The sequence below is a fragment of the Marinomonas phaeophyticola genome (assembly GCF_026966905.1).
Lineage (GTDB): Bacteria > Pseudomonadota > Gammaproteobacteria > Pseudomonadales > Marinomonadaceae > Marinomonas > Marinomonas phaeophyticola.
In genome coordinates, this window is sequence record NZ_JAPUBN010000011.1 from 1 (window position 1) to 230,686 (window position 230,686).

Below are 230,686 nucleotides of genomic sequence, written 5' to 3' on the forward strand. Positions count from 1 at the left end.
ACTTCCCCGCCGGAAGACCAAGGTTTCCTGTCCCATGCTAATCAGGGCAGGGTGAGTCGGCCCCTAAGGCGAGGCAGAAATGCGTAGTCGATGGGAAACAGGTTAATATTCCTGTACTTATGTATATTGCGATGGAGAGACGGAGAAGGCTAGGCTAGCACGGCGATGGTTGTCCGTGTTTAAGGTGGTAGGTTGAGAGCTTAGGTAAATCCGGGCCCTCTTAAGACCGAGAACTGATGACGAGTCCTCTTTTGGACGAAGTAGTTGATGCCATGCTTCCAGGAAAAACTTCTAAGCTTCAGATATACATGAACCGTACCCCAAACCGACACAGGTGGTCAGGTAGAGAATACCAAGGCGCTTGAGAGAACTCGGGTGAAGGAACTAGGCAAAATGGCACCGTAACTTCGGGAGAAGGTGCGCCGGTTAGTGTGAAGGATTTACTCCGTAAGCATTGATCGGTCGAAGATACCAGGTGGCTGCGACTGTTTATTAAAAACACAGCACTCTGCAAACACGAAAGTGGACGTATAGGGTGTGACGCCTGCCCGGTGCTGGAAGGTTAATTGATGGGGTTAGCGTAAGCGAAGCTCTTGATCGAAGCCCCAGTAAACGGCGGCCGTAACTATAACGGTCCTAAGGTAGCGAAATTCCTTGTCGGGTAAGTTCCGACCTGCACGAATGGCGTAACGATGGCCACACTGTCTCCACCCGAGACTCAGTGAAATTGAAATCGCAGTGAAGATGCTGTGTATCCGCGGCTAGACGGAAAGACCCCGTGAACCTTTACTATAGCTTCACAGTGAACTTTGAACCTACTTGTGTAGGATAGGTGGGAGGCTTTGAAACTAGGACGCCAGTTCTAGTGGAGCCAAACTTGAAATACCACCCTGGTATGTTTGAGGTTCTAACTCAGGTCCCTTATCGGGATCGAGGACACTGTGTGGTGGGTAGTTTGACTGGGGCGGTCTCCTCCCAAAGAGTAACGGAGGAGCACGAAGGTGTGCTCAGCATGGTCGGAAATCATGCGTAGAGTGTAAAGGCAAAAGCGCGCTTAACTGCGAGACAGACACGTCGAGCAGGTACGAAAGTAGGTCTTAGTGATCCGGTGGTTCTGTATGGAAGGGCCATCGCTCAACGGATAAAAGGTACTCCGGGGATAACAGGCTGATACCGCCCAAGAGTTCACATCGACGGCGGTGTTTGGCACCTCGATGTCGGCTCATCACATCCTGGGGCTGAAGCCGGTCCCAAGGGTATGGCTGTTCGCCATTTAAAGTGGTACGCGAGCTGGGTTTAGAACGTCGTGAGACAGTTCGGTCCCTATCTGCCGTGGACGTTTGAGATTTGAGAGGAGCTGCTCCTAGTACGAGAGGACCGGAGTGGACGAACCTCTGGTGTTCCGGTTGTCACGCCAGTGGCATTGCCGGGTAGCTATGTTCGGACGGGATAACCGCTGAAAGCATCTAAGCGGGAAGCCTCCCTCAAGATGAGATCTCACTGGGACATAAGTCCCCTAAAGAGCCGTTGAAGACTACGACGTTGATAGGTTGGGTGTGTAAGTGCTGTGAGGCATTGAGCTAACCAATACTAATTGCTCGTGAGGCTTGACCATATAACACCAAAGTGGTTTTGAGTGATAAAGAGAGACTGAGAAAACTCGTAAAGAGAAGGGTCAAACGGCATCATGAAAAGATCATAGAGACACAGATTACGACAGCATCAGCAATGGTGTGCTGGTTTGATACTTGGTTATCGCTATTTCAAAAAAAGCATTGTTAAAGATTCAAGCACGTATTGGCGTGTTGTGAGTGAACCTGCTGGATTAAGCTTAACGGCTTAACACAGACACTCAGAACGAACGCAACCCGTTTGCTTGACGATCATAGAGACGTTGAACCACCTGATCCCATCCCGAACTCAGAAGTGAAAAGCGTCATCGCCGATGGTAGTGTGGCATTCGCCATGTGAGAGTAGGTCGTCGTCAAGTTTTATTTAGAAAGCCCTGATTGCTCACGCAGTCAGGGCTTTTTTTCGTCTGTAGGTTGGCCTTTAGGCCAACAATAATGCCACACAGCATACCTGTATCGACTAACATGATACTTTTTGTCGGGATGAATCCCGACTTACATCTCTCGTAGGTTGGCCTTTAGGCCAACAATAATGCCACACAGCATACCTATATCGACTAACATGATACTTTTTGTCGGGATGAATCCCGACTTACATCTCTCGTAAGTTGGCCTTTAGGCCAACAATAATGCCACACAGCATACCTATATCGACTAACATGATACTTTTTGTCGGGATGAATCCCGACTTACATCTCCCGTAGGTTGGCCTTTAGGCCAACAATAATGCCACACAGCATACCTATATCGACTAACATGATACTTTTTGTCGGGATGAATCCCGACTTACATCTCCTGTTGGGATTAATGGCGACTTCAGACCGACAATGTGTGCGTAATAAGCTCCGACCTGTATTGCTCTTCAAGAGCTACCAATCAACTTATCCTGATGAGCCTCTTTTTGTCGGCATAAATGCCGACCTACCTTTCAAACCGTTACTCCAACTATTTGCTGTGCACATTCAGCCATACCGTCCAGTAAGTGTGTCTGCCAGAAGCTTTAAAACTAGTTTAATAATAGGCACACTGATTAAGTGCTTTGTTGTGCTGCATCTATGAATGCATTTAATTTGGAGGAGATAGATCGGTTTTTAGGATAAATAAGATAAGAATGGAATGGGTAGGGAGTACCTGATACTTTTTGGTGTTTCAATAGCTCAAGGTTTAGCTCTTCTTGAATAACGCATTTTGGCAGTAGTCCAATCCCCATATTTGTTAAAAGGCAGCGTTTAATGACTTCTACATTACTAAAAGTTTGTCTTGGGCGAAGTTGTATCTTTTCGTTAGAAAAATGTGTTTCAGCAGCCAGTCGATATGTGCATTCTGCTTCTGTAGTGATTAATACCTCTTTTTGTAGTTCTGATAATGATAAGCTTTCTTTTTTATGTCTGTTCGGATGAGTAACGTAAAGCACTTCTTCTTTATATAGAGCTAAATTATGCCATTCAGAATCAATCGTCTCACTTACTGTTATAGCGGCATCAATTTCCCTGTGTCTCAGTGCAGACTGATAGTCATATGGTTCATGAATTAAAATGACTTCAATATTAGGTGAGGATGCCTGTAGCCTGTCTATTATTAATGGTAAGCGATAGATGCACATAGAGCTGGGAGCGAAGATTCTTAGAGTGCCATGGGCTTCAGTGTGGCTTGACTGTGCTTCTGCTTTAATATCTTCGGCTAATTGCTGAAATTGTCGAAAACTAGGTAAAAGCTTATTTCCTGTATCTGTTAATTGTATGCCTCTACCAGCAGGTTGAAACAACTCCACACCTAGCTCCTGTGATAGCTCTTTTATTTGCTGAGAGATTGTGGAGGGAGCTAAACACAGTTTATTAGCGCTCTTGGCTATGCTACCTAGCTCAACAATAGTCAGTAAACTGCGAATTTGTTTTTGATTCATTCTTCCATTTTCTCGAATTAATTCAACGGTATTTATCGCTTTTTATGTTGTATTGATTAAATTAACATAATTAGGTCCTTACTGTTAACGAGAAATATTATGAATTTAAATATCACTTATAAAAACTATTCTTCATGGTCTTTACGGCCGTGGTTGTTAATGAAAGAATTCGATATTCCATTCACTGAAACCTTGCTGCCTTTTGCGCATTCGAGTGCATTATCTGAATTCTCTGCTGATAAAGCCGTTCCTGCACTTGTGCCAATACTTGAATCTGAGGGTATGGTTATTTGGGACTCTTTAGCTATTATGGAATATTTGGCTGAATCCTATGCAGATAAGCCTCTTTGGCCGAGAGAATCTAAGTTAAGAGCCGTCGCTCGTTCCGCTGCGGCGGAAATGCACAGTGGTTTTTCGGCATTAAGGTCTGAATGTCCCATGAATTGTCGTAGTATTAAGATAATAGAGCCGTCAGATGAGGTTATGCGTGATTTATCTAGGCTGGCCTCTATCTGGGCTTTTTTTGCCGCTCAAGACAAAAGTGAAGGGGATTTCTTATGTGGTGAATTCAGTATTTTAGATGCCATGTATGCACCTGTTATGTGGCGAGTGGCTGGTTATGGCTTATTCGTCTCGACTGAATTTTCCAGATGGAGCGACGCTATGAGGGCTTTACCCTCTATGGAGGAGTGGTATCAAGGATCTTTGAAGGAAGAGTGGAGCATCCCAAAAGTGGATAATATTGTTTAATTTACTCTGGTAATGGGCAGTCGTGTGAGGTCTTGATTTGATCTAGCACGACTGTGGACTTTACATGGCTAACACTGGTTATGGAAATAAGGTGATCCATAAGAAAATCTGAAAAGGCTTTTAGATTTGGACTGATGACTCTTAATAGATAGTCAGCGTCTCCTGTGACTGAATAGCAATCTAGGATAGTAGGGATTTTTTGTATTTCTTGATGAAAGTGATGTGCCGGATTTTCGCCATGCTTTTCTAAAGTGACGCTGACGAAAGCGGTTACTCCAAAACCTAATTGGTCTTGGTCTAATTGGGTAAAGAAGCCTTTGATTAATCCGCTTTGCTCTAATCTTTGTAGTCTGCGAGAACATTGTGATGGCGATAAGTTAATTACTTCAGATAGTGATACATTTGAGAGTCTTGCGTTTTTTTGCAGCGCCTTAAGTAATTTCCAATCGTAATTGTCTAATTCAATCATATGTGTTTCCCATCTCTGTAATCTTGTATGTATGTAATAAAAATAACGATATATGAACTAATCTGCAAGATAAGATCATATTTTTAACAAAAAGTGTATTTATCGTGTATTTTAATTTGAATTCTCTTTCTATTTTGCACGGTAATATTTGCTGCCTCTTCTTATAATAAATGGGTGCTGTGTTGAGTGCGCTATATCGAACTTGACCTTATTATTACAATAAATATAAGAACGTTGGAGAAACTACATGTTAAAAATGTCTTCGTTAATTACTGATCTCAACCCTATGGGGACAGATGGTTTTGAGTTTGTAGAATACACAGCTGAAAATGCTCAACAATTAGAAGATTTATTTCTTTCATTAGGTTTTACCCCTGTTGCAAAACACAAGTCTAAACAAGTGACTTTATACAGGCAGGGTGAAGTAAACTTTATTATTAATCATGAGCCAGACAGCTTTGCTCAGCGCTTTGCACAAGCTCATGGGCCCAGTGTTTGTGCTATGGCATTTCGTGTTGAGAATGCGGCGTATGCATACAAACGAGCCCTTGAGCTCGGAGCTAAGCCTGCAACCAATCAAATTGGTCCAATGGAACTGAATATTCCTGTTATTGAAGGTATCGGTGGGAGTCTTATTTATTTAGTGGATCGTTATGGTGATAAAGGTTCTATTTACGATATTGATTTTGAGCCATGTGATGAAAATAATATGAATCCTGTTGGAGCTGGCATGTCGTACATTGATCACCTTACGCATAATGTGATGCGGGGTAATATGGATGTATGGGCTGATTTCTATACCAATCTTTTCAACTTCCAAGAAATTCGTTATTTCGATATAGAAGGCAAGTTAACAGGTCTAAAATCTAAAGCCATGACTAGTCCATGTGGAAAAATACGTATACCGATTAACGAGTCTGCGGATGATAAAAGCCAAATTGAAGAATATTTAACACAATATAAAGGGGAAGGGATTCAGCACATCGCGATGGGCTGTGATGATATTTTTAAGACAGTAGAAAAACTGCGTGAAATAGGCGTTTCCTTCCTAACACCACCACCAGATACGTATTATGAAATGCTTGAGGAACGTTTACCTGGCCATGGGGAAGATGTCGCTCGAATGAAAAGAAATGCTATTCTAATGGATGGAGCCCCGACTGAAAATGGTGGTCGTTTATTGCAAATCTTTACGGAAACGGTAATTGGGCCTATTTTCTTTGAGTTGATTCAACGGAAAGGAGATGAGGGATTTGGTGAAGGTAACTTTAGAGCGTTATTTGAAAGTATGGAAAGAGATCAAGTACGTCGAGGCGTATTAAGCGAAGAATAAGTTTCCGGTAACCTGAATTAAATAAGCCCCAAATATTCACATTATATTTGGGGCTTATTTATGTCAAAGTATTAACCTGGAAGGTTTGCTTTTAGCCATTTGATGGCTTCTTGATAGGGTTCAGGTAGTTGGGCATCAAGTTCTGTCAATGCGGTGTTGAGTTTATCAATATGGCCTGAGCACATATTAATATGACCGACTTTCCTGCCTGGCCTGACGGATTTATTATACCAGTACAGTTCCAGCCCTTCCGTAGATAGCCAATCATAGTTAACTGGTACACCAATCAAATTCACCATCATACTTAAATTTTTGACTTCCGCTTTTGCTAACGGTAATCCGGCTACTGCTCTAATATGATTTTCAAATTGATTTACACTTGCTCCTGCTTGTGTCCAATGGCCACTATTATGAACTCTTGGAGCCAGTTCGTTGATTAGTAGGTCATCTCCGAGTCGGAAACACTCCATTGCCATAACACCAACATAATCTAGAGCCTCCATCAATTTACTGAGCATTGCTTCTGCTTTCGTTTGCAAATGCGTCAACCTATCGAGAGGGGCTATAGAAGCATAGAGAATGCCATTAATGTGGAGATTTAAGGTAAGAGGGTAAAAGAAAGACTCCCCATTCTTTCCTCGAACACCGACAAGAGACACTTCCTCATCAAAGTTAATAGCTTGTTCTGCAATGGCATGGCCTTTCCAGTCTTCAGGGACTTGTGTGCCTTCACTCTGTTTAAGCCAAAACTGACCTTTGCCATCATAGCCCCCTCGTCGGCGCTTTAATAATACTTTTTCTCCAAGGGTGTTATAGCAATGATTACTAGTCGAGTCTTGTTCAATTGGAAACCAAGGGGCTGTTGCTAACTCTAACTTATCTAACCATTTTTTTTGAGTAAGGCGATCTGCAAGCTGTGGGAAAGTGCTCAAATTAACAAAATTGCTATGCGTTGCCAGTTGCTCTGTGGCATTTGTCTTAGGCCATTCTTCTCTTTCAGCGGTGACAATATCATCTGCAGATAAAGGCAAAGTATCTGTTGACTCAATATCTACGGGGCGAACATCAAGACCTAGAGGTGTCGCTGCGTGCTTTAACATCGCACCCAGTTGGCCAGCGCCAAGAACCCAAATAGTAGACATCTAAACCTCCCTTGGATCCGGTTTTGATAAAACAGTTTCGGTTTGTTGCTTACGGAAATTTTCAATTCTTTGTGCTAATTCAGAGTCTTCATTTGCTAAAATTTGACATGCTAAAAGGCCAGCATTGAACGCCCCTGCATTGCCAATAGCTAAGGTCCCAACGGCAACACCTTTTGGCATTTGAGCGATTGATAATAAGCTGTCCATGCCATTTAGCGCTTTGCTTTGTACTGGAACACCTAATACAGGGAGCCTTGTATGTGCGGCAACCATTCCGGGAAGGTGTGCGGCGCCACCGGCACCACCTATGATAACTTTAAAGCCACGACTTACGGCTTGTTCAGAAAACTCTGCAAGCTTCACTGGGGTACGATGGGCTGAAACAACTTCTACATGGTATGGAACTTTTAATAAATCCATAATTTCTGCGGCAGATTCCATAGTAGCCCAGTCGCTTTTTGAGCCCATAATAAGGGCAACTTTTGCTTGCACAGTCGTACTCCTGTCAGTCAATGAGTTAATACTTGTTAAAGGGAACACTTGATAGCGTGTTCATTTACGCCGATTTAAGTTCTATTTTATGGAGGACTCAAATGGTGAAAAAATAATCGCGTTAATATAGCGGATTATCGGCTTTGGGGCGAGTTAAACAGAATTATTGAGAGGGTTTTAATTAAAAAAAAGCGACTAATTAAAGTCGCTCTTTTAAATAAGCATCATAATCCGGTATTAAACGTTCATAAGGTTCGTTGAATAAAGGAGAAGAAACCAAAAAATTAGCTGAAGAAACACTGCAAGCAATAGGTATGTTCCAGACCGCGGCCACTCTTAATAATGCTTTAATATCTGGGTCGTGAGGCATAGGTTCAAAAGGATCCCAAAAGAAAATTAAAACGTCAATTTTGCCTTCGGCAATAAGACCTCCAAGCTGTTGGTCTCCACCTAGAGGGCCGCTTATTAGTGCTTGTATTGGCACATCAAGGTGTTTATGCAAAAGATTCCCAGTTGTGCCTGTCGCCATAAGGTCATGCTTTATTAATTGCTCTTTATGCTTTTGAGCCCATTGGGTTAGCTCAGCTTTCATATTATCGTGAGCAACCAGTGCAATTCGTTTTCTGGCTGGAGAGGTAATGAGTTTCTTTTGCATATTTTGTTCCTATCTCATTTAATGACTTAGTGAACGTCACCAATACGAACCACTTTCATTGCGTTTGTTGAGCCTGAGCTGACTAAATGGTCGCCTTTCGTTAAAATAACTAAATCGCCTTCTTCAAGGACGCCAAGTGCGGTAACCGCATCAACTAGTCCTTGATTTAAGCTATCTTTATCAAACTCTTTTGAAGGAAAGGACACTGGTGTTACACCACGATAAAGAGCCGTTCGATTGAGCGTTTCTTGATTTGGTGATAAAGCGTAAATAGGCAAACCAGAGCTAATGCGTGACATGAGCAAAGGCGTAGTCCCCGACTCCGTTAAGCTGATAATGGCTTTAACGCCTTCAAGGTGATTGGCCGCGTACATTGCAGACATCGCAATAGCTTCATCAATGTCAGTAAACGTGACATCAATACGGTGTTTTGAACGATTGATTGCTGGTTGTTTTTCAGCACCTTTACAGACTCGTACCATAGTATGGATGACTTCTTCAGGATAATCTCCTGCAGCGGTCTCAGCTGATAGCATTACCGCATCGGTGCCATCTAATACGGCATTAGCTACATCAAATACTTCTGCGCGAGTTGGCATGGCACTTGTTATCATTGTTTCCATCATCTGAGTCGCCGTGATAACTGGACGGTTTAGTTGACGGCAACGTTTGATCATATGTTTTTGTACGCCAATTAACTCGGCATCGCCAATTTCTACACCAAGGTCTCCACGTGCAACCATAACGGCATCAGATGCAATAATAATAGCATCAAGCGTTTCGTTATCAGCAACGGCTTCAGCTCGTTCTACTTTAGAGACTATGCCTGCTTTAAGGCCTGCTGCACGAGCAAGCGTCCGAGCTTCTTCAATATCGGCGGCTGAGCGTGGAAAAGAAACAGCAAGATAATCGGCCTTGAGTGCTGCAGCGGTTAGGATATCCGCTTTGTCTTTATCTGTTAAGGCCGCAGCGGATAAACCGCCACCTTGACGATTAATGCCTTTATTGTTTGATAGAGGGCCACCCACAATAACTTTGGTAATGACTTCCATACCTTTTACTTCTAGGACTTCTAGGACAACACGTCCATCATCAAGCAAAAGGATATTGCCTGGTTCTGAATCGGCGGCAAGTTGGGGGTAATCAATGCCTACTCGAGTCTCATTGCCTGCATTTTTATCAAAACCTACATCTAATATGAAGGTTTCACCCTCTTTCAATTGTACTTTAGTGTCTTTAAAGCGAGCAATACGAATTTTAGGGCCTTGTAGGTCACCTAGAATAGCTACATGTTTGCCATTTTTAGCTGCCATTGCACGAACGACATTTGCTCGATCAATATGATCTTCTGGTTGACCATGAGAAAAGTTCAATCGAAATACGTTAGCACCCGCTAGAATGAGTTTTTCAATCATTTCAGGAGAGCTGGATGCTGGGCCAAGTGTAGCAACAATTTTTGTTCTGCGATTCATGATAAATACCGATCGTTTTAGAAAGCATTAAAATACAAGAGGTTAAAAATGACTAAGGCTGCAAGAGCAGCCTTAGTGAAGAATGATTATTTTGCACTCATCAATGCAATAGTATTATCTAACATACGGTTAGAAAATCCCCATTCATTATCATACCAAGACATTACTTTAACTAACTTCCCTTGAACGCGAGTCTGTGTCGCATCAAAGTTTGAAGTATAGGTACTGTGATTAAAGTCACTAGAGACAAGAGGCTCTTTGTTTACGCATAATACTTGAGCTAATACAGGATCATTAGCAATAGCATTTTCAATGATTTGATTTACCTCATCTGCCGTTGTTTCACGAGGTGCTAAGAATGTTAAATCAACCAAAGAGACGTTAATAGTTGGAACGCGAACGGCCATACCATCAAATTTACCGGCCAACTCAGGAACAACCAAACCAACGGCCGCGGCGGCACCAGTTTGAGTTGGAATCATGTTCATTGCGGCTGCACGAGCACGATATAGATCTGTATGATAAACATCTGATAAACGTTGATCATTAGTGTAAGCGTGAATAGTCGTCATCAAACCACTTTCAATACCTAATGCATCGTTTAGAGGTTTTGCAATTGGGGCTAAGCAGTTTGTTGTACATGACGCATTTGAAATGACTGTCATGTCAGACGTTAAAATGTCTTGGTTTACACCGAACACAACTGTGGCATCGACTTGTTTACCTGGCGCTGAAATAATAACTTTTTTAGCACCGGCTGTAATATGGGCACTGGCTGTTTCTTTCGTAGTAAAGAACCCTGTGCATTCATAGACAACATCAACACCTAATTCTGCCCATGGTAATTTAGATGGGTCTCGTTCAGAGGAGATACTGATTTTATCGTCGTTGATATAAAGAGCATCGTTATCAAAGTTAACTTCGGCATTAAAACGACCATGAACGGTATCGTATTTAGTTAGGTGAGCATTAATTTTTGCATCGCCTAAATCATTGATCGCAACAACTTGAATTTGTTCTCTTTTACCTGATTCGTATAGGGCTCTTAGAACGTTACGACCAATTCGACCATAACCGTTTATCGCTACTTTAATAGTCATACCAACCTCTTTAAATTCAGTAAAGTTTTAAAATTAAATTCTGTTTAATATCTATTTAACATACTAAGTTAATAATGATGTAAAAATACTACAAAAGATAGGATCTAATCAATACGTATCCCATCTATAGGGGGGCTAGTTCGCCCTGAAAGCACCTTTTCTCTATATAAATGTACAATTAAGAGGTAATGATACATTAAAAATGTATTTGTAGGGGGAGTAATAAGAAGATATCTCGTGAAAAATTGATATTTATGTAGTTTTATTACATTTATTTATTTTATTTTGTGATTTTATGCGTTTTTTTGGATTAAATGTTGTAATATTACATAATTGATTGGCCTGTTAGGTCTTACATTGCTTTATCTCGGAGTGACTAATGAACCCTACAGTGGAAAGTGTTACCAAAAAAATCATTGAACGCAGTAAAATTTTGCGTTCTGAATACCTACAAGACATGGAAGCGGCTCAGCAAAATGGCCCTCATAGGGGGAAGTTATCATGTGGTAATCTGGCTCACGGTTTTGCGGCCTGTACTCCAACAGATAAGCAGAAGCTCACATTATTAAATGAAGCGAATGTGGGTATTATTTCTTCTTACAATGACATGTTGTCTGCGCACCAACCTTACGAGTCTTACCCTGATAAAATTCGCCGTGCCGTACATGCGGTTGGTTCGGTTGCCCAATTTGCTGGCGGTGTCCCAGCTATGTGTGATGGCGTGACTCAAGGTCAAGATGGTATGGAGCTAAGTTTGTTTAGTCGCGACAACATAGCTCAAGGTGCGGCTATTGCGTTATCCCATAATATGTTTGATGCGGTTGTATTTTTAGGTATCTGTGACAAAATTGTACCGGGACTTCTTATAGCCGCCTTAAGATTTGGCCATTTACCGAGCTTATTTATTCCTTCTGGTCCAATGCATTCTGGTATCAGTAATGCAGAGAAAGCGGCGGTTAGGCAAAGATTTGCTCAAGGTCAAGCGTCACGAGATGAACTACTAGAAGCGGAATCTTCTTCCTACCATAGTGCTGGTACTTGTACTTTTTATGGGACCGCCAACTCTAATCAATTATTGGTTGAGCTAATGGGGTTACAGCTGCCAGGTTCTTCCTTTGTTGCTCCAGATAGCTTATTAAGAGAAGCCTTGACTGAATATGCGGCACAATTATCGACAAAAATTACAGCAATGGGAGCAGACTATCGTCCTCTTTATAAAATTGTTGATGAAAAGAGTATTGTGAATGCAATAGTCGGTTTGCTTGCAACTGGTGGATCAACGAATCACACCATGCATATCGTTGCGTTTGCTCGAGCGGCGGGAATTATTGTTACTTGGGATGATTTTTCTGAATTAAGTAAAGTGGTTCCTTCTCTAACCAAGATGTATCCCAATGGACAAGCGGATATTAATCACTTTCATGCGGCTGGTGGCATGGGGTTCTTAGTGAAGCAATTGCTTAAAGGAGGTTTGGTTCATGAAGATGTGAATACCATCGTTGGCAAAGGATTACAGCATTATACAAAAGAGCCTTTCCTAGAAAATGGCAAATTAATCTGGAAAGATGGTACGGATCAAAGCTTAGATTTAGATGTAGTTAGACCTATTAATGACCCTTTCAGTCCAGAGGGTGGTTTGTCGTTGCTAAAAGGTAATCTAGGTAGGGCGGTTATAAAAGTGTCTGCCGTCAAACCTGAGCATCGTGTGATTGAGGCACCAGCGGTGGTTTTTCATAGCCAGAATGCGTTAGCAGAAGCGATCTCTAGTGGATTGTTGAAACGAGATTGTGTGGCGGTGGTGCGATTCCAGGGACCTAAAGCTTTAGGGATGCCAGAGCTACATAAATTAACGCCTTATTTAGGCAACCTACAAGATCAGGGTTATAAAGTTGCTTTGGTTACTGATGGAAGAATGTCAGGCGCATCTGGTAAAGTTCCTGCTGCGATTCACCTAACGCCTGAAGCTGTTGAAGGTGGATTAATTGCGAAAATTCAAGATGGTGATTTAGTCCGAGTGGATTCAATAACGGGTGAGCTGTCGTTGTTGATAGATGCGTCTGAGTTAGCGTCAAGAGAATTGGTTATAGAAGATTTAACGCGTTCATACCAAGGTATGGGGCGTGAGTTATTTGGTGCGCAAAGAAAACAGGTAAGTGGTGCCGAGCAAGGTGCATGTAGCCTATTTGAGTAATGTTTCCTCTGACGACTGATTTAAGTAAGTCACTTTTTTCAGTACGGGTGTTTGGGGAGCAATTGCTCCCCTTTTTTATCGGTTATTTTTTCTCTTTTGGTAAGCGAGTGTCTTGCACGCTTAATTTCAGTTTCTTTAGATGAGCGTTAAACTCTGGACCTCGTTTTAATAATACGCCAGTTGCTAGTGCATCAATTAATGTCAAATACACAATTCGAGAGCTCATCGGAGTATATATATCCGTATCTTCTGTTTCTTCGATAGGAAGAATGATTGAGCAATGCTCCGTTAACGGAGAGTTTGGGTTCGTTAGTCCTATAACCGTTGCGCCAGCTTCACGAGCCACCCGTGCGGTTTCTATAAGGGGAAGTGTTCTTCCTGTATAAGAAATCACAACGACCGCATCGCCAGGATGTGTTCCTGCGGCCGCCATTCTTTGTACTAAAATATCCGTATAAGCAACAACTGGCATATTTAGTCTAAAAAATTTATGGTGTGCATCTTGCGCTACTGGCCCAGAAGCCCCTAAGCCATAAAATTCAATTCGTCTAGCTTGAGCGAGCACATCGACAGCGCGGCTAATGAGCGCTTCAGGTAGCAGTAACTGTGCCCGTGTCAGGTCATTTTTAGCCGCTTCGAAAATTTTATGGGTCACCGCTCCAGGGGCATCGTCAGGCTCAACATTGAGATTTACATAAGGCGTTCCTGTTGCAAGGCTTTGCGCTAAAGCAACTTTAAAATCAGGAAACCCACTGCCAATTAAACTACGGCAAAATCGATTTACTGTTGGTTCGCTGACTTCAGCTTTTGCGGCTAATTTTGCGATACTTGAATGAATCGCTGATTTAGGGTCAGCCAAAATAGCTTCAGCTACTTTTTTCTCAGATTTACTGAGTGTATTTAAGTTTTCTTGGATCTTTCGAATTATATCGTCGTGTTTAATCATTGTGGTTCTTCAAGTCTGTTTATTGACTAATAAATGGCTGCTATCATTTTACATTAGCGTTCATATCTGGCAATAAAAGGATTACAAATGAAGGAAATATTCAACAATTTAACGCCAATTTATCATTTACTGCCACCTATTTCTGAATTAGTACTGAATAAAATAGACGGAGGCTTCTCAAATAAAACTTATTCATTAAATAGAAACAATGTTCCATTATTTGTGATTCGAGTTCCTGATTTGGATGCGGAAAGTTTTTTAATTAATCGAGAAGATGAAAGAAGGATATTGCCACTCGCCACTGAGGCTGGGCTATCACCGCCTCTTTTGCTAATAAAGCGTGATGGGTTTATGGTGAGTCGCTTTGTTTCTCAAGGGGCGTTTCCATGGGATATAGAACATAAGGAGAATGACGTTATTCGTTTGGCAAAACGACTAAAGCGTATTCACCAGCTCAAAATCGAAGAAAAGCCCTATCAAATAAATGTTGTTATAAAACATTATATTGAGCAAATAGGTCATATTCCAGGTATGGATATTTTATGGTTAAAACAGTGTGACTTACTGACACGAATAATGATAATTCTAATGGCACAAATACCCGTTTATCAGGCCTGTGTATGCCACAATGACTTAAATCCACAAAATTGTCTTGCTGATGATTCTGAGTTTTGGGTTATTGACTGGGAGTATACCGGATGGGGTGACCCGCTGTTTGATTTAGCCGTAGTGAAAGCCTCTCATAATTTAACCTGTAGCCAGAGCAAATCCTTAATCTATACCTATGATGCAACCTTGCCTGTTGAGAAAACAATGAGAACTTTAGAATATTACCATGCCTTGTATTTGATTCGTGAAATGGCATGGATGCTGTTAAAGTTCTTTATTGCGAACGATGGCTCTGAAGATTTAAATTTTTATTATTCTTTAGCAGAACGATTGAAGCAAAAGTTATTGGCTTTAAATGTGGATATATGCGATGAATTTGATGTCTTTGAAAGATGATTGGCGAAAACCTCTAGCACAAATGATGGATTTAAGTGTATTGGATACATTATTTGACTTTTTAAAGTCTAGAAAATCTGAGGGAGGTATTATTTACCCTCAGGAAAGCGATGTTTTTGCAGCCTTTAATTTAACTGAATTTAATAAGGTAAAAGTCGTTGTGCTTGGGCAAGACCCTTATCATGGACCTCAACAGGCTCATGGTTTATCTTTTTCTGTATTGCCTTCAGTAAAGATCCCTCCTTCACTGGTGAATATATATAAAGAGCTTGAAAGTGATTTAGGTATCCAGCCAGTGAATCATGGTTGTTTAATACCTTGGGCTCAGCAGGGAGTCCTACTGTTAAACAGTGTGTTGACAGTAGAAGCTGGGCAACCTAATTCTCATAAAGGAAAAGGTTGGGAGGCGTTCACGGATGCTGTGATAGCGCTTATTAATAATCAACATGAGCATGTGGTTTTTATTCTGTGGGGGGCTTACGCCCAGAAGAAAGGTAAAAAAATAGACCGCAATAAGCATCTAGTACTTGAATCTGTCCACCCTTCACCGCTTTCCGTTTATCGCGGTTTTTTTGGGTGCCAGCACTTTTCAAAAACAAATGAGTATTTAAAGTATCATAACCAAGACCCCATTCATTGGCAGCTGACAGAGTTATAAAAATAGCGACTTTACATCGTGATGAGAATCGCTATTTCTGTGGGTTTACTCAATAGAATAAGGTAGGTCGTGTAAATTGACGGTTTGATCTTTGATATTCAATACGGAATCGGTATCGCTGATAGTAATGACCGCCAATAAAATGGTTTTACCGTTTAGGCTTGCTGATTCAATAATGTCGCCAACTGGCTTAGCGTCGGTAGTCTGAATATCCGTTTGGCTTAGTTCCATTGCTTGATCAAGAGATGCAAGGTATAGGCGTTTCTTGGTTTTACCCCGATAATGTACTCTCGCTACAATTTCTTGTCCGGTGTAACAGCCTTTTTTAAAGCTAATACCATCAGTAAATTGCATATTCAACATATTAGGCAAGAAGCGCTCGCTGTCCTTTAACGTAATTAAGGGTTCTGCAAACAGAGAGAGTAATGGTGTTGCTTGGGAAAGTGGGCATTTAAGCGTGCCAGTTTCTTCTGGGTTTAAAGATGAAGGCGTAAGTGTCAGAAGGTGTTTTATCGGTGACGTTTGCAAAAGTACTTGTGTTGTTTTCCCTTTAGTAATAGTAGATCTATGCTCTTGTTGAGTGAAGACCATGGTAGGTGACGTATAAAACATACTATTTAGGATATAAGCCTGGCTTGCATCGCTGATTGTTGTTTTAAAAAACACGGCAAATTTTTTTAAGTGTAAATGCGTCTTTTCGACTAAGTCATGCTTCATGACCATTAAAATAGTTTCAGACTGTTTTATAAGGTAGAAGTTACTAACAACCTGTCCTTTAAGATTGCAAATAGCACCTAATAATGCGTTTTCTGAGGTTAGTTTACTTAGGTCACAAGTTGTCTGGCCTTGCAAAAACTTATTTGAGTCCACCCCATCGAACTGAAGTATGCCTAGGTCACTTCGTTGTGTTGAAAAAGGAAACGTGAACTCATCTTTTAAAGAGGTAAATAGATCGCTCATAGGGGAATATCTAGCCTTTTGAAATAAAGTGCGAAAGGGTTCGCTTAATAGTTAATTGTTGGCGTCAAATTATTAAAAATCAATGATGGAGTGAGTTAAAATAGAGACAAATTGTTATATTTTGGGAGGGTAAGTGAGGAGAATTCTGTTTTATTGAATGGTTTGCTGCGATGGTCACAGGGGCTATAATGTCAGTATTGTTTTTTCTCTAGAGGTTATGTAATGAGTGAAGTTGAAAGGTCTATGGAGTTTAACCGTTTAAAATGGCATTGCCGGCGTGGTATGTTAGAGCTCGATATATTGCTAGAACCTTTTATGGAAGAGGTTTTTGAAACGTTAGGGGAGGAGGATAAGCGTTGCTTTCGTAAGCTAATCGAGTGTGAAGATCAGGATATATTTGTTTGGTTTATGCAGAAAGAAGTACCAACGGATCCCGATCTTGCGCGTATAGTAAAGTTGATTCTTGATCGAGTCCAACCTGAAAACTATAACACTTAAGCCCTCAGTCTGTATTTTGATTACAACACTCTTACCTTTATGGGGAGTGTTGTTATACATGAGTACTTGGCTGATCGCTGATCATATTCTCTGGATGATGTTCTGTGTCTGTATGATTGTCAGCCTTGCTTATATATGGCGCTGGTGGTGTTCACCAGCTATCGTGATAGAGTTGAACAATAGCGACGCTTTTGTAATCATGTCAGCGTATTCGCCTTTCTTTTCGAGAAAAAGTAACATTGCAGGAACTTTCACTGAATCGGATAACCGCCGAAATTTATCTTTTGAGCAATATGGAAACCTTTGCCTTTATGCTTCCTATGAGCGACAACCTATTCCAAATTCAACATTCTTTAAAAAACGATTTTCTATTTGTTTTTTGCCGAAGCGGATACGCTTATTAATTCCAAGAGATTCGTTAAATTCTAAGCAATATAGGCAATTACAGTCTTTTGCTGCAAGACAAGTAAGGCTAAAAAAATCTCCTATCTACAGAAGGTAATCGCTTATTTTTTTGGTGATATTATCGTTGGTTTCGCTTCTGGCTTTGTCTCAGGATAGTCCAAGGTAAAATGCAGGCCTCGGCTTTCTTGGCGGTCCATCGCAGATCGAATAATCAGATCGGCGACATTAGCTAGATTACGCAACTCAATTAAATCACTACTGATTTTATAATTGCTATAAAACTCATCGATCTCTGAAAGCAGTAAATCAACCCGGTGTTTAGCCCTTAATAGCCTATTATTAGTGCGTACGATACCAACGTAATCCCACATAAATTGTCGTAATTCCTGCCAGTTATGAGCAATCACCACATCTTCATCAGAGTCTTTTACCTGACTATCATCCCAGGCTGGAATAGGAAATTGTGGTTTAGGTAGTACTGGATTGGAGAGTATATGTTGGGCGGCCGAGCGAGCATACACTATGCATTCTAACAGTGAATTGCTTGCAAGGCGGTTAGCACCATGGAGACCGGTATAAGAGGTTTCACCAATGGCGTAGAGATGCTTTAGATCGGTATGTCCAAATTGATTTACTATGACGCCACCGCAGGTATAGTGAGCGGCAGGGACAACAGGGATGGGCTCTTTCGTCATATCATGACCGTACTTTAAACATTGCTCGTAAATCGTCGGAAAATGATTTTTAATAAATTCACTTCCTTTATGAGAAATATCTAATAAAACGTGATCGACACCAAGGCGTTTCATTTCATGGTCAATGGCGCGAGCGACAATGTCTCTTGGTGCTAATTCTTCTCGTGCATCGAACTTATGCATAAATGCACTGCCATCAGGTAGTCGTAATTTCCCTCCTTCACCTCGAACGGCTTCCGATACTAAGAAAGTCTTTGCTTTGGCGTCGTATAAACACGTTGGATGGAACTGATTGAACTCGAGATTGGCTACTCGGCAACCGGCCCTCCATGCCATGGCTATACCGTCACCTGATGCGGTGTCTGGGTTACTGGTATAAAGATAGACTTTACTTGCTCCACCGGTTGCTAGGGCGATTCTTCCAGCGCTAAACACATTGACTTCATCCGTTTCTAGGTTGAGAGCATAAACACCTAGAGCGCGATTATCGCCTGATATTTTTAGTTTTTCAGAAGTAATAATATCGATAGCAACACGATCTGGGAAAAAATCTATATTGGGGTGATGTGTTGCATTATTGATTAAGGTCGCAGAAATGGCTTGCCCCGTTGCATCGGCCGCATGAATGATGCGTCTATGGCTGTGTCCACCTTCTTTAGTTAAGTGATACGAATTGCCTTCATCTGAGCGAGTAAAAGGGACACCTTGCTCAATAAGCCAATCGATACTTTCTTTCGAGTGTTCGACAGTAAAGCGGATGGAATTTGGGTCACCCAAATACGCGCCCGCGGTGATCGTATCCTCAATATGCGACTCAATGGTATCCTTATCAGAAAGCACCGCCGCAACACCACCTTGCGCGTATAAGGTTGACCCTTCTCGGATATCGCCTTTTGTTAACATGGCAACTTTATGTGTTTTGGCAAGTTCCAGCGCAAGGGTAAGTCCTGCTGCACCGGCTCCAATAATTAAAATATCATAGTGATATTGCTGGCTCATATTATTGTTCTGATTCATCATGAAAAGATTAATGTTACTATTGTTGTATGTGATTAGTGAATACTTTATCTGATTGAATGATCACCAAAGTTAGGAAAAGCGTCTTTTAGAGCCTTGTTACTAATGTAATTTACACCTAACAGTAGAATCAAGTACAACAAAGTCTGAACTAGTTGGTTTTTTTAATGTCTACCTTTTTATTATGTAATATTAGAAGCTGGACATAGTTATTATTAAAACGAGGTTGCTATGCCGCAAGGTTCGCCTTCTGATCAAGAGTTGGTTGAAAGAGTTCAAAAAGGGGATAAACGCGCATTTGACCTGTTGGTAATTAAATATCAATACAAGGTCTGTGGCCTCATTAGTCGTTATGTTAACGATCAGCATGAAGTGATGGATGTTGCCCAAGAAAGTTTTATAAAGGCTTATCGAGCGATTCATTCATTTCGAGGTGACAGTGCTTTTTATACTTGGCTTTATCGAATTGCTGTTAACACGGCGAAGAATTATTTAATGAGCCGATCTCGTAGACCAGCAGGCAACGATGTCGAATTAGATAATGATGAATCATTTACAATATATGAGCAATTATCTGATGTGGCATCACCGGATGCAAATTTGAACCGAAATCGATTGGAAGCGGCTATTTACAGTGTGATTAAAACATTGCCTGAAGAACTGAAGTCAGCCATTACTTTAAGAGAATTCGACGGTATGAGTTATGAAGATATAGCGCAAGTAATGGATTGCCCAGTAGGCACGGTTCGGTCGCGTATATTCAGAGCGAGAGAGGCGATCGAGCAACATATTCGTCCCTATTTGGACGGAGGAGAGTGATATGAATACATCAGAAGAAACATTACAAAATGAAAGAATAGCGCTGTCTTTATCTGATTTAGTTGACGATCGACTATCGACAGAAGATCTAGATTTTCTTTTAGAGCTAGATGCTAAAGATTTGGATGCAAAATTAAATGCTTATGCCATAACGAAACAGGTCATGGGTAATGCGACAGAGGCTCGCCTTAATATGGCTGAGTTTGATTTGTTACATCGAGTACGCGTAGGCATTGAAGATATTGTTCCTGATGCGGTGGATACCGTAACGGATGAAACGTTTGAGGGGAATGTCACTCACCGCGATACCAATGTTGTGAATTTGATGCAACAAAAAATACTTGCAGATGCAAAATTGGATAATGATAATGCCTCAGAAAAGAAAGGTAATCTTATTTCTATGAAGTCGTTTGCTCTGGCAGCAAGTGTGGCATTTGTGGCGTTATTAGGTGGGCAATTGTTCCTTTCTCAAGATGCAGGCTTTAGCTCGGCTAATCTAGATACTTTGGCTGTGGCTAGTGTTGATCAAACGGATGATATTCTTGCCTCTCCTCAAGATATTAAAGCATTAAGCTTGGATGTTCATAATGAGCGCTTACAGAGTTATTTGAGGCAACATACTGAGCAAGCAACGATGGCAACGGGCCAAGGTATGATCCCCATGGCTCGGGTTGTTAGTTTTTCTTTAGAGGATGAGCAGTAGGTGATTCATTTGAAAAAAATCATTTTTAGCTTATTTATAGGGCTGGCTTGCAGTGTTGCTAACGCCTCTTCAGATGATGAGATTGGCTTGGCAAGGCTGTCTTCTATGGTGCAATCTTTCTCGATTTTAAGTTATCAAGGGGTTTTTGTTCGTTCTCAAGGTGAGGATATGAACAGTATGAAAATTCGCCATGGCATTATAGGGGAATCTGAATATGAAAGTTTGATTGATCTTGATGGAGATAAAATAGAAGTCATTCGAGTAGATAACAGTGTTATCTGTGTTTATCCTGATATTTCGTTTGCTAATACGGCGACTCCGGTTAGTGCGCCTTTAAGACAGTTTAAAGAGCTTAATGGAGAAAGATTATTAGAAGGCTATTCTTTTAAATTATCGAAAAAGAAAGAACTGATTGCTGGTCGCGAGGCTGAAAAATTGTCTTTGATTCCAAAAGATGCCTATCGCTTTGGTCATGAGTTCTGGTTAGATGCTGAAAATAACTTTTTATTAAAGCATGATACGCTTGGTGCTCAAGGTAAGGTGCTAGATCGTGTGCAATTCACCGATATTTCTTTTTCTCCTGCGCTCAAAAAATCGGACTTTGTTCCTAGGTTGGGGACTTATTCACGTCATTTAGTGGAAGTGAAGCCAAAAATGACGGATAACAAATGGCATTTTGAATGGTTACCTGATGGTTTTGCTCCCGTTTGGCGAGATGCCCGCATTTTAAATGAGAGAACGGCGATGTTGCTGCTTTCTGATGGCATCACTTCAATATCCGTTTTTGTTGAACCAACAACAGAGGTTAAGCCGTATTCTGTAATGGAAATGGGGTCAACAACGGTGGGGGAAGTCTCTCGTTCTTTGCAAACTGATATTTTACGGTTGACGATTGTTGGGGAAGTTCCAGAGCAAACGGTGGAGAAAATGTTGATGTCTTTTGCTCCAAGGACAACATTATGATTGAAGAAAATGGTCGCGTCCTAGCAGTGAAAAATGGGTTTGCAGAGATAGAAACGATTAGAACGAGCAGTTGTACGGCCTGTCGCGCCCGTCATGGCTGCGGTCATCATGCGGTTGCTCAAATGTCTTCCTCTAATCGAATGAAAATGAATGCCCTCTGTGATTTAGATGTATTGGTAGGCCAAGAAGTGGTTGTTGGGATTCCTGAAGATACACTATTGAAAGCGTCTATTTGGATGTATCTTATACCTTTAATCGGGCTAATTGGTGGCGCAACGTTACCAAGCTTGATAAATAATGACCCTATATTACCTGTGATGGGCGCATTGTTAGGGTTTTCTGGTGGTTTTTTATTTGCAAGAGGGAAAGCTGAAGGTGTCTCAGGCAATCCTGACTTTATGCCTAAGGTGTTACGTGTAAAGACAGTGGAAAGATCGCAAATTTCTATTTACCAACACCCTTGATGATTTTTGATTTGCTACTATAAATTACGAAAACGGATGTAACCAGAGTCGCTTTGGTGGCTTCCGTTTTATTCATTCTTAATATTACTGGAATTTGTGATTAACACTTTAGCACTGATATATTTTTGGTACATCTAAGGAGACCAATCTATGAACAGAATGCTTAAACAAACAAGCGTTGTAGTAATCAGTTTTTTTATGATTTTTTCTACAATGGCTTCTGCTGTTGAATTACCTGATTTTACTGAATTAGTAGAATCCGCTTCTCCTGCTGTTGTGAATATAAGTACTGAGCAGACACCTAGTAAGAGTTCAAATAAACGTGGGCAATTGTCTCCTGAAGCGGAAGAACTTAATGAATTTTTCCGTCATTTTTTTGGGCAACGTCCTTTTGGACAAGGTCAGCAACAACCTTCTCCTCAGCAAAGACAACGTAGCTCATTAGGCTCTGGTTTTATCGTGTCTGAAGACGGTTATGTTCTAACAAACAATCATGTTATTGATGGTGCGGATGTAATCCACGTACGATTAAATGACCGTCGTGAATATATTGCAACGCTAGTCGGAACCGATCCTAGAACCGATCTTGCCTTATTAAAAATAGATGCCACTAACCTGCCAACAGTAAAAATGGGTGATTCGGAACAATTAAAAGCGGGTCAATGGGTGTTGGCGATCGGTTCGCCATTTGGTTTTGATTATACCGTGACAGCAGGTATTGTGAGTGCTCTAGGTCGTAACCTGCCTTCTGATAATTATGTGCCTTTCATTCAAACAGATGTGGCGATTAATCCAGGTAACTCGGGTGGTCCTCTATTTAATTTAGAAGGTGAAGTTATCGGTATTAACTCACAAATTTACACCCGCTCTGGTGGATTCATGGGGGTATCTTTTGCTATTCCATCGAATCTAGTGATGTCGGTAGTAGATCAGCTTAAAGCAGACGGAAAAGTGTCACGTGCTTGGTTGGGTGTGATCATTCAAGATATTAATAATGATCTAGCTGAGTCCTTTGGATTAGAGCGCCCAGCAGGTGCTCTTGTTAGCCGAGTATTACCGGATTCTCCAGCGGAAAAATCAGGGTTAAAAGCCGGCGATATTATCCTTGAGTTTGGTAATGAAGTCATTGAGCATTCAGCTGAACTGCCTTACCGAGTTGGTGGAATGAAAGCTGGTGATAAGGTAAAAACGCGTATATATCGTGATGGTCGTGAAACCGAGTTAACCTTGCAGCTAGAATCTAGACCTGATGATCCACAACTCTTTACTCAGACACAGCAAGAACAAAATCGCTTGGGTATGTCTGTAGCTGACCTACCTGCGGATGAAGCAGAGAAGTTAAATATTAAGGGTGGCGTGGTTATTACTCAAGTTATAGGCGGTAATGCGGCGAGAAACGGGTTACAGCAAGGTGATGTGATTACCATGTTAAACAGTCAGAATGTTGATGATTCAAACACCTTTTCTAAAATCGTAAAGGAATTACCGAGTAATCGTTCTGTGCCAATGCGTGTTGTACGTGATGGTTACCCCATGTTTATTCCGTTTAAAATTGTTGAATAAATAGTTATATAGGGGACAAAAAACGCCAAACAATCAGATTGTTTGGCGTTTTTTTATGGAAGTGTATTATTAATTTAACGTAAATGCTTTATGAAAATTTTGGAGTTTCTTTGGAAATTATAGAGTGCTTGTTTTTTGACGGGCAAGTGACTGACACTGCCTGCAATAAATCCACGCTCAATAAACCAATGGGCCGTTCTAGTGGTTAATAAGAATAAAGTAGACAATCCTTGTTTACGAGCCGCTAATTCAATTCCTTTAAGTAACCTTTCGCCACGGTTAGAGCCTCTGTAAGCTGGGGATACGGCTAAGCATGCAAGTTCACCTGATAGCTCCTCTTCAAAAGGGTATAAGGCCGCACAGGCAACAATAGCACCATCTCTTTCTACCACAATAAATCGTTCTATTTCGTTTTCCAGTAGTTCTCGAGAACGACGAACCAAAACACCTTTTTCTTCAAGAGGAGCGAGCAACGCCATCATGCCGCCCACATCGTCTATGCTCGCTGGCCGCAATTGCTCATAACTGTCTTCATCGACCATAGTGCCCGCGCCTTCTCGAGTAAATAACTCTCGAATAAGGCCGCCATTCTCATTGTAAGAAATCAGATGCGCTCTTGGAACGCCGGCACGAACGGCATCAACACACGCCTTTAACGCTGCTTTGGTGGAATCTTGATCGTCCATTTCATCAACAAGCTCTTGTGCATCGCGCGCAAGTAGCTCGGAAAGCAGCTGTTCTTCACTATTGAGAATGCCTTCTTCCTCATTAAACATAATGAGTTTGTCTGCTTTAAGTTGAATGGCCGCTTGAGTGGCAACGTCTTCTCCTTTTAAGTTAAAGACTTCACCGGTAGGAGAGAATCCAAGATGAGGTAGCAGCACCATATTATCATCTTCTAACAGGCGAAAAATGGCTTCTCTATCGATGCGCCTTACTTCTCCAGAATGGCCAAAATCAATGCCATCGACAACCCCTAAAGGGCGAGCAATCACATAGTTGCCACTGCATACCTTTAAGCGTGCACCGGCCATGGGTGTGTTAGATAAACCCATAGACAGTTGGGCCTCTAATTGTACTCTGACGCCAGCTGACGCTTGGATAATATCCAGTAGATGATCTTGAGGTGTTATTCTAAAGCCAGAATGCATTTCTGAATTTAGATGCCTGTTCTTTAGAACTCTATTTATCTGAGGTCGTGCGCCTTGGACAAGAACAAGACGTACACCGAGAGAATCCATTAATGCTAAATCACTGATTATATTTGGGAATAAATGGCATTCTACGGCTTCACCAGGAATGAAAATGACAAAGGTTTTATCCCGATGAGAATTAATATAAGGTGATGAATGACGGAACCAATCAACGTAGTTTAAATCGCTTTGCTGTTCTTCCCCCATCAGAGTGTGTCTCCTGTTTTCTGAGGTATGATAGATGACACTTCATTTAGACAATAACGGCCAATAAGTGATTTGAGAATATCTTGCATAGGTGTTATTTGATCCAGAGCCATGAACTCATTTGGCTGGTGGGCTTGATCGATTGATCCAGGCCCTAAAATTAGTGTTTGCATCCCCATTTGATTTAAAAAGGGTCCTTCTGTGGCAAAGGCAACGGTTTCTGCTGTTTTTTGAGTGAGTTTTTCACAAACTTGAATAATGTCCGCATCTATTGGTGTTGAGAAGGACGGTACATCAGGGAATAAACTGGTTAACTGGATGCTAGTGCCTGTCCTTTCTTCTATTGAAGGTAATAAACGGGTTATTTCTCCCATTAAAGATTGATTGCTCATTCCTGGTAGTGCCCTTAAATCGAATTCAATTTCGCAGCGTCCGCAAATCCTATTAGGGTTATCACCACCATGAATGCATCCAAAATTCATGGTTGGATAATCAATGGCAAAGCTGGCATCTTGAAAGCGAGTTCTGAGTTGCTTTCGATAGCTCATTAGTTCGCTTATTACATCGTGCATTGCATCGAGGGCATTTGTTCCCAATGCTGGGTTGGATGAATGACCACTTTTTCCTGTCACTTGAATTCTTTCCATCATAATGCCTTTATGAGCATGTATTGGTGTGAGCTTTGTCGGCTCTCCAATCACTGCATAACGGGCTTTTATCGTACCTTGAGCGGCTAATGCTCGGGCGCCAGACATAGAGCTCTCTTCGTCGGCTGTTGCTAAAATAATTAATGGTTGTGTTAAGTTTTGCAGGTCCATTTTTGCAACTGTGTCGATAACGATAGCGAAAAAACCCTTCATATCGCAGGACCCTAAACCAAATAACTTATTGTCTCTTTCTTCTAAAGAGAAAGGGTCTGATTGCCATTTTCCTTGATCGTAGGGAACCGTATCGGTATGTCCGGATAAAACCAGTCCGCCTTCGCCTTCCCCAAGGGTGGCGACAAGGTTAAATTTATTTGCTTGATCTGGGAGCGGTAATACTTCACATCGAAATCCTAGTGGGGATAACCAGGATTCAAGCAAGTGGATAACCCCCTGATTGGATTGGTCCCATTCGGCTTGACTACAGCTTATAGATGGGCTTGCGATAAGCTGAGTCATCATACTGATTAAAGATGGACATTTATGCATAAGGTTCTCCTTGTTGCTTTTATTTTGCCTTAATTAACAGTGAAAGCCACTGATTCTGATACACTTTGCAAATTATTTTTTGTTTACATTTATGTGCACCTGTAGAGGACTTTTTATGGCAACAGAACTCGAATTAAAACTCATGGTTCATCCAACTTGTTTTGATAAAGCCGTACAAGCGTTAGATGCGTTTTGTGTGAAAGAAGTAAACGCGATACGTCAACCCACATTGAATTTGATGAATGGCTATTATGATACGCAAGATGCTTTATTAATGTCTTCTGGGATTGCCTTAAGGGTTCGTTCTGTTAATGAAGAGTACATACAGACATTAAAGACACGAGGCGTTAGTCGTGTAGGGATGCACGCGCGTGGAGAGTGGGAATGGAACGTACCGACGGATGCTTTAGATTTTGAGTTGATTACCCCTGACATGCTCCCAAGTAACTTACATAATAAAGAGTGGCAATCCAAAATAGGCATTGTTTATCGTACCGATTTTGAGCGTCAAATATGGTTGATTGACTTCGCGGGTTCTAAAATCGAAGTGGTATGTGACCGCGGTGAGGTTACTTCGCCCTATGGCCATGATGGGATTAGTGAAATTGAATTTGAGTTAAAGCAAGGGGATGAAACTTCCCTTTATCAAGCCGCATTATCTTTGGCTCAGCAAGTACCCTTACAAGTTTGTACTGTCAGTAAAGCTCAAAGAGGAGTCCGATTAAAAACGCCGATCATTGAGCTACCGGATGATTTACCAGAAGATGCTCAGCACTTTCAAATAGGGGCTTATTGGTATGAAGTCTGGCTGACTTATTGGGAAGCCATGGTCCATAGAGAAGATGATTCCCTCTATCAAGAGATTGAAACAGCGCTGTTGAATTTACAAAACTATTTGCCAAACGAATTATCCGGAAAAATCGCCTATCTTTTAACCATACCAGAACGGCTTTTGGACCCAGAAAAACCGCTGTTTTTGTCTTTATCACAAGATACTCAAATGGGCGTATCTATGTTAGAAATAGGTCGCTGGCTTAATTTACAGCATTAAAACAATAATGGATTAAGATCAATATAATGACTTGAGGCGCTTATGACCAAAATAATGGATGCTATTTTAGGTGATGATATCACCACCTTAACCAGTAAAAACAATAATCCTTATTTAGTTGATTTTGCATTGACTAAAGGGGACAAGAAACGCCTTGAAGAATTGCAAGATCGCTATCGTTTGGCGAATTTACCTGTGCTTTCTACAGATGTTTGGGAGCAGATCAATGGTGCTATATGTGTCAGTGAATACCTGTATTCACAGTTGTTGCGCCACCCTAACTGGATTAGTCACCTTATTAATCTTACTCCTGAAACATTACCAACCCCATCGGTTGCTGATTTACTGATTTCTCTTGATGCCCCGCTCGAGATGAATGAAAAAGCCTTGATGTCACGTTTACGATTAGTGCGCCAATACTGTTTAGTCTGTTTGATTTTTCTAGATGTTCGCCAAGCCATCAGTTTAAAGCAATTAACAAATTATCTTACCTTGTTGGCGGACGCCTGTGTTAATGCCAGTATTTTATGGATAGAGAATTACTATCTTAATTTATACGGCAGAGCGATGGATTCTAATGGTAAAGAGCTTTCCTTGATTGTTATCGGAATGGGTAAGTTGGGGGGAGGGGAATTAAACCTATCTTCTGATATTGATTTGATTTTTGCCTTCAGGGAGCATGGAGATACTCAAGGAGGCAAAAAGTCTCTGTCTAATCAAGAATACTTTACTAAGATTGGCCAAAAGCTTATTCAGCACCTAGATGTTGTTAATGCAGATGGTTTTGTCTTTCGTGTTGACATGCGTCTAAGGCCTTTTGGTCAAAGTGGGGCGCTGGTGCTTAATTTAGACTCTTTAGAAAACTATTATCAGGATCAAGGACGAGATTGGGAACGATACGCCATGATTAAAGCCCGGGTTATGGCGGGTAATCCAGAAGACATGAAGGCATTTGAAACACTTAAAAAGCCTTTTGTATTCCGTAAATACCTCGATTTTTCAGCGATCTCAGCCTTACGAGACTTGAAAAACATGATAGAAAAGGAAGTTCAACGAAAAGGTATAGAACACAATATTAAACTGGGTGAAGGAGGGATTCGAGAAATTGAATTTATTGTGCAAGCCATTCAGATTTTACACGGCGGACGAGATACTCGCTTACAGACTCAGTCTTTATACCAAGTGCTACCTTATCTTGCCGAGCAGGGTTACTTAACTCAGGCTCAGGTAGATTCTTTATGGGAAGCCTATTGCTTATTGCGTCGAGTGGAGCATGGTTTACAGGGTATTAGAGATGAACAGACTCAATTGCTACCGACTGAGTCAGACGAGAGAGAGTTATTAGCCGCTATGTTAGGGTTTGATGGTTGGGCCTCACTTGATGCTTTATTGTGGCAACAGAGAAAATTGGTGCATACAGAATTTATTGCCTTGATCGAAGAAGATAAAGAAGCCAATAATGCGTTGCCTAATATTGATTCTTGGCGGGTCCTATTTAAAAAAGAAATTTCAAGAGAAGCCATTGAAGAACTAACGGATGCAGTGAATTGGAAAGTCTGTGATTCGGCAATTGATAGTATTCAACGCTTTATCTCTTCTCGTGGTGTTGTGTTTATGCAACCAATTGGACAGGAGCGATTGGCGAATTTCTTTGCGAATTTTATGGTGAAGCTCGCGACTGAAGAGAATCCTGACCTGGTATTGGAACGCGTGTTGGTGATTTTGGAAGCCGTGCTGCGTCGAACGTCCTACTTGGTTTTATTATGTGAAAACCCAACGGCGATCACTCACTTGATTCGACTGTGCCGTGAAAGTGCTTGGTTCTGTGAAGCGATTTCGACAACACCTATGTTATTAGATGAACTGTTAGACGCGGATACACTTTTTTCACCGCCAGATAAAGAGTCTATGGAGGAAGAGCTAAGACAGATTTTATTGCGCTTACCTGAAGAAGATGAAGAAGCAAAAATGGATGCTATGCGTCGTTTCAAGCTATCTTTGATTTTGCGCATTGCAGCGTGTGATATAACAGAAATACTACCACTAATGAAAGTAAGTGATCACTTGACTTGGTTGGCGGAGGTTCTGCTTCAACAAGTATTACTACAGGCATGGCATTACTTAACTCAACGTCACGGTTACCCAACAGACGAACAAAATAATCCTGTTTTTGTGCCTCAGCTAGTGGTTGTTGGTTATGGTAAATCTGGTGGATGGGAGCTTGGGTATGACTCAGATTTAGATTTAGTTTTTCTGCATAATGCCAATCAAACCTTATCAACGGATGGTGAAAGAAGCATCGATAACCTGACTTTTTATACTCGGCTAGGGCAGCGAATTATTCATTTGTTAACGAGTTTTACAGCAAGTGGCCGCTTGTATGAAGTGGATATGAGGTTAAGACCTTCCGGTAACTCCGGCCTGTTAGTGTCCAGCTTGCATGCTTTTCGTGATTACCAGCAAAAAGAGGCTTGGGTATGGGAGCATCAAGCACTCACTCGGGCACGTTCTTTGGCTGGGAATGATACCTTAAGGGCTGAGTTTAGCCAGATTCGAGCAGAAATCTTATCAAAAATGCGTGATGCAGATAGTTTGAAAACAGAAGTCATTAAGATGCGCGAAAAAATGAGAACGCATCTAGATACGAGCAAACAGGACCTTGAGTTTGATATTAAGCAAGGTCGCGGTGGCATTATTGATATAGAATTCATGGTGCAATTCTTGATTTTAGCTCACTCCCATGCTCATCCAGAATTGATGACCTATTCAGATAATATTCGACAACTTGAGGAAGCGGAAAAGGTTGGCGTTATATCCAAAGAGAGTACAGAGCAGTTGATAGACAGTTATAAATTGTACCGCTCTTATGTGCATCGACTGACGTTACAAAAACAAGGTAGGGTGGTCCCTAAAGAAGCATTGTTAGCTAATCAGGAAACCATATCGTGTTTGTGGTATAAATTTGTGGATGTATCTTCTATATAAAATGCATAAAAACCTTTAACAAATAGTATTTCTGCCGATAAGTTGGTGCAATGTTTTATTGTGATTTTTAATAAGGAGAGTGAATATGTCTACTATTAGTGGTGCATCTTCGTCATACGGGCTTGAAGTGTTAAGTGCAAACTTAGCAAAGTCAGCTCAGAAGCAGGAGGGTGAAACAGTAATGAAATTATTGGATAGCGCTGCTGCGACAACGACGGCTGCGAAGTCGACGGCTCCTCAAGGTAATTTAGGTAATGCTATAAATGTTCATGTTTGATTTGCCTTAACGACCTTGTATGTTCTGAAAAAACCAGGTAGATGTGATATCTATCTGGTTTTTTATTGTCTATATCGATAGAGAGAGTAGGTGATTAGATGTGGTTTAATCCTACATTTTTGATTAATGAAATAAGCATACGGCCACTTTTTTCTCTATGCTGGTGATGTATTAAGCGTGCTTTTTCAGAGTCTCGGTTCTCAATAGCACTAATCACATCTAAATGGTCTTTATTTGAATTCGTTGGTTTAGGGCGCATTTTGAGTGTTAACATTCTAAATCGATGGGATTGTTCTATAAAGTTACTGACTAAGTGTTTGAGGCGGTTGTTGTCTGCAAATTCAACTAGGTAGCGATGAAATTGTTCGTCCGCTCTTGCCCATTCCGTTAAGTCATCCCGGTCCAAGGTTTCATTCATAGTGTTAACGGCATCATGCATTAATGACAATTGTTCACTTGTTAGTCCTTTGGTGGCGCATAATGCGGCCGCTGTCGATTCTAATCCCGTTAAAACCTCATAAATTTCTTGCATGTCATCGATTGAGATCGGTTTAACACGCATTCCATGACGTGGCTTGAGCTCGATTAAGCCTTCGCTAGCCAGTTGCAGCATTGCTTCTCTAGTGGGCGTCCTACTCATGTTAAGTAGAACAGACACTTCTGCTTCGGTCATTTGTTGCCCCGAATGCAATTCATTATCGAGGATTTTATGTTTTAATTCTCGATAGGCTTTATCTGCTAGAGATACTTTTGTTTTCACCGCTTTTAATGCCATGGAATGTTTTTTATCCTAATCGTGTTAGCGAGTATTTATGCGCTTTCCTAGTGAAGCGGATTGATATATCCAGTCTTCAATTTTTATATTGGTCATATAGTCGTGAGCGCTGTTATGAAGCTCTGAGCTGTTTATAATATGCTCAACAACATGTTTTTGCAGATTATACACGCAATCTCCACCAAAATTTAAGGTGGAAAATGCATACTCATGTGGCGTCCAGGTCGATTCACCCGTTTTTCGGGTAGATATTTTACCATTACCTTCTAACTTGAGAGAGCCTTTACTGCCTTCTATCTGCATTTCTCCCATAGTCAGTCGCATATTTTCAGCGGCGTGATCCGCCAATCGATTGCCGTCGAAGGTCGCTCGAATGTTATCTGCAAATCTAAATAAGACAATACCAGCATCTTCACCGTTAATCACAGGATTTAACTGCTGTAAATCCGCATATACAGACTCTACTTCACCTAATAAATAGCGGAAGACGTCTACCCAATGAATCCCGGTTTCATGGATTAAAAATCGCTCCATATCGCGAAAGTAAGGTTGTCTGGCGAGATACGCGTCTTCTCCTTGGCCATCTCCGGGACGTAAACGAAATCCTAGATTGTATAAACTTCCTAATTGCTGACTGGAAAGAATCGATTTTATTTCTTGATACCAAGGTTGAAAGCGAAAATTTTCATGGATGACAACCATTGCATTTTTTTCTTGGATCAATCGAGTGAGCTTTTCTGCATTCTCAAAAGAGGTCGTAAATGGTTTTTGGCAAATACAAGGAATGCCTCTTTCTATGGCCGCCGTTACATATTCCACATGGGTTTGTGGTGGGGTGATAATATCTACTAAATCAGGCTTTGTTTCATCTAACATGGTCACAAAGTCTGAGTAAGTAGCGGGTATTGAATATTCTTGAGCCACAGATGCCGCCGCTGTGGCGCTACGATTACATAGCGCCACAACTTCAACTTCTTGTATACGTGCCCAAGCATTGTAGTGGAACTGACTAAAATAGCCGGTTCCTACTGTCGCAACTTTAAGCTTTTTCTGCACCGTTACTACTCCAGATTTTATTTATTTAGCTGTGCCATTACTGCCGTGGTAATCGCTTCTGTACCAGCCGTGCCACCAAGTTCATAAGGAATTAATGTACCCGGAGCAAAAGCACTGTCTACCGCCTCACGAATAAGGTTGGCCGCTGTTGAACAGCTAGGCATACCATGGGTTTGATCTAACCAATCTAGCATCATAGCGGCAGATAAGAACATGGCTGTTGGGTTGGCTTTACCCTCGCCCACTATATCAGGAGCACTACCATGGCAAGGTTGGAAAACGGCATGTTCATCTCCGATATCTGCTGACGGTGCCATCCCCATACCACCCATCAAGGCAGCACCTAGGTCTGATAGAATATCACCAAACATATTTTCTGTTACTAAAACATCAAAATGCCAAGGATGACGAACTAAATTTAAAGCCATGGCATCGACATAACTGTGATCTGCTTTAATAGTAGGGTTCAATGCGGCTTGCTCATCAAATACTTTGCGGAAAAAAGCAAAAGACTGGAATACATTGGCTTTATCAACACAGGTAACTTTACCTTCACTACCATTTTGTTTTCTGTGAGAGGCTAATTTAAAGGCAAAATCAAATAAACGTTCAGATACGGCACGAGTGATGACCATGGTATCTTTAGCAATAGAGTCGTTTTCTACCGTACCTTTGCCATGAGATGCAAATAACCCCTCAGTGGATTCACGAATCAGAACCAAATCAATATCTTTCGCTTTTTCACTGGCTAGTGGTAAATCCAGTCCTGGTACCAATCGTACAGGGCGCACACCAGCATATAAGCCTAATTGCATACGTAGATCAATTTGTGGAGAAACTTCCGTTCCGTCTGGATAACGAACAGCAGGTAGACCCATGCAAGACAGTAAAATAGCATCCGCTTCTTTGGCTGTTTTTTTGGATGTTTCTGGGAAAGATTCTCCGGTATCTCTATAAAGTGCGGCACCAGCTGGAACATCAGTAAAGTTAAGCTTCACTCCACCTGCTTTTTCACAGGCCGTATTTAATAACTCCAAGCAAGGAGGGGTTATTTCTGGTCCTATGCCGTCACCTGAAAATACTGCAATATTAAACGTTTTTAACGTAGAGCTCATTTTTATTCTCCGATAGATAGTTTGGGCTCTGAAGGCCCTGTGAAATTCCAATGGCTAGGAGCTAGACCTGCGCAGTCTTGGGTAAGTGTTGCGACTTGATGGCCTAGTAAACAACCTAGATACAAGGTTTTATGGTCGTCGCCACCAAAGGCGAGACTAGAAATATTTTTAAGCACTTGGCTTTTAACATTATCTAAATGGGGTCTTCCCATAGAATGATTTTGAAAGGCTTCTTCTACCCAAGTTAGATGGTCTTCATCGACATCAATTAGCATCGTTTCTTGACTTTGACCGTCCGCAGCCACTCGAATAACTTGGTTGCTAACAATACTGGTGATCCAAAAGGCGCCCTCTTGATCAAAAACCAATCCATCCGGGTAAATACCTTTACCAAATGTAGTAATGGTCGTTTTATCATTGAGATCACCATTTTCTGCAACAGTGAAGCGAGTTAAACGACGGGAAAAGGTTTCATTAACATAAAGGTATTTGCCGTCAGGGCTGACAATGCATTCATTGGTATATCCTAGATGGTCAGCCACTATTCTGGCTTTACCTTGATCGACAAGAATAATGAAGCCGTCTTGAATGGTTGAGCGGTAGGCTTCTGCTCTTGGTTTTGTACGAGTACTGACTGTAATCCAAATACGACCTTGGAAGTCTAGGTGTACATAGTTGGTTGGTGGCAGAGGTTCACCATTAATCTCAGTTAGAAAAGGGGTTAGCTGACCGTTCGAAGATAAACGATATACACCACCATCTTCATTACCTAAATGGGCGATCAAGAAATCCCCATTGTCTAATAAGCTGATGCCGTTTGGCTTTAAATCAAAGGAGCAGTCTGTTGCTAGAATGGAAAACTGATGCCCATTTTTTTCGATAATGGCAACGCCGCCATTCCAATCCGAGCAATAAATTCGGCCATTTGAAGTGGTTAATACACACTCTGGTCTGTTTAAATCTTCGCCTAAAAAGCGAATTCGGTCTAACCTAAACATTTATAAACCTCTTTTATTTTTGTAATATGCGCTGTTGATTACAATAACGACTTTTAAAACTTATTGCAAAATAAATTTATTAATGTATACATTATATGATCTGTTCAATAGAATAGGTCGTCTCACCAAGTGAGAATAAAAACAAAAAACTGGAGAATACAGATGAAGAAGATTGTTACAGCCTTAGTTTCTGGTGTTTTAGCGGTAAGTTTATCGACTAGTGTGATGGCGAAAGATCGCTATCCTGAAAGAGACATTACCAATGTCGTAGTATGGTCCGCTGGTGGCGGTACAGACGTTATTAATAGAATGATCACGTCTGAAATGGCACCATTCTTAGATGTAAACATTAACGTGACGAACCGTCCTGGCGGTGTGGCTGGCTCTTTAGGTATGAGTTATGTGCACAAATTAAAGGCAGATGGTTATACGCTAGTTGGTTTATCTGAATCCGTGGTTGCTTCTGCCGTTCAAGGTGGTTGGGATCAGCGTATGGATGTTTGGTATCCATTCATTGTTGGTGGATCGCCAGATGTAATTTCTGTTTCCGAAAACTCTAAATATAATTCTTTAGAAGATTTGATTAGTGATGTAAAAGCACACCCAAAAACAATCAAAGGCAGTGCTGGTGGCGCGGGTTCTATACATCATTTGAACTTACTTGCTGTCGCAAATGGTACTAATGCAGAATTTAACTATATTCCATATCCTGGTTCGGCTCCGGCTCAAACCGCCGTATTAACAGGGGAAGTGGATTTTGTTATTACTTCTTTAGCTGAGCAGCAACAGCTGATTAAGGGTGGAAAGCTGAAGCCTTTAGCGATGTTAGTTGAACAATCCCAAGAACTAGATGGTGTGGGCGTTATTCCATCTGCATTTGATAAATTTCCTTCTCTTACAAAGCATTTACCTATCATGCAAGCGATAGGCTTTGCGGTAAAACAAGAGGCATCGGATTCCGTAAAAGCGAAATTAACGGATGCTTTTAATAAAGCCATTGCTGGTCCGAAGTTACAAGAGTGGGCTAAATCTAATTACTATGTTCTTTCAGGACTTTCTGGTGAAGCGGCAAGCCAGGAATTTGCTTTCCTAGAGTCACTTTTCTCTTGGACATTGAAAGATTTAGGTTCTGTTAAAGTTGATCCAACAGCTTTAGGTATCCCTAAGCCATCTGAACTTTAATTATATCAAGCTCAAAAATAGAGAAAGACATTGTTTGTCTTTCTCTTCTTTGATTGTTTTGGCGCGTAAACAAAACAAACTTTGGGGGATCTATGCAACCTGAACAACTCATGGCGTTACGCCGTGCAGATCTGAAAACCTCGATAGTACTTATTATTCTATCGACCTTAATGATTATAGAAAGTTTTAGTTTTCCGCTTTCTGATAGTTATGCCGGTGTCACTAATGCTTGGTATGTATCGCCGGCTTTATTTCCTATTTTAATTGCAAGTATCTTACTTATCTGTGGTATTGCTTTATTTGTAAAAGCGCTCGTTTTTGTGAAAAAAAATGCAGGAACAGCCTCGGCGAAAGAAAGCAGTGAAAGCTGGGGACGTTTTTTTCTCCTAGTCTCTTTGATAGCCGGACAGGTTTATGGTTGGGTTCCCATTGTGGATTTTGCCCTAGCGGCCTTCGTTTTTTTATTCTTATTTATTTTTTCTTTTTATTCAGACAGCGTCTTGGTTCAGAAAAAAATACTGTTTCTTTGGACGTCCCTGTCGATTGCTCTACTGCTTATCGCTCAAGTCTTTTCACCAGGTGAAGAAGCGAGAATGTTTCTTGATTGGGGTGTTGTTTTAGTGATTGGGTTGATTGTTTTTGTGAGTAAAAATTGGGCTAATCAAACACAGACTCAAAAAGCGTGGCGATCTAGTTGGAAAGCGGCGTTGGTGGTTACCATTATTGCTTGCCCAGTATTTCGTTTAGGTATGCTTGTTCCTTTGCCTACTGAAGGTATTGTGATTGAAAAAATGGTAGATGCGAAGTACGCGATTCGAGATATGTGGAGAGGAAAATAATAATGGATATCTTGTCATCCTTTAGTGTGTTCGGTAGCACATTGTTGTCGCTTTTATCGTCGCCAACTAACCTTTTATTGTTAATAGGAGCCTCTTTTGCGGGGATTATCTTTGGTGCATTACCCGGGTTAACCGCTACATTAGGTGTTGCGTTATTAACAACGTTAACATACGGCATGGATGTCAACACCGCTTTAATTGCGTTATTGGGATTATATGTAGGTGCGATTTATGGCGGCTCTTATCCCTCTATTTTAATCAACATTCCCGGTACGGCCGCTGCCGCCGCCACAGCATTAGACGGCTACCCTTTAGCACTTAAAGGTCAAGGTGGAAGGGCGCTTGGGTTAACTACGACCGCTTCCTTAATTGGTACTTTGATGGGAATCTTGGTTTTAGTGGTGGCCGCTCCTTGGGTTGCTAAAATGGCATTGCAATTTACGTCATTTGAATTCTTTTTATTGGCGTTATTCGGAATTTTGATCAGTGGCACCTTAACGAGCCCAGATTTAGTGATTAAAGGTTGGATTGCTGGCTTACTTGGCTTAGCGGTTTCTACTATTGGTCGTGATCCTTTACAGTTTTTCCCTCGTTTTACCTTTGATATGCCTGATCTAGACCAAGGCTTAGAAGTGGTGCCTGTTTTAATTGGTGCTTTCGGTATTCCTCAAGTGATTCGTGCATTACGCAACAAGGAAAGCTTAGGGGCCATGCAAGAATTTGGACGTATTTTACCTGAATGGTCAACTCTATTTAAAAACCGCAAAAATATTACCCGATCTTCTATGATTGGTATTGGTATCGGTGCCGTACCAGGTATTGGTGAAGATATTGCTGGTTGGGTGTCTTATGGTGCTGCAAAGAATACATCCACCCACTCTGAAACCTTTGGTACGGGTGAACCTGAAGGTATTATTGCTTCAGAGACAGCAAATAACGCTTGTATTGGTGGTGCTCTAATTCCACTTTTGACATTAGGTATTCCGGGTAGTCCTCCAGCGGCTATGTTACTTGGTGCTCTTATGTTGCACGGTATTACTCCTGGTCCCATGATAGTAGTAGAAGATCCTGATTTCTTAATCGAAGTAACGGCTATTCTTGTATTGTGCTCTATTGCTATGTGGATAAACGGCATGTTTCTGGCGAAGCAGGTTGTTAAGGTGCTCAGTATCCCCGCCCCTATATTCTTACCTGTTGTTACCCTCATGTGTATTTTAGGGTCCTATGCTCTCGGTCTAAATATTTTTAACTTGTATATGATGGTTCTTGTAGGAGTGATCGCTTACTTCTTGGGAGAGATGCAGTACCCAATATCACCTCTTGTTATCGGTGTTATTTTAGGCCCTATGGCTGATGAAAACTTACGCCGAGCGATGATGGTATCAGAAGGCAGTTTGATGCCCTTTTTAGAGCGCCCTGTATCGATTCTATTGTTGCTCGTGATCGTGCTGGTTTTGTTAAGTAAAGTGCCTCAATACCAAACGTTAAAATCAATCATCTTGAAAAAGTTAGGCTTTGGTCGAACATCTAAAAAAGGAGCATAGTGTGAGTGTATTGTTAGGTTGTATAGCCGATGATTTTACTGGTGCAACGGACATTGCATCCGTACTACGCCGAGAAGGAATGCAAGTTTTACAAATCAATGGCTTGCCGACTGAAAGCGTGACCTATCCTGATAATGTGGATGCGATTGTTATTGCTCTCAAGTCTCGTACAGAGCCTGTTAAGGAAGCGGTTGATGCGTCCTTACAAGCATGCAATTGGTTGTTAGAACAAGGTGTTGTTCAAGTTTTCTTTAAATATTGTTCTACGTTTGATTGTACTGCCAAAGGGAATATTGGTCCGGTTATTGATGCGCTAATGGCACGATTAAATACGAATAAAACCATAGTAAGTCCGGGCTACCCGGTAAATGGAAGAACGGTTTATGGTGCAAATCTTTTTGTCTTAGGTGTGCCGTTGTCTGAGTCACCAATGAAAGATCATCCGTTGACGCCGATGAGAGATTCTAATCTAGTACGTTTGCTTGAAACACAAACTCAAGCTCAGGTGAATCATATTCCTTGGCAAGTGATCCAGACCGGTGAGGCAGCGATTAAACAAGAGTTTGACCGCTGTCATGATATGAAGCCAACGATCTGGGTTATGGATGCATTAACGGATAGTGATTTAATCGCTTCTACTTTTGCTGCGGAAGACATGACTCTTTTGACTGGAGGGGCGGCCTTGGCTCAAGGCTTACCTGCTTTATATAGAAAAAAAGGTTGGATGACCTCAGAGAGCTCACAAAACACTTTTAGTCTACCTGAAGGTAACTCCTTAGTGCTTGCGGGCAGTTGCTCAACCGCGACACGGGGCCAAGTGGCGTGTTTTTTGGAACAGTACCCAGGAATTGCCGTTGATCCATTGTCTTTATCCAAAGATGACAAAGAGTACGATCGACTATTTAGTTTTGTTAAAGCGAATATTGGCAAAAAACCTGTTTTAGTTTACGCCAGTGATACACCTGAAAATGTATTGGCGATTCAACAGGAACTGGGTCAGGAGGCCGCAGGAAAATTAGTGGAAGCTTGTTTGGCCCGCTTGGCCGTTGATGCAACAGAGTCTCTTGGGGTGACTCAAATAGTCGTGGCTGGTGGGGAAACTTCCGGTGCCGTGGTATCCGCTCTACAGGCAAAAACCTTACTCATAGGTGATCCTATTGAGCCAGGTGTGCCATGGACTATTTTGCAAGGCGATAAAGCCATTGGCATTGCATTAAAATCGGGTAATTTTGGGTCTAGAGATTTCTTTCTAAGAGCTTTGTCTAAAGATACAGGCGAATAATGCGCCCCAAGACACGTTAATTTTTAAGGAATATAGAATGTTTACCATTACCGTTATCTTTACCGTAAAAGAGGCGCACGCAGAAGACTTTAAGTCGTTACTGCTTAAGCAAGCTCACGATTCACTGAATAAAGAGTTAGCTTGTCGTGTTTTTGATGTCTCTATAAGCACAACTAAAGATGGTCTTGTGTCCTTCTTTTTATATGAGCTTTACGATACTGAAGCCGATTTTAAAGCCCATTTGGCGAGTGATCATTTTGTGAATTTTAACCAAGTGAGTGCCGAGTTTGTTGTCAGTAAAGTAGTGAATGATTGGCAAAAAATAGCGTAATTGATGTTTTATGATTTAGTGCATTTATCCTGATTTTAGGAATGCCATAGAGATGAGTGCTCTATGGCTTTTTTTTATGAGGAAAAACTGAGGTAATGATAAGATTTTCTGGGTTCTATTGTTAAAGCGTGGGAGCAAAAAGTGTCTTTGCTGTTTTTCCTGGAATCTCTTTGGCTAAGCGTGGTACAAGATAACCAGGCAGTTCGGCCGCGACTTCTCCCATTAATTTCTGCGCTTGATCTAAAGGTACATCAAAATGAGCCGCTCCAGCGACTGGGTCAAATAAAAACATGTAATAAGGTAATATTCCGTGTTTAAACAATGTTTCACTTAGATTGACTTGATCTGCCACTGTATCGTTTACCTTATTTAGAATCACCCCTTGATTGAATAGGGTCACACCAAGGCGCTTTAATTTTTGTACCGCAAGAGATACGGCCTTATCGACCTCGTTGGCATGGTTTATGTGAAGTACCATAATAACATCGAGTCGCGTTTGGCGAATCCATTGGAGCATATCTTCTGTGACTCTTTGAGGAATCACGACAGGTAAACGACTGTGAATGCGTAAACGTTTGAGCTGTGGTAGTGCATCAAGTGACTCGATTCTTTTGGCCAGTTGTTGATCTTTCATGATTAACGGATCGCCACCGCTAAAAATGATTTCATTAATATCAGGGTGTTGCTTGATATAATCTAAAACAGACAGCCATTCGTCTTGTGCTAACTGATTGTCGCCATAAGGAAAGTGGCGTCTAAAGCAGTAGCGGCAATTAATCGCACACGCCCCAGTAGTGATGACCAATAAACGACGTTTATATTTATGTACTAAGGCTTTTTGGGGCGTGTGATTTGCTTCGTCTAATGGATCTTGGTAATACCCCTCAACTTGCTTCATTTCTGATAGCACAGGGAGTATTTGAAGCAGTAAAGGGTCAGAGGCATTTCCCTTTTCGATTCTGTCTAGATAAGGGTATGGTGCAAGCAGTTTAAAGGGATTCGTCGCCGCTTCACTGGCAATCGTTAAGCTTCTAGGTAGTCCTACATAATCTAAAAGTTCAGGAATGGAGGTGATGGCTTTGGATAGGTGTTGCTGCCATGAAATAGCGTTTTCTGTATGGATTTTGATTTTGTTCACGTCAAATGTCTGCAAAATAATATGAATATGGGTTATTATTGCGGCAAATTAAGTGATCGCTTTGATCACTCGCTCTGTAAAAGTCCCGCAAGGCGTTTGGCTTGCTTTACTTTTTGCCTTACTCCTTATCATGAGTTGGCAAAGAGCGTTTATCTCAATGAAAACACGGTGAGGAATTATGGCAAATCATTCTACCAGCGATATGCGTACTGGTGCTAAAGTTATGGTCGACGGAGATCCATGTACAGTATTGGAAAACGAGCATGTTCGTCCGGGTAAAGGACAAGCGTTTAACCGTATCAAATTGCGCAACTTAAAAACAGGTCGCGTTTGGGAACGTACGTTTAAGTCTGGTGATTCCCTTGAAGGTGCTGATGTCATGGAAACTGACATGGAATACCTATATACCGATGGCGAATTCTACCACTTTATGGCTACAGACGGCACCTTTGAACAACATGGTGCGGATGCGACAGCGGTTGCAGACACTGTTAAATGGTTGAAAGAGCAAGAAAAATACATGATCACTCTTTATAACGGTGCTCCATTATCGGTTACTCCGCCTAATTTTATTGAATTAGAAGTAACCGATACTGATCCAGGGCTGAAAGGTGATACGGCTAATGGTGGTTCTAAACCGGCAACCTTATCTACTGGTGCTGTTGTACGCGTTCCTCTTTTCATCAATATTGGTGAAGTATTACGGGTTGATACTCGTACCGGTGAATACGTTTCACGAGCGACAGGTAAATAATACGCCTATCGTGCTTTAGTCTGTGAGCTTACCAACACTTTATTGATAAGCTCACAGGACTTGTTTTCAGCTAGATAGTGACTGTTACACCGATGGACTTCCATCTCATTCCATCACACCTTCCCAGTATACATCGATCTCCATTTTATTCGCCTAAATGGCATTTTTTCAATTTTCTAGATTGATCAATTCCAATTTAAAATCGAATGTCTCAATGTTTAATAGTACGTTATGGTTAAGATAGTTTATCAAATGAACGGTTTTGCTCATCTTCAATTCTGATATGCCAAGGATTTTTTAGGGGTTTTCTGGATTGGTATTGTATAGTTACTTTTCTTATATTGGCGTATTTTTCTTTTTCCTTTTTATTATCGAAGAGTTTACATGTATCAAAAATCCAACTGGCAGCCAAGTGCAGAGATTGCCACTTTAAAGAAGAGAGCTCAGCTATTTTCTGAAATTCGTCAGTTCTTCTATGAAAGGGATGTTATGGAAGTGGATACTCAAATATTGTCATTGGGGTCTATTTCAGATCCACATATTGAAGCGTTAAGTCTACACACAAGCGTACAAGGAGAGCCGGTTAATTATTATCTACAGACGTCTCCAGAATTTGCTATGAAACGCTTATTGTGTGCGGGTTCTGGAAGTATTTATCAATTGGGTAAAGTGTTTAGGGCGGAAGATCGTAGTCGTCGCCATGCCGTAGAGTTTACTATGCTGGAATGGTATCGACAGGATTTTGATCATTGGCAACTTATGGATGAAATAGAATCGCTGTTGAAAGCATTGACTAAAGACGTTTCGATCACTTGTGAGAGCAAAAGCTATCAAGAGGTATTTGAAGAGGTTTTGCAAATTAACCCCCATCAAGTTCAACTTAATCAATTGCAGACGATGGCCTATGAATATACTGAGTATGGCTTAGAGGAAACCGATCGGGATACTTTGTTAGAGTTATTGTTTAGTCATGTGATAGAAACAAAAATAGGTCTAGAGCGGCCATGTTTTATTCATGGTTATCCGGCCTCTCAAGCGGCACTGGCTAAAAAAATTCTAGTAGAAGGGGTTGAAGTGGCTGCACGCTTTGAATTGTATTGGAAAGGGATGGAGTTAGCTAATGGGTATTATGAGCTAACGGATGCTATGGAGCAGTCGACTCGGTTTTTGGAGGACATTGAGCAAAGGCGATTACTCAACTTACCTTCTCGTCAAGTAGATGACAGGTTAGTTGCTGCTCTTGAGCATGGCCTACCTAGTTGTGCGGGGGTGGCGTTAGGCGTCGATCGATTATTAATGTTGTTGTGCAATATTGAAACGATCAATCAGGTGATTCCTTTTGCGGATGATCGCGCATAAATATGATGTACGTATTCTATTTATAGGGGTGATTTTTGAGAAAGTTACTGATGCAGCAAATCTCTAGGTTTCTTTTTACTTGGCTTTCTTCTGTCACTATTGTGATGCTAGTTGCGATTATTTGGGGAGGAGGGACGTTTTTAAAGCAGCAACAGTTAGAAGCCTTGCAAGGTCAAGCTTCTGAGCAGTTAAATCAGTTAGGCAGTGTTTTAGAAAATGCGATCACTAAGTATCAGCATATGCCAACTTTATTAGCCTCTAATGATAGGGTGAGAAAAGCATTGCGCGACGGGCTCGCTTCCGATATTAACCAATTAAATCGTGAGTTAGAGCAAATTAATCGAATAACGGAAGCTTCAAATAGCTATATATTGGATAAAGATGGCAACACGATTGCAGCGTCTAATCATGCTCAGCAAGACAGTTTTGTAGGTAAAAACTTTTCCTTTCGACCTTATTTTAAACAGGCCATACTTGGAAGTCCTGGACGTTATTATGCGTTGGGTACGACTTCCAATCGCCGAGGGTATTTCTTTTCCTATCCCGTTTATGAAGGGGATTCTATTATTGGTGCCGCGGTCGTTAAAATCGAATTAGAGCCCTTCGAGAAACGTTTTTCTAATCAGGGGTATGAATTTCTGTTATTGGACCCCGATCAGGTCGTCTTCGGTAGCTCTCGACCCGAGTGGTTATATAAAACAGTGGAAGAGCTGTCTCATTCTGAATTAGAGCGGATTGCGAATAGTAAGCGTTATAAAGATCAGTCACTGACAAAACTACCTATTCTGTCAGTAAAAACATTTGATGAAAATTCAAGATTGATTGACTTTTTAGAAACCATTGAATCGTCAGTAAAAGCCGAGCAATTTGAGCGACGCAGTTTTTTGGAGATGCGACGTCCTCTTAGGGTACTTGGTTTTCAAATCGCGATCTTGTCGCCTTTAGCACAAATTAACGAAAATATTTTCCTTTGGCGTGCTCTCGTATTGGGTTGTATGACAATCGTTATTTTGCTGACTGTAATGGTGTTCTTGCGTCGCCGTATGCTAAGAGAACGTTCAGTAGCCAACGAAATGAGTCGTCATAATGAAGCGTATATTCGAGAGATTATTCAGAATACGCAAGCGGGTCTAGTGACGCTGGATCATGAAAAACGTATAGAGTCCTTTAACCCTGCTATTGAATCTTTAGTGGGTCATTCATTACGCCCCTTTATTGGTAAAGAACTGGACAGTCTTTATCAAAAGGAGGTTGATAAAGATGCTGAGGATCATTTCACTGACACGACTAACCATCCTGAACTTAATTTTATTACCACGGAAGGGGTGCTGAATTGCAAAGGAGAGACACCAAAAGCGGTTGAAATGACACTTTGTCCTATTGAATTGCCTAATCAGCGTAAGTATCTAGTTACGTTTCATGATATGACGGAAAGAAAGCGATATGAGCAAGAAATTACTCAATCACGTAGTGCGTTAGAGGAAAGAGTACGAGAAAGAACTTATGAATTAGAAGAGGCGAATCGCAGGTTGAGAAAAGAAATTGATGAGCATAAAGGGACTCAAAGAGAGCTTATTCAAACTGCAAAGTTAGCGGTTTTAGGCCAATTAAGTGCTGGAATTAATCATGAGCTAAATCAACCATTAACAGCAATAAGGGCCTTTTCAGATAATGCGTTAACTTTTCTTGCTCGAAGTAATTTAAAAGCGGTAGAGAACAATCTAGAGCAAATTAGTCAATTAGGTCGACATATGGGGGATATTGTTGCTCGTTTTAAAGTATTCGCAAGGAAAGGTGAGGTGCATCAAGGATCCGTCTCTTTACATCATGCTATCCAAGCGGCTTCAAGTATTATGGCCTCCCAAATAAAAGAAAATAACATTCAATTATTGCTTCCCGAAGATCAGGGGATCTTTGTAAAAGCGGATATGGTCTTTTTAGAGCAGGTATTGGTGAACTTATTGTCGAATGCGATTGATGCCGTCAATGAAAATGCCAGTGTTGATTCTATTGTCAATATCACTGTGTGTTTGTTAGAAGAACAGAAAGTGCTAATTAAAGTAAAAGATTCTGGAAGCGGTTTATCTGTTGAAGCACACAGACATTTGTTTGAGCCTTTTTACACTTCTAAGCCTCAAGGTGTTGGTTTAGGGCTTGGGTTATCGATCAGCCAACGAATTATAGAGGCGATGGATGGTCGAATTTATGCGTCAGCTATTTCAGATGGTGGGGCAGAATTTTGTATAGAGTTGATGACCCACTCCTCACTAAGTAATGACACCTTGGTGTCTTGAATCGATCTAGTGCGTTGTGGTTCGTCGTAAATTATTTTTTTTATAAAGGAAATTCCTAATATGTCCCATTCTGGTGAAGTCATACTGATAGATGATGAACGCTCTGTACGTATGGCGATAGCGCAAACATTAGAGTTGGATGAATTTAAAGTGCATGAGTTTGAGAGTGCAGCAGGTGTATTAAAGTCGATTTCAACGGACTATGCAGGAGTCATTGTGAGCGACATTAACCTTCCTGGACAAAGTGGCTTAGACTTGTTTGATGATATTAAGCAAATTGATGCCGAGATCCCGGTGATATTAATTACGGGTCATGGGGACATCAGCATGGCCGTTAATGCTATTCGTAACGGTGTATATGACTTTATTGAAAAGCCTTTTTCGAATTCTGAGTTCTTAGATGTTGTTCGTAGAGCAATGGAGAAGCGTAAGCTGCTGCTAGAGAATCGTAACTTACGACTTGAGCTCGCTGCGCAAAATGCTCCTGGTCCGAGAATTATTGGTAATACACCCGGTATCCATCAATTGAGAAGTATATTGATTCATGTTGCTGATACCGATGCAGATATTATGATTTTTGGTGAAACTGGGACAGGTAAAGAGTTAGTTGCTCGTTCAATTCATGAACACAGCTCACGAAGGGCTTTCCCTTTTGTGGCTATTAACTGCGGTGCCGTACCGGAGTCCATGATGGAGAGCGAGTTGTTTGGTCATGAAAAGGGCGCTTTTACCGACGCCAAAAATCAACGTATAGGGAAGCTAGAGTATTCTAATGGAGGGACACTTTTTTTAGATGAAATAGAAAGTATGCCTATGAGTATGCAAATTCGATTATTACGAGTGTTAGAGGAAAGAAAGGTTGAAAGGTTAGGATCGAATCATCCCATAGACTTAAATTTGAGAATTCTCGCGGCAACTAAGGTGGATTTAAAGCAACTTAGTGAAACAGGACGTTTTCGGGAGGATTTATATTACCGGTTAAATGTCGTTCGTGTGGATATTCCTCCCTTACGTGAACGTACTAGTGATATTCCGCTTTTATGGCAACATTTTGGTTTAGTTGCTTCCGCTCAATATAAAAGAGAGTCCGTACCTTTATCGGCAGAAAGGATGCACAGTTTATTAACGTATGACTGGCCAGGTAATGTACGGGAATTAAGAAACTTGGCGGAGAGATATATTTTAATGGGAGAAAGTGGTTCATTTGAATTTGATTCAATTATAACTAATGAAGCTAATCCAGGAGTTATGACATTACCAGATCAAATAGAACGATTTGAGAAAATATTATTAGAACAGGAATTATTACGACAGAAAGGCTCTATTAAGGGCACTATGGAAGCATTAGGACTTCCTCGAAAAACCTTATATGACAAAATGCGTAAATACGGTTTAGATAAAGATATTTTTAAATAAAACGCATCTAACTTATAAAAGTCTTGTTATGTAATCTTATGTAAACAAATACTTGGTAAGTTCAGTAAGTATGTTTATTGTGTTTTTATGTCATTATTGTAACGTATTGACGTTTTTATCCTTGCGAGAAAGTTAAAAAAAATATCTACGCCTTACCAAAATATCTCAAATAAGCTATGGTAATTAAACGTGCTGAATTTTTGCATAATATTTGCTGTTTATGAACATTTTTTGACTGTGTTTTAGACATACATTGCTGAATTTCCCTTTTATAAGGTTCTCGTATGAAAGCGTTTTTTGAAGTTCACCTTAGACTGGTTATAACCGTATGGATGATTTTGATCGCTGTACTAAGTCTTTTATATCTAATGAATTTTATGAAGTTCGACAGTTTAATGTCGAATGTGGTCTCCTCTAAATTAGATGTCATATCCTCATCCTTAGAAACGTCTATATTAAAAGCCGATAGACTCGGTATACCACTTAAATCAGCGAATAATGTTTCTGATCTTATGGATAAAGCGAAACAGCGAGATCAAAATGTAGCAAGTATTGATGTTATTGATTTACAAGGAAATATAATTTTTTCAACGAATAATAAATCGAATTCGACATTTCCTAACGATGAGGTAATTAGGCGGGCATTAAAATCCAATGATAAAAACTGGAACTTAAGTGCCGATGTATATTTGTACAGTGGAATGCAATTATTTGATGGCTTTGATAATTTAATTGGCAGTGTTGTGATCTCTTATGATAAAGCCTCTTTTTATGGTGTGTATTCTTTTGTTCAATTGCATTTATTAGAAATGACGGTGTTTATTTTTTTGTTTTTTGCATTAGTTGTGCTGTTGATTATTCGATTTGGTTTTGGTGACGTTACAAATATTATTAAATTGATACAAGTTCATTCAGATGGGCGAGAGGAAACGTTACCACTGGTGGTAAAAGGGAGTATCTCCTCTGTTTTTGCTGATCAAATTGAACAGAGTAAAAAAATGAAGATTATGGTGGCTCAAGAGCTTGAAGATGTTCAAGAATTGGCAAAAGAATCGCCTATAACAAAAGGTGAGCAGCGATGAATAAAGCAAAAAGCATGGCTAGCCTTATAAATAGGCGTGTTATTTTAGTGACGGTTATTAGTGCTTTATTAGCTTCTATCTTAAGTGCCACCTACACTCTTGTCGAATTCAATTTTTCTATTAAGCCGGAAATCCTAAAAAAAGCAAATGCGGTTTCTCAAGTTATTCATGATGATGTCGAGCTAGCCATTATTTCTGGCGTTCCTCTAGATCGCATTCGCGGTATGGACAGTTATTTATCTGAAACACTGAATAAATATCCAGAACTAACCTTTATCGCTGTTGTTTCTGAAAACAATACACCGCTTTATTCCGCTGGTGAGTTGCTTGATTTAAGCGATGCTAGAGATATGAGTGAAGGCGCGACTAAGGTTAACTATTTCGGGGCGTCTTTGTTTGATCGTTTAGGCTTGATAAAAGAAGAGCTATTTGGCTTTTTCCCTGCTATTTCTGGTGAGGTGCAAAATAAAGACGTCTATGAGATGAGCATTAACCATCAAGAAGTACGTGCTGGCGGGGTTTTTGTTGGTTTAAATGCTAATTTCATCCGCAGCCAATTAGCGGATATGTTTTTTGATATTGCAATTGTATTAGTTGCCGTTTTACTTGTTTGTTTTGAAGTCGTCATGGTCGTGGTGATGTTTTATATCTCAGGCCCACTAGAAGAATCCGAATCTATTTTGAAACGACAAATTGATGGAGATTTTTCTGTTAAAGAATCGGTCCCATCTAGAGGGTCAATAGGGCACTTTATTGTTAAATTGAATGAAGATTCACGTGATCTTCAAGGGAAGTTTAGTAAAACCTTTAGTAAGCTTGTTGGTTCTGACGATGATGGAAGTACAACCGCAGATGCAAAAACTCGATTACAAAAAATAGCGGAAAAATTCAATTTGCAAACCAAACTGAGTATGAAGAATGGTGACATTCTGGATGCTCGTATTCCTTTATTTGTATTCTCCTTTGCTGAAGAGCTTCAAAAGTCTTTTATGCCCCTGTTTGTTGCGGAATATTATGAGCCGAATCAGTGGATTTCTAGGGATGTTATGCTTGGTTTACCTATTTCTGTCTTTATGCTGGTTATTGCGGTATCGACGCCTTTTTCCGCTAGATGGGTAGATAAATGGGGGCAAAAGCCGCTGTTTCTATTGGGTCTTATCCCTGCTATTGCTGGTTATTTAGGTTGTGCATTTGCGCAAGACAGTATGGATATCGTCATTTCTCGTGGTATCACGGCCTTTGGTTACGCGTTAATTACCATTAGTTGTCAAAGTTATATTGCCGCGGTTGTATCTTCTGAAAATAGAGCCAAAGGGATGGCAATCTTTGTCGGTGTTTTGATGACGGCAACCATGTGTGGTACGGCGCTAGGAGCGATTATCGCTGATCGTATCGGTTATCAACCAGTCTTCTTAATTTCTGCCGTATTAGCAACGTTTTCTGGATTGTTGGCATGGAGAATGTTCTCAGGATCAATTAACACAGAAGTGCCTAAAGTATCGGCAAACGGCGAGTCAGGGCTATGGCTGTTAGCTAAAAATGTTAAGTTTGTTTCCATTATTCTCTGCTGTGCAATACCTGCGAAAATTGTGCTAACTGGCTTTTTGTATTTTATGGTGCCCTTGTATTTGGTTTCTTTGGAAGCAAGTCAATCCGAGATCGGCCGTATCATGATGATCTATTCATTAATTATTATCCCTTTAAGCCCTATCGCTTCAGGTATAGCAGATAGAACCAAAAAAATGAAAGAGCTGGTCGTATTGGGGACCTTGTTATCGGGAGCCATACTCATTTCACTTTATGGTGAGGCTTCCTTCTATAAAGTGTTGCTTGCTGTCGCTCTTATGGGGGTTGCCCATTCTATCCTTAAGGCTCCTCTTATTGCATCGGCATTAGAGGCAGCAGAATCCACACCTGAAGTCGGGCGAACCACCGTCTTAGGTATTTTAAGAACGTCGGAACGTATTGGTAGTGTATTAGGCCCTGTTATAGTGGCGGGTTTGTTAGCCTATTATGATTTTGGAGAGGCAATGATGGTTGTCGGAATCGGCATTGTCCTAGCGGGAGTAATGATGCTGCTCTTTCTTCGAAACTCGAAAGATTCAATGGTCGAGGTGAATCAATGAGGTCATTAGTTTTAGGTTTGATGATGTTTCTTGGTGGGTTCATGTCTACAGGTGCATTTGCTGATGATGGAGGGGCTAACGAAGTTGAGTCTGAGGGCTTGCCGAAAACCATCTACATGGTTGTGTGGCGAGGCTGCGAAGAGGCTTGTGAAGGTTTTCAAAGTTATTTAAAAGATTCAGGTGTTTCGGCCAAGGTGATTGTTCGTGATGCTAATCGTAATAAAAGCAAATTAGACTCATTTGTTGAAGAAGCTAAATCACTCAATCCTGATTTGGTGATTACTTGGGGAACGAGTGTGAGCAAGGGGGTTATCGGTACTATTGAAGAATACGGGAATGCAACAAAACTAGGAGCAATTCCTGTTTTATTTATGATAGTCGCTGATCCCATTGGAGCCAATATTGTTGCTTCATATGAAGATAGTGGTCGAAAAACGGTCACTGGTATTCGAAATAGAATACCAGATGAAGTGCAAATTAGAGCGATGAGAGAATATCTTCCAGTTAAGCGAGTAGGTGTGATTTACTCTGAAGCAGAGTTAAACTCAATTCTTAATACTGAAAACCTAGACAAATTGTCTAAAGAAATGGAATTTAAATTATTTAAAGAAGTGTATGTTCTTGATGATAAAGGCGTTCCTTTTCCTGGTCAATTTGATGAGTTGATGGCCTCTTTATCAGCAAAAAAAGTCGATGTCGTTTACGTTGGCTCAAGTTCTTATAACTTAGATCACTCTGATGAATTTACGGAAGCGGCGTTGAAATATCGGTTACCAGTCGCTAGTGCCTATGATTCTATGGTCACGAATTCTAAAGCACTCATTTCTGTTTCTAATAAATACTATCGTGTTGGTCGATTTGCGGGCAGCCAAGCGAAGAAAATTTTAGTGGATGGGAAAGTGCCTGGTGAGCTAGAGGTGGCCTCGTTATCTCAATTTTCTATATCAATTAATATGTCTACAGCAAAAGCAATTGATCAATATCCTCCTATCCAGTTGATTCGCTTTGCTGATTTGGTGAATGTTCAATAACAAATACATGTGACATTCAATAAAACAGTTACAACATTGAGTTGAGTATGAATGAGCTAATTAATACAGAGAATAGCAATCTAGTACTTAAAAACAGTGCTGGTGATACGTTTGTCTGTGAAAAGTTATTCATCAATGAAAAAATTAGTGACTCTACTCGAATCGAAGCACAGATATTAACAACGATCGGTTCTGCAAACGATTGGGTTGGTGCTGAGGTAGAGTGTGAAATATATGATTCTTTAGGACAAAATCGAAGTGTTAATAGAGTCTTTAAAGGTTTTGTTACTTCATCTAAGGGGCTTACCCAGCAAATAGATAGCAGTTACTTTGGCATGTCTTTGGTGATAGAACCTTGGATTAGGCTTCTTGCATTTAGTAAGCAGTGTCGTGTATTTCAAGAGCAGACAGTAGAAGATATTGTAACGTCTATTTTTGATGAGCTCGGCTTTAAAGGGCAATATCAAGTTAAAAGCATGCCCTCCACTAAAAGAGAATATTGCATTCAGTTTGGAGAGAACGATTTCGAATTTGTGACTCGTTTGTTAGCTGAAGAAGGTGTTCATTTTTATTATGGAAAGGACTCTGATTCTTCAACTCTTTTCCTTCAAGATGCATCGAAACCTTTCTCGCAAGATAATTTAGTCGTGCTGGATCATTTTGCAAAATCGATGGGTGACTATGAGATTACCAGCAAATGGGAAACGGAAAGGAATTATCATAGTGCATCACTTGAGATTGCTAATTTTGATTATAACCAATCAAAATTAATCTTAAGTAAAGAAAAGTCAATGAATAACGCTGTCTCCGGGAATGCTAAATTGAAGGAGTATCGATATCCTGTCTCTAGCCCTACTGGAAAGTATTCAGATTTAGCGGCCGCTCTTGTCACGATTCAAAAAGCTCAAGTTGAAAGTCATCACAACCGTGTTTATGGAGAGACGAATTCATTTGATTTAGCGGTTGGTCATTATATGGAAATGAGTTCCCATATAGACAGTAGCCAAGAAGGCTCTTTTTTAATTACTGAAATAGATTCTACTTTTGAGTTATCAGGACAGCAGGTATTAATAAAACACGTTGGGTTTGTGTGTGTACCTGACACTCATACTTTCTATCCAAGTCAGAAAGAAAAACCTGTATTACATGGTCTACAGACAGCTGTAGTTTCTGGTAAAAAAGATGACGAGCCTGCTTGTGACGACTTTGGACGAGTAAGAATTAAGTTCCATTGGGATTCTGAGACAGGGGATAAAACCAGTTGTTGGGTTCGAGTAGCCCAAGCCATGGCGGGTAATGGTTATGGTTTTCAGTTTTTACCTAGAACAGGCCATGAGGTGCTAGTTAGCTTTATTAATGGCGATCCTGACCAGCCAGTAATTGTATCAAGTGTCTATAATAGTAATCATAAACCACCTTATGCCACAGCAAATACAACTCAAACTGGCTTTAAAACCAAGCAAAAGGGGGAGGCCAATGAACTGCGGTTTGATGACAAAAAAGACAGCGAGTCTTTTTATTTGCATGCGGCAAAAGATTTTTCTCATGATACGGTAAATGATCATACTGAAACCATTGGTGGAGAAAAGAAAACCACAGTAACAAAAAGCATCACAGAAACGGCCGACGTTAATTATTCATTAACGACAAAAGAAAACATTACTCTTAAATCTGATAAAGATTATTCACTAGACGCAAAAGACTCTATTTCTGATAAAAGTAAGACCATCACGTTAACAGCAACCGATAAAATTAAGCTGGTAGTTGGTGGCAGCCAGATAGTCATGACGGATTCAAAAATTGAGATATCAAGTCAAAATGTTGACATTAGCGGATCATCATCACTGACGTTAAAAGGCGGGAGCTTTTCATTAAAAGCGAATCCTATGGATTTTAAATCTGATGGCAATATGAATTTTACGGCGGGAATGAATTTAACCATGAAGGCGGGAATGGATTTTTCTGCAAAAGGGTTGAATGCGACTCTTCAGGGGGATGTGAAAGCAACGGTAAAAGGCAGTGCAATGGCTGAACTGTCCGCAGGTGGTCAGACAACGGTTAAAGGCGCAATAGTGATGGTGAATTAAATGTATAAAAAAATTCCTTTCCAAGATTGTAAAATGTTATTCACTCATGTGGAATTATCTGAGGAGGCGATGGCACTTATAAATCAAGATTGCTCGCCAAAAGAAGTCATCGATATTTTGCAGAAAGAAAAGATGTTTTTGGATTTGACTCACTTCTTTTGCCACGCGTTACCCATGAGAGAGGTGATTTGGTGGACGGTTAATTCTTTAGAAATAAGAGAAGAATCTTGGTCTCCAGCTGAGCTCCAACTCTTACAAGATTGTAAACGTTGGGTCAAAGAGCCACAAGAAGGTCAAAGGCGAGCGATAGAACAAAGATTAAAAATGATCAAAAACAGCAGTGCCATATTTTGGTTGGCGCAGGCTGTGGTTTGGAATGGCAGTGGAAGCATTGCAGCAATCGATGCCCCCGTTGTTTATCCGAAAGAGTTTTTGTATTCAAAAGCCGCTGCTGGGGCGATTAATACCGCGGCGGTGGTCCCTGAATGGAAAAACTATACCCCTTACTATACATCGGTCTTTGCCATGGCTATTGATTTAGCTAACGGTGGTCCTGGAATGATAAAGAGATAGGAGAATGCAACTATGCCACCTGCTGCTCGTTTAACTGATATGCATGTTTGTCCGATGCTGACACCAGCGTTGCCCCCGATTCCACATGTCGGTGGACCGGTCATTGGACCTGGTGCACCTACTGTTCTAATTGGCATGCTACCAGCAGCTAGATTAAGTGATATGTGTGTTTGTGTAGGGCCACCTGATTCCATTATAAAAGGCAGTGCCACAGTACTTATTGGTGGTGTTCCTGCCGCAAGAATGGGGGATAGTACGGCACATGGTGGATCTATTGTCCTCGGACTACCAACAGTAATGATTGGGGGTTAAGTAATGAATATATTAGGAAAACATATATGTTAGATGCGTTAATAGAGCCCATTTCTGCCGATACCCCTTGTGGTGAGTACCTTAAAGATAATCGTTCCGTATATCGTGGTTATCGGAATGCGTTTAACATTGCTCAATCATCATTTAGGCGCCTTATAGAAGACCCCGATGCGCTAAATGATGATGAACTCGTTTTAGCAAATTCAGACAACTGGAACAGTTTATCTAATGAATGCAGTGATTGTTTGAAAAATATTTCTAAAGACATGGAAATATTCTCTTGGCATGCGGTTGCTCAATTATTTAGCAAAGAACCCTTAGAAAATCTATCGAACTCACTTAGTACTTTTGATTATATTGTGATCAACTTTTGGGATTCTCTTCATCCTATGCCTCCAGAAGGTAAATTAAAGGGAGAGAGTGATGCTGAAAAGCAAAAAGAATTGGCCGAGACTCGTATTAAACCGTTATTGCAATTAGTTGGGGATACGGCGGAAAGTGGTCTTTTGTATATGCCATTACAAATGCAAACCTTAATCGATGACATTGATTATACGAAATATCTTGCGGCCGAAAAAAACGGTTCATTATCTCAAGTTAAAGAAAATGCCATGAAGGCTTTAGCAGGCGAAAAAGAGGAAGTCACAGAACGTATTTTGGCATTAGGTAGCATTTATGACTCCCTTATTAGTATAGAAGCAACTATCTCGGCTCAATGTGTAAAGGTGGGTGCACAGGGCGTTAGCTTTAAATTTGTTAAAGCAATAGTTGAAAAAATCATAAGCTCCATGAAATACATGATAGGAGATGGCTTTAGTAAATGGCCATTGGACAAAGAGGACGCTCCGGTAGAGCTAGAAAGTGACACGCACGAATTATCTACTGATGAAATCGTTAGCTCTGCTGATAGAGAGCAAGCACAAGATGCGCTTAATTCACAAACCGTCCAACAACACCAAACAAACAGTTTTGATCCAAGTAATGCGGCAATGAATCGCGAGCAAGCTTTTATGGAGCTACAAAGAGTAGCCGACTATTTTTTGAAATCCGAGCCACATAGCCCGGTGTATTTATTATTAAAAAGAGCAATACGCTGGGGTGGGATGTCACTGCCTGAACTAATGGATGAGTTGGTTGGTGATGACGCCTCTGTGCAATATCGAATTAGTCAATTGGCTGGCATGGAAAGTGCGGACCATGTTAGTTCTATTAAAGTTGAAACTCGTAATTATCAACCAGCATCATCGTCACCAATAGTGCGTGATATTCCTGTTGCAGAAGAGACGAACTCTAATATGGTCCTCCCAGAAAGTGATGAATCACCCTCTGTAATAATTGAGGATGATCAATCAGATAATCAAGAGTCGGGTTCTAGTGATGCTGGAGTTTCAAGTTTTCAGTGGTAGTGTGTAAATAAATGGTGAGTCACATAATGTGATAATTTAATTAACGAAATGAGGGAATCAAAATGGCTTCTATATTCATGAGAATTGATGGTCTTACCGATATTAAAGGTGCGGCTACAGTTGAAGATATTGGTGGAAAAAAAGGTTTTTTTGCAATTAATTCGATGACCTGGGCTGCATCTCGAAGTGTTTCTGTCAATATCGGGAACGCCAACAATGCGGATACAGGTACTATTTCATCTAGTCCTGTGAGTATCTCTCGAGCATCAGATGGTGCTTCTCCTTATCTTACAACGTTCTTATTTGCTCCTGGTAAAGATGGTAAAACAATTGAAATCGTTTTAACTAAGCCTGACCGTGGCGGAGAGGGTGTTGTTCCTTATTTAATCATTACTCTAGAAGGCGCTCGTGTTGGTGATTACAGCGTATCTGGCTTTGATGGTGGGTTGCCTGATGAGAGTTTCTCTTTAGTGTACACGTCGGTTTCTCAAGTTTACTACTATGAAGATGAGAACGGTACGATTGCGAAGGGTGATACGGTTAAGTTCGATTGTCCAACAGCGAAGTTAGTTTCTAAAGCTAGCCTATAAAATATAATTATTCAGGAGGTTCAACGTGGCTTTAAATTCACAGCATAAGCGCGTAAGTAAAAACCGCGTCAGCATCACTTATGATGTTGAAACGAATGGGGCGTTAGAAAATAAAGAATTACCTTTTGTTGTAGGGGTGATTGGTGACTTTTCTGCGCATAAAGACGATCGTGAAGAACTTGAAGACAGAACGTTTTATCAAATAGATAAAGATAACTTTGATACGGTGATGAAGCGTGTTGGACCAGAATTGAAATTGAAAGTAGATAACACGCTTTCTGATGATGGTAGTCAATTTGAAGCGGCGTTGAAATTTTCTTCGATGAAAGATTTTGAACCAGATTCTTTGGTTGAAAACGTTGAGCCTCTTAAAAAACTTGCTGAAACACGTCAGCAGCTGAAAACATTGCTATCGAAGGCCGATCGTTCTCGTGATTTAGAAAAGTTATTAAAAGAAGTTTTACAAAGTGCAGATACGATTAATGCTCTTTCAAGTGAGCTAGGCGTAGAACCTAAAGGAGATGAATAATGAGTACAGAATTAGACACTCAAACAGCTGCACAAGCAGAAGAAGGTTCTGTTAGCTTTTTGGATAGAGCGATTGCAGCAACGACACAAACACCTGCGGATACAACAAAAGAGCTGTTTTCTGTTCTTGCAGAGCAAGCGCTAAGCGGTACAGTGGTTTGGGATAAAAATGTTACTAAAACGATTGAAAACGCGATTGCTGAAATTGATAAGCAAATGTCGATACAGCTTTCAGCCATCATGCAGCAAGAAGAGTTTAGGCGACTGGAAGGATCTTGGCGTGGTTTAGGCAAATTGGTACGAGAAAGTGAGACGGGCCGTAGTCTAAAAATCAAACTAGTTGATTTTCAAAAAGATGAGCTATTGGATCAGTTTGAAGATGCACCTGCAGTGGATAGAAGCCCACTTTTTGATGCGCTTTATCAAAAAGAATTTGGTACCGCTGGTGGTGAGCCTTACGGTTTACTCGTTGGTGATTTCCAATTTTCGCACAAAGATGAAGATGTTGCTTTATTGCGCTATATGGGGGAAACAGCGGCGGCAAGTCATGCACCGTTTATTGCAGCCGCAAATCCTGACATGTTTGAGTTCAATTCTTTTGAAACTTTCAATGAAGGCAAGCCGGTTGCTGCGGGTTTTGATTCTCCTTCTTATGCCTCTTGGAATGCTTTTAGAGAAAGTGATGATGCTCGCTATGTTAGCTTAACCTTACCGCAAACATTGGCTCGTTTACCATACGGCAAGAAAGGCTTATCAACAAACAGCTTCGATTTTGAAGAGCTTAGTAACGACTCTGATGGCAATCCATTACCAAAAGATAACTCTCAATTAGTTTGGTCAAATGCGGCTTTTGAGTTGGGGTTAAAAATGACTCAATCGCATACTGCGTTTGGTTGGTGTACCGCTATCCGTGGTTTGGATAATGGCGGTAAAGTAGAAAACCTACCTAACTTAACTTATAAGTCGTTAGCTGGTGATCTACAGCAGCAATGCCCAATTGAAGTGAACCTAACGGATGAGCGTGAAAAAGAGTTAAGTGATCTGGGTTTCTTACCATTGGTTCATTATAAAAATACCAATTACGGTGTGTTTATCGGTAGTCAAACAGCGCAGAAACCAAAAGTGTATACAGACCCTGATGCGACTTCAAATGCCGCTATTTCAGCCCGTCTTCCTTATATTATGGCTAGTAGCCGTATCGCACATTACTTGAAAGTGATGGGGCGTGACATGCTAGGGTCAAATTTAGAAGCAGCTGACTTACAGAAAAACCTACAAACTTGGATTGATCAATATACCAATTCAGGAGCGACAGGTAATGCGGAGCGTTCTAAAACACCATTATGTGAATCGGCAATTAGCGTAGTTGAACAGCCTGGTCGTCCAGGTTCTTATTCCGCGGTGGCTCATTTACGACCATGGTTGCAATTAGAAGAACTCACGACTTCTGTTCGGATGGTAACGAAAATTCCGGGTTAAGTTGTTCGTTTCTTTGGTATTGGATGTTTGGGTGTGAATGACAATGTTTAAAGAGTCTTTGCAAAATGAGTTTAATAAACTCGATGCTGATCATGATGATTATCTTTTCTGTGCGCTGAAATTGTTAGCAGAATTGGATGAAGACATGTTAACAAATAAACGTATGTTAACTTCGTCAATAAGTCATTTGATCGCCAAAATTGATGAAGCACTCTCTGAACAAGTATCTAAAATTATTCATCACTCAGATTTCCAATTATTAGAAGCTACCTGGAATGGTGTGTATTCTTTGGCTCATTTACCTGTAAATGCTCACAAAGTTAAAGTCCGGATTTTGGACTTAAGCTGGGAGGAGTTATCTCATAATATGAATAACTCCATCTCATTAAGGCGTACCCTTTTATATAATTTGATTGGTAATCAAGAGCTTAATACATCGGGAGGACAACCGTTTGGTTTGGTTGTTGTTGATCGAGCTGTCTCATTTAGCTTGGATCAAGATTACGATGATATTTACACTCTCGAATTACTCGCTGGGTTGGGTGACTTATGTCTATGCCCTTTTATTTTTTCTCCTGCAAATGACTTCTTTGGTGAATCCGGGGCGGATTGGTTATCGGATACCCGCCGAGTGGAGAAAATTCTAGCTGGCCCTGAGTTTACGTCGTGGCAACGTTTAAGGCATTTACCAGAGGCTCGTTATCTGGGAATGGTCCTGCCAAGAATTAAATTAAGGGATCATTATTCGAATGATTCTTGTTCTAAATTTATTTTTGATGAGGCTTTTCAAAGAAATAAAGGATTATGGGGAAGTTCTGCGTTCTTATTTGCAAGCATTGCGATGAGAGAATTCAATCGAATTAATTGGTTTGGTTTTATGAAATCCCGTTGGCAAGATCAATATACGGGTGCATTAGTAAATGTTCCTCGAAATAATGTTGGCTCATTTAGCACTTATAACCCAACGCCTGATGTCAGAATGATTACTGACATGGGGGTCTTTTATGCAGAGCAAGGTTTTATCCCTCTTTGTCATAGTTTAATCACGGACAAATACTTCTTTAGAGGAAATAACTCGATTTGGAGAACGAGAGGAGAAGAAGGCGATGCTGTTATGGCGCAATTGCAAACGACATTAATGGTATGCCGAATCGCTCATTATTTAAAAGTTCAAATTCGTGGAATGATTGGTAACTTTCAAACAGCACAAGAGTGTGAGCAGTATTTGAACCGATGGTTAGATAGGTACTCAAGTAACTTATCGAGTGCGGATGAAGCTACCTTAGCGAAGTACCCTCTTAGTAAAGGATCTGTCGTTGTTAAAGAAATTGAGGGTGAACAAGGTCGGTATTCCTGCGATGTCATTATTCAGCCACAGTATCAATTTGATCATGTGTGTGGGGAGCTTATGCTCTCAACAGATTTAGGCGCTGATTCTAGTCGTTCAAATGGAGTATTAGCATGATCTTTTGGAAAGCTTTTTTAAAAAGCGATCAGAATAAAGGTGATGAGATTCTGGAATCTATTCGGTATCAATTAAGCACATTATTAAATTCTGAGGCGCCAATGATAGGGTTTTCGAAAGGGTTTAGAGAAGTAGACGCTTCCAATATGCGTTTTGGTTTAGATAGCTCTTATAGCATATCCAGTCAAATGGATAAGGATCAATTTGCTCGCTCAATTGAGTCATGGGTTCGGTCATTTGAGCCTCGTTTAAATGATGTCAGTGTTTTTATGGAAGAAAGTGATCCTAGAAAAAATGTTATTTGCTTCTCTTTAATGGCAAAAGTAAAAACAGAGAATGGAAATCATGTATTTCTTTTCGACTCCAATATAAGTTTGTCTGATCAAGTGGCAAATTTAGAGGGCCAGGAAGTTGTCTGATCAATTGATGCGTTACTTTGAAAGAGAGTTAGCCTATGTTCGGAAGTCGCTTTCCGAATTTGCCCAGTCGAATCCTGAGCAAGCGAATGCGCTCAAGTTGAATCAACGTAGTAATGAAGATCCTAATATAAGTCGATTAATCGATGGTATGGCTTTATTGACGGCAAAAACAGAAAAAAAGTTTGATGAGCAATTACCTGAACTGTTACAAGATTTGTTTAATATTCTATATCCAGGTTATTTACAGATTTCGCCAAGCTATGTTCCTGTCACTCTTAATGAAGATTTAGATAAACTCTCAGAACCTGTGTTGCTCCCAAGAGGCTCTCAGCTGTCAGCCGTATTAGACGGGTCAGAGGAATGTCTATTTTCTACCGTAGCCGATTTACAAATCGACCCTTACTATATTCAAAACATCCGTGCAGAGTCAGCGCCTTTTAATTTTGTTACGCCGAACAACTTGAAACAAGCGGATTCAGTTATTCAATTAGAGTTAGCGTCTGTTTCCCCTGATGCTGAATTTTGTCAATTGAATTTAAAACACTTTGATTTCTATGTTCGAGGGTTTGAGAATAATTCTAAGGGCCTGATAGATTTATTATTATTGAATACAGAAGTCATTTCGATTGTTTCTTCTGAAGGCGAGCAGATCGAAGTTTCTCCTTCACGTTTGAAATCTCGTATTTCTGATCCTAGCTTTCAATGGTTGCCCAAGTATGGAAACCATTTTAGTGGTTTTGATCTATTACGAGATTACTTTATTTATCCAGATAAAGCGGCTTACTTTAGGATTGAAGAGCTTGGTGATGAACTTACTTCTTTCTCCTCTTCTTCCTTAACCGTCAATTTTTTTGTAAAACAGCTTCCCGTTGAATATTTACGCTTATTCGACCGCAACGTCTTTAGTTTAAATACTGTTCCGACGATTAACTTATTTGAATGTCGAGGTGAACCGGTCAAGTATAATTTCTCTCAGTTATCTGTTCCTGTTATTGCGGACTTGCATTCAATGAATGAAAAAATTGTAGTCGCAGTGGATAAGGTGTACGAAGTGTTGCCGACGGGTGAAATTGAATTGAGCCCTCTCTATGAAGGTGGTTATTGGTTTGATGATACGCAGGCACAATGGCAAACCCATCAAACTTGGAATGAAAAAGGTGAGCGAAAAGTTACACTGTCGCTAAGTTACCTTTCTCCTCCACAAACACAGAGCAGTGTGTTGTTGTCTATGCAATTAAAAGCCTGTAATGGTCGTCTGCCATGCTTGTTATCTGAAAATCACTCTGTTGCGCTTTTAGAATCTATAGAGTTACCAGGTGTATTATCGCTTCTGAGTACACCGACTGCACCACAATACCCCAATCTAGATAATCAACTGAATTGGCGCTTTATTGCATTACTGAATGCGAATTTTTCCAGTTTAACTCAGTCTGATGATCCAATAAAAGTACTGCAAGAATCCCTCCGAATGTGTACACCTGAAAGAGTTTGCCCGCAAGCTGACGCGATAAAACAAGTTTCTTATCAACATATTGTGTCGCCAATGAGGGTTAATCAGCAATCTATTTTTGCTTCCGGTACAGTAGTTAATATCATGCTCGATGACAGTATATTGTCTGGAGATATTGCGATATTAGGCGAAGTTTTAAATTTATATTTAAAGCAATTTTGCAGCTTTGATCGTTTTATTCAACTACGAATCAAGCGTTTTGGGAATGACAAAGCCAGTATTGAGTATGAGAAAGTGCATGGGAGTCAGTTATGTCTTTAACGGCAACCATGTTCAATAACCCTCAACAATTTGAGTTTGTACAAGTAGTTCGTTTGTTGCGGCAAATATCACTAACTAAAAAAATACAATATCAATCGGATCCTATGCCTGTAGGTGATAATTTTGATGTGGTATCAATTGAAAATACATCTCAAAAAGTGAAAGTAACGGTCGGTTTAGAGGCATTATCTGGCTGTCGAGGTGTTATTCCGGATTATCTTTACCACGAATTATTACAAAGTTTGCATGATGATAGTTCTTCTCTACAATCCTTTTTAGATGTTTTTAATCAGCGATATTTAGAGTTGTTATCGAATGCTGTTACTACTCGTAATGCATTGTTGAGAGAAGAGCAGGAAGCGATCTTAGGTAAAACCTTAACGAGGCTCAGTCAGAAAACGGCCTTATCTCAACTTTATGCCTTACCCAATAGTCTTTTAGATAAATCAGATCCAAGCATTTTACGTTTTAGTTTTCTTATGGGGTTAAAAACTCGCTCTCTTCAAGGATTAAATCAAATACTGCGTGAGTACTTTAAATTAGATGTTGAGTCAAATGTGATTGCTAGCACTCCCTATCGAATGCCTAAACAGAGCTTTAGTCGGCTAGGAAGTCGTGTAGGACGTAACAATCAGCTAGGAGGAGGACTTTTATTAGGAAAACAAGGAACTCAACTTTATCAGGCATTAGAAATCCGAATACAACCAGCAAGTAGAAAAGAATACCTCAGTCTTTTGATGAACTCGCATTTTTCGAGTACTTTTCGACAGTTGGTGTCTGCATATTTACGAGAAGTTGTAGATGTGAAAATTTATTTGTTTGTAAAAAGGGCTTATATAGACGCTCCGGTTCTTTCCTCAAGCAATCTTGGTTTTCGGTTAGGTGAAGCAAATTGCCTTTCTCCCGAAAGAAAATTAAACGAATATCGTAAAATTCTACTGTAACCAGAGAGATTATTATGTCATACGTAAAGTTGGGAAATTTAGTAGGTAAGTTAGATTCAAGTTTAAGGGATGCTTTAGAACAGGCCGCAGGTGATGCGATGTCTCAAACGGTCAGTTCAATTGAGATTGAGCATTGGTTACTACAAGTAATTGCATTGAATGACTCCGATTTTAGCTCATTTCTTAAAAGCCAAAACGTAGATGTGACCGCACTGGTTGGGGAGTTATCGAATCGTATTGAACGTTTACCAAAAGGTGCGACGGGCCAGCCAACGATTAGTGGTGCCTTAAGCGAGTTAATGGAAGAATCTTGGGTGCAGGCGTCCGTTAATTTTGGACATGGAAAGATTCAGAGCTTACATCTGTTGCTAACACTTTTACAGACCGATGCGTTTGGTATTCAAAAACTAAAATTGAATAGCTTACAATCTATTTCAACTGAAGCGTTAAATGGCAAAATTGGCCAGTTAAAACAACCTTCGTCGGCTTCTTCTACTGGCGGGTCAGGTTCAGCAACAGAGCAACCTTCCGCTGGCGGTGCGTTAGAAAAATACACAGTCAATCTGACGCAACAGGCTCGAGACGGTAAGATTGATCCAATTTCTGGGCGGAATGTTGAAGTTCGCTTAGCTATTGATATTTTATGTCGTAAGCGCCAAAACAACCCTATTTTAGTCGGGGAACCAGGCGTAGGTAAAACCGCAGTGGTTGAAGGTCTAGCCTTACGTATTGTCAGTGGTGAAGTTCCTCCTATTATACAAGGTGTGGAAATTCACTCTTTAGATTTAGGTCTTTTACAGGCCGGAGCAAGCATTAAAGGCGAGTTTGAGAATCGCTTGAAAGATGTTATCAATGAAGTTAAAAGCTCTGAAACCCCTATCATTGTTTTTATTGATGAAGCTCACACATTGATTGGTGCAGGTGGTGCCGCAGGACAGAACGATGCGGCTAATTTATTGAAGCCAGCGCTTGCCCGTGGTGAGTTCAAATCTATAGCCGCTACTACTTGGGCAGAATATAAAAAATATTTTGAGAAAGACCCTGCTTTGACACGTCGTTTCCAAGTGGTAAAAGTGGAAGAACCAAGTGCAACAGATGCTATGCAAATGCTGCGAGGTGTGGCGGCTTCATTGAAGAAACATCATAAGGTCTTTATTCGCGAAGATGCTTTAGATGCCGCCGTGAATTTGTCTATTCGTTATTTACCATCGAGACAATTACCTGATAAAGCCATCAGTCTTTTAGATACGGCTTGCGCTCGTATTGCTTTAACTCAAGGAGCAAAGCCTGAACGTGTTGAATATTTAGAACAGAAAATTCGTTATTTAAACAGTGAGCTAGAAGCCTACAAAGTGGAAGATGCTGTATTAAGTGATTTATCAGAAGATAGACAATCCTTAGTCGACAGTATTGCTAAGCGACAGGTCGAGCTTGATGCCTTAAATGAGAAATGGCAACAAGAGCTAGATCTCGTTCAGCAAGTAATTGTTCTGAGTGATGAAATTCAAGAGCAACAAGAGCAAGGTGCGGTAAATTCGGAAAAACAAGTGCAATTACAAGGCTTGCTGAATCAGTTATCTGAGGTTCAAGGAGAGTCTCCATTAGTGTATTCCATGGTGGACTCCAGTGTGATTGCTGCTGTGATTTCAAGTTGGACCGGTATTCCTGCGGGCAGCATGGTAAAAGAAGAGGTTGCGGCTCTGCTGACGCTAGAAGATGCATTGCATAATCGTGTTATTGGTCAAGAAACGGCTATTGGTGAATTAGCAAAAAGTATTCGTATTTCCCGAGCAGGTTTAACAGATAGCCGTAAGCCTGTTGGCGTCTTTTTAATGTGTGGCCCAAGTGGTGTCGGTAAAACTGAAACAGCGATGGCGTTGGCCGATCAAGTTTTTGGTGGAGGCGATAATTTAACCGTTATTAATATGACTGAGTTTAAAGAAGAGCATAAAATTTCGATGCTTTTAGGCTCGCCTGCGGGTTACGTTGGGTTTGGTGAAGGGGGTGTGTTAACTGAAGCGATTCGTCGTAATCCATACTCCGTTTTATTATTGGATGAAATGGAAAAAGCGCATCCAGGTGTGCATGATTTGTTCTATCAAATTTTTGATAAAGGGCATATTAAAGACAGTGAAGGTCGCACTATCGACTTTAAAAACACCATTATTATCATGACGTCTAACGCCGCTGATCAGGCCATTTGTGATATCTGTGAAGAAACGGATGAACGCCCTGAAAATCAAACTTTGGTTGAACGTATTAGACCCGCATTACAAACTTTCTTTAAACCCGCCTTTTTGGGGCGTGCGACTATCGTACCTTATTACCCTTTAAACTCAGAAGAATTAGCAAAAATTTCGGTGATTAGTTTGAATCGAATTGCTAAAAAACTGGCAGAAAAATATAAAGCGACTTTCACTTGGGATGATAATTTTATTGATTTCATTGTGTCACGTAATACGGATCCGACAACCGGTGGTCGTGCTATAGAGCAAATTATTAACCGTGCTTTGATGCCGAAATTAGCGGAAGAGTGTATTCAGCGTTTAAGTGAAGGGTTAACAATTACCGAGGTAAACGTAACCGTGTCTCCAATGGGTGAATTTCAGCTGACTATCGCGTAAACGAGGCATATTGTGCATTTTACTCAGTGGATCAAAAAAATAACGATGTTAACCACCGTTGTAATGGGTGTTAATTCAGCTTTTGCAATCGATAGGTTGTATCTTGCGACTCAAATATGGGAGCCGTATCAGACTGTAGATGAAAAAGGTAACATTGGAGGGATTGCGGTAGAACGGGTCCAATGTGCTTTACGCCGAATGGGGCAACCGTATGAAATTCAAGTAATGAGTTGGGATAAAGCTCAGCTATTAGTTGAAACGAGTAAAATGCACGGTTATTTTGCTGGGTCTCTAAGTAAGTCAAGGGCCGCTTATGCGGTTCCTTCTGGGCCGGTTGTTTCTGAAAAATTATCATTGTTTGTATCCCCAGATGTATCTACAAGTATTGATGATGAAACAGCGAAGTATAACTTGCGATTTGGTGCCAAGTTTAATACCAATAAATGGCTATCTTTAAAGCAAGGTGGCTATAACGTAATTAAAAAACCAAGGGATGCTACCTCGTTATTGCAAATGCTGTGGCAAGGTGAACTAGATGTTGCCTTAGAATATGAACTGGTTTTCGAGCATTCCATGAAAAAATTGGACATTCCCTTGGATTACTTTAAGCGTATAGAGCAAGGCACTCAAGATTTAGCGGTGCATTTCTCTAAAGGGTTTGTTCGACAAAATCCAACATTCTTAACTGGTTTTAATAAATCGTTACGCTTATGTCTTTGAATATAGTGGATAAAGAGTAAATTATGAGTCTTAGTTTACAACTGGTTGAATTACCAGAAAACGAGCAAGTAGCCAGTAGACAAATTTCCATCTCTAATGCGGGTGGTACTATTGGGCGCTCGTTTGACTGTACTGTTCAACTGCCTGATTTTGACCGTACCCTATCTCGCGTTCATGCCGAAATAGTATTAGCCCCAAAAGGGGGATATCAAATTATTGATAGAAGTACGAATGGTGTGTTTGTAAATGGTCGCCTACTTGGCAAAGGTGGGAAGCATGAACTGTCGGACGGTGACAATATTAAGATGGGAGCTTATACCTTATTAGTTAGTGATATAGAGTCGTTGTTTGCCTCAAAAGATGAAGATCTTGATGTATTGAGTCAATCATCTCATAGTGAGCCAGACTCTAATCAGTTTGATGTGAAAAATCTAGAAACAGATCGCTCTTCTTTTAATGATGGCTTTTTACAAGATGAATCAGATTATGACGCCTTTTCTGTTGCTCAAAATCAGTCTCGTTCTTTTTCAAAAGAAAATGTCACCAGTCAAGATGTGTTTGGTTACGATCCTTTTGATGACTCCCAAGATGATATTGTGATGAAAGGTAAAGTATCGAACTCGTTGCTGGATGAGGATTCTTTAGAATATAAAGTTGATCCAGAAATGAGGCCAATTCAAAGAGTTAGTAGCAATAGTGAGGTCAGTGAATTGCAAGATAGTGTGACTCGCTTGAAGCAAATCGTTGAACAGCAGCAGAGCGCATTATCTAGCGCTATTGCTCATGAGCGGCTAATGGCTTGTTTAGAAGTCTCGTTAAATAAATTTTTAGAGGATTTACACCCAGATCATTTGGAAGAAGAATTTAATGATTATATCTCTGGGTGGGGATCAAAAGACAAGAAATATTGGAAATTATACAAAAAACAATTTATTCGCAAAAAAGAGAAAGGTGAATATTACCGCCAGTTTTACGCAATTTTGTTTGAGGAATTTAGAGGAAAACAATGAGGATTATTCTATTTGAAAGAGCTACTTTATTATTAATTAGTGCATTGCTTTTAATTGCTTGTAGCTCAAATTCACCCGCATTTTTATCTCCCTATAAAGTGGAATTTAATGTTATTCCAACCGATGATATTAATATTTATTCGGATGATGAAGCTCGACCGGTTAAAGTCAGAGTTTATCAATTAAATGAAATTGGCCCATTTAAAAATGCAGATTTTTTAAGTTTATATAATAAAGATAGAGAAATTCTTGCCGATTCGCTTATTGATGTCGTTACTTTGCCTCCCGTAATTCCTGGCGTCGCGCAGAAACTGAGCTTAGATATTCAACAAGAAGCTCGTTATTTAGCTGTACTTGTTGAGTTTGCAAATTATGAAACGACGACCACTAAATCTTTTATTGGGTTAGTGGAAGATCCTGATGAGCACTCTGTGTTTATTCGTATAACCAGTACCAAAATTGAATTAACTCAGCCAGTTGAATCAGCTTGGTGGCAAATATTTTGAGGAGCGTAGCGTGAGACGTCATCGTAAAGTCGTTTGGAACGAGGGGATGTTCGTTGCTCCTCAACACTTTCAGCAGCAAGAGCGCTATTTTCATCATTATATGGAGCAGTATATCGCTCAATCGACAGGAGCTCACCGTTATGGTGTTTCCACATTAGAAATTGATGAGCATCGCTTAAAAATAGGTAAGGTTGCTGTGACTCAATGTCGAGGCGTTTTTGCTGATGGAACGTATTTTGAGAATACTCAAGAATTGATTTTAGATATTCCAAATGCGACGTTGGAGAAGGTCGTCTATTTAGCTTTGCCGATCTCCATAGAAGGCGCAAATGAGTACGGAAATGAGGCGGAAAACAAACGCTATATTAAAGTCCCAATTAACTTGTTTGATTCCAGTGATGCTAGTCAAAGCTCTGTTGAAACGATTCTATCCGAGCCCAATGTTCGTTTAGTTTTAGAAGGAGAGGAAGTGACAGGAATGACTCTTATTCCTGTTGCTAAAATATTAGAAAAGCGCGAGAGTGGAGAAGTATTACTTGAAAAGAACTTTATTCCAGCATGCTTGCAATATGGTGCATCCATTGTCCTGAAAGAAAGGATGAAAGAGTTGCACGCATTAACTCAAGCTCGCGCAACAAGTGTTGTCCAGCGCATTGGTGTTGGACAAGATCGTAAAAGTGAGCAAAGCTTGATGAAGGAGTATCTTTGGCTACAAGCATTGAATCGCTGGTTACCTTGGCTACATCTTATCATTGAAAGACCAGAGACGATTCTCGAAGAAGTGTATGATGGCTTAATTCGTTTCTCCGCTGAGTTGAAAAGTTTTGTCCCGTGTGTAGCGGATGCTCCAGAAACATTAGTAAGAGAAGATTTGAAAAGCGTTTTTTCCAACGTATTTTCAGATTTAAGAGATCAATTATCGATGGTGCAGAATGATAATGTGACTGAAGTAAATTGGGACACAACGCTTTTTGAACGTCGACGTTTATTAAGAACATCAATTCCCAACTTGCATTTGATGGATAACAAACGTTTTGTACTCGCAATTGAGTCTTCAGTCGGCACGGCTATGCTTTCTCAAGTTTTTTCAAGTGCTTGTACATTAAGCGGTTTAAGTCAAATTGCTGACTTGGTTCGTAATGGTATTTCAGGGATCCCTTTAAATGTATTGCCTATAGCCCCTTCAGAGCTTAAACCGAGAGCAGATGTTTGCTATTTTGAGATTGATATTGCGCATGAATATTGGCAAGAAATTAAAAATAAGCGAGAGCCCATTGCTCTGCATGTGGATAGTCGGATATCTGATGTAAACATCATGCTTTATGCTTTAGGGTAGCCAAATGAATGAATTTCTTGATGAAGACACTGTTGCGATAGAGCAATCTGCGAAGGTTACTAAAAAATCTTTAGATGATATAGGGGCGTTTCTTGAGACGGCCAATACACTTAAGAATCATGCTAAGTACACCGCAGATTTACAGAAATACAATTTTTTCGAAAATCCAATAATGAGTGCTTGTTCAGAAGTACTATCGTTAACGGTTTCTATTGGGCGTATGTCCTGTCCAAATGATTTATTTTTGTTTCGTAATGGGCTTAAAAGAGCGATAACCGACTTAAAGTATAAAGTGTCTTTATTAGATTATCCTGCTTCCGTGCCCGATAAAACCTGCTTTTTGTTTTGTATCATGTTAGATGAACAAATTCTTCATAGTGAATGGGGGGAGGAGTCCGGCTGGGAAAATCAAACGCTAGTGAGTGAATTGTTTGGTATTAAAAACGGTGGTGAACAGTTTTATGCCGTCACAGAAAGAGCGCTTTCTCAACCGGTATTGTTGGCAGACCTTATTGAATTAATTTATGTTTTGTTAAAAATGGGCTTTCAGGGACAGTTTAGAGGAACGAATTCTCATCAAATCGACATGCTAGTTCAACGTTTAGAAACGACTATTTTTTCTAAGCATTTAATGACAGAGCCCAAAAATGGTTATGGAATTAATATGTCCCCTGATATTAGTCATTTGAAATTGACTAGACCAAAACGCCCCGTTAAGTATTGGCAACAATTTAGTATTTTTGGATTATTAATTGTGATTGTGTTGGGTGCGGTTTCTTATTGGTATGACACCACATTACCGCAAAGAGCTCGAGATTTTTATGCTTTAGAGAAATTTACAGATACCTATTACAGCGCAAAAAACTCACAGGCAACAGAATACACTTATACGAGTACCGTTGAAGAAATGGAGGCGGCGATAAGCCTCTATGGACGTCCTAACAATATAAATGAAAATGACTAGCTGGTTGAATAGCCTCTGTATAATAATGCACAGGTGTTAATAATGAGATCTTTATAGACTTTTAATGTAGGCACTTAAAAATGAAAAAAATAGAGCATTCATTGCTGCTATCTTAATAACCTTATTGATCGTTGCTTCGGCTTCCGGTTTTTTTTGGTTTTTTGATTTATGGTCTTTAAAGTCTTCTTTATGGCTCGTCATTCAAGTATCTGGTGTTATTCTCGTTAGCATATTGGCGTGTGTTTCTATCCTGTATCTCTGGAAAAAAAGAAAACCTAAGCAAGACAAAGAGGCGGCCCAAAAAGAGGCATATTCGAAACTACACTTTATTTCTCGATTTGATCAGCTTTGGAAGACTCAGGCTAAACGTACTACCTCTCCATATAGAACGCCATGGTATTTCTTTATCTCAGATCAAGGCCATGAAAGTCAGTCTATTATATTGCAACAAATGGGTTATGAATTAGTAGATAACGAAGATGATATTGAGATTGAAGGCTCGATTTTTCGCTTTTGGATAAGTGAAACGTCTGTTGTTGTAAGCGTATATTTAACAAATCAAGCGCCAGTATTAGCGCTACAATTAGACCAATTATTAGCTTTAATGACAAAGAAACGACCACGTCAAATGGCTAATGGCATAATTTCAACGCTATCCTTGTCACAGTTAGTTTTAGCAGATGATAAATCGTTATTTGATATTGCTAAACGTTATCGAGCAATCATAAAGGTATTAGATAATAGTAGTGGTCTTCAACTTCCTGTCTATACTGTTTTTAGTGAGCTTTCATCCGTAACGGATTTTTGTGAAGTATTTTCTACTTTAGATGAGAATATCCGAGAGAAGCCATTTGGTGCTTTAATGCCGGTTGAGAATAAAAACGGTTTTGATAAATCTTGGTTCAGTGATTCCTTTAATGAAATCCAAACGAATCTATCTAATAGCATTACCGTATTTTTAAAAAAGCAGTTAAATGCAGAGTATAGGGAATCTCTTGTTGCTGGGGTTTTCCAACTGAATGCATTAAAAACAGATGTTGAAAATTTCTTAATACAAACCTTTGAAGAGCATCATTACGATGACAAGCCTATTCGCTTTAGAGGGTATTTTTTTGTTAATTCTGGTGTTGAAAAAAAGCAGACCGATATTCTGACTATGGTTCATGCTTCGGACTTAGGGTATGAAAAAGTAAAAGAAAATACGGCGTCTAAAAGTAGCTTGAGTCTATTTGGTAAGAATTTAATCAGACGTTGTATCATCCGTGAATCCGACTTAGTTGGGGTCCATGTAAGGAAAGAAACCTTATTTAGGATGACTAAGACACTCGTATATGGTGGGTTAACCGCGATCTTTTTTGGTTTCTTAGTCTTACTTAAATCGAATTTTGACTATCAGCAGTCTCTTGATCAGCAAGCGATCGCTAAGTTAGATGAATACAAAACTAATTTACAGGCAAATGACGTAATTCAAGATGATTTAGCTTCTCCTGTATTTAGTTTGTTTGAGCTAAGGCAAATACACTTCTTATATCAACAACCTTCTCCTTGGTATGTCTCCACGTTTTTACCTGATTCGAGTATTCAGGATGAGGTAAAAGGAGAATACTATTCAGCTTTAGAGCGTATATTACTCGCATTAATGCGTGATTATTTAATGAAGGATCTTTTTGTTTACAATAAGTTAGATGATAAAGTTAAAACATTAGAGTTGCTTAACGTAGAACAAATATTATATGACCCTCAACGAGAAAATATTGATACCTTAGTGTCTTATTATATTAGTGCTTTAAAAGAAGAAGGTGAAGGGGATGAGCAGTTACTCAGTCGTTTTGAAGAACTCGCATACGATGTGTTATTAACCGACGCCGTTCCAAAGCCTGCGGATAGGGAGTTAATTGGTTTAGCGAAATCCACATTAACATCTGAAGATATGAGTGAGCTTTTGTATCAACATATTTTACAGAATCCTCATTTCGCTAAACGTGTTGATTTTAGAGAGCAATTAGGACCGTCTTATCAACAGGTATTTAAGTTTAAGGACAATTTCTCTGGATACCTCATCCCATATCTATTTACCCAAGCTGGTTTCCACGATCTGTATACGAGTACTGGTTTTGAGCTAGCAAGTGAGGCCATTAAATCTTATGAAGGCGTTATGGGAAGAATTAATGGTGAAGCGGAAATAAATAAGATAAACAAACAATTACGAGATAGATTTATTGCTGACTATATCCAATATTGGAAACAGTTTGCCTCAAAAGTGGAATGGGTTAAAACGAAAGAGTGGGGAGACAGTAAACTACAAATGAGTATGGCGGCTGATAGCTCTTTCTCACCTTTAATTTACTTTTATAAAGTTATTGACGTTAATACTCGCTTACATTTCGATGTGACAGAAATAGCGAAAGAAGAAGCCGTACAAAAAGAAGAAGTGGTACAAAAGGAAGAAAATCGAGAATCTAAAGGGTTGGTATCTGATCAAAGTGATACGGCCAATCGTGTTGCTGCTTCAATATCCTCTCCTTTTACCTCTTATCATAGACTAATCTCAGTGGATGAAACTGGACAAAGTCGATTAAATGTAGCGCTTGTGCAACTACAAAAAACATTAGCTTGGGTTGATCAAGCCAATGAAGAGCAGAGTCGAGGGCAGTACTTTCTAGATCAATTAGAAAATGCAGATACAAGCAATGTTTTAATGCAGCTTTCTGACTTATCTTCCAGGTATAGAATATCCATTTTACCTGACTTGCTAAAAGGTCAAGCGGGTATCATTAATAGTCTCGCTTTAGCGGATATTCGTACATTGATGAATCGTGATTGGCAGAATGTTAAGCAGTTTTATAACTCAAAGATAGCGGGCCGTTATCCTATCAATAAAACCTCTAAGAATGATATTAGCTTGCTTGATTTTAAAGCCTTCTTTGGAAAAGAAAGTATCTATGTTGATTTTTCAAAACGCTATAATAAATACCTTTCTAAAAATGATAATGATCTGATTATAAAGGGGTTCTTACCCCGTCAGTACTTTGTGTTAAATAATCATTACCGTACTTTTGATCAAAAATGGCAAAAAATACAAACAACTTTATTCAGTCATGATGAGCTTGCTACACAATTCTTTATTCGAGCCAAATCCATGACACCAGATTTAATCCGTTTTTCTTTAAATGGTGAAAGTTCTTTGTTCAGTTATACCAATGGTCCAACCTTATGGAAGCGTTTGGAATGGCCTACGCCTACGGCTCAAGATGAGCAAATCACTCTGGAGCTAGTGAATAGAAAAAACACTCGTTATCGCCAAAGTGTCTCAGGTTATTGGAATTGGTTTAGAGTTGCTGATTTAATGAGAAGTTCTCGTCAATTTGGCACTAAAGATGCTCTATTAAGCTTTACCTATGATAAGAGCACGGTTGAATTATTAATAAAGTCTGAGCTTGAATATAATCCGTTCTCACCAAACTTCTTTGCTGGGATAGTTGTGCCAGAGCGATTGTGATGGATGTTTGATTTAGATACATGGTTATCGTCTCAAGAAGATTATGAAAAAGCCGTATTGTTGGGGAAAAAAAGCGCAAAACTCTCTCTTAATAATACGGCTGTTCACAAGTTGAAATGGGGCCTTGACCAAAAGGATGACTATTTTCTAAGGAAAGAGGCTGTTTGGCTGAAACGTATTCACCCTCATTCATTTTTTATACATAGTCTAATTTATGAAGGTCAATTTTTACTGTTATTGGAATATATTCACGGTGAAAGCTTGTCGAAGGTGCTGCAAGGCTCAAAGCAAAGGTCTTTATTTACGGCTAATAAACGAGCTCAATTTCTTCAATCCTTATTTGAAAGTGTAAAAGAGCTGCATGAACGAGGTATTGTTCATGGCGACTTAAAAGCCGCGAATGTGATTCTAGTAAATGAAACGGAAGCACGATTAATTGACTTTGCCGCAGCGAGTTGGATTGGGTCTGATAATACAATTAAGCCCTATATAATGAGAACGCCGAGTTATGCGCTGCCTGAGTCTATAGAGCAAGCCAAGGTGCTTGCGATAATTGATTGGTATGCATTTTTTATTATTTTCGATTTGCTGCATTTCATGACGCCTGTAACGCTTAAAACGCATTCTTTATCGGATTATATCGCCTTCCATGATAAACAACTGGCAGAATCCCTTGTTGAGCTTGAAATAAAGCAACAGTTAAAACAGAAGCTTGACGAAGTACAATATTATTTCAGAACATAAAAAAGCCCCAAAATATAGTAACTATGTCACTATGATTTTAGGGCTTTTATGTCGCTGTAATAAGTTAATTCACTATTTCAGGACCCATTATTGCGTAAGGAAGCGTTGTTGATAGTGCTGGAATATAGGTTATCAATATTAAGAACACCATTAAAACGGCTACAAAAGGCATAGCCGCTTTCACAACTCTTGATAAACTCATGCCTGTAATCCCTGATGTGACGAAGAGGTTCAAGCCGATTGGCGGTGTAATCATACCAATCTCCATGTTTACCACCATCATGATACCTAGGTGAATAGGATCCACGCCTAATTCCATGGCAATAGGGAAAACCACTGGCGCGACAATGACGAGTAAACCTGAAGGCTCCATAAACTGCCCACCGATCAATAATAAAATATTGACCGCAATTAAGAAGGTAAACCAGTTAAAACCAGCGCCTAACATCCATTCTGTAATCATCTGTGGAATACGTTCTGAAGACAACGTATGTGCGAACAAGAAGGCATTGGCGATAATGAACATCAACATGATGGTCGTTTTCGTACCTTCAAACATCACTTTACGAGACTCATCACCAAATAAGGCCGGGAAGAAGCTACGTCCCATAATGCTTAGGTTACGTCCCCATATTGGTAGACCCGCTAATAAGCATGCAGGAATAGATGTGTTGAGACTCTTTCCTCTCATAAACACATAGAAGATGGCTATGCCAATCGACATAATCAATCCCCAGATTGCTCTGTCGCCACCAGTAATACTTTCACTATCGGCAAGAGCAAAGAAGGACAAAATTTCCCACACTAAGAAAAATGAAACTCCGTATACCAAACCGCTAAAACCTACCTTAGCGACTTTAGAGTCAGATTCAAGCACCCATGGGGTTTCTTTTAATGGCCCCATATCACGGTAAACAAAGAGAGCGATAAACATGGAGTAAATTGCAGCGACAACCGCGGCTTCTGTTGGTGTAAATACACCACCGTAAATACCACCCATAATGATGACAATTAAAAATAACCCCCAGCCAGCCTCTTTACCGCCACGTATAATCGCGCCAAAGCCTTTCCATTCTTCAGAAGGTAAGCCTTTGATACGAGCAACAACATAAATAGCCAGCATGAGCATCCCACCGGCCATTAAACCAGGAATAACCCCCGCTAAGAACATACGGCCCACAGATACATCCGTTGCGGCCGCATAAACGACCATAACAATAGAAGGTGGAATGAGTATGCCTAAAGTACCTGCATTGGCAATGATACCTGCTGCAAACTCTTTTGAATAACCCACTTGTTGCATTCCGGCAATGGCGATAGTTCCGATAGCGACTACGGTTGCTGGAGATGAGCCAGATAAGGCCGCAAACATCATGCAAGCCAGAACCGATGCCATCGCAAGACCACCTCTAAAATGACCAACACTGGCGATTGCAAAATTAATCAAACGCTTCGCAACACCACCTGTAGACATATAAGATGAGGCGACAATAAAAAATGGGATAGCTAAAAGGGTGTAGTGAGTACCTACTCCAAATAACGAAATGGCGACGGATGAAAGTGAATCATCAGAGAAAAACGTGATGAATAGAATAGAGGATAGCCCCAAAGATATACCAACAGGTAAACCTATAAATAATAGAGCGAGTACTAAAACGAATAAAAGAATGGATTCCACAATGCTCTCCTAACAGGCTTAGTCTTTAAGGACGTTTTTATTTTCTTCGACTAGGTCTTGCGCTTCATGCCCACTAATAAGCATGGTGCGTTTGCCTGACAAAATCTCTAAGAAGGCTTGAATGGAGCGATAAGATAAGAGCGCCAAACTAACGGGTAAGATGATTAACACTAACCAACGCTGAACTCGTGGTCGGATGTCGAACATATCTTGAATAAAAATAGGGTAACGGAGTTCTTCTGTACCTATTCCGATTTTGAACATTTTTGCCCAGTACTCAATGGCTCCGCCACGCACTTCGGCTCCAAGCAAGGCTAACCAGGTTGAATCGAGAAGAATTAATCCATAAAGGCAGGCACAAGCGGCCCCAAATAAAGACAAGGCTTTCGTTATATGAGGTGGAACGGCATTTAATACGATATCCACACCTAAGTGAATCCCCGTTTTAATACCATAGCTCATTCCTAAAAGGATCAACCATGAGAAGGCTAGGGTGTTAAATTCTAGAGCTGCTGACCAGCCAGTATTAAACCCATAACGAGCGATAACCTGTCCAAAAGAAACAGCCATAATAGACGCAAGAATAATAATCATCAGATTTTCTTCAAAACGTTCCATTTTTTTCGGATAGGCTTTTTCTAACCCCCAAATAATGGCAATTAAGATAAGCAAATAAATGTGAGGCCAGTACGCCATGAGAATGTCTCCTGCACGATAAACAACATTTATGATGAATCAATATGATGTCAGTCGTTCACTGTATAAGTAGAACGCAATAGCGTTGCTTAAGAGTGTTTGGTAAATAATAAGGTGAGAATGATAGGGTTGGTTATAAAACCAACCCTATCCATTAATGAGTATTAACACTCATTGATTACGCTTTTGCGGCTGACTCGATGAGTTGTTTACCGATATCTCTTTCAAACTCGGACCAAACCGGTTTCATAGTACTCACCCATTCTTCACGTTGTGCTGGTGTCAGTACGTTAATTTTACCGCCAGCTTTTAAGATATTTTCTCTGTTAGCTGCTTCTGCCGCTTTAACGGATAGGTTGGCGGCTTGTGTGACTTCATCGGCAATTTGTACAAATTGAGCGCGAACATCATCATCTAACCCTTCTAAAAACTCAGAAGATGTCATAAACAAATAAGCAAGTAACTGGTGATTTGTTTCTGTTACGCTGTCTTGGACTTCATAGAATTTCTTAGTGTAAATATTAGACCAAGTGTTTTCTTGACCGTCTACAACACCTGTTTGTAGGGCACCATAGACTTCAGAGAAAGACATGGCCTGTGGTGATGCACCCATAGCACTGATCATTTTTTTCGCTACGTCAGACGTTTGAACTCGAAATTTCATGCCTTCTGCATCGCTTGGAACAATCAAAGGTTTCTTCGCTGAAAAGTATTTCATTCCAGACATCCAATAACCTAGCCCAACAAAACCAACAGAGTCTTTCATTTCATTTAAAAGACCTTTACCTGCTTGTGATTGAGTAAAACGAATCGCGGCGTCCATATCTTTGAAGATAAATGGTAGGTCAAAGACACCATATTTTTCTGAATAAGAACCGAACTTAGAAAGAGACGGTGCCAATAACTGAACATCACCTAGCAATAATGCCTCTAACTCTTTAGAGTCACCAAATAGCGTTGAGTTAGGGAAAACCTCAATACATAGTTTGCCGTTCATTTCTTTATTAACACGTTCAGCTAAGCTATTTGCAGCAACCACTTTAGGGTGAGTTGTTCCACCTGTTACATGGCTAAATTTAGCAACTACTTCGCCTGGATCGCAATTAGCTGACACAGTACCAGCGGCAAGAGTTAAAGCGGCGGTAGTAAGAGTAAGGCTGATTTTTTTCATTGTTATATAGCTCCAAGTTCGATCATTATTATTGTTTTGCTTTCTATTAATAAAATAGGTTTTCTTAGCAATTCGAAAAACATTTTCATACTGGTTAAAGCATAAATGATGCCAGATCTTCTGTTTTCTTGTAACATGTTGTTTTTATTTAAAAAATAAATATTTCCGTGATGATAAAAACGACTGCTTCACTAAATTTGGCGGTATTACATCTACTATTTTACACATATGGGTGGAAAACCGCCTATTTTAAAAAAGCAGAGAGTGTCTTTTTTACTTTTTCAATAAATTGTTTTTTTGATTGGTAAGGATGACTGTGTTCAGAAATTTTTCCAAGTGCAAGATCGCATAAGTAGATATGGTCTGGGTTTGTTACATTAAGACATTTTGTTTTTATTAACTGAATGATAAAGCGTGTTAATTGAGGCCGGATGCTGGAAAGAGGGCGATGTTTCTCAATGAACAATCTGATGTCTCTACCGTCACGCTCTAAATAGGGATAAGTAGATTCTGACATGGTTTCGTATGGAGAATAAAAAATTGAAATAATTAATTCTGCAGTAAGGTCCTGAGTGCCCAGTAACGCGGTAATATAGAAGTTTTCTTGGAAGTCAAAGTGCCACTTTTTAATGGTTGTCTTAGCCTTCAAAGATAACCCTTTGGCCATCATTATGGAATAATTCCCACTAGACTGATCCTTAGCGTTACCAAGTCGAACAATATGAAAACCATTCTTTTGCCAAAACTGTATCAACTCAGGTTGCGCTGAAAAACTTGTGCATAAAATGTCAATGTCTTGATTTGTTGCTAACCGCTCTATTTCAGTTAAAAGCTGTGAAGCGTACCCTTCCCCTTGATGCGTTGATAAGGTGGCGATGCGACTGACTCGCCAATATTTAAACTCTGCGGCAGAGAGCCATCCCTCGTGAGCTAATAGGGATTGTGGTAATAGGTGTCCTCTTGGCCTACGGGTTCCTTCAAGAATGGCTTGTCTTAATGATTCATCTATTGGGCCCTCTTGGGTCATTACCGCAATGGAGATAATCTGTGATGCTTCAAACCGAATGCAGGTGATAACACTAGGGTCATCCAGTAACCATCTTAAATCACTAGGTGAAGTTTGATAGTGAGCGCTTACAAGTAATCCGAAGGCGGTTTTTAATAAAGTAATATTGTTGAGCCACTCTTTACCTTTTATAAATAGATGTGTGCTAATAGGCTCTTCAGCTAGAGGTTTTCGAGTAATAAGTGGGCTTTGATAAAGGCACAAGGTGTTATCAACCCAACGTTCCAGCGGGTCATTTTCTTTCCAGCGGACGGGTTTATCGAGCGTGCATTCTAATAACTTAACCTGTGAATGTTTTACCTGTTTTAAAAAACGGATTCCAAACCCTCTGCCTCCAATCTCATATCCGTGATCGGTAGAAGAAAACACAATTCTAGGGTATAGAGTGAGTAAGGTCGCTAGAGTGGATACTGGAAAAGCAGCGGCTTCATCGACGATTAAACAATCGATCGTTAAGGGTGAGAAAATAAGCTCGTCAATAGCATAAAAAGGCAGCGCTTTTTGGTGAGTCTTATACTTTTCGTAGTGAATTTTTAATGTCTTAACGGCTTCTTTTCTTGGTGCTGTAATGGCAATACGCCATCCTTCTGTTTCTAACTCGGCCGCTAAAATACCTTGGACAGTGGATTTTCCTCGGCCTCGATGAGCGGTCATGATAACAACAGCGGGTTCATGTTGTGTTAAATGCTTTTGTGTTGAGGTTAAGCTTTGTTGTTGTTGATCTGTTAATTGAAAGTGATCATTTACTTCGAAAATAGAAGGTAGTGGAGAGAAGAGGGTCTTATTATGTAAATAAGTGATCTTCATTGTATGGTTCGTGTCGATTTTCAATTGTTGCAATAAATAATGCTTGAAATAGGATACCTCAGATTCAGGAGTAAGGGGCCAGGGTAAGTATTTTTTAAGCTCTTGATCTGGAGTCGACATCCATGTAGATATATCAGATAAACCGATTGCAAAGAGTCCACCCCCTCGAATGCAGCCAGAGGCGATCGCTAACCCATTGGCACAGATGCCTTGTTCAATATCAAATAAAATAGCATCGCTTGTTTTTCCTAATAATAAAGGTAACTTTTTAAAAGGATAAAAGGTGAACCTGCCGTTTTCTTGGCTACCTGACAAAATGTCATCAGGATTAGAACAGGTGACGATAGGAGTATGGAAGTTTTTAGTGAGTTCATGAAAAGCGTTTAAACGTTCTTGAATTGAACCTATTAAAATATGGATATGCCGATGTTGGTGAATTGCGTGCATAAAATCTCCTAATCAGATCACATGATACCTTGGTTAGGAGCGGCTCTAAAGCCAAATTTCTATCCTGATAAACGTAATATCGCACGATTTAAATTGAGTTGGTTTGCTTTATCAGTGCTTTTTCTAGTACGTTTCGCGAGCGGCTAATATGGCGACGCATTAAAAGTTCGGCTAAATCAGCTTCTTTGTTGGCAATGGCATCAAGAATGTTTCTATGTTCTCGGAGTGCTTGTTTTGGCTCAGGGCGAGATTCTGATGTTTGTTGTCGATACATACGAATCAGTGAATACAATTCATTGATCAGTAATGAAATTAGTTTTGGATTACGACTTGCTTTAATAATACGATTATGAAAATCATAATTGCCTTCTTGATGGATGTAATGGTTCCCGTTATTTGATGTTAAGTAGTCTTCGTGCTTATCGAGGAGCTCGTATAACTCCTTTAGTTCTTTATCTGAAATGTGTTCAACAGCCAGTCGAGCCGCCATACCCTCCAGAGATTCCCTTACCGAGAAAGTATGGATCATATCTTCAGTATTCAACTCAACCACGCGTGCGCCAATATTTGCGGCTCTGGTAACCAGCCCTAAGCCTTCTAGTGTTACAATGGCTTCTCTTAATGGACCACGAGATACGCCATATTTTTGAGCCAGTTCGGTTTCGAAAATTTTGCTGCCTTGTTTCAAGTCTCCTTGAATAATTGAGTGGCTAAGAGATGTGACGAGTTCTTCTGAAATGGTAAGGGTTTTAGACTTCTTAGAAGTTGACATGTCGTTCTCTTTTTTGTTGCGGGGTTGGAAAAAGCGATGACGTTAATTTACTGTTTTTTGTTTGATTTTCCTAGAACTAGATAAGAGTATTTAGGTTCTAAGTGGTTGTTGTAAGAAAAAATGCTAAAGTAATACTAAAGGAGTTTTAATAATGAAGAAAATTAAGAATGAAGCGGCATTTGTAAAGAAAGCGGTACAGGTCGGAGAAAACTATGCGACCAAACGAGGTTATGCGGGGTTTTCTCCAACGATGTCTGCAAATCAAAAAATTGAGGCATTATATCGCTTGCTAGTGTTGGATAAATTGATTGTACCTGTCCCTCCAGATAAAGAAGATTTGCAAAGTATGAAACATAAACTCGCTTTATGGATTCAAAAAGTGCTACCTGCAGACGACCCTATATTTAAAGAGTAAATAAATCTTTATGATTAAATATATTGTCGCCTTGATAGTCATACCTATTTTTTCTGTTCATGCACGAGAAGAGTTTGCTATTACTCCAATCTCCTATCCTGATATTTCGAAAAAAATAGATCAGGTGATGTTAGGAAAATCATTATTTAATGACCCTATATTATTCGACAATGGTAAGAGTTGTGCCGGGTGTCATCTATTTTCTTATGGCGGCGCCTTTCCTTCAGCGTTAGGAGCCCCTGAACAGGCAAGAAAAATCAATGTGCCGACGGTCTTTAATACTTCATTAAACTTTAGATGGCATTGGGATGGAGAGTATAAATCTCTTGAAGAGCACGTAGATAATACAATTAAAATTGAATCCAGCTCATATGACACGGCATGGGAGCTCTTGTTGCAGCGTTTAGAGGATAATGTCAATTATAAAAAACGCTTCAAACAAACCTATGGTGAAATATCTAAAAAACATGTACTTAATTCAATCGTTGAATATGAAAAGGCACTTATTGCACCGTCCCTTTTTGACGATCATTTGAAGGGAAGTAGAAAATTATCTGCAGATGCTCTTAGAGGCTTCCACAAATTTCAGCGTTATGGATGTATATCATGTCACCAAGGAAAAAATATTGGTGGTAATATAATTGTGCCAATCGGAGTAATAAATAATTTTTTTGCGACTAAAAAACCACTGACACAAATTGATTATGGGCACTATAATGTGACAGGCAAAGAGCGTCACAAGTTTTATTTTAAAGTTCCTTCTCTTAGAAACGTTGCGCGCACGGCACCCTATTTTCATGATGGGTCAGCAGAGTCTCTAGAGAAAGCGGTTACAATGATGGCATTTTATCAATTAGGATTAGCGTTAGATACAAAGGATGTGGCTGATATTGTAAGCTTTTTAGAAAGTTTGTCTGGAGACCCTTTAACTGAATTAATGGAATAGTATGATGAAAAAGAGTCTGGTTTTATTGGCAATAATAATATCAACGATAACTTTAATTTTCGTATTAGAAGGAATTTTATCGCAAGAAAGAGAGTATCAATCTGATCTCATTTCGAATGTATCTAATCTTGAAAGTGTTAATGCCAGCCTTAACTATGAGGTGTTATATAATCAGTCTTTTTATCATGATAATTTTGATTCGATTAACGTGAAGATAGATCGATTTAATTCTCTATTATCGACATTAGAAAATAAGTTTCAGTTTCATGATGAAGAGACGGTTTCAATAATAAATGAACTAAAGCAGCGTTTTTCAGCTAAAGAAGCTCTAATTGAGGATCTATCTTCTGCATTAGCAATTATTAGATCTTCAATCAGGTTTTTAGCGTTTAACTTTGACAGTATCGAAGAGAAAATTGACGAAATTGCTCAGAAAAATCCAAGTCTAAAGGACGAGTTTTTCCAATATAGAAGGGACTTGAAGGTATTTTGGTTAAATAAGCTGATCGAAAGGGCAACGAATAAAGGCGTTAGTTTTGGCACACTGAACTTTCCTGAGTGTACTGAGTGTAAGCCTTTTTTAGAAAAAGACATTCAGAGTATAGTAAATCATCTTGAAGTACTGAGCCGATATTCTGAAAATCAAAGGGAATACAGTGAACGTCTAAAAAGAACGAATGTTGAGCTTTCTATTAATACTCTGTTTATTGAAGTTGAGTATTTAATTAATGACGCAGAAGAGCAAAGCATAAAGCAAAAAATAATTATTTTTATAACGGCAATCGCTCTAATGCTGACTGTGTGTATCGTCTTTTACTTTGTTCATAAAAGTAGAAAGCATCAGCAAATTAGTAAAACCGATCTACTGACAGGGTTTGGTAATCGTAATCATCTAGAAAACTATTTTGAATCAGTAAAAAGTAAAATGGGTGAAGAGGATGCTTCATTTGGACTGCTTTTTATTGATTTAGATGGGTTCAAGCAAGTAAATGACCTGCTTGGTCATCCCTATGGAGATAAGGTCCTCAAAACCGTAGCGACTAAACTGTCATTACAACTTGAAGAGGGGCAGGAGTTGATACGTTATGGTGGTGATGAGTTTATTATTATCATTCCAGAAGTATCTAAAGAAGCATTACAAGTACTTGGTTGTAAGTTAGTGGACAGTGGCTATGCCTTATTACAAAGAAACTTATCCGTATCTTTATCCATAGGTGGTGTTATGTACCCTGAAGCGGCAAATACCTTACCAGATCTTATTGTTAAAGCGGATAAAGCCATGTATGAAGCAAAACAAAAGGGAAAAAATCAGTTTTGTATGGCGGATTAATATTTTTTATTTATGTAAACGCTTTAAATTCGATTTTCTTCTTTGATCCTTTGCAATGCCTCTTTTAGACCATTGAGTGAATTAGTGGCTCAGAGTACAATGACTGCCTTTAAAAGAGGTTCAGTCTCTTTTCACAACTAATTTATTATTGCTTGAGGTATATTTAGACATGCCAGCTAAAACAATGGATGAACTCGTCTCCCTTTGTAAACGTCGTGGATTTATTTTCCAGGGCAGTGAAATTTATGGTGGCATGCAAGGGGCTTACGATTACGGTCCATTAGGTGTTGAGCTAAAAAACAACATTAAATCCGCATGGTGGCGTTCAATGGTTTATGAGCGTGACGATGTTGAAGGTCTTGATGCGGCGATTGTTCAAAACAAACACGTCTATAAATATTCAGGCCATGAAGACACATTTACGGACCCTATGGTTGATTGTCATGAGTGTAAGTCACGCATGCGTGCGGATCACATGAAAGACATCAAGGTATGTGATAACTGTGGTTCTGATAATGTCACTGAGCCACGTGACTTTAACCTAATGTTTAAAACAAACGTAGGTCCTATGGTTAACGAAGAGTCATATACCTATCTTCGTCCAGAAACGGCTCAAGGTATTTTTACTAACTTTAAGAACGTAGTAGATTCTACTTCTCGTACTTTACCATTCGGTATTGCTCAAATTGGTAAATCTTTCCGTAATGAGATTACACCACGCAACTTTATTTTCCGTGTGCGCGAATTTGAACAAATGGAATTGGAGTTTTTCTGTAAGCCGGGTGAAGATGAAAAGTGGCATGATACTTGGGTTGCTTTGCGTAAGCAGTGGTGGCTGGACCAAGGTTTAGCAGAAGAAAATATTGAGTTTGAATACGTTACTGGTGATGATCTTGCTCATTATTCAAAATCTACTGTGGATATCTTATATAAGTTTCCACATGGTTTTGAAGAGTTAGAAGGTGTCGCTAACCGTACAGACTATGACTTAGGTTCTCATACTAAAGCGCAAGACGAGTTTGGCCTGTCAGCAAAAGTGAAGAAGAACGAGCACTCAACAGCTAAATTGGCTATTCGTGATTTAGAAGCAAACAAATGGGAAGTGCCATTTTGTATTGAACCTTCAGCAGGCCTTGACCGTGGCTTACTGGCTATTATGACGGAGGCTTATACAGAAGAAAAATTAGAGAATGGCTCTTCTCGTATCGTCTTAAAATTCAAACCACATCTAGCTCCTATTAAAGTGGCTATTATGCCTCTGAAAAAGAATAAGCCTGAGATTGTTGCGTTAGCGAAAGAGTTAAAGAATAAACTTCAAAAACTTGGCTTAGGTCGTATCTTATATGAGAATACAGGTAATGTGGGTAAAGGTTACCGTCGTCATGATGAAGTAGGTACGCCTATCTGTGTTACTGTTGATTTCGATTCTATTGAAAAAGAAGGGGCTCCAGTAACGGTTCGTGATCGCGATACTATGGAACAAATTACTGTGCCTGCGGCGGATCTACCAGCTTATGTGATTAATTACTTTATTAATCAGTAAGCGTTTAATGTCTATAAAGTCGTTTGAGTACTTTTATAAAGTCGCTTGCCTTTTAGGTTAGCGGCTTTTTTTATTTAAATTGACCGGTTGGTTAATCTTTCAATGTTATTCGTCTATATTTAATGTGTTCAGTGTTTTTTCTATTTATAAACGTCAGGGTTACTACGTTATGCAAAACAATAAAATTAATTATGTTGAGCTGCCAGCTTCAAAGTTAGATAAGACCAAAGTTTTTTTTAATCGGGTATTTGGCTGGACGTTTGTAGATTATGGTCCTGAGTACAGCGCATTTGAAAATGCCGGTTTAGACGGTGGTTTTTTTAAATCTGAAAAATCATCTCTGACTCATAACGGCAGTGCATTAGTGGTTCTTTACAGTGATAATTTAAATGTCATAAAAGATACTATTATTGAACATGGAGGGGTGATTGTTCAGGATATATTTGTTTTTCCAGGAGGAAAGCGATTTCACTTTCTAGACCCAAGTAATAATGAGTTCGCTGTTTGGTCTGATCGATAGGTGATCTCATAGAGGCAGGGTGATACATAAGACCTGACCTCTATGAGTGATGGTTTTACACTGAATTATCTAGAGTGGAAGCTAAGTCCTCCTGTCTAAGTTCCCCCACATGTTTACCTTCTTTGTTTAAGACTGGCAACGCATAATGAGATAGAAGCGCTTTTGGTAATGCGAACTCTAACGGTGTGTCTGGTTTAACGGTGGCCGTTGCCAGGATATGTTCAGATTGAATGTTCCCACTTGGTTGCTCGATTAGGGCTTTCTCAAGGGTTTCCTTAAGAAGAATGCCTTCAAAGCCATTATCGGACTGATAGAAGGCATAGTCATGGGCGGCTAATTGATTTAACGCCTCTTGCAAGCCCTGTTTGGTTACCAGTGGAACGGTTTGTTGCATAATCGTTTTAACTGGAACGGCTCGAGCTCGGTTGACATCTTTAACAAAAGCTTCTACATAGTCATCGGCAGGGTTCAAAAGAATGTCTACCGGTGAACCAATTTGTATCAGCTCTCCATCTTTTAAGATGGCAATTCGATCACCAATACGTAAGGCTTCATCTAAGTCATGAGTAATAAAAATAATGGTTTTTTGTAACTCATTCTGTAATTGAACTAATTGATCCTGCATCTCGCTACGGATTAAAGGATCAAGCGCGGAGAAGGCCTCATCCATGAGTAGAATCTCTGCATTGGTGCATAATGCTCTAGCAAGACCAACCCTTTGTTGTTGTCCTCCAGAAAGCTGCGCAGGGTACTGTTCTTCGTATCCTGCTAGGCCAACCGTTTCAAGCCATTGGGTCGCGGACTTATAGCGTTCAGTTTTGTCAGTGCCCTGTACCGATAATCCATAAGAAACGTTATCGATGACATTGCGGTGGGGCATTAAACCAAAGTTTTGAAAAACCATCGACATCTTATGCCGTCTAAACTCTGTAAGCTCTTTTAGAGGAAACTTCATAATGTCTTCCCCCTCAACTTTAATTTGCCCTTCGGTAGGGTCAATTAAGCGGTTGAAATGTCTAATTAAGGTCGACTTTCCAGAGCCCGATAGTCCCATAATGACGAATATTTCGCCTCTATGAATTTTTAAATTTATGTCTTTTAGGCCAACAGTATGGCCAGTTTCTGCCAATATATCGTCTTTGCTTTTGCCTGCATTGACTAAGGGCATTATTTTTTTAGGGGTATTACCAAAGATCTGATAAAGGCCAGATACTTCGATGAAAGGAGTTTCATGAACCTTATCCATTATTATGACCTTCTAAATGTTTCTGAGAGCGTTTTGCGTAAGTCTGAGAGACTCGGTCAAAAATAATAGCTAAAGCAACAATGGCTAAACCATTAAGTAGACCTAGAGTGAAATATTGGTTTGTTATGGATTTTAGCACGGGTTGACCTAAACCTTTTACACCAATCATAGAAGCGACAACAACCATAGACAGTGCCATCATAATTGTTTGGTTAATTCCTGCCATAATAGTCGGTAAGGCTAATGGTAGCTGTACACCAAATAAGCGTTGAGTAGAGGTTGCTCCATACGCCGTAGCGGCTTCCAACGTTTCCACATTGACTAATCGGATACCAAGGTTGGTCAGTCGAATTACCGGGGGGATAGCGTAAATAATAACCGCTATTACTCCAGGTATTTTACCAATACCCAATAGCATAACGACTGGAATTAAGTACACAAAGGCCGGCATGGTTTGCATAATGTCCAAAATGGGATTGACGACAGCCTGAGCTTTATTTGAGCGCGATATGAGTATACCAATTGGAATTCCAATACCGATGGAAAGGAGTGTACAGACGGTAATGATGCTGAGTGTCCGCATGGTGTCTTCCCACATGCCAAAATAACCAATGGCCAGTAAAGAAGCTAATACACCTAAAGACAGTTTCCAAGAGCGGCTGGCCGCATAAACAATGCCTATGATAACGGCGATAATTAACCACCAAGGAGAGCTAATGAGTAGTTTTTCAAACCAGATTAAGAAAGAAAGTAAAGGGTCAAAGAAGTTCTCTATGGTTTCGCCATATTCCCGAGAAAAGGATCGATAAGCGCCATCAAGGGATTTTCGGATATCAATTAAGTCGCGGCGCTCAAGTTGTGGAAACTCGGTGAGCCATGAAGAGTCTGACATAGTTGTGTAACCTTTTTTAAGTGAATATTTTTATCACTATAACGATTTAAACGCGTTTTATAATGAGAATACATACACACGCTTTCTTTCCTTGAAGGCGCGTGTATATTTCTAGATGGTGCTATAGAGAGCTTTTGATTTTTGTTGCAACGTCTGCAGGAACCCATTTCGTCCAAAGGTTCTCATTGTTCTCAATGAAGTGCTCAGCGGCAATTTCGCCATCCGCTTGGTTTTCTTCCATCCATGCTAGCAATCTATTCATGTCTTTATTGGTGAAAGCACGTTTAGTGAAATACTCATAAGCTTGAGGCTCACGTGTTGCAAAATCTTCCGTTGTTACCGTTGTTACAAAAGAAGGTGGATACATAGTCGGTTTAGGATCTAAGCAATCTTCTTGGGTGATACAGTCAACGAAATGTTCTTTATTTATTCCAGAGCCAAAGTCTACTTTGACCATTTCATATTTACCTAAGATAGCGGTTGGTGCCCAATAGTAGCCTAACCAACCTTGTTCTCTTTCGTATGCACGTGCAATAGAGCCTGATAGACCTGCCGCTGAACCTGGATCAATGATCTCGAATCCGGCTTCTTCCATATTAAGCGCTTTAAATAGGTTTACCGTAGAGATTTGGCAGTTCCAACCCGCTGGGCAACCGTATAAGCCGCCTAGATTTTCGTCTTCAGGATGGTCAAATAATTCTGGGTGCTTTAAAACCCCTTCGATTGTAGCCAGTTCAGGGTATTTATCAGCTAAATATTTAGGTACCCAGAAGCCTTCTTCACCACCATCAGATAGAGAATCGACTGAGAAGCGTAAGCGTTTTTCATCAATCCCTTTTTGTAGGGCATCAAGGGAGGCATTGGCCCACATTTCAGGCGCTACATCGGGTTCGTTTTTTTCAAGCATCGAGGTGCCTGTTGGCATAGTGTCACCAGGTACAAGGTCAACGGCGCAACCATAGCCATTTTCTAAAATAAACTTATCCACATTCGCCATTAAAGAGGCTGAGCTCCAGTTCATATCGGCAATAGAAACGTCGCCGCAATCGGCCGCAAAACTGACCGTTGGGGCAAGGGCTAAAGCACCTGTAACAAGAAGGATATTACGCATAGTGGTTCCTTTTAAAATTATTATCTAAATTGATTAGTTCTCAAAGTATTTTTAGTTTATATAGTCTACGCGGTTATATCAAATCTATTTGGTAAACTTATGTTTAGTTATATCCTGTGAAATCTTCTTATTTTATAAAGAATTACAGGTCTGTCGGTGCGTTCACGTCTAGCAAAGGTGAGGCATCAAGCTTGTCCGCATCCATCATAGTAGCGACCCTTTGTAGTGATGATAGAATTTGAGTTTGTTCCCAAGACTCAAGTTCAGTAAAGGAATGGATGAAATTTTCATGCATTAAAGGGGGGTGTTTTTAAGAACATGTAAGCTTTCAGCGGTTAAGCGAGCGTGTACTATGCGTTTATCCGCGACAGAACGAACTCTTTCCACCAGTTTTTTATCTTCTAGTCGATTTAATATGGTGGTGACAGTTGCTTGTGATAGCGAGACTTCATCGGACAGTTTTTTTACGGTTACATCTCCTAAAGAAGATATGGAGCGCAGTACCATAATTTGAGGGATAGTTAAGCCGCAGGTTTTGCTTATCCATTTCGATTGTAAATCGGTTGCTCGAATGATTCGGCGCAGATTAATTAGAACGTCTTGGATATATTGATCAGACATATTAATTCTCAATAGAAGCTGTTTTAAGAAGTGAAACCTAGATTTTTTATCGATTTAGAGCGCTAAGAGCACTATTAAAGTGCCCTTAATTTATGATGTGCTCGATCATATTCATTAGAGTTGAAATCATTATAGGTGTAATGATTATTTAATTCTAGCGGTGAGTTGAGACTAAGATATGCCTGACTTTTACATTGGATGAATAAATTTACAGTACATGCTTTGTTGAATTGAGTTGTGCAAAGGCGGCTATCGCATGTTGTCTGGCTTCTTTGTACTGTATTATTGGATGAGGGTAGGCGAGTTCTATACGTGATTCTGCGTTAGGGTTGTGGATCGACTTATTATCAAGAGAGGCGATCTCAGGGACAAACCGACGTATAAACTCACCTTCAGGGTCGAATTTTTCAGACTGTCTCGTTGGGTTAAACACCCGAAAGTAAGGAACCGCATCGCAGCCCGTTGAAGCGCTCCATTGCCACCCACCATTATTGGCGGCAAATTCACCATCAATTAATGTATTCATAAAATATGTCTCACCAATTCTCCAATCAATAAACAGCAATTTTGTTAAAAAACTGGCGGCAATCATCCGTAAGCGATTGTGCATCCAACCAGTCTGAGAGAGTTGCCTCATGGCCGCATCGACAATTGGGAATCCCGTTTTACCATCGCACCAAGCTTGAAATGTTGTTTCAGGGCTATTCCAAACAATTTGATCCGTTTCTAATTTGAAAGGTTTTGACATATTGAGCGCCTCAAAGTGAAGCAGAAGTTGTCGGTAAAAATCACGCCATGCTAACTCTTTAAGCCAGATACTGGACATCCAATCTCTCCCAGCTTGATCACAATTATATTCGATGGCAAAAAGCAGTTCTCTTGGGCCAATAGCCCCTAAGCTCAGGTAAGGCGATAAGGTACTGGTTCCTGCTAAAGAAGGGATGTCTCTCTGATCGTTATAATGACTTTCTTTATGGTGGCAGAATAGCCAAAGTCTTTGTTTAATAGATTCTGCATCTGTAGGCCACAAATCATTTCGATAGGTTTCATGCCATGGCAAGTCAATATGAGAAATATCTAGGGGCTTTCCTTGTGGGGCTGGTGAAGGTAAAGGAGTGCGATCTTGTAGTGACAGAATTTGTAACCAACGTTTATAAAAAGGAGTAAATACCTTGAAGGGGGTTCCTTGCTGACTAAATACAGGGCGTGCCACAATCAGATCGGTCGCTTGAGGGTGGACAGTAATACCATGTTGCTCAGATAAGTTTCCGACCTGGGTGTCTCGACGCCTTTCATCTAAAGGTGTTTCTTGATTAAACCAAAGATCGTGAGCATGAATCGATTGACAAAAGGCAACTATTTTATCGGGTAAATCGGAGAAATAGTCCGCTTCAATTAGCGATACCTTGATCCCTAATTCTGCGCATTGATGAGTGACCAGAGTTATCAAATCGGCTCTTAAGCCAAATTTTGCTGGTGACTCGGCATGCGCTCTCCATTGCTCAGGCGTGACTGAAATAATGATTTCGACAGGGCCGTTTTGAGACGCATAAAAGAGAGCGGGATTATCTTTTATGCGTAAATCGTTTCTCAGCCAAACCACTTGCGTTGTATTCATGATATTAAAAGACCTTATTTATAAAGTTGTACCATCAAGGTAACCGAACGCTAAATCTGGTTTCTTATACCTAACTGTGTAGGGTAATAAGGAGTGATATAACGTTGTTGCTTGGCGTATTCACTGCCATAGTGTTTCAAATAATGCTGTAACAGGGTTATGGGCGTGGTTAAGTTCACTTCACCTCGTCCATATTGCTCTATGACAGCCAAAATATCTCGGCGTACACTACTTTCTACACTGCGTTTTAAATAGCCCAGCAAGTGGGTTAAAGTATTGCAATGATTACGGCGCTTTGCTGGTTTGCTTAAGGCTTCCATAAAAAGATGAAAATAACGATCTCTTCTTTCTATTAACGGCATGTTTTCCGTTCCAGATAGTAGTTTTCCTAATGCTTTATACGCTGGTTGAGATTGCGACATAACGACATATTTATAACGACTATGAAAGTCAATAAGCGCCTTCATGCTGAGTTGAGCGTTTACTTCGTGGCGAAACTCATGGTGAGCGTAAACCCTTAAAATAAAGTTTTCTCTTAGGTTCGCGTCATTCAATCGAGCTTCTTCTTCAATCGGTAAATAAGGGTATTTGTTCTGTAATAGCTCAGTAAATAACCCAGAACGTGTTTCTGCGTGTGGGTGCCCACTCTCTTGATAGACCTTGATACGGCTCATTCCACAGCTAGGGGATTTTTTCATTAGAATATAGCCGTCTAAATGATCTAAGGTTTCAACATAGTTAGCACTGGGGGCTAGGAAGGCTTTTGCGACATCTGAGCCTGGTTGATTAGAATAGGCCAAACGCGGTGAATCAGGGTTACCTTCTAACCGTAAAGTGGGTCTTGGTGCGCCAAATCCTGCCGCCATTTCAGGGCAAAAAGATTCGAATGCAAAGAGATTACTAAGAATGTTGTCGCAATAAGTCGATCGACTGTGACCACCATTAAAGCGAACATTTTGTCCTAATAAACAGGAACTAATGCCGACTTTTATTGGAGCTCCTTCTGTTTTTATGTCTTGTAGTGTAGCTTCGAGTTGTGTGATCGCAATTTTTTTAGAGCTCATGATTATCTCCTTGAGTGACCGTTGATCTTTTATGTTGTGAATGTAGAATGCGATTGCATAAATGTTGAGCGCTTAGTAAGGCTCCTTCTATGTCACCCTGACAAAGCCAGTCCGCTGCGATGCCTAGGTTCTGTTTTGGGACCCATCGAGAAGGCTCACCTTCGAGCGGTGTATGCTGTCCAAGAAGCCAGCGATGGCATATAACTGAGTTGCCTTTTTGCCCAGTAATCTCGAAAAAAGCATTGGACAAAGAGACGGCAATAAAGGTTTTATTCGCCTCTATATTTTTTTCACTCCATTCTTTTTTTGCTTGAATGACCCAGTTGGATGATGACCCTGAACGACCTGGTTTTGCGCTATCATGAATAATTCTTTCAATAACTGGGTGATTCTTTGGTTCGATTAAAGGGCTATCAACGTGCCTAGATTGCTCTGTATTAGAGGTGGATTTGATCATGATGCTCCATTGAGGCCTGCATAGAGCGCTAGCCCAGTGACTTTCAGACAAAAGCTTAGGAAAGGAGTGAGTACTTGCTAATAAAGAGCAAGTCTGTGCAGCAGGAGTAGTAATAATCAGTTGATCGCATTCCAGAATGATTTGATCGTTTTCGTTTCTTAATATCCAGCCGTGGTTTGATTTCTCTATGTGATGTACGTAACAGTTGTTGATTAATTCGGCTTCTCCGATTAAATAGCGAGTTAAAGAACTCATTTTTGGTGTGCCGACATAAGCGAATAAACCGGTTTTATTTACCTCAGGCCAAGCCATAATAATATGTTTCTGTAACCATTCTTGAGAGTGCTCTTTTAATAAAGGGCTGCTTAAATGAAAAAAAGGTGCTCCAAGATCAACACTTTGATGATCGTCTATTTTTTTACTACTGCTGCGTCCCCCGGTACCTCTGCTTTTCTCAAGTACGGTGACCTTAATTCCGGCCGAACTTAATAAGGAAGCGCAAAAGGATCCTGCAATACCCGCTCCAATAATAGCTACATTGGTTTTTGTATGAGTGGCCGCTTGCTTGCCGGTCATGATTTGAACTTCCTCTACAATGAGTTAAATAAATTTGTACAATTGTTGGATGTGTACAACTATTTCTTTTACAATATAGACAGTTGTACAAGAAAATCAAACTTTTTGTACAAAAATATTTTTTGTATAAGATTATTTGCGATTCACTATTATGAAATTGAATGAAGTATCCAAAGTAGTTGAGCCCAATTCTCTTGAGCTTTTTTTCCTATTCGGGAGTTGTCTTTACAAACCGGAGTTAACTCCGTGACGTTAAGGGCATGGGAAAGGCGTTATGGATTATTAAAGCCTATCCGTACTGAAAAAGGACATAGGCTGTATTCAGATACTGATGTACAGCGAGTCAAAGCGATAGTGAGTTGGATTAATAAAGGCATTGCCGTGAGTAAGGTGCGTGCTTTACTTGATCAAGAAAGTGTGACGAATGACGCCAATATATCTAATGAGTGGAGTGATCAACAAGCGCAACTATTAACGGCTATTGAACTGTATCAAGAAGATAAAATAGACTCACTAATACAGCAAAACTTATCGCAATACCCAATAGAGGCGGTGATTCATTATTGGCTTGCCCCCGTTTTATCTGAACTACAAAACGCCCAATTAAAACAAGAACAGAAAAGTTACTTTATTTCTTTATTACGGCAACGGATTACTATTCGCTTAATGTCGCAGAATAAAAAGAAATCGAAGAGAAGAGTGTTATTAACGTCCCTTGGGGAAGAGTCAAGTATTTGGGTATGGTTACAGGCCGCTTGGTGCTCAGATGAAGGGTTTTATGTTGTGGTCATTGATACCCTTGAATCTGTAGAAGAAAGTCCTGCTTTGATTGAAAATATACGTCCTGATTTCTTTATTAGCCATGTGGATAAAGGGTTTGGGCTGAAACAGGAAATGGTCATGCAGAAGTTTCAAGCGTTCTCTATTCCTATTGTCTTAAGCGGAGCGACAACATGGTTAGAAGAAAATCGTCGGGAAGCTCCGTCTGGATTAGCGGTTTTCTCTGACCCTTTTGATGCTGTGCGTCACGTGTGTGAGTCTGTCTCTGAAAATCAAAAACTATCAAAGTTATAGTTTTAATAGATTTTATATTACTTTCGTTTTCTTATATTCTGAATTCCAACAGATGAGCTTCATATGCCTGCCATTTGAAGCTCTTTACAGAATATTTTGTGAGGAAATGGATGATGAAAAAGACAATGACATTTGCTGTTATGCACTTTTCTATAGCGTTTACCGTGGCGTATTTATTAACCGGTAGCTTACTGGTCGGAGGACTTGTTGCTGTAGTTGAGCCTGCCATTAACACGGTTGCCTTTTATTTCCATGAAAAATTTTGGGAGACTAAAGAAAACAGTCCATTGCATGCTAAATGGACGTCAATGATGGATTCATCTGCGGCCATGGCGGGGACCTTAAAAAGTGTCAGTGCGGACTATGCCATGAAATAAAAATCCTAATCCAGTATAGGCATGAGACATAGGAGGGAGGAAAGTAAAAAATGGAAAATAAAAGTACGATCGACAATGAATGAATTCATGTAAACCGTACTTAATTTTACTTAAAAAGCCTAAAAATGCCGCTTTACCTATTTACTGCTTTAGGTTGGTTTAGCTCTTGGCGTTTCGTTAATGCTTCATAAAAAGGTGCGTAAGCAGGACGGTCTATATATTGACCCTCACCGGATTTAGCAAGTAACTTACCCTCGTGCCACGCCAGTTTACCATTACAGATGGTCGTTTCAGGAATGCCATTGATTTCCATACCTTCAAATATGCTGTGCTCAATATTTGATTGATGGGTTTTGGCAGAAAGCACCTTGCTAGCACTTGGATTCCAGATGACTAGATCCGCATCGGCACCAACTCGAATACAACCCTTACGTGGATAAAGGTTGAAGATTTTCGCCGTATTCGTAGAGGTTAAAGCAACAAACTCATTCGGTGTGATTTTACCTTCGTTTACGCCTTTCTCCCACAAAACCATCATACGCTCTTCAACGCCAGCCGTACCATTAGGGATCTTAGAAAAGTCGTCTTTCCCCATGGATTTTTGCTCGACGCAGAAGGCGCAATGATCGGTAGCCGTTGTTTGTAATGTCCCGCCTTGTACGCCTTTCCAAAGCGCATCTTGGTGGTGTTTAGGTCTAAACGGAGGGCTCATAACATGGGCCGCCGCCGTTTCCCAATCTGTGTTTTGATAAACACTGTCGTCAACGGTTAGGTGTCCAGCAAGTACTTCACCAAAGACAGTATGGCCGTGGTCTTTTGCATATCGAATGGCATCAACGGCTTCTTCGGTAGAAACGTGAACTAAATAAATTGGTGCCCCTAAAGTATTGGCAATACTAATGGCCCGATTTGCCGCTTCGCCTTCGACGGATGAAGGTCGCGATAAAGGATGACCTTCTGGACCAGTAATGCCTTGAGAAACCATTTTATTTTGTAGGTGATAAACCAATTCGCCATTCTCAGCATGAACGGTTGGAATGGCACCCAGCTCTAAACATTTGGTAAAGCTCGATACCAAAATGTCATCGGTTGCCATAATGGCGTTTTTATAAGCCATAAAATGTTTAAAGCTGTTAACACCGTGATTTTTAACAAGGTTTTCCATTTCTGTGCCAACGCTATCATCCCACCAGGTAATGGCAACATGGAAGCTGTAGTTTGCATGGGATTTTTCGGCCCAACCTCGCCATTGATGATAGGCTTCTAAAAGCGATTGTTGCGGGTTGGGAATAACGAAATCAATAATGCTGGTGGTACCGCCAGCTAATGCGGCAACCGTACCGGAAGCGAAGTCATCTTTGGCAACTGTCCCCATAAAAGGCAGTTGCATATGCGTGTGTGGGTCAATTCCTCCCGGCATAATCAGTTTGCCGGAAGCATCGATAATTTCGGCGTCTTCTGGAGGGGTTAGATTTTGTCCAATTTCTACTATCAGATTACCATCACAAAGTAGGTCTGCTTGATAGCTTTCTTCGTGGGTTACTATAGTCCCACCCTTAATCAATAGGCTCATATTCGATCCTTATTATTTTTACTGACGGTTTAAATTTTCAACGTAACTGATATCTAAAAAATATCTATTGCAATGGCAGGTACTGACTTAAATCGAGTACCCGCCTGCGTTCAAATATTAATGAAGATTAGGTTGCTTGAGTTTCACTTTCGGACGCATTAACTGGTGTTGCCAAAAAGAAATACACAATGGCTCCGGTAAAGGCTCCAGTGAACCAACCATAGCTATAGAACCAGCTGATCGCAGGAACACCAAGTGAGATTAAAGTGATGACAACAGGGACGGCAAAGGCCGTTAAACCTGCAATATTAAAGGCTGGGTAAAGACTATTGGGAGTATAAAGGGCGACTAGATCTAAATGTTGACGTTTGATTAAGAAGTAATCAACTATCATGATGCCTGCAATAGGACCCAGTAAGCTTGAGTAGCCTAAAAGCCAATTGGAATACATGCTTTCAACGCTGACATCTGACTCTAACCAGCCCATTTTTTTCAATAATTCCCAGCTCATTAATAAAATACCAACTAAGCCAGTTAGTAATGCACCACGTGTATGGTTGATGTATTTCGGCGCAATATTTTGAAAGTCATTGGTTGGTGAAACAACGTTGGCGGCGGTATTTGTTGATAAAGTGGCAATAATAATTAAGACCATGGCAACGGCAACCCAAACAGGGCTATCAATTTTACCTATTAAAGAAATAGGGTCTGAAATAGTTTCTCCTACCAGAGTGGTCGATGCCGCGGTTAAGACAACACCTAAAGAGGCGAAGAAAAACATGGTTAATGGCAAACCAATAATCTGGCCGATCATTTGATCTTTTTGTGATTTGGCATAACGACTGAAATCAGGAATGTTTAACGAGAGGGTTGCCCAGAAACCGACCATTGCCGTTAGGCCACCTAAGAAATACCCTAAAAACCCTGCGTCTTCAGGTCTATTCGCCGGTATGGCGAGTAATTCACCAAAAGAGACTTTGCCTCCAGCCCAAAACATTAATCCAAAGCTGACAATGAGTAGCAGTGGTGCCGATAACGTTTCTAACCATTTAATGGACTCTGCTCCACGAATCACCACAAGCATGTTTAATGTCCAGAAAATAAAGAAGCCAATGACTTCTCCTACACCGCCTAAGCTTGCCCAACCATCGGATATAGCGGAGAAGAAAAGGTGAATGGCCAAACCACCAAACATGGTCTGAATGCCAAACCAACCACAGGCAACTAATCCCCTGATTACACATGGTATATTTGATCCAAGCATACCAAATGAAGAACGTAATAGAACGGGAAATGGAATACCAAACTTGGTTCCTGGGTAAGCATTTAATGTCAATGGAACTAATAGGATAATGTTAGCAATTAAAATAGTGAAAAGGGCTTCCATTACAGACAAGCCAAAATAGGCTGTTAAAACCCCGCCTAAAGTATAGGTAGGGACGCAAATGGCCATACCGACCCAAAGGGCGGCAATGTTTAATTTGCTCCAGGTTCGCTCACTCACTTTAGTAGGTGATAGGTCATCATTGTAGGCGGAACTTTGTCGAAGGTCGTTTCCTACTTCTAATTCATAGAATTCACCTTTCTTAACGGACTTGCTGCTCATAGTGTACCTCTTCTGTTTTTTACTTTACGCGGCTCATTGTTGAATTGCGTTATTCGTTGATGGACAGTGGCTTTATATTTTTTCTTATTGAGCTTGCTACTTATTACTTTGATTGATGTTCTTTATAGATACGTTCACTGGCTTCCAGCATGGTGTGTAATAAAACATTGGCACCTGCTGCGCACTCTTCAGGAGAACTGTATTCAGCTTCGTTATGGCTAATACCATTGAGGCAAGGGGTGAAAATCATACCGGTAGGCACTAAGTCGGCCATGTAACAGGCGTCATGACCTGCGCCAGCGTAAATATCCATATGGCTGTAACCAAGTTTCTCGGAAGCCGCTTTGACATCATCTGAGGCGTTAAATTCTACGGGGGCAAAGTACCAGAAAGGGTCGACACTAATTTGTAGATTACGTTCTGAGGCCACTTTTTCACAAAAGGCGAGTAATTCGTTGTGCATTTCAAGCAGGACTTCTGGAACCGGGTTTCTAAGGTCTGCACTGAACTTAATATTTCCAGGGATAGTGTTACGTGAATTTGGATACACTTGCATAAAACCAACCGTTCCAAGTCCATTTTCATGTCGATTGGCGATATTTTCCATTTCGGCAACAATCAGTGAGGCGGCTAACATGGCATCTTTTCTAAGGTGCATCGGTGTCGTGCCTGAATGGGATGGTCGGCCTTCAACTTCAATGTTATACCATCGAATGCCTTGGCCTAATCGAACCACACCAATCATTTTCTTTTCGTCTTCTAGTATTGGGCCTTGCTCTATATGTGTTTCAAAGAATGCTCCAATATGACGGCTACCTAATTCGGCATCACCTAGATAACCAATTCGTTCTAATTCATCTCCTAAGCGAATGCCATTCACATCGGTTTTATTTAGCTCGGTTTCTAAATCGAAGCGGCCTACATAGGTACCAGATCCTTGCATAGCCGGTTGAAAGCGAGAGCCTTCTTCATTAGTCCAAACCGAAAACTCCATTGGCGTTGGTGTTTCTATTTGATTTTCGTGCAAGGTTCTGAGTACTTCGACTCCAGATAAGACACCGAATACCCCATCAAATTTACCGCCTGTTGGTTGTGTGTCTAAATGACTACCAGTACCCACAGCGGGCAGGTCATTATATTTTCCAGGGCGACGAGCAAAAATGTTCCCTATTTTATCCACTGAAATTTCACAGCCTGCGGTTTTACACCATTCCACAAATAGGTCTCGAGATTGTTTATCAAGGTCGGTACCGGCAAGACGATTGCAGCCACCTTTTTCGGTTCCTCCAATCTCTCCCATTTCCATTAATGTGTCCCAGAGTCTTTTTTCATTAATACGTAGATCCTGCATTATATTCTCCAATCCAATATATATAGTCAGTTTTATTTGTTTTTGCAATTAAATTTTTTACCAAAAGGTAAAATAATTAATTAAAAAAATACCGCCATGAAATCTGTAATAAATAAATAGAATTGCAAATTTTAGGCGGCTATAAAATCTATATTTTTAAAAAGCAATAAGCAAGCCAGTTTTAATAAATTGACTTTAAAACTAGGTTGTATCAATAAAATGACCTCGAAAATGATGTTGAAATATGATACTTTAATGTTTCTTTATGAGTAGAAAAAGTTAACAAAAACAGTGTCTTATATTTAGAGGTAAGGTTTGAAAATTAAGCGTGAGTCGTCTGTAAAAAAATCAGCCAATAGGAAAATGCTAGAGTCTCGTATTCTTCGCTCTGCCGAGTTTGTTTTTGCCACAAAAGGCTTCAGTGGTGCTTCTATGGACCGTATTGCTGAAATGGCTAAAATCTCCAAGCAAAACTTAATTTATTACTTTCCAAACAAGGACTTACTATATAAAAGAGTGTTGAAAGAAATTCTAGATATATGGATTGAAAAGCTTTCTGTCTTTGAAACGCAAGGGGAGACGCCGGAAGTGGTGATCCGTCGCTATGTACATGAAAAAATGCAGATTTCACGTTTATATCCAAATGGCTCTAAGGTGTTTGCACATGAGATTATCAGTGGTGCCCCTGTACTCAAAGAATACCTAATTAGTCATTTGAAACCTCAGTTTGATAGGGATGTAAAGCTAGTTAAGTTATGGATAAATAAAGGATTAATTGATGATATTGACCCGGAATATCTATTCTTTACCATTTGGGCTGCAACTCAAACGTACGCGGATTTTTCTATTCAAATTGAAGTTTTGTTAGGAAAAACAGAATTAACCGATTCTGACTTTGATAAAGCCGAAAAAGCCGTAACCGAATTCATAGTGCGTGGAATTGGTGCGAAAAAATAATTTTCAGTGCGTTTTTTCATGATTTTTTTAACTTTTTTATGCATTTGTCTACATTTTTTTATAATTAAACTCTCTTAAAAAACATTATATTTCATCTACTTAATGACTTTTCTAAAATGAGAAGTCATTAAGATTTTTTCAATATTTTCATTTTGGTGCACCCCCCTCCCCAAAAAAAACGATTTACTCTAATCGAAACTCTGTGATATTAATTTTATACCAAATGGTAAAACTTTTAATTTAACGGTATTTTTTGGAGTGAATATGATTTCAGTTGCAGAAGCCAAGTCTTATAAATTTGTCACTGGACCTGACTTGTTCTCGTTGTGTCAATTATCCTCTCAAGTTCGTGATGAATGTTGGGGAAAACAGCTCACATACTCCAAGAAAGTATTTATTCCTTTAACGAACATGTGTCGAGATAGCTGTGGTTATTGCACATTTGTTCAGTCTCCAGATTCTCCTAATGCAAACTACATGACGCCGGAAGAAGTACTGAAAACCGCGTACGAGGGCGAAGCGTTAGCGTGTAAAGAAGCGTTATTCAGTCTAGGGGAAAGGCCAGAAGAGCGTCATCAGCTGGCACGAGATAAATTGGCGGCGTTAGGTTACAGCGACACCCTAGATTATTTACATGATCAATGTGAAAGCGTGCTGACTCATACCAGTTTGTTGCCTCATATCAATGCCGGAGCGCTTTCTTATGAAGAGTTGAAAAAGCTTAAGCCTGTTGCCGCAAGCATGGGAATGATGTTGGAAAATGTGTCGGTGGATTTACTAAGGAAAGGCCAAGCGCATCATGCCTGTCCAGATAAAACGCCAAAGCGCCGCTTAGATACTATCGAACAAGCTGGGCGTTTAGATATTGCCTTTACCACAGGGATTCTGATTGGTATTGGCGAAACTTGGGAAGATAGGGTGGATAGCTTAATGGCCATTCGTGAACGTCATCTTTCCTATGGTCATATTCAAGAAGTCATTATTCAAAACTTTCGTGCTAAACCGGGTACGGCGATGGCAGGTTGTCAAGAACCTGATTTGGATGACATGAAAAGAACCATCGCGGTTGCCAGATTAATTCTTCCTCACGACATCAGCATTCAAGCACCACCAAATTTAGAAGTAGATTACGGTAGCTATATCAGTGCAGGCATCAATGATTGGGGCGGTATTTCACCTTTAACAAAAGACTTTATCAACCCTGAAAGAGCATGGCCACAGATAGAAAGTGTCGCTAAGGCTTGTCAAGGGTTGGGTTACGATCTCAATGAAAGATTAACGATTTACTCTCGTTTTCAGCAGCAGGAATCCCGTTACCTTGATTCCAATTTAACGCAAAAAGTAGCGTCTCTTATTCATAGAAATGCGGCTGAAAATATTGGTATACATGGAGGAGCAGCATTATGAAAACCCCGTATTTAACGCCTAAAAACAACGACCTTATTGCGAGCAATGTGAGTCATTCTATCCGCTCTATTTTGGAAGACTCTTTATTAGGTAACGAACTCAGTGTAGAGAACGCTTGTGTATTATTTGATACTCAAGGTGTTGATGCACAAGCGGTTTTAGATGTTGCTAATCAGGTTCGAAAAGACCGAGTGGGGGACACAGGCAGTTTTGTCATTACCCGCAATATCAACTTTACGAATGTCTGCTACATGGGGTGTCGCTTTTGTAATTTCGCCAAAGAAAAAGGCGATCAAGATGCCGAGTTCTTAAATGTTGAGCAAGTCGCCGATCGTGCTGAAGAAGCTTGGAATCGTGGAGCGACAGAGGTGTGTATTCAGGGCGGTCTTCATCCTGATATTGATGCGAATTATTATCGAGACTTGATTGTCGCGGTGAAAAAGCGTGTTCCTGAAATCCATATACATGCGTTTTCACCATTTGAAATTTGGTATGGCTGTAAAAAAGCACGCCTTGAACCAGAAGTCTTTTTATCCGAACTAAAAGCACTGGGTTTAGGTTCTATGCCTGGCACGGCCGCCGAAATACTAGACACGGAAATTCGTAAACAACTCACTAAAAACAAACTGACAACAGAAGAGTGGGTGCGCATTGTTAAAGCGGCTCATTCTGTGGGCGTACCCACTACGTCAACCATCATGTATGGTCATGTTGATCAGCCCGTTCATTGGGCCAAGCATCTTGAATTATTGCGTGATATTCAAAAAGAAACCGGTGGTTTTACAGAATTTGTTCCCTTAGGTTTTATTCATTATGAAACGCGTTTATTTAATGATAACCCTGATAAGGTCCGTCCGGGGCCAACCCGAGATGAGCATTTTAAAATGCACGCCATTGCGCGTTTAATGCTCCAAGGCCATATTGATAACATACAAGCCTCTTGGGTGAAAATGGGCCCTGAAGTGGCGACTCAAATGCTACTCTCTGGTGCCAATGACCTTGGTGGCACTCTAATGAATGAGAGTATTTCTCGTGCCGCTGGTGCCACCCATGGACAAGAAGTTTTTCCAGAAGACATGGTGTCGAATATACATAGAGCGGGCTTAAACGCGATTCAACGTAATACCCGATACGGCACAGTTCAGGATTATCCTTTTCTCAGTGACCAAAATGCGGAAGGTATGGTTCTGAATGCAAATGCCGATCGTTTGATTTCGATACGAGGAGTCGCCTAATGCCAGATTTAACCATTACCTTGTTAGCAGGTGGTGTTGGCGGAGCAAAAGCGGCAGAAGGGATAGCGGCTAGCCGTTACGCAAAGGCCACACAAATTATTGGCAATATCGCAGATGACGATGAGTTTCATGGTTTGTGGGTTTCTCCAGATATCGACACCTTAATTTATTCTCTTGGAGACCAAATTGATCGTCAACAAGGGTGGGGCAGAAAAAATGAATCCCATCAAGTGCTTAACGAATTAGCACAACTGGGCCAAGACACTTGGATGACGCTTGGAGATTTAGATTTAGCGACTCATATTTATCGTACAGAGCTTCGAAAACAAGGGGTTCGAGCAAGTCATATTGTTCACAGGTTGGCAAAAAGGCATGGTATTAGTATGCCAATTTTATTGCCAACAGACGATGTAGTTCAGACACGAGTTAGGACGGAATCAGGTGTCTTGTCGTTTCAAGAGTACTTTGTGCGTGAACGTTGTCAGCCAACAGTAACCGCGGTTGAGTATGAAGGGGCGTCCATAGCAAAAGCCACTTCAGAATCGTTAACGCAGATTGCCAAAAGTGATGTGATTTTAATTGCGCCCAGTAATCCTATTGTCAGTATTGGTGCCATCTTAGCGGTTCCAGGAATTCGAGAAGCGATAGAGAAAAGTAATGCTTATGTGATTGCGATTTCACCTTTAATTGGTGGGAAAACCATCAAGGGCCCTGCGGATAAAATGCTTACGAGCATGGGGAAAAGCAACGATTCTCAAGGTGTTTACGAATGCTACCGTTCTTTTTTACACGGTTTTGTGATCGATTCTGCAGACAATGAAGAGGCCGCGTGTTTAGAAAATCAAGGGTTGGATGTATTAGTGACGCCAACCTTAATGAACACAACAAGTGAAAAATCGGCATTACTCAGTCAGGTCATTGAATTTGCCTTAGCGAATCGCACTAAGAGGGCCGCCTAATGACATTACCTTGTATTGTTATCCCAATGAAATCGCCAAAAAAAGCCAAACAGAGGCTGTCTTTACATTTATCGAATGAAGACAGAGAAAGTCTCGCGCTTACTCTATTTAAGAAGACGTTGGCATTTTTTAATAGGCATTTTCCCCACATTGAAACCTTAGTGGTGAGTGAATCTTCAGAGGTCTTAGCGCTGGCAAAAACTTACGGTACACATACCTTATTTGATGATGGTTCTCAGGGGTTAAATGGTGCCCTAAAGCGGGCTTGTGGTTGGGTTAAACAAGCGGGCTTTTCACAACAATTAATTATCCCCAGTGATATTGCGATCCTAGATAAAATGGAAATTGAGTCTCTTTTGCTGTCTTCAGAGCAGGCTTCTGTCGTCATCGCTCTTGCAAAAGATGGAGGCACCAATGCGTTGTTAACATCCCCTCCAGATGCGATTGAGTTTGCTTATGGAACGCATTCTGCCAATAAACATAAGGCTCAAGCGGTTAGCAAAAAAATGTCGTGCGTATGTCTGCAATTATCTCATTTATCACTAGATATCGATCTCAGTGATGACTTAGAAAAAGCGATCAAGCAGCAACCTGAACTATTTAAAAAGTGGTGCCAGCCTTTGGCTTCCTCTCTATATAAGGAGGCTCTCTATGCCTGATTCTATGATGATGTTTCGCTTATCTGGTTTACCTGATTTTCAAGAAGGTGATGATCTAGCTCAGTCTATTATAGATACCTTGGCTCTCAATAAGCAGCAATTAGTCGAAGGTGACATTCTGGTTATTGCCCATAAAGTTGTTTCAAAATCAGAAGGGGCTTGTGCTTATTTAGATCAGGTTACCCCGAGTCCAGAGGCGATCGAACTCGCAAAAACAGTGAATAAAGATCCCCGAAAAGTAGAAGTGATTTTATCACAATCAAAACGGGTAGTTCGTGCATTTAAGCGACCGGATCAAGAAGAAGGAACCTTAATAGCAGAGCATAAAAATGGCTATATTTGCGCCAATGCCGCGGTGGATGAATCCAATGCGGACCATCCTGGCCAATTAATTTTATTGCCCGAGGACCCAGATAAAAGTGCCCAACAATTGTGTTTGGCATTGGAAGCGCATTTTGCTTGCAATTTAGGCATTGTTATTAGCGATACATTTGGTCGACCTTGGCGTCTTGGGCAAACCAATGTGGCCATTGGCTTAGCGAATGTGCCTGGAGTCATGAGCATGCTAGGGGAAGAAGATGCCTTTGGCCGACCTTTAAGCGTTACCGCCCCAGCTTTTGCTGATGAGCTCGCTGCGGCGTCTGGACTGTTAATGGAGAAAAGCGCTAAAGCACCAGTCATTGTTTTTCGTGGCCTATCTTGGCCTAAAACCGACAGCAGTAGTCGGGATCTTATTCGTTCACATAATGAGGATTTATTTAGATGAAAGTATCTATTATTGGTGGTACAGGACCGCAGGGTAAAGGCTTGGCTCTTCGTTTAGCACAAGCGGGTGTAAGCGTTATTTTAGGGTCGCGTGATGCAGAAAAAGCGCAAATTGCGGCGCAAGAGTTAGTCGCAACGCTAAAAGAAAAAGGCCATGACGCAGACATTACGGGTTTGAGCATGGAAGAGGCCACTAAGGCGTCTGATGACCTGGTCATCTTATCGGTTCCTTACAGTGGGCACGATGCGACGTTAACGGCACTTGCTCCCTTTTTAGAAGGGAAAACCTTAGTGGATATTGTCGTACCTTTAGCACCTGGAAATCCGAAAGCCGTAGCTATGCCGCCAGCAGGATCTGTCACTGAGTCTGCGCAAATACTATTAGGGGATTCTATTAATGTGGTTGGTGCCTTACACAATGTATCTGCGATTACGCTTAATGATCTTTCACGTCCAATTAACTGCGATATTTTAGTTTGCGGTAATGACCTGGAAGCAAAAAAACGCGTGATGGCTTTGTGTGAAAAAATGGGTACGCAAGCCTATAACGCAGGGTTAGCGGAAAGTGCTCGCTGTATTGAGGCTCTTACTCCTATCTTGATTCGTTTGAATATCTCGAAGGATGTTCCCTTTAGCCATGCGGGGATTCGTATCTGTCCGCCGGAACATGCTCACTAGTTACAAAGTAAAGACAAAGCAAAGAAGCACAATTGGAACAAGCTAAATGATTCATGAATATTATCATCCAGATAATATCAATTGAGCATTTAATGTAAAAAATGACTATTAAAAAAATTATATGAGGAAAAAATCATGGAATTTGGTATTACGTTTAAAGGTTTTGTAAGCCCTGATCGCGCTCGTAACTTAGTTCGCCAAGCAGAAGCGGCGGGTTTTGACTATTGCTGGTTTTATGATTCGCACATTCTATGGCGTGAATCCTTTGTTGCTATGGCGATGTGTATGGAACATACAAAAACCATGCGTTTTGGCCCTTGTGTAACCAATCCAAATATTCGTGACTGGTCATTAGCGGCCAGCTTGTACGCCAGTTTAGCGGCACAAAGTAATGGTCGTTTTGATATTGGCTTAGGTCGTGGTGACTCATCCATGCGAGTGATGGGTAAAAAGCCTGCAACATTAGCGCGTTTGGCTGAATTTACGCAAAAAGTAAAAGCCATGGTACGTGGTGAAGAAGTGGAATACGGTGAATGTGCTTCTCCCGTGAAATTTCCATGGGCAAATGGTTATGAACTTCCTGTTTGGATTGGTGCCTACGGACCAAAAGCCTTGGCGACAGCGGGTGAAGTCGGCGATGGTTTAATTTTGCAGATTGGTGATCCAGACCTAGTTAAATGGTTTAAAGATCAAGCGATTAGTGCCGGTGAAGCGACAGGCCGTGATATGTCGAACTTTAAAATCCAAGCCGCTGCGCCAGCGTATTTCGGTGATATGGATTACTGTATTGAACACACTAAATGGTTCCCAGCGATGGTCGGTAACCATGTGGCCGATATCGTTGAAAAATATGGCAGTGATTCTGGTCTAGTACCTCGCAGCTTAACGGATTACATCGAAAAGCGTCGTGGATATGACTATTCTAAACACGGTCAAAGTGACAATCCATACCTAGACTTTATCACGGAAGACATTGTGAAAAGTTTCTGCGTACTGGGCACGGTAGAAGATCACATTGCCAAAATCAAAGACCTAGAAGCCGTGGGTACCACTCAGTTTAATATCTACTTAGATAGTGGTGATGAAGAAGAAATCATCGCCAACTACGGTCGTCATATTATCCCTGAGTTTAAAAAGGGCTAATACCGTAAAGCGAATGTATTGATGATAATCAAAGGCCAACCCTGTGTTGGTCTTTTTTGTGTTTATGAATCAGAAAAGTACGTTATCTGCTAAAGATATCTTGCTGGTTTTGGGTTCCTAATATAGGATGCAAAAACAAATTTTTCAGTAAACAGATTAATAACAAACGAACATTCAGGAATAGAAAATGCCTAAAGCCAGTGATATTAAAAAAAATGCAGCGGTTGAATACAATGGTAAAACTTACATAGTAAAAGACATAGAACGCTCTGTTCCCCAAGGGCGGGCAGGCGGTAGCCTTTACCGTATGCGTATGTATGATGTGGTGACTGGCCATAAGGTGGATGAGACCTTTAAAGATTCTGAAATGTTGAATCTAGCTGATTTAATTCGTCGACCAGCGATATTTTCTTATGTAGATGGGGATGAATATGTCTTCATGGATAACGAAGATTACACACCGTATAGCTTAAATAAACAGTCTATTGAAGACGAAGTGTTGTTTATCAATGAAGAAACGGCGGGGATTCAAGTTGTGTTGGTAGACGATTCACCTGTTGCGCTTGATTTGCCAACAAACGTTGAATTAGAAGTCATCGAGACGGACCCTTCTATTAAAGGGGCATCGGCAACGTCACGTAATAAGCCTGCAAAACTATCAACAGGTGTGACTATCCAAGTCCCAGAACACATTTCTACGGGTGATAAAATTAAAGTCAACGTTGAAGAACGTAAATTTGCTGGCCGTGCTGACCATAAATAATGCTTAGCTTAGTACAGAGCGCCTGGGTGTGAATAACGTATTTAAATCACGCTCAGGCTTTAATTGATCTCCTCAATATCGCCTTTTTAATATTTCTTTTTCCCTCTTTGTGAACCGGTTATCTTTGATTTACGTATTCAGTAAATAGAAATAGTACAAATGAACAATTCCACACTTAGGAGAATACGTCATGAAAGTACTGATTACGGGCGGTTCTGGCTTAATCGGCTCTCATTTTATTGCGCAACGTCATAATGACGACATTACTGTGTTGACTCGTAATGTGACGCAAGCGAAAAACAAATTAGGTGATGAACATCGTTATATTACTGATCTGGATGCGTTTAATAATCTGGATGAATTTGAGGTGGTGATCAATCTGGCTGGCGAGCCCATTGCCAATAAGCATTGGTCTGATTCGCAAAAAAACGGATAGAAGACAGTCGCTGGAGCATTACCCAAAAGTTGGTTGATCTAATGAAAGCTGGGGCCAATCCTCCTAAGATCTTTATTAGTGGTTCTGCGATTGGTTTTTATGGCAAGCAGGGTGAGCAGGCGATTGAGGAAGATTTTGTTGCAACAGTGGATGATTTTAGTCATCGTTTGTGCGCGCGCTGGGAAGCCATTGCTCAGCAAGCTGAATCGGATAAAACCCGTGTTTGCATTATTCGAACGGGTATTGTTTTGAGTAAGAAGGGCGGAGCATTGGAAAAAATGCGAATCCCCTTTACATTGGGATTAGGTGGGCCGATGGGTAATGGTCAGCAATACATGTCCTGGATACATATAGAGGATATGTTACAAGGAATACTCTACCTTATAAAGCATCCGTCTTGCTCGGGAGTGTATAACTTCACGGCCCCTACACCAGTCACAAATAATGAATTCAGTCGTGCATTCTCCACATCCCTAAATCGACCTTGTGTGTTTAGAGTACCGGCTTTTGTTATGTCGTCTTTAATGGGGGAAATGTCTACTTTGGTTCTGGATGGACAAAATGTGCGACCTAAGCGTCTACTGGAAAGCGGCTATCGCTTCTTGCACCCAGATATTCAGGAAGCGCTAGAATCATTGGAGAGGTTATAAAACATAACGCCCTATGGGGATAGGGCGTTATGTTGTGTTTCTAAGATAACTATAAACGAGTTTATAGGTTTAGGTAAAACACAATTGCGACCGCAACGGGGGCGATAAAGCGTGAAACAAACAGCCATAAACCGTGTGCTTTTTCGCTTATAGCCAATTCTTGATGGCTAAATTTAGGTAATACTACCCAGCCAGCAAACACAGAAACGAGAATGCCGCCAAGTGGTAACATAATATTTGCTGTTGCATAGTCTAATAGATCAAACATGTTTTTACCGAACGGTTTGAAGTCAGACCACTCATTGAAAGCTAATAAACAGCTGATGCCTAATGCCCAAACGACGACGCCTAAGGCAACCGATGCTTTTGTACGACTGAGCTTGAACTTCTCGACTAAGAAAGCAACCGTTGGTTCTAATAATGATATTGCAGATGTCCAAGCCGCTACGCCAACAAGAATAAAGAATAAGAGACCAAACAGTTGCCCGCCCGGCATTTGACCAAAGGCGACAGGTAAGCTTACAAACATTAAGCCAGGTCCTGCACTTGGGTCCATTCCATTAGTGAAAATGATTGGGAAAATCGCCAAGCCTGCAACAAGAGCGACCAAGGTATCAAGTGCCGCAATAGCAAATACGGTTCCTGTTACTGACGCTTTTTTCGGCATGTAGGCACCGTACGCCATAATAGTTCCCATCCCAAGAGATAAGGTAAAGAAAGAGTGCCCTAGCGCGACTAAAACCGCATCCCAAGAGAGTTCAGAAGGATCAAAATGAAACATAAAGTCCCATCCTTTTGAGAATCCATCTAGTGTCATGGCATAACCCAGCAAGATGATTAATAGTACAAACAAAGCCGGCATCATAATGCGAGTAGCGCGCTCAAGGCCTTTATTTACGCCGCCAATAACCACTATGGTCGTCATAATGGCAAAAATCGTGTGCCAGAACAGCATGGTGCCGGGGCTTGCTAGGAGTTGATCGAAAGTGGCGCCAGCGTCTTCGGCTGAGATACCGACAAATGTGCCTTTTGCCATCTCTGCAATGTAGTTCAGAACCCAGCCAGCAACGACAGAGTAGAAGGAAAAAATCATGACACCAGAGAACATACCCATCACACCGACTAAGGACCAGCGTGTTGTTTTTTTCGATTCGATTGCCACATCATGGAGTGCATTAATTGGACTTTTACGAGCTCGGCGACCAATAAGGACCTCCGACATCATAATTGGAATACCAACAAATAAAATACACACTAGATAGACAAGAACAAATGCTCCGCCACCATTTTCACCTGTAATGTATGGGAATTTCCAAATGTTACCAAGACCAACAGCGGAACCGACTGCGGCTAAGATAAAGATCCAACGACTTGCCCAAAAGCCATGGATAGATTGCTTGTCTTGCATAAATCTCTCAGTTAATTAATAAAGGAATGAACAGTGAATGAAAAAACAGAATACTAAGCATTAAGTGATGAAAACAGTCACTCTACTTCCCCACAATGAAGGCTTTTTTCTGTACCTGATTTATCGGTCAGGAATTCTCCAAATATTCTTTTAAAGGTGCAAGGAAAAAGACCGATTTTTTTAATAAAATTGAAAAAAAACTGTCTATTTTGGCAATAATTGGACGCTTTTGGCTGGTTTTTCAATATTAATCAAAGACCTGTATCTGGAATTATGGTGAATAAAGCAAATACTCTGCCAATCAATGCTGACCAATTGGTTGGTATGTGCTGCAGTGGTACCTCAAGATAGGTATAATCGCGCCTCAATTTATCCTCTTTGATATAAAAGAACATTTTAGGAGAAAATCCCATGGCGACCCCTTCACAGCATGATCTACGAAATGATTTTCGGGAACTGTTGAAAACTGACCAATGTTATTACACGGCATCTACTTTTGATCCGATGTCGGCTCGTATCGCCGCTGACCTTGGTTTTGAAGTTGGGATATTAGGGGGATCGGTTGCTTCATTACAGGTATTAGCCGCTCCTGATTTTGCATTAATTACGTTAAGTGAGTTTACCGAGCAAGCCACTCGTATTGGGCGTGTGGCACGTTTGCCTATTATTGCGGATGCCGATCATGGTTACGGCAATGCTTTGAATGTTATTCGTACCATTACTGAGCTAGAGCGTGCGGGCGTGGCGGCACTGACGATTGAAGATACCTTGTTGCCGGCCAAATATGGGCATAAGTCGACAGATTTGATTCCTTTAGAAGAAGCTGTGGGTAAGCTAAGAGCGGCTCTGGACGCTCGAATTGATCCTGCCATGTGTATTATCGCTCGAACTAACGCTGGTCAACTGAGTACCGAAGAAACCATAGAGCGAGTGAAGGCTTATGAAGCCGAAGGGGTAGATGGTATTTGTATGGTGGGTATTCGTGACTTTGAACATTTAGAACAAATTAGTCAACATATCTCTGTTCCTTTAATGTTGATCGCTTATGACACACCTGAGTTGAGAGATCGTGAGCGATTAGCTAAAAATGGAGTGCGTATTGTCGTAAATGGTCATGCCGCGTATTTTGCGGCGATTAAAGCAACTTACGATTGCTTGCGTGAACAAAGAGGTATTGCTGAAGGGACTTTAAATGCATCTGAGCTTTCTACGCGTTACTCCACATTAGAAGAAAATCGTGCGTGGGCGAGTAAATATATGGACGTTCAAGAGTAAGGTAGAACATATATTGCGGTATTAAGCGACTCAAATATAAGCCTTTTTGTTTTATATATTCATATTCTCGTATAATAATCACTCAGTTGGCGGTATCGTTTGTATCGCTAACTGATTCAGTTTCCTCATTTTGTAATGACGAGAACACATTCTTTTATACAATATTTTGTTCTCATCGTTTATTTCTTTAAATTGAGTGTAGGATAGCTCTTTTCCTTACGAAATTATTTTAAATGCAGATTTTAACGTCGTTTGTTTATGACAATGGTGTGAGGTTTGTATAAAATAATCAAAATTTAATAATTAAGAACTCTTTATGTCACCTAATAGTCGCCGTTACCAGCAAGTTGGTAAACAAATCAAAAATACGCTCCTTTCAGGAGAGTTGCCCGTTGGTGGTCGTTTACCTTCGGAACGGGATTTAAGTGAGCGTTATAATGCAAGCCGAGCAACCATTCGTGAAGCCATCATTATGTTGGAGCTGCAAGGGTTGGTTGAAGTTAAGCAAGGCGCAGGCATCTTTTTTGTTGAAAATATAGACTCAAATATGCTTATTGGGGAAGCAGAAAGTAATATTGGCCCCTTTGAGCTGTTGCAAGCACGACAGTTATTAGAAACCAATATTGCCGCCTTTGCCGCCACTCAAATTTCAGCCACCCATGTACGAGAAATGCGGGATCTGCTACGGGAGCAAGAGCTGGAAATTAATGGTGACAGTAAGCGTTTTAATGAGCTTGATCATAACTTTCATATGGTTATTGCTGAAGCAACACAAAATAATATGCTTATTGTGATGGCTCAGTCCATGTGGGATAACGTCAGAACGGAAAACCCATTATGGGATGCATTAAATTCACAGTATTTCCATGAAAAACGATTACAGTCATTATGGTTGTCTGATCATAAAAACATCTTAATCGCGTTACAAAAACGCTCACCTCAAGAAACAAAACAAGCCGTTTGGCAGCATATTGAAAACGCTAAAAAAGAGCTTTTCAAATTAGCCAATGTGGAAGAACCTGATTTTGAAGGCTTTCTTTTTGCAGCAAATGCTGTGCCTACTCTGAAGAATGAAGCAGAATAAGTATGTTACTTTGCTAAAAAATGCTTTATAAAAGTTGTAACGAGTGCCTAAGGAAAAAGAAAAAATGGTACAAAAAAAGCATTTAACCTTAAAAGATATTGCTAAACAGTTGGGCGTTTCTACGGCAACTGTGTCGCTATCCATTAATAATAGTCCTCTAGTTGCAGAAAAAACACGTCTGCTAGTACAGCAAAAAATCAAAGAAGTCGGCTATGTTTACAACCGACGTGCTGCCAGCCTGATTACTGGCAAAAGCGGTATGGTTGGTTTAGCGGTACATGATTTTACTAACCCGTATTTTACGGAAGTTTGTGCCAGTGCAGAAAAGACCCTATCCGAAAAAGGCCGCATGTCTTTACTCTGTAATAGTTATGAGAATATTGAACAACAAGAGCGTTTTATTAATGCTTTAATTGAACATAATTCTGATGGGCTCTTGCTGTGTCCGGTTGTTGGAACGGGAATGGATGCGCTGCAGCCATTACTCACTCGAGGTTTACCCACCGTACTGGTAACTCGGGATATTGATGGCTCGAATATGGACTTCGTCGGGAATGATGAGCGATATTCTTTGCATCTGGCTACTCGACATTTACTGTCCCTTGGTCACAAGCGAATCGCGTTTGTTGGTGGTCATATCGATGCTAAAGCGGCTAAAGAAAGACGCCTAGGTTATGTCGATGCCATAAAGTTGCATGGTTTGCCGTTGGATGAATCATTGATGTTTGATTGTGAGAATAAATCGGAAGCGGCTGAAGCTCTTTTACCAAGCGTGTTAGCTATGGACTCACCTCCAACAGCGATTGTTGGCTTCTCTGATTTAATTGCATTGGGCGTTTTGTCGGCCTTGATTCAGATGGGGTTGGAGCCTGGAAAAGATATAGCGGTTGTAGGCTGCGATAACATTGCTGAAAGTAATCGGCATTACACTCAATTAACAACCATTAATGTGCAAAAATCCTTAATTGGGCAAATGGCCGCGACCTTCTTATTCCAGCGATTAGCCGACCCCTATATGCCTCCCCAAAGAAAAATCTTTGATTCCGAACTTATCATTCGCCGTTCTTGCGGTGCCTATTTAAAAAGCTAGTCTTTCTCTTCTTGTGTGTTGTCCTGCTTTTATTTATTAATATCAAGACTAAATTTAAATCGATTTAAATTTAGTCTTGATATTTTTTATCCTTTGTATTATAAATTTAAACCGATTTAAAAAATAATAAAAACGAGAGTGTATTGTCACTTTTTAGGAGACAAATAGTGAATGATTCGATCATAAAATCGATAGATGTACAGTTATTCGCCGTGCCATTAGCTGAGGTTTTGTCCGATGCCATGCATGGAGATCACACACATTTTGAGCTGCTAACGGTAACGATTACATTATCTGATGGATCTCAAGGTACAGGTTACACCTATACTGGAGGTAGAGGTGGTCAGGCTATTCGATCAATGATTGAAGCCGATTTAAAGCCTATGTTACTGGGTAGAGACGGGTCAGACATTGAAGCAATTTATAGAGATATGGAATATTGCATTCACTATGTTGGTCGTGGGGGCATAGCGTCTTTTGCTATCTCTGCAATTGACATCGCGTTATGGGATTTACGTTGTCGAGCCCTCGGAAAACCATTACATCAATTTAATGGTAATCAAAATAAAGTCGCCAAAGCCTATCGCGGTGGTATCGATTTGAATTTTTCCTTAGCGCGTTTGTTAAAAGAGGTTCAAGGCTACCTAGATGCCGGCTTTAATGCCGTTAAAATCAAGGTTGGACAAGCGAATTTAGAAGATGATGTTGCCCGAGTTAAGGCCGTTCGAGAGCTGATAGGGGATGACATTATTTTTATGATCGATGCCAATTATTCTATGACAGTTGAACAGGCGATTACGGCAGCGAATGCCTTTGCTGAGTACAACATATTCTGGTTTGAAGAGCCTACAGTCCCAGACGATTATACTGGTTACGCACGCATTGCTGAGAACACATCCATCCCTTTAGCAATGGGGGAGAATCTACATACTATTTATGAATTTGGCTATGCTTTTCAACAAGCTAAGTTGTCCTTTATTCAGCCAGATGCGTCAAATTGTGGCGGTATATCTGGATGGCTCGCTGCGGCAAAAATGGCTGATGAATTTAATATCCTTGCCAGTTCTCATGGTATGCAAGAGTTACACGTAAGTTTAGTGGCTTCTCAGCCTAATGCGGGTTGGGTTGAGGTTCATAGCTTTCCTATTGATCAATATACATTGCGTCCTTTGGTTATCGAGGAGGGTATGGCTGTTGCGCCTGACACGATTGGTATTGGTGTGGAATTTGATTGGGAAAAATTATCGGCCTATAAAATTAAATAAAATTTAAATCGATTTAAAAATATCAAAATATAGTACTCGAAGAGGCGGAGGTGAATATAGAGGAATAGGCGGTTGTTACAGAGTTCGTTCAAACATTTAACGTAAAAATAAAAATAAATTTGGAGATGTGAGCATGATATTTAAAATGACGGTTGTTTCGGCTTTGATCGGGGTATTGTCCAGCGCAGCAATGGCAGACCTACCTGCGTTAGAGAAAAAAGATCGCTATAAAGTGGGTTTTGCTCAAACAGAAAGCAATAATCCTTGGAGAATCGCGGAAACAAAAAGTTTTAAAGATACCGCCGCCAGCTGTAACTGGGATCTTGTGTACACGGATGCAGCGGGTTCAGCCGCTAAACAAGTATCTGATGTGGACTCCATGATTGCCCAAGGTGTGGACGTTATCTTCCTACCTCCTAGAGAAGAAAGACCTCTGCTTCCTGCCGTATTACGCGCTAAAGCACAAGGTGTTCCGGTTTTCCTAGTGGATCGCAGTGTCGATGAAAAAGTGGCTAAAGCGGGCCGTGATTACGTTACCTTCTTAGGCTCGAATTTTATTGAGCAAGGGGCCATTGCTGCGAACTGGTTGATTGAAAAAACAGGCGGTAAAGGCCTGATTTTAGAACTTGAAGGCACAACAGGTTCATCGCCTGCAAATGATCGTCGAAAAGGCTTTGACGATGAAATTGCTAAACATCCTGATATGAAAATTCTCGCCTCTCAATCCGGTGACTTTGCTCGAGATAAAGGCCGAAAAGTAACGGAAACCTTGCTGCAAACCTATCCAAATGCGGATGTCATTTATGCTCATAATGATGAGATGGCGATTGGTGCTATTCAAGCATTGGAAGCGGCAGGTCGAGTGCCGGGCAAAGATGTGTTGATTGTTTCTGTTGATGGTACTCGTGATGCTTTACAAGCTATTTTGGATGGCAAAATGGGAGTGACGGTTGAATCGAGCCCATTCTTTGGTCCATTGGCTTGTGAAACGATGAAACGTTATGCCAATGGTGAAACGATTGAGCCTTGGGTGCGTGTTACAGACCGTGTGTTCACTATTGAAAATGCGGCTAAACATATAGACGAAGCCTATTAATACTATCTATTGATCCTCTTGAGCGGGAAGTGATTTTCCGCTCTTTTTTCTTCCTAGTTTTAACCGAGGCTTAGATGAACCATTCATATCCAACGGAGGCACAACAAGGTGCCAGCCTTTCCTCGACACTATCAAATGATGGTGACCTAGTCTTACACATGAAAGGCATTCATAAGCATTTTGCTGGTGTTCCTGCGCTATCTGATGCGGAGCTAAAAATTAAGGCCGGCGAAGTACATGCGATTATAGGTCAAAATGGTGCAGGAAAATCCACCTTGATCAAGGTACTTAATGGGGCCCATAAGCACGATGAGGGCGATATTTATTTTATGGGGGAGGAGGTTTCTTATGCTTCTCCTCATAAAGCTCAAATGGCTGGCATCAGCACGATTTTCCAAGAAGTGAACCTGATCGGCTACCGTTCCATTACCGAAAATATTTGTCTTGGCCATGAGCCTAAACGTTTTGGGATGGTGGACTGGCGAAAAGCGCATGCACACGCTAGAGAAACCTTAGCCCGCTTCGGATTAGAGCTAGATGTTGAGCAGCCTCTTAGTACTTTTAATATTGCCATACAGCAATTGGTTGCGATTGCTAGAGCGGTCGCCTTAGATGCCAGAATCGTCATTATGGATGAACCTACTTCCTCTCTAGATGAACGTGAAAAGGAAGTGTTGTTTCGTGTCATTAAAGAGTTGAAGGCCTCTGGTGTTGCTATTTTGTATGTGAGTCATCACCTTGATGAGCTGTTTCAAATTTGCGATGAAATTACAGTTATGCGAGATGGAAAAACCGTTGGTCAACGTGCTATTGGTGATATGACCAAGTTGGATATGGTCGCGGCCATGTTAGGAAAAGACCCAGAGGAAATTGCCAGAGGAGGAGCGACTAATTTTGCATCAACAGGCCGTGCGAGTGATCAGGTTTTATTATCAGTAGAAAACCTAGAAGGGGCTGGTGCACTCAAAAATGTTTCTTTTGATTTATATAAATCGGAAATTCTAGGGCTTGCAGGTTTATTAGGTTCCGGTCGATCTGAAGTGGCGCGAGCTATTTTTGGATTAGATAGCGATTTGAAAAAAGGTGAGGTTTTTCTTGAGGGTGAAAAAATGGATTTCACTGACCCAATGGCGGCGATAGAAAAAGGGTTTGGCTTTTGTTCTGAGGATCGAAAAGAAGATGGCATTATTCCTCAGCTGTCCGTAAGAGAGAATCTCACGTTGGTATTGTTACCAAAAATTTCTAAATACGGTTTGATTGATGAGTCCAAAGAGCGCCAATTAGTCACCGATTTTATACAGCGACTTGGTATCAAAACCGCGTCAATGGAGCAACCTATTTCCCAACTCTCTGGTGGAAACCAACAAAAAGTATTGCTGGCTAGGTGGTTGGTAACGAACCCTAATATCCTAATTTTAGATGAGCCAACCCGAGGCATTGATGTTGGAGCAAAAGGGGAGATTCAGTCTTTAATTCGACGTTTAGCCGATGACGGTTTAACTGTCTTGATGATTTCCTCTGAGTTTGAAGAATTAGTAGAAGGCGCAGATAGAGTCATCGTTTTGCAAGATGGGCATAGCATACAGGCATTAGCGAATGATCAGCTGACAGAGAATGCCATTATGAAAGCCATCGCCCAAGAAACACGTCATCCTGTTGCATGAGTGGAGAGACAAAATGAACAGTTCAACGTTAGCAGAAAGTCCGAAACCAAAGGTGCCGACAGTCGGTACAAAAATAGCGTCGCAAATAAAAAATAATGGGGCGTTATGGGCCTTCTTTTTATTACTGGTAATTAATATTCTGATTACCCCTAATTTCTTACAAATCCAAACCTTATATGTGAATTTGACTCAGGTTGCAACGGTAGCGATTGTGGCTATCGGTATGACCCTAGTCATTGCTTCTGGAGGGATCGATCTTTCAGTGGGGGCTCTTATGGCTCTGGCGGGCACGGTCGCCCCGATGATTTTTTTATCGGACTTTGGCGTGGCTAATCCAGAGTTGGGTTTGTTTGTTGCCATTGTGGTGGCGATTAGCGCGGCTGGTATTGCTGGTTTGTTTAATGGCTTTCTTATCAGTAAGTATAAAATTCAACCTATTATTGCGACCTTAATTCTATTTATTTCAGGACGAGGTATTGCCCAGGTGCTTACCAATGGTGAGTTACAGACCTTTGATAACCCAAGTTTTGAATTTATTGGTACTGGACGTGTTTTTGGGGTGCCTGTACAGGCCTGGATTACTCTTGTTTTAGCTCTGTCTATCGCATGGGTATTAAAGCGTTCTATTTATGGTCGTTTTTTATTAGCGGTAGGTGGGAATGAAAAGGCGGCAGAACTTGCAGGTGTTCCTGCCACAAAAGTGAAATTAATGACTTATATGGTCTGCGGATTGCTGGCAGGTATCGCTGGCATCATTACTACGGCGATTAATTCTGCTTCTGATGCGAACCAAACAGGTCAGTTGATGGAATTGGATGCCATTTCTGCCGCTATAGTCGGTGGCGTATTGTTAACAGGGGGAAGGCTCCCATCCTTGGTGCGGTTTTAGGCGCGGCCATTATTCAATTAGTGGGCTATACCCTATTAGCGAACGGTGTCCACGATGCCGTCGCTATGGTAGCTAAAGCGGTGATTATTATTGTTGCTGTTTACCTACAGCAAGTTAGAGGGGCTAAATCATGAATATACTTTCTATGATGTCAAACCTATCCGGTATGAAGCGTAAGAGAAATACGTCGAAGCAAGCGGAAGGCGTGTTAGTCGCGCTTATGTTGATTACACTTTTTGCTAGTTTGCGTTATGACGCTTTTCTGAGCGAATACAATATCATGACGTTTCTGTCTTATAACTCCATGTTTATTTTGATTGGCCTTGGAATGTGCTTTGTGATTATGACTGGCGGTATTGATTTGTCTGTTGGTTCTGTCGTCGCATTGTCTAGTGTGGTCGTTGCTCATGCAAGTCCTTACGGGATTGAAGTCGCGTTACCTGTTGGCATTCTTGTTGGGGTTCTTGCTGGAGCGATTAATGCCTTTGTCATCACAAAGCTAAAGATTGTGCCATTTATTGCCACTTTAGCCATGATGTTAGGTGCTAGAGGGATGGCGTTAGTGCTATCAGACAATCAATCAGTACAAGTCTCTTGGGACAGTAATTTTACTCAGTTTGGTCTAGGTAAAATGTTTGATTTCATTCCGTGGCCAATCGTCGCTATGTTAGTCGCCTTCGTGTTTTGTTGGATATTGTTGGAAAAGTTTGCCTTTGGGCGTCATGTCTTATCCATTGGTGGCAATGAAGAAGCATCGAAGTTGATGGGACTCGAGGTGAATAAAACCCTATTTGGTGTGTATATATTAAGTGGCGCATTAGCCGGCTTATCAGGGGTCATGTTGGCATCAGGGTTTGGAGCGGGACAACCATTAGAGGGGTTAGGTTGGGAATTATCAGCTATTGCGGCCGTGGTGGTTGGTGGAACGCTGTTAACGGGAGGCTTAGGTTCTATTACCTCAACACTATTAGGGGCGATTTTATTAGGATTGATTTTTAACATCTTGAACTTTGAGAATGGACTTGGAACCATCAGCTTTAGTGCCTATTGGCAGTCCGTTATTCGAGGTGGTTTTTTATTGGTTGTTGTGGTTATTCAAGCTAAAGTGATTAACAGCAAAATGCGTCGAACTGAGTTCTAGCGAGTATCCTAAACGTTGCTTTATTGTTTATTACATCTCTGTTTTTATTGTGTTTTGTAAGGCATTTAGACTTTGCCTTCGAACCTGCCATCTTGAGGTTAGATATGCGTTCTCATTATAAATACATAGTGGTTGGTGGTGGCTCTGCTGGTGCGGTGGCGGCCGCAAGGTTAGCGAAAAAAGATACGGCGGCCGTTTTATTATTAGAAGGAGGCTATAGTCATAAGCATCCGTTACTGGATATGCCAGCCGGTATTTTTAAAATGATTAATGGCAGCAAATACATGCATTATTATCACACGACTCCTCAAGCCCATTTAGGGGGGAGAGTGCATGATATTCCACAAGGCAATGTGTTGGGTGGCGGCTCATCTGTTAATGCTCAGGTATATATGAGAGGTCGAGCCAGTGATTATAATGAATGGCAGCAGATCCTAGGAGACGACGCACAATGGGGATGGGAGCATGTGTTGCCGTATTTTAAAGAGATGGAAGCGAATAACCGTTTATTGAACGAATATCATGGTGCTTCTGGTCCTGTGCTGGTGTCTGATCCTCAGCATATTGATGATTCTTCTCGAGCCTTTGTGCAAAGTGTACAAGCTCAAGGCATTCCTTTTAATGACGATTTTAATGGTGCTCAGCAAAAGGGCGTCGGGTTTTATCAATTTACGAACCGTAATGGGCGTCGCAGTAGTACCGCTTATGCTTTTTTAGGTGAAGATCAAACGCCGAATAATTTAGAGATTCAGCTGCAGTGTCGAGTTCACAAAGTTATTATTGAAGATGGTGTTGCCGTTGGGGTTATTTATGAAAATGAGAGTGGTGAAGTTTTAGAAGCACGCCTGGACAATGCTCTCGCTGGAGAGGTGATCCTAGCCGCTGGAGCGTTAATTACACCTAAGTTATTAATGCTTTCTGGAGTCGGAGGCGCTGAGCAACTCGAGCAGCACGGTATTCACTGTATTGTTGACTTACCAGGTGTTGGAGAAAACTTAATTGATCATCCTGAAGTGCCTATCATAGCGACGGCAAAAAAAGGTTTTGGTTATTTTAAACAAGGGGAGGGTTGGCGAATGTGGCGTAATGGCTTGCAGTTTGCGCTATTTGGTTCCGGCCCTGTTACGTCGGCTGGGGTGGAAGCGGGTGCCTTTGTTAATCCAATAAGTGACACTGAAGAGGCGACAATACAGGCATTCTGTGTCCCTATGGTCTATCTAGATAGAGATGTTTTGAATCTTGTAAATCATGATTATGGGATGACGATTACCACGGTTGTGGTCAAACCCGTCTCTCGAGGTTATGTGCGTTTGGCGTCTTCGAATGCAAACGATAAGCCCCTAGTGTGTCCCAATTTATTGAAAGAAGACGCTGACTTGTCTGCTATGATAGCGGGCCAACGCTTTTTTATTAAATCCTTTCAAACACTACCATTAGCAAATTCGATTAAATCCATTGTTATGCCTGAAATAAATTCATTATCAGATGAGTCTTTGGCAGAACACTGTCGTAAAACGGTAAAAACAAACTATCATCCTGCTGGAACGTGTAAAATGGGCGCCGCAGAAGATCCGATGTCTGTTTTAAATAACCGCTTACAGGTCAAAGGTATCAAGGGATTAAGAGTTTGTGATATGTCAGCCGTTCCTAATATTAATGCGGGTAATACAAATGCGGTTGCTATGATGCTTGGTCAGCGATGTGCTGATTTTATTTTAGCGGGCGATATTTGAGATACAAAAAAAACACCATACCAATTACTATATTGGTTGACCAAAAGGATATTCTATTCTACTATTTTTAAATCGATTTAAACGATCGTGTAACGCTTTCTCTTTTAAATCTATTTAAAAGTAGACACAATAAAAATAAAAATTGCTTGATTGAATTACGTTAGTTCAAATCAAACAAAACTAAGAGGCTCCATTATGCTAAAGAAAGTATTGTCTTCTCGTCTATTTAAAGATCAGTTTGACCGTCGTTCTGCTCTATCTATGATAGGTATGACGGCACTTACCGTTGGTCTATTCTCTGGTACAGTACAGGCCGCCACCACCATTAAATGGGCGCATGTATACGAAGTTGGCTCTCCTTATCATCAGGCAGCGCTTTGGGCCGCGGAAGAAATGGCGACGAAAACAGATGGTCGTGTTTCAATTAAGGTGTTTCCGGCATCCTCTTTAGGTAAAGAAGTTGAGCTAAATGAAGCATTAAACTTTGGTACGGTAGATATGATCTATACGGGTGCCATTTTTGCTGGTAGTTCCTACAAACCACTCGCGCTTTCTGGATTACCTTTTGTCATTCGTAATTATGATCATTGGAAAAAATATCGTGATAGCGAATTGTTTGATGGTATAAAACAAGGCTATGAAAAAACCACAGGACACGATATTACAGGTTTTACCTACTATGGCGCCCGTCATGTAACCTCTAATAAGCCGATTAACTCTCCTGAAGATATGGAAGGAATGAAGATCCGTGTACCAAATGCACCTATGTTCCTTATGTTCCCGAAAGCTGTTAATGCGAATGCCTCTCCGTTAGCCTTCTCTGAAGTGTATTTAGCGCTACAACAAGGTTTGGTTGATGCTCAAGAGAATCCATTACCAACCATTAAGTTCAAAAAATTCTATGAAGTTCAGAAATACATCAACCTTACTGGTCATATGACTAACTCTTTAGTAACAGTAGTTTCTTCTATGACTAAAAATCGACTTAGCAAAGAAGACTATGCGTTATTAGATGAGGTTTCTGTAAAAGCAGCGGCTCGTGCATCGGATGATATTAATGAAGCGGAAGAAAATCTGGCTCAATGGTTCCGAGATCAAGGGTTACAAGTGGTTGAAGTAGATAAAAAACCTTTCCAAGATAAAGTAAATAGCTATCTAAACTCTATTGATTCCGGGTTCTCTAAAGAACATTTATCTGGCATTAGTGCGCTATAACGCTGAATTAAAGGAGGGTGCAATATGAGTCGAGCTTCTAACAAGACAATGTCTAATCCGTCTGACTCTGAGCCCCTCAATTTGGTTGATGAAAGCCAAATTGAGGAACCGTTAGATTTTAAGATGATTGATCTTCCTGTGATGATTTTATTTTGGGTGTTGATGTGTATTGTTTTTCTTCAATTTTTCACCCGTTATATTTTAAATGATTCACTGGCATGGACAGAAGAAATCGCGCGATTTTTACTAGTATTGGTCGGCTTTGTTGGCTCTATAACGGCCGTCAGAAAAGGCAGTCATATCTTCTTAGAGTTTTTATACCGTTTTATTCCAAGTTCTTTAGCTAAAGTATTATCCGTCTTTTCTGAGGTGGTTTGTGTTGGGTTTTACGGCGCTTGTGCTTGGATGTCCTCACAAATTGCCCTGCAGACACATCAAACATTGGTATCGGTCGAATTGCCTAAAAGTTATCTTTATTGGGTTATTGCGTTTTGTTTTGTTGCTATGTCTCTTTATTCCATCGGTAAAATGGTGATGAAAATGAAGCTCAGTCATCATCAAATTGTCTCAAATATTGAAGAACAAGCTACTTCTGTATAACAAAGGTGTGATATGTCGATTTTTCTATTGTTCTTAATATTATTTGTACTGCTTATTATCGGTGTACCCGTGGCTGTTGCCTTGGGCGTTTCGTCCCTCGTTTTTATTCTAATAGAAGGGGTGCCGAGTGTTGTTGTATTGCATAACATGGTTAATGGTATCAATAGCTTCCCCTTAATAGCGATTCCTTTTTTCATTCTTGCTGGGCATTTAATGAATACGGGCGGGATTACCAATCGTATTTTTGCCTTCGCTCGCGCATTGGTTGGTTGGTTACCTGGAGGTCTAGGTCACGTAAACGTTGGTGCCAGTGTGGTGTTTGCTGGTATGTCAGGCGCGGCCGTAGCGGATGCTGGTGGTTTAGGGAATGTTGAAATTAAAGCCATGAAAGACGCGGGTTATGATTCTGACTTCTCTGTTGGTATCACCGCGGCATCCTCAACGATTGGTCCAATTATCCCTCCTTCTCTGCCTTTAGTTATCTACGGGGTAGTGGCGGATACTTCCATAGGACAACTTTTTGCTGCAGGGTTGATTCCAGGGTTATTAATGGCGTTTTCTTTGATGATTATGGTGTCATGGTATGCCAAGATTCGTAATTATCCCAAAGATGAGCGTTTTAGTTTATCCAATCTCTGGTTTGCTTTTAAAAGGGCATTTTTACCTCTGCTAACCCCAATAATTATCGTTGTTGGCATTTCTACGGGGGTTTTTACACCCACTGAAGCGGCAGTGGCAGCGGTAGCGTATGCGCTTTGTTTAGGTGCTTTTGTATATCGTTCTTTAAGTATTGCAAGTGTTCTAAGAGTGTCGCAGGAGACGATTGAAACAACAGCCTCTATTCTGCTCATTGTGGCTAGCTCGACCATTTTTGCTTGGATTCTAACGGCTAACCAAATTGCTGACTTGTTTGCTCATAGCCTATTAGGTTTCACAGATAATGCCGTACTCATTTTATTGATTATGACCTTGCTGGTATTAATTTTAGGCTGCTTTATGGAAACCATTGCGGCTATTACTATTTTAGTGCCGGTGTTATTACCTGTCGCGGTGCAAATCGGTATTGATCCTGTGCATTTTGGTATCATTATGATTCTGAATTTAATGCTTGGATTGTTGACGCCTCCTGTTGGTATGGTGCTCTATGTGTTAGCCAAGGTATCCAATACTCCGTTCGAGCGTTGTGTTATTGCAACAGCACCCTTTTTAATCCCTCTTGTTGTTGTGTTGCTGTTATTGACCTTCATACCATCGATTACAATGTGGTTACCAAATCTTATTTATCGTTAAATAAATGAGATAATGTTTCAGCCTTCTTTTCTATTTGCATGTTTTTAGAAAGGAAGGTTTTTTTGGTTATACATCTTGGTACTCAAAGGGTATGATTTTAACGATTATTGGTTAACCAAACTGTGGTATATTAGATTTTTTGTAAACAATAATAAGATCGTTTTATAAGGTTGGATGTCGTGGAAATTATTGCAAAAGAGTTGAGTCATGTTGATTGTATGGCATTAGGTGAAGTCATGCTGCGCCTTGATCCTGGTGTGGATCGTATTCGTAAAACGGATCAGTTTCGTGTATGGGAAGGTGGTGGTGAGTACAATGTGATTCAAGGGTTAAGCAGTTGCTTTGGCCATAAAACCGGCATCATTACGGCCTTAGTCGATAATGAAGTGGGCCACCTAATTGCAGGTCTAGTGCAAAGAGCGGGAGTGAGTACCGACTGGATTGAGTGGAAAGAGCATGATGGTATTGGTCGATCTGTTCGTAATGGCATGTATTTTATGGAGCGTGGTTTTGGTGAACGAGGAGCAAAAGCGGTCATGGATCGTGGGCATACTCCTATTTCACAACTGACAGTCAAGGATATTGACTGGGATGCTCTGTTTGCTAAAGCGAAGCCTCGTTGGTTCCATGTTGGGGGGTGATGGCGGCCTTGTCTGAAGGTTCTCCTGACGTTGTTGAGGCCGCAATGACGGCGGCTAAAAACCATGGCGCAATCGTATCCTATGATTTAAATTATCGTGAGTCGTTATGGAAAGACAGAGGTGGACGAGAGGCCGCAAATGACTGTAATACGCGGTTAATTCAAAAGGCAGATGTTCTTTTTGGAATTGAGTCTCTTCCAAGAAAAGTGGATACATTAGATAAAGAGGTGTTTTCAGAAGCGCTGCATTCTATGCAGGCACGTTTTCCTAATGTCCAACTTTTTGTCACGACTATGAGAATCGTGAAAGATGCATCCCATAATGACTGGGGGGATTGTGTTTACATAATGGTGAGATTTTCTTCTCACGTGACTATAACAACTTGCCGATATTTGATCGTGTTGGTGGCGGTGATGCCTTTGCTGCAGGCCTGATTCATGGGCTCTTGAATGATCAAACTATGCAAACCTGTATTGATCTAGCCGCCGCCCATGGCGCTTTAGTCATGAGTACAGCAGGTGATAATTCTATGTCGAGTAAAGAAGAAGTGTATGCTTATGCTGGTGGTGCAGGCGCGGCAGCTAATCGATAAAACAAACTTTTGCTCATCTAAAAAAACAGGTTTTCATCTTTATGGAAACCTGTTTTTTATACGTAAAGACATGGCATTTTTTAAGGTGGAAAATCGCTTACAAAACACGTTAATAGCAAATAAAGCTCTATTTGATATTAAACAGTACTATTTTGTGCTTTTTGGCCATTTAATGAAAATAGACAATAAGGCGGCTACGGCCAGTAGCCAGCTGTATTGAACATAACCAACAAGCGCTAATGGAGAGACTTTTGCTAAGGATGATGCTAAAAGTATTTGGGCTCCATAAGGCAAAACACCCTGTACCACGCAAGAAAAAATATCCAATAGGCTAGCACTGCGTCTCGGATCAACTTGATAACGTGCCGCAATGTCTTTTGCGACAGAGCCATTAATCAAGATTGAAATAGTGTTGTTTGCGGTACATAAGTTAGTTAACGCCACAGCAGCACTGATGCTTAGTTCTCCTGCTCGTGTTGAATCTGATTTCGCTCCTAAAGTGCGGCCGATACGTTCGATACGACTGACTAACCAATCGAGACCACCTTGAGATTTCATGAGTGCGCTAAGACCACCAATTAATAGCGAGAGAATTAAAATTTCCTGCATGCCTGTGTAACCAGTGTAAATGTCGCTAGACCAAGATACGACAGAGTAATCGCTTTGCATGGTTAAGCCGATTAAGCCAGCCAAAACGATGCCACTAAATAGTACTAAAATGACATTCACACCCGCCACAGCCAAACCTAAAACAGCAACATAAGGTAAAACACGTAGTAACTCATACTCTTTAATATCGGTAATTTGTGCATGGCTACTCTGAAGGAAGAGCCAAACTAAGGTTATTAATGCGGCTGGTAATGCGATTTTAAAATTCATGCGGAATTTATCTCGCATGTCACATCCTTGAGTTCGTGTTGCGGCTATTGTTGTATCTGAAATGATCGATAAATTATCACCGAACATAGCGCCACCAATAACGGTTCCTACCGTCAGTAATAGTGATAAATCGGCCGCTTCAGACACGCCGATAGCAATGGGGGCTATGGCGGCAATTGTGCCCATAGACGTGCCCATCGAAGTAGCAACGAACGCCGTAATCACAAATAAGCCAGGTAGTAACAGCGATGGCGGTACGACACTTAAACCAAAGTTTACGGTTGCATCAACACCACCCACACTTTTTGCGACACTGGCAAATGCACCGGCTAGCAGGTAAATCAAGATCATGGTGATAATGGTGTTATCACCTACGCCTTGAATAAAGGTTTCAATACGCTGCTCGAACTGTCCTTTACTTAATAATACGGCTAAGGCAATCGCGGGTAAAATAGCTACCGGTGCTGAGATTTGATAGAAGGCGAAGTCAACGCCTTGAGACTGATACCAAAGACCACTACCAACAAAAAGAACAAGGAAAAGTAATAATGGCAGTAATGCCAAGGGAGATTTAGAAGTCATATTGTCTGCGGATTCCAGATGTAAATTAGCCCTGTAACTTTTGGTCTTAGGGATGAAGGGCGCAGATGATAATAAAAACGCGCTGTCAAAACCAATAATAAATTGCGATGTGCTTGTTATAAAACGTTATAACCAAAATAGAGAATTTTTTATTTTATTATTCTCTGTTGATATAAGTGTTTTGGATGAGCGTTGACCTCGTAACTCCTATTTTAAGGGTCGATAACGAGTGGTTTTTTTGAGACATTTAGAATTACGCTCTTATATTATTGTTTGGATTCAATTCCCTTCACGTTTAGAATGATCAGACGTATGAGAATCAGGGCTTTCTTCTGTTTGGCTCGCTTCCATTGCATGATTTAGCTCTTCTTCGAGTTGTATAAACAGCGCTCTATAATTTTGATCGAAATCTCCTTTTTGGCGCCATACTTCATATAAGGCTTCGCCACTCTTTGCTTCGGATTGTTGGAATGTTTGTCTGACCTGATTGGCTTTTTTCAAAGAAAACCCTAAATCGATCAACGCCTGCGCTCCTAGTTCGACCGCTGAATAATAGGTTTCTATGACAACGTAATCGGCCCCCGCGTATTTAGAGGCATAATAATGCCCCCGGTCATAGGCACGTGCCAATATTTTTATCTGAGGATAAGCGTGTTTCACGTATTTGATTAATTCAACGGAACGGATTTTATCGTCAATGGCGATGATTAATAGGCTAGCTTGTTCTATACCTGCTGTATGTAAAAGATCTGGACGTGTCGCATCACCATAATAACTTTTGATATTGATCGAGCGTAATATGTCTATCATGCTGGATTCGTGATCCAGTACCACCGTTGGAATTTTATTAGATACTAGAAGTCGGTTGGTAATCTGCCCAAAGCGTCCCGCTCCCGCAATAATAACAGACCCAAGTTGATCAATATTGTCTTCCTCCCTTTGATTACTGTTTTTTTGATAATGAGGCAAAATTACTTTATCAAAGAGAATAAATAGTGCTGGGGTAAAAAACATGGATAGGGCCACAACCAAAGATAGTGGTTGAATAATAGGCTCTGGCAAAACGTTTTGTTGGCCACTAAAACTTAATAAAACAAAGCCAAATTCACCCGCTTGAGCCAGACTCAAACTGAATAACCAGCGATCACTGCCCCGGACGTTAAACAGAAATGATAATAGAAGTAATACGACCATTTTTAATAGCATTACCGCTAAAGTTAAGCCGATAATGAGGGCAAACTCTTCACTTAATAAGGTGAAGTTAATGCCAGCTCCCACTGTGATAAAAAAGACACCAAGTAAGAGTCCCTTAAACGGTTCTATATTGGATTCGAGTTCATGGCGAAATTCTGAATTTGCTAATACCACGCCAGCTAAGAAGGTTCCTAATGCGGGAGAGAGCCCAACTAGACTCATTAGTGCGGCTACGCCAATGACTAGCATCAGTGCGGTAGCGGTGAAAATTTCACGTAAACCTGAGTCGGCTACAAATTTAAAAAGGGGTCGACTTAAATAGTGTCCACCAATGACAACAATCGCAATAGATGCAATGACCACCAAGGTGTAAGCCCATCCAGGTATACCAGCGACTAAACTGAGTTCAGCATGTTTCTCTGCTGTGTCGGTGAATGTGGCTTGCGACAGTTCAATGAGTTCAGGTAAGGCAAGTAAGGGTATGAGTGCCAGCATGGGGATAACGGCAATATCTTGGAAGAGAAGGACTGAGAAGGCGTTTTGTCCCCCATCCGTTTTTGTTAATGATTTTTCATTAAAGGTTTGCAAGACTATCGCGGTGGAAGAAAGGGAAAAAATTAAGCCAATGGCGAGAGCAACAGACCATTCTTCCACAAATAGTGTGGCAATAAAGGCCACAGAGACAGTGGTTAAAACAATTTGCAATCCACCTAATCCCATTAATCGATGGCGCATTTTCCAGAGCATTTTTGGCTCTAACTCCAAACCGACTAGGAACAGCATCATGACAACACCGAATTCAGCATAATGTTGAATACTGGTGGTTTCATCACCGACTAAGCCAATAATGGGACCGATAATGACTCCCGCGATTAAATACCCAAGTACGGATCCCAGTCCTAAACGTTTTGCAATAGGGACAGCAATGACCGCAGCGGCTAAGTAAATAAAGCTGTAAATAAAGTACTCGGTCATTGTTTACGTCCTTAGGGGATTGGTGTTCGGATGAGGAGGGCGCTTCTTTTGATTCAATTAAGGCATTTATAGGGTATTTTAGAGCATTAATGAGTAAGTGTCAGATAAGAATAGCGGTGTTCAGAAGCATGATGGTAAGAGTCGTGATCGATATGAAGTGAGCGTGAGTGCTGGGCAGCAAAACACAGAGTGATGATTCACTCTGTGTTTTGGGTGGCGTTAGTCAAAATTAACGTAAAAGGTTTTTTTCTCTAAATACTGTTCAAAGCCATATTTTCCATCTTCACCACCGGTACCACTGAGCTTATAGCCGTTGTGAAAGCCTTGATGTTGTTCACCATGGCCGCGGTTGATATAGACCTCTCCTGATTCGAGTTCATCGACTAGGCGTAATATGGTTTTCATGTCCTTAGTGCATACCATAGCGGCTAAACCGTATTCGCTATCGTTGGCGTAAGTAATGACTTCATCGAGTGTGGAGAACTTAATCACGGGGAGGATAGGGCCAAATGACTCTTCATGTACAATCGTCATTTCTTGAGATACGTTGGTTAACACAGTTGGTTCGAACCAAAAACCCTGTTGATACAGACCTTGTTGTAAACGCGCACCTCCTGTCGCAATGTGAGCGCCTTCTTTTACACTAATGGCAACCAGATGCTCCATTGCTTCAATTTCTTTCTGGTTAATCTTAGGGCCCAGATCCGTGTCAGCGAGCATAGGGTCTCCTACTTTAAGAGCTTTCACCTTATCAAGGAAAATGGCCATAAAATCATCATAGATGGCTTCATGAATATACATACGCTCATTACAAGTACAAACCTGACCGCAGTTATCAAAGCGAGAATGTAAGGCTGCGGCAGCGGCTTGCTCAAGATCCGCATCTTCAAGGACAATAAAAGGCGCTTTCCCTCCTAGCTCTAATTGCACATGAGCAAGGTTATCGGCGGCCGCTTTAACGATGGCTTGACCTGCAGGAGTACTGCCCGTCATGGAAATCATCTTAGTATCAGGATGTCGTACAAGAGCGTCACCGAGGGTTCGACCTCCACCCGTTACAATATTGAGTACTCCTTTTGGTAGACCAATATGTTCAGCAATATGACCTAGCTCTAACGTGGCTAACGGAGTTTCCGTTGTGGGTTTAACGACTATGGTATTACCTGCAATAAGCGCAGGGCCAATCTTTCGTCCTGCTAATGCTAAAGGAAAATTCCATGCTGTAATGGCGACAATTACACCCCGCGGCACTTTGTGAATCCAAATATGCTCATTGGGATTATCCGATTTCACAATGTCGCCATCCATCTGACGAGCCCAATCACAGGCGTACTCGATAAAGCTGCAGGTGGCTTCAACTTCTCCTAACGCCACTTTCAATAATTTTCCCTGCTCTTTTACTAAAAGTTCCGCTAAGAATGGCTTTCTATTACGAATTTCCGCCGCAAACTTCCGCATGATGTCGGCCCGTTCTCGAGCTGGTTTTCGGCGCCATTCTATTTGAGCGGCTTTGGCCGAGGCCATAACATAGTCGGCATCGTCTTGGTCGCCTTTTTGAATGCTTGCGATTACTGCTTCAGTTGATGGGTTAATCACCGAATCGGTTTTACCAGATTTCGCTTTTATCCACTCACCGTTAACGAACATATCATATTGTTTCATAAAGCCTGCTTCCGTTAGTGATTTGTTAAATATTGATAGATTGAGGTCGTAACGGGGACGCCATTTTTCTGACAATCCTCAAAATAGGCTATTTGAGGTTCATTTGGAGCCAACACTTTATCAAATCCCGGCGCGGGTTTGACTTGATGCAGTTCAGAAACCATCTGTGCCATCATATTTGAAAAACTATGTCCTCCGAATTTACTCGGGTCTATAACAATCATCAAGCTGGCAAGTTTTCTCATTTTGTCATAGTCATCATACATTCTAACAATATGGTTACTAAAATTAGCCCCCATCAGCATGCCAGTGAGTGCATCAATCGCCATCGCAATACCGGAACCTTTATGGAACCCAAAAGGAAGCAGTGTTGTGGCCGCATGAGGGTCTGTTGTTTCGACACCATCTTTGTCGATAGCGAGTCCAAGGCTGATAGCTTGTCCTGTCTCTTTGGCATGTAATAATTTACCAAATGCGGTGGCACTCGTGGCCATATCAATAATGACAGGGTGACCATTTTCAACAGGGAAGCCGAACGCAATAGGGTTCGTTCCCCAAAACGCTTCAGCACCACCAAATGGAGCCACACAGGTGTCTGTTTGAGTCATAGAGATAGAGATAAGACCTTGATCGGCTGCCATTTGAGCAAAGTAGGATAAGGCGCCACAATGGGAGGTGTTTTTTATACTGACAAACCCCACCGCATGCTCTTTGGCTAAGGATATCGCTTCCTCTGTTGCCTTGATTAGAGCGCAATGACCCATACCATCATCTCCATCTAGTATCGCTACTGAGGAAGAAATTTTTTCAATGGTCATATTTGGATTTGGATTCATTCCTCCTTGAGATAAACGGTGGCAATAATGCTCTACTCGAATAACACCATGCGAGTGTACGCCACGTGAGTCAGCATGTACTAATACATCTGCTACTTGTGTGGCGATGTTGTCTGGGTACCCAGCTTGCTGCAATTTGTTAAAGGCTAGTGTATGCAGCGCTTCAATTTTTATTCTTGTGGTTGTCATCATATTTTCCTTTAATTAGTCAAAGCGAATTACGCCTTTAACAAGGCCTTTATTTTTTACAACGTTGTTTTCGTAATCTAAGCCAATGGTGTCAAACTGAAATTCTTGGTTGACCATAATTTTTTCGCTGATTTTTTTTGATTCGAACAAATCAATCACTTTGGTAAAATCTTCAAAAGTGGCATTGCGGCTTGCAATTAGGGTGGTTTCTTTTTTGTGGAAAGTAGGGTCATCTAGCTGTAAATCACCTATGTATAAGCCGATGAATACGATTTTTCCGCCATGACGAATTAAATTGACGCTGTTTGACATGGAAGCTTTATTTCCCGTTGCGTCCATCACTGTGCAAGCAAGATTGTTATTAAATGCGTCATAAAGGTCGTCTGTGTAACTTGCTTCAATCGGATTTAAGGTTTTGATTCCAAGAACGGACTCGGCATGAGCTCGGCGTTCATTACTGACGTCAGCCAATACCACATTAGCGCCATTAGCTAATGCTATCGCTGCTGTTCCCAAGCCAATTGGACCGGCGCCAACAACGAGAATGTTTTCATTTTGCTTTGAGTCTGCGCGACGGTTTGCATGAGCGCCAATAGCAAAGCACTCAACTAAAGAAGCGGCGGCTGGGTCAACAGAGGCTGGTACGGGGATGACATTACTGGCTTTAACGGCCAAATAATCTTGGAAACCACCATCTTGGTGTACTCCATATAAAGAAATTGTGTCGCAGCAATTGGTTTTACCTTCTTTACAAGCGACACATTCTCCACATGCAATGGCTGGAATAACAACAACATATTGATTCATTAACTCTGCAGGACAGTCGTTTCCTACCGCTTCCACTAAACCGCATATCTCATGTCCTAATATACGAGGGTAAGAAAAGAAGGGTTGGTTGCCTGTATAAGCATGGATGTCGGTACCGCAAACACCGACGGCTTTAATTTTTAATAAGACCTCATCGTTTTTAATGACAGGCTTTGGGGTTTCAATATAGTGAATTTCAAAGGGTTTTTCGCATATTAATGATTTCATTATTGGGTCCTTAATGTGTGAGATAAGCCATTAAGAACCGCTCTAATTCCTTGTTTCTCAATGGCATTGTAAAAGTTTATAACTTGCTTTGATAACTCTGGATGTTGTAGGAAATCCTTGTTGAAAACAGGCTTAAATGAAAGTAATGACTCACTTAATGATGTTGAATTAGATGGCGTTAAGAGGGTCGTTAGTGCCTTACTTTCAGGGTCGACTAGGGTAAAGTCAGGGTCGTGTTTGCCTTGAATAAAATGCATCCAACCGGCTAGTAATAAAGAAAGTAGCTGAGGTGGCTGCTCTTTACTAAAAGGGGCTGTATTGAGCAGAGTCAAAATAGGGTCGATTGCTCTCGGTGGTAATTTTTGTGAGCCATCCATCGCAATTTGAGCGGTTTGGTGCTTAATGTTTTTGTTACTAAAGCGTGATATCAAAGAATGAGCGTATTCGATTAAATCCACGTTCAAATCGGCCGATAATGACAGCGCTTGTTCCTGAGTCATCAGAGCTAGGGTAAGTGCTTTAAGCGTATTGTCTTCCATACACTCATAGATATAAGTATGACCGCAAAGAGATCCAATATAAGCCAAAAATGAATGGGAGCCATTGAGCATCCGTAATTTCATTTCTTCATAAGGGAGAACATTGGTCACCATTGTCGCTCCAGCAAGTTGCCACTTTGGTCTACCATTGCAAAATTGGTCTTCAATTACCCATTGTTTGAAATCTTCACTGATCAAACCAAAGTCATCAGCCACTCCCATCTCTTGCTCAAGATCTAAAAAGGCGTGTGCGTCCATCGCGGGAACGATTCTATCAACCATGGTGCTGGGAAACGCCACCTGATCTTGTATCCATTGAGCTAGTTCTGGGTCCACTAAAGTGGCATAACCTAAAATAGCTGCTTTGGTTTTATGACCATTCTCTGGAATATTATCGCAAGACATCACACTGAATGGCGGCTTTTTTTGACGCCTTCTTAAACGTAAAGCCTCAGTAATTATACCGATGGCGGATATTGGGCTCTGTGGAGAGATAAGATCTTGCAATATAAGAGAATGCTCTTGATTTAAAAGGCCTTCGGGAGTAAGGCAATAGCCTTTTTCGGTAATAGTAAGGGAAACAATCGCGACTTGAGGTTCACACATTTTTGCTAATGCGACCTGAACACCTTGATCAGCAATGTTCATGGCACCGGTAAAAGAGCGAACTACTCTTTTTGTTGTGCTATGAGTACCTTTCTCAACAAGAGTGGCTAAGTTATCTTGTTTTGCAAAAGCCTCTGTTAGCTTTCCTTTTCGAAAGAGATTAATGCCGAAAATACCCCATGGAGTGCTGTCTGCTTCATTGGCTAAGTCGGTGTAAACGGCTTGGTGAGCACGGTGAAATGCACCAAAACCAATATGAACAATTTTGGTCTGAAGAGTTGTTCTTGAATAGTGTGTTTTCTCAACTGAATGAGACTCTATTGCATCAATAAAACGGGTATCGGAAGGCATAATATTCTCTATTGGTTGACCAATTTGTGTTTTACTATATAATACATCAGTCCAAAAATGAAATATAAAATACCAATAAGTTTTTTTACGATGTTAAGCACGGATTTAAGTTCATGATAGAAAAGCGAGAAAGGTCTATTAACGAGTATGAACAAAGGTTGTTTTTCAATTGATTTGATAAGACTCTATTAGTCTATAACGTTACTCAATTTGTGAGTTTATCAATCTAAGGAATATGGTATGTCGCTCATTGCAAAAACACCTAACCCCCTTATTACGCCGTGATTTTTACTTCTATACGCACCGAAGAGGATGATGTTGGCTACGCTGATATGGCCTTTAAAATGGTATCTTTAGCAAGTAAAGAAGCGGGGTTTCTAGGTATTGAAGCCGCTAGAGAGAATCTGGGGATTACCGTTTCCTATTGGTCGGACTTGGAGTCTATTAAACGCTGGAAAGCCAACGTTGAGCATTTGGAGGCGCAAAAGCTAGGTTATGAAAAATGGTACTCCACTTTTAAAACGAGAATATCTAGAGTAGAGCGTGATTACGGGATATAGGCTTGTAGGGAATAAATACGAGCCATTCTGAGGGACTTAGTTCTTATTGTGCCCGCTCTCTAGGATGAGAACGGGCACATTATTTTTATCGTGGTAAGCACATATGTATTAAGTACCTACCGAATTATTTAGCAAGTTGTTGCCAACGCCAAGCATCAATTAAAAGAAAGACAATAAGACTCACGCCCATGACAGGTAAGCAAGCGCTAAGTAATATCGCAACGATTAAAGAGACGAGTTTTCCTCTGAGGGCCAATTTATTCCATGCATGTAACAAGGGTTTGGCTGTCTGACCGGCCGCAGGTCGACGCATCCACCACATTTTATACCCCCAAATAATCATTAAGCATAAAGCTAAGCCAAAGACGGTAAGTAAGATTTGATTGGCCACTCCAAATAAAATACCCATATGGGCATCAATTCCCCAACGGATGAGCTTTGCAACAACTGGAAAGGAGGCAAAGTCAGAGCGACTGATAACCTTCATATTACGGGGATCTACGGCAACGCTGTCTACTTGGGTAGGCCAAGAACGGTCGATTTCTCGAACAAACCAGGCTTTATCCGCGCTCTTTGGTGGTTTAATTTCCAGTTTATTAGCATCGATTCCTGCCGCTCTTGCGACGGCCAATACTTGATCAAATAAATGCTCGTTTGTGATTGGTGTTTTGGATTCGTTGACATGACTTGAATGATGTTTGTGTTCCGCATGTTCATCCATAGGAAGTGTTTCAGATGTTAAAGAAAGCGATACAGAAGGAGTAACCCAACCAAGTGTTTTACGAACTTCTCCAATATTTCCGCCGGCCCATTTTGACCAGGTCAGTCCGGTTGCGGAAACAAAGAGTAATCCAATAAAAAGGATTAAACCTAATTGTCCATGGCGTCTTCGTTTTGATAAAAATACCGTTCGAGATGCAAACTTGGCTTGACCTTGCTTGCCTCCCTTTATCCATATAAATAGGCCACCAAAGGCGGTAAACCACAACCATGAAGCGGCTAATTCACTGTAATAACGACCAAACTCGCCGAGTAGTAGCTGACGATGTAAATAATCTATTGTTGTTCTAAAGGGCAAAATGCCACTGGTACCATATACGGGTAAATTACCCTTTAGCGCTAATGTGACAGGGTCAATAAATAAGGCTCTGGCTCCAGATAAACCAGCGCTAGGATCCAGGAACATGATACGAGTGGTGTCTCCTTGTTCTGGCGCTGGGCGCACTGCAAAGAGGGCGAGCTCTTCATTAAGGTTGGATTTAGCGGCGGCGATTTGCTCCGTAAGTGTTTTGTATTCACCGCTACTTTGAGTGGTTAATACTTCTTTATAAAGAGCACTTTCTAATTGAGGGGTAACAATATAGAAAACCCCGGTTAACGCGGCAACGAAGATAAAAGGCCCGACGAATAAGCCTACATAAAAGTGTAAGCGAGTGATAAGTAGCCGTACCGCATTGGACGATGAGTCCGCTGTTTTGATGTTATTTTGATTAGACATAGATATTCTCAAACATAGAAAATCGACTAAAAACCTCTTAAGCGAGTACGCTAAAGCTGGTCTTTAGTTACCTATTTTCAAGTAATAAAGTATCACTCTTAGCGCTCAATAGAGGCCAAGAAAGTGTGACAATAAATTTTGTTAAAATGAGCATTGACTAGATAGGTTGAGGGGGCGCTCGAGGTTTCAGAGACGTAAATCTAGAATTAATAATTGTCGCTAGAGTCGCCAGAAAAAGAATAGGGTAAGTGGCTTTGGCAAGAGCAATGAGCTCAAAGGGCTTTACATCTAGCCAATTTAAGTGAAAAAGCAATGAGCAGTAGCTACAGGTTTCAAATAAATTAAGCTGTGATGCCGCACCTATAGCGAGTTGTGGCTCCTTTAAAGAGAAAGTACGTTGGGTATATTGGTGATGGTCATGACCTACAGAAACATAGCTTTTGGGGTTATGGGATAGGTCGTGAGACGAATCAAACGAATAAGGGTCAACCAGTGCAGAACAAAGTTGCCAAAAGAAAGGCGCAAAGTAGATAAGTAGGACAGAACATAAGCTAATTAAGACGCTTTTTTCCGTCTTAGTTTGTTGAATGCTTTGCAAACGAAATGTCACTTCTTACTCATACCCATATCTGAAAAGTAAAATCGCTCTTTCGTCTAAAAAGAGGTGATTGGACGCTGATTATAGGGAATGTATAAAAAAATACCTAGGGAAAAACAAAAAATCCCTGAGTATTTGTAAGGTTAATGCTGACATTTTATCGGGTTACCTTTGTTCTGTTAAAACGATCACGAATACCGGCAGAGTTAAATTGCCTATCTGGTAGAGCAAAAAACCATAGAGATGTTTAACCCGCTAAGTCTTTTCCGCATTCTCAATTCAATCAATAATTAAAATGTTGATTTAGCCTATATTCTGAAAAGATTGTGCTTTACTTAGAGATAGGTTCAATTTACCTTGTGCGGATATTGGCACCTGCCAGTTCCTTTAATTTTTTACGTCTCGCTGCTCGGGAAATATAATGAAGATTGCTGTCTTATCTAGAAATGAAAACCTATATTCCACTCGACGTCTTAAAGAAGCCGGCGAAGCTCGGGGCCATGAGGTTGATATTATTGACACCTTGCATTGCTATATGGACATTACTAAAAGCCGTCCAGCTGTGCGATATCATGGTAAAGAATTACCCTACTATGATGCCGTGATTCCGCGTATTGGTGCGTCGATTACCTTTTATGGTACGGCTGTGGTGCGCCAATTTGAGATGATGGGAACTTTTTGCGTCAATGAATCGGTTGCTATCAGTCGTTCTCGCGATAAGTTAAGAGCATTGCAATTGCTCTCTCGTAAGGACGTAGGCTTACCAAGAACCGGTTTTGCCAACAAACCTGATAATATAAAAGATTTGATTAAAAATGTGGGCGGTGCCCCTGTCGTTATTAAATTATTAGAGGGCACTCAAGGTATTGGTGTGGTGCTTGCGGACACAGATAAAGCCGCTGAAAGCATTATCGAAGCTTTTATGGGGTTAAAGGCCAATATTTTAGTTCAAGAATTCATTGAAGAAGCCAGTGGCGCCGATATTCGCTGTTTTGTTGTCGGTAGTAAAGTGGTCGCGGCCATGAAGCGCCAAGGTGCTGAGGGTGAGTTTCGCTCTAACTTACATAGAGGGGGCACAGCGGAATTGATTCGCTTAACGAAAGAAGAGCGCGCTACGGCCGTAAATGCCGCTAAGGTGATGGGACTAAATATTTGTGGTGTGGATATTTTACAGTCTAAAAATGGACCTGTGGTCATGGAAGTGAACTCTTCTCCAGGATTAGAAGGTATTGAAGTGGCGACAGGCAAAGACATTGGTGATTTGATTTTTGAATTTATCGAAGCAAATGCAAAACCAAATAACACCAAGACAAAAGGTAAAGGTTAGTGCCTTTAGTTATTTTAAGATGAGTATGCCATGAGTGAAAAATTAATTGTTGGTAGCCTTGAGACCTGCGCTTTGCCGGATCTTGGCATTACTGATTTGCAAGTAAGAGTCGATACGGGGGCAAAAACTTCCTCCTTGCATGTGGACAATGTTAAAAAATTTACCAAAGAAGGTAAAACATGGGTGAAGTTTGATATTCATCCTGATGTGTATAACGTGGATACTGTGACCCACTGTGAATCGGCATTACATGATATCCGTAGTATTAAATCGTCAAATGGTAATTCTGAGAAGCGCTTTGTGATCAAGACTCAGTTAACAATGGGGAATCGCAGTTGGTCGATTGAAGTGACCTTAACTAACCGTGCGGACATGACCTATTTGATGTTACTTGGAAGAGAAGGTATGAAGGACCATATTTTGGTTGATCCTTCTAAAACCTTTATGCTTGATTAGATATGCCTAGCTAAGCCTGCTATCAAGAGTCAAAAGAAAGGGCTTAGTTTACCCTATCAAGCCAGTATGTTTATTGAATATTAATAGACATACTGGCTTTTTGTTTAGAGTTAGGTTTTTACCCTATGGACCGATAGGGAGGGAAACTTTCTCTATTTTGAAATGTGTTGATGGCCAGGTTTTTGATAATGCCTGCATCGATATTAATTGCTCTACGAATCGTTTCGTTTTCTTGCCAACCTTCTCGGCTGGTTAAGACGTTCTCTAAGTAGACAATCAAAGCGGCTGAAATAGAGCGTGTTGCACTTTCCCATAGATAGCTAGGAGTGTGATCAACCGCATAATAGTCGACGGTTTTGTATTTAAACATGGGTTCTTTAAACGAAGTCGGTTTCGCAAAGAAGAACCCCATACCTTCATCACAACTCACATCAATGATAAGGCTGTTCTTTTTTAGGTAGTCGGCTTCTTCTTCAATAATGAAATTGGTTGGGTTGTCGGTTTCTTGGAATGTACCGTTGACTATGATATCCGTTTCGCTAATTAAATCAATTAATGGAGAAACGGTGCCATCATGCTCGACTACGACCATTCTTGGTTCGTTTTCCTGACCCGCACGTACCTTAACATAATGGCAGTCTAACACTTCTTCACGAACTTCATGATCTGGCCGTTGAATACAGATGGTAATATCTCGGTACCCATGAGCTTTTAGTGCATAAATAGCACCGCGGCTGACAGCACCAAAGCTAAAGATAATGACTTTACGTTGATCGCCATAATGACCATCGATACCTTTTAATTGCAAGGCATGAATTACCGCACAATAGCCTGCCATCTCATTATTTTTATAAAAAGTATGGCGACCGACTTGGCCGCTAGGAGACCAGACAAACATATCTTCAAAGGCAATCAAGGTTTGTTTTCTATCAAGTGCGGCTTGGGTGATTTGTCGCTGTTGAACACAATGTGCATAGCCCCACATCACTCCGCCTTCACGTAATTCTTCCAAATCTTCAAGTACTGGCTTAGCAATAATGACATTGCCAATGTCAGCTAATATGGATTGTCTTGTGGCAATACCGCCCGTTTGTGCCGCGATCTCGGCATCACTAATATTGAATACCTTGCCGTATCCTTCTTCGAAAATCAGACGTTGTCGTATATCTTTTGGAATGCGAGAGAAGTGCTCAGGGTGTATAGGGTAACGCCTTTCGTCTTGTTTTTTTGACGTGCCGATAACGCCGAACGTTAGTTGACTCATAACCGTTTCCTTTTTGAATAAAAATAAACTTGTTTGAGTTCATAAACGTGTGATCAGTTACGCGAATAAACTATTTTGACTAATTACGTCATTGAAAATAGCAGGAGAGAATAGATATGAAGTGAACCGATAAGGAGCGTATCTTGGCCTATTTTAGGCATGGGATCATTGCGGGGACCATGAGATAATAACATTAAAGCCCATGAATAGCTGAACTAAAGCGGAAAACAAGGTAAATACTGTGATTTATCTAAAATAAGATAGGTTAAAAAAACATAAAAAAAAGCCAGAACGAGTCTGGCTTAAAAAAAGGAACCTTGAAAAAGGGTAGTGCTAAACGATCAATTAGTTCGCAAAGTGAGCGGCATTAAAGATCGTTTGTAATTCTTCGTACTTGTCGTTGTAAGCATCGGCTTTCTTAGTGAAAGTGTTTGCGCCTGTTAGATCAACGTCAGCATTATATTGAATGCCTTGTTTGTCTAATGTGTTGGACAAAGCTTCAACGCTAGAAATGCTGTTACGATAGGTTTCGTAAGCGGAATCATCAGAAGAACCATTTGCCGCGAGTGCAGATGTTGCGATAGCAGAAGAAGTCAAAAGAGCCAATGTTGCTTTAGTAAATGTGTTCATAATAAATCTCCAAAACTGTTTCAGTTTGATAAGTTGGTGAATCGCTGTTGCGTTTCGATGGAGTGATTATTACCTAAGTTTTATACTAAAAATAGCCTTTGGATACGGCTTCCGCGGTTGTTACTTTATTCAGGTTTTATTGGTACCAATTATGAATTTAAAGGACAAAATGTGCAGGGATGGCATTATTTTACCCACATTTATTGACAATATAGGCGAAGAAAAGACAGAAGTATAACCGCGGTTATAAAACGACAATTCCATGATAGGAGTAGCACAATAGGAATAGCATAAGGGCTGTCCCATATTTTATTTTTATCCCAGAAGGGACTGAGAGTGATTTACTTTCCCTAACATCAGTGTCTGCGTATCGCGTTAGGGAAGATGAGAGGTCTTTAACTCTTGATACAAGAGGCAGGTGTAAAATCCTAATGAAAGGCTTAGTTAAATTGATAGAGTCTTCTTGGATTGGCGACTAAAATTTGCTGTCTGAGTTCTTTGCTAGGGGCCCATTGAATGAATTCATTTAATAGGTCTGTGGTATTGGGCATGTCTTTATTGAATAAAGGGTGGGGCCAATCCGACCCCCAGATGCAGTTATGGGGATTAGCTTGAATCAAGGCTTGTGCGAACGCCGTCACATCCTCATAAGGTGGTGTTGCCTGATCGCTAATACGATAAGCGGCTGAGAGTTTGACCCACACCCTTCCTTCTCTAAGTAGGCTGAGAAGATCTTGAAATGCACGGTGTTGCAGACCTTTATTGCAGTTCATATGCCCCATATGATCAATAACAACAGGGACTGGCAGTTGCCTGATTTTTTCTGCGAAGTTCTCGAAGGTGGTTATATCAATGAGAAATTGCAAATGCCATTGTCTTTTTGATAGTCGCTCCGCTAGATGACAAATATCATCCCAAGCAATGCCTCCTTTAAAAAGAAGGTTCATTCTCACTCCAACATGGCCTGATAGGGCGAGTTGATCCAGTGTTGCCTCACTGACATTTGCATCCACTACCGCAACGCCTTTGTAATCTTTTCCAAGAGAGCGTAAATAATTAAGTGTGTTTGCTTGAAGGCTATTATCTGTTCCGTAAACGCTGGGTTGAATAAGCACACCTTGTGATATACCAAGTTGATGATGCATATGTAAATAAGCGCCTACGGGAGCATCTGGTGGTGTATAGCTTCTGTTTGCTGTGTATTCATATTTATTACGTGGACCAAATACATGTGCATGACAATCAATTGCGCCAAAAGGCATGTCAAAATTTGGTTTTAAAACAAATGGATCAGCCGCATCACAAAGAGGGGGTTCATTTAGGGAAGAATTATTTGTAGTGTGATGCTCAATATTTGAATTCATAATAGATACCATCTGGATAAGAATCGAATAAATAAGGGTTGAAGCCGATGATCAACCCTTATTTATTTAGCTTATATAAGGTTTAGTTCTGGAGACTAATCCAATCTGCAATATGGGTTGAAAATTCAATGAAACGAGGGTCTTCATCAAGCATCCATTCAGTGTGACCGCCATTTTTCAATAAGAATAAAGACTTAGGGCCTGGGTAGGCGGCATAAAGTGACTTTGCTTCCGTTACTGGGTGTAGATCGTTTTCAGCCCCATGAGCGATTAATAAGGGGATGTTTGAAAAACGTTCGTCTAAATTGGCTTCTGGATTAAAGCTAATAAGAGAATCGGCAAAGTCAAAGTCAGAAGTCACACCATATCCTGGCGCTTTTACTAATTCTGTGAATACATATTCGCGGCTGACAGGATCAAGCGGGTAAATTTCAAAAGGATCAATCCCTTTCTTCTCCCCTCCTTTTGCTAAGCGTAAGCGCTCTTCAGCCATAAAAGCCTTGAATGCTTTCCAACCATGCTCGCCACGAAGTGCTTTTTGTACACGTACTGAATTAAAAAAGCCATTCATCGCAACCAGACCATCAACTTGGCCTTCACAGATGCGCAATGCGTCTAAGATCAACCCACCTGCCATCCCCCATCCAGCTAGAAACACTTTACGATTTTCCGTTTTTGCTTTTTCAGCAACAATGGCAACTGCATTCGCAATATCGCGAACCTGCTCTTCTAAAATAACGCGTTCACGTTCTCCTTCTGACGCACCAAAGCCACGGTAGTCGAAACCAAATACAGTAAACCCTTTTTTTGTCCAAGCACGAGCATAACGCTCTGGATGAATGTTTTTTTGACCGGTGAAACCAGAACATGCAATCACAATTGGAAGTGTTGGATCCTGATTTGTTTCATCAGTAAAAAAAGCCCCATCAAGGATAAGACCGTCGCTGTGAAAAGATACTTTTTGTTCAATCATGAAGTAAAACTCCCTAGTTTTAGTAGTGTAAAAAGGACAGATAGAGCCTTCACCAACAAGTATAAATAAGCGAATGCAGCCAGACTGTGATGAATATAATGGCGAAAAATAGTTGCAATAAATAAAAAAAATGCGACATTATTGATTATAAATACGACTTTTTAGGTGATATATGACACTTGTAGCGGATTCTAGTATTGAACATTTCGGGTTCTTTTTGGTACCTGGTTTTTCCATGATTTCATTAGCCGCGGTGGTGGACCCACTACGAATGGCGAACCGGATTAGTGACAAAGAACTGTATACTTGGGATTTCTATTGCCACCATGATGAAACAATAACAGCCAGTAATGGGTTGCCTTTTTCTCCCTCTAGAAAGCAAAATGATATTCGTGATTTAGATACTTTATTTGTGGTAGCGGGAATCGATGCCCATCAAGCGAATGATGCGTCACTTTTAAGCTGGCTTAGAAGCTTAAAACAACAAAAAATTAATTTAGGGTCAACTTCTACTGGTAGCCTGTTATTAGCGAAAGCGGGGATATTAAAGAATCAAAGATGCACAATTCATTGGGAAAACCAAGATAGCCTTTCTGAGCAGTTCCCAGACCTACAAGTGACAGGGGAGTTATATGAAATAGATAGAGATGTGATGACATGCTCAGGAGGGTTAGCTGGATTAGATTTGATGTTGCAACTTATTTCTTTAAAGCATGGTGAATCTCTTGCAAAAGATGTCGCGGAGCAGTGTATTCATCCGGCCATTCGTCCCGCGTATGATAAGCAACGCATGGACTTGCAATTAAGGCATCACGCCCATCATCCTCGACTATTAAAAGCGTTAGAGCTAATGCGCAGCAATATCGAAGAGGTACTGACTTGCCAAGAAATTGGAGATTTAGTGGGTTTGTCAGTACGTCAAATGGAACGGTTATTTAAATCCTTTTTATCGACCACTCCAGCGAATCATTACCTTCAATTGCGGTTAGAGAGAGCCCACCATCTGGTACTGCAATCCAATTTATCTATGATGCAAATTAGCACCGCTTGTGGCTTTAGTTCGACGTCTTATTTCTCGCGCTGTTATCGCAAACAGTACCATTGTTCTCCACGAGAAGAGCGTTTATCTACACATACATAACCGCCTAGTGTACCAGCGATAGCCCTCGAAAGTATCTATAGTACTGAGGACTATTTAGGTATCGTTTTTTTGATGTGACTTTGTTGTCTGATTTTTAATTAGTTTATTAGGGGGTTAAATAATGGAATTATTCTGGTTTTAACAACTGTAAAAATTCATATAGTTTTTTGGGGTTCAGGTCGGCCATAGACTGGCACATTTCAATTATGGAGGCTTGTCTACTTGGCTTTATTGATTGCTTGGTAAGGCGATAAAACTTGTCTAACATTTCATCTTCCGTTAAAGGGTTCTCTGGGTTTCCTCTTGCGATGCAAGCTGATGACTGGAGCTCTTTACCATTTGCTAACGTTATAATGGCATGGGCCCATCTTTCTGCTGGGAAAAGCGCATTGTATTCGTCGAGTTCTTCTATCTTGACTTTTTGACTGAGAGCTATGCGCTTTGGATGGAATAAACCTGCCTGTGTTTCTCCGATAGAATCCACACTGACTTCTCCGTCGATAAGTGCACTAGCAACCGAAAATGGGAGACTGTATTGAGCCTGTTCGGTGTTTTGAGGTTGCGTAATATGGAGTCGTTTAGCCTGATGAAAGGTGACCACTTTAATACGATTAATTTGCGTATAATCTAATGGGTTATTCTTCTGTATTTGGCGTATTGACTCAATGGCGGGTTGGGCCCAACGGCAAACGGGGTAGGCTTTAAAATATTGTTCTTGGATGTACCAGCGTTGACCAATATCTTGCCAAGTACGATGCACAATCGCTGTTTTTTTTGCGTCATTTGATAAGGTATTTGCATCCATCGTAATCGCTGGAGCTCCAGTAAAATTTGCTTTGGCCAATAGACTACTGGTGATACCCGCTAACGCCCCCCATCCAGAGCCATCTTTCACCATGGTTGGGTAGTCAATGCAGCGCATCATTTGGCTTCTTGGACCATGGAATTCCGCAATACCAAGTGCTTCATAGGTTTGCTGGTGGCTAAGTCGCATCAATCTCGCGCTAATGGCCGCGACGCCAAGTCCGTTCCATGCCCCTGATGTATGATAATCTAAGGCCGTAGAGTGTAGGGCAATACCTGCTCGGGTTGCGACTTCATAGCCTATTATTAAAGAAGTGATTAACTCTTTCCCTGAGAGTTCGTCCCCTTTATTAAGCTGTTCAGATAGGGTTGCTAGCAGCGCGGGTAAGATGGCAACGCCAACATGCCCTTTCGTTAATACCTGACCATCATGAGCATCGATACTATCAATTAGACTGGCGCCAAATAAACAAGCACCACTTAAACTGGCGCATTGATCGGAAAACAAGAGTGGGATCTGGCCTGGCATTTGATCGCTTACAAACGTTTCCATTATTTTCGCTAGTTGTGTGCCATGCCCTGAGGCCGCAACACCTAATAGATCGATCAGGCAATAGGTCGCTTGTTTAACTACTGAGCTAGGTAAGTCTTCGTATTTTAGGTGGTGAATAAAATCAATGAGGTCGTTCATTTTTATTGGCCATAAATATGTTTAGTCATTAAATAACGGTTTAATTAGACATTAAGTAGTTGTTTGATTAATGCAGAATTAGCGTCTCTTATCGTTGGCAAATCAAACCGAGCGGTGGCTATGTCGTTAAGTTCTAGAGTACAACTAATATAGGTTTCTTTATCTTCCGCTTGTACTATCACTTCCCCTCTAGAGTTTAAAATTCGGCTGCCTCCCCAAAAATGGGCGTCGTTCTCTGGTCCAAAACGATTTGCCATCATTAAGGGGGTACCATAGGTCATAGAGTAGAATTCAATATTAGTGAGCCAGTTTTTTTCATTAGAGAATACGTCGCTGACTATGTTGGATGCTGAATTGATAGGCGCTAACATAATTTCTGGACGTTTTAAAAACGCGCAATGAACTAGTGCTGGGTTCCATAAATCGGCGCAAATTAGGGTGCTTGAATGCCAATTCGGCTTGATATTGGTATGAGTCAGTTGTTGGCCTTGATGGAACCATTTACCTTCGTTTAAACCTCCGTAAGTGGGTAGGTTTAGCTTACGGTGAATTTTTTTTACTTCTCCATGGTGTAAATGCGCCATGGCATTGTAGTATTCCCCTGGGCCGGCATATTCGACAAACCCCACAACAACACACATAGAAGGCGCTATTTGAGCGAGACGAATAAGTCTTTCATCGGTGACGGGCATCGCAATATGAGGCGTATGATGAGCGACTTGATACCCTGTTAGTGATAATTCTGGAAACAGCAATAGCTCACATTTATCCTGTTGGGCTTCTTTTATAAATTGTTGATGTTTTATAAAGTTTGTATCGATTTGAGTGAGCGCTACATTAATTTGTGCTATACCGACTCGAATAGAAGATGTCATCATAATAACCCCGTTCATTTAATAAAGGGTGGTGATTGCACCACCCTAATTATGGCTTATTGAATGCCGGCACCGATTAGAAAGTCTTTAGCGGTTTGCTCTATTGGCATGTGTAATACATCAACACGAGCATTTAGGTCACGCATAGTACTGTCATTTATGATAAGCGATAGACGATTTAGTAGATCTTCTAACTCTGGGTTGGCGGCTAAAACCTCCGCTCTGATGACCGGCGTCAGTGCGTAACTGGGGAAATAATTTTTATCATCCGCTAAGGTAATAAAGTTAAATGCTTGAATACGGCCATCGGTGGCAAAAACGAGTGAAAAATCCACTTGTTTTTCTTTTAATGCGGTATAGGTTAAGCCTGTGTCCATACGCTTAATATCTTTTCTATCCATTTTAAACCCATATACTTTTTGCATTGGCTTGAAGCCATCATCCCTAGCGTAAAACTCAGCATTCACCGCAAAGGTGAGTTCTGTACCATCATTGATGGCCTTAGATAAATCGCTTAGGCTTTGTATTCCTAAGCTTTCTGCATGATCTTTTCGCATGGCCAGAGCATACGTGTTATTCGCCGCAGATGCATTTAGCCAAACCAAGCCTTTTTTAGCATCAAGCTCTTTTACCTTCTCATAGACTTCACTGGGGGTTGTCAGCTTGCCTTTAAACTTGTTGTAGGTGAGTAAGGATGTCCCTGTATATTCCCAGTACAGATCTATTTGTCCATTCTCTTGTGCTTTTCGTAGTACCGTACTCCCCATACCAGAACGCTTTTCTACATCGAACCCTTTAATAGTGAGGTATTGAGAGGTGATTTCAGTCAGTATCTGTTGTTCAGTAAAGTTTTTACCGCCAACAACAATCTCGGTTGCATGAGTAGTGCTTACGGCTAAGAAAGGCAGTGCCAATGTGATAGCCAGTTTTTTTACGAATCTCATCATGGGTAGTATCCTCTATTATTGTGTTTTTTTATTTATGGATTTAAATATTAGTCAATCGAATCATAATCCTGAGCGGTTAGTGTCTGAGTGGATTGACTCCTTTCGGGACCAGCAAAAAGGCAATCGCGGCAATGAATACATCAACCAAAATGGCAAGCATGGCAACGGGGATCGCGCCTGCAAGCATCATAAAAGGTTCATCAAGATCAATACCGGTAAAAATTAATTCACCTAAACCGCCACCGCCAATAAGAAAGGCCAAGGGGGCGGTTCCTACATTAATGGCGAGAGCGGTTCTAATACCTGCGAACATAACAAAAAGCGCATTCGGTATTTCTACTCGGATTAGCATCTGAGTCGTCGTCATGCCTATTCCTGCTGCCGCTTCTTTCAGGTGTGCGGGTACTTCGTTGAGCCCAATATAGGTGTTACGCACAATGGGAAGGAGTGACGCAATACACAAGCCGAATATGGCCGGTAATGTACCAATTCCAAGAAAACTCATCGCTAAGGCCAGTATCGCGAGCGTTGGAATGGTCGTGCCGATATTGAGGACTTGCATCGCAGACTCAGAATACTTGGAAAAGCGAGGGCGGCTTAAAATGATTCCGATAGGAATGGCTATCGAAATGGCAATTAAACCAGAAATAACAACCATTTCTATATGTTGTCCAATCAGATAAATGACGTCTTCTTTGTATTCCCATAAGGCGGCAAAAACCGAATTTTGTTCGAAAACCGAGCCTAGCCAGAAAGCCACGAGTATTCCAAGCGCATAGCCATATCTTTTGATGGAGATGTGTTTCATGGATGTGCTCCCTTAGCATGAAGTCGTATTGGATGGGTCAATATGCTCAGACTCGTTAGGAGGGTTTTGATAACTGTCACGACGATACGTCGCCCCTAAATAATGAGTAATCCCTTTTTGAGTGATTTGACCGACCATTCGACCTTCGTCATCGACGCATGGCATCCAAGTTATGTCGTGTGTAAACATTTTTGAGGCGACTTTACGTAAATCGTCATTAATACTGATGACGGACTTCAGACCAATATAATGTTCTCCGCATTGACCCTGTCGAGTTTGCGTTGCCTCTTTGGTTACAAAACCGATGGGTTGCGTTGATTTATTTACCAATGTGATGGCATGGAAATAGCCACAAGCCTGCATTTTTTGAAAAGCGTCGCTGAGACTGTCCGTTTGCAATACATGGATAGGCGGTTCCATCACTTGGGCCACATTGACCAAGCGCAATCTTTTAAGTGCTCGATCATCCCCAACAAAGTTTTTCACAAACTCATCTTTTGGGTGGGCTAAAATATTATCTGGAGTATCGTATTGAATGAGCTCTCCGGCCTTGAAAATGGCGATTCGATTAGACATCTTTACGGCTTCATCAATATCGTGACTGACAAACATAATGGTTTTATTCAAGACTTTTTGCATTTTCAAAAACTCGTCTTGAATAATTTCACGGTTGATTGGGTCGATCGCACCGAATGGTTCGTCCATTAACATTACTGGTGGATCTGCGGCCAAAGCCCGAGCAACACCAATACGCTGTTGCTGCCCACCGGAAAGTTCTTTGGGGTAGCGTTTTAAGAACACCGATGGATCAAGTGCGACCATATCCAGTAATTCAAGAGCTCGTTTTTTATAGCGAGCTGATTCCCAACCTAATAACTTTGGCACAAGAACGATATTTTCTTCAATTGTCATATTAGGAAAAAGGCCAATTTGCTGGATCACGTAGCCGATATTACGGCGTAAACTTACGGTATCTAGCCCAGATGTGTCTTCACCATTAATAAATACCTTACCTGAAGTCGGAGGCACTATACGGTTAATCATTTTTAAGGTTGTCGTTTTTCCGCACCCAGAAGGTCCTAATAAAACGCATATTTCACCTTCAGGTACTTCCATTTGAATGTTGTTTGCTGCTGTGACAGGGCCATTTGGCGTTTTGAATATTTTTGTTAAATTATTTATTTTTATCATTTTATTTATCTCAATAACCTATGGAAAGCGGAGTTTATTGTTGCGTACCTTCTCTTGGTGTTAGCTTTTTCTGGAGATGCATGAGTGAATAATCGGCAATAATCGCTAAAATACTGACCGCGATGGCACCTGCGACCAGCTGTCTTGGATCACTTTGAGTGATGCCTCGACTGATTAGAACGCCTAAACCTCCTGCACCTATATAAGACGCGATCGCCATAACGCCGATATTCATAACGACAGCAATCCGAATACCAGCCATGATTACGGGAATCGCCAGTGGGATTTCTACCATCCTTAGACGTTGCATGGGACTCATCCCAATACCTCGCGCCGCTTCTCTTAAAGCGGGATCGACATTGTTAATGGCGGTATAGGTGTTACGAATAATTGGTAGCTGGGAATAGAGTAATACAGCAATAACGGCAGGTAAGTAACCTATCCCATGGCCAATCACAGAAAGGATTGGGATCATCAAACCAAATAAGGCGATAGAAGGAATTGTGATGATTATAGATGCTGTATACAGAACAATATTGGCAACTCTTTCGTTTTGAGTGATGGCAATACCAATAGGAACGCCTGTTAACGTGGCCAATCCGACGGCAACGGCGACCAATGAAATATGCTCAATGGTTAACTTAAGCAATAAATCATGGTTTTGAATTAGAAAATTAAGTATTTCCATACTCTTCCTCAGAATGACTAAAATTTATATTTATCGCTGAAGTGATTCAGACATAACCACAGTACGTGTATTATTCTATGTTTTTTAGAAATAAAGCGACATTTTTACTAAATAAAGCGACATTTCTTTTTGCCTTTTTCCATAATTTCACTTTATTAACCGCCTATATATTGGAGAAAGCCCGATTTTGAAAAGGAAAACTGAACTTGATTTTTGATAAATTGAGATATCTCCTTTGATTTTAAATGAAACTAAATTATCACTCCGCCTGTTTCGTTTTGATCGAAATCACGGGGTTCAACGTGCTAGTCTTGCGCTATCTGAAGATGATTTTTCATGCCGCGTATTTGGAGGGGGCATTTAGATGTTGTTTGGTGAATGGCTTACATCATTGCCTTGTTAACCGCTGTCATTCATATTCTAATTGATGAGCGCCCTGTTGCTCGCATTCGTGCCATGCTGGCATAAAAAAGATGGAATACTAAGGAGTGTAGCAATAGGTGTTGAGCGGAATGTTCCCAATGAGAGGCTGTTGTTACTAGATCATTAGTAAACCCATTTTATATTTTAAGTAAACTAATGTACCTACCTTAGATTAGCAGGTACACTTGCCGAAATTTTACTAAAATGGAATGGGTTGTCATGTTAATACTGGTTGCTGTCACTTTTTTATGGGCGTTTTCTTTTAGTCTAATCGGGGTCTATCTTGCGGGGCAGGTTGATGCCTGGTTCTCTGTTTTAATGCGGGTTTCACTGGCGACGATTGTCTTTCTTCCCTTTTTGAAGTTGCGCCAGATTGAACTTAAAGTCGCCTTGCAGTTGATGGTATGCGGCGCTTTTCAATTGGGTATCATGTACGGTTTTTATTACCAGTCATTCCTATATTTGTCGGTACCTGAGGTATTGTTGTTTACGGTAATGACGCCAATTTATATTACGCTATTAAATGATTTACTTGATCGTCGCTTGAATATTGGCTTTATCATCAGTGCTTTATTGGCGGTTGTTGGTGCTATTTCTATTCGATATCAAGGTATTGATGAAGGCTTTATTAAAGGCTTGTTAATTGTGCAGGGTGCCAATCTTTGTTTTGCTGCGGGTCAGGTTGGCTATAAAAGAATTATTGCGAAAGAACGTCCAGATTTGCCTCAAAGGACGGTGTTTGGCTGGTTCTTTATTGGTGCGTTAGCGGTTGTTATTCCTTGCTATTTAGCTTTAGGGAACCCAGAAAAACTGCCAACAACCACTTTACAATGGTCTATTTTAACCTACCTTGGTGTGGTGGCTTCAGGTTTAGGCTACTTCGCTTGGAATAAGGGGGCAACACTCGTGAATGTTGGCGCTTTAGCGGTAGCAAATAATTTATTGATCCCTGCAGGAATTTTAGTCAATGTGATCTTTTGGAATCGTGACGCGGACATTGTTCGTCTTGGTATTGGTGCATCCATTATTTTATTAGCTCTGTTGGTTAACGATAAATTCAATCAAAAAGTTCAAAAATCTCAAGCGGTTACACATTAGTTTTGGTTGATAGGGATAAGGGGCTGAGTTTTTGTCCCTTTTTCATTATCGCTTGAGATAGAATGTGTCATTATTTTTATCGGTGATCTCATGAGCATTCCTATTAAAGACGTATCAGATGCAGAAATAACCTGCTCAAACTGCCGAGCTTGTTGCTGCCAGTTGGAAGTGATGATTATTAGCGACACAGGGGTTCCTGAAAAGCATATTGCTGTTGATGAATGGGGCGGTGAAACTATGTTACGTCTAGAGGATGGTTGGTGCTCTGCGCTGGATCGTGACAGCTTGATGTGTTCCATTTATGAAAATCGACCTTGGATTTGTCGAGAGTTTGAAATGAGCTCCTATGAATGCCGGACAGAAAGAAAGTCTCAAGGATTAGACTAGCCTTTTCCAATTTTTAATCTCACTAACTATATAAGTAAATAGAGGATGGAGAATGCGAAAAACCGATAAAAAGTTAGAGAATCAAATTAGAACCGCATTAACCGTCGTATGTGAAACCTCTCTAAAGTCTTTTTCTGGCTTTCAGTGGTTAACACACCAGGTTAATTATTCAACTTTCCCTGATAGTTTGAAAGTCGTCTGTATCTTTGATACGAACGATAACCTTGCCCGCTTTACGACTATTCAGCAGCAAGAACTGAGTCATCTTATTCAGAAAAAACTCTTTGAAATTGACGTTATTTTAAAGAAAGTAGATCGTCATATCTCTTATGACACGGAAGAAAATTGTCAGCAATACCATAATGGTAAATGGGCAGAAAGGCTGGAAAGTATTAAATAAGCCTATTTTTATGTGATTAAGGTGTAGAGGGAATGATGTATATTGAATTAGAAAGTATGCTCAGAACGCCACCCTCCTAAAAATTTGTATTGAAGTCACGATTACAGAAGTATTTCTACATTGTGCAAAATCTCTTATGCGGTCTAATCTTTGGTTGATTGAATCTCAAATAGTAAGTTTGTCTTTTCCGACGATGGGAAAAATGATTAATGATCAGCTTGCTATTGATGAGCCAGCAGAAACTCAAGAGAAAATGTAGAACGATATAAGAAGGAGTTATAATGTTTTGAAAAAAATAGTGATTTGTTTGGATATAAAAAAACCAAACTGCCTAAGAAAAAACAGTTTGGTTTAAAAAGGAATCTTGGAAAAGAGGGAGCGCTTTTCGCTAATTCAATTAGTTAGCAAAATGGGCCGCATTAAATACAGTTTGAAGTTCTTCGTACTTGTCGTTGTAAGCATCGGCTTTCTTAGTGAAAGTGTTGGCGCCTTTTAGATTAACCTCTGCATTGTACTGAATGCCGTGCTTATCTAATGTATTAGACAAAGCTTCTACACTAGAGATGCTGTTACGATAAGTTTCGTAAGCCGAATCATCAGAAGATCCTGATGCGGCAAAAGCAGACGTTGCGATTGCAGAAGAAGTCAAAAGAGCCAATGTTGCTTTAGTAAATGTGTTCATAATAAATCTCCAAAACCGTTAAGTTTAATAAGTAGGTGAACCGCTGTTGCGTTTCGATGGAGTGATTATTACCTAAGTTTTGTACTAAAAATAGCCTTTGGAGTGTGCTTCCGCGGTTGTTACTTGATGTCGCTTTTATTGGCATCAATTAAGAATTTAAAGGATGGAATGTGCAGGGATACGAATATTTAAAACACATTTATCGTCTTATCAATCTCATCACCGTGAGTGTCTCAAGTGATTTATTTGTGTTTACATCGAATCGCCATATCTTATTTTGTTTATTCTTAAGAGCGTGTCTGATTAGTTTAAGAGAGCGCAGAATTAATAAGACATCTAATCAGGCATCTCTATAGACTCTAAAAAATCTTCCGCTTCATTCCCCTGAAGAAGCGCTAATGTTGAAATGATCCCGGCATTTATACAGGTTGGTGCGGCAATGGTAACGCTCCTCGGTGCATTGGTAATAGGCCAACCAGTAATGGTATTGAGAACATGAGAATAGCGAATGCCGTTTTTTAAGAGGAAACGCTGACTGTCTTCTGAGGTGGCCAGTGCTCCTGATGAAAGCGCAATAATAGGTTTTGCTTTTGTTGCGTCTACAATGGGTTCAATACCAACCTTCCAACTTTCTCCGTTTAACCTTCGGCCATTGCAGGCGAGATCTCCGCCACAATTAATTAAAATGGCCGCATCTAGGCTAGGGTAAAGTTCTTGTTTAGTCAGTTTTCCATACCCTTGAGCGCTATTGCTTTCTTGGTGATACAGAGAAACACGCGTGTAGAATTCAGTGTTATCGGCAAATTGATAACCGTATTTTAGCCCATGGTGTAGGTATCTAAATCACCCAAACGGTAATCAGCACTGGCAAATTCGTTATTAGAATGGTCGCTGGCATTTAAGTAGCGGTGGTAAAAGTCCGCCTTGCTTTGAGTATACCAGCGAAGTTGTGGCTCCAAATACTGCTTATTAAAACGGAAACGGTTTTTTGCATCAATTGTGTGGGAATGAATGCCCCAATCATCAGACATGTAACGATAGCTAAGATCTAGAATATCGTTATTGTCGAGCTGGTATTTTGTCTGCCAGTAAAGGCTTTGTTTTAATCGTGAGTCCGGTCGGCTTTCGTATAAATAGAGGTCTCGGTTATTACTTTGAAAATTACCACCATAGTTTTCTCCTGAGTTATCATTGATCACAGAGAGAATTTTATAGGGGTCTGTTAAATAACCGGAACTGGTACTTACCCCATAATTAAATTGCATAATAGTTCTGCTATTTATAACTTGACTAATACCAAATACCGCATCGATTACGCTTTTATCATCTGAATCTTGACGTTGTGAGAACTCGTTATTTGAGCTGTTTTCTGGAACTTGAAATAACTTGCTTGGAATCCCTCCAACTGGGTTAAGAGTGTCATTTGACAGGTTTAGCCCCATTGTCAATGTGGTGTTTTTCTGATTGAAATACCGTGATACATTGCCATTAACACCTAAAGATTGATAGTCGTATTCTTTTGAAAAATAGCCTCCAATACCGTAGGACCAATCTCGGGAGATAGGGGCTGACCAATTTGTTGAAAGTGCAAGGCGGGTATCTTTAAAGGTGTCGTCTAACGTTGGTTGGTTCACCTCGGTACGATAAGAACCATTACCGGAAGGGCTCGTAAACGTTTGCACTTGATCGCTTGGAGTGGCTCCTGTAAGGGTGTCGGCGGCCAGTTTAATGTTACGCTTGGTTTCCTCATCGTAGTTTTTTGTCGCACTAATCACAGGTTCAGCTGCTGACACGCGTCCCTCTGTTTCAGAGTAAAGTAGAAAGGCGGCATCTACATCCCAACTGTCCTCAGCATTTGCATTGCTTGCTAATCCACCGATAAGAGCGCAGCTTGCTGCTGTTAGTAAGCTAGCCAGTTCTTTATTTTTTGCGTTTTTTTTAGTTACAGCCACAACCACCACCTCCGAAACCTTGTCCGCCACTACTGGCCTCTTTACTGAAATAGATATGATCATTCAAACTACTTTCGATAGGATCACTAATAAGGTTCATTTCTTGTTGAGCAAGAACGCCTTGCTCCCATGGCTTACCCCTTTTCAAACTGGTACTAACGGGTGGGGGAATATACGGCAGGGTCTCGCACTCATTCTCTGTTTTTCTTTTTGTCTAATGGCAATTTAGTTAATAGTCGTCAAGGTGAGATAGATTTAGGGGAATTCAACACGCTTCTTCAATCAACTTTGGCGTCCTTATGAAAGCAGGAATGGGTTTGTGCATACTAGTTGTAGAAGACGATGTCTCTTTGACTGAGGGCCTGTTGACGGCATTAAAAAGAGAAGGGTATACGGTAGATGCATTGTATGACGGGATTCATGCCATCGAAGCCTTGTCTATTGACGGTAGGGGTTGATCGTTCTACCCGTATTGTTTCTCAGTTACTTGCATTAGCCAGACTAGAGCATAAGAAAGAAGCCCTGACAACCAAGAGTGACATATTAGTCATCACCCGGGCAATGATCGCGGCAATGCTCCCTTTAGCTTGGAAGCGAGATATTGAAATCGTACTGAATGTTGATGATGGTCTTTCTTGGAATTGCTTAGTTGAAACCAATCATATCGAAATTTTATTACAGATCTTAATAAGTAACAGTATTAAGTTTTCACCTGATGGCGCTATCATTAGTCTGGTTTGGACTCAATCTGCAGATGCTGCCGAATTAAAGGTAATTGATACTGGTAAAGGCGTTTCAAAAGAAGATATTGCCAGGTTAAGCGAACGCTTTTTTCGCTCAGGTACCATGGATGGTGCAGGGCTAGGGCTATCGATTGTAAAAAATATAGTGGATAAGTACCAAGGTAGGTTATCTTTTAATGGTTCATCTCCTCAAGGGTTAACGGTAACGATAAGCTTACCTATTATGATCTGACTGGCTCCTTGATAGGATTACCTTGGCGGTCTAGGTCAAAAGGCCAAACGGCTCAAGGAAAACAGTTTGGCTTAATCAAGGAACTTTGGAAAAGAGGGTGCGCTGTTTGCTAATTTAATTAGCTAAGCGGTTCTATGTATTTGTTTAAAGTGACGCAGACTAATGCTAATTTTTTATGACTAGTATGTTTAGACTGCGAGTCGGTGATGAATAGTCGCGATTAAGTTATCAATAGGTTAGATTAAACGAATGCTAGTCGCTATATAGAGCTACTCTCTATTATTAATACTAACCATGACAGCATCCGGTCTCCAATACTCAAATTCGCAGTCAATTATGTTATTGTGTTGATTATAATTAACACGGCAAATTTTCAAAACTTGTTGCCCTGGGTGCATATTTAATGCATGAATAACATGTTCAGGGGCAGATGTAGGAATAAAATCAAAATGGGAGCAACTATTTCTGAATCCATATTTTTTTGCATATAGCTCAGTAAGTGATTGTGATAAATCCTCTGATAATATATCAGGGAAATATTGACTAATGAGGCAGTTTTCGACAAATAATACAGCACGGCCATCAATGTAACGCAATCGTTCAATTATATGAATTGGGGTAGGTTTAGATAGCTTTAATGTTGTTGCAATAGCACTCGGGGCCACCATACTTTTAACATTCAATAATAGCGTTTTAGCGACACGTTGTTGATCGCTTATCATCTGATGAAAGTGGCCTCTTGACAGGGGGTTATATTCAATTCTAGGTGGAGATACAAACCATCCTCGACGATTTTCTCTATAAATTAAGCCCTCAACTTCCAGAGAATGCAATGCACTTTTTACACTGATTCTCGTCAGTGAAAAAAGCTCGCTTAATTCACGCTCTGAAGGGATTTTTTGTAAAGGTAATAATAGCTGCCTGCTAATTTGATCTCGTAAGATCTCTTTAATGTTCTGAGAATTTTTCTTTGTTATATCCACTTAGCCTAACTCAATAATATTTTATATATTTTATATATTTAAACTACAAAAGCGTAAAAAGCAATCTAATCCTTTTTGATCTAAAGCGTTTGAATTAAATATCCACTCTTCCTATTTTTTTGTAAACAAAATGAAACATTCATAAGATAGTATGAAAATTCACTTACTGGACTAGTCCAACAAAAGAAGAAGGATGAAGAGAGAATGAAAATGTTAAAAACGACTACAGCACTTCTTGCACTATCGCTTCCCCTAGGTGTCTATTCAGCAGAATCGATTGATTTACTGATTAACGCGGCACAAAAAGAGGGTCAGGTGTACAGTGTTGGTATGCCAGATAGCTGGGCAAACTGGAAAGACACATGGGTTGATCTTAAAGATAAATATAATATTAGCCATCAAGATACAGATATGAGCTCTGCTCAAGAAATAGCAAAATTTGAATCTGAAAAGAAAAATGCTACCGCAGATATTGGTGATATTGGTTTCGCATTTGCACGAGTTGCAACTCAAAAAGGAATAACGCAACCCTATAAACCGAGTACTTGGGATGAAATCCCTAATTGGGCAAAAGATAAAGATGGTCATTGGATGCTGGCTTATACAGGAACCATTTCTTTTATTTCTAATAACAATCTAGTTAAAAATACTCCCAAAACATGGGCCGATTTACTTGAAGGTGATTATAAAGTAACAATCGGTGATGTTGGTGTTGCTTCTCAAGCAAACAATGCCGTATTGGCTGCTGCTTTTGCTAATGGAGGGAATGAGTCAAATTTAAAACCAGCTATTCAATTTTTTGAAAAACTGTCGAAGCAAGGGCGTCTTTCTTATACCGATCCAAGCTTAGCGAATTTAGAAAAAGGGGAAGTGGAAGTTGCTGTTATGTGGGATTTTAATGCACTTAATTATCGAGATAAAATCGGCCGTGAACGTTTTAGTGTTGGGATTCCTCAAGATGGTTCAGTAACATCCGGCTATACCACTATTATTAATAAATACGCAAAAAATCCTAATGCAGCAAAACTTACACGAGAATACATTTTCAGTGATGTAGGGCAAATTAATCTAGCAAATGGCTACGCTCGTCCAATTCGTACTAACGTAACATTGCCTGCTGAAACGCAAGCAAAGCTGATTCCTAATGAGCAATATAAAGCATCTAATCCAATCACAGATTTTGAAGCTTGGGAAAAGTCAGCGCGTAAATTACCTCGTGCATGGCAAGAAAGTGTGTTAATCCATCAACAATAATTGAGGTGTAATATGAATAATAAGGTAATCCTTGTTGTTCTTGATGGCCTAAATCTAAAAGTAGCCCAGGATTGTATGGGCTACTTAACTGGATTAATAGAGCACAAGATAGCAAGCCAATACGCTTTACAAAGTGAGTTACCCTCCCTGTCACGGCCTTTATACGAATGTATATTGACGGGCAGTTCTCCTATAGAAAGTGGCATTGTCCACAATCAGGTAGTACGCAATTCGCATTTAGAATCCATATTTAGTTTGGCCAACAAACAGGGGAAGAAAACAGCCGCCGCCGCCTACCATTGGGTTAGTGAGCTGTATAATATTTCCCCTTACAATGCCCAGAGAGACCGCCATACCAACAACCTAGCATTGAATATACAGCATGGACTATTTTATCACTGGGATCATTATCCTGATGAAGCATTGTTTCTTGATGGGGAGTATCTACGTCAGGAATACGATCCTGATTTTTTACTGGTTCACCCAATGAATATTGATAATGCAGGCCATCGGTATGGGTTGGATTCTGCTGAATATCGTAATTCAGCTCGTCGAGCAGATATTGTTCTATCGGATTTTTTACCGCAGTGGATAAGCCTAGGCTATCAAATATTGATTACCAGTGATCATGGTATGAACAATGATAAATCCCATGGTGGAACGCTTAAAGAAGAGCGTGAAGTGCCACTTTATTTAATAGGTGATCATTTTAGCCACAAAGCACACACAATAAAGCAAACGGAACTTTGTGGCATGGTGTGTGAATTGCTGGGGTTGACACACTCTAAACCCTTTAAGAAGGAGTGCTTGAAATGAATAAAAGAATTATTGCACTAGAAGGGCAATCTTCAAGGGGGATTAGGTGGCCGAGTATATTTTTAACATTGGCAAAGTATAGACCTGCATTATGGCTTATCCCCTTCGTACTGTTTTTCTATTTGTTTCAAGTCGCCCCAATGGTATGGGTATTTATTAACAGTTTTGTTTATGAGGGAGAGTGGTCATTAGTAAATTACCAAGCAATCTTTGATTCTGCTTTTATATTACAAAGCTTTTATAACAGTGTATGGATCAGTTTTTGGTCAAGTTTAGTCGGGTTAATATTGGCTGCGTTATTTGTATCATCACTACGGCATCTCAACAGTCGTATTAAAGAAGCAATCATTGCGTTTACTAATATGAGCAGCAACTTTGCAGGCGTGCCCTTAGCCTTTGCCTTTATCATTATTTTAGGCACTAATGGCGCCGTCACCTTGTTATTAAAGCAGTGGGGGGTTATTGAAGATTTTAATCTTTATAGTCGTTGGGGATTGCTCACTCTGTATATCTATTTTCAAATTCCATTGGGTGCATTATTACTTTATCCAGCTTTTGATGCTCTCAAAAAAGATGCCTATGAAGCCGCGGCATTGTTAGGTGCCAATCCTTTCAAATACTGGGTAAAAATAGGCATCCCTATTCTTTCGCCAGCGTTGCTTGGTACCTTCATTATTTTATTTGCAAACGCCATTGGTGCATATGCGAGCGTGTATGCTCTTACGGCAGGGAATTACAACATGGTAACCATTAGAGTGGCGAGTCTTGTCTCTGGTGATCTCTTTTTAGAGCCTAACTTAGCGGCCGCTATTTCTGTTGTTTTGATGCTCTTACTTGCTTTTATTACAGCGATAAATCAGTGGTTAATTGCGCGGAGCTATCATGGGAAATAATAAACTTTTTATTCATAAAAGCGTTGTATACAGTGTAATAACGTTATTATTTACGCCTATCTTAACGACTTTTATTTACTCCTTATCATCAAGTTGGGGCGCAACGATTCTTCCTGATGGTTTTTCCCTTAAATGGTACAGCGCTTTATTAACGGACCCTCGTTTTATAGATGCATTTGGGCGCTCACTGTTTATCTGTATTAGTGCGCTGCTTTTAGCAACTGTGTTAGTGCTGCCGATGATTTTTGTGGTGTTTTATTATTACCCTAAGCTCGACAAAATCATGAATCTATTGATCTTATTGCCTTTTGCAGTGCCGCCTGTGGTGTCTTCTGTGGGGTTATTGCAGTTATATGCAGAGAGCAAGTTCCAACTTATTGGCACGCCATGGATATTAATCGCGACCTACTTCACTATTGCGCTGCCTTTTATGTACCGTGCGATTGCTAATAGCTTTACCACAATTAACCTAAAAGACTTAATCGATGCAGCCCACCTTTTAGGTGCAAGTACCACAAAAGCTTTTTTATTAGTCATTTTACCAAACTTAAAAAAAGGGTTGCTGGCTTCCTTATTTTTGTCCTTTTCTTTTCTGCTAGGAGAATTTGTTTTTGCCAATATCCTAGTCGGTACGCGTTATGAAACATTACAGATTTATCTGTACAACATGCGACAAACTAGTGGTCATTTTACATCGGCACTTGTCATGACCTATTTTGCCTTCATCTTTTTTTGTACTTGGCTGGCCAGTCGTTTAACCAGAGGAAATACTCAATGAGCTACGTAACAATAAACAAACTTAGCAAATGTTTTGGTGAGGTCACTGTATTTGAAGATATTGAATTTACCATTGAAGAGGGTGAGTTTGTCACCTTGTTAGGCCCAAGTGGTTGTGGTAAGTCGACTCTACTTCGTACCTTGGCAGGACTTGATAAAGCCAATAAGGGCGAGATATGGGTCGATGGTGTTGATATCACTCATACTCAAGCTCAACATCGTGAAATAGGGATGGTTTTTCAATCCTACGCATTGTTTCCAAATATGACCGTTGAAGACAATATCGCCTTTGGTTTAAAAATGAAAGGAATCAGCAAAAAAGACGCTAAAGAAGACTTACAAAAAATGCTTGCGCTTGTTGAACTTGGTGGTAAAGAGAAATGCCACCCGCATGAACTTTCTGGTGGTCAACGCCAACGTGTAGCGCTTGCCAGAGCGTTAATTGTTAAACCAAGGATATTACTGCTCGATGAACCATTATCGGCCCTTGATGCCAAAATTCGTAAAAATTTACGACAACAAATTTTGGATATTCAAAAAGAGTTAAATTTAACCACAATATTTGTTACTCACGACCAAGAAGAAGCAATGTTGATGTCTGATCGTATTTTCTTAATGAACCAAGGGGAGATCGTTCAACAAGGTAATCCAGAGGATATATATACGAAACCTGTTAATGAGTTCGTCGCTAGCTTTATGGGAAACTATAACTTGATCTCAGCAGAAACGGCGAAGCACTGGTTTAACATCAATAGTAACAATAAAGTTGCTATACGCCCTGAATCTATTTACATAAAAGACGCAGGTCGACAATATGCTGACCATATCTCTTCTCCAAAATTGGCCAAGATCATTTCTCATCAATTACTTGGGAATGTTATTCGTTATAACTTAAAGGTAGAAAACGAAGAGTTAACAGTTGATCTGTTAAATCGTTCCTCTGAGCGATTAATGCCAAAAGGCAGTTCTATAGAATTGTTATTTAATCTAAATGAAATTCAACCTGTTGGAGTTTAATATGTCACATGCACTTTATGTTTTTGATTTGGATGGCACTTTAATCGATGGGGATTGTGCGTCATTGTGGAATACTTTTTTAGTGAAAAAAGGCATCGTGAAAACTCCAAAATTTATTGAAACAGAGCGGGCAATGATGGCTCAGTATGAGAAAGGTGAAATGAATATGGAAGACTACCTCTCTTTCACTCTAGCTCCAATTACTACTATTCTCGCTGATAGAATTGATACGTTGGTTGATGAATTTGTTGTTGCCGACATACTACCTAAAGTTTTTCCGGAAGCATTAACGCTAATTAACCAGTTAAAAAGGGATAAAAAGCCTTTACTAATTATTTCTGCATCCGTAACTTTTATTGTAAAAAAAGTAGCAAGCAAGCTTGGCATTGATCAATGTATCGGTATCGATCTACAGATGAAGGAAAACTGCTACTCCAATCAAATATCCGGTATTCCCAGTTATCGAGAAGGTAAAATTCAGAGGCTAAAAGACTGGGTTAAAATAAATGATGTACATTTTAATGAAATGCACTTTTACACGGATTCAATCAATGACTTACCATTATGTCTTTATGCGAATCATACTTATCTGATAAATCCCTGTATTCAATTAAGTGAGCAGAAAAAGCACTACGATCAATGGAAGGTATATAAGTGGGGGAAAGTAATATAAAAAGTGAAAGCGAGATAGCCGTTTGAATTCAAGTATATGTTTTTAGACATAATTGAAGTTGCTACTTCTTCATATCAAGCAGCAGACAAATCCTTAATAATGTCTGTCTGCTTGAATTCTAGATACTTATCGTATAACCATTTTTCTAGATAATTAATGATAACCTCTTATTGAAGGTGAGTAACTTACTCCTTTCATATAATTCTCCAAATGCAGCACGGGTTTTTTATTGGATAGGTTACCTCCGAGATAATGAATGGCAAACGGGGTGAATCCAATCGACCATAGAAGGTTTTGCGTGCCGCTTCAGAAAGTTCAATCCCTGGTTCTGAATTATAAGCAAGTACAACCAGTATGCGAGTCGTATTTCCCTGTGTGGGAGTAACTCGATGAATCGCATTCCTACCGCGAAATAGCACCAGGGAACCGGATTCTATCTGTAGCTGTTTGGCGGCTTTTTTCCCGGCTAAAACATCACTAACACCGGAATAATTCATTTCGCCAGCATCAGCATCACGCATATTTTTAATGTATTCAAATACACCGCTCGCGTCAGGTTTTTGAATTAATAGGGTGATAGCAAAAGAAGAGTTATCAAAATGCCATCCTAGCTCTTGTCCTGCACTTGCATAATGCAAATTGATTGCAGGCAATTGAGTTTCTGCAACAAGGGCAATTGACGCAGCCATACAAGGGAAAGGGTTGTTATTAGGTCAAGGGCTTTTCATCGAAGATGTGCTGAAAATGGGTGAGCTAATACCATTAAGTTCAATGTATTTACCGTTACGAAAAGCCTATTATTTAATCTACCCTGAACGCACGAAATCGAAAGATAAAGCCCTAGATTTGATCCAAAAGTTAAAAGAAAAATGTGGCTAAAATGTTTATTCACTTAAAAAGAGCTTGATTTTAACAACTTTTTAAGAGTATGTTTCTAATTGTATTACAAATTAAGTGTGCAAAAAGTAATCCTAAAAAAAATAAATCAGGAGTATGTTAAGTGAATAGTCAAAAAGTAGCCGCCGGAGTTATCCTACCTGAATTCTCAGCAGTATCTGTAGAGACAGGTGCCCCGGTAAATATTGGTGCAGCCTCTGGTAAGTGGCAATTAATCGTTGTCTATCGTGGCAAGCACTGCGGTCGTTGCAAAAAATATTTGAACACACTGCAATCAATGCAAACGGCTTGGAATGATGCTGGCTTTGACATTATGACGGTATCTGCAGACTCTAGAGAAAAAGCGCAATTGGATGTCGCCGAATTTGGTTGGACTTTTCCTATATCATGCGAACTATCGGAAACTGAAATGCGTAAACTTGGCTTGTATATTAGTGAACCTTTGAGCGCAAATGAGGCAGATGGTCGTTTCTCTGAACCTGGAGTTTTTTGCTTGCGCCCAGACGGAACGGTGCAAATAGTCGCCTTGTCTAATGGCCCTGCTGCAAGACCTGATTTAGCCGAGTTATTGGATGGGATGATCTTTACTATTAATAATGAGCGCCCTGCACGTGGTACTGTGGCTTAGTGTGAGATTGTAACGTCCATAAAGAATGACCTCATGAAAAGTTACTTAAGCCCGAATAGCGACTTTCACGTAATATTCGGGCTTAAGTAATTGATTTATCAAAAAACCGGCTTTCTAATGAGTTAAGATTAACTCCGTCACTTTAGCCCAGTCTATGCTTTGGCTAAAGAGCCGTATCATGTCGTCAAGTACGATAGGATACGAAAATGTGGATTTACATATTTTTTCTTAAATTCTTTTTTATCAAGGTGCTAGAAACCCAGAAGCCAGTAGGTCGAATACTTTTCGAATGCGTAAATTAGTGTGTAACTCCCTGTGTGTAACTAACCAGAGAGGAATACTTAGAATCGGTCCAAATGCTTCAAAAGCTTTAACTAAACTCGGATCAGAATCACCAATTTTTTCTGGGAACACGCCTAAACCTAGGCCTCTTTTTGCCAATTGCCATTGTAGCCCTTGAAAGGCCGTGACAATAGGGAAGTTACTTTCGTTTAATATCCAGCCTTGTGGTGTAAGTCGATCAATGAGCTTATTTGAGCGTTCAAACCCTAGAATAGTTAGCCCTGTGAGCTCATTAGGATGATTTGGCTCTCCATAGCTGTCTACTACGCTTTGAGTCCCGTAAAGCCAAATTGGCTCATCAAATAACTTTCTAGCAATTAAGTCTGGATCATCAGGGCGAAAGCTTCGGACAGCGATATCGGCTTCTCTGAGCTTTAAGCTACTTACTTGATTACTAACAATCACGTCCAAAGAAATGTTTGGAGCTTGTGAGCGTAATAACTCAATTATTTTAGGCATTCGAAACAGAGCATCAATTTCACAAACAGAAATGGATACTGTCCCTTCTAGCTCCTCTGATATGCCTGCTACGGCCAAAGAAAACTGTTGTGCAGATACGTTCATTGCTCGAACGTACTTTAGTAAGCTTTCACCGGCGGGCGTCAATATCAGTCCTGTTGTTAAGCGCTCAAATAGAGTTAAATTCAAGCTTTTTTCCAAGGCAGCGATTTGGCGACTTAATGTGGGTTGAGTCAATTCCAATTTGATGGATGCTTTTGAAAAAGAGCCTTCTTCTGCGGCGGTTAAAAAAGCCCTAGCATAATTCCAATCTAGTTTCATCGAGTTTTCTCTGCTATGCATTTTTGTATATCGGCTAATTGTTTATTGGTAATTATCACTTTTAATTCACTAAGTTACTCTTTGTCCATATAAAAATTAATAGGTAGCTAATATGAATATCTGGAAGCAGCATATTGCCGTCATTGGAGGCTCAGGTAAACTTGGGCAATATATGATTTTACATTTATTAGAATCTGGTTATAAAGTTTCGGCTGTATGCCGCCCTCAAAGTGTTCACAAGCTGGCACATTTTAAGGAAGAAATAACGGTTATTGCGGCCTATACAGATGATAGAGAAGCCTTACGTAAACTCTTGCCTGAGGTCGATGCTGTTCTTACTGTGCTTGCTCCTTGGGGCGTTAACAATTATGCCAGTGGTACTGCTCAAGCTGTATTAGATTATTCCCCTGCAGAGGCTAGGCTTGTTTTCTCATGCGGATGGCATATATCAAGGGACGGTAAAGATCAGTATTCTTGGAAATTAAAAGCCTTTCTTCTTATATTCGGTAAATTGGCTAAATGGTTCCGATTTGCTGATCTAGAAGACCAAGTGAGAGCAACGGATTTGATTTTTTCGAGCAAGAGTAAATGGACGGTTGTTCGAGGGAGTGATCTAGAAGAAGGAGAAAGTGAGGGATTACCTGTTTGGGCTGAGCATGTAGGGGACATCCGTATTGCTCATAATAAAACGCGCAGAGTCGATTTCGCGAAATTTATGGTTGCAGCGTTACAAAATAATGCATTGATACAAAAAGCGCCAGCTATTGCTAGTTGTAAAAAGCGCTAGCCAACTTCGTCTCGTAGAAGGGGTATCGTTGTCGTGATATCTAATGAAGGAACAAGTATTTGTATTTAATTCCGCTAACTATCATAGACAAATAGCGTTTTATTTAGATCCATTTAAAGGGCTTTAGAAGAATGTAGTCTTCATTATATGTAACGAATATTGAGTAATATAGAAGAATGAGAGTAACAAAAGTGCACATGATTGAATTTAATAAACCTAGCCGCATTGAATAACTATCTTTGATATTTATACTTTTTAGGAGTTATGAATGAGTACTGCCGAAAATGCCCTTTTTAATCCAGTTCAGTTAGGTGATATTGAATTACCAAATCGTTTTGTAATGGCCCCTTTAACGCGAACTCGTGCCCCCAATCATCAACCAAATGCATTGATGGCTGAATACTATGCTCAACGTGCAAGCACTGGCTTACTAATTTCTGAATGCACTATGGTAACAGAAGGGACATCCTCTTTTGGTGATGATCCCGGTGTGTATACACAGGAACAAATTGAAGGTTGGAAGCTAACGACTGAGGCGGTGCATAATGTTGGAGGCCGTATCTTTATGCAAGTATGGCATGCTGGTCGTGCCGCCCACCCATTATTAAGCGGTGGTAAAGACGCGGTGGCACCAAGTGCTATTGCCATTGAAGGGGAAACGCATACACCTGAAGGAAAAAAGCCTTATACCGTGCCGCGCTCTTTAAACGTAAGTGAAATCAAAGCCATAGTAGACGATTTTCGCCAAGCTGCGATTAATGCGAAAAAAGCGGGTTTTGATGGTGTAGAGATTCATGCGGCCAATGGTTATTTGATCGATCAATTTTTACGTGACAGTGCTAATCAACGTACTGATGAATACGGTGGTTCTCTTGAAAACAGAGCTCGCTTCTTAACTGAGGTAATCAGTGCTGTGACTGAGGTGATGGGTTCGGGTCGAGTGGGAGTTAGACTGTCTCCATTGAATAGCTTCAATAGTATGAAGGACAGTGATCCCATTGGCCTTATTCGCTATCTTGCTGAAACATTGAATGCCTATGATTTGGCGTATGTACACCTTATGCGCGCTGATTTCTTTGGATTACAGAAAGGGGATGTCGTCAGTGTTGCTCGTGCGGCTTATAATGGTCACCTTATGGTAAATATGGGTTACAGTCCAGAAGAAGCACATCAAGTTATTAGCCAGAATCAGGCGGATAGTATCGCATTTGGTACTGGCATTTTGGCTAACCCGGACTTTGTTGAACGGGTGAAACAAGGAGTAGAATTGAATCAACCTGATCAATCTACTTTTTATACACCAGGAGAGAAAGGCTACACAGATTATCCTTTTATGTCTCAGTAGTAATAATGATAAATGGATAGCCTTTATTAAACGGAGAGGCAAGTGCGACTCAGCATTGACCGCTCCGTATTTTATTAATCATAAACTTTTAATTGATTTCTTACTGTCGCAAGTTGGAGCGCCTAAGCTCGGTATTATTTGAATGAATCATTATTGTAGTTTGATGATAATTAAACGTAACTTACGCATGCTTGAATCAGGTATGTTTCATAAGATGTTTATAAAATTATTTTTGTTAATATGAATTACTGGATAGCAGACACAAAGCGTGCTTTAGGCTAGTATATCAATGCTATTTTTTATTCGGAGTATATATGGCAATTTTGACACTTAATGACAAACAATATGATATCGAAAAGCTAAGCCCAGAAGCACAAGCTAAATTAAATTCTGCTCGTTTCTGTGAGCAAAAAATTGAAACTTTAGAAGCTGAACTTTCAATGATTCGCACGGCACGTTCTGCTTATTTGCAAGCACTGCCGGAATTGGTGTCAGATGCAGCGCTTGTTGCTCCTGTAGCGAAAGCCGCTCCTGCAAAAAAAGCCTCTGTTGCTAAAAAGTCACCAGTAGCCAAAAAAGCGCCAGCCGTTAAGAAAGCTCCGGTCGCAAAAAAAGCACCAGTACGTAAAACAGCAAGTAAAGCTAAAACAGCCGAATAATTCGGCTGTTTCTTGTCTCACGTAAATTTTTCTCATCCATTAATTATTTTGAGATATAAGAGTCTCGTATGACAGAGAACGCGATACCATCGGAAGCGAAACGTTTACCCGTAATTGATCGAGTTACGTCAAAATATGACGAGGTTCAAGATAGGTTGCGTTTTGTTTGTGCTATGAATGATGAGTCTGTAATCAGTATTTGGGTAACTCAGCGGTTACTAAACCGTTTTGTTCCCATCCTATTGGATTGGTTACAAGAACAACTTGATGTTGCTGATAAGGATCAGGCTGAAGCCTTCCATACCTTGGCTCAAACCAGGGCTCAGTTGGCGATGAAAGAAAACAGCCCTGTCATTGCACCAACAAATGCTTCCTTATCGGATTCAGCCGAAGATGATCAAAGAACGCCTGTTGTGCTGGCAGGACGAAGTGATGAATGGTTAGCAACTACGATTACATTGAGTAAACGTCCTCAAGAATTAGTACTGAAAATCAGTGAAGCCGATGAGGTTAATGCTGTGGTGTTACCTTTGCCCGTAGCCGCTCTACGTCAATGGCTGTGCGCTTTGCAGATGCTTACGAAACGAGCTGAGTGGCAGCTAGAATGGCCGACTTGGTTAGTACCAGAGCAAGAAAAAACATCAAAAAATGTACATTAATCGCGCATTGCACAACACGCCTTTTACTTGTTGAGATTAATCATCTCGAGTTAACCGTTTCAATTCAGATCAATCGAGTTTAAAAAACATCCAATCCATATAAGTTTACTTTCTTACATAGATTGGATGAACTTCGTCTCTCTGCCTGCTTTTAGAACAACCAGTCTTCGTTAAACCCCGCGGCTTCGACGGTAGATGGCTCTACAGGCTCACCAATACGAGTGGCTAAGTCCACTCTAAAACCATCGCGTGGCAAAGTGTTGGCGTCAAAGTCATAATATTGGTCGCCGATGTTGAGATATTCCATATCGGTAAACACAATTTCCTGGTCCGTTTGCTTGTGGTACAAGGTGCCAGACGCGCCTTTGATGTTGCTGCCTGGATTGCTTAGGTCTTGCGCACTGAGCATAAAATCGTAATCCGTTACTGTGCCCATCAGCACCATCATATCCAAACCTTCACCGCCATTTAAGGTGTTGTTGCCTGAGCCACCGACAAGAATGTCGTTCCCTGTGCCGCCGTTGAGCACATCGTTGCCACTGTCTTGGTGCCAAGACCAGCCGGTTTCGTTCATTTGGGTAGTTTGCGTCAACTGCAAGTTGCCTTCGTCGTCTGTTAAGGTAGCACGCGTTGATTCATGGCGTGCTAAGTACAACCAGACATCGGCCCAGTTACCTCCTTGGTCTAAATGTTCTTGCCCCAGTGTCAGTAGGGTATTCTTAGTGTCTGTGTCTCCGAGTACATGAGTGATCACTCTGTCCAGTTGTTCTGCGTTCGACGCTGGAGACGCACTGTGTGCATTCAGATACGCATCGTGTGCCAGTAAAGCTAGCGTATTACTGGTGATGCCCTCTTGGATATAGGCGTCTAACTCGGTTTTGGTGGCCATACGCCCCGTGACAGCTTGCACAAGCAGAGCGAAGTCACTCAGCACATTGTAGTCTTGGTAAATAAAATCAAAGCGGGCATCAGTGATGTTATCGCCGTTGCTGTTACGCACCCATTTCCCGGCTTCAGCGAAGCCCGTTGAGTCAGCTAACTCAGTTTCGTTTGGGATGAATACGCCTTTTAATAGACCATTTTGATCGATACTAAAAGTCCATTTACCGGCGTCACTGCGGCCTCCTTGAAGAATGTCATCGCCGCTGCCGCCATTTACTGTGTCGTTACCTATGCCGCCTACGACCCAGTCATTGCCGGCATCGCCGTAGAGCTCGTCGTCACCCCCTTTGGAGCCAATGATGTCTTTACCGCCACCACCGTGCAGTACATCGTCTTCGGCGCCTAATACGATAAATTGCGCATTACCATCGCCTGTGACAAAGTTTTGTCCCGCCCCTCCAGTCACACGTGCTGCGCCAATAACCAGAGCAAATTCCACATTAGAGAGGTTTAACACTGTGCCGCTCGGTAGGTTACTGGCATCAATGATGAGAGCCTCTTGTTGTTCTGGGTTGCTGCTGCTGCCTTCGCCTTTCCCAATACCGCCGGAGACATTAACCGTATTGCCTGCCGTGAAGGTGTCATCGGCCTCAAAGCGAACGGTGCGCACAGAGACTTTGGATTCATCGCCGACACTGGGTAAAAAGGCATCAATGCCTTCTTGCGTTAACTCAGTCAATGTTTGCGAACCTGTGGTAACGCCTTCAGTCGATTCAATTAAGATCTCTCGTAAACTTTTGCCACTGGTGTTACTGACTTCTTGAGAGGTTGCACCCACGCCCGTCGGTAAGCCTAAACTTAGTAGCGTATTACCTGCATCGTCCGTTAAAAGAGGGATATCCGCTAAATCACCGTGTTCGGTCGAGCTGTCTTCTTCTCGATTGGTGTTAACCACTGGAATCGTGGTGGTTACCACGGTTGATCCCTTACTGTTTTGTTGCTGAGAGGTTGTGACAGGAACACCATCGGTTTGCGTCGTGGTAGGAGTTGAGGGAGTAGGAGCGGGTTTGGCAACAAGACTAACCTCATAGGTGTTTTCATCTTGTTTAACACTGAAGTTACCGGAACTGGCGGAGAGGTCCGATAACGTTAAGGTTGTTGTTCCCGCTTGGATGTCTGCAAAAGCCGCTAGGCCATTGAATGACATGATCGTCTCGTGATCCGATTGATCGACATTGCCTCGATACTGTATTCGAATAACATCCCCAATTGAAAAGTCGGTAATAGTATCCCCATTCAAGTCAGATAAACCAGAGTAATGGAATGTATCATTTCCAGCGCCGCCAGTCAGTGAGTCTTCACCATCACCACCTCTCAATGTATCATTACCGTCACCACCGGATAGAGTGTCATCTCCATAGCCACCGGTTAGGGAGTCCTTTTCGGATCCGCCCGTTATGTAAACGTTACCATTCTCTTCATCTGAAAAATCTAATGTCATGCTGCTGTCGTTTGTTGAGCCGTCGACGGTGAGTGTCTGATCTCGCGCAATGTTGTCATTAAAATGGATTGTTTGAACACCGGCTGTGATCTTGATTTTTTCAACATGCGTCAGGGTGTTTGCGTTGAAGGTCAGATCACCTTGTGCACCGGTAATGATCAGTGTGTCGTTTCCAGATCCACCGTTGATTACGTCTTCTGCTTGAAGTGAGTTTTTTGCGGTAATGAAGGTGTCATCACCCAACCCACCGTAAAGCGAGTCATTTCCTAAGCCACCGTTGAGCGTGTCATTGCCTGCACCGCCGTTGAGTGTGTCATTGCCTGCACCGCCGGCCAGAGAGTCATTGGCGGCCCCACCCGTGATAGACACCTTGCCATCTGTTTCAGCAGAAAAATCTAACGCCATAGCACTGATGTTTTCAGACCCATCTACGGTGAGCGTTGCTTCTGAAGCGATGGTATCATCATGAGAGGTAATGGTTTGTGTACCCGCAGAGAGACGAATGTTTTCGACCTGGGTTAGCGTGTGTTCACCTAAGGAAACGCTCTGTGAGCCGGTAATGATCAAGGTGTCGCTTCCAGATCCACCGTTGATTACATCATTTGTTTGAAGGGTATTCGCCGCGGCTGTGACGATGTTGTCATTATCGTCCCCCGTTAATTGATCAAGATCTATTGTCGCTTTTGGTCCTTCAAGGGAAACCTCATAAAGGTAACGTGTGACAGGTGGGTTCTGTTGATTTACCTCTTTTATTTTGACGCTAAAGCTGCCAGAAATGGCTGAGATCCCTGATAAGTTGAGAGTGTAATTGTTTATTTCAATGGTTGAGTTGGCCGTTTTCCCATTAAGTTCATAAATGGAATCGACTAATCCATTACTAAGTATAGAGATAGTATCTCCCATGGATAAATCAGTAATGGTATCCCCATTAAGCTCTTCAAGAGAACTATAACTGTAACTAAAAGTATCATTCCCTTTCCCTCCGGATAGGGTGTCGTTGCCGTAACCTCCGGATAGAGTATCGTCGCCTTCTCCTCCGGATAGGGTGTCGTCGCCGTTCCATCCGATTAGATTGTCGTTACCGCCTTCTCCTGATAGGGTGTCCCCCCTTCACCTCCATGTAAGGTGTCATTGCCGTTCCCTCCATCTAAGGAGTCATCGCCGTCTTCTCCTCTTAAAGAGTCATTGCCGTCTTCTCCACTTAAGGAGTCATTACCTGCCCCCCCTGTTAGGGTGTCATTGCCTGAACCGCTTGTTATTGAAACCGTACCGTCTGTTTCATTATTAAAACTAAGATACATTGGGTCGTTGTTGGCTGAGCCGTTTATCGTGAGTGTGGCTGCTGAGTTGATGGTATCATCATGAAAACTAAATTTTTGTACTCCTGCCAAGATGGTAATCGTTTCTATATTGGTTACGGTGCTTGAATTTAAACTAGTGTAGTTTGAATGAGAGCCCTCAATAGATAATGTGTCATTACCCGAACCACCGTCGATTACGTCTTCTGCTTGAAGTGAGTTTTCTGCGGTAATGAAGGTGTCATCATCCGACCCACCGTAAAGTGAGTCATTTCCTAAGCCAACGTTGAGTGTGTCATTGCCATCATCTCCATAAATAGTATCATTGCCAGCACCTCCATCAATAGTATCATTGCCATTCCCCCTTCTATAGAGTCATCTCCTGGATGACCATATAGATAATCATTGCCTCCCAACCCTTTAATAGTATCATTACCACCGCGCCCAAATATTCTATCGGATCCTTCTGTGCCTTCGAGATTATTGTCCTCTGTATCTCCTTCGATAAGAAGTAAACTGTTAAAAGTAAACAAAGCAGTTTTTGTTATAGGTAAAGTACTCTCAATATGGCCAATTTGGTTTTCTAATACCCAGTTACCACCGAGCTGTGTGCCGCCGGTTTTGTCTGTAGAGGCCGCGACATCGGCGTCGGTTAACAACGCCAGTTGGCGGATGAAGTGGTCTTCTTCGCCGACTTCACAGCCGTATAGTAACAGGTCACCATCGTCACTTAACGCGTGTTTGATTTTCGAGAGGAGAGAAGCGTTATCGACTAGGGTATCTGAGGATAAGGTGTTACTGCCAAGGTTGAGCTGGCCTTCTGCACCGTGACTAATGAGGTGAATGCTGTCAATGTTTTGTCGATCGGCCAAAAAATCCGCCATTTGCACTAAGCCATCCCCTCGGCTGTCGAGTAAGACGACCTCGACACCAGGAGCCGTGCCATCCACTAGGGACTGATAGTCGGCCACATTATCTTCAATGAAAATAATCTCCGTGGCAGTGTTATTTAATTTCTCGTTTGATTGCTTAACCAAGGTTGAAGTGTAAGTCGATATGGCCATTAGTAACCCTTTCTAATATTTTTTAAGAGGTGATGTCTAGAATCAATTAACTGTAATACTTGATTCTAATCTAAACCTTTTTATAAAGCTGACCGTACCTGACGGCTTTGTGAAAAATGTAATTTTCTAAACGGATAATCATGAATATGGCTTTATTGTATCGGCCTTTTATAAGAAATTAATGGGTCTACGTTGGCAACAATAGTCATATCAGTGGACGGTGTTTAGCTCTTTACTATGGCTGTTGAGAAGGTTATACATCTGATGTGTGCGGAGTATTAGGGCATTTTTTATCTGATAAGGCGGCTAATAAAGCATGTCGTTGACCTAAGGGATGCCACTAGTAGCGTATTAAATGATATGTACGGAGAGGTTAAGTTGATAACCGTAGTTACGTAATGCTGTTATGGTTTTACTCTGAGGGAAAAGTGTATCGAGCTTCTTGCGAAGACGGGAAATACGCTTTTCTAAATTGCTACGAAGAGTGTCACTGTCGAGGTTAAGCTCCAAAGTTTCGGCTAATTCCCAGTATTCCAGACGGTTTTCAGGTGCGAGGGTGAATGCGGTAAGTAGGCGACACTCATTGGATGAAAGGGTTAGGCTTTCTTGATGGCGATTGCTTAGCTTAAAAGTATTACTCTGAAGCCATAAATCATAGATTTGTATTGTCGGAATACGCCGAGCAAGAGCCTGAATGGCGGCGTCCAGCTCTTCAAGTGCAACCGGTTTGGGTAAATAAACATCACCTCCTGCATCATAGCCTGCAAGTTTATCTGAGAGTTGATTGCGCACCGTCATGATAATAACACCGATACTTGGTGACTCCTCTCTGAGCTTTCTTGCGAGGTATAAGCCATTTTCACCAGGAAGGTTAATGTCTAAAATAGCGATATGGCTTGTTTTGGGCCAAACTTCGAGAGCGGCTTCCGATGACTCAAAAGAATCGATTTGGTAGCCTAAACGCTCTAAGGTCTCAGTAATCATTTCTCTGAGTCCTTGGTGATCTTCTACGAGTAGAATCGTTATTTCGTTTCGGGTAGGCATAAGATCATGGTTACTTTATGAATATTCGTTTCGTCGAGGTTAGAAGTGGCTTGATACTCAATACTGGCATTAAGCTGAAGAGATAATTGTTTTACTATATAAAGCCCCAGTCCTGATCCTGTTTTACTGTGAGCGCTTTTCCCTCTATAGTATTTGTCATACATTTTCTCTGTATTCGGTAAACCTAACTCTGTAATATTGGTGATTTTTATGCAGGCTCGATTAGAAAAAGAGTGCGTAGAGATGTCAATCATACTCTGATCTGGACTGTATTTTAACGCATTGTCCAATAAGTTATTAATAATGACTTTGAGCCAGTCTGGATCGCTTTCTATCAAATGTTGACTGGTATTAAAATAACTGTTTATTCGCTCTTTTGCTTGAGTCTGCGATATTAAAACGTTCAAAAATTCTACCATTTCAATGATCTGGAAGCGAGTATTAACTTTGTCTTCTACTTTTTCTAAGATCGAGCAGCGATCAATAACGACACTCATGTCCTTGATGGCTTGTATCACATGACGGTGGCCAATCGTTGACAATGTTGGTTGGTTTAATCCCATCTGGATTACGGACAAAGGCGTTTTAAGTTCATGGGAAAGCATGCTAATGAACTGTGCTTTTTTCTCTTTTTCTTGTCTCTCTCTAGTCACGAGGTCTTGAATATGGTTCTTTTCTAGCTGCAGTGCCATGTGATTTTTTTCAAATTCACGAATACGACTGCTCATAATACGTTGTAATACTAGGATGCTGGCCAGCGTGCCCGCGGTATAGGAGTGCAGCAATACCATGCCACCAGATAAGATTCCAACGAGTGATAGGGCTGTGCCTAAGATACCAGTAAACCCAAACACGACAGCAAAGAATAATAAGCCACTATCACGGTAGCGCTTTAAGGCTTGCATAAAGGCAATATACGTAATCCATATTAAATAAATAATAGTGCTCATCATAAACCATGGCATATACTCGACATAGACACCGTACACTAAAGTAATGATCCCAATGAAACTGAGTAACTGATAAGTATAAGATAGAATACGTTGTAGACGGTGCTTATTAAATTCAAATAGGGCGTGGTACAAAAGTGCTAATGACCACATATAGAACAACGTTGTTGCTTGAGGAAGCTGACTTTCTAAAGTGCGCCATTCACTTGGAAGAAACAAGAACCGATTAATGGCAAGAAAAACCAATAATGAAGAGATTACAAACAATAAGTAATAACGAAAAACCTTATCTATACTCCATCGAGTGTAGCCAAGGTTTAAGAAGATGAGAGTTACTAACAATCCTATAAATAAACCTGATAGAAGGTAGTCAATTCGTAGCGCACGCGCATACCCATACTTGTTATAGAGTGTGGCAACAATGGTATTGGTATTCGTTGATTGAGTACTTAAATAAAATGTTCTTGGCTCAGTTGTTGAAGTAAATTCAAAAATAAATGCTTTATCGGTTTTGATGTCCCGATTTTCTACCTGTTCTCCATTTAGCATGTGGGTATAGAGTGACGGCACCGAATTTGGCATATGAAGGGTTATGGTATCTGTATAGGTTGGGTATGTTCGTAGAATTAATGTTTCACCCGCTTTATCTGAGGCGGGTACAGTGAAGCGTAACCAATGAACAAAACGGTTGTAACCACCGACATAACCTGCGTCAGGGGCGTGTTCAAAAGAGGCTTCGGGTAAATGAATTATATCATCAAATACTTGTTGACCACTTTGATCAACATAAAACTGGAATCTTGGTGTAATACTATTTTGACCGTCAAAGGTGGCGTAGAGTGAGGAGGAGATCAAAGAGGCGAAGGAAATGATCAGCCAACAAAAAAAGGGCGTGTTAAGCATGCTTAGCCTCATGTAAATCGTTCTGGTTAATCAGCAAGGTACGATACGCTAAAAAGAAAGGTTTAAAAAGTGCTCTGTGACTAGAATTTAAGAAAAGGTAACGCTGTGGGTAAGCGTTACCTTTTGTATGGAAAATATGGGAGGGCTAGAGTCTTGTTAAACCCCGCGGCTTTGACGGTAGATGGCTCTACAGGCTCACCAATACGAGTGGCTAAGTCCACTCTAAAACCATCACCATCATCAATGATATCGCCAGCGTTGAGTGAGCGTTCAACCGAGGCATTAATGGTATCGTCTCCATCCTATAAAGAGGGTGATTTATTCTCATCTGTTAGGTTCGCAGATGCCAATAACGAGTTGAATTCTTCCAGAGCAGGTTGTGTTTTAGGTAAAGCTCTCTCAATAGAGCTTATTTTTTTCTAATACCCAGATACCACTGATCTGCGTGCCGCCGGTTTTGTCTGTAGAGGCCGCGACATCGGCGTAGGTTAACAACGCCAGTTGCCGGATGAGGTGGTCTTCTTCGCCGGCTTCACAGCCGTATAGCAACAGGTCACCATCGTCACTTAACGCGTGTTTGATTTGTGAGAGGAGATAGCTAGAATCAATTAACTGTAATACTTGATTCTAATCTCAATTTTTTATAAAGCTGACCGTATCTGACAGCCATCTAAAAAGTATAAGCTTTAGGATAAATTGATGCATCGCCTCAGAGGGCGCGGATCAGTTGATCAAGACAATGGTTATTAAAAAGGTGTCCGGTTCTATTAGGCCTCTACAGAAGGACTTTATTGCGTTTGCATTCTATAAGAATTTGAATGGCTTTTTTTCTTGGTATTCGCATAATAAGTGTGTTTTGTATTCTAATTGTGTCGATGACCGAGGCTTTCCAGTGCATTTGGCTTTTTATGTTATTAATTTGGGGCTGGCTGATGTTACAGCTATGTTTTTTACTAGGAAACACGTTAGATAATGATTTTTTTATTTATTCACCAGAACTTTCCCGCTCAATTTCGCCATGTTGCTCAGTCTTTATCTGAGAAAAAAGAGCACAAGGTGATTGGGTTAGGGGAAGTTAAAAATATAAAGCGTTCACTGTCATTGTTTCCAAATATTTTGTGTTATGGGTATGAATTTACTTCCTCTGGAGGAGAAAAAACACATCATTATTTAAAAGAGCACGAGCAGCATATTCGTCGAGGTCAGGTGGTGGTTCGCTCTCTTATCGGCTTAAAAGAAAAAGGCATTAAGCCTGATGTCATTGTGGCGCACTCGGGTTGGGGCGAAGCATTGTTTATTCGACAAGTGTTTCCGACTGCACGCATTATTCATTACTGTGAGTATTTTTATCATAGTAATGGGGCGGATGTAGGGTTCGATCCAGAATTTCCATCCAGTTTTGATAATGAATTTAAAATGCCCATTCGAAACTCGACTCAGCTTTTAGGATTACTGCAATGTGATTTAGCGGTCAGCCCAACGGCATGGCAGAGATCGCTTTATCCTAGCGAATTTTTACCTAAGATCCGTGAGCTTCATGAAGGTATTGATACTGATATATTCAAGCCTAATGCGGAGGTTGTGTTAAAAATTTGCGAGCATGAATTTACCAAGGATAATCAAATAATTACTTTTGTTTCACGTAATTTAGAGCCATATAGAGGCTTTCATCAGTTTATGAGAGCGCTGCCTAAAATGCAGTTAATGTGTCCTGATGCCCATATTATTATCGTGGGTGGTAATGATGTGAGCTATGGGTCTAAGTTGTCTAATGGTCTTACTTATAAACAAAAATACATAAAAGAATTAAATTCCTTAAGTCAAATTGATGTGGCTGTTGATTGGACTAAAGTGCATTTTACTGGGAAGCTTCCGTATGTTGAATATTTAAAAGTGTTGCAGGTCTCTTCTGTGCATGTTTATTTAACCTACCCTTTCGTTTTATCTTGGTCTATGTTGGAGGCTATGTCCGTCGGTTGTGTACTTGTTGCTTCTTCAACGACGCCAGTAGAGGAGATTATTACCTCTGGTGTGGATGGTCTATTGGTGGATTTTTTTGATCAAAATAGCTTGCTAAAACAAGTTCAGGACGTTGTGCTAAACCCTGAAAAATATTTGGATATGAGAAAAAGCGCACGCAAATTAATGCAAGAGAAGTACGATTTACAACGCATCATTTTACCTAAATGGATAAAGTTTGTTGAAGGTGATCTGATGGACTGAATCGAAAAAAACCAAAAAGGCCGAGGTTTGACGTCGGCCTTTTTTATTGTTCATCTGGTATTTGTTAGCGAGTTGCTAACTCAAACAAACTATCGTATTTCTCTAGTCTAGAGTGATCTAATTGACCAGTTTCTAAGCGAAGGTTTAAGTCTGCTAATAGATAATCATTAAGCGTTTTAGCAAATTGAATTTGAATATCCACTAGTTGAGTTCTTGCTTCAAGCACTTCTATTTGATCGCCAAGATTTAATGTCTGCTGACGCTCTGCGGCTTCTAAAAGGGCTCTGCTAGATTCCTCTGATGCAATTAAAGCATTTAGTCTATCTTTAAAAGAGATTAAACGGTTATACGAAAGTTGTACTAACTGAGTTTTTTCTGATAGTAGATATTCTAAATCAACTTGTACTGCTAATAGTTCTGCTGCAGCTTTTCGTATGTTCGCTTGTATACGGCCGCCTGAGTATATTGGCATGCTGAATTCGAGTGCAGCGACCAGATCTTCTCTTGTTCTTAAATCATCATCAGATGCTTTATCTAAATAACTTAAATTGAATGATAATGTTGGTAAATGCTGGGCTTCTCGAGCTGAAACTCCATATTCTTGCTTTCTGATGCTACTTTTTGCTTGCTTAATATTTGCGTTGTTGTGAATTGTAGTAATCCATTCATCTTCATCGCCAACAAGTAAATCTGGGTTTAATTTATGGCCATTTTGAATCCAAGATTCTGGTATTTGAATATCAAGACCTGTCATATTTTGTAGAAGTGTTTTGGCATCTTTAAGTTGGCTTTGTGAATTGAGTAAGTCACTGCGAGCCAAATCACGACTTGATGTTGCTCTTAATACGTTGAGTTTATTACCAACACCTAACTCTTGGGTCCGTGTTTCTTGTGTAAGCTTGAGCTCTAATGCTTCAAGCTTTTCTTGATTTAAAAATACACTTTGAGACGCAAATAGTACGCTAAGATATTGTTCAGCAACTCTGTAGACTAATTCTTGTTCCGCTCTTTCATAGCGAAATCTAGCTTCTTCTACATAAGCTAAATCGCGTTTATAACCTTGGTACGACGAATAATCGAACAGAGGCTGTCTTAGACTTAGTCTCCAATAATAGTCAACTAACTCACCTCCTGATCTAGGTAAATCTGGATCATATGAGCTCGAATTTTCATCAGTATAAATATTATCCGAATCTTCATATTGATAGCCCGCCGTTAAACGAATATCTGGTAATAAGTTAGCAAAACTAATATCACCTTCTTGTTGCGTTGCTTGATACTGATAGAAAGCCTTTCTAAGGCTTGGGTCATTATTTGTAGCTGCTTCTAATGCTTCTTCAAAGCCATTAGGTATAGAAGAAGCATTTGTTGTACTTGCTGCAGCAAATAGCATTAAAATGGTAAGCTGTCGTGTTTGAGCAGAATTAAAGTAAGCTCTTACTCGATTAAAAATTAACATTTACTTCTCCTTTAGACTACGAGCAAAGCTGTCAGTAATGGGTTTAAGTAAATAACTAAACATGGTTCTTTCTCCGCGACGAATCATTACTTCTGCAGGCATCCCAGGTTTAAGGCCCATTCCTTCAGCAAGGCTTTCTGCCATATCTTTAGCTCCTTTTTTGGTCACTTTGATGCGAGCAAGGTAGTAGGGCATTTGATCTCGCTCATTTAGAAGTCTATCAGCAGAGACATTGATTACCTCTCCCTCAATAACTTTAGTAATTCGAGCATCAAAAGCAGAGAAACGAATATCTGCCATTTGTCCAATATACACTTCGTTAATGTCTTGAGGCATCAATTTAGCTTCTACGACAAACGAATCAGTTAAAGGGACTAAATCAAGTAATGTTTGACCAGGAGGTGCTACACTGCCGATTGTATGGATTTGAAGATCTACTATAATGCCATTCTCTGGTGCTGTTATTGTTGTGCGTCTTACTCGGTCCGAGGCAATGGCTAGGCGCTCTTGATTATCATAATAGCTGTTCTGTGTGACTTTTATGCGTTCCCCTACGTCTTTTAAATACTCTTGAGTACGGGTTGCAATTTTAAGCTCTGTCTCAGTTATCTGTAAATTAAGCTGTGCAATATTGGATCTCAAACGACCAATTTCATTCTTAGCGGAAAGAATGGTGCGTTTTAGCTCTCTAGAGCGCTGACCATCACCTAACCCTTCTTCAAAAAGAGTACTAAAGGCGATCTCTTCTTCTTCTAATAATGTTACTTGTTGTTCTTGAATATCGATTTGTTCATTTAGTCCTTTAATTTGCTCTTGTGTTTGAGTTACTTGTGTTTGGAAGGCTTGCTTTTCTTGATTGAATGAACTGAGTCTTGCTTTAAGCAGTTGTTGCTGTTGTATCAATGCGTTTGCAATGTCTTTATCTTTTTCTGAGTGGCTTAATAGTTCTTCAGAAAAAACCAAGTTAGTGTCAAAATTTTGTTCAGCATATAAACGTTCTAATTCTGCTTTGGCAGTAAACAAACGTTTTTGACTGCTGTTATACTGAGCTTCAATTTGAGTGGTTTCTAGTTGTATAAGCGGCTGTCCAGCCGTGACTTTATCACCGTTATGAACAAAAATATCTTCAACAATACCACCTTCAAAGTGCTGAATAGACTTGCGATAGCTGTCTACAACAACTTCACCTTGAGAAACGAGTGCACTGCTTAAAGGCGCAAAACCTGCCCATACCGAAAACAAACCAAGTGTTAACACCAAAAAGATGATCCCAAACTTGACGTATTTTTTATCGTCTGTTGGTACTGTTGATTTAGATTGTGATGCTTGGGGTGCGCTTTGATTAAACGGTACAATGGTTTGTGCTGCAGCAACGCGCTCATCCTCAGAACGGGTATCCTCATCATCGTTGTTCTTGTTTGACGATTCGTTAGGCATTTCAGAAATAACGGCGTCTTCTACTTCTTGACCTTCGTAGCGGTCTTTTCCTGTATCTGTTGGCTTAGTCATTGTCTTTCTCTTTATTCTTCCCCTAATGCGCTTGCATTAGGGGAAAGTAATTTATGGGTTGGCTCTAAATAGCGTTAAGCTGGGGCTTGAGATAATTTTTCTTGCTCAGCCTTCTGTACGGCTAACTTTTTCATTACCTCGTCTCTAGGCCCAAAAAATTGAACTTGCCCTTCACGCATAACAAGCAATTTATCAATACTGCGAAGAATGGAAGTGCGATGACTGATTACAAACGTAGTTGTCTTTTGTGCTTTTAATATTTGTAGCGTTTGAGCGAGTGCTTGCTCACCTTGCTCATCCAGATTGGAGTTTGGCTCATCTAAGATCACTACCTTTGGCGTGCCGTATAATGCTCTTGCTAGACCGATACGCTGTCTTTGTCCGCCAGAAAGCGCACCAGAGTCAGTACCTATAATTGTGTCATAAGCATTGGGTAGTCTTAATATAAGCTCATGAACACCTGCTTTTTTAGCGGCTAAGACAACTTTGTCTGCATCTACTTCACTAAAGCGAGCGATGTTTTCACTAACTGTACCATTAAAAAGCTCAATATCTTGGGGTAGATAACCAATATGTGGACCTAATTCATCACGGTTGTAATGTTGTATTTCGGCGCCATCAATCCTAACGGCACCATTTGATGCTGGCCAAATACCAAGTAATGCACGTGCAAGTGTTGATTTGCCTGCGGCACTTGGTCCAACAATACCAACAAGCTCTCCAACTTGAACTTCAAGATTGACGCCTCTAAGAGCAGGCGTCTTTGATGCAGGCGGTATGACTAAAAGATTTTCTACATCAACTCGACCTGTTGGCGTTGGTAATTGCATATTACGTTCATTTGCAGGAATCGCTTTTAATACTTCTGACAATCGACCGTACGATGCGCGAGCATTATTAAATCCTGTCCAGCTGTTTATGATAAGGTCGACAGGTGCAAGTGCGCGTCCCATTAAGATAGAGCCTGCGATCATCATACCTGGCGACATTTCATTGATGACAACGAAATAAGCACCTAGGCCTAAGATAAGAGACTGAAAAATCATTCTTAAGACTTTACTTAAGTTAGAGAAAATACCCGCTTTATCGCTCGCATTGGTTTGTTTCTCTAGGAAGGTTTGATGTTGTTGGTACCAACGCCCCATAATATTTGGCAGCATCCCCATCGCATGCAACACTTCCGCATTTCTTAAGTTTCCAGTAGCGAGGCTTTGTGCTTTAACGTTTTCGCCATTGGCTTCAGTGAGTAGTTTTTTTGTTGTTTTCTCATTAAAAACAGCAACAATAATTAGGACGATCGCTGCGCCTAGTGAAAACCAACCAAATGCAGGGTGGAATATAAACAGTAAACCAATGTAGATGGGCATCCAAGGCGCATCAAAGAAGGCGAATAAACCATTGCCCGTCATAAATTGACGTAAGCTGGTTAAGTCACTTAATGGCTGAGATGTACGTTGATTAGGGGAGCGTACACCTAATTCGAACATAGCAGAGTAGACTCGTTGACTTAAGTACTGATCCATCTGGTTACTTAGTCTTACCAGTATACGTGAGCGAACCCACTCCAATGTGCCCATCACACTGAACATCAACACCATAATCATAGTTAGAAAGAACAGGGTTTCCAAACTGCGTGAAGCAACCACGCGGTCATATACTTGAAGCATATATAGTGGAGACGTTAGCATTAATAAGTTAATAAATAAGCTAAAAAATCCAGCAGCGATAAACCCTCGTTTGCTGGCTTTGAGGGCGCCGGTGAGGTCGTCTTTTACAGTGGTGTTGCTCATGGTTATCTCAGTTTAAATTGTTGGTATAACCATTTTTCATTAAACACGCTTAGGATGAGTATGCAATGAAAAATGGAATGTACTCGAAATGGTGTTTCTTGTTTTTAATCAAACAAACCAAACATTGGCGTTTTAATATGGGTTGTAAGATTAAAAACAAGGATTGATTGTGAAATTATCTATTAAAAGCTGAAGAATTCATCCTTCTCTCCAAAAATTTCATCTAAGTCTGGCTCTTTCTCTATGCTATTTTGGTGTTGTTGCAGATCTTTGTGGACCTTTTGGAGTGTTGATAGACCTTTGCATCTTGGCTCAGAAAAAACTTGAGCATAAGCTATTTCTAATGCCCCAGTTTTATTTAGCTTAGCGGCCATCTCCGGTGTTAGATTCGCTAAAGCTTTTATGTCTATATGATATAAACCATTGAGTGCTTTTTCTACTGTGGCACCATCCTCTTCTTCTTCGGAATAAGTTATAGACCAGGGAGTAATTAAATTAGCTTGTTGTAATGCAGACATTAAGCTTAATGTGCTTTTTCGTCCATTTAGTGCTTTTTCTAAAAACTTAACGAAATTCATCATATGATCAGATAAATTTGTTTCATCTTTAAAAAAGGCTAGATCGTCTTGCGCAAGTTCAAATTTAACCGCACTTTCTTCAACGCAAAGCTGTAACTGAGTCGAATCTTTATCTGCCTCTAGTGAAAAGGGATAAGCTCTATAAAATGCAGGTTTATATCCTCCTAACCAACGGCCATCTGGAAGCACAAAAAGGTTCTCGTTTGGCTTTAAAGATTGTAAGCCGACTAACTCAAATGATTCTGTATTATCGTGTGCATTTGAACGTTTTTGAAAGGCAATGCTCATGTGCTGTATTACATGAGATAACTCTTCCCTTAATAGCGGCACCGTTGTCATCATGGCCGCGTATTTCATATTAATGCTGGGAGTATAGCCAGCTTTGTTATGTACTGATCGCTGTAGAGGTACGTAGCGAGTCATAAGTTATCTCCAATACAACTTAAAAAATATGGCGCGTAGTGTAACATGCAAGGACGTATTTTATGTGATCAGAAACACTTAATCTTATGTTTTAATCGTGTAAATTATCTCTCTATATTCGGTTTTTTAGTTACTACTCCATTGCCATCTTTTGCGATTTTCTTTCCTGTTAATGGCGCTTTACGTGGATTTGTTATGGGGGAAAGCGTTGATCGTAAAGTAGAAATTTATCTATTAATCTCTATTCAGTTGTAGTGGATTAGTGTATTTTGGGCGGTTACTTATCATGTTTTGTCTTCGAGAATATATACAGTGAAATCAGGTCGTGGTTTAAAAGAGCACAGTGCATCCATAGGTATCACTCTCCGCATATTGGATGCTGTAGGGATTATTACAGCCGGTTTTTGTTCTTTCTATTGGTTTTTTGATCACAACTACTTTGGTGGTTACTTTTATAATAGCGTGCTCGTTGGTGTGTTAATGGGGCAGGTTGCTTATAGCTCGTTAGGGGCTTATCAAGGCTGGAGGGGAACCAACTCTACAACTGAGGCCAGTTTGGTTTTCTGGTCTCATGTCGTTACCTTCTTATTAATTATTTTATCCGCTTATGTTACCCAATATGGTGATTCTCTTCCGAGGATGTGGGTGTTTTCTTGGTTTGTTTGGTCGCTTATGTTTATTGCCATAATGAGAATATCTGTGCGGAGAACGCTTGGTTATTGGCGAGCTAAAGGCCGTAATATTCGTCGCATTTTATTAGTGGGAAATGGTGATCTTGGTTTAAGAGTTATTGATAAACTTCAACAAAATCCAAATCTTGGGCTATCAGTTGTGGGTTTTATTGATGATGAACCAACGTCTTCTGTGCAAAACCCAGAATACCCCATATTAGGCTCTATTGACGATGTGGAAAAAATTGTCCATGAGCGAGGGGTTGACCAAGTCTGGATTACCTTACCTTTAGGGGAAGTTCAGAAAATGGAAAAAACCCAAACCTTATTGGCCACGACAACGGTGACGATACGTATTGTACCGGATATATTTGGCTTTCAATTATTGAACCACTCTATAACAGAAGTAGCGGGGTTGCCGTTAATTAATCTTTCTACCTCTCCCATGCTAGAGGGGAAAAATAGAGTACTTAAGTGGCTTGAGGATAAAGTTCTAGCTTCTGTGATCTTACTTTTTATTAGCCCTTTAATGTTGATGTTAGCTATTGGAGTGAAGCTTTCTTCAAAGGGGCCGGTATTTTATCGACAAGAGCGTGTTAGCTGGAATAGCCGATCATTTAATATGTTGAAATTTCGATCGATGGAAGTAGACAGTGAGCTGGATGGTGTTACCTGGGGGGGCGCAGAAAGTATGAAAGTGACTCGATTTGGGCGCTTTATTCGTCGTACGAGTTTAGATGAGCTCCCTCAGTTTATTAATGTGCTTAAAGGCGACATGTCCATTGTTGGACCAAGGCCAGAAAGAACGGTGTTTGTAGAGCAGTTTAAATATGAAATCCCTCTGTATATGAAAAAACATATGGTAAAAGCGGGGATTACTGGCTGGGCTCAAATTAACGGTTGGCGTGGTGATTCTGATTTACAGCAACGTATTGATTGTGATTTGTATTACATCGAAAACTGGTCGATCTGGTTGGATTTAAAAATAATAGTGTTTACCTTATTAAGTGGCTTCTCTCATAAAAATGCAAAATAATAGGCTGGAAAGACATCCTATGAATACCAGCTTTACTTCTATTGTCTTCCTTTCTTGGTTGATGGCGGCCGCTTCTTTAGGTTTAAGTTTATTGCTTAATGAAGGTATCTCTATAGCGCCATTATTTTTGTTGTGCACGTTTTTCTGTCTTGCGATGAGAAAAAAAGTGGTCGTTTGATCGCTTAGATCTAGTATTAGCCATGGCTTTTGCTGCCTACTTTTTGAGTATGATTCTCTTTGTCTATTTAGACGGTTGGCATACCAGAGAGCTCGATCGCCCAATGAGATTCTTATTAGCCTTGCCCGTTTTGCTTGTCTTATTAAAACTGCCATACCAAAAAAACTTTCTTTGGTATGGGGTTATCTTTGGTGCACTGGGGGCGTTTTGCTTTGCGGTATTTGATCGATGGGTTCTAGGTCAAGATCGTGCCAATGGTTTTGAGCACCCTATTATGTTTGGTAATACCTCTCTTTTATTAGGTGGTCTGTCTTTTTGTGCTTTCTTATACTTTAAATCGGAGAAAAACACGCCCGTTTTAACCGTGCTCGCATTTATGGCGGCTTTATGCGGCGTATTTGCTTCATTATTATCGGGAACTCGAGGGGGATGGATTTCTCTTCCTATTATTTGTGTGTTTATTCTTTGGCAAAGTCGGGACTTGTTAGATAAAAAAATACGCATTTGGGGCGCGTGTTTACTCATAGCGTTAGGTGTCAGTATTGTTTCTGTTCCTCAATTTGGTGTAGCGAAGCGATTGCATGAGGTGGTCACCGACATTGAACGTTATCAGACTGGGGATTTTGTTTATAATTCTGTGGGACAGCGTTTTGAAATGTGGAAAGGCGCAGTGTATATGTTCAAAATGGCCCCAGTATTGGGGGTCGGGGAATACCATAGTGTGGCCATTAAGCAAAAGTTAGCTGATCAAGGGCTTATCAGTGAGTCTATTTTACGTTTTTCCCATGCTCATAATGAATACCTGACCTCTTTAAGCTTAAGAGGAATAGTAGGTCTCTTGTTTCTTCTGCTTGTGTATCTTGTGCCTTTGAAGTTATTTCTGAATAAAGTGCGATCCCATCAACACAATTGGAATGTGAAAGCCTATGCATTAGCTGGTGCATTGATTCCAATGAGTTATATGGACTTTGCATTAACCCAATCTATGTTTAGCCACAATATTGGCGTTATGTTTTACGCTTTTTCAATCGTCTTTTTTTGGGCCGCAACCCGCTGGGTAGAACGAGATTAAGCGATGAATAATGAACTCCTAACTTAAAGAATAGCCGTATTTTTTAAGCTTTCTTTCGCTGTATTAAGGTGTTTTTCTAAGGCTAATGTAGCGCCTCGATAATCTTTCATAAGCATTTTACTAATGATGTCTATGTGTTCATGCACGGCCACCGTATTCCTGTCTTTTTCTGAGTTTCTATCCCATTGATAATGGTAATGAAAAACAAAGCTAATAATGTCGTAAAACTGACTTACGAATTGATTAGGCTGAGCTGATTGCATAAGTGTATGAAATTTTTGATCTAACTTTGGAAATTCATGGAATCGTTCTTCCATATGAGGTTCAATCTCTTGATGTTCAAGGAGAAGTGCTTCTAATTGTTGCCAATGGGGTTTTGTTTCTTCTAGCTGCATAAAGCTAGACAATGAATACATTTCAAATAAATGCCTCACCTCATAGAGTTCATCAACAAATTGCTCGTCAAAATTTTTCATTTGCCATTGGGAGCGAGGGCTTTTTTCAATGAGTCCAAAACGCGAGAATCGAATCAAAAATTCCCTTACTGTTACCGTATTGCAATTGGACTGTCTTGCTAACTCCAATTCAGAGAAACGGTCGCCGGGTTTGATTTTTCCGTTCAAAATAAGGTTTAAAAAGTGTTCTTCTACCTGTTTGTCCTTCGACATACTTTGCTTATTTACCGCGAAATAGTGACTTTTTTGTGGCATTGCATATAGGGTTTTCTGTGATCCTAATTTTACGATAAAGCCCTGTTCAATCATGTAATCAATGGTTTTTCTAGCGGTAGAGCGACTTACGTCCAGTCTGTTCGCAATGGTTAAGTCGGAAGGTAAGTTATCCCCCACCACATATTCGTTTTTTAGGATATCTAATAGTGCATTTACCGATTTTTGAAAAAGAAAATTCTTTCTGCTCACAATATGACCTTTTTTTGGAATTCGCCGTAGTTAATCAAGAATAGTGTTTTTTTTAACTTTAGAAACGTAATTGATTCCATTGTTATTTTTCAATAATAAACCTGATTATGCGGTTTTTAAAGGCTATTTTTGTTTTTATCTTCTGATTTTTATAAGTAAAAAACAATTGATTTTTACTTATAATAGTCATAATCTGACTTCACTTTCTAAATAAAAATAACAATTAGCATTAGAGGTTGCTCAATGAGTGATTTGTTAGAAATTAAAAATTTACGTAAAAGCTTTGGCCCTGTTGATGTCTTGCGTGGTGTAAATCTTACTTTACATAAAGGCGAGGTGCTTGCTGTTGTGGGTGACAATGGTGCGGGCAAATCGACTCTGATTAAGCATATTGCGGGTGTTTATCATCAGGATTTAGGTGACATTACTCTTGATGGTTCTAAAGTCGACTTTGCTTCTCCAAAAGAGGGAAGAGAAGCGGGTATTGAAACGGTATATCAAGATCTTGCTTTGGCGGACGAGCTATCAGTTGGCGCCAATATTTTCCTTGGCCGTGAGCCTATCAAAAAACTGTTCGGTTTATTTCCTACTATAGATAATCAGAAAATTCTTGAAGAAACTGAAAACCTAATCAATCGCATTGAAAGTCATATTCCTCCAAAAGCGCCCAATGTGGCGGGTTTATCTGGTGGGCAGCGTCAAGCTGTTGCTATTGCCAGAGCGCTTTATTGGAAAGCGAAAGTCGTTATTCTTGATGAACCAACCGCGGCCTTAGCGGTTATGGAGAGAGATAACGTTGTGAAGTTATCCAAGTTACTCGCGAGTGAGGGCGTTGGTGTCATTTATGTTGGTCATAACTTGGTTGAAATCCTTGATGTGGCTGACCGAGTTGCGGTTATGTTTCAAGGGCAAGTGGTGCATGTTACCCGTTCTGAAGACACAACCCAAGAAGAGCTAATCAAATACATGACTGGCTTTTCGGAAACGAAAGTCGCGTAGTTATTAAAGATCAACCAATGATAGTTGGTGATCTTAATGCCATGCGCATTCAGTTCGAACATTCTTAAGATTCAATAACAAAAATAAGAGAGCAATTATGAAAAAGTTTACCCCTATTTTAGCATCGGCTACTTTAGCAATGAGTTTGGTTGCCACATCCATGTCAGCAACCGCTGCTGAGTCTTATGTGCCTGTGATTGTTAAAGCAACCACCTCAGAATATTGGCAGACTGTTTTTCTAGGTGCGCGCGCTGCCGCAAAAGATGCAGGCGTTCGTATTGAAGAGCTTGGAGCGGCAGCGGAGTCTGATATCGCAGAGCAAATTGCCATTATGGAAAATACCATTACTCGTCAACCTACCGCGATAGTATTGGCCCCGACGGCTACCGATCCATTATCTGGAACGGTAGAAGCCGCAACGGCTGCAGGCATTCCCGTGATCCTAATTGATTCTGCTGTTGGTACGGATGCTTATGCTTCTTTCCTTTCGACTAATAACTATGTTGGTGGACAAAAGGGAGCGGAAGCGCTAGCTCAATGTATTAAAGACAAAACGGGTAAAGCAGAGGGTAAAGTCGCTTACTTAACCTCTCTTGCGGGTGTGGAATCATTAACGTCTCGTGATAATGGGTTCCTTGATGGTATGAAAGCATTTCCAGGAATCGAGGTGGTTGATAATCGAATCGGTAATAACGATATGGCTCAAGGCCTAACGAATACACTTGATATTATGAGCCGCACTCCTGACCTAGTTGGCTTGTTTGCTGATAATGCCATCATGGGGATTGGTGCTGGCGCCGCTCTTGATGAGCGTGGGGGGAATAAGCCTTGTCTAATTGCCTTTGATGCGGATGAGCAAGAAGTAAACTTATTGAAAGATAACATCATTGATGGCTTGATTGTACAAGATCCTTACATGATGGGTTATGCCGGTGTTTGGTTTGCCGCGGCCGCAGGACATGGTGCGCGTTTACCAAAAGAGATTGATACAGGTGTGATGGTTGTTACGCCAAGTAACTATAAAGAATCTAAATTTGCTGGCTTACTCGATCCGAAAAAACGTCAACTTGGCTCGTTCGTAGGCGAGTAATTTTATTACTGTAATTTGGTGAGGCTAGAGGTTTTGTCCTATTTCCTCTGGTCGCTCCATTTTATTGCTATATAGAATTCTTGGAGGGGTTATGTCTGTTCTGCAAACAAGTGAATTAAATAAACAAGGTGTCAATGTGTCCGTGATAGATAAGCTTTCACAAAGAATTAAACAAAAAGGCGTGCCTGTTGAGACATTTGTTGTCTTGTTAACGGCGTTGCTTTGGGTGGTTCTGTCGTTCGCCTCCCCGTACTTTTTAACGGAAGGCAATGTGTTAAATATTATGCGTCAAGTATCCATATCTGGAATCATTGCTTTTGGTGTGTTGTTCACCATATTGATAGCTGGTATTGATTTATCTGTTGGTTCAGTTGCCGCGTTGGCGGGTGTTGTAGTGGCAAAACTATTGGTTTTAGGTTTGCCTATTTGGCTGGCGGTTGCGGGTGCGATGGGGTTAGGCATAGCGATCGGTTTGTTTAATGCGTTTGCTATTTTTCGTTTGGGTATCCCTGCTTTTATTGTGACCTTAGCTGGATTACAGGCCTATCGTGGTGGCGCATTGTTAGCCAGTGATGGCATGAGTGTTTCAGGTTTGCCTAAGGCTTTCAGTGCCTTTGCTAGAGGTGAGTTTTTAGGTATACCAACTCTGTTTTGGACCATGGTTATTATTGGTTTGATACTGCATTTTGTACTCACGAAAACCCGTACAGGTCGTTACCTAATCGCAATGGGTAGTAATCAAGAGTCGGCTAGACGAGTGGGTATTAATATCAGCAAAATGACCTTTTTAGCGTATACCTTGAGTGCGGCATTGGCGGCGTTGGCGGGTATTTTATTAGTGTCTCGCTTGAGTGTTGGCACACCGACGGCGGCGATGGCCTATGAATTAAATGCGATTGCCGCAGCGGTTGTTGGTGGTGCGAGTTTATTTGGTGGTCGTGGTTCTATTACCGGTACCTTTATTGGCGCTTTGTTGTTCGTAACCATTGCAAATGGGGCGAATTTATTAGGTGTTGATCCTTTTTGGCAAATGGTGGCGGCAGGGGTGTTGATCGCGATTGTTGTCTATATCGATAACGTACAGAAACGTCGTAAATCGGGCGTTTAGTTCCAGTCTTTATCTGTTCGTTGTTATCTATCTGATCTTAGGAGAGTTTCATGATGAAATCCGTTGTGTGTACACAACCCGGAGTGATGGAGGTGCGTAATATAAAGCGCCCTCAAGATCAGGCTGGCAAGGTTGTCATAAAAATTAAACGTATTGGTATTTGTGGTACTGACATTCATGCATTTGGTGGTAATCAGCCTTTCTTTCAATACCCTAGAGTATTGGGGCATGAACTATCCGGTGTGATTGATTCTGTTGGTGAAGGCGTAGCGCTTGAGGTCGGCCAAGAGGTCTATGTTGTACCCTATATGTCTTGTGGTCACTGTATCGCATGTCGTAATGATAAAGCGAATTGTTGTACAGATATTCAAGTGCTCGGCGTCCATATTGATGGTGGCATGTGTGAGTATTTGCAAGTTCCTGAAGAATATGTGGTAAAAACGGATGGTATTTCATTAGACCAATTAGCCGTGGTTGAGTGTTTAGCTATTGGTGCTCATGCGGTACGCCGATCGGAGATACAAGCGAATACCGACGTATTGGTCGTGGGTGCAGGTCCCATTGGAATGGGAATTGCCCAATTTGCCAAGGAGAGAGGGGCGCGAGTCATCATGATGGACATGAACCAAGATCGTTTGGACTTCTGTAAAACGGTTCTGAAAGTGGATGATGTACTATTGGCAGGGGAATCTGCAGGTTCGGATTTATCTCATTTAACGAAGGGTGAGTTTCCATTAACGGTATTCGATGCGACTGGCAACCCAAAAGCGATGCAGGCTGGTTTTTCTTGGGTAGCTCATGGTGGCCGTTATGTACTTGTTAGCGTCGTGAAGTCGGATATTACCTTTTCAGACCCAGAGTTCCATAAGCGTGAGATGACGTTAATGGGAAGCCGTAATGCAACCCACGAAGATTTTGCGCATGTTGTGTCTTGTCTACGAAAAGGCTCCGTGATCGCAAACTCGATGATTACCCATAGAGGTGCGTTACTGGATTTACCGACTTTATTGCCAGAGTGGTGTAAGTCAGAAAGTGGCGTGATTAAAGCGCTTATCGAAGTGTAAGTAGAGGTTTTGATATGAACGATGGCTTGATCATGCAGTTTGGCACAAGTCGCTTTTTGCAAGCTCATGTTGACTTTTTTGTTGGTGAATCCATCGCTCAAGGTCATTCAAATAGTAAAGTGGTAGTGGTTCAAACTTCCAATAGTTTGGCGGGTAAGATGCGTTTAAAGGCATTTCAATCGAATGCTACGTATCCTGTCAAAATTCAGGGGCTCAAATTAGGAAAAATTGTCAATCAAACGGTACAAGTCCAATCCATTGAAACTGGCTTTCAGGCGGATTCAGACTGGTCTGATGTCGTCTCACTTTTTTGTCAACGAGTGACTCATGTTGTGTCTAATACAGCCGATCAGGGGTATCTATTAGAGGCTACCGACAGCCTAGACTTATCTCCGCCAGCCAGCTTTCCTGCAAAATTATTAGTGCTGTTATTCGCTCGTTTTAAAGACAATGCCGTTCCCGTAACGATAATGCCTTGTGAATTGGTGGTCAACAATGGGGATGTGCTGAAAAATTTAGTGTTAAATTTGGCGGCTCAATGGGCATTGCCGCCCGTTTTTTTAGATTGGTTACAAAATCGCTGTCTTTGGATTAACTCCCTCGTGGATCGTATTGTATCTGAATCAATCGAGCCTATTGGGGCGGTTGCTGAACCTTATGCCTTATGGGCAATAGAAGATCAACCTGGTCTTGTTTTACCCTGTCAGCATGACGCTATTCGTGTATTGGATAACTTGGAAGAGGCGGAGTTTTTAAAGTTAGGGGTTTTAAACTTATCTCATACTTATTTAGTAGATACTTGGCGCCAGCTAAAGCGAGTCGAGGCGACGAGACCTGAGATGGAGTCTATTCATACGGTTGTACAGGCGATGGAAAACCCTCTGTTACGTCATGCATTTGAAACTGTGTTGGCGGAGGAGGTTGTCCCTGTACTGTTGGCTATGAATCTAAATGAAGAGGTTATTGCTTATGTTGATAGCGTAAGAGAGCGATTTTTGAATCCTTTTTTACAGCATAATTTATCTGATATAGAACAAAACCATCAAAGTAAAATTGAGCGTAGGATTAGCCCAGTGGTAAGCAAGGCCCAGCGGTTGTTGCCTAGCTTAAAGCAACCAAAACTCGTGGCGTGTATGGTACGCAATCAGGTTCAGATGGATATGCCGGATGATTTGGAGCTTGAGTTATGAGTCGTCAATTTTTAAAAATTCATCCAGACGATAATTTGATCGTTGCCTTGAGAGACTTACAAAAAGAAGAATTGATTGAGTTTGCTGGTGAAGAGTATCTTTTTCCTGAGAAAGTGAAAGCGAAACATAAATTTGCTATACGTGACTTTGCGGTAGGTGAGAAACTGATTCAGTATGGTATTACGGTGGGAGAGGTGGTGAAACCCATTGTGAAAGGCGGCGTTATTACTGTAGAGAATACACGTCATAGCAGTGAGTCTTATTGTGCAGGTTCAGAGGAATATCATTGGGAACAGCCTGATGTATCTCGTTGGCAGAATAAAACATTTCAAGGTATTAAGCGTTCGGATGGGCAAATAGGAACGGCAAATTATTGGATCGTTGTCCCCTTGGTGTTTTGTCAAAATCGCAATATAGAGCGGATGAAGGTTGCCCTTCAGGATGCGCTTGGTTATCGCAATGAAACCCATTATATAGATCTAGCTCGTAACCTTGTTTCCCACTATCAAAATGCTCAAAACCATGATTCTGAAAGCATGGGTTTAGCGAGTGACGACTTTATCGCTCCTCCAAGAGACCTGGTCTTTCCTAATTTAGATGGGGTTAAGTTTATTACGCATACGGCAGGTTGTGGTGGTACTCGAGACGATGCACTAGCTCTGTGTAAATTGTTAGCAGGCTATATTCATCATCCGAATGTAGCAGGGGCGACGATACTGAGTCTAGGTTGTCAAAATGCGCAAATGTCTTTGTTGCAAGACGAGTTAACTAAGCTTGATCCTAATGCTATTACCCCGGTGCAATGGTATGAACAGCAAGCTTATGGAACGGAAAGAAAAATGCTGGATGCGGCTATCAAGGGGACATTTAAAGGTTTGCAAGAGGCGAATAATGTTAAGCGTGAAGCCTTGCCTTTATCTGGTTTGAAAATTGGTGTTGAGTGCGGTGGTTCAGATGGTTTTTCTGGCTTATCGGCTAACCCACTAATTGGTCGAGTGGTTGATAAAATTGTGGCTCTGGGGGGGACTTCTATTTTAGGTGAGTTTCCCGAGTTATGCGGAGTTGAACAAAACTTATTAAATCGCTGCGCGCGGCCAGAACTAAGAAGTCGTTTTACTCAGCTTATGCAAGCCTATGAAGCGCATGCGTTGGCAGCCGGAGCCACATTCGATATGAATCCTTCTCCGGGAAACATTCGTGATGGTTTAATTACCGATGCCATGAAATCAGCGGGAGCGGCTTTAAAAGGCGGAGCGGCCCCAGTAGAAGACGTATTGGATTATACCGAAGTGGTGACGCGACCAGGGTTAAATTTACTTTGTACTCCAGGTAACGATGTTGAATCAACGACGGCCTTAGTGGGCTCCGGAGCAAACCTAGTGCTGTTTTCAACAGGGTTGGGGACACCTACTGGGAACCCCATTGTTCCTGTCATGAAAATATCCAGTAATACGAAAGTGTATGAACGTATGCATGACATTATCGATTTTAATGCGGGTCCAATAGTTACTGGTGAGAGGGATTTGGAAGCGCTGAGCAATGAATTATTAGACCTGTGTTTAGAGGCGGTGTCAGGTCAATATTTAGTTAAAGCGAGACGATTGGAGCAAGATGACTTTATTCCATGGAAACGTGGCGTGTCTTTATAAATGGGCTTTTCTACTTAACTGGAATTGAGTTCATAAACTCATTGAGTTAAACATAAAATACTGGGAGCAAAAAATGCAGCACTTTGCTTTAGCTCTGGATTTGAAAAATGATCCAGCGCTTATAGAAGAGTATGAAGCCTATCATAGAGAGGTTTGGCCTGAAGTGATCGCGGCGATTCGACATGTCGGCATTCTTGAAATGAAAATTTTTCGATTAAATCAGCGGATGTTTATGCAAATGACCACAACGGATGATTATGATCCCGTTGTTGCTCAGAAATATCTGTCTAATGATGCTAAATCTAAGGAATGGGAGCAGTTAATGGATCGGTTTCAGCAACGACTTCCAGGCTACCCACTAGATCAAAAATGGATTGAAATGGACTGTTGCTTCGATCTATCTGAGCAGGGTGTTTAAATAGAAAAGGTGATATATGAAGACGGCGATTAGAATCGATTCGCATCAGCATTTTTGGCAATATAATAAGCAGGAGTTTGATTGGCTTGATGTGTCGATGGCTCCACTACAACGAGATTTTTTACCAACCGATTTAAAACCGTCTCTAGAAACTCAAAAAATGGATGGGTGTGTTGCTGTTCAGGCCAGGCAAACCTATGAGGAAACCTTATGGTTACTTTCTTTAGCGGATCAATATCCATGGATTAAAGGTGTTGTGGGTTGGATTGATTTGAGGGCCAACGACCTAGCAGATCAACTTAATGAGTTGAAAAAGTATACGGCACTTAAAGGATTTAGGCATGTCTTGCAAGGAGAGGCGGAGCCTGAATTTATGTTAGCCAAAGATTTTCTTGCGGGACTGCAGATGATAGCCGAACGTGGCTATTGTTACGATATTCTTGTGACACAGGATCAATTGCCCGAGGTGATTAAGTTGGTGGACCGTTTGCCTATTATGCCTCTGGTTATTGATCATCTTGCGAAACCCTTAATAAAAGAGGGGAGGCACTCAATGAGCGGGAAAACGGCATGGCATGATTGGTGTCACCATATGGACTCGCTGTCACAACTTGAACACGTGCACTGTAAATTATCGGGTATGGTAACGGAAGCCGATTGGCAGAGTTGGACAGCAGAACAGTTGTTTCCGTATTTTGAAAAAGTCATTGATTGTTTTGGTCCTGAACGTGTCATGTTTGGTTCTGACTGGCCTGTATGTCAAGTAGCGGCCTCCTATCAGCAAGTTGTTAGCTTGACAGAATGTGCTTTGGAAGCCTTGTGCCCAGAATCGAAAAATCAAATTATGGGCTCTAATGCCAGTAAATTCTATTCTCTTTAAGTTTTTTATAAAGTGAGTCAATGCATGCAGTACAAACAGTTAGGTAATACAGATTTACAGCTATCTATTCTGGGTTATGGAGCGTCTCCCCTTGGAAGTGTGTTTCAAGACATTAAAGAGTCAGAGGGGATCCGAACCGTTCATACCGCCTTAGACCAAGGTATAAACTACATTGATTGTTCACCCTATTATGGATTGACGAAGGCTGAAACGGTTTTGGGGAAGGCGTTAAAAGGGGTAAACAGAGACAGATACATTTTATCGACCAAAGCGGGTCGATATGGACCAGATTTTGATGATTTTGATATGTCTCCTCAGCGTATTCAAAGTAGTTTGGAAGAGAGTTTGGTTCGTTTAGGTGTGGATGAATTAGATATGTTTCTATTGCATGATATTGAATTCGTCGACTTAGAGCAGGTTATTCATGAGTCTCTACCTTATTTGGATCGATTAAAAAAAGCCGGTAAAATTCGTTATTTTGGTATCACAGGCTATCCATTAAAGAGTTTCCAGCAAGTTGTTGAACAATATGATATTGATTGCGTGTTAAGTTATTGCCGCTATGCATTGCATGATGACTCGCTAACTCAGCTTATGCCATTGTTGAAAGAAAAGGGTGTGGGCTTAATCAATGCCTCACCAACGGCTATGGGACTGTTAACAAAACGGGGAGCTCCAGATTGGCATCCTGCTGCACAAGAACTTATTGATTGTTGTCGTGCTGCAGAGGCTGTTTGTCTACGCTATGGGGTCGATCTTACCCAGGTCGCGATGCAGTATGCCGTTCATCATCAAGCGATTAGCTCAACGTTAGTCGGGACGGCAAATCCGATCAATTTGTTGAACAATATCGAATGGATTAAAGAACCGATAAATGCAGAGTTAGTTTTGGAAATTAAAACGCTTTTTGACACTTGTGCAGAAACGGTTTGGGTCTCAGGGCGCTCTGAAAACCAAGATCAGTAATGCTTAGAAAATGTCAAATTGAACATAAAAAAACCGAGAGACTTTATTTTTTAAAGCTCTCGGTTTTTTTGTTTTGCTGACGAGTTAGCGAATTATTTCGTTGCTTCTTCAGTGGCTTCTTCTGTTGTATCTGCTACTTCTTCTGTTTCAATGTCTAATAGCTCAACAACAAATTTCAGTGGAGAGTTTGGTGGGATTGGACCTGTTCCACCCGGGCCATAAGCAAGATCGGCAGGAATATACAGTTCATATTTAGAGCCTACTGTCATTAATTGTAAGCCCTCAGTCCAGCCAGGAATCACTTGATTCAGAGGGAAGCTGATCGGTTCACCTCGTTCATAAGAGCTATCAAATACGGTACCGTCTACTAGGGAACCTTCGTAGTTTACTTTAACAACGTCTGTCTCAGTAGGTGTGCCACCTTCGCCTTCGGTGATCGCTTTATACATCAATCCTGACTCGGTTTTCATTACGCCGTCAGTTTTCTCAAGTTCAGCGAACCATGCTGCGTTTTTGGCTGCGGCTTCCGCAACTAATTTCTCTTGTTCAATCTGAGCTTTAGCCAATTGTTCTTGTTGGAACATTTGAATAGATTCAGTGATCTCTGTCTCTGTTAATGCTAATTCTTTGCCTGCATAAGCATCTTTGAAACCTGTTATAAAGGTTTCAAGATCAAGGTCTGAGAAGTCTTGTCCCATACGGCCACCGAACATAGAGCCAACGCTATAACCTAAACGTTGTTCCTTGCTTTCTAGCGTTAATGAGCTACTGTCACTATCTGCATAAGCGAATGTTGTAGAGGATAGAACTAACGCTGCAATAAGTGTTTTTTTCATGATTCGGTTCCAGTTAGTAAAATTAGAAACAATAAGAATTTTTTCTGTTTATTTTTTATCATAGACAGAATGTAAAAACCAATATTTGTTTTGTCTCATTGCCTGTTTAATGAAGCAAGCCGTTTTACGCAATCATTACAATGAGTTGCTTACTTGAAAGTGCTTCAAATCAATATGTTATCTGACGCTTTCCAATAAAGATAATATCTGCTGTTTATCTTGTTCTGAAACGGCTTCTCTTTCAAGGACGTCGTTTAACTCTTGATTAAAGCTGGTATCGAACTCTTCTTTTCCTTCGGCATCAATGCCACCGTGAACACCAAGTAGCCCTAATAAGTAAGCGCAATAAAATAACGTATCTGAGTCTTCTGATTGATGTTCAATGGTGCGAAGTTGATCACAAAGTTGATCTGATCTTTCTGCAAATGAAATTACCATAATAAATTATTGGGCTAGCGTCAGTAGCCCACTCCATGTTTGCTTATTGTTATTTAAAAGATAACGTTTTATCTAAACGGTTTATAAACACTAAGGCTTGAGTTTGAGTGTCGTCAAGGTGCGTTCACGTACTTGCAGTAATAGATCAGTATTTTCTGTTAAAGACTGACCATATGAAGGCACCATGGTCTTCAATTTGGTTTGCCAATCGTCAGAAGCGACACGCTCGGGGAAACTTTTTTCCAAAATGTTCAACATAGTATTGACTGTTGTAGATGCGCCTGGAGAAGCGCCCAGAAGTGCCGCTAATGATCCATCTTTGGAAACAATGGCTTCGGTGCCGAATTCTAATTTACCGCCGCCTTTCTCATCTTCTTTGATGATTTGAACTCGTTGACCTGCATAAGCCAGAGTCCAGTCTTTATTTTGAGCGTCTGGGTAAAAATTACGTAAGGAATCGACTCTGTCTTTGTGAGATTGCATCACTTCACTGATTAAATAGCGAGTGAGGTCCATGTTGTTTTTACCCACGGATAGCATAGGTTTTAAATTACCAAGACGTACGCTTAATGGTAAATCCATTACCGAGCCGTTCTTCAAAAACTTTGTTGTAAAGCCTGCGAAAGGGCCGAATAAGAGTGCTTTTTTCCCATCAATGATGCGCGTGTCTAAGTGAGGGACAGACATTGGGGAGCACCAATTGGAGCGGCGCCATAGACTTTAGCAAAGTGTTGGCTGACGACTTCGGGTTTATCGCACACTAACCATTGGCCACTTACAGGGAAGCCACCATAGCCTTTACCTTCTTCAATGTCGGACATTTGTAACAGCGGCAATGCACCTCCGCCCGCACCGAGGAAAACAAACTTAGCGTTGATAACCTGTTTTTTCCCCTTTTTATGACAAAGTTCTACAGCCCATGAGCCATCTTTGTTTTTAGTTAAGTCTGTAACAGAGGAATTTAACTGCACATTGAAGTTGTCTTGCTTTATTAGGTAATTCGCCATATTACGAGCAATGGCACCAAAGTTGACATCAGAACCATGCTGAATGCGAGTGGCAGCAAGAGGCTCATCGCTGGTGCGGTTTTTCATGATAAGCGGCATCCACTGAGCTAGGGTGTCTCTATCTTCAGTGTATTCCATTTCGCGAAATGAAGGCAGTGCGCTTAAGGCTTGGTAGCGTGCTTTTAAGTCCGCCACATTTTTCTCTCCCCAGACAAAACTTTTATGGGGAACACGGTTGATAAATTGGGACGGTTCAGGAAGGATATTCTGTTCAACTAAATATGACCAATATTGTAAGCTGACTTCAAAAGCGGCATTAATATTGACCGCTTTACTGGTATCGACTGTGCCATCGGGTCTGGTAGAGGTGTAATTTAATTCGCAATAGGCGGCATGGCCTGTGCCGGCATTATTCCAGCCATTTGTACTTTCTTGTGCTATCTGATCCAGCCGCTCTACCATGGTCACGGTAAGACTTGGATCGAGTTGGTTAAGTATCATTCCTAGGGTCGTGCTCATTGCACCGCCCCCGACTAGTAAAATATCAACTGAATTTGAGGTCATTAGAGGTTCGCCATGTTAAAGCCAATGTAGTTCGAGTTGCATTTGCTGGTGGCTTTTGGCCTGTGTACATATTGATTAAAAATATGTAAGCATCAACAAATGGCTCGTATCAGGTTGCTTATGCGAATATGAGACAAAAAGGTTTATTTAAACCTAAATACTTGTCTATTTCATAAGGCATAAGTGGGTATTATCAAGAACCTGATCGGGTTTATTAGATTATACGTATTTTCTTTTAAATGTCTTGATGGTTATGGTGATATAAGGGATTCATGGTTTTTATACTTATTTGATATGATTTTTGTACTGGTCTTGGTGACATGGTAACCAGAGAGTGTTTATGTAAAAAACCATGACTTAAAAGTGAATGAAAGGAGGTGCTGAGGTTATTTCGTTGATCATATCCTTTTTGATTAATGCTGCTATTTTAAATATTGGAAGTCTTATTTTTCACTTCTTCATCTATACTGTATTGATCCGGTAAACGTACTAAAATAATAGGTGATTACCAGAGAGAATAAACGTCGCTTTTACATTGTCTAGATTCATTGTCTAGGAGATAGTCGTCATGAATGCAGCAATGACAATCAGAGTAGCCGATCTAATGACGTCTCCAGTATTGAGTGTCACCATGGACGCTAAGTTTGCAGATATACGGACACTTATGGAGAAGCATAAGATTCACCACTTGCCTGTGGTTGATGATAATAAGCTCATGGGAATTATTTCTGATAGGGATTTATTGCGAGTGCTGAGTCCTTTTCTAGGGACGGCAGGGGAAATGCAAAGAGATCTAGAGGCTCTAAATAAGGTCGCCCACCAAATAATGACCAGACAGCCTATTTGCGTGTCGGCGGAGGATTCTGTTGATGCCGTTTTAGCTTGGCTGCAAACTGTGGATATTTCTTGTGTTTTGGTGACAGGTAAAGAGAAGGATATTAAGGGGATTGTCACTTGGCGTGACTTAATTAAACACGCCAAGTTTACGATAGACACATGAACAGACACATTAGTATCATGATACTAATGTGTCTGTGACTGGTCTCCTAAAATCTTACTTAGGTCCGCTTCTGTGAACACATGAGTCTCAGCACAGAATTGACAACTAGTGCTGACTGTTCCTTGCTCAATCAATATTTCTCGAATTTCATCAGGGCTAATAGAGGCCATGGCTTCTAGTGTTCTTTGACGCGAGCAAGAGCAACCAAACTGCATTTCTTTAGCTGGATACAAGCGCAGCTCTTCCTCATGATATAAACGGTGTAGTAGATCTTCGGTCGTTAAGGTTAAAAGTTCTTCTTGTTTCACTGTTGAGGCTAGAAGAGTGAAACGATCCCATGCATCTTCATCGCCTTGTTGCTCTTGTTCTTTCGGTAATCGTTGTAAGAAGAGCCCTCCACAGGCCGTACCATCGCAACCAAGCCAGACTCGACTTGGGAGCTGCTCTGATTGAGAAAAGTATTGTGCAATGCACTCTCCTAAGGTTGCGCCTACTAACTCCACAATACCTTGATAACGAGTGCCATTTTTATGGGTAATCGTGATGACCAAATAACCACCTTGTAATGCCTCTTTTAAATCAATTGTCTCTGGGATGGTTTTACTTTCATCCCATTGAGCGATACCTCGGAGGTTCCTGTGCTCATCACACTCCGTCATTATGGTCTCTAGAAAACCATTACCTTTAGCTTGAATCGAAAGAATACCGTCTACCTTAATGAGATCTCGTAATAAGGCGATAGCCGCCACAAATTCTCCCAATAGCTTTTCAATTGAAAGTGGGTAGTTTTTTCGTTTAATAATGTCTTGATATGCATTTGTTAAAATGACGCGTTCACCACGAACATTTGTGTGGTCAAATGAAAAGCGTTGGATTTCGTTCACTGAATCACCTTGCGCTGATTTTGCGCCTAATAAAGGTTGGTTTTGTAAGAGGGCTCATAACTTTGTATTTTACGCTGCTTAACGTACTTTTTAAACTCTCTCACAGTGTGTCGTTTGATGTTTCTGATGCGCTTATTGGATTATCAATAGCGCTATGCGACTAGGGACAAGTTCATAACCTCTAAATGGCTACCGTTCCACCAATCTTCAAGGGAAGCTTAAGGAAAATAAGTGCTTTTCTTTGAATTTGCTATTTTGTTTAAGGAGTGAGCACTCTAAAATACAGGCATTCATTTCGATTTTATTTGTCAGCGACAGAGAGATAAGCGCAAAGCATGATTCAATTTTCTCAAGTAAGTTTACAACGTGGTACTCAGTTTTTATTAGAGGACGCTGATTTAACCATTTTCGAGAGTCAAAAAGTGGGCTTGATCGGTGCCAATGGTGCCGGTAAATCTTCATTGTTTGCCATGGTCAGAGGAGATTTATCAGCCGATACAGGAGAGTTGATTTTACCTGGACAGCGACGCATTGCTTTTATGGCTCAGGAAGTAGAAGAGACCCAGCGAAGTGCATTGGATTATTGTTTGGATGGGGACGATTGGCTCAGAAAAATAGAGTCTGAAATTGCGAAGGCTGAAGAGAGTAACGATGCTAACGGGCATGCCCATTGGCTTGGTGAGTTTGAGTCTGCTCATGGGTACAGTGCTCGTTCTCGAGGAGAAACCTTACTACAAGGTCTTGGCTTTAAAATGGAGGATATGGTTCGCCCGGTTTCAGATTTCTCTGGTGGTTGGCGTATTCGTCTTAATTTGGCCAAAGCCTTGATGTGTCCATCGGATGTATTATTGTTGGATGAGCCGACGAACCATTTGGATCTGGATGCGGTGATGTGGCTAGAAGGCTGGTTACGTCAATATCCTGGCACTCTAATTTTGATTTCCCATGATAGGGATTTTTTGGATGCGATTTGTAGTCATATAGTGCATTTGTATCAGAAAAAACTGGTCCTTTATAAAGGGAATTACAGTAATTACGAAAGGCAGCGAGCAGAACATCTTGCTCAGCAACAGGCAACGTTCGAACGGCAACAGGTAAAACGTGCGCATTTACAGCAGTACGTTGACCGCTTTCGCTATCAAGCAACGAAGGCAAAACAAGCACAAAGCCGTTTAAAAATGCTAGAAAAAATGGAAACAATAGGCCCCGCTCATATTGATTCACCGTTCTATTTTAGTATCCCGTTTGCAGAAAAAACGTCTCAGCAGCTTATTCAGCTGACAAATGCCGATTTGGGTTATCTTGCAGAAGACGGCACGGAAAAAGTGCAACTATATCAAACAAACTTCGGCATCAGAGATGGGCAGCGCATTGGCTTGCTAGGGCCGAATGGCGCCGGCAAATCGACTCTCATTAAATCGATCGTTGGTGAAATTTCGAATTTATCTGGGGCATTAGTCTGTGGAGAAAACCTTAAAGTGGGCTACTTCTCCCAACATCAATTGAGTGCTTTAGATTTAACGGCCTCGCCTTTATTGCACATACAGCGCTTAACTCCGAAAGTATTAGAAAATGAGATTCGCCGTTACCTTGGCAGTTTTGGTTTTGTGGGAGATGATGCGTTGCGTCCTGTAAAGGGATTTTCTGGAGGCGAGAAAGCTAGGCTTGCTTTATCTCTCATTGCTTGGACTAAGCCGAACCTATTGGTGCTGGATGAACCCACCAACCATTTAGACCTTGAAATGCGTCAAGCGCTAACGGAAGCATTACAAGCCTTTCCCGGTGCGATTTTAGTGGTCTCCCATGATCGGCACCTACTCAACAGTACCGTAGATGAGTTTTATTTAATTGCAGACAATAAAGTGGCTCTTTTTGATGGTGATTTACCTGCTTACCACTCTTGGTTGCAGGCTCGTCAACAGGCCATGAACCGTTCAGAAAAAGCGACTACTGAAACGGTTGAAAAAGTAGACCGTAAAGAAGAGCGTAGAAAAGCCGCAGAGCTAAGGGAGCAGCTAAGACCTTTACGAAAGTCATTGGAAAAGTATGAAAAAGCGGTGCATGCCGCGCAGACTAAACTGGATACAATTAGCGAACAGATGGCTGATGGCTCTCTTTATGAAGCTGAGAATAAAGATAAGTTACAAATGCTTTTAGCAGATGAAGCTAATTGGAAGCAAAAGTTAGAAGAAAATGAGGAATATTGGTTTGACGCTCAAGAAAAACTTGAGGAAGCCGAATCTCAACTTAGTTAATATGCTCTGTAACGAAAATGTCATAAATAATCGTTATTTTAATCTACAATTATAGGAGTTAGGGGTATGACCTTTCCATTTGTTCGTATGCGTCGTATGCGTAAAGATGATTTTTCACGTCGATTAATGCGAGAAAATCGTTTAAGTGTCGATGATTTGATTTACCCCATGTTTGTTATTGAGGGAACCGATCAACGAGAAACGGTAGCGTCTATGCCAGGGGTTGAACGAGTATCGATAGACCAGCTTCTACTTGAAGCCGCTGAGCTTGTTGAGCTTGGTATTCCGGCGATTGCTTTATTTCCGGTTGTACCCACAGAAAAGAAATCTTTAGATGCGGAAGAAGCGTACAACTCGGATGGTTTGGCTCAACGAGCTGTGAGAGCGTTGAAAGAAGCCTTTCCTGATTTAGGTGTGATTACTGATGTGGCATTAGACCCGTTCACAACACATGGGCAGGATGGTGTGATTGATGCTTCTGGTTATGTTTTAAATGACATAACCACAGAGATTTTAGTAAAACAAGCGCTTTCACATGCCGAAGCAGGGGCTGATGTCGTTGCTCCTTCCGATATGATGGATGGTCGCATTGGTGCTATCCGTGAAGCATTGGAAGCTCAAGGCTACATTAATACACGCATTATGGCGTATTCGGCTAAATATGCATCGGCATATTACGGTCCTTTTAGAGATGCGGTTGGCTCAAGCGCTAATTTAGGAAAAGGGAATAAATTTAATTATCAAATGGACCCTGCAAACTCTGATGAAGCGATTAGAGAAGTGTTGTTGGATATTGAAGAAGGTGCCGATATGGTAATGGTGAAGCCTGGTATGCCATATTTGGATGTTGTTCGTAGAGTAAAAACAGAATTGGCTGTGCCTACATTTGCCTATCAAGTGAGCGGAGAATATGCAATGCAAATGGCCGCCTTTCAACAGGGGTGGTTAGATAAAAACAGCGTTATGTTGGAATCCTTATTGGCTTTCAAACGCGCAGGTGCAGATGGAATACTAACGTATTTCGCAAAAGATGCAGCTCGGTTATTACTGGACGAGAAGTAGGTAAACGCGAAGAACGTGAACAGTACAAAATACGCATAACATTTAAAAATCACTGTCGTTACGAGGGACATGAAAAAGAGAGTGTTTCTAGTAACGTTTATTTTGAACATAAAATCATTAATTTTTTTAGGTTATTAAATCGGGAGTGAAACAAACTCATGTTGGAGTTACCAGTGTCAGAAGCAGTGGATAAAGAGGTTAAAACGACCGTAGTGGTCGATGACGCGGATGAGCTGGTATTAGAGCCTATACCTGAGCAGCCTGTCGATCCTAAAAAAATGGCTCTTGAAGAGCTTAGTCCTGAAGAAATTAACTTGAATGACCCTGAGTTGTATTTCAATCGAGAATTGAGCCACATGCAGTTCAATTCGCGTGTGTTAGAACAGGCGATGGATGAAAATCATCCTATTTTAAATCGTCTTATGTTCTTATGCATATTTAGCAGTAATATGGATGAGTTTTTTGAAATTCGTGTTGCTGGTTTAAAGAGTCAACTTGAATACAGCCGTGAAAAAAACGGTCCTGATGGCTTACACCCGAAAGAAGTGTTACGTCAGATCAGTGAACAAGCCCATAAACTTGTGCGCCGCCAGTACCGTATTCTTAATGACATAATTTTTCCAAAACTGGCAGAAAGTGACGTTAAATTCATTCGCCGAAGTCATTGGAGTGATGTTCAAGCCGCTTGGGTAAAGCGTTATTTTAGAGATGATGTATTACCTATTATTAGCCCTGTAGGATTAGACCCAGCCCATCCTTTCCCACGCCTAGCTAATAAAACCTTCAACTTTGTTGTCGAGTTAGAAGGGCGTGATGCCTTCGGACGTGAAAATGGTTTGGCTATTGTGCCAGCACCGAGCTCTTTGCCTCGGTTAGTGCGTCTGCCTGATGAGGTGTGTGATGGTGGTGATAATTTAGTTTTTCTTTCGTCTATTATTCATGCACATGCGGATCAGCTATTTCCAGGGATGACCGTAAAAGGGTGTTATCAGTTCCGTTTAACTCGTAATGCCGATCTGGAAGTGGATTCAGACGACATTGGTGTCGATTTAGCTGGCGCGTTGCGAACCGAATTACAGAGTCGCCATTATGGTAGCTCTGTTCGCTTAGAAATTGCCGATAACTGTCCTGATGAGGTGGTGAACTCCTTACTAAAACAGTTTGATTTACATGAAGCCGATTTATACAGTATTGATGGTCCTGTTAATTTGAGTCGATTGATGGCGGTGTTAGATTTAGTTGATCGTCCAGAGTTAATGTATTCTCCATTTTCTCCAGGGTTGCCGAAAAAACTCGCGGGTGGTAGTGATATCTTTGAAGCGATGCGATCTCGTGATTATTTATTAATGCATCCATTTGAGAGTTTTTCTCCTGTCGTGGATTTATTAAGTAATGCGGCTAAAGATCCTAATGTGGTCGCCATTCGTCAAACCCTTTATCGTACAGGAGCCCGTTCTCCGATTGCGAATGCCTTAGTTGATGCGGCGCGTAATGGCAAAGAGGTTACCGTAGTGATTGAGCTAAGAGCTCGTTTTGATGAGGCGGAAAACCTAGCGTTAGCGAGTCGTTTACAAGATGCTGGCGCGGTGGTTGTTTATGGTGTAGTCCGCCATAAAACTCATGCAAAAATGATTTTGATTGTTCGTCGTGAAGGTCATGTTCTGTCTCGCTATGTTCATCTGGGAACGGGTAATTACCATGCAGGTAATGCTCGCCTTTATACGGATTACAGCTTCTTAACCAGTGATCCAGATATTGGTGAAGATGTTCATAAGGTATTCCAGCAATTAACAGGGATGAGTAAAGAGTTGAAAGTGAAAAAGCTATTACATGCCCCTTTCACTTTACGAGATCGCTTGTTAGATATGGTCGAGAGGGAAGCAGAAAATGCCCGTAAAGGCGAGCCTTCTCGTATTATCATTAAAGTGAATTCCTTGACTGAGCAGCGTCTAATTCAAGCTTTATATAAAGCCTCTCAAGCCGGTGTTAAAATTGATTTGATTGTTCGGGGTATTTGTACATTAAGGCCAGGAGTAAAAGGAGTGTCTTCGAACATTCGGGTAAGATCCATTATTGGTCGCTTCTTGGAACATACTCGGGTTTATTATTTTTATAATAACCGTAATCCTTTAGTGTATTTATCCAGCGCCGATGGAATGGATCGAAACTTGAATAATCGTATTGAGGTAGCTTTCCCGTTACAAGATCAAAAATTAGCTCGTCGAGTGAAGAAAGAGTTGGAATGTTATTTAGCTGATAATACTCAGAGTTGGGTGTTACAAGGCGATGGTTCTTATCAATTAAATAAGCCTAGGAAAGGGCAGTATCGTAGTGCTCAACGTACTTTATTGAGTGACTTGGCTGATAATACGCGTTAATGAATGTATTTTTATCTTAGACCGAATCAAAGCAAATGCTCAAAAAAAACCTCTTACTCTCATCTTGAGTAAGAGGTTTTTTTATCATCACCCTAGGGTGATGATAAAAGTGTACATTATTTAGCTAAAGCTCAGTTTATAACCTTCTGCAGCTAAATAGTCCGCTTCCTGTTGCAGTGTTGCCTCAGTTAATGGACGGGATGCCAGCCAATCAGGCAAAAATTCAAGTTTTAACGTTTTGTCTTTTGCCTGTAAGGTGAAGATAGGCATGTCGCCTTCTTTTCTATCATGATGCATTACAATAGCCAGGCGCAATAATATAGCCAATTTATCCAATTCTAATTGGTCGCTTTTGGTAAAGCGATACATTAATGATTGACTAAATTTTCTTCTATGGCGTAATACTAAATTGGCAAGTGCTTGCTGTTCTTGCTGAGAGAAGCCTGGTAGATCTGATTCACTAATAATGTAAGCACCATGTTTATGGTATCTACTGTGAGAAATACCTACACCGATCTCATGAATTAGTGCACCCCACCTCAGTAAATCTTCAACCGAAACGCTGTTTAGTCCCCAATCTTCTTTGACTTGAGCTAGGGCGGATATAGCGGTATTCATTACCAACTTAGATTGTTGTGTGTCTATATGATATTGATTTAATAAGTATTGCACTGTTGTCTCTCGGATATCCGTTTCCGTATAACGGCCAACAATATCATAGAGAACCCCTTCTCTTAGCGCTCCATTCGAGAAATCCATTTGCTTAATGTCAAAGCATTCAAAAACCGCGGTGAGTATTGCAATGCCTGCGGCAAAGGTAGACTTTCGCTCAGGTTTTAAACCAACTAAGTTGATGTTATCAGCATGTCCTGCCTCAAACAGTGCTTTCTGGATCATTTTTAATGCTTTAAGAGTAATGCCTTTTTTACTCCAAGCGTTTTCTTTGATGATGTTGTAGGCGGCTTTTATGGTACCCGAAGAGCCAATGGCAATATCCCATTTCTCTTCTAAGTAGTCGTCTTGGATGCTGAATAACTCTAAACGGGCTGAGGTTACGGCTTTCTGGAAATTGGTTTTGTTAATGACTCCGTCGGCAAAGAAGCGTTGTCGAAAACTGACACAGCCCATATGAAGGCTCTCAGTCATAATCGGCTTGAGATGCTGACCGATAATAAATTCGGTACTACCGCCCCCAATGTCTACTACTAGGCGTTTTTGATCGCCATGATCCATGGTATTAGATACACCGACATAAATTAAGCGAGCCTCTTCTCGACCAGCAATTATTTCAACGGGGTGAGAAATAATATCCATTGCTTTACCGATGAAGTCATAGCGGTTGTCAGCAACTCGCAGAGCGTTTGTGCCAACGATACGAACAGAACCTAAAGGCATGTCCTCTATTACTTGTGCGAAGCGAGACAGACAATCTAAGCCTCTTTGAAGGGCGTCATCATCCAATACATCATTGACTAAACCAGCGGCCAATTGGACTTTTTCTCCGTATTCATTTGTTATACGAAGTTGTCCGTGGTTAATTTGCGCGATTACCATGTGGAAGCTATTTGACCCTAAATCTATAGCTGCAATTTTTTCGAACGGTAAATCATGAGTTTGTTGCTGAAAGAGTGATTGCATTCGTTAAGCCTTTCCCAATCGTCGAATACCGCAAGAGTATCATTAGTGTGTTGAGAAAGTCATGATTTTGACTCCCGATCAAAAAATTCTCAAAAAAAAGTAGATTCCTGCTTTTTTCCTATAGACCTCAGCGATAAGTCGATCTATAGTAGAGATGTCTTTATTGAATGAAGTTGAATATTTCGACTCAGTTTAATGTTAATTTACGAGACGGCCAATCAAACTGTTACGACTACTATGATTTAGTCATCTACTTTATTATTTCCTTATAGAGTGTATATAAGGTAAGTTATAAAGACTATTTATATGGATTTTTTTGTCTAGTATTCGTTTTAGTAATATTACTTCAATAAAAAAATTATACACTTATTTCACATTAACGTATTTATCTGAAGAGTAGACCCGTCCATTGTCCCTTAATGAGCAAACGCAAAACAACCCGTTTATGAACCTTACCGAATTAAAACAGAAATCAGTACAAGAACTATTAGACATTGCTGCCGAAATGGGGCTCGATAATATCGCCCGTTCCCGGAAACAAGATGTAATTTTTGCAATCCTTAAGCGTCACGCTAAAGGTGGTGAAGATATTTATGGCGATGGTATTTTAGAAATTCTGCAAGACGGCTTTGGCTTTCTACGCTCCCCTGACAGTTCTTACTTAGCTGGTCCTGACGATATTTATGTTTCTCCTAGTCAGATTCGTCGATTTAGTCTGCGTACAGGCGATACGATTTCTGGGAAAATTCGACCACCCAAAGATGGCGAACGTTACTTTGCGCTTTTAAAAGTTAATGAAATTAACTTTGATAAGCCCGAAAGTGTTCGTAATAAGATTCTTTTTGAAAACTTAACCCCCTTGTTTCCAGATGAACGTTTGTTGATGGAAGCGGGTAATGGTTCAACAGAAGATATTACTTCGCGTATTATCGATCTTGTTGCGCCTATGGGGTTAGGTCAACGTGCTTTGGTGGTATCGCCTCCAAAAGCAGGTAAAACCTTTATGTTACAAAATATCGCGAATGCGATTACTCGTAACTCACCTGATTGCCATTTAATTGTCTTGCTAATAGATGAGCGTCCTGAGGAAGTAACTGAAATGTCACGTACTGTTCGTGGTGAAGTGGTTGCTTCTACATTCGATGAACCACCTAGCCGTCATGTTCAAGTGGCTGAAATGGTTATTGAAAAGGCGAAACGATTAGTCGAGCATAAGCGTGATGTAGTGATTCTTTTGGATTCTATTACGCGTTTGGCACGTGCTTACAACACGGTTATACCTTCATCTGGTAAAGTATTAACTGGTGGTGTGGATGCAAACGCATTAGAACGTCCAAAACGCTTCTTTGGTGCGGCACGTAATATTGAAGAAGGTGGTAGCTTAACTATTATAGCCACTGCTTTGGTTGATACGGGTTCTAAAATGGACGAAGTTATCTTTGAAGAGTTTAAAGGTACTGGTAACTGTGAACTCCATCTAGACCGTAAAATTGCTGAAAAACGTACTTTCCCAGCCATAAATATTCGTCGCTCTGGTACTCGTCGTGAAGATCTATTGACGTCAGAAGATGAATTGCAACGTATGTGGATATTACGTAAACTGTTAAACCCTATGGAAGATGTTGCCGCCACAGAGTTCTTAATTGATCGCTTGAAAGTAACGAAAACCAATGATGACTTCTTTGAGTCTATGAAGGGCAAAAACAAGTAATTACAAAACTTGTGTCAAAAAGCCACTATAATAGTGGCTTTTTTGTATGTTGTCATAACGTACAGTTAATCAATTTGCTTATCATTTGATTTTTATTGAGTGCAACAGATAGGCTAATTTTGGAGCTATGGTGTGAAAGACGTAACGGCCCAAGTGGGTACGATTGAGCTAATTAATCATAATGTTTATCAAGTGACATTAAAGGTTGAAAACCTAGATTTCATTGCTGGACAATACTTGATGATTGTATTGCCTTCAGGTGAAATGGTGCCTTATTCTATTGGTAGTGCTCCACATGAATTACCTGAATTAACTTTGTATATCTTGGTTAATGATGACGCATCATTGGCCTATAAAGTAATTGATTTTTTAATGAGTCATACGGATATAACCATCAAGATGCCTGGTGGCGACAGTCATATAGAAGCGCCTCTTATTACTCCTAATGTGGACCATATCTTATTGATTGCTGGTGGCACGGGATTCTCTCAAATAAAAAGTCTTTATGATCACCTAAAATATCAAAACTATTCTGGTAAGGTGTCTTTTTATTGGGGGTTACGCACTCCAGAAGATGTCTTTCAAAAAGAGTGGCTGAAAGTAATGTCTGATACCGATAACGGATTTAGTATTAATGTGGTGGTTAATGAGCCAAATGATTCTTGGGGTGGACGTACTGGTTGGTTATATCAAGCCATCCAAGAGGATTTTACCGATTTAAGTCAGAGTGTTGCTTTTATAAGTGGTTCAGTCGCTATGGTATACGGCACCTTAGACCAATTACAGGCGTCTGGTTTACACGATGCTCAGTGTACTTCTGATGTTTTTGCCTATGCTCCTCGAAATTAAGTCATATTCAATTGTTTTAATACGTAACAATAGGGTTGTGTGATCATCGCATAGCCCTATAGCGACGCCACTATCCTTATCACTCCACTATGGTTTTCAATGCTTTTGTCTTTATTTGAATGACATTTCCAAAAACAATGGAATGAGAATTGGAGTTAGTAAGCTCATAATAAAACCACTTGCTATGCAAATTGGGATTACATTTGAACTGTGGAATTTACTTAACATTGGGAGCGTAAAATCCATTGCTGTGGCGCCGGAAAAACCAATCGATAAATGTGTATTTATTTTGGCAAATATAGGGATCAGCATAAGCGCTAAAATCTCTCGACTGAGGTCTAGTAAGAAGGCTGTTGTTCCTAAAACTGGGTTTCCAAGCCCGGTAATTAAAATCCCTGACAGACTATACCACCCAAATCCAGATACAACAGCGAGTCCATGCTGCCAAGGTAGGCCAATGATAAAAGCGGTAATTACTCCTGCCATTAGCGTACTGAAAATGGTCACGCTTGCAATAATAAGTCCCTGACTATTAAGAAATAATTTTCGTAATCGGTAGTTTCCTTGACGTAATTGACAGCCAATCAAAAACAAGAGTACATATAGAAGTAACATCACAAGACTGTCTATATGAGTTGAGAAGCTAGAGAATACGTATCCAAGTATTCCTCCAGCCACAACCCAAGCCAGTGTTTTTCCTGCTTCATGTAAAATAGCCCAACTTAGTACAGTGCTAGTGTCTGTAGTACTTAATGGTGATTGCGTAATGCTTTTATCTTCTTTAGAGGAGAGGTAACGCCCGGAAAAAAAGAGTGCGGTTAAACTCACTAGGCAGATCATGATTAAGAATAATACGGCTTGACGGCCTGCTGTTAACAACTTTTCGGAGAAGTCATCGAGAGCGCCTAAGCTAAAGCCAATCAAGGCTAATATTACATAGGTGAGTTGACTTAATAGGGTACTGACTCTTGACGGGGTTAGAAGAGAAACGTTAATCCAGTAACCCATTAGTAAGGCCAGCAATAAGGGACCAAGTGTAGAAAGAACAGTCATAAAGCGGCATAAATCCTTTTAAGAATAAGAGATTAGGGAAAAGTATTTTGTCTGTATCAGCCATGAATAGCAAGGTGAGCGTCGGATTTAAGAAAGTTAGGTTTGAATTTGTTAAATATGGATTAAAGCTGGATTATCTTAAATAAGATGCTACATTGTAGGGCGTTTTTTTACTATTTTAGGGAAGTAAGTTTGTGTTGAAAAAGTGGCCTAATTTAAGGGAAGTGCTATTTTTGCTTTTCCCTATGGTGTTGACTATGACACTGGAATTATCAACGAGCTTAGTCGATACATTGATGTTGGGGCATTATGATGCCTATCACCTAGCCGCAGTTGGGCTAGCATCGAGTTTATGGCTGCCAATAGGGTGTTTTTTAATCGGCATGTCCTTTGGGCTAACGCCTTTAATTACCAAACACTTGCATGGAAGACAGGTAAAGCTAGTTAATATTTACATGTCGCAAGCGGTTGGGGTCTGTTTATTTCTAGGCACTATCGGTGCGTTGCTAACGGCATTCGTTGCTCCGTTAGTCGTGCCGTTTATGGCGACAGAAGACGTCACAAGAGAAGTCACTATTGGTTATCTATGGCGAATAGCGCCGATTATTCCTATGCTGGGAATGATGACTGCCTATAAGAATTTATATGAATCGGCAGGCAGACCTCATTTTCCTATGTTGGTTGCGTTTATGAGCCTGCTGTTAAACATCTTTTTTAACTATTTATTAATTTTTGGTAAATTAGGCTTTCCTGAAATGGGTGCGAAAGGCGCGGCGATCGCTTCAACCTTATCTATATGGCTATCGGTACTTTATTTCTTCATTTATGATCGTTTTATTAATAAGCGACCTTTGTTTACTAAGTTAGTGCTGCCTTATGTGAAAAAATGTGGTTTGCTCTTGAGTGTGGGTATCCCGGCCGGTTTCGCATTCTCATTTGAAGTGGCTTTATTTTCCTCTCTTATGTGGCTAATTTCATCGTTTGGAGATTATGCTTTAGGGGCGGGACAAATTATTATGTCTTATACCTCAATTTTGTTTACGCCAATGATGGCGATGAGTGCGGTCACCGCGATTGTCATTGCTAAAGCCCTTGCAAATGAAGGGGTGAATGGTGTGAAACAAAGAATGAAAGTGATTATAGGACTTGGGACGGGTTATTTCGTCATCTGCTTTACAATAACGCAGATATTTAATGATGATATTCCTTTCCTGTATACGGCGAATAAAGAAGTGGCCATGATGGCGGCCAATATTTTAGTGGTGACGGCGTGTTACCAGTTTTCTGATGTCTTACAGACTGTTTTTACTGGGGCTTTGAGAGGCTTTAGAGACACTCGAGTTGCGATGATTTCATTTGGCGTTTCTTTATTTGGTCTGAGTATGCCTTTAGGGTATTGGCTTTCTCATTTTAGCCCTTGGGCAGACTCTTTAGGTGTCTTAGGCTTTTATATTGGTCTTTGGGCTGGATTGAGTTTATTGGCTGTATTACTAATTTTACGTTTTCGCTTTGTGTATAAGCGTGCTCAGCATCGGTTATTATCCAAAATCAACATGTAGTCTATGTGATAAAAGTTAAGTGTTAAACAAGCATTTATCCTGTTTGAGCTCCGAAAAGCGGTCGATTATTGACCGCTGATGGGTATCATTAATTCTTGGCAGTTTAGTTAAATAGAGAGTGAAAATTTTTCCGCTTGTGCTAGCAGCAAGTTGATGTCTATGTGTGATTCGCAAGAATCGGCTAAGCGATTAATTTCAGCATTGCGGTAGACGTCGTAATCAAATAGAGAGTGTGTTTTTAATCCTGCCCAATTGAGTATACTGTCTAATGCTGTTGGACTGTCAAAGAGCCCATGTAAATAGCTACCAATAATTTGTCCGTCTTGACTTATGTAACCTTCTGCTTGTCCATTATCAAGCTCTGCAAAAGGCTGATAAGGGTGATGATGAGTAGAAACACCAGAATGAATTTCATACCCTGAGATGTTTCCATCAGTTAACCATGTAGAAGATGTGTTGAGCTTCCCATTTTGCAAATGAAGCTGCTTTTCCGTGGCTAACTCGGTTGTCATATGGATAAAACCAAAGCCCTGCATTTGCTTAGGTTGATCATTTTCTAAACCTAAAGGGTCTTTTAGCTCTAATCCTAGCATTTGATACCCTCCACAAATGCCAATAACTTTACCTCCATAGCGTAGGTGCTTGCTGAGATAACTTTCCCAACCCTGTGCTTTCAAAAAGGTTAAGTCGGCTTGTACACTTTTACTACCAGGAAAAATCACTAGGTCCGCAGGTGGGATTATTTGGTTCTCTCTTACTAAAATGACATTTACTTGAGGGTGTAAACTTAAGGGGTCCCAATCGGTATGATTACTAACTCTTGGTGTTATTGGGATAACGATATTAAGTATGTTATCTGGCGTTTTTTTTGACACGAACGTATTTGCTGCTGGTTGTGATACAGCATCTTCTGATTCAAGGTAAAAGCCTTTTAAATAGGGTAGAACACCCAGCACAGGCTTTTTTGTTCGCTTTTCTAACCAATCTAGTCCAGATCGCAGTAAGTTAATATCACCTCTAAAGCGGTTAATAACAAAGCCAATAACCCGATCTTGTTCTGATTGGCTTAGTAATTCGAGAGTGCCTACTAAGTGAGCAAAAACCCCTCCCTTGTCTATGTCTGCAATGATAATGACAGGGCAGTTAACGCTTTCAGCAAATCCCATATTAGCAATGTCACGAGCACGTAAATTAATTTCTGCTGGGCTACCTGCCCCTTCAACGAGCACCCAGTCATACTGATGGCATAATCGTGAGAAAGATTCAATGGAGGCTTTTTTAGCAATCAATTTGTAATCGTGATAGCCGACGGCATTCATATTGCCAATGGCTTTGCCTTGTATAATGACTTGTGCGCCCGTATCTGTGTTCGGTTTTAATAAAATCGGGCTCATGTCCACATGGGGTTCGATCCCTGCGGCGTAGGCTTGTACGGCTTGAGCTCTACCAATTTCACCACCATCAGGGGTGACCGCACTATTAAGCGCCATATTCTGGGGTTTAAAGGGCGCAACCTTAATCCCTCTTCTGTGTAATAAACGGCAGAGGGCGGTAACTAAAGTGCTTTTACCGGCGTCGGAGGTTGTGCCTTGAACCATTAAACATTTTGGAGACATGAATCGTTATCGCTGTTGGTGATATTAAGATGGTAGAATTCTACCTGATTCTTTTGTCTAACACGGTAATTTTGAGAAAAACTCTTTATGATTTTTGAATGGTTTTCAGCATCGTTTTTTTCGCTCTTTGGGGCTCTTATATTAGATAGACTGATAGGTGAGCCAAAGTCTTGGCATCCCTTGGTGTGGTTCGGGAAATGGGCCGATAGCAGTCGCTTACAATTGCAAAGATCTTTAGACGATAGAACTTTTGATCAAAGGCGTGCTGGTATCTTGGCTTGGTGCCTGGCGGTTCTCCCATGGTTGCTTGTTTTACTCGTTACTTTTAGTTTGTTGCCAGTGGCTTTGTCTTGGTTGTTATCCACGGTAGTGCTGTATTTTTGTATTGGTTGGCAAAGTTTACGAGAGCATGCACTGGCGATTGAATTGCCTCTATTGAAGCATGATTTGGATACCGCTCGGACAGCCGTATCTCACATCGTTAGCCGTGACACCCAAGCCTTAACGGCAGAAGACGTATCAAAAGCGGGTATTGAATCTGTGCTAGAGAATGGGAGTGACGCTGTGTATGCACCTATATTTTGGTTTTTCATATTAGGCGCCCCTGGCGTTTTGTTGTATCGCTTAGCTAATACCTTGGATGCAATGTGGGGGTATAAGACAAGCGAATTGAAATATTTTGGTTGGTTTGCGGCACGTTTTGACGATGTCTTGAATTTCATTCCTGCTCGTTTAGTGGTTTATACCTATGCACTTTGTGGTATGGCATGGGGCAATGGTTCTCGTGCTCGACGTTGTGCCCGTCAACAATCTTTATATTGGAAAAGTCCTAATGCTGGCCCGGTTATGGCTGCGGGTGCCGGAGCGTTAGGCGTAAAATTAGGTGGAGATGCGGTGTATTTTGGTAAGAAAGAGTCTAGACCAATACTCGGTGAGGGGCGTGATCCTGCTGTTAATGATTTAACGCAAGCCATTACACTGATTGATCGAGGAGTTTTTGTGTGGGTTATCCTCATTTACGTTCTGATATAGACACTTTGGCACATGGTGGAAACTTAGAAAAAATCAAGCGGGAAGTGAGTTTGCCTCACGCAACCACTTGGCTGGATTTGTCTTCCGCGGTGAATAAAGAACCTTGGCCTATCCCGGCGGTGAATGTGGATAAGTGGATGGCGTTACCGGATCTTTATGAACTAAACCGAGCCGCATCAAGCTATTACGGTAGGAATAATAGCCTTGCATTGGCCGGGACACAGCAAGCAATAGAGTGGTTGCCAGTCATCTTGCCTCAAGTCGCTCAGCATTTAGCAACGCAAGACACTGTGATTATGCTGCCTCAGGTTGGCTATCAAGAGCATGCTAATGCTTGGGATAAGTGGGGCTATACCGTGTGTTATTACTCGACGGTTGAGTCTTTATTGGTGTCAAAGTGGGATATTGCTGTGGTAATTAATCCTAACAATCCAACAACGGAGCTCACTGGTTTGCAACAATTTGAGCGACTCATAGAAAGAGCGCATTCTCAAAATGGTTACTTACTTGTGGATGAAGCTTTTATCGATCCTATTAAAGACCAGAGCCTACTGTCTCATGGCATAGTTAATGATTGGCCTGAAAGTCTCATTGTATTACGTTCTGTTGGAAAATTTTTTGGGTTAGCTGGGGCTAGAGTCGGTTTTTGTTTTGCCTCGTCAGCGGTTTTAAGTCAATTACAACAAGTGATTGGACCTTGGCCAATTGCCACCGTGTCTGCTTATCTTACCGCGTGTGCATTTGAAGATAGAGAGTGGCAAAAACAGGCAATAGGGTCATTAGCTAGCAGACGGTCTGAATTTGAAGCTCGTATTCAACCCTTGCTTTCTCGCTGGCTTGTCTCTCTGGGTGGACAAGTAAGCTGGCGATCTGCTTCGTTATTTTTCTGTGTATTTTTAGAAAAAGCCGTAGCGGATGAGGCTTTCCAGTTATTACAAAATAAAGGCATTCATATTCGACTAGGTGATGGTTGGCTGCGCTTTGCTTTACCTGCTAGTCAAGAGTTTTCAGCATTACAAGAAAGAGTACTTTCTCTTTTAACGTTATCATCAATTGGTAATATAAAGGTGTCATAGTTTGAAGCATTTAGTCTTAGGTGGTGTTAGAAGTGGAAAAAGCCATTTTTCTGAAAGCTGGATTAATACGCAACTGCAAGAGCAGAAGGTAGATAAGATCACCTACATCGCGACCTCACAAGCCTGGGATGAAGAAATGCGTGCTCGTATTCACTCCCATCAATTAAGTCGACCCAGCAGCTGGGATTTAATTGAAGAGCCTATTTTATTAGCTGAGGCGTTAAAAAAAGTGGATGATCAAGGTAGTGGTGTGATTATTGAGTGCCTTACACTTTGGCTCACTAATCTATTGTGCCTTGAAGATGAAGGGCGTTTCGCATTTGAAAAAAGTCAATTCCTGTCTACACTTGAAAGCTTTCAAGGAAAAATTGTTATTGTTAGCGGGGAAGTCGGTTTAGGTATCATGCCAATGAACGCACTAGCTCGACGCTTTGCGGATGAGCTGGGGATGTTGAATCAAATACTTGCACAATTATGCCCGCAAGTGACTCTTGTATCAGCGGGTTTACCTCTGGTATTAAAGAATGAGAGCGATGGCTCTCAAAAAAGAAACTTTGATTAATTATTAGGTAAATTCATCTTAATTTAGTTAAAATTCACGACCAATTTTTATCATTGGTTCTCAGGTGAACGTCACCAGAGCCTTGATTTAGCCAATTTTGTCAGTTTAGGAGTGTTAAATGAATCCATATTCAAAGGATTACCCTGTTTCTTGGGAAGAGTTGCATCGAAATGCGCGTGCTTTGTCTTGGCGTTTATTGGAAAAAGGGCCTTGGAAAGGGATTATTGCAATCACTCGTGGTGGCTTAGTACCTGCTGCGATTATTTGCCGTGAATTAGACATTCGTTTAATTGATACAATTTGCATTGTTAGTTACTCTTCTGAAGGAAAAGAAGCGATGCATCAAGGCGAATTAAATATTTTGAAAGGTGTCGAAGGTGACGGAGAAGGTATGTTGCTGATTGATGATTTAGTCGATACTGGTAGAACGGCTCAAAAAGTAAGGGAAATGCTGCCAAAAGCACACTTCGCTACTATTTACGCAAAACCTGCAGGTAAGCCATTAATAGACACCTTTGTCACTGAAGTCAGCCAAGATACTTGGATTCGCTTTCCTTGGGATATGGAATATACGTTTTCACAGCCACTTGCTGACCGAAAATAATATACTGGATTTTTATGGTTAAGGTATTCTTTGTGCTATCTTTCGTAAAATAGAACAAGATTAGAAAACTTAATCTAAACTGATTAATATGAAAATTATATACATGCAACGTTATATTAATTAAGTATTATTTAATAAATTGAATAGGATTTGTATATGATATTGCGGTCAGTAATTAAATTATGCACATTGAGCATTTTGTCATTCTGCTTAGCCCAGCCTGCTATGGCATTGGTAGCACGAGCTCAATTTGCAAATGATGTCGTTGATCGTGAACCTATCAATGATATTGGTGATACGATAAAAGTTATGTACGGTGAAATTCAGCGTGTGTACTTTTTTACCGATTTACGTGACATGTCGGGCCATACAATCTTGCATCGATGGTTATTAGATGGTGTTATTCAAGCAGAGCTGCCATTTGATATCGGCGGAGACCGTTGGCGAGTATGGTCAAGCAAAAAATTGATGCCTGGTTTTGATGGGCAGTGGACTGTGGAAGTGGTAGATGATGGTCTAGTTATTGAGTCCCGATCATTTAATTATGTAGACGACTTTGATTCGTAACTAGTTTCTACTTTATACAACGATATGATCATAATAAAAAAGCGCCAAGTTCAATAAGAGCTTGGCGCTTTTCTAATTATAAAAGCTGAATAAATAGACGATTCATTCACTGTTTAATAAATTAGCTTGGTTTATTCGCTGGACGACGGCGAGGGGCCATAGGTTGACTACGTAGACCATCCTTTGGTTGTGACGTTGATTTAGTGGAAGGACGTTTATCGCTACTGCTTTTACTTTCTGACTTATTCGCTCTTGGAAGGTTACTGCCATTGCCTCCTCTTCCGCGACCCTTGTTACGGGCTTTAGGTGCAGCTTCATTTTGTCCTCCACGATTCGGCTTTTTGGCCTTCATTGGGCGTGAGTCTAATGTGGTAATCGGTACAATATGATTCGCTTCAAAACCATCCATATGACGGCGTTCTAGTACTTTTTGAATAAGTCGTTCAATAGCAATTAACTGATCAACTTCATCGGCGGCTACTAGAGAAACGGCATGACCACTTGCTCCTGCACGGCCAGTACGACCTATACGGTGAACATAATCTTCAGCAACATTGGGTAGATCAAAGTTAACAACTTGAGGTAATTGCTCTATATCTAAGCCACGAGCTGCAATGTCGGTAGCCACTAGAATACGAGTGACATTTTGTTTGAATTCGGCTAAGGCTTTGGTTCGTGCACCTTGACTCTTGTTACCATGTATTGCGGCAGCGGTGATGCCTTCTTCATTAAGCTGTTTTGTGAGTTTGTTAGCACCGTGCTTAGTTCGAGTAAAAACAAGTACTTGATGCCATTTATTGTCCTTGATTAATCGAACTAATAAATCGCCTTTTTCTTTTTTATCCACACAATGAATCCACTGTTTCACTGTATTGGCCGTGGTATTTCTTGGCGTCACTGAAATTTCTACAGGATCATTCACTAAACCTTTTGCAAGTGCTCGAATATCTTCAGAAAATGTGGCTGAGAAAAGTAAGTTTTGGCGTTGTTTAGGTAATACTTTCAATACTTTTTTAATGTCGTTAATAAACCCCATGTCTAACATGCGATCGGCTTCGTCTAACACAAGAATTTCAAGATTATTGAATTTAACGGCATTTTGATTGTATAAATCTAATAAGCGACCTGGAGTAGCTACAAGAATATCGACACCACGGCGCATTAAGGCGATTTGCGGGTTGATTTTAACACCGCCAAATACAACCGCAGATCGAAGCGGCATATTTTGACCATAAGTAGCGATGCTTTCACCTACTTGTGCGGCTAATTCACGGGTTGGTGTTAACACTAGGCAACGAACTTGATTGTCTTGCGATCGTTGTCCAGAAGCAAGGCGTTCTAACAAAGGTAATGTAAAACCTGCTGTTTTGCCTGTCCCTGTCTGTGCAGCGGCCATTACGTCTCTCCCTTCTAATACAGCTGGAATCGCCTGCTGCTGAATCGGAGTTGGGGTATTATACCCTTGTTTTTCAATGGCTTTTAGAAGGGGGGCACTTAAGCCCAAAGAGGCAAAACTCATAGGGTAAATCTCATATCAAAGGAAGAATAATAATCCACCAATTGCATTTGCTGGTCAGTGGCCGTGCAGCATACCTGATTGCTTTAGTTTCGACCAGTATTACCCAAATTGTGGTGCTTTTTTATGGTGAGGTTTGGTCAGCATCATGAAAAAAACGATAAATCGACTGCCACCTTGATGTGGTGTTTCAAACTGAATGTTCCAGTGCAGCTGATCTATGATACGCTTCACTATGCTAAGGCCAAACCCATAGCCTGTTTGGCTGCTTGCATTATTACTTCTATCGAATAAAAGCACCTGACTGTCGCTACCAATACCGCTGCCAGTATCTTCAATAATCAACTTGTCTTTGCATAACTGTACTGAAATTGAACCTTGTTCCGTGTGCTGGCAGGCATTCTTGAATAAATTTCTTAATACTACGCTAATGAGCTCTGGCTGAGAGCGTATTTCAACCGTGTCTTGGATATGTACATTGAAGGACACGGGTTTGCTTTCTAAGAGATATTCACATTGATGTCTTTGTTCTTGAATAAGCCTTTCTATCTGTACTGTCGAATAAGATAAACGTTCGGGGGATCGAGACAATAACAGCAAGGCAGATACTTGTTCGGTTGTTTCAATAGTCGTTCTTTTAATCCTATTTACGGTGTTGAGTAATTTAGGTTGGCCAGTTAAATTTGCTAAAAGCACTTCTGTTGCCCCTAAAATAACCGTTAGAGGTGTTCTTAGTTCATGACTGGTGTCGCTACTGAACACCCGTTCTCGTTCTAAGAAGTCTTGCAGTCTGGCGTTGCGCTCTTCTATTGCACGGGCAAGGGTGCCTATTTCATCTGTAGAGGTAATAGAAAAGTGCAATCTTTCGGCATCACTTTCTATTTCTTTTACCATGATAGAAAGCGGTGCAATGACGGAACGAGTAGAAAGTTTACTAAAGAGCCACGCAGATAGAATAGAGAAGAAAGAGGCTAAGATTAAAATGATTTCAATTGCGCTTTCTAGGTCTTCAAAAATCGATTTATTATCAATCACCATATACTTCTGACCATTAATATTAGCAACAATAAGAGTGACCTCTTTGCCTTCAATCTCGGTTTCTTGGAGGTTGTTTTGCGGTTGAAAGTGCTTTAATGATGTGGGTATGGTGCTCTCATTATAAAAAGACATTCCAGGAGGGGAGATATCGATATTTTGTTGGCTCTTTACAAACCGATTGAGCTCGAATGAGAGCTGTGGGTAGATAAGATACTCTTCAATAAATTCTTCTGAAAATCGAAAAATCATTATGAATACTAAGCAGATAAGAATTGATAGGCCTGTATAGGATAGGGAGATGCGGTTTTTTAAGGTTAAATTTCTAATCATTTTGGGGTGACCATACAGTAGCCAATCCCTTGGACGGTTTTAATCATTGGTGAGCTAAACGGTTTATCGATCACTTGCCGCATTGTATGAATATGTGTTCTTAAGGCATCACTATCTGGAGGGGAGTCCCCCCATAGTTGATATTCTAATTCTTTACGACTAAATACCTTAGGCGAATCTTTCATTAATATGGCTAAAATTTTATAACCGAGCGGTTTGAGCTGCAGTGCTTTTTCTTCTCGCGTAAGCGCTAAGGTTTGGGGGTCAAACTCTAATGGACCTAATGTTAAGAGTTGTTTTGTATAATTATGGGAGACCCGCCGACTTAAGGCGTATAAACGGGCTTCTAGTTCAACCAGGGAAAAGGGTTTTATAAGGTAGTCATCGGCCCCATTTTTGAGTCCAGTGACCTTGTCCTCAACGGTGTCTTTTGCCGTTAGCATAATGATAGGCGTGTTTAGCATAAGTTCTTGTCGTAGTCGTTGACATAACTGCACTCCGTCTAATCGTGGTAACATAATGTCGAGTATAATGACATCATAGCTGTTTTCTATAGCAAGAGATAACCCACTTAAACCATTTGATGCACTGTCAACGGTATAACCAAGTGGTTCAAAGTATTCATAGATGTTAGCCACAATATCTTTGTTATCTTCGACAATTAATATTCGCAATACTTGCTCCTAAATTTATCAAATGCCCCTTTCATAAAGGGGTATGTAAAGCTACTCAGTTAATTGAACTTGTCTCTCGTGCGTGTTTAACACTTTCTTAACATTTATCTAACACTGGCTTAACCGGTTTTTTCATACATTTGCAGTTCTTCTAATGAACAGAATGGCAATGCGAAGTATGATTTCTCTAATAGCACTCCCTAAACTCAACTTTCCACGTTATGTCATCATTCTTGTTGTGGCCTTGTTTATTGCTATAACAGCGAATGGAGCCTTCTTCAGTAAAGTGACGACATTATACCCTGTAAGCGATAACGTGGGCTTTATGGCAGCGTTAAGTATGCTGTTGTTTGCACTCTTAGTCTTACTCATGACGCTGTTGAGCTTAGTTATCCCAGTCAAAATAGTCAGTATTAGCTTTATTTTTATCGCAACCTTGTCAGCGTATTTTACGGATACGTTTGGCACTGTTATCGATTCTGACATGATCCGTAATACCTTAGAAACCAACACGGCAGAAGCCTTTGATATGTTTACTTGGGGACTATTATTAAAAGTAGTGTTTTTTGCCGTGTTGCCAAGTATTTTCATCTTGATCGTTAGCCTAAAAGAAGAAAGTATATTACACAAAACGGTCCGTTTGGCGTTATTAGCTATTTTGTCCTTTGCTATTTCAGGACTGTGCTTAGTATCAAATGGTAATCAATTTGCCAGCTTCTTTCGAGAACATAAATCGGTTCGTTATTATGTAAATCCAAGCTATCCGATTTATTCTGCCGTTCGTTATGTGAATGAGATATTTAAAACACCAGAAAGCCAAGAATTAGTCTTATTGAATACAAAGGTCACGCCTAAACCGGCGGTGAGCCGTTGGGATAATCGACGTTTAATGATTATGGTGGTAGGGGAGACGGCTCGCGCCGATCATTTCTCTCTGAATGGATACGATCGTTTAACCAATGAATTTACTAGTAATGAAGCCAGATTAATCAACTTTCCACATATATCTTCTTGCGGCACATCCACGGCGGTTTCTGTTCCTTGTATGTTTGCTTATCAAGGGCGAAAGGGTCTTGATGTCAAAACCACGAGAAGAACTCAGAACATATTAGATCTATTACAAGCCGCTGACGTGAATGTGTTATGGCGAGACAATAATTCGGACTCAAAAGGTGTTGCTGCACGTGTTAATTACCAGGATTACCATACCCGTGAGATAAATACTCAGTGCGATATAGAATGTCGAGATTTAGGTATGCTGGAGGGGTTACAAGAGTATATTAACCAGAAGTCTGGCGATATTATGATTGTACTGCATCAAATGGGTAGTCATGGTCCAGCGTATTTTAAACGCTATCCAGAAGCGTTCGCTTACTTTCAACCTGCTTGCTCTACTCCGGAATTATCTGATTGTTCACAGCAAGAAGTCATTAATGCTTACGATAATAGTATTCGTTATACCGATTATTTTCTTTCAAAAGTCATTGCACTGTTAAAGGCGAATGCGAGCTTTGACACCAGCATGTTGTATGTAAGTGATCATGGGGAATCACTGGGTGAGGCGGGTGTTTACCTGCACGGCTTACCTTATGCTTTTGCACCTGATGCGCAAACACATGTTCCTATGCTGTTGTGGACGGGAGAGTCCTCTTCAGTCAATGTAGAACAAACTAAGTTACGAGCGAATCAAGCGAATTCACATGATGCCTTATTTGATACCTTACTGGCTTTTTTCCATCTACAGACGAGCTTGTCACCGGCGTCTGATATCCCTTTAATCAGTATGAATAATAGGGTTGAATAAGCATGGCATTTTCTATTAAACCTTTTATCTATACTTTAGTGATGTTGTTGTTTACCGTGCTGATTTTCGAAACCACATCGCTTGATCTGTTTGTGCAAAACTCCCTGTATGATTTTACAGAAAAGCATTGGCTACTTTCCTTAGACAAAGGCAGTATGGTCCATTTTATTTTCTATGACGGCATCAAAGCATTATTAATTATTTTTGCCCTTATTCTGCTTGTGCTGTTGTTGTTTTTTAGAAAGCGCCCTTGGGTAAAAGAAAGACGGAAGGGGTTGATGACCGTTTTATTGTCACTGATCTTTATTCCTATGTCTGTTGGTATTGCAAAAGACATTAGTAACGTGGCTTGTCCTTATAAATTAACAGCTTATGGTGGCCGTATTCCCTACGTAGGCGTTTTTGAGTCATACCCCGACGGTTTAAAACCCGCTCAAACACAAAGGTGTTTTCCGGCGGCACATGCGAGTGGTGGATTTGCTTTGTTGTCTTTATTTTTCCTCGCTAGAACAAAAAAAGGTCGTACTCAAGCGGTAGCGGCTGCATTAAGTGTGGGGTGGCTAATGGGGGGGTATAAAATGCTTATTGGACATCATTTCTTAAGCCATACACTAGTCAGTATGATTTTTTCTTGGCTGATAATTTGCTGCATTGCGTGTGTTCTGCATGCCTCTTTTTTCCGACAAATTCACTCTTTTATTGATAAATTAAGGTTTTTATTAGATGAAAATAGTTAAGCATACGGGCCTAAAACGAATTTTTTTTGCGGCTGGGTATTCCGTTAAAGGTTTATGTCATAATTTTGTATACGAAGCGGCTTTTAGACAAGAGGTTATTGTAGCGTTAATACTGATACCCATTGCACTCAGTGTGGACGTGGAAAAATTAGAGCGAATTGTTCTTATCTTTTCCTTGATGTTAGTACTGTTAATGGAATTATTGAATACGGCGATTGAAGCCACGGTGGACCGCATTGGTTTAGAGTTTCATCCCTTATCTGGGCTTGCAAAAGACACAGGTTCAGCAGCGGTGTTAATGAGTGTTTTACTTTGCCTTTATACTTGGGTTGCTGTGTTCTTTTGCTAATTAACCTTGGCCAAGTTTACCAATACGGTAAGCTTGGCCTGTTTATGAGTTTGATTGTCTGTATCGGATGATTGAAGGCACTCCGTAGAGGACTTAGTATTAGGCAAAAATACGTTCGGCCCAAACACCTAGACCTGCTGCAACACTACCAAAATGATCTCCATCTAGAATTTCCACATTGCCTAAACTCTTCCTAATAGCATCACGGATAATAGGAGACTGGGCCGATCCGCCTGTAACAAAAACCACTTCTGGTGTTTCACCGGCTTCATTTACCGCTTGAGTCATTAACTTGATCATTTTTGATAGCGGCGGCTGGATGGCCTTTGTGTAAGCCTCTCTTGATACATCACAATAAAGGCCTTTCTCAATGTAATTAAGGTCTACTTGATTGACTAAAGTATCTGAGAGTGCAATTTTACATTGCTCCGCATCACGCACCAGTTGGAAATTTTGCTTATTATCACGTAAAAGTAGCAGTCTATTGAGCAGCTTGGGTTCTTTTGTGTCCCGTAGCATCTGCTCTAAACTCATCTCTGTGGGTAAGCTATTAAATGTGGTTTGAGCACTGACGTCATTTGTGGTGACCGCATCCCAAAAGATTTGTGTTGGCATAGGTAAACCGTTTTTGAGTTCTGATTCCATACCAAATAATGGCATAAAGTTTTTTCCAGCGAGTTGGATGTCTAAGTCGTTACCACCAACACGTTCACCTGTATGGCTTAAAAAGTCTTCGGATCTGTCGATTTTATCTCGATAGCTTGGTCCCATTCTAACCATGGCGCAATCTGATGTACCGCCGCCAATATCGATAACCAATACGGTTTTGTCCTGTGTTAGTTGTTCTTCAAAAGCAAAACCGGCTGCAATCGGCTCGTAAAGAAATTCGACTTCTTGGTAGCCTGCACGTTTAGCGGCGGTTGTTAAGATAGACAGCGCTTGGGTATTGCTTTTTTCAGAATGAATGCCTTGAAAGTTAACTGGGCGACCAATTACTGTATGCGTTAAGCTAGCGCCTAAATGCATTTCAGCCTTGTGTTTAATGTTTTGCATCATAGCTGTGACTATGTCTTCAAAAAATTCAATAAACTGAGGGCGAAAGCCACTGCTGCCCAGAAAGGATTTAGGAGACTTTACAAAATAGCCTTCATCAGGCTGTTCTAAGTAATGAGAAAACGCCTCTTTTCCAAAGAATAACGCTTGTTCGCTGGCGGCTATGTCATGGGTTACACGAACACGATTTGCTTGCGTTAATTGGTTACGCCGCGAAGTTATGAAGTCTTGTTGGGCGTCTTTATTTTGAATGTTTTGAGCAACGGACTCAACAATTAGCTCTCTTTCAAGTGCATAAAGTGTCGATGGTAAAAAGTGTTTACCATTCTCAAGAGGAACTAGTGCTATTCTAGTATCACCTGTTGCATTTTGTTGGCGGGCTGAAAGGGCGCAATTAGAAGTCCCGTAGTCTAAACCTGTGATCATGTCTTGATTCCCAAGAAGTTCAGCCGATAAGCAAGTAACGACTTTTACGAAAGGGGCAGGAAAATAGCACAATTATAGAAAGGGTTCGAGTAATGAAGAGAGAGATTAACGGAAAATAGCCCATTAATCTCTCAAATAGCCCATTAACTAGACTTTATAGATAGCCGATTTTCTTTGGTATTCTTCAGTCACCAGTAATATGTCTTTTGAAATTTGTGCCAGTTTTTCCATTGTTGTTGCCATTACTTGAGTAGACTGAGCATTATCGCTTAATTGATCATAAATAGTATTGAGTGCTGTTTCTTGATCTTTCGTTTCTCTTGATGCCACTTGGCTAGTATGAGCGACCTGGCTAACTTGCTGTGAACGTTGAACTAATCCTTCTGCAATCGCTTTTGTATTCAGCACATTTTCAGCGGTTTTTTGTTTACCTGATGCCATCGATTCAACTGTGCGTTTAGCGCTTGAATTGAGGCGTTCGAGTACTTTTTCAATTTCATCTGTTGAATCACTTGAGCGTTTTGCCAGAGTGCGAACTTCATCAGCCACCACGGCGAATCCACGACCGGTTTCTCCTGCGCGAGCGGCTTCGATTGCGGCGTTAAGTGCTAATAAATTGGTTTGTTCAGAAATTCCCTTAATCGACTGCAATAAGGTTGTAATCGAAGTGACATCGGTTGTTAATTCACTAAGTGATTGAGCGATACTTATGGTGTCTTTTTCTAATAATTCCATATCCTCCATTACTTTAAGTGCTTGCTGACTGTCATTGATTGTCGATTGCTCAACATCGGTCGCTTCATGAGAAGACTGACTAATACTATCCGCCACTTCTCTCATCACGTCCGTTATGCCTCTAGCGGCATTAGCCATCTGTTTAGATGAGATGATTCTTTCTTGAGAGGTCAGGTGTGCTTGTTCGCCGATGGTAGAGATAAGATTACTTGCTTCCGTTAACTTCACCGCAATGCTTTGGTAGTCTTTGAATAATTCAGATAATTGCATAATAAATTTATTAAAGGCTAACTCAATCTCAGTTTTAGGGGTTTCAATACGAGTAGTTAAATCATTATCTGCAGATATTTTTTCTATGGCGTGAGCAATTTTTGCATTGGCGGATGAACTTTGACGCATTTGCTTCGCCATAAATATTAAAATGGCGGTTTCCATCGCTGCAAATACCGCATGTAATACCATTATTCCCATTGCATGATCTGAGGTAGGAAAGAGTGCCACTGGCAGGTCAAAAAGAGTAACCTTGTTGTGTTGTAGGATCATAAAGCCGATATGATGAACGGCAACGGTGAGTAGACTCACTAACAGTGGCAGCCATTTTTGATATATTAGGAAAACCACCATAGTCACAAAAATGTGAAAGTGCATCTCAATCATCCCCATTTGAGATTGAATTAGAAATGCGGATGTCAACATCATAATAAAAGCGGCTATAAGGCTGAAACTAGTGGTGTTTTTAAATAAACTAAAGCTTATTTGCGTCAGTACTAATGTGATCAAGGCCGTAATACTGGAGAAAGCAAGCAGCCCTTCCCCTAATAACCCGCTAATCAGTAGCATGGGGGCTTGAGCGAGTAATATTCTATATACAAAAAGATCATTAGAATCTGTTTGAACGCTTTGAGGTTTCATAGGTTACCTTTTCTAGAATTAAACAAATAAAAATTTATTCAATTGTGGGTGATAAACTACCCTTGTTAAGCAATATTATTTAAGTGTAGCAAGTAATATTATTTTCAATAGTTATTTTTGGTTACTTATCAGTACGTATTGTTTCTTATCTTGGATCTGTCATGTTGTAGGTTTATTTCAGTTTATTAATTCCTCTTTGATCCGTATCATCATTATAAAATGAATTGTGCTTATATTTACATAAAACAATACTTGGTTTTAGTTGCTGTAGGGTTCGAAAAATGGAAAAAAAATTTTGATTGTAGGAGGCGGAATTGGAGGCCTTTGTGCCGCCTTATCCCTTACGAAACAGGGGTTTTTAGTTTCTGTATTTGAGCAATCAAAAAGCTTGGGGGAAGTTGGTGCCGGACTGCAAATGACGCCTAATGCGATGAAAGTATTAACCGCGTTGGGTTTGTTAGAACAAATAAAAAAAGTTTCTTTTTCTCCAGAAAATGCAGTGATAAGACACTATCAAACAGGGAAAAAATTTTTAAACGTGCCTTTAGGTGAGGGGTGTTGCTCCCGTTACAACGCTCCTTATTTACATCTTCATCGTGCTGACTTACATCGCATTCTACTCGCCGAGGCAAAAGGTCAAGGCGTGATATTTCATCTGAATTCAAAAGTTGTTCAATTTGAACAAGATGATAGACAGGTAAGTATTACAATGGAAAGTGGTGAAACGTTTTCTGGCTCTATGTTAATTGGTGCAGATGGAATACGCTCAAAAGTATTAGAGCAGCTGCAAAAGTCACTTAGTTTTCAATGCAATCACAAGCCCCCCATATTTACT

211 protein-coding genes, 2 rRNA genes and 2 pseudogenes (1 of these 215 cut by a window edge) are annotated in these 230,686 nt (G+C 40.8%); 133 read left to right on the forward strand and 82 right to left on the reverse strand.

Annotated elements, in window-relative coordinates; translation table 11 throughout:
- A 23S ribosomal RNA gene (locus O1D97_RS03910) occupies positions 1 to 1,615 on the forward strand; the annotation flags it as partial.
- A 260-nt stretch (positions 1,616 to 1,875) separates the two neighbouring features.
- A 5S ribosomal RNA gene (gene rrf / locus O1D97_RS03915) occupies positions 1,876 to 1,990 on the forward strand.
- 671 nt (positions 1,991 to 2,661) lie between these two features.
- On the opposite strand, the gene O1D97_RS03920 is transcribed toward rrf, so the two are convergent.
- Complete coding sequence (locus O1D97_RS03920; protein WP_269122989.1) at positions 2,662 to 3,534, reverse strand: LysR family transcriptional regulator; 873 nt, start codon at positions 3,532 to 3,534, stop codon at positions 2,662 to 2,664.
- 99 nt (positions 3,535 to 3,633) lie between these two features.
- Here O1D97_RS03920 and O1D97_RS03925 point away from each other — a divergent pair, with 99 nt between their 5' ends.
- Positions 3,634 to 4,284 carry a glutathione S-transferase gene (locus tag O1D97_RS03925; RefSeq protein WP_269122991.1) on the forward strand — a complete coding sequence of 217 codons (651 nt, stop codon included), beginning with the start codon at positions 3,634 to 3,636 and terminating at the stop codon, positions 4,282 to 4,284.
- Position 4,285: 1 nt separating this feature from the next.
- Here the strand turns inward: O1D97_RS03925 and O1D97_RS03930 are convergent, their stop codons facing one another.
- The gene (locus tag O1D97_RS03930; protein ID WP_269122993.1) at positions 4,286 to 4,753 is read right to left on the reverse strand and encodes an Lrp/AsnC family transcriptional regulator; all 468 of its coding nucleotides are present in this window, start codon (positions 4,751 to 4,753) and stop codon (positions 4,286 to 4,288) included.
- A 256-nt stretch (positions 4,754 to 5,009) separates the two neighbouring features.
- On the opposite strand from O1D97_RS03930, the gene hppD reads away from it, so the two are divergent.
- Positions 5,010 to 6,086, forward strand: a complete 1,077-nt coding sequence (gene hppD / locus O1D97_RS03935) for a 4-hydroxyphenylpyruvate dioxygenase (protein ID WP_428981101.1) — start codon at positions 5,010 to 5,012, stop codon at positions 6,084 to 6,086.
- 71 nt (positions 6,087 to 6,157) lie between these two features.
- Here the strand turns inward: hppD and purK are convergent, their stop codons facing one another.
- From purK to gap, 5 genes are all read right to left on the reverse strand, one after another.
- Positions 6,158 to 7,228, reverse strand: a complete 1,071-nt coding sequence (gene purK, locus O1D97_RS03940) for a 5-(carboxyamino)imidazole ribonucleotide synthase (protein ID WP_269122997.1) — start codon at positions 7,226 to 7,228, stop codon at positions 6,158 to 6,160.
- On the reverse strand, positions 7,229 to 7,720 hold the full coding sequence (purE, locus tag O1D97_RS03945; RefSeq protein WP_269122999.1) for a 5-(carboxyamino)imidazole ribonucleotide mutase: 492 nt from the start codon (positions 7,718 to 7,720) through the stop codon (positions 7,229 to 7,231). It abuts the gene before it with no gap.
- 199 nt (positions 7,721 to 7,919) lie between these two features.
- Positions 7,920 to 8,375 carry a methylglyoxal synthase gene (locus O1D97_RS03950; RefSeq protein ID WP_269123001.1) on the reverse strand — a complete coding sequence of 152 codons (456 nt, stop codon included), beginning with the start codon at positions 8,373 to 8,375 and terminating at the stop codon, positions 7,920 to 7,922.
- 26 nt (positions 8,376 to 8,401) lie between these two features.
- Positions 8,402 to 9,847 carry a pyruvate kinase gene (gene pyk / locus O1D97_RS03955; protein WP_269123003.1) on the reverse strand — a complete coding sequence of 482 codons (1,446 nt, stop codon included), beginning with the start codon at positions 9,845 to 9,847 and terminating at the stop codon, positions 8,402 to 8,404.
- Positions 9,848 to 9,933: 86 nt separating this feature from the next.
- Entirely contained in the window at positions 9,934 to 10,947 is a 1,014-nt protein-coding gene (gene gap, locus O1D97_RS03960) for a type I glyceraldehyde-3-phosphate dehydrogenase (protein WP_269123004.1), read from the reverse strand.
- A gap of 379 nt (positions 10,948 to 11,326) precedes the next feature.
- Here gap and edd point away from each other — a divergent pair, with 379 nt between their 5' ends.
- Positions 11,327 to 13,138 (forward strand): phosphogluconate dehydratase, encoded by a 1,812-nt coding sequence (gene edd / locus O1D97_RS03965; protein ID WP_269123006.1) that lies wholly within the window; start codon positions 11,327 to 11,329, stop codon positions 13,136 to 13,138.
- Positions 13,139 to 13,220: 82 nt separating this feature from the next.
- On the opposite strand, the gene hexR is transcribed toward edd, so the two are convergent.
- Positions 13,221 to 14,084, reverse strand: coding sequence for a transcriptional regulator HexR (gene hexR / locus O1D97_RS03970; RefSeq protein ID WP_269123008.1), 864 nt, complete (start codon positions 14,082 to 14,084; stop codon positions 13,221 to 13,223).
- An 87-nt stretch (positions 14,085 to 14,171) separates the two neighbouring features.
- Between hexR and O1D97_RS03975 the strand changes: the two genes are divergently transcribed.
- Together O1D97_RS03975 and ung are read left to right on the forward strand one after the other, a co-directional pair.
- Positions 14,172 to 15,089 (forward strand): phosphotransferase, encoded by a 918-nt coding sequence (locus O1D97_RS03975; protein WP_269123010.1) that lies wholly within the window; start codon positions 14,172 to 14,174, stop codon positions 15,087 to 15,089.
- Entirely contained in the window at positions 15,064 to 15,747 is a 684-nt protein-coding gene (ung, locus tag O1D97_RS03980) for a uracil-DNA glycosylase (RefSeq protein WP_428981088.1), read from the forward strand. The genes O1D97_RS03975 and ung overlap by 26 nt, the downstream gene beginning before the upstream one ends.
- A 45-nt stretch (positions 15,748 to 15,792) precedes the next feature.
- On the opposite strand, the gene ygfZ is transcribed toward ung, so the two are convergent.
- Positions 15,793 to 16,707 (reverse strand): CAF17-like 4Fe-4S cluster assembly/insertion protein YgfZ, encoded by a 915-nt coding sequence (gene ygfZ / locus O1D97_RS03985; protein WP_269123012.1) that lies wholly within the window; start codon positions 16,705 to 16,707, stop codon positions 15,793 to 15,795.
- Positions 16,708 to 16,929: 222 nt separating this feature from the next.
- Here ygfZ and O1D97_RS03990 point away from each other — a divergent pair, with 222 nt between their 5' ends.
- Entirely contained in the window at positions 16,930 to 17,205 is a 276-nt protein-coding gene (locus O1D97_RS03990) for an FAD assembly factor SdhE (RefSeq protein WP_269123013.1), read from the forward strand.
- Between the two features lie 58 nt (positions 17,206 to 17,263).
- Positions 17,264 to 17,707: a hypothetical protein gene (locus O1D97_RS03995; RefSeq protein WP_269123015.1), complete on the forward strand. Its 444-nt coding sequence runs from the start codon at positions 17,264 to 17,266 to the stop codon at positions 17,705 to 17,707.
- A gap of 4 nt (positions 17,708 to 17,711) precedes the next feature.
- On the opposite strand, the gene nadB is transcribed toward O1D97_RS03995, so the two are convergent.
- On the reverse strand, positions 17,712 to 19,304 hold the full coding sequence (nadB, locus tag O1D97_RS04000) for an L-aspartate oxidase (RefSeq protein ID WP_269123017.1): 1,593 nt from the start codon (positions 19,302 to 19,304) through the stop codon (positions 17,712 to 17,714).
- 249 nt (positions 19,305 to 19,553) lie between these two features.
- Between nadB and rpoE the strand changes: the two genes are divergently transcribed.
- From rpoE to O1D97_RS04025, 5 genes are all read left to right on the forward strand, one after another.
- A complete protein-coding gene (gene rpoE, locus O1D97_RS04005) occupies positions 19,554 to 20,141 on the forward strand; it encodes an RNA polymerase sigma factor RpoE (protein ID WP_269123019.1) in 588 nt (195 codons plus the stop codon).
- Position 20,142: 1 nt separating this feature from the next.
- Positions 20,143 to 20,844, forward strand: coding sequence for a hypothetical protein (locus tag O1D97_RS04010; RefSeq protein ID WP_269123021.1), 702 nt, complete (start codon positions 20,143 to 20,145; stop codon positions 20,842 to 20,844).
- Positions 20,845 to 20,853: 9 nt separating this feature from the next.
- The gene (locus O1D97_RS04015; protein ID WP_269123023.1) at positions 20,854 to 21,807 is read left to right on the forward strand and encodes a MucB/RseB C-terminal domain-containing protein; all 954 of its coding nucleotides are present in this window, start codon (positions 20,854 to 20,856) and stop codon (positions 21,805 to 21,807) included.
- Positions 21,804 to 22,271: a SoxR reducing system RseC family protein gene (locus O1D97_RS04020; protein ID WP_269123025.1), complete on the forward strand. Its 468-nt coding sequence runs from the start codon at positions 21,804 to 21,806 to the stop codon at positions 22,269 to 22,271. The genes O1D97_RS04015 and O1D97_RS04020 overlap by 4 nt, the downstream gene beginning before the upstream one ends.
- A gap of 150 nt (positions 22,272 to 22,421) precedes the next feature.
- A complete protein-coding gene (locus tag O1D97_RS04025; protein WP_269123027.1) occupies positions 22,422 to 23,834 on the forward strand; it encodes a DegQ family serine endoprotease in 1,413 nt (470 codons plus the stop codon).
- Between the two features lie 74 nt (positions 23,835 to 23,908).
- Here O1D97_RS04025 and argA read toward each other — a convergent pair whose 3' ends face one another.
- Both argA and argE read right to left on the reverse strand, forming a co-directional pair.
- On the reverse strand, positions 23,909 to 25,234 hold the full coding sequence (argA, locus tag O1D97_RS04030) for an amino-acid N-acetyltransferase (RefSeq protein WP_269123029.1): 1,326 nt from the start codon (positions 25,232 to 25,234) through the stop codon (positions 23,909 to 23,911).
- Positions 25,234 to 26,427, reverse strand: a complete 1,194-nt coding sequence (gene argE / locus O1D97_RS04035; RefSeq protein WP_269123031.1) for an acetylornithine deacetylase — start codon at positions 26,425 to 26,427, stop codon at positions 25,234 to 25,236. The genes argA and argE overlap by 1 nt, the downstream gene beginning before the upstream one ends.
- Before the next feature lie 115 nt (positions 26,428 to 26,542).
- On the opposite strand from argE, the gene O1D97_RS04040 reads away from it, so the two are divergent.
- From O1D97_RS04040 to O1D97_RS04050, 3 genes are all read left to right on the forward strand, one after another.
- Complete coding sequence (locus O1D97_RS04040; protein WP_269123033.1) at positions 26,543 to 27,478, forward strand: CYTH domain-containing protein; 936 nt, start codon at positions 26,543 to 26,545, stop codon at positions 27,476 to 27,478.
- A gap of 42 nt (positions 27,479 to 27,520) precedes the next feature.
- Entirely contained in the window at positions 27,521 to 30,463 is a 2,943-nt protein-coding gene (gene glnE / locus O1D97_RS04045) for a bifunctional [glutamate--ammonia ligase]-adenylyl-L-tyrosine phosphorylase/[glutamate--ammonia-ligase] adenylyltransferase (protein ID WP_269123035.1), read from the forward strand.
- An 85-nt stretch (positions 30,464 to 30,548) separates the two neighbouring features.
- Positions 30,549 to 30,740, forward strand: a complete 192-nt coding sequence (locus O1D97_RS04050) for a hypothetical protein (RefSeq protein WP_269123037.1) — start codon at positions 30,549 to 30,551, stop codon at positions 30,738 to 30,740.
- Positions 30,741 to 30,834: 94 nt separating this feature from the next.
- Here the strand turns inward: O1D97_RS04050 and O1D97_RS04055 are convergent, their stop codons facing one another.
- Genes O1D97_RS04055 through O1D97_RS04070 form a run of 4 tightly spaced genes read right to left on the reverse strand, consistent with a single transcriptional unit; the run spans position 30,835 to position 34,684 of the window.
- Positions 30,835 to 31,515: a GntR family transcriptional regulator gene (locus O1D97_RS04055; protein WP_269123038.1), complete on the reverse strand. Its 681-nt coding sequence runs from the start codon at positions 31,513 to 31,515 to the stop codon at positions 30,835 to 30,837.
- 24 nt (positions 31,516 to 31,539) lie between these two features.
- Positions 31,540 to 32,571: a Gfo/Idh/MocA family protein gene (locus tag O1D97_RS04060; RefSeq protein WP_269123040.1), complete on the reverse strand. Its 1,032-nt coding sequence runs from the start codon at positions 32,569 to 32,571 to the stop codon at positions 31,540 to 31,542.
- A gap of 17 nt (positions 32,572 to 32,588) precedes the next feature.
- The gene (locus O1D97_RS04065) at positions 32,589 to 33,686 is read right to left on the reverse strand and encodes an isocitrate/isopropylmalate dehydrogenase family protein (protein WP_269123041.1); all 1,098 of its coding nucleotides are present in this window, start codon (positions 33,684 to 33,686) and stop codon (positions 32,589 to 32,591) included.
- A 2-nt stretch (positions 33,687 to 33,688) separates the two neighbouring features.
- The gene (locus tag O1D97_RS04070) at positions 33,689 to 34,684 is read right to left on the reverse strand and encodes an SMP-30/gluconolactonase/LRE family protein (protein ID WP_269123042.1); all 996 of its coding nucleotides are present in this window, start codon (positions 34,682 to 34,684) and stop codon (positions 33,689 to 33,691) included.
- Positions 34,685 to 34,846: 162 nt separating this feature from the next.
- Here O1D97_RS04070 and O1D97_RS04075 point away from each other — a divergent pair, with 162 nt between their 5' ends.
- The 5 genes from O1D97_RS04075 to O1D97_RS04095 all read left to right on the forward strand — a co-directional run bounded on the left by O1D97_RS04075 (position 34,847) and on the right by O1D97_RS04095 (position 39,862).
- A complete protein-coding gene (locus O1D97_RS04075; RefSeq protein WP_269123044.1) occupies positions 34,847 to 35,866 on the forward strand; it encodes a tripartite tricarboxylate transporter substrate binding protein in 1,020 nt (339 codons plus the stop codon).
- A 92-nt stretch (positions 35,867 to 35,958) separates the two neighbouring features.
- Positions 35,959 to 36,705, forward strand: a complete 747-nt coding sequence (locus O1D97_RS04080) for a hypothetical protein (RefSeq protein WP_269123046.1) — start codon at positions 35,959 to 35,961, stop codon at positions 36,703 to 36,705.
- A gap of 2 nt (positions 36,706 to 36,707) precedes the next feature.
- On the forward strand, positions 36,708 to 38,249 hold the full coding sequence (locus tag O1D97_RS04085; RefSeq protein WP_269123048.1) for a tripartite tricarboxylate transporter permease: 1,542 nt from the start codon (positions 36,708 to 36,710) through the stop codon (positions 38,247 to 38,249).
- Position 38,250: 1 nt separating this feature from the next.
- Positions 38,251 to 39,531, forward strand: a complete 1,281-nt coding sequence (otnK, locus tag O1D97_RS04090) for a 3-oxo-tetronate kinase (RefSeq protein ID WP_269123050.1) — start codon at positions 38,251 to 38,253, stop codon at positions 39,529 to 39,531.
- Between the two features lie 37 nt (positions 39,532 to 39,568).
- Positions 39,569 to 39,862, forward strand: a complete 294-nt coding sequence (locus tag O1D97_RS04095) for a putative quinol monooxygenase (protein WP_269123052.1) — start codon at positions 39,569 to 39,571, stop codon at positions 39,860 to 39,862.
- Positions 39,863 to 39,983: 121 nt separating this feature from the next.
- Here O1D97_RS04095 and epmB read toward each other — a convergent pair whose 3' ends face one another.
- Complete coding sequence (gene epmB, locus O1D97_RS04100) at positions 39,984 to 41,000, reverse strand: EF-P beta-lysylation protein EpmB (RefSeq protein ID WP_269123054.1); 1,017 nt, start codon at positions 40,998 to 41,000, stop codon at positions 39,984 to 39,986.
- A 178-nt stretch (positions 41,001 to 41,178) separates the two neighbouring features.
- On the opposite strand from epmB, the gene efp reads away from it, so the two are divergent.
- The 26 genes from efp to O1D97_RS04230 all read left to right on the forward strand — a co-directional run bounded on the left by efp (position 41,179) and on the right by O1D97_RS04230 (position 74,039).
- Complete coding sequence (gene efp / locus O1D97_RS04105; protein ID WP_269123056.1) at positions 41,179 to 41,754, forward strand: elongation factor P; 576 nt, start codon at positions 41,179 to 41,181, stop codon at positions 41,752 to 41,754.
- Positions 41,755 to 42,138: 384 nt separating this feature from the next.
- A complete protein-coding gene (epmA, locus tag O1D97_RS04110; RefSeq protein WP_269123058.1) occupies positions 42,139 to 43,113 on the forward strand; it encodes an EF-P lysine aminoacylase EpmA in 975 nt (324 codons plus the stop codon).
- A gap of 35 nt (positions 43,114 to 43,148) precedes the next feature.
- A complete protein-coding gene (locus O1D97_RS04115) occupies positions 43,149 to 45,407 on the forward strand; it encodes an ATP-binding protein (RefSeq protein WP_269123059.1) in 2,259 nt (752 codons plus the stop codon).
- 60 nt (positions 45,408 to 45,467) lie between these two features.
- Positions 45,468 to 46,823: a sigma-54-dependent transcriptional regulator gene (locus O1D97_RS04120; RefSeq protein ID WP_269123061.1), complete on the forward strand. Its 1,356-nt coding sequence runs from the start codon at positions 45,468 to 45,470 to the stop codon at positions 46,821 to 46,823.
- A 284-nt stretch (positions 46,824 to 47,107) separates the two neighbouring features.
- The gene (locus O1D97_RS04125; RefSeq protein ID WP_269123063.1) at positions 47,108 to 47,905 is read left to right on the forward strand and encodes a hypothetical protein; all 798 of its coding nucleotides are present in this window, start codon (positions 47,108 to 47,110) and stop codon (positions 47,903 to 47,905) included.
- Entirely contained in the window at positions 47,902 to 50,031 is a 2,130-nt protein-coding gene (locus O1D97_RS04130; protein WP_269123065.1) for an MFS transporter, read from the forward strand. Before O1D97_RS04125 ends, O1D97_RS04130 begins: the two co-directional genes overlap by 4 nt.
- Complete coding sequence (locus O1D97_RS04135; protein WP_269123067.1) at positions 50,028 to 51,062, forward strand: ABC transporter substrate-binding protein; 1,035 nt, start codon at positions 50,028 to 50,030, stop codon at positions 51,060 to 51,062. The genes O1D97_RS04130 and O1D97_RS04135 overlap by 4 nt, the downstream gene beginning before the upstream one ends.
- 47 nt (positions 51,063 to 51,109) lie before the next feature.
- Positions 51,110 to 53,149, forward strand: coding sequence for a type VI secretion system Vgr family protein (locus O1D97_RS04140; protein WP_269123069.1), 2,040 nt, complete (start codon positions 51,110 to 51,112; stop codon positions 53,147 to 53,149).
- Entirely contained in the window at positions 53,150 to 53,722 is a 573-nt protein-coding gene (locus O1D97_RS04145) for a DUF6931 family protein (RefSeq protein WP_269123071.1), read from the forward strand.
- 12 nt (positions 53,723 to 53,734) lie between these two features.
- A complete protein-coding gene (locus O1D97_RS04150) occupies positions 53,735 to 54,034 on the forward strand; it encodes a PAAR domain-containing protein (protein WP_269123073.1) in 300 nt (99 codons plus the stop codon).
- 26 nt (positions 54,035 to 54,060) lie between these two features.
- A complete protein-coding gene (locus tag O1D97_RS04155) occupies positions 54,061 to 55,440 on the forward strand; it encodes a type VI secretion system protein TssA (protein WP_269123075.1) in 1,380 nt (459 codons plus the stop codon).
- A 62-nt stretch (positions 55,441 to 55,502) separates the two neighbouring features.
- A complete protein-coding gene (locus O1D97_RS04160; RefSeq protein WP_269123077.1) occupies positions 55,503 to 56,030 on the forward strand; it encodes an Hcp family type VI secretion system effector in 528 nt (175 codons plus the stop codon).
- A 25-nt stretch (positions 56,031 to 56,055) separates the two neighbouring features.
- The gene (gene tssB / locus O1D97_RS04165; protein WP_269123079.1) at positions 56,056 to 56,559 is read left to right on the forward strand and encodes a type VI secretion system contractile sheath small subunit; all 504 of its coding nucleotides are present in this window, start codon (positions 56,056 to 56,058) and stop codon (positions 56,557 to 56,559) included.
- Positions 56,559 to 58,037: a type VI secretion system contractile sheath large subunit gene (gene tssC / locus O1D97_RS04170; protein WP_269123081.1), complete on the forward strand. Its 1,479-nt coding sequence runs from the start codon at positions 56,559 to 56,561 to the stop codon at positions 58,035 to 58,037. Before tssB ends, tssC begins: the two co-directional genes overlap by 1 nt.
- A 37-nt stretch (positions 58,038 to 58,074) precedes the next feature.
- Positions 58,075 to 59,502: a type VI secretion system contractile sheath domain-containing protein gene (locus tag O1D97_RS04175; protein WP_269123082.1), complete on the forward strand. Its 1,428-nt coding sequence runs from the start codon at positions 58,075 to 58,077 to the stop codon at positions 59,500 to 59,502.
- Positions 59,499 to 59,921 (forward strand): type VI secretion system baseplate subunit TssE, encoded by a 423-nt coding sequence (gene tssE, locus O1D97_RS04180; protein WP_269123084.1) that lies wholly within the window; start codon positions 59,499 to 59,501, stop codon positions 59,919 to 59,921. Before O1D97_RS04175 ends, tssE begins: the two co-directional genes overlap by 4 nt.
- Positions 59,914 to 61,692, forward strand: coding sequence for a type VI secretion system baseplate subunit TssF (tssF, locus tag O1D97_RS04185; protein ID WP_269123086.1), 1,779 nt, complete (start codon positions 59,914 to 59,916; stop codon positions 61,690 to 61,692). Before tssE ends, tssF begins: the two co-directional genes overlap by 8 nt.
- Positions 61,683 to 62,636 carry a type VI secretion system baseplate subunit TssG gene (locus O1D97_RS04190; RefSeq protein ID WP_269123088.1) on the forward strand — a complete coding sequence of 318 codons (954 nt, stop codon included), beginning with the start codon at positions 61,683 to 61,685 and terminating at the stop codon, positions 62,634 to 62,636. Before tssF ends, O1D97_RS04190 begins: the two co-directional genes overlap by 10 nt.
- A gap of 14 nt (positions 62,637 to 62,650) precedes the next feature.
- Complete coding sequence (tssH, locus tag O1D97_RS04195; RefSeq protein WP_269123090.1) at positions 62,651 to 65,260, forward strand: type VI secretion system ATPase TssH; 2,610 nt, start codon at positions 62,651 to 62,653, stop codon at positions 65,258 to 65,260.
- Positions 65,261 to 65,305: 45 nt separating this feature from the next.
- A complete protein-coding gene (locus tag O1D97_RS04200) occupies positions 65,306 to 65,980 on the forward strand; it encodes a substrate-binding periplasmic protein (RefSeq protein ID WP_269123091.1) in 675 nt (224 codons plus the stop codon).
- Positions 65,981 to 66,003: 23 nt separating this feature from the next.
- Positions 66,004 to 66,990: a type VI secretion system-associated FHA domain protein gene (locus O1D97_RS04205; protein WP_269123093.1), complete on the forward strand. Its 987-nt coding sequence runs from the start codon at positions 66,004 to 66,006 to the stop codon at positions 66,988 to 66,990.
- Entirely contained in the window at positions 66,987 to 67,496 is a 510-nt protein-coding gene (gene tssJ, locus O1D97_RS04210; protein WP_269123095.1) for a type VI secretion system lipoprotein TssJ, read from the forward strand. The genes O1D97_RS04205 and tssJ overlap by 4 nt, the downstream gene beginning before the upstream one ends.
- A gap of 10 nt (positions 67,497 to 67,506) precedes the next feature.
- Entirely contained in the window at positions 67,507 to 68,832 is a 1,326-nt protein-coding gene (tssK, locus tag O1D97_RS04215; protein WP_269123097.1) for a type VI secretion system baseplate subunit TssK, read from the forward strand.
- Between the two features lie 4 nt (positions 68,833 to 68,836).
- Positions 68,837 to 69,796 (forward strand): type IVB secretion system protein IcmH/DotU, encoded by a 960-nt coding sequence (icmH, locus tag O1D97_RS04220; protein WP_269123099.1) that lies wholly within the window; start codon positions 68,837 to 68,839, stop codon positions 69,794 to 69,796.
- 124 nt (positions 69,797 to 69,920) lie between these two features.
- Positions 69,921 to 73,295, forward strand: coding sequence for a type VI secretion system membrane subunit TssM (gene tssM, locus O1D97_RS04225; RefSeq protein ID WP_269123101.1), 3,375 nt, complete (start codon positions 69,921 to 69,923; stop codon positions 73,293 to 73,295).
- 3 nt (positions 73,296 to 73,298) lie between these two features.
- Entirely contained in the window at positions 73,299 to 74,039 is a 741-nt protein-coding gene (locus O1D97_RS04230) for a protein kinase domain-containing protein (protein ID WP_269123103.1), read from the forward strand.
- A gap of 64 nt (positions 74,040 to 74,103) precedes the next feature.
- On the opposite strand, the gene O1D97_RS04235 is transcribed toward O1D97_RS04230, so the two are convergent.
- The 5 genes from O1D97_RS04235 to O1D97_RS04255 all read right to left on the reverse strand — a co-directional run bounded on the left by O1D97_RS04235 (position 74,104) and on the right by O1D97_RS04255 (position 80,676).
- Positions 74,104 to 75,717, reverse strand: coding sequence for a TRAP transporter large permease (locus O1D97_RS04235; RefSeq protein ID WP_269123105.1), 1,614 nt, complete (start codon positions 75,715 to 75,717; stop codon positions 74,104 to 74,106).
- Positions 75,718 to 75,735: 18 nt separating this feature from the next.
- Positions 75,736 to 76,413: a TRAP transporter small permease gene (locus O1D97_RS04240; RefSeq protein WP_269123107.1), complete on the reverse strand. Its 678-nt coding sequence runs from the start codon at positions 76,411 to 76,413 to the stop codon at positions 75,736 to 75,738.
- Between the two features lie 178 nt (positions 76,414 to 76,591).
- Entirely contained in the window at positions 76,592 to 77,584 is a 993-nt protein-coding gene (locus O1D97_RS04245; RefSeq protein WP_269123109.1) for a TRAP transporter substrate-binding protein, read from the reverse strand.
- Between the two features lie 244 nt (positions 77,585 to 77,828).
- The gene (locus O1D97_RS04250; protein WP_269123111.1) at positions 77,829 to 79,904 is read right to left on the reverse strand and encodes a GNAT family N-acetyltransferase; all 2,076 of its coding nucleotides are present in this window, start codon (positions 79,902 to 79,904) and stop codon (positions 77,829 to 77,831) included.
- Between the two features lie 88 nt (positions 79,905 to 79,992).
- The gene (locus O1D97_RS04255; RefSeq protein WP_269123113.1) at positions 79,993 to 80,676 is read right to left on the reverse strand and encodes a GntR family transcriptional regulator; all 684 of its coding nucleotides are present in this window, start codon (positions 80,674 to 80,676) and stop codon (positions 79,993 to 79,995) included.
- Positions 80,677 to 80,827: 151 nt separating this feature from the next.
- On the opposite strand from O1D97_RS04255, the gene O1D97_RS04260 reads away from it, so the two are divergent.
- From O1D97_RS04260 to O1D97_RS04280, 5 genes are all read left to right on the forward strand, one after another.
- The gene (locus O1D97_RS04260) at positions 80,828 to 81,091 is read left to right on the forward strand and encodes a DUF5062 family protein (RefSeq protein ID WP_269123114.1); all 264 of its coding nucleotides are present in this window, start codon (positions 80,828 to 80,830) and stop codon (positions 81,089 to 81,091) included.
- A gap of 10 nt (positions 81,092 to 81,101) precedes the next feature.
- The gene (locus tag O1D97_RS04265) at positions 81,102 to 82,037 is read left to right on the forward strand and encodes a cytochrome-c peroxidase (RefSeq protein WP_269123116.1); all 936 of its coding nucleotides are present in this window, start codon (positions 81,102 to 81,104) and stop codon (positions 82,035 to 82,037) included.
- 1 nt (position 82,038) lies between these two features.
- Positions 82,039 to 83,367, forward strand: coding sequence for a diguanylate cyclase domain-containing protein (locus O1D97_RS04270; protein ID WP_269123118.1), 1,329 nt, complete (start codon positions 82,039 to 82,041; stop codon positions 83,365 to 83,367).
- 169 nt (positions 83,368 to 83,536) lie between these two features.
- Positions 83,537 to 84,910 (forward strand): glycine--tRNA ligase, encoded by a 1,374-nt coding sequence (locus O1D97_RS04275; protein ID WP_269123119.1) that lies wholly within the window; start codon positions 83,537 to 83,539, stop codon positions 84,908 to 84,910.
- 169 nt (positions 84,911 to 85,079) lie between these two features.
- Positions 85,080 to 85,430 carry a VOC family protein gene (locus O1D97_RS04280; protein WP_269123121.1) on the forward strand — a complete coding sequence of 117 codons (351 nt, stop codon included), beginning with the start codon at positions 85,080 to 85,082 and terminating at the stop codon, positions 85,428 to 85,430.
- Positions 85,431 to 85,485: 55 nt separating this feature from the next.
- Here O1D97_RS04280 and O1D97_RS04285 read toward each other — a convergent pair whose 3' ends face one another.
- The 7 genes from O1D97_RS04285 to O1D97_RS04315 all read right to left on the reverse strand — a co-directional run bounded on the left by O1D97_RS04285 (position 85,486) and on the right by O1D97_RS04315 (position 93,015).
- Complete coding sequence (locus tag O1D97_RS04285; protein ID WP_269123123.1) at positions 85,486 to 86,676, reverse strand: quaternary amine ABC transporter ATP-binding protein; 1,191 nt, start codon at positions 86,674 to 86,676, stop codon at positions 85,486 to 85,488.
- Positions 86,669 to 87,568: an ABC transporter permease gene (locus tag O1D97_RS04290; protein WP_269123125.1), complete on the reverse strand. Its 900-nt coding sequence runs from the start codon at positions 87,566 to 87,568 to the stop codon at positions 86,669 to 86,671. The genes O1D97_RS04285 and O1D97_RS04290 overlap by 8 nt, the downstream gene beginning before the upstream one ends.
- 121 nt (positions 87,569 to 87,689) lie before the next feature.
- Positions 87,690 to 88,679 (reverse strand): ABC transporter substrate-binding protein, encoded by a 990-nt coding sequence (locus O1D97_RS04295; RefSeq protein ID WP_269123127.1) that lies wholly within the window; start codon positions 88,677 to 88,679, stop codon positions 87,690 to 87,692.
- 294 nt (positions 88,680 to 88,973) lie between these two features.
- Positions 88,974 to 89,300, reverse strand: coding sequence for a MarR family winged helix-turn-helix transcriptional regulator (locus O1D97_RS04300; RefSeq protein ID WP_330221435.1), 327 nt, complete (start codon positions 89,298 to 89,300; stop codon positions 88,974 to 88,976).
- Between the two features lie 208 nt (positions 89,301 to 89,508).
- Entirely contained in the window at positions 89,509 to 90,918 is a 1,410-nt protein-coding gene (locus O1D97_RS04305) for a cryptochrome/photolyase family protein (RefSeq protein WP_269123129.1), read from the reverse strand.
- A gap of 50 nt (positions 90,919 to 90,968) precedes the next feature.
- Complete coding sequence (locus tag O1D97_RS04310) at positions 90,969 to 91,982, reverse strand: YbgA family protein (RefSeq protein ID WP_269123131.1); 1,014 nt, start codon at positions 91,980 to 91,982, stop codon at positions 90,969 to 90,971.
- Positions 91,972 to 93,015: an NAD(P)/FAD-dependent oxidoreductase gene (locus O1D97_RS04315; RefSeq protein ID WP_269123133.1), complete on the reverse strand. Its 1,044-nt coding sequence runs from the start codon at positions 93,013 to 93,015 to the stop codon at positions 91,972 to 91,974. Before O1D97_RS04315 ends, O1D97_RS04310 begins: the two co-directional genes overlap by 11 nt.
- 219 nt (positions 93,016 to 93,234) lie before the next feature.
- On the opposite strand from O1D97_RS04315, the gene O1D97_RS04320 reads away from it, so the two are divergent.
- On the forward strand, positions 93,235 to 94,089 hold the full coding sequence (locus O1D97_RS04320; protein WP_269123135.1) for a MerR family transcriptional regulator: 855 nt from the start codon (positions 93,235 to 93,237) through the stop codon (positions 94,087 to 94,089).
- Positions 94,090 to 94,202: 113 nt separating this feature from the next.
- Positions 94,203 to 94,466, forward strand: coding sequence for a DUF2061 domain-containing protein (locus O1D97_RS04325; protein WP_269123137.1), 264 nt, complete (start codon positions 94,203 to 94,205; stop codon positions 94,464 to 94,466).
- A 133-nt stretch (positions 94,467 to 94,599) separates the two neighbouring features.
- Here the strand turns inward: O1D97_RS04325 and hydA are convergent, their stop codons facing one another.
- The 3 genes from hydA to O1D97_RS04340 all read right to left on the reverse strand — a co-directional run bounded on the left by hydA (position 94,600) and on the right by O1D97_RS04340 (position 98,996).
- Positions 94,600 to 96,039: a dihydropyrimidinase gene (gene hydA, locus O1D97_RS04330; protein ID WP_269123139.1), complete on the reverse strand. Its 1,440-nt coding sequence runs from the start codon at positions 96,037 to 96,039 to the stop codon at positions 94,600 to 94,602.
- A 127-nt stretch (positions 96,040 to 96,166) separates the two neighbouring features.
- Positions 96,167 to 97,645 carry an NCS1 family nucleobase:cation symporter-1 gene (locus tag O1D97_RS04335; RefSeq protein ID WP_269123141.1) on the reverse strand — a complete coding sequence of 493 codons (1,479 nt, stop codon included), beginning with the start codon at positions 97,643 to 97,645 and terminating at the stop codon, positions 96,167 to 96,169.
- Between the two features lie 103 nt (positions 97,646 to 97,748).
- Positions 97,749 to 98,996, reverse strand: a complete 1,248-nt coding sequence (locus O1D97_RS04340; protein WP_269123142.1) for a Zn-dependent hydrolase — start codon at positions 98,994 to 98,996, stop codon at positions 97,749 to 97,751.
- 315 nt (positions 98,997 to 99,311) lie between these two features.
- On the opposite strand from O1D97_RS04340, the gene O1D97_RS04345 reads away from it, so the two are divergent.
- The 11 genes from O1D97_RS04345 to O1D97_RS04395 all read left to right on the forward strand — a co-directional run bounded on the left by O1D97_RS04345 (position 99,312) and on the right by O1D97_RS04395 (position 108,648).
- The gene (locus O1D97_RS04345) at positions 99,312 to 99,953 is read left to right on the forward strand and encodes a TetR/AcrR family transcriptional regulator (protein ID WP_269123143.1); all 642 of its coding nucleotides are present in this window, start codon (positions 99,312 to 99,314) and stop codon (positions 99,951 to 99,953) included.
- Between the two features lie 264 nt (positions 99,954 to 100,217).
- Entirely contained in the window at positions 100,218 to 101,360 is a 1,143-nt protein-coding gene (cofG, locus tag O1D97_RS04350; protein WP_269123145.1) for a 7,8-didemethyl-8-hydroxy-5-deazariboflavin synthase CofG, read from the forward strand.
- Positions 101,357 to 102,595 (forward strand): 5-amino-6-(D-ribitylamino)uracil--L-tyrosine 4-hydroxyphenyl transferase CofH, encoded by a 1,239-nt coding sequence (gene cofH / locus O1D97_RS04355; protein WP_269123147.1) that lies wholly within the window; start codon positions 101,357 to 101,359, stop codon positions 102,593 to 102,595. The genes cofG and cofH overlap by 4 nt, the downstream gene beginning before the upstream one ends.
- On the forward strand, positions 102,595 to 103,554 hold the full coding sequence (gene cofD / locus O1D97_RS04360) for a 2-phospho-L-lactate transferase (RefSeq protein WP_269123149.1): 960 nt from the start codon (positions 102,595 to 102,597) through the stop codon (positions 103,552 to 103,554). Before cofH ends, cofD begins: the two co-directional genes overlap by 1 nt.
- On the forward strand, positions 103,554 to 104,213 hold the full coding sequence (gene cofC / locus O1D97_RS04365; protein WP_269123150.1) for a 2-phospho-L-lactate guanylyltransferase: 660 nt from the start codon (positions 103,554 to 103,556) through the stop codon (positions 104,211 to 104,213). Before cofD ends, cofC begins: the two co-directional genes overlap by 1 nt.
- A complete protein-coding gene (cofE, locus tag O1D97_RS04370) occupies positions 104,206 to 104,979 on the forward strand; it encodes a coenzyme F420-0:L-glutamate ligase (protein WP_269123152.1) in 774 nt (257 codons plus the stop codon). Before cofC ends, cofE begins: the two co-directional genes overlap by 8 nt.
- Complete coding sequence (gene npdG, locus O1D97_RS04375; protein ID WP_269123155.1) at positions 104,976 to 105,656, forward strand: NADPH-dependent F420 reductase; 681 nt, start codon at positions 104,976 to 104,978, stop codon at positions 105,654 to 105,656. The genes cofE and npdG overlap by 4 nt, the downstream gene beginning before the upstream one ends.
- Positions 105,657 to 105,791: 135 nt before the next feature.
- Complete coding sequence (locus tag O1D97_RS04380) at positions 105,792 to 106,799, forward strand: TIGR03842 family LLM class F420-dependent oxidoreductase (RefSeq protein ID WP_269123157.1); 1,008 nt, start codon at positions 105,792 to 105,794, stop codon at positions 106,797 to 106,799.
- A gap of 187 nt (positions 106,800 to 106,986) precedes the next feature.
- Positions 106,987 to 107,562 (forward strand): elongation factor P-like protein EfpL, encoded by a 576-nt coding sequence (efpL, locus tag O1D97_RS04385; RefSeq protein ID WP_269123159.1) that lies wholly within the window; start codon positions 106,987 to 106,989, stop codon positions 107,560 to 107,562.
- A gap of 190 nt (positions 107,563 to 107,752) precedes the next feature.
- A complete protein-coding gene (locus O1D97_RS04390) occupies positions 107,753 to 107,998 on the forward strand; it encodes an NAD-dependent epimerase/dehydratase family protein (protein ID WP_269123161.1) in 246 nt (81 codons plus the stop codon).
- 17 nt (positions 107,999 to 108,015) lie between these two features.
- Positions 108,016 to 108,648 (forward strand): TIGR01777 family oxidoreductase, encoded by a 633-nt coding sequence (locus tag O1D97_RS04395; RefSeq protein WP_269123848.1) that lies wholly within the window; start codon positions 108,016 to 108,018, stop codon positions 108,646 to 108,648.
- A gap of 61 nt (positions 108,649 to 108,709) precedes the next feature.
- Here O1D97_RS04395 and O1D97_RS04400 read toward each other — a convergent pair whose 3' ends face one another.
- Positions 108,710 to 110,056, reverse strand: coding sequence for a sodium-dependent transporter (locus O1D97_RS04400; RefSeq protein ID WP_269123163.1), 1,347 nt, complete (start codon positions 110,054 to 110,056; stop codon positions 108,710 to 108,712).
- Between the two features lie 411 nt (positions 110,057 to 110,467).
- Between O1D97_RS04400 and O1D97_RS04405 the strand changes: the two genes are divergently transcribed.
- From O1D97_RS04405 to O1D97_RS04475, 15 genes are all read left to right on the forward strand, one after another.
- Positions 110,468 to 111,331 (forward strand): isocitrate lyase/PEP mutase family protein, encoded by an 864-nt coding sequence (locus O1D97_RS04405; RefSeq protein WP_269123165.1) that lies wholly within the window; start codon positions 110,468 to 110,470, stop codon positions 111,329 to 111,331.
- A gap of 316 nt (positions 111,332 to 111,647) precedes the next feature.
- Positions 111,648 to 112,415: an FCD domain-containing protein gene (locus tag O1D97_RS04410; RefSeq protein ID WP_269123167.1), complete on the forward strand. Its 768-nt coding sequence runs from the start codon at positions 111,648 to 111,650 to the stop codon at positions 112,413 to 112,415.
- A 64-nt stretch (positions 112,416 to 112,479) separates the two neighbouring features.
- Positions 112,480 to 113,505: a LacI family DNA-binding transcriptional regulator gene (locus tag O1D97_RS04415; RefSeq protein WP_269123169.1), complete on the forward strand. Its 1,026-nt coding sequence runs from the start codon at positions 112,480 to 112,482 to the stop codon at positions 113,503 to 113,505.
- 167 nt (positions 113,506 to 113,672) lie between these two features.
- The gene (locus O1D97_RS04420; protein ID WP_269123171.1) at positions 113,673 to 114,770 is read left to right on the forward strand and encodes a mandelate racemase/muconate lactonizing enzyme family protein; all 1,098 of its coding nucleotides are present in this window, start codon (positions 113,673 to 113,675) and stop codon (positions 114,768 to 114,770) included.
- Positions 114,771 to 114,903: 133 nt separating this feature from the next.
- Positions 114,904 to 115,866, forward strand: coding sequence for an ABC transporter substrate-binding protein (locus tag O1D97_RS04425; RefSeq protein WP_269123173.1), 963 nt, complete (start codon positions 114,904 to 114,906; stop codon positions 115,864 to 115,866).
- 74 nt (positions 115,867 to 115,940) lie between these two features.
- Positions 115,941 to 117,530 (forward strand): sugar ABC transporter ATP-binding protein, encoded by a 1,590-nt coding sequence (locus tag O1D97_RS04430; RefSeq protein ID WP_269123175.1) that lies wholly within the window; start codon positions 115,941 to 115,943, stop codon positions 117,528 to 117,530.
- Between the two features lie 13 nt (positions 117,531 to 117,543).
- Entirely contained in the window at positions 117,544 to 118,419 is an 876-nt protein-coding gene (locus tag O1D97_RS04435) for an ABC transporter permease (protein WP_269123177.1), read from the forward strand.
- A 130-nt stretch (positions 118,420 to 118,549) separates the two neighbouring features.
- The gene (locus tag O1D97_RS04440) at positions 118,550 to 119,560 is read left to right on the forward strand and encodes an ABC transporter permease (RefSeq protein WP_269123178.1); all 1,011 of its coding nucleotides are present in this window, start codon (positions 118,550 to 118,552) and stop codon (positions 119,558 to 119,560) included.
- Positions 119,561 to 119,664: 104 nt separating this feature from the next.
- Positions 119,665 to 121,293 (forward strand): GMC family oxidoreductase, encoded by a 1,629-nt coding sequence (locus tag O1D97_RS04445; RefSeq protein ID WP_269123180.1) that lies wholly within the window; start codon positions 119,665 to 119,667, stop codon positions 121,291 to 121,293.
- A gap of 195 nt (positions 121,294 to 121,488) precedes the next feature.
- Positions 121,489 to 122,508 carry a sialic acid TRAP transporter substrate-binding protein SiaP gene (locus O1D97_RS04450; RefSeq protein ID WP_269123181.1) on the forward strand — a complete coding sequence of 340 codons (1,020 nt, stop codon included), beginning with the start codon at positions 121,489 to 121,491 and terminating at the stop codon, positions 122,506 to 122,508.
- 24 nt (positions 122,509 to 122,532) lie between these two features.
- Positions 122,533 to 123,108: a TRAP transporter small permease gene (locus O1D97_RS04455; RefSeq protein WP_269123183.1), complete on the forward strand. Its 576-nt coding sequence runs from the start codon at positions 122,533 to 122,535 to the stop codon at positions 123,106 to 123,108.
- Positions 123,109 to 123,120: 12 nt separating this feature from the next.
- Entirely contained in the window at positions 123,121 to 124,398 is a 1,278-nt protein-coding gene (locus O1D97_RS04460) for a TRAP transporter large permease (RefSeq protein ID WP_269123185.1), read from the forward strand.
- Positions 124,399 to 124,577: 179 nt separating this feature from the next.
- Positions 124,578 to 125,039: a carbohydrate kinase family protein gene (locus O1D97_RS04465; RefSeq protein WP_269123187.1), complete on the forward strand. Its 462-nt coding sequence runs from the start codon at positions 124,578 to 124,580 to the stop codon at positions 125,037 to 125,039.
- Positions 125,039 to 125,473: a hypothetical protein gene (locus O1D97_RS04470; protein WP_269123189.1), complete on the forward strand. Its 435-nt coding sequence runs from the start codon at positions 125,039 to 125,041 to the stop codon at positions 125,471 to 125,473. Before O1D97_RS04465 ends, O1D97_RS04470 begins: the two co-directional genes overlap by 1 nt.
- Before the next feature lie 11 nt (positions 125,474 to 125,484).
- Complete coding sequence (locus tag O1D97_RS04475) at positions 125,485 to 125,631, forward strand: hypothetical protein (RefSeq protein ID WP_269123849.1); 147 nt, start codon at positions 125,485 to 125,487, stop codon at positions 125,629 to 125,631.
- A gap of 147 nt (positions 125,632 to 125,778) precedes the next feature.
- On the opposite strand, the gene O1D97_RS04480 is transcribed toward O1D97_RS04475, so the two are convergent.
- The 6 genes from O1D97_RS04480 to O1D97_RS04505 all read right to left on the reverse strand — a co-directional run bounded on the left by O1D97_RS04480 (position 125,779) and on the right by O1D97_RS04505 (position 134,479).
- The gene (locus O1D97_RS04480; protein ID WP_269123191.1) at positions 125,779 to 127,092 is read right to left on the reverse strand and encodes a Na+/H+ antiporter NhaC family protein; all 1,314 of its coding nucleotides are present in this window, start codon (positions 127,090 to 127,092) and stop codon (positions 125,779 to 125,781) included.
- A 279-nt stretch (positions 127,093 to 127,371) separates the two neighbouring features.
- The gene (locus tag O1D97_RS04485; protein WP_269123193.1) at positions 127,372 to 129,261 is read right to left on the reverse strand and encodes a monovalent cation:proton antiporter-2 (CPA2) family protein; all 1,890 of its coding nucleotides are present in this window, start codon (positions 129,259 to 129,261) and stop codon (positions 127,372 to 127,374) included.
- Positions 129,262 to 129,480: 219 nt separating this feature from the next.
- Positions 129,481 to 130,923 carry an aldehyde dehydrogenase gene (gene aldA, locus O1D97_RS04490; protein ID WP_269123194.1) on the reverse strand — a complete coding sequence of 481 codons (1,443 nt, stop codon included), beginning with the start codon at positions 130,921 to 130,923 and terminating at the stop codon, positions 129,481 to 129,483.
- A 14-nt stretch (positions 130,924 to 130,937) separates the two neighbouring features.
- Positions 130,938 to 131,948 carry an Ldh family oxidoreductase gene (locus tag O1D97_RS04495; RefSeq protein WP_269123196.1) on the reverse strand — a complete coding sequence of 337 codons (1,011 nt, stop codon included), beginning with the start codon at positions 131,946 to 131,948 and terminating at the stop codon, positions 130,938 to 130,940.
- 15 nt (positions 131,949 to 131,963) lie between these two features.
- Complete coding sequence (locus O1D97_RS04500) at positions 131,964 to 132,983, reverse strand: zinc-binding alcohol dehydrogenase family protein (RefSeq protein ID WP_269123198.1); 1,020 nt, start codon at positions 132,981 to 132,983, stop codon at positions 131,964 to 131,966.
- Complete coding sequence (locus O1D97_RS04505; protein WP_269123200.1) at positions 132,983 to 134,479, reverse strand: mannitol dehydrogenase family protein; 1,497 nt, start codon at positions 134,477 to 134,479, stop codon at positions 132,983 to 132,985. Before O1D97_RS04505 ends, O1D97_RS04500 begins: the two co-directional genes overlap by 1 nt.
- Before the next feature lie 344 nt (positions 134,480 to 134,823).
- Here O1D97_RS04505 and O1D97_RS04510 point away from each other — a divergent pair, with 344 nt between their 5' ends.
- Entirely contained in the window at positions 134,824 to 135,039 is a 216-nt protein-coding gene (locus O1D97_RS04510; protein ID WP_330221436.1) for an antibiotic biosynthesis monooxygenase family protein, read from the forward strand.
- A 124-nt stretch (positions 135,040 to 135,163) separates the two neighbouring features.
- Here O1D97_RS04510 and O1D97_RS04515 read toward each other — a convergent pair whose 3' ends face one another.
- Together O1D97_RS04515 and O1D97_RS04520 are read right to left on the reverse strand one after the other, a co-directional pair.
- Positions 135,164 to 136,537 carry a PepSY-associated TM helix domain-containing protein gene (locus O1D97_RS04515; protein ID WP_269123201.1) on the reverse strand — a complete coding sequence of 458 codons (1,374 nt, stop codon included), beginning with the start codon at positions 136,535 to 136,537 and terminating at the stop codon, positions 135,164 to 135,166.
- Positions 136,538 to 136,694: 157 nt separating this feature from the next.
- Positions 136,695 to 137,147, reverse strand: coding sequence for a DUF2946 domain-containing protein (locus O1D97_RS04520; protein ID WP_269123203.1), 453 nt, complete (start codon positions 137,145 to 137,147; stop codon positions 136,695 to 136,697).
- Between the two features lie 409 nt (positions 137,148 to 137,556).
- Here O1D97_RS04520 and rimK point away from each other — a divergent pair, with 409 nt between their 5' ends.
- Positions 137,557 to 138,462, forward strand: a complete 906-nt coding sequence (gene rimK, locus O1D97_RS04525; protein WP_269123205.1) for a 30S ribosomal protein S6--L-glutamate ligase — start codon at positions 137,557 to 137,559, stop codon at positions 138,460 to 138,462.
- Between the two features lie 30 nt (positions 138,463 to 138,492).
- A complete protein-coding gene (locus O1D97_RS04530) occupies positions 138,493 to 138,918 on the forward strand; it encodes an ATP-dependent zinc protease family protein (RefSeq protein ID WP_269123207.1) in 426 nt (141 codons plus the stop codon).
- Between the two features lie 118 nt (positions 138,919 to 139,036).
- Here O1D97_RS04530 and O1D97_RS04535 read toward each other — a convergent pair whose 3' ends face one another.
- From O1D97_RS04535 to O1D97_RS04550, 4 genes are all read right to left on the reverse strand, one after another.
- Positions 139,037 to 140,182: a N(5)-(carboxyethyl)ornithine synthase gene (locus O1D97_RS04535; protein WP_269123209.1), complete on the reverse strand. Its 1,146-nt coding sequence runs from the start codon at positions 140,180 to 140,182 to the stop codon at positions 139,037 to 139,039.
- 345 nt (positions 140,183 to 140,527) lie between these two features.
- A complete protein-coding gene (locus O1D97_RS04540) occupies positions 140,528 to 140,812 on the reverse strand; it encodes a hypothetical protein (RefSeq protein WP_269123210.1) in 285 nt (94 codons plus the stop codon).
- A gap of 440 nt (positions 140,813 to 141,252) precedes the next feature.
- On the reverse strand, positions 141,253 to 142,176 hold the full coding sequence (locus O1D97_RS04545) for an amidohydrolase family protein (RefSeq protein WP_269123212.1): 924 nt from the start codon (positions 142,174 to 142,176) through the stop codon (positions 141,253 to 141,255).
- Positions 142,177 to 142,258: 82 nt separating this feature from the next.
- On the reverse strand, positions 142,259 to 143,149 hold the full coding sequence (locus O1D97_RS04550; RefSeq protein WP_269123213.1) for an alpha/beta hydrolase: 891 nt from the start codon (positions 143,147 to 143,149) through the stop codon (positions 142,259 to 142,261).
- A gap of 172 nt (positions 143,150 to 143,321) precedes the next feature.
- Between O1D97_RS04550 and O1D97_RS04555 the strand changes: the two genes are divergently transcribed.
- Positions 143,322 to 144,290, forward strand: a complete 969-nt coding sequence (locus O1D97_RS04555; protein ID WP_269123214.1) for a GlxA family transcriptional regulator — start codon at positions 143,322 to 143,324, stop codon at positions 144,288 to 144,290.
- A gap of 127 nt (positions 144,291 to 144,417) precedes the next feature.
- Here the strand turns inward: O1D97_RS04555 and O1D97_RS04560 are convergent, their stop codons facing one another.
- From O1D97_RS04560 to O1D97_RS04585, 6 genes are all read right to left on the reverse strand, one after another.
- A complete protein-coding gene (locus tag O1D97_RS04560) occupies positions 144,418 to 145,785 on the reverse strand; it encodes an MmgE/PrpD family protein (protein ID WP_269123215.1) in 1,368 nt (455 codons plus the stop codon).
- Between the two features lie 44 nt (positions 145,786 to 145,829).
- Positions 145,830 to 146,663 carry a nitrilase-related carbon-nitrogen hydrolase gene (locus tag O1D97_RS04565; protein ID WP_269123216.1) on the reverse strand — a complete coding sequence of 278 codons (834 nt, stop codon included), beginning with the start codon at positions 146,661 to 146,663 and terminating at the stop codon, positions 145,830 to 145,832.
- 53 nt (positions 146,664 to 146,716) lie between these two features.
- Positions 146,717 to 147,607, reverse strand: a complete 891-nt coding sequence (locus O1D97_RS04570; RefSeq protein WP_269123218.1) for a glycine betaine ABC transporter substrate-binding protein — start codon at positions 147,605 to 147,607, stop codon at positions 146,717 to 146,719.
- A gap of 76 nt (positions 147,608 to 147,683) precedes the next feature.
- Positions 147,684 to 148,415 carry an ABC transporter permease gene (locus O1D97_RS04575; RefSeq protein WP_269123220.1) on the reverse strand — a complete coding sequence of 244 codons (732 nt, stop codon included), beginning with the start codon at positions 148,413 to 148,415 and terminating at the stop codon, positions 147,684 to 147,686.
- A gap of 12 nt (positions 148,416 to 148,427) precedes the next feature.
- A complete protein-coding gene (locus O1D97_RS04580) occupies positions 148,428 to 149,606 on the reverse strand; it encodes an ABC transporter ATP-binding protein (RefSeq protein ID WP_269123222.1) in 1,179 nt (392 codons plus the stop codon).
- A gap of 34 nt (positions 149,607 to 149,640) precedes the next feature.
- Entirely contained in the window at positions 149,641 to 150,294 is a 654-nt protein-coding gene (locus O1D97_RS04585; RefSeq protein WP_269123224.1) for an ABC transporter permease, read from the reverse strand.
- Between the two features lie 642 nt (positions 150,295 to 150,936).
- Between O1D97_RS04585 and O1D97_RS04590 the strand changes: the two genes are divergently transcribed.
- From O1D97_RS04590 to O1D97_RS04605, 4 genes are all read left to right on the forward strand, one after another.
- Positions 150,937 to 151,815 carry a carboxylate/amino acid/amine transporter gene (locus O1D97_RS04590; RefSeq protein WP_269123226.1) on the forward strand — a complete coding sequence of 293 codons (879 nt, stop codon included), beginning with the start codon at positions 150,937 to 150,939 and terminating at the stop codon, positions 151,813 to 151,815.
- A gap of 90 nt (positions 151,816 to 151,905) precedes the next feature.
- Positions 151,906 to 152,202 carry a YkgJ family cysteine cluster protein gene (locus tag O1D97_RS04595; RefSeq protein ID WP_269123228.1) on the forward strand — a complete coding sequence of 99 codons (297 nt, stop codon included), beginning with the start codon at positions 151,906 to 151,908 and terminating at the stop codon, positions 152,200 to 152,202.
- 52 nt (positions 152,203 to 152,254) lie between these two features.
- The gene (locus O1D97_RS04600) at positions 152,255 to 152,602 is read left to right on the forward strand and encodes a Fis family transcriptional regulator (RefSeq protein ID WP_269123230.1); all 348 of its coding nucleotides are present in this window, start codon (positions 152,255 to 152,257) and stop codon (positions 152,600 to 152,602) included.
- A 136-nt stretch (positions 152,603 to 152,738) separates the two neighbouring features.
- Positions 152,739 to 152,861, forward strand: coding sequence for a hypothetical protein (locus tag O1D97_RS04605; RefSeq protein WP_269123232.1), 123 nt, complete (start codon positions 152,739 to 152,741; stop codon positions 152,859 to 152,861).
- Between the two features lie 138 nt (positions 152,862 to 152,999).
- Here O1D97_RS04605 and O1D97_RS04610 read toward each other — a convergent pair whose 3' ends face one another.
- The 4 genes from O1D97_RS04610 to O1D97_RS04625 all read right to left on the reverse strand — a co-directional run bounded on the left by O1D97_RS04610 (position 153,000) and on the right by O1D97_RS04625 (position 155,384).
- Complete coding sequence (locus tag O1D97_RS04610; protein ID WP_269123234.1) at positions 153,000 to 153,284, reverse strand: hypothetical protein; 285 nt, start codon at positions 153,282 to 153,284, stop codon at positions 153,000 to 153,002.
- Positions 153,285 to 153,620: 336 nt separating this feature from the next.
- The gene (locus O1D97_RS04615; protein WP_330221443.1) at positions 153,621 to 154,052 is read right to left on the reverse strand and encodes an FAD:protein FMN transferase; all 432 of its coding nucleotides are present in this window, start codon (positions 154,050 to 154,052) and stop codon (positions 153,621 to 153,623) included.
- 50 nt (positions 154,053 to 154,102) lie between these two features.
- Entirely contained in the window at positions 154,103 to 155,236 is a 1,134-nt protein-coding gene (locus O1D97_RS04620; protein ID WP_269123236.1) for a DUF3570 domain-containing protein, read from the reverse strand.
- A complete protein-coding gene (locus O1D97_RS04625; protein WP_330221437.1) occupies positions 155,223 to 155,384 on the reverse strand; it encodes a DUF4266 domain-containing protein in 162 nt (53 codons plus the stop codon). The genes O1D97_RS04620 and O1D97_RS04625 overlap by 14 nt, the downstream gene beginning before the upstream one ends.
- A 151-nt stretch (positions 155,385 to 155,535) precedes the next feature.
- Here O1D97_RS04625 and O1D97_RS04630 point away from each other — a divergent pair, with 151 nt between their 5' ends.
- Together O1D97_RS04630 and O1D97_RS04635 are read left to right on the forward strand one after the other, a co-directional pair.
- Positions 155,536 to 155,694: a hypothetical protein gene (locus tag O1D97_RS04630; RefSeq protein WP_269123238.1), complete on the forward strand. Its 159-nt coding sequence runs from the start codon at positions 155,536 to 155,538 to the stop codon at positions 155,692 to 155,694.
- Complete coding sequence (locus O1D97_RS04635) at positions 155,657 to 156,211, forward strand: sensor histidine kinase (RefSeq protein ID WP_269123240.1); 555 nt, start codon at positions 155,657 to 155,659, stop codon at positions 156,209 to 156,211. The genes O1D97_RS04630 and O1D97_RS04635 overlap by 38 nt, the downstream gene beginning before the upstream one ends.
- 269 nt (positions 156,212 to 156,480) lie before the next feature.
- Here O1D97_RS04635 and O1D97_RS04640 read toward each other — a convergent pair whose 3' ends face one another.
- Positions 156,481 to 157,194, reverse strand: a complete 714-nt coding sequence (locus O1D97_RS04640; RefSeq protein WP_269123242.1) for a UTRA domain-containing protein — start codon at positions 157,192 to 157,194, stop codon at positions 156,481 to 156,483.
- A 204-nt stretch (positions 157,195 to 157,398) separates the two neighbouring features.
- Here O1D97_RS04640 and O1D97_RS04645 point away from each other — a divergent pair, with 204 nt between their 5' ends.
- The 6 genes from O1D97_RS04645 to O1D97_RS04670 are packed head-to-tail and all read left to right on the forward strand — an operon-like array spanning position 157,399 to position 162,624.
- The gene (locus O1D97_RS04645; RefSeq protein WP_269123244.1) at positions 157,399 to 158,448 is read left to right on the forward strand and encodes an ABC transporter substrate-binding protein; all 1,050 of its coding nucleotides are present in this window, start codon (positions 157,399 to 157,401) and stop codon (positions 158,446 to 158,448) included.
- 12 nt (positions 158,449 to 158,460) lie between these two features.
- Entirely contained in the window at positions 158,461 to 159,264 is an 804-nt protein-coding gene (locus O1D97_RS04650) for an alkaline phosphatase family protein (RefSeq protein ID WP_269123246.1), read from the forward strand.
- Positions 159,261 to 160,157: an ABC transporter permease gene (locus O1D97_RS04655; RefSeq protein WP_269123248.1), complete on the forward strand. Its 897-nt coding sequence runs from the start codon at positions 159,261 to 159,263 to the stop codon at positions 160,155 to 160,157. The genes O1D97_RS04650 and O1D97_RS04655 overlap by 4 nt, the downstream gene beginning before the upstream one ends.
- Complete coding sequence (locus O1D97_RS04660; protein WP_269123250.1) at positions 160,147 to 160,935, forward strand: ABC transporter permease; 789 nt, start codon at positions 160,147 to 160,149, stop codon at positions 160,933 to 160,935. The genes O1D97_RS04655 and O1D97_RS04660 overlap by 11 nt, the downstream gene beginning before the upstream one ends.
- On the forward strand, positions 160,932 to 161,951 hold the full coding sequence (locus O1D97_RS04665; protein ID WP_269123252.1) for an ABC transporter ATP-binding protein: 1,020 nt from the start codon (positions 160,932 to 160,934) through the stop codon (positions 161,949 to 161,951). The genes O1D97_RS04660 and O1D97_RS04665 overlap by 4 nt, the downstream gene beginning before the upstream one ends.
- A 1-nt stretch (position 161,952) precedes the next feature.
- Positions 161,953 to 162,624: an HAD family hydrolase gene (locus O1D97_RS04670; protein WP_269123254.1), complete on the forward strand. Its 672-nt coding sequence runs from the start codon at positions 161,953 to 161,955 to the stop codon at positions 162,622 to 162,624.
- A gap of 194 nt (positions 162,625 to 162,818) precedes the next feature.
- On the opposite strand, the gene O1D97_RS04675 is transcribed toward O1D97_RS04670, so the two are convergent.
- Entirely contained in the window at positions 162,819 to 163,313 is a 495-nt protein-coding gene (locus O1D97_RS04675) for a HalD/BesD family halogenase (RefSeq protein WP_269123256.1), read from the reverse strand.
- A gap of 311 nt (positions 163,314 to 163,624) precedes the next feature.
- On the opposite strand from O1D97_RS04675, the gene O1D97_RS04680 reads away from it, so the two are divergent.
- Complete coding sequence (locus O1D97_RS04680) at positions 163,625 to 164,149, forward strand: redoxin domain-containing protein (protein ID WP_269123258.1); 525 nt, start codon at positions 163,625 to 163,627, stop codon at positions 164,147 to 164,149.
- Between the two features lie 243 nt (positions 164,150 to 164,392).
- On the opposite strand, the gene O1D97_RS04685 is transcribed toward O1D97_RS04680, so the two are convergent.
- Entirely contained in the window at positions 164,393 to 165,271 is an 879-nt protein-coding gene (locus O1D97_RS04685) for a LysR family transcriptional regulator (RefSeq protein WP_269123260.1), read from the reverse strand.
- Between the two features lie 112 nt (positions 165,272 to 165,383).
- On the opposite strand from O1D97_RS04685, the gene O1D97_RS04690 reads away from it, so the two are divergent.
- The 4 genes from O1D97_RS04690 (at position 165,384) to O1D97_RS04705 (ending at position 168,721) form a co-directional block, all read left to right on the forward strand.
- The gene (locus tag O1D97_RS04690) at positions 165,384 to 166,058 is read left to right on the forward strand and encodes an NAD(P)-dependent oxidoreductase (protein WP_269123262.1); all 675 of its coding nucleotides are present in this window, start codon (positions 165,384 to 165,386) and stop codon (positions 166,056 to 166,058) included.
- Positions 166,059 to 166,326: 268 nt separating this feature from the next.
- On the forward strand, positions 166,327 to 167,403 hold the full coding sequence (locus O1D97_RS04695; protein WP_269123264.1) for an alkene reductase: 1,077 nt from the start codon (positions 166,327 to 166,329) through the stop codon (positions 167,401 to 167,403).
- Positions 167,404 to 167,717: 314 nt separating this feature from the next.
- Positions 167,718 to 168,062 (forward strand): DUF6447 family protein, encoded by a 345-nt coding sequence (locus O1D97_RS04700; RefSeq protein WP_269123266.1) that lies wholly within the window; start codon positions 167,718 to 167,720, stop codon positions 168,060 to 168,062.
- Between the two features lie 68 nt (positions 168,063 to 168,130).
- Positions 168,131 to 168,721 (forward strand): hypothetical protein, encoded by a 591-nt coding sequence (locus O1D97_RS04705; protein ID WP_269123268.1) that lies wholly within the window; start codon positions 168,131 to 168,133, stop codon positions 168,719 to 168,721.
- Between the two features lie 151 nt (positions 168,722 to 168,872).
- On the opposite strand, the gene O1D97_RS04710 is transcribed toward O1D97_RS04705, so the two are convergent.
- The 6 genes and pseudogenes from O1D97_RS04710 to O1D97_RS04730 all read right to left on the reverse strand — a co-directional run bounded on the left by O1D97_RS04710 (position 168,873) and on the right by O1D97_RS04730 (position 176,363).
- The gene (locus tag O1D97_RS04710; protein WP_269123270.1) at positions 168,873 to 172,007 is read right to left on the reverse strand and encodes a hypothetical protein; all 3,135 of its coding nucleotides are present in this window, start codon (positions 172,005 to 172,007) and stop codon (positions 168,873 to 168,875) included.
- Between the two features lie 69 nt (positions 172,008 to 172,076).
- Positions 172,077 to 172,172 (reverse strand): annotated as a pseudogene (locus O1D97_RS19800) (hypothetical protein); the annotation flags it as partial.
- Complete coding sequence (locus O1D97_RS19805; RefSeq protein WP_428981102.1) at positions 172,172 to 172,747, reverse strand: calcium-binding protein; 576 nt, start codon at positions 172,745 to 172,747, stop codon at positions 172,172 to 172,174. The pseudogene O1D97_RS19800 and the gene O1D97_RS19805, both read right to left, overlap by 1 nt.
- The gene (locus O1D97_RS04720) at positions 172,678 to 173,466 is read right to left on the reverse strand and encodes a DUF4347 domain-containing protein (RefSeq protein WP_269123274.1); all 789 of its coding nucleotides are present in this window, start codon (positions 173,464 to 173,466) and stop codon (positions 172,678 to 172,680) included. Before O1D97_RS04720 ends, O1D97_RS19805 begins: the two co-directional genes overlap by 70 nt.
- Positions 173,467 to 173,817: 351 nt before the next feature.
- Positions 173,818 to 174,510: a response regulator transcription factor gene (locus tag O1D97_RS04725; protein ID WP_269123276.1), complete on the reverse strand. Its 693-nt coding sequence runs from the start codon at positions 174,508 to 174,510 to the stop codon at positions 173,818 to 173,820.
- Positions 174,489 to 176,363, reverse strand: coding sequence for a sensor histidine kinase (locus tag O1D97_RS04730; protein ID WP_269123278.1), 1,875 nt, complete (start codon positions 176,361 to 176,363; stop codon positions 174,489 to 174,491). Before O1D97_RS04730 ends, O1D97_RS04725 begins: the two co-directional genes overlap by 22 nt.
- A gap of 105 nt (positions 176,364 to 176,468) precedes the next feature.
- Between O1D97_RS04730 and O1D97_RS04735 the strand changes: the two genes are divergently transcribed.
- On the forward strand, positions 176,469 to 176,786 hold the full coding sequence (locus O1D97_RS04735; protein WP_269123280.1) for a hypothetical protein: 318 nt from the start codon (positions 176,469 to 176,471) through the stop codon (positions 176,784 to 176,786).
- On the opposite strand, the gene O1D97_RS19810 is transcribed toward O1D97_RS04735, so the two are convergent.
- Positions 176,763 to 176,912, reverse strand: a complete 150-nt coding sequence (locus O1D97_RS19810) for a DUF4347 domain-containing protein (protein ID WP_428981089.1) — start codon at positions 176,910 to 176,912, stop codon at positions 176,763 to 176,765. The genes O1D97_RS04735 and O1D97_RS19810 overlap by 24 nt on opposite strands.
- 423 nt (positions 176,913 to 177,335) lie before the next feature.
- Here O1D97_RS19810 and O1D97_RS04740 point away from each other — a divergent pair, with 423 nt between their 5' ends.
- Positions 177,336 to 178,586, forward strand: coding sequence for a glycosyltransferase family 4 protein (locus O1D97_RS04740; RefSeq protein ID WP_269123282.1), 1,251 nt, complete (start codon positions 177,336 to 177,338; stop codon positions 178,584 to 178,586).
- Between the two features lie 64 nt (positions 178,587 to 178,650).
- Here the strand turns inward: O1D97_RS04740 and O1D97_RS04745 are convergent, their stop codons facing one another.
- The 4 genes from O1D97_RS04745 to O1D97_RS04760 form a co-directional block, all read right to left on the reverse strand.
- Positions 178,651 to 180,045 carry a TolC family protein gene (locus O1D97_RS04745; protein WP_269123284.1) on the reverse strand — a complete coding sequence of 465 codons (1,395 nt, stop codon included), beginning with the start codon at positions 180,043 to 180,045 and terminating at the stop codon, positions 178,651 to 178,653.
- The gene (locus tag O1D97_RS04750; protein WP_269123286.1) at positions 180,046 to 181,554 is read right to left on the reverse strand and encodes an HlyD family type I secretion periplasmic adaptor subunit; all 1,509 of its coding nucleotides are present in this window, start codon (positions 181,552 to 181,554) and stop codon (positions 180,046 to 180,048) included.
- Between the two features lie 74 nt (positions 181,555 to 181,628).
- Positions 181,629 to 183,344 (reverse strand): type I secretion system permease/ATPase, encoded by a 1,716-nt coding sequence (locus O1D97_RS04755; protein ID WP_269123288.1) that lies wholly within the window; start codon positions 183,342 to 183,344, stop codon positions 181,629 to 181,631.
- 182 nt (positions 183,345 to 183,526) lie between these two features.
- Entirely contained in the window at positions 183,527 to 184,345 is an 819-nt protein-coding gene (locus O1D97_RS04760) for a SapC family protein (protein WP_269123290.1), read from the reverse strand.
- Positions 184,346 to 184,390: 45 nt separating this feature from the next.
- On the opposite strand from O1D97_RS04760, the gene O1D97_RS04765 reads away from it, so the two are divergent.
- The 4 genes from O1D97_RS04765 to O1D97_RS04780 are packed head-to-tail and all read left to right on the forward strand — an operon-like array spanning position 184,391 to position 187,302.
- A complete protein-coding gene (locus tag O1D97_RS04765) occupies positions 184,391 to 184,600 on the forward strand; it encodes a hypothetical protein (RefSeq protein ID WP_269123292.1) in 210 nt (69 codons plus the stop codon).
- A 57-nt stretch (positions 184,601 to 184,657) separates the two neighbouring features.
- Positions 184,658 to 186,052: an undecaprenyl-phosphate glucose phosphotransferase gene (locus O1D97_RS04770; protein WP_269123294.1), complete on the forward strand. Its 1,395-nt coding sequence runs from the start codon at positions 184,658 to 184,660 to the stop codon at positions 186,050 to 186,052.
- 19 nt (positions 186,053 to 186,071) lie between these two features.
- Positions 186,072 to 186,230, forward strand: a complete 159-nt coding sequence (locus O1D97_RS04775; protein WP_269123296.1) for a hypothetical protein — start codon at positions 186,072 to 186,074, stop codon at positions 186,228 to 186,230.
- Between the two features lie 22 nt (positions 186,231 to 186,252).
- On the forward strand, positions 186,253 to 187,302 hold the full coding sequence (locus O1D97_RS04780) for an O-antigen ligase family protein (protein WP_269123298.1): 1,050 nt from the start codon (positions 186,253 to 186,255) through the stop codon (positions 187,300 to 187,302).
- Between the two features lie 23 nt (positions 187,303 to 187,325).
- On the opposite strand, the gene O1D97_RS04785 is transcribed toward O1D97_RS04780, so the two are convergent.
- A complete protein-coding gene (locus O1D97_RS04785) occupies positions 187,326 to 188,222 on the reverse strand; it encodes a GntR family transcriptional regulator (protein WP_269123299.1) in 897 nt (298 codons plus the stop codon).
- Positions 188,223 to 188,465: 243 nt separating this feature from the next.
- Between O1D97_RS04785 and O1D97_RS04790 the strand changes: the two genes are divergently transcribed.
- The 9 genes from O1D97_RS04790 to O1D97_RS04830 all read left to right on the forward strand — a co-directional run bounded on the left by O1D97_RS04790 (position 188,466) and on the right by O1D97_RS04830 (position 197,586).
- A complete protein-coding gene (locus tag O1D97_RS04790) occupies positions 188,466 to 189,221 on the forward strand; it encodes an ATP-binding cassette domain-containing protein (protein WP_269123301.1) in 756 nt (251 codons plus the stop codon).
- 97 nt (positions 189,222 to 189,318) lie between these two features.
- Entirely contained in the window at positions 189,319 to 190,311 is a 993-nt protein-coding gene (locus tag O1D97_RS04795) for an ABC transporter substrate-binding protein (protein WP_269123303.1), read from the forward strand.
- A gap of 91 nt (positions 190,312 to 190,402) precedes the next feature.
- Positions 190,403 to 191,419 carry an ABC transporter permease gene (locus tag O1D97_RS04800; RefSeq protein WP_269123305.1) on the forward strand — a complete coding sequence of 339 codons (1,017 nt, stop codon included), beginning with the start codon at positions 190,403 to 190,405 and terminating at the stop codon, positions 191,417 to 191,419.
- A gap of 50 nt (positions 191,420 to 191,469) precedes the next feature.
- The gene (locus O1D97_RS04805) at positions 191,470 to 192,483 is read left to right on the forward strand and encodes a zinc-binding alcohol dehydrogenase family protein (protein ID WP_330221438.1); all 1,014 of its coding nucleotides are present in this window, start codon (positions 191,470 to 191,472) and stop codon (positions 192,481 to 192,483) included.
- A gap of 14 nt (positions 192,484 to 192,497) precedes the next feature.
- On the forward strand, positions 192,498 to 193,673 hold the full coding sequence (locus O1D97_RS04810) for a mannitol dehydrogenase family protein (protein ID WP_269123307.1): 1,176 nt from the start codon (positions 192,498 to 192,500) through the stop codon (positions 193,671 to 193,673).
- Positions 193,670 to 195,322: a UxaA family hydrolase gene (locus O1D97_RS04815; RefSeq protein ID WP_269123308.1), complete on the forward strand. Its 1,653-nt coding sequence runs from the start codon at positions 193,670 to 193,672 to the stop codon at positions 195,320 to 195,322. The genes O1D97_RS04810 and O1D97_RS04815 overlap by 4 nt, the downstream gene beginning before the upstream one ends.
- A 73-nt stretch (positions 195,323 to 195,395) precedes the next feature.
- Positions 195,396 to 195,740: an L-rhamnose mutarotase gene (locus tag O1D97_RS04820; RefSeq protein WP_269123310.1), complete on the forward strand. Its 345-nt coding sequence runs from the start codon at positions 195,396 to 195,398 to the stop codon at positions 195,738 to 195,740.
- A 16-nt stretch (positions 195,741 to 195,756) separates the two neighbouring features.
- The gene (locus tag O1D97_RS04825) at positions 195,757 to 196,620 is read left to right on the forward strand and encodes an amidohydrolase family protein (RefSeq protein ID WP_269123312.1); all 864 of its coding nucleotides are present in this window, start codon (positions 195,757 to 195,759) and stop codon (positions 196,618 to 196,620) included.
- Between the two features lie 24 nt (positions 196,621 to 196,644).
- Entirely contained in the window at positions 196,645 to 197,586 is a 942-nt protein-coding gene (locus O1D97_RS04830; RefSeq protein ID WP_269123314.1) for an aldo/keto reductase, read from the forward strand.
- A gap of 92 nt (positions 197,587 to 197,678) precedes the next feature.
- Here the strand turns inward: O1D97_RS04830 and bamJ are convergent, their stop codons facing one another.
- The 3 genes and pseudogenes from bamJ to mqo form a co-directional block, all read right to left on the reverse strand.
- Complete coding sequence (gene bamJ, locus O1D97_RS04835) at positions 197,679 to 198,422, reverse strand: BamJ family beta-barrel-assembly machinery protein (RefSeq protein WP_269123315.1); 744 nt, start codon at positions 198,420 to 198,422, stop codon at positions 197,679 to 197,681.
- A gap of 177 nt (positions 198,423 to 198,599) precedes the next feature.
- Positions 198,600 to 198,860 (reverse strand): hypothetical protein, encoded by a 261-nt coding sequence (locus tag O1D97_RS04840; RefSeq protein ID WP_269123316.1) that lies wholly within the window; start codon positions 198,858 to 198,860, stop codon positions 198,600 to 198,602.
- Between the two features lie 90 nt (positions 198,861 to 198,950).
- Positions 198,951 to 200,431: pseudogene (gene mqo / locus O1D97_RS04845) on the reverse strand (malate dehydrogenase (quinone)).
- A 568-nt stretch (positions 200,432 to 200,999) separates the two neighbouring features.
- Here mqo and O1D97_RS04850 point away from each other — a divergent pair.
- Positions 201,000 to 201,431 (forward strand): CBS domain-containing protein, encoded by a 432-nt coding sequence (locus O1D97_RS04850; RefSeq protein ID WP_269123317.1) that lies wholly within the window; start codon positions 201,000 to 201,002, stop codon positions 201,429 to 201,431.
- A gap of 23 nt (positions 201,432 to 201,454) precedes the next feature.
- On the opposite strand, the gene hslO is transcribed toward O1D97_RS04850, so the two are convergent.
- A complete protein-coding gene (hslO, locus tag O1D97_RS04855; RefSeq protein ID WP_269123319.1) occupies positions 201,455 to 202,315 on the reverse strand; it encodes an Hsp33 family molecular chaperone HslO in 861 nt (286 codons plus the stop codon).
- Positions 202,316 to 202,650: 335 nt separating this feature from the next.
- Between hslO and O1D97_RS04860 the strand changes: the two genes are divergently transcribed.
- The 3 genes from O1D97_RS04860 to ppk1 all read left to right on the forward strand — a co-directional run bounded on the left by O1D97_RS04860 (position 202,651) and on the right by ppk1 (position 208,010).
- On the forward strand, positions 202,651 to 204,570 hold the full coding sequence (locus tag O1D97_RS04860; RefSeq protein WP_269123321.1) for an ATP-binding cassette domain-containing protein: 1,920 nt from the start codon (positions 202,651 to 202,653) through the stop codon (positions 204,568 to 204,570).
- A gap of 66 nt (positions 204,571 to 204,636) precedes the next feature.
- Positions 204,637 to 205,632: a porphobilinogen synthase gene (gene hemB / locus O1D97_RS04865; protein WP_269123323.1), complete on the forward strand. Its 996-nt coding sequence runs from the start codon at positions 204,637 to 204,639 to the stop codon at positions 205,630 to 205,632.
- Between the two features lie 158 nt (positions 205,633 to 205,790).
- Positions 205,791 to 208,010: a polyphosphate kinase 1 gene (ppk1, locus tag O1D97_RS04870; RefSeq protein WP_269123325.1), complete on the forward strand. Its 2,220-nt coding sequence runs from the start codon at positions 205,791 to 205,793 to the stop codon at positions 208,008 to 208,010.
- Positions 208,011 to 208,130: 120 nt separating this feature from the next.
- On the opposite strand, the gene O1D97_RS04875 is transcribed toward ppk1, so the two are convergent.
- Complete coding sequence (locus O1D97_RS04875; RefSeq protein WP_269123326.1) at positions 208,131 to 209,648, reverse strand: Ppx/GppA phosphatase family protein; 1,518 nt, start codon at positions 209,646 to 209,648, stop codon at positions 208,131 to 208,133.
- Between the two features lie 445 nt (positions 209,649 to 210,093).
- Here O1D97_RS04875 and rho point away from each other — a divergent pair, with 445 nt between their 5' ends.
- Together rho and O1D97_RS04885 are read left to right on the forward strand one after the other, a co-directional pair.
- Positions 210,094 to 211,359 carry a transcription termination factor Rho gene (gene rho / locus O1D97_RS04880; protein WP_269123856.1) on the forward strand — a complete coding sequence of 422 codons (1,266 nt, stop codon included), beginning with the start codon at positions 210,094 to 210,096 and terminating at the stop codon, positions 211,357 to 211,359.
- 132 nt (positions 211,360 to 211,491) lie between these two features.
- Positions 211,492 to 212,208: an NAD(P)H-flavin reductase gene (locus O1D97_RS04885; RefSeq protein ID WP_269123327.1), complete on the forward strand. Its 717-nt coding sequence runs from the start codon at positions 211,492 to 211,494 to the stop codon at positions 212,206 to 212,208.
- A 111-nt stretch (positions 212,209 to 212,319) separates the two neighbouring features.
- Here the strand turns inward: O1D97_RS04885 and O1D97_RS04890 are convergent, their stop codons facing one another.
- Complete coding sequence (locus tag O1D97_RS04890) at positions 212,320 to 213,261, reverse strand: LysO family transporter (RefSeq protein WP_269123330.1); 942 nt, start codon at positions 213,259 to 213,261, stop codon at positions 212,320 to 212,322.
- Between the two features lie 245 nt (positions 213,262 to 213,506).
- On the opposite strand from O1D97_RS04890, the gene O1D97_RS04895 reads away from it, so the two are divergent.
- Positions 213,507 to 214,820, forward strand: coding sequence for an MATE family efflux transporter (locus tag O1D97_RS04895; protein ID WP_269123857.1), 1,314 nt, complete (start codon positions 213,507 to 213,509; stop codon positions 214,818 to 214,820).
- Positions 214,821 to 214,927: 107 nt separating this feature from the next.
- On the opposite strand, the gene O1D97_RS04900 is transcribed toward O1D97_RS04895, so the two are convergent.
- Entirely contained in the window at positions 214,928 to 216,436 is a 1,509-nt protein-coding gene (locus O1D97_RS04900; protein ID WP_269123332.1) for a cobyric acid synthase, read from the reverse strand.
- A gap of 87 nt (positions 216,437 to 216,523) precedes the next feature.
- On the opposite strand from O1D97_RS04900, the gene cbiB reads away from it, so the two are divergent.
- The 5 genes from cbiB (at position 216,524) to O1D97_RS04925 (ending at position 220,277) form a co-directional block, all read left to right on the forward strand.
- A complete protein-coding gene (cbiB, locus tag O1D97_RS04905; RefSeq protein ID WP_269123334.1) occupies positions 216,524 to 217,468 on the forward strand; it encodes an adenosylcobinamide-phosphate synthase CbiB in 945 nt (314 codons plus the stop codon).
- Positions 217,438 to 218,544, forward strand: coding sequence for an aminotransferase class I/II-fold pyridoxal phosphate-dependent enzyme (locus tag O1D97_RS04910; protein ID WP_269123336.1), 1,107 nt, complete (start codon positions 217,438 to 217,440; stop codon positions 218,542 to 218,544). Before cbiB ends, O1D97_RS04910 begins: the two co-directional genes overlap by 31 nt.
- A gap of 1 nt (position 218,545) precedes the next feature.
- On the forward strand, positions 218,546 to 219,106 hold the full coding sequence (cobU, locus tag O1D97_RS04915; protein ID WP_269123338.1) for a bifunctional adenosylcobinamide kinase/adenosylcobinamide-phosphate guanylyltransferase: 561 nt from the start codon (positions 218,546 to 218,548) through the stop codon (positions 219,104 to 219,106).
- 118 nt (positions 219,107 to 219,224) lie between these two features.
- Positions 219,225 to 219,710: a xanthine phosphoribosyltransferase gene (gpt, locus tag O1D97_RS04920; protein ID WP_269123340.1), complete on the forward strand. Its 486-nt coding sequence runs from the start codon at positions 219,225 to 219,227 to the stop codon at positions 219,708 to 219,710.
- 156 nt (positions 219,711 to 219,866) lie between these two features.
- Positions 219,867 to 220,277 carry a DUF2914 domain-containing protein gene (locus O1D97_RS04925; protein WP_269123342.1) on the forward strand — a complete coding sequence of 137 codons (411 nt, stop codon included), beginning with the start codon at positions 219,867 to 219,869 and terminating at the stop codon, positions 220,275 to 220,277.
- A 121-nt stretch (positions 220,278 to 220,398) separates the two neighbouring features.
- Here the strand turns inward: O1D97_RS04925 and O1D97_RS04930 are convergent, their stop codons facing one another.
- The 3 genes from O1D97_RS04930 to O1D97_RS04940 form a co-directional block, all read right to left on the reverse strand.
- A complete protein-coding gene (locus tag O1D97_RS04930) occupies positions 220,399 to 221,796 on the reverse strand; it encodes a DEAD/DEAH box helicase (RefSeq protein WP_269123344.1) in 1,398 nt (465 codons plus the stop codon).
- A gap of 99 nt (positions 221,797 to 221,895) precedes the next feature.
- The gene (locus O1D97_RS04935) at positions 221,896 to 223,080 is read right to left on the reverse strand and encodes a sensor histidine kinase (protein ID WP_269123346.1); all 1,185 of its coding nucleotides are present in this window, start codon (positions 223,078 to 223,080) and stop codon (positions 221,896 to 221,898) included.
- Between the two features lie 77 nt (positions 223,081 to 223,157).
- Positions 223,158 to 223,835 (reverse strand): response regulator transcription factor, encoded by a 678-nt coding sequence (locus tag O1D97_RS04940; RefSeq protein WP_269123348.1) that lies wholly within the window; start codon positions 223,833 to 223,835, stop codon positions 223,158 to 223,160.
- A gap of 178 nt (positions 223,836 to 224,013) precedes the next feature.
- Between O1D97_RS04940 and O1D97_RS04945 the strand changes: the two genes are divergently transcribed.
- The 3 genes from O1D97_RS04945 to O1D97_RS04955 are packed head-to-tail and all read left to right on the forward strand — an operon-like array spanning position 224,014 to position 226,725.
- A complete protein-coding gene (locus tag O1D97_RS04945) occupies positions 224,014 to 225,639 on the forward strand; it encodes a phosphoethanolamine transferase (RefSeq protein WP_269123350.1) in 1,626 nt (541 codons plus the stop codon).
- 2 nt (positions 225,640 to 225,641) lie between these two features.
- Positions 225,642 to 226,376, forward strand: coding sequence for a phosphatase PAP2 family protein (locus O1D97_RS04950; RefSeq protein WP_269123352.1), 735 nt, complete (start codon positions 225,642 to 225,644; stop codon positions 226,374 to 226,376).
- Positions 226,363 to 226,725, forward strand: a complete 363-nt coding sequence (locus O1D97_RS04955; RefSeq protein WP_269123353.1) for a diacylglycerol kinase — start codon at positions 226,363 to 226,365, stop codon at positions 226,723 to 226,725. Before O1D97_RS04950 ends, O1D97_RS04955 begins: the two co-directional genes overlap by 14 nt.
- Positions 226,726 to 226,824: 99 nt before the next feature.
- Here the strand turns inward: O1D97_RS04955 and yegD are convergent, their stop codons facing one another.
- Both yegD and O1D97_RS04965 read right to left on the reverse strand, forming a co-directional pair.
- Positions 226,825 to 228,204 (reverse strand): molecular chaperone, encoded by a 1,380-nt coding sequence (yegD, locus tag O1D97_RS04960; protein ID WP_269123356.1) that lies wholly within the window; start codon positions 228,202 to 228,204, stop codon positions 226,825 to 226,827.
- 147 nt (positions 228,205 to 228,351) lie between these two features.
- Positions 228,352 to 229,851 carry a methyl-accepting chemotaxis protein gene (locus O1D97_RS04965; protein ID WP_269123358.1) on the reverse strand — a complete coding sequence of 500 codons (1,500 nt, stop codon included), beginning with the start codon at positions 229,849 to 229,851 and terminating at the stop codon, positions 228,352 to 228,354.
- 295 nt (positions 229,852 to 230,146) lie between these two features.
- On the opposite strand from O1D97_RS04965, the gene O1D97_RS04970 reads away from it, so the two are divergent.
- Positions 230,147 to 230,686, forward strand: the 5' end (the start) of a protein-coding gene (locus O1D97_RS04970) for an FAD-dependent monooxygenase (RefSeq protein WP_269123359.1). The gene runs 666 nt beyond the window's last position; 540 of the gene's 1,206 nt are visible here — the first part of the coding sequence; it begins with the start codon at positions 230,147 to 230,149; the stop codon falls past the right edge of the window.

What these genes read in the sequence shown, in the direction of transcription:
- O1D97_RS03920 (WP_269122989.1), bottom strand. Translation starts at nt 3,534, where the DNA reads ATGAATCAAAAACAAATTCGCAGTTTACTGACTATTGTTGAGCTAGGT.
- O1D97_RS03925 (WP_269122991.1), top strand. Translation starts at nt 3,634, where the DNA reads ATGAATTTAAATATCACTTATAAAAACTATTCTTCATGGTCTTTACGG.
- O1D97_RS03930 (WP_269122993.1), bottom strand. Translation starts at nt 4,753, where the DNA reads ATGATTGAATTAGACAATTACGATTGGAAATTACTTAAGGCGCTGCAA.
- hppD (WP_428981101.1), top strand. Translation starts at nt 5,010, where the DNA reads ATGTCTTCGTTAATTACTGATCTCAACCCTATGGGGACAGATGGTTTT.
- purK (WP_269122997.1), bottom strand. Translation starts at nt 7,228, where the DNA reads ATGTCTACTATTTGGGTTCTTGGCGCTGGCCAACTGGGTGCGATGTTA.
- O1D97_RS03950 (WP_269123001.1), bottom strand. Translation starts at nt 8,375, where the DNA reads ATGCAAAAGAAACTCATTACCTCTCCAGCCAGAAAACGAATTGCACTG.
- pyk (WP_269123003.1), bottom strand. Translation starts at nt 9,847, where the DNA reads ATGAATCGCAGAACAAAAATTGTTGCTACACTTGGCCCAGCATCCAGC.
- gap (WP_269123004.1), bottom strand. Translation starts at nt 10,947, where the DNA reads ATGACTATTAAAGTAGCGATAAACGGTTATGGTCGAATTGGTCGTAAC.
- edd (WP_269123006.1), top strand. Translation starts at nt 11,327, where the DNA reads ATGAACCCTACAGTGGAAAGTGTTACCAAAAAAATCATTGAACGCAGT.
- hexR (WP_269123008.1), bottom strand. Translation starts at nt 14,084, where the DNA reads ATGATTAAACACGACGATATAATTCGAAAGATCCAAGAAAACTTAAAT.
- O1D97_RS03975 (WP_269123010.1), top strand. Translation starts at nt 14,172, where the DNA reads ATGAAGGAAATATTCAACAATTTAACGCCAATTTATCATTTACTGCCA.
- ung (WP_428981088.1), top strand. Translation starts at nt 15,064, where the DNA reads ATGAATTTGATGTCTTTGAAAGATGATTGGCGAAAACCTCTAGCACAA.
- ygfZ (WP_269123012.1), bottom strand. Translation starts at nt 16,707, where the DNA reads ATGAGCGATCTATTTACCTCTTTAAAAGATGAGTTCACGTTTCCTTTT.
- O1D97_RS03990 (WP_269123013.1), top strand. Translation starts at nt 16,930, where the DNA reads ATGAGTGAAGTTGAAAGGTCTATGGAGTTTAACCGTTTAAAATGGCAT.
- O1D97_RS03995 (WP_269123015.1), top strand. Translation starts at nt 17,264, where the DNA reads ATGAGTACTTGGCTGATCGCTGATCATATTCTCTGGATGATGTTCTGT.
- nadB (WP_269123017.1), bottom strand. Translation starts at nt 19,304, where the DNA reads ATGAGCCAGCAATATCACTATGATATTTTAATTATTGGAGCCGGTGCA.
- rpoE (WP_269123019.1), top strand. Translation starts at nt 19,554, where the DNA reads ATGCCGCAAGGTTCGCCTTCTGATCAAGAGTTGGTTGAAAGAGTTCAA.
- O1D97_RS04010 (WP_269123021.1), top strand. Translation starts at nt 20,143, where the DNA reads ATGAATACATCAGAAGAAACATTACAAAATGAAAGAATAGCGCTGTCT.
- O1D97_RS04020 (WP_269123025.1), top strand. Translation starts at nt 21,804, where the DNA reads ATGATTGAAGAAAATGGTCGCGTCCTAGCAGTGAAAAATGGGTTTGCA.
- O1D97_RS04025 (WP_269123027.1), top strand. Translation starts at nt 22,422, where the DNA reads ATGAACAGAATGCTTAAACAAACAAGCGTTGTAGTAATCAGTTTTTTT.
- argA (WP_269123029.1), bottom strand. Translation starts at nt 25,234, where the DNA reads ATGGGGGAAGAACAGCAAAGCGATTTAAACTACGTTGATTGGTTCCGT.
- argE (WP_269123031.1), bottom strand. Translation starts at nt 26,427, where the DNA reads ATGCATAAATGTCCATCTTTAATCAGTATGATGACTCAGCTTATCGCA.
- O1D97_RS04040 (WP_269123033.1), top strand. Translation starts at nt 26,543, where the DNA reads ATGGCAACAGAACTCGAATTAAAACTCATGGTTCATCCAACTTGTTTT.
- glnE (WP_269123035.1), top strand. Translation starts at nt 27,521, where the DNA reads ATGACCAAAATAATGGATGCTATTTTAGGTGATGATATCACCACCTTA.
- O1D97_RS04050 (WP_269123037.1), top strand. Translation starts at nt 30,549, where the DNA reads ATGTCTACTATTAGTGGTGCATCTTCGTCATACGGGCTTGAAGTGTTA.
- O1D97_RS04055 (WP_269123038.1), bottom strand. Translation starts at nt 31,515, where the DNA reads ATGGCATTAAAAGCGGTGAAAACAAAAGTATCTCTAGCAGATAAAGCC.
- O1D97_RS04065 (WP_269123041.1), bottom strand. Translation starts at nt 33,686, where the DNA reads ATGAGCTCTACGTTAAAAACGTTTAATATTGCAGTATTTTCAGGTGAC.
- O1D97_RS04070 (WP_269123042.1), bottom strand. Translation starts at nt 34,684, where the DNA reads ATGTTTAGGTTAGACCGAATTCGCTTTTTAGGCGAAGATTTAAACAGA.
- O1D97_RS04075 (WP_269123044.1), top strand. Translation starts at nt 34,847, where the DNA reads ATGAAGAAGATTGTTACAGCCTTAGTTTCTGGTGTTTTAGCGGTAAGT.
- O1D97_RS04080 (WP_269123046.1), top strand. Translation starts at nt 35,959, where the DNA reads ATGCAACCTGAACAACTCATGGCGTTACGCCGTGCAGATCTGAAAACC.
- O1D97_RS04085 (WP_269123048.1), top strand. Translation starts at nt 36,708, where the DNA reads ATGGATATCTTGTCATCCTTTAGTGTGTTCGGTAGCACATTGTTGTCG.
- O1D97_RS04095 (WP_269123052.1), top strand. Translation starts at nt 39,569, where the DNA reads ATGTTTACCATTACCGTTATCTTTACCGTAAAAGAGGCGCACGCAGAA.
- efp (WP_269123056.1), top strand. Translation starts at nt 41,179, where the DNA reads ATGGCAAATCATTCTACCAGCGATATGCGTACTGGTGCTAAAGTTATG.
- epmA (WP_269123058.1), top strand. Translation starts at nt 42,139, where the DNA reads ATGTATCAAAAATCCAACTGGCAGCCAAGTGCAGAGATTGCCACTTTA.
- O1D97_RS04120 (WP_269123061.1), top strand. Translation starts at nt 45,468, where the DNA reads ATGTCCCATTCTGGTGAAGTCATACTGATAGATGATGAACGCTCTGTA.
- O1D97_RS04125 (WP_269123063.1), top strand. Translation starts at nt 47,108, where the DNA reads ATGAAAGCGTTTTTTGAAGTTCACCTTAGACTGGTTATAACCGTATGG.
- O1D97_RS04130 (WP_269123065.1), top strand. Translation starts at nt 47,902, where the DNA reads ATGAATAAAGCAAAAAGCATGGCTAGCCTTATAAATAGGCGTGTTATT.
- O1D97_RS04135 (WP_269123067.1), top strand. Translation starts at nt 50,028, where the DNA reads ATGAGGTCATTAGTTTTAGGTTTGATGATGTTTCTTGGTGGGTTCATG.
- O1D97_RS04140 (WP_269123069.1), top strand. Translation starts at nt 51,110, where the DNA reads ATGAATGAGCTAATTAATACAGAGAATAGCAATCTAGTACTTAAAAAC.
- O1D97_RS04145 (WP_269123071.1), top strand. Translation starts at nt 53,150, where the DNA reads ATGTATAAAAAAATTCCTTTCCAAGATTGTAAAATGTTATTCACTCAT.
- O1D97_RS04150 (WP_269123073.1), top strand. Translation starts at nt 53,735, where the DNA reads ATGCCACCTGCTGCTCGTTTAACTGATATGCATGTTTGTCCGATGCTG.
- O1D97_RS04155 (WP_269123075.1), top strand. Translation starts at nt 54,061, where the DNA reads ATGTTAGATGCGTTAATAGAGCCCATTTCTGCCGATACCCCTTGTGGT.
- O1D97_RS04160 (WP_269123077.1), top strand. Translation starts at nt 55,503, where the DNA reads ATGGCTTCTATATTCATGAGAATTGATGGTCTTACCGATATTAAAGGT.
- tssC (WP_269123081.1), top strand. Translation starts at nt 56,559, where the DNA reads ATGAGTACAGAATTAGACACTCAAACAGCTGCACAAGCAGAAGAAGGT.
- O1D97_RS04175 (WP_269123082.1), top strand. Translation starts at nt 58,075, where the DNA reads ATGACAATGTTTAAAGAGTCTTTGCAAAATGAGTTTAATAAACTCGAT.
- tssE (WP_269123084.1), top strand. Translation starts at nt 59,499, where the DNA reads ATGATCTTTTGGAAAGCTTTTTTAAAAAGCGATCAGAATAAAGGTGAT.
- O1D97_RS04190 (WP_269123088.1), top strand. Translation starts at nt 61,683, where the DNA reads ATGTCTTTAACGGCAACCATGTTCAATAACCCTCAACAATTTGAGTTT.
- tssH (WP_269123090.1), top strand. Translation starts at nt 62,651, where the DNA reads ATGTCATACGTAAAGTTGGGAAATTTAGTAGGTAAGTTAGATTCAAGT.
- O1D97_RS04200 (WP_269123091.1), top strand. Translation starts at nt 65,306, where the DNA reads ATGTTAACCACCGTTGTAATGGGTGTTAATTCAGCTTTTGCAATCGAT.
- O1D97_RS04205 (WP_269123093.1), top strand. Translation starts at nt 66,004, where the DNA reads ATGAGTCTTAGTTTACAACTGGTTGAATTACCAGAAAACGAGCAAGTA.
- tssJ (WP_269123095.1), top strand. Translation starts at nt 66,987, where the DNA reads ATGAGGATTATTCTATTTGAAAGAGCTACTTTATTATTAATTAGTGCA.
- icmH (WP_269123099.1), top strand. Translation starts at nt 68,837, where the DNA reads ATGAATGAATTTCTTGATGAAGACACTGTTGCGATAGAGCAATCTGCG.
- O1D97_RS04230 (WP_269123103.1), top strand. Translation starts at nt 73,299, where the DNA reads ATGTTTGATTTAGATACATGGTTATCGTCTCAAGAAGATTATGAAAAA.
- O1D97_RS04240 (WP_269123107.1), bottom strand. Translation starts at nt 76,413, where the DNA reads ATGGCGTACTGGCCTCACATTTATTTGCTTATCTTAATTGCCATTATT.
- O1D97_RS04245 (WP_269123109.1), bottom strand. Translation starts at nt 77,584, where the DNA reads ATGAAAAAAATCAGCCTTACTCTTACTACCGCCGCTTTAACTCTTGCC.
- O1D97_RS04250 (WP_269123111.1), bottom strand. Translation starts at nt 79,904, where the DNA reads ATGCACGCAATTCACCAACATCGGCATATCCATATTTTAATAGGTTCA.
- O1D97_RS04255 (WP_269123113.1), bottom strand. Translation starts at nt 80,676, where the DNA reads ATGTCAACTTCTAAGAAGTCTAAAACCCTTACCATTTCAGAAGAACTC.
- O1D97_RS04260 (WP_269123114.1), top strand. Translation starts at nt 80,828, where the DNA reads ATGAAGAAAATTAAGAATGAAGCGGCATTTGTAAAGAAAGCGGTACAG.
- O1D97_RS04265 (WP_269123116.1), top strand. Translation starts at nt 81,102, where the DNA reads ATGATTAAATATATTGTCGCCTTGATAGTCATACCTATTTTTTCTGTT.
- O1D97_RS04270 (WP_269123118.1), top strand. Translation starts at nt 82,039, where the DNA reads ATGATGAAAAAGAGTCTGGTTTTATTGGCAATAATAATATCAACGATA.
- O1D97_RS04275 (WP_269123119.1), top strand. Translation starts at nt 83,537, where the DNA reads ATGCCAGCTAAAACAATGGATGAACTCGTCTCCCTTTGTAAACGTCGT.
- O1D97_RS04280 (WP_269123121.1), top strand. Translation starts at nt 85,080, where the DNA reads ATGCAAAACAATAAAATTAATTATGTTGAGCTGCCAGCTTCAAAGTTA.
- O1D97_RS04285 (WP_269123123.1), bottom strand. Translation starts at nt 86,676, where the DNA reads ATGGATAAGGTTCATGAAACTCCTTTCATCGAAGTATCTGGCCTTTAT.
- O1D97_RS04290 (WP_269123125.1), bottom strand. Translation starts at nt 87,568, where the DNA reads ATGTCAGACTCTTCATGGCTCACCGAGTTTCCACAACTTGAGCGCCGC.
- O1D97_RS04295 (WP_269123127.1), bottom strand. Translation starts at nt 88,679, where the DNA reads ATGCGTAATATCCTTCTTGTTACAGGTGCTTTAGCCCTTGCCCCAACG.
- O1D97_RS04300 (WP_330221435.1), bottom strand. Translation starts at nt 89,300, where the DNA reads ATGTCTGATCAATATATCCAAGACGTTCTAATTAATCTGCGCCGAATC.
- O1D97_RS04305 (WP_269123129.1), bottom strand. Translation starts at nt 90,918, where the DNA reads ATGAATACAACGCAAGTGGTTTGGCTGAGAAACGATTTACGCATAAAA.
- O1D97_RS04310 (WP_269123131.1), bottom strand. Translation starts at nt 91,982, where the DNA reads ATGAGCTCTAAAAAAATTGCGATCACACAACTCGAAGCTACACTACAA.
- O1D97_RS04315 (WP_269123133.1), bottom strand. Translation starts at nt 93,015, where the DNA reads ATGACCGGCAAGCAAGCGGCCACTCATACAAAAACCAATGTAGCTATT.
- O1D97_RS04325 (WP_269123137.1), top strand. Translation starts at nt 94,203, where the DNA reads ATGAAAAAGACAATGACATTTGCTGTTATGCACTTTTCTATAGCGTTT.
- hydA (WP_269123139.1), bottom strand. Translation starts at nt 96,039, where the DNA reads ATGAGCCTATTGATTAAGGGTGGGACTATAGTAACCCACGAAGAAAGC.
- O1D97_RS04335 (WP_269123141.1), bottom strand. Translation starts at nt 97,645, where the DNA reads ATGAGCAGCAAGTCCGTTAAGAAAGGTGAATTCTATGAATTAGAAGTA.
- O1D97_RS04340 (WP_269123142.1), bottom strand. Translation starts at nt 98,996, where the DNA reads ATGCAGGATCTACGTATTAATGAAAAAAGACTCTGGGACACATTAATG.
- cofG (WP_269123145.1), top strand. Translation starts at nt 100,218, where the DNA reads ATGATTTCAGTTGCAGAAGCCAAGTCTTATAAATTTGTCACTGGACCT.
- cofH (WP_269123147.1), top strand. Translation starts at nt 101,357, where the DNA reads ATGAAAACCCCGTATTTAACGCCTAAAAACAACGACCTTATTGCGAGC.
- cofD (WP_269123149.1), top strand. Translation starts at nt 102,595, where the DNA reads ATGCCAGATTTAACCATTACCTTGTTAGCAGGTGGTGTTGGCGGAGCA.
- cofC (WP_269123150.1), top strand. Translation starts at nt 103,554, where the DNA reads ATGACATTACCTTGTATTGTTATCCCAATGAAATCGCCAAAAAAAGCC.
- cofE (WP_269123152.1), top strand. Translation starts at nt 104,206, where the DNA reads ATGCCTGATTCTATGATGATGTTTCGCTTATCTGGTTTACCTGATTTT.
- npdG (WP_269123155.1), top strand. Translation starts at nt 104,976, where the DNA reads ATGAAAGTATCTATTATTGGTGGTACAGGACCGCAGGGTAAAGGCTTG.
- O1D97_RS04380 (WP_269123157.1), top strand. Translation starts at nt 105,792, where the DNA reads ATGGAATTTGGTATTACGTTTAAAGGTTTTGTAAGCCCTGATCGCGCT.
- efpL (WP_269123159.1), top strand. Translation starts at nt 106,987, where the DNA reads ATGCCTAAAGCCAGTGATATTAAAAAAAATGCAGCGGTTGAATACAAT.
- O1D97_RS04390 (WP_269123161.1), top strand. Translation starts at nt 107,753, where the DNA reads ATGAAAGTACTGATTACGGGCGGTTCTGGCTTAATCGGCTCTCATTTT.
- O1D97_RS04400 (WP_269123163.1), bottom strand. Translation starts at nt 110,056, where the DNA reads ATGCAAGACAAGCAATCTATCCATGGCTTTTGGGCAAGTCGTTGGATC.
- O1D97_RS04405 (WP_269123165.1), top strand. Translation starts at nt 110,468, where the DNA reads ATGGCGACCCCTTCACAGCATGATCTACGAAATGATTTTCGGGAACTG.
- O1D97_RS04410 (WP_269123167.1), top strand. Translation starts at nt 111,648, where the DNA reads ATGTCACCTAATAGTCGCCGTTACCAGCAAGTTGGTAAACAAATCAAA.
- O1D97_RS04415 (WP_269123169.1), top strand. Translation starts at nt 112,480, where the DNA reads ATGGTACAAAAAAAGCATTTAACCTTAAAAGATATTGCTAAACAGTTG.
- O1D97_RS04425 (WP_269123173.1), top strand. Translation starts at nt 114,904, where the DNA reads ATGATATTTAAAATGACGGTTGTTTCGGCTTTGATCGGGGTATTGTCC.
- O1D97_RS04430 (WP_269123175.1), top strand. Translation starts at nt 115,941, where the DNA reads ATGAACCATTCATATCCAACGGAGGCACAACAAGGTGCCAGCCTTTCC.
- O1D97_RS04435 (WP_269123177.1), top strand. Translation starts at nt 117,544, where the DNA reads ATGAACAGTTCAACGTTAGCAGAAAGTCCGAAACCAAAGGTGCCGACA.
- O1D97_RS04440 (WP_269123178.1), top strand. Translation starts at nt 118,550, where the DNA reads ATGAATATACTTTCTATGATGTCAAACCTATCCGGTATGAAGCGTAAG.
- O1D97_RS04445 (WP_269123180.1), top strand. Translation starts at nt 119,665, where the DNA reads ATGCGTTCTCATTATAAATACATAGTGGTTGGTGGTGGCTCTGCTGGT.
- O1D97_RS04450 (WP_269123181.1), top strand. Translation starts at nt 121,489, where the DNA reads ATGCTAAAGAAAGTATTGTCTTCTCGTCTATTTAAAGATCAGTTTGAC.
- O1D97_RS04455 (WP_269123183.1), top strand. Translation starts at nt 122,533, where the DNA reads ATGAGTCGAGCTTCTAACAAGACAATGTCTAATCCGTCTGACTCTGAG.
- O1D97_RS04460 (WP_269123185.1), top strand. Translation starts at nt 123,121, where the DNA reads ATGTCGATTTTTCTATTGTTCTTAATATTATTTGTACTGCTTATTATC.
- O1D97_RS04470 (WP_269123189.1), top strand. Translation starts at nt 125,039, where the DNA reads ATGGCGGCCTTGTCTGAAGGTTCTCCTGACGTTGTTGAGGCCGCAATG.
- O1D97_RS04480 (WP_269123191.1), bottom strand. Translation starts at nt 127,092, where the DNA reads ATGACTTCTAAATCTCCCTTGGCATTACTGCCATTATTACTTTTCCTT.
- O1D97_RS04485 (WP_269123193.1), bottom strand. Translation starts at nt 129,261, where the DNA reads ATGACCGAGTACTTTATTTACAGCTTTATTTACTTAGCCGCTGCGGTC.
- aldA (WP_269123194.1), bottom strand. Translation starts at nt 130,923, where the DNA reads ATGAAACAATATGATATGTTCGTTAACGGTGAGTGGATAAAAGCGAAA.
- O1D97_RS04495 (WP_269123196.1), bottom strand. Translation starts at nt 131,948, where the DNA reads ATGACAACCACAAGAATAAAAATTGAAGCGCTGCATACACTAGCCTTT.
- O1D97_RS04500 (WP_269123198.1), bottom strand. Translation starts at nt 132,983, where the DNA reads ATGAAATCATTAATATGCGAAAAACCCTTTGAAATTCACTATATTGAA.
- O1D97_RS04505 (WP_269123200.1), bottom strand. Translation starts at nt 134,479, where the DNA reads ATGCCTTCCGATACCCGTTTTATTGATGCAATAGAGTCTCATTCAGTT.
- O1D97_RS04510 (WP_330221436.1), top strand. Translation starts at nt 134,824, where the DNA reads ATGGTATCTTTAGCAAGTAAAGAAGCGGGGTTTCTAGGTATTGAAGCC.
- O1D97_RS04515 (WP_269123201.1), bottom strand. Translation starts at nt 136,537, where the DNA reads ATGTCTAATCAAAATAACATCAAAACAGCGGACTCATCGTCCAATGCG.
- rimK (WP_269123205.1), top strand. Translation starts at nt 137,557, where the DNA reads ATGAAGATTGCTGTCTTATCTAGAAATGAAAACCTATATTCCACTCGA.
- O1D97_RS04530 (WP_269123207.1), top strand. Translation starts at nt 138,493, where the DNA reads ATGAGTGAAAAATTAATTGTTGGTAGCCTTGAGACCTGCGCTTTGCCG.
- O1D97_RS04535 (WP_269123209.1), bottom strand. Translation starts at nt 140,182, where the DNA reads ATGAGTCAACTAACGTTCGGCGTTATCGGCACGTCAAAAAAACAAGAC.
- O1D97_RS04540 (WP_269123210.1), bottom strand. Translation starts at nt 140,812, where the DNA reads ATGAACACATTTACTAAAGCAACATTGGCTCTTTTGACTTCTTCTGCT.
- O1D97_RS04545 (WP_269123212.1), bottom strand. Translation starts at nt 142,176, where the DNA reads ATGAATTCAAATATTGAGCATCACACTACAAATAATTCTTCCCTAAAT.
- O1D97_RS04550 (WP_269123213.1), bottom strand. Translation starts at nt 143,149, where the DNA reads ATGATTGAACAAAAAGTATCTTTTCACAGCGACGGTCTTATCCTTGAT.
- O1D97_RS04555 (WP_269123214.1), top strand. Translation starts at nt 143,322, where the DNA reads ATGACACTTGTAGCGGATTCTAGTATTGAACATTTCGGGTTCTTTTTG.
- O1D97_RS04560 (WP_269123215.1), bottom strand. Translation starts at nt 145,785, where the DNA reads ATGAACGACCTCATTGATTTTATTCACCACCTAAAATACGAAGACTTA.
- O1D97_RS04565 (WP_269123216.1), bottom strand. Translation starts at nt 146,663, where the DNA reads ATGATGACATCTTCTATTCGAGTCGGTATAGCACAAATTAATGTAGCG.
- O1D97_RS04570 (WP_269123218.1), bottom strand. Translation starts at nt 147,607, where the DNA reads ATGATGAGATTCGTAAAAAAACTGGCTATCACATTGGCACTGCCTTTC.
- O1D97_RS04575 (WP_269123220.1), bottom strand. Translation starts at nt 148,415, where the DNA reads ATGAAACACATCTCCATCAAAAGATATGGCTATGCGCTTGGAATACTC.
- O1D97_RS04580 (WP_269123222.1), bottom strand. Translation starts at nt 149,606, where the DNA reads ATGATAAAAATAAATAATTTAACAAAAATATTCAAAACGCCAAATGGC.
- O1D97_RS04585 (WP_269123224.1), bottom strand. Translation starts at nt 150,294, where the DNA reads ATGGAAATACTTAATTTTCTAATTCAAAACCATGATTTATTGCTTAAG.
- O1D97_RS04590 (WP_269123226.1), top strand. Translation starts at nt 150,937, where the DNA reads ATGTTAATACTGGTTGCTGTCACTTTTTTATGGGCGTTTTCTTTTAGT.
- O1D97_RS04595 (WP_269123228.1), top strand. Translation starts at nt 151,906, where the DNA reads ATGAGCATTCCTATTAAAGACGTATCAGATGCAGAAATAACCTGCTCA.
- O1D97_RS04600 (WP_269123230.1), top strand. Translation starts at nt 152,255, where the DNA reads ATGCGAAAAACCGATAAAAAGTTAGAGAATCAAATTAGAACCGCATTA.
- O1D97_RS04605 (WP_269123232.1), top strand. Translation starts at nt 152,739, where the DNA reads ATGCGGTCTAATCTTTGGTTGATTGAATCTCAAATAGTAAGTTTGTCT.
- O1D97_RS04610 (WP_269123234.1), bottom strand. Translation starts at nt 153,284, where the DNA reads ATGAACACATTTACTAAAGCAACATTGGCTCTTTTGACTTCTTCTGCA.
- O1D97_RS04630 (WP_269123238.1), top strand. Translation starts at nt 155,536, where the DNA reads ATGAAAGCAGGAATGGGTTTGTGCATACTAGTTGTAGAAGACGATGTC.
- O1D97_RS04635 (WP_269123240.1), top strand. Translation starts at nt 155,657, where the DNA reads ATGCCATCGAAGCCTTGTCTATTGACGGTAGGGGTTGATCGTTCTACC.
- O1D97_RS04645 (WP_269123244.1), top strand. Translation starts at nt 157,399, where the DNA reads ATGAAAATGTTAAAAACGACTACAGCACTTCTTGCACTATCGCTTCCC.
- O1D97_RS04650 (WP_269123246.1), top strand. Translation starts at nt 158,461, where the DNA reads ATGAATAATAAGGTAATCCTTGTTGTTCTTGATGGCCTAAATCTAAAA.
- O1D97_RS04655 (WP_269123248.1), top strand. Translation starts at nt 159,261, where the DNA reads ATGAATAAAAGAATTATTGCACTAGAAGGGCAATCTTCAAGGGGGATT.
- O1D97_RS04660 (WP_269123250.1), top strand. Translation starts at nt 160,147, where the DNA reads ATGGGAAATAATAAACTTTTTATTCATAAAAGCGTTGTATACAGTGTA.
- O1D97_RS04665 (WP_269123252.1), top strand. Translation starts at nt 160,932, where the DNA reads ATGAGCTACGTAACAATAAACAAACTTAGCAAATGTTTTGGTGAGGTC.
- O1D97_RS04670 (WP_269123254.1), top strand. Translation starts at nt 161,953, where the DNA reads ATGTCACATGCACTTTATGTTTTTGATTTGGATGGCACTTTAATCGAT.
- O1D97_RS04675 (WP_269123256.1), bottom strand. Translation starts at nt 163,313, where the DNA reads ATGGCTGCGTCAATTGCCCTTGTTGCAGAAACTCAATTGCCTGCAATC.
- O1D97_RS04685 (WP_269123260.1), bottom strand. Translation starts at nt 165,271, where the DNA reads ATGAAACTAGATTGGAATTATGCTAGGGCTTTTTTAACCGCCGCAGAA.
- O1D97_RS04690 (WP_269123262.1), top strand. Translation starts at nt 165,384, where the DNA reads ATGAATATCTGGAAGCAGCATATTGCCGTCATTGGAGGCTCAGGTAAA.
- O1D97_RS04695 (WP_269123264.1), top strand. Translation starts at nt 166,327, where the DNA reads ATGAGTACTGCCGAAAATGCCCTTTTTAATCCAGTTCAGTTAGGTGAT.
- O1D97_RS04700 (WP_269123266.1), top strand. Translation starts at nt 167,718, where the DNA reads ATGGCAATTTTGACACTTAATGACAAACAATATGATATCGAAAAGCTA.
- O1D97_RS04705 (WP_269123268.1), top strand. Translation starts at nt 168,131, where the DNA reads ATGACAGAGAACGCGATACCATCGGAAGCGAAACGTTTACCCGTAATT.
- O1D97_RS04710 (WP_269123270.1), bottom strand. Translation starts at nt 172,007, where the DNA reads ATGGGAGATACTATCTCTATACTTAGTAATGGATTAGTCGATTCCATT.
- O1D97_RS04720 (WP_269123274.1), bottom strand. Translation starts at nt 173,466, where the DNA reads ATGGCCATATCGACTTACACTTCAACCTTGGTTAAGCAATCAAACGAG.
- O1D97_RS04725 (WP_269123276.1), bottom strand. Translation starts at nt 174,510, where the DNA reads ATGCCTACCCGAAACGAAATAACGATTCTACTCGTAGAAGATCACCAA.
- O1D97_RS04730 (WP_269123278.1), bottom strand. Translation starts at nt 176,363, where the DNA reads ATGCTTAACACGCCCTTTTTTTGTTGGCTGATCATTTCCTTCGCCTCT.
- O1D97_RS04740 (WP_269123282.1), top strand. Translation starts at nt 177,336, where the DNA reads ATGATTTTTTTATTTATTCACCAGAACTTTCCCGCTCAATTTCGCCAT.
- O1D97_RS04745 (WP_269123284.1), bottom strand. Translation starts at nt 180,045, where the DNA reads ATGTTAATTTTTAATCGAGTAAGAGCTTACTTTAATTCTGCTCAAACA.
- O1D97_RS04750 (WP_269123286.1), bottom strand. Translation starts at nt 181,554, where the DNA reads ATGACTAAGCCAACAGATACAGGAAAAGACCGCTACGAAGGTCAAGAA.
- O1D97_RS04755 (WP_269123288.1), bottom strand. Translation starts at nt 183,344, where the DNA reads ATGAGCAACACCACTGTAAAAGACGACCTCACCGGCGCCCTCAAAGCC.
- O1D97_RS04760 (WP_269123290.1), bottom strand. Translation starts at nt 184,345, where the DNA reads ATGACTCGCTACGTACCTCTACAGCGATCAGTACATAACAAAGCTGGC.
- O1D97_RS04765 (WP_269123292.1), top strand. Translation starts at nt 184,391, where the DNA reads ATGCAAGGACGTATTTTATGTGATCAGAAACACTTAATCTTATGTTTT.
- O1D97_RS04775 (WP_269123296.1), top strand. Translation starts at nt 186,072, where the DNA reads ATGAATACCAGCTTTACTTCTATTGTCTTCCTTTCTTGGTTGATGGCG.
- O1D97_RS04780 (WP_269123298.1), top strand. Translation starts at nt 186,253, where the DNA reads ATGGCTTTTGCTGCCTACTTTTTGAGTATGATTCTCTTTGTCTATTTA.
- O1D97_RS04790 (WP_269123301.1), top strand. Translation starts at nt 188,466, where the DNA reads ATGAGTGATTTGTTAGAAATTAAAAATTTACGTAAAAGCTTTGGCCCT.
- O1D97_RS04795 (WP_269123303.1), top strand. Translation starts at nt 189,319, where the DNA reads ATGAAAAAGTTTACCCCTATTTTAGCATCGGCTACTTTAGCAATGAGT.
- O1D97_RS04800 (WP_269123305.1), top strand. Translation starts at nt 190,403, where the DNA reads ATGTCTGTTCTGCAAACAAGTGAATTAAATAAACAAGGTGTCAATGTG.
- O1D97_RS04805 (WP_330221438.1), top strand. Translation starts at nt 191,470, where the DNA reads ATGATGAAATCCGTTGTGTGTACACAACCCGGAGTGATGGAGGTGCGT.
- O1D97_RS04810 (WP_269123307.1), top strand. Translation starts at nt 192,498, where the DNA reads ATGAACGATGGCTTGATCATGCAGTTTGGCACAAGTCGCTTTTTGCAA.
- O1D97_RS04815 (WP_269123308.1), top strand. Translation starts at nt 193,670, where the DNA reads ATGAGTCGTCAATTTTTAAAAATTCATCCAGACGATAATTTGATCGTT.
- O1D97_RS04820 (WP_269123310.1), top strand. Translation starts at nt 195,396, where the DNA reads ATGCAGCACTTTGCTTTAGCTCTGGATTTGAAAAATGATCCAGCGCTT.
- O1D97_RS04825 (WP_269123312.1), top strand. Translation starts at nt 195,757, where the DNA reads ATGAAGACGGCGATTAGAATCGATTCGCATCAGCATTTTTGGCAATAT.
- O1D97_RS04830 (WP_269123314.1), top strand. Translation starts at nt 196,645, where the DNA reads ATGCAGTACAAACAGTTAGGTAATACAGATTTACAGCTATCTATTCTG.
- bamJ (WP_269123315.1), bottom strand. Translation starts at nt 198,422, where the DNA reads ATGAAAAAAACACTTATTGCAGCGTTAGTTCTATCCTCTACAACATTC.
- O1D97_RS04840 (WP_269123316.1), bottom strand. Translation starts at nt 198,860, where the DNA reads ATGGTAATTTCATTTGCAGAAAGATCAGATCAACTTTGTGATCAACTT.
- O1D97_RS04850 (WP_269123317.1), top strand. Translation starts at nt 201,000, where the DNA reads ATGAATGCAGCAATGACAATCAGAGTAGCCGATCTAATGACGTCTCCA.
- O1D97_RS04860 (WP_269123321.1), top strand. Translation starts at nt 202,651, where the DNA reads ATGATTCAATTTTCTCAAGTAAGTTTACAACGTGGTACTCAGTTTTTA.
- hemB (WP_269123323.1), top strand. Translation starts at nt 204,637, where the DNA reads ATGACCTTTCCATTTGTTCGTATGCGTCGTATGCGTAAAGATGATTTT.
- ppk1 (WP_269123325.1), top strand. Translation starts at nt 205,791, where the DNA reads ATGTTGGAGTTACCAGTGTCAGAAGCAGTGGATAAAGAGGTTAAAACG.
- O1D97_RS04875 (WP_269123326.1), bottom strand. Translation starts at nt 209,648, where the DNA reads ATGCAATCACTCTTTCAGCAACAAACTCATGATTTACCGTTCGAAAAA.
- rho (WP_269123856.1), top strand. Translation starts at nt 210,094, where the DNA reads ATGAACCTTACCGAATTAAAACAGAAATCAGTACAAGAACTATTAGAC.
- O1D97_RS04890 (WP_269123330.1), bottom strand. Translation starts at nt 213,261, where the DNA reads ATGACTGTTCTTTCTACACTTGGTCCCTTATTGCTGGCCTTACTAATG.
- O1D97_RS04895 (WP_269123857.1), top strand. Translation starts at nt 213,507, where the DNA reads ATGGTGTTGACTATGACACTGGAATTATCAACGAGCTTAGTCGATACA.
- O1D97_RS04900 (WP_269123332.1), bottom strand. Translation starts at nt 216,436, where the DNA reads ATGTCTCCAAAATGTTTAATGGTTCAAGGCACAACCTCCGACGCCGGT.
- cbiB (WP_269123334.1), top strand. Translation starts at nt 216,524, where the DNA reads ATGATTTTTGAATGGTTTTCAGCATCGTTTTTTTCGCTCTTTGGGGCT.
- gpt (WP_269123340.1), top strand. Translation starts at nt 219,225, where the DNA reads ATGAATCCATATTCAAAGGATTACCCTGTTTCTTGGGAAGAGTTGCAT.
- O1D97_RS04925 (WP_269123342.1), top strand. Translation starts at nt 219,867, where the DNA reads ATGATATTGCGGTCAGTAATTAAATTATGCACATTGAGCATTTTGTCA.
- O1D97_RS04930 (WP_269123344.1), bottom strand. Translation starts at nt 221,796, where the DNA reads ATGAGTTTTGCCTCTTTGGGCTTAAGTGCCCCCCTTCTAAAAGCCATT.
- O1D97_RS04935 (WP_269123346.1), bottom strand. Translation starts at nt 223,080, where the DNA reads ATGATTTTTCGATTTTCAGAAGAATTTATTGAAGAGTATCTTATCTAC.
- O1D97_RS04945 (WP_269123350.1), top strand. Translation starts at nt 224,014, where the DNA reads ATGATTTCTCTAATAGCACTCCCTAAACTCAACTTTCCACGTTATGTC.
- O1D97_RS04950 (WP_269123352.1), top strand. Translation starts at nt 225,642, where the DNA reads ATGGCATTTTCTATTAAACCTTTTATCTATACTTTAGTGATGTTGTTG.
- O1D97_RS04955 (WP_269123353.1), top strand. Translation starts at nt 226,363, where the DNA reads ATGAAAATAGTTAAGCATACGGGCCTAAAACGAATTTTTTTTGCGGCT.
- yegD (WP_269123356.1), bottom strand. Translation starts at nt 228,204, where the DNA reads ATGATCACAGGTTTAGACTACGGGACTTCTAATTGCGCCCTTTCAGCC.
- O1D97_RS04965 (WP_269123358.1), bottom strand. Translation starts at nt 229,851, where the DNA reads ATGAAACCTCAAAGCGTTCAAACAGATTCTAATGATCTTTTTGTATAT.